This window comes from Streptomyces flaveolus (assembly GCF_000716535.1).
Lineage (GTDB): Bacteria > Actinomycetota > Actinomycetes > Streptomycetales > Streptomycetaceae > Streptomyces > Streptomyces flaveolus_A.
The window spans coordinates 113018-342254 of record NZ_JNWV01000020.1; the positions used below are offsets into that span (position 1 = coordinate 113018).

Annotated in this window: 199 protein-coding genes, 1 tRNA gene and 3 pseudogenes (1 of these 203 only partly in view); 102 read left to right on the plus strand and 101 right to left on the minus strand. The window is 72.6% G+C overall.

Annotated features, from left to right (window positions below; all coding sequences use genetic code 11):
• Window positions 1–65: 65 nt before the first annotated feature.
• A complete protein-coding gene (locus OO52_RS22165) occupies window positions 66–797 on the plus strand; it encodes an alpha/beta fold hydrolase (protein ID WP_030645479.1) in 732 nt (243 codons plus the stop codon).
• A gap of 364 nt (window positions 798–1161) precedes the next feature.
• On the opposite strand, the gene OO52_RS22170 is transcribed toward OO52_RS22165, so the two are convergent.
• A complete protein-coding gene (locus OO52_RS22170) occupies window positions 1162–1797 on the minus strand; it encodes a TetR/AcrR family transcriptional regulator (RefSeq protein WP_030645481.1) in 636 nt (211 codons plus the stop codon).
• 138 nt (window positions 1798–1935) lie between these two features.
• On the opposite strand from OO52_RS22170, the gene OO52_RS22175 reads away from it, so the two are divergent.
• The 7 genes from OO52_RS22175 to OO52_RS22205 all read left to right on the plus strand — a co-directional run bounded on the left by OO52_RS22175 (window position 1936) and on the right by OO52_RS22205 (window position 10218).
• A complete protein-coding gene (locus OO52_RS22175; RefSeq protein ID WP_030645483.1) occupies window positions 1936–3081 on the plus strand; it encodes a VOC family protein in 1146 nt (381 codons plus the stop codon).
• Entirely contained in the window at window positions 3078–4055 is a 978-nt protein-coding gene (locus OO52_RS22180; RefSeq protein WP_030645485.1) for a fumarylacetoacetate hydrolase family protein, read from the plus strand. The genes OO52_RS22175 and OO52_RS22180 overlap by 4 nt, the downstream gene beginning before the upstream one ends.
• Entirely contained in the window at window positions 4052–5680 is a 1629-nt protein-coding gene (locus tag OO52_RS22185) for a bifunctional 3-(3-hydroxy-phenyl)propionate/3-hydroxycinnamic acid hydroxylase (protein WP_030645487.1), read from the plus strand. The genes OO52_RS22180 and OO52_RS22185 overlap by 4 nt, the downstream gene beginning before the upstream one ends.
• Entirely contained in the window at window positions 5677–7710 is a 2034-nt protein-coding gene (locus OO52_RS22190; RefSeq protein ID WP_030645489.1) for an acetoacetate--CoA ligase, read from the plus strand. Before OO52_RS22185 ends, OO52_RS22190 begins: the two co-directional genes overlap by 4 nt.
• Entirely contained in the window at window positions 7707–8054 is a 348-nt protein-coding gene (locus OO52_RS22195) for a DoxX family protein (RefSeq protein ID WP_051818460.1), read from the plus strand. The genes OO52_RS22190 and OO52_RS22195 overlap by 4 nt, the downstream gene beginning before the upstream one ends.
• A 72-nt stretch (window positions 8055–8126) precedes the next feature.
• Window positions 8127–8828: a hypothetical protein gene (locus OO52_RS22200; RefSeq protein WP_158712538.1), complete on the plus strand. Its 702-nt coding sequence runs from the start codon at window positions 8127–8129 to the stop codon at window positions 8826–8828.
• Between the two features lie 331 nt (window positions 8829–9159).
• On the plus strand, window positions 9160–10218 hold the full coding sequence (locus tag OO52_RS22205; RefSeq protein ID WP_030645495.1) for a zinc-dependent alcohol dehydrogenase family protein: 1059 nt from the start codon (window positions 9160–9162) through the stop codon (window positions 10216–10218).
• Window positions 10219–11027: 809 nt separating this feature from the next.
• Here the strand turns inward: OO52_RS22205 and OO52_RS22210 are convergent.
• The 4 genes and pseudogenes from OO52_RS22210 to OO52_RS52850 all read right to left on the minus strand — a co-directional run.
• Window positions 11028–11231, minus strand: a complete 204-nt coding sequence (locus OO52_RS22210) for a cold-shock protein (protein ID WP_014670069.1) — start codon at window positions 11229–11231, stop codon at window positions 11028–11030.
• Between the two features lie 536 nt (window positions 11232–11767).
• Window positions 11768–12010, minus strand: a complete 243-nt coding sequence (locus tag OO52_RS22215) for a DUF5302 domain-containing protein (protein ID WP_030645496.1) — start codon at window positions 12008–12010, stop codon at window positions 11768–11770.
• Window positions 12011–12215: 205 nt separating this feature from the next.
• Window positions 12216–13631 carry a DEAD/DEAH box helicase gene (locus OO52_RS22220; protein ID WP_030645497.1) on the minus strand — a complete coding sequence of 472 codons (1416 nt, stop codon included), beginning with the start codon at window positions 13629–13631 and terminating at the stop codon, window positions 12216–12218.
• A 228-nt stretch (window positions 13632–13859) separates the two neighbouring features.
• Window positions 13860–14133, minus strand: a pseudogene (locus tag OO52_RS52850) (GNAT family N-acetyltransferase); the annotation flags it as partial.
• Window positions 14134–14699: 566 nt separating this feature from the next.
• Between OO52_RS52850 and OO52_RS49815 the strand changes: the two are divergent.
• Both OO52_RS49815 and OO52_RS22230 read left to right on the plus strand, forming a co-directional pair.
• Window positions 14700–14813, plus strand: a pseudogene (locus OO52_RS49815) (IS5/IS1182 family transposase); the annotation flags it as partial.
• 346 nt (window positions 14814–15159) lie between these two features.
• A complete protein-coding gene (locus OO52_RS22230) occupies window positions 15160–16845 on the plus strand; it encodes a ribonuclease J (protein WP_030645499.1) in 1686 nt (561 codons plus the stop codon).
• A gap of 288 nt (window positions 16846–17133) precedes the next feature.
• On the opposite strand, the gene OO52_RS52130 is transcribed toward OO52_RS22230, so the two are convergent.
• From OO52_RS52130 to OO52_RS49820, 3 genes are all read right to left on the minus strand, one after another.
• Window positions 17134–17538 (minus strand): ATP-binding protein, encoded by a 405-nt coding sequence (locus tag OO52_RS52130; RefSeq protein WP_037629164.1) that lies wholly within the window; start codon window positions 17536–17538, stop codon window positions 17134–17136.
• A gap of 385 nt (window positions 17539–17923) precedes the next feature.
• A tRNA-Met gene (locus OO52_RS22240) sits at window positions 17924–17997 on the minus strand.
• A gap of 160 nt (window positions 17998–18157) precedes the next feature.
• On the minus strand, window positions 18158–18634 hold the full coding sequence (locus OO52_RS49820; RefSeq protein ID WP_030645501.1) for an ATP-binding protein: 477 nt from the start codon (window positions 18632–18634) through the stop codon (window positions 18158–18160).
• Between the two features lie 159 nt (window positions 18635–18793).
• Here OO52_RS49820 and OO52_RS22250 point away from each other — a divergent pair, with 159 nt between their 5' ends.
• Window positions 18794–19171: an STAS domain-containing protein gene (locus tag OO52_RS22250; protein WP_231406319.1), complete on the plus strand. Its 378-nt coding sequence runs from the start codon at window positions 18794–18796 to the stop codon at window positions 19169–19171.
• A 411-nt stretch (window positions 19172–19582) separates the two neighbouring features.
• Here the strand turns inward: OO52_RS22250 and OO52_RS22255 are convergent, their stop codons facing one another.
• The 7 genes from OO52_RS22255 to OO52_RS22285 all read right to left on the minus strand — a co-directional run bounded on the left by OO52_RS22255 (window position 19583) and on the right by OO52_RS22285 (window position 24930).
• Window positions 19583–20758 carry a PP2C family protein-serine/threonine phosphatase gene (locus OO52_RS22255; protein ID WP_030645503.1) on the minus strand — a complete coding sequence of 392 codons (1176 nt, stop codon included), beginning with the start codon at window positions 20756–20758 and terminating at the stop codon, window positions 19583–19585.
• 355 nt (window positions 20759–21113) lie between these two features.
• Window positions 21114–21944, minus strand: coding sequence for an RNA polymerase sigma factor SigF (locus tag OO52_RS22260; protein WP_234317328.1), 831 nt, complete (start codon window positions 21942–21944; stop codon window positions 21114–21116).
• 521 nt (window positions 21945–22465) lie between these two features.
• Window positions 22466–22882, minus strand: coding sequence for an HNH endonuclease (locus OO52_RS54630; RefSeq protein ID WP_030645507.1), 417 nt, complete (start codon window positions 22880–22882; stop codon window positions 22466–22468).
• Window positions 22883–23056: 174 nt separating this feature from the next.
• On the minus strand, window positions 23057–23545 hold the full coding sequence (locus tag OO52_RS22270; protein WP_030645509.1) for a GNAT family N-acetyltransferase: 489 nt from the start codon (window positions 23543–23545) through the stop codon (window positions 23057–23059).
• A gap of 337 nt (window positions 23546–23882) precedes the next feature.
• A complete protein-coding gene (locus OO52_RS22275) occupies window positions 23883–24335 on the minus strand; it encodes a contact-dependent growth inhibition system immunity protein (protein ID WP_051818475.1) in 453 nt (150 codons plus the stop codon).
• 14 nt (window positions 24336–24349) lie between these two features.
• The gene (locus OO52_RS22280) at window positions 24350–24724 is read right to left on the minus strand and encodes a hypothetical protein (protein ID WP_030645513.1); all 375 of its coding nucleotides are present in this window, start codon (window positions 24722–24724) and stop codon (window positions 24350–24352) included.
• Window positions 24721–24930, minus strand: a complete 210-nt coding sequence (locus OO52_RS22285) for a hypothetical protein (protein WP_030645516.1) — start codon at window positions 24928–24930, stop codon at window positions 24721–24723. The genes OO52_RS22280 and OO52_RS22285 overlap by 4 nt, the downstream gene beginning before the upstream one ends.
• 185 nt (window positions 24931–25115) lie before the next feature.
• On the opposite strand from OO52_RS22285, the gene OO52_RS22290 reads away from it, so the two are divergent.
• The 3 genes from OO52_RS22290 to OO52_RS22300 all read left to right on the plus strand — a co-directional run bounded on the left by OO52_RS22290 (window position 25116) and on the right by OO52_RS22300 (window position 31853).
• Complete coding sequence (locus OO52_RS22290; RefSeq protein ID WP_030645518.1) at window positions 25116–29420, plus strand: hypothetical protein; 4305 nt, start codon at window positions 25116–25118, stop codon at window positions 29418–29420.
• 142 nt (window positions 29421–29562) lie between these two features.
• On the plus strand, window positions 29563–29859 hold the full coding sequence (locus OO52_RS22295; protein WP_030645520.1) for a heavy-metal-associated domain-containing protein: 297 nt from the start codon (window positions 29563–29565) through the stop codon (window positions 29857–29859).
• A gap of 110 nt (window positions 29860–29969) precedes the next feature.
• Window positions 29970–31853: a heavy metal translocating P-type ATPase gene (locus OO52_RS22300; RefSeq protein ID WP_037670847.1), complete on the plus strand. Its 1884-nt coding sequence runs from the start codon at window positions 29970–29972 to the stop codon at window positions 31851–31853.
• A 137-nt stretch (window positions 31854–31990) separates the two neighbouring features.
• Here the strand turns inward: OO52_RS22300 and OO52_RS22305 are convergent, their stop codons facing one another.
• The 5 genes from OO52_RS22305 to OO52_RS22325 form a co-directional block, all read right to left on the minus strand.
• Window positions 31991–32449, minus strand: coding sequence for a carboxymuconolactone decarboxylase family protein (locus OO52_RS22305; protein WP_030645522.1), 459 nt, complete (start codon window positions 32447–32449; stop codon window positions 31991–31993).
• Window positions 32450–32500: 51 nt separating this feature from the next.
• Window positions 32501–32983, minus strand: coding sequence for a cupin domain-containing protein (locus OO52_RS22310; RefSeq protein WP_051818462.1), 483 nt, complete (start codon window positions 32981–32983; stop codon window positions 32501–32503).
• Window positions 32980–33918 (minus strand): NADP-dependent oxidoreductase, encoded by a 939-nt coding sequence (locus OO52_RS22315; protein ID WP_030645526.1) that lies wholly within the window; start codon window positions 33916–33918, stop codon window positions 32980–32982. Before OO52_RS22315 ends, OO52_RS22310 begins: the two co-directional genes overlap by 4 nt.
• 164 nt (window positions 33919–34082) lie before the next feature.
• Complete coding sequence (gene sigJ, locus OO52_RS22320; protein WP_051818464.1) at window positions 34083–35009, minus strand: RNA polymerase sigma factor SigJ; 927 nt, start codon at window positions 35007–35009, stop codon at window positions 34083–34085.
• Window positions 35010–35256: 247 nt separating this feature from the next.
• Complete coding sequence (locus tag OO52_RS22325; protein WP_030645530.1) at window positions 35257–36084, minus strand: alpha/beta fold hydrolase; 828 nt, start codon at window positions 36082–36084, stop codon at window positions 35257–35259.
• 399 nt (window positions 36085–36483) lie between these two features.
• Here OO52_RS22325 and OO52_RS22330 point away from each other — a divergent pair, with 399 nt between their 5' ends.
• Window positions 36484–38436, plus strand: coding sequence for a SpoIIE family protein phosphatase (locus OO52_RS22330; protein WP_158712539.1), 1953 nt, complete (start codon window positions 36484–36486; stop codon window positions 38434–38436).
• Window positions 38437–38469: 33 nt separating this feature from the next.
• On the opposite strand, the gene OO52_RS22335 is transcribed toward OO52_RS22330, so the two are convergent.
• Complete coding sequence (locus OO52_RS22335) at window positions 38470–39381, minus strand: DUF6879 family protein (RefSeq protein WP_234328836.1); 912 nt, start codon at window positions 39379–39381, stop codon at window positions 38470–38472.
• Window positions 39382–39681: 300 nt separating this feature from the next.
• Window positions 39682–40434 carry a helix-turn-helix transcriptional regulator gene (locus OO52_RS22340; RefSeq protein WP_030645535.1) on the minus strand — a complete coding sequence of 251 codons (753 nt, stop codon included), beginning with the start codon at window positions 40432–40434 and terminating at the stop codon, window positions 39682–39684.
• Between the two features lie 121 nt (window positions 40435–40555).
• Here OO52_RS22340 and OO52_RS22345 point away from each other — a divergent pair, with 121 nt between their 5' ends.
• The 4 genes from OO52_RS22345 to OO52_RS22360 all read left to right on the plus strand — a co-directional run bounded on the left by OO52_RS22345 (window position 40556) and on the right by OO52_RS22360 (window position 42906).
• Window positions 40556–41104 (plus strand): DUF2231 domain-containing protein, encoded by a 549-nt coding sequence (locus OO52_RS22345; protein ID WP_030645537.1) that lies wholly within the window; start codon window positions 40556–40558, stop codon window positions 41102–41104.
• 71 nt (window positions 41105–41175) lie between these two features.
• Window positions 41176–41631: a hypothetical protein gene (locus OO52_RS22350; protein ID WP_030645539.1), complete on the plus strand. Its 456-nt coding sequence runs from the start codon at window positions 41176–41178 to the stop codon at window positions 41629–41631.
• 1 nt (window position 41632) lies between these two features.
• Window positions 41633–42289 carry a GTP cyclohydrolase I FolE gene (gene folE, locus OO52_RS22355; protein ID WP_078864514.1) on the plus strand — a complete coding sequence of 219 codons (657 nt, stop codon included), beginning with the start codon at window positions 41633–41635 and terminating at the stop codon, window positions 42287–42289.
• Window positions 42290–42417: 128 nt separating this feature from the next.
• Window positions 42418–42906 (plus strand): SPW repeat protein, encoded by a 489-nt coding sequence (locus tag OO52_RS22360; RefSeq protein ID WP_030645543.1) that lies wholly within the window; start codon window positions 42418–42420, stop codon window positions 42904–42906.
• Window positions 42907–43301: 395 nt separating this feature from the next.
• Here OO52_RS22360 and OO52_RS52860 read toward each other — a convergent pair whose 3' ends face one another.
• From OO52_RS52860 to OO52_RS22405, 8 genes are all read right to left on the minus strand, one after another.
• Window positions 43302–45308, minus strand: a complete 2007-nt coding sequence (locus OO52_RS52860; RefSeq protein WP_420711409.1) for an SWIM zinc finger family protein — start codon at window positions 45306–45308, stop codon at window positions 43302–43304.
• A 692-nt stretch (window positions 45309–46000) separates the two neighbouring features.
• Complete coding sequence (locus OO52_RS22375; RefSeq protein ID WP_030645549.1) at window positions 46001–48856, minus strand: DEAD/DEAH box helicase; 2856 nt, start codon at window positions 48854–48856, stop codon at window positions 46001–46003.
• A gap of 96 nt (window positions 48857–48952) precedes the next feature.
• Window positions 48953–49534, minus strand: coding sequence for a hypothetical protein (locus tag OO52_RS22380; protein ID WP_030645552.1), 582 nt, complete (start codon window positions 49532–49534; stop codon window positions 48953–48955).
• Window positions 49531–50676 carry an ROK family glucokinase gene (locus tag OO52_RS22385; RefSeq protein WP_030645554.1) on the minus strand — a complete coding sequence of 382 codons (1146 nt, stop codon included), beginning with the start codon at window positions 50674–50676 and terminating at the stop codon, window positions 49531–49533. The genes OO52_RS22380 and OO52_RS22385 overlap by 4 nt, the downstream gene beginning before the upstream one ends.
• Before the next feature lie 112 nt (window positions 50677–50788).
• Entirely contained in the window at window positions 50789–51559 is a 771-nt protein-coding gene (locus OO52_RS22390; protein ID WP_030645555.1) for an ATP-binding cassette domain-containing protein, read from the minus strand.
• Window positions 51556–52599, minus strand: coding sequence for an ABC transporter permease (locus OO52_RS22395; protein WP_030645559.1), 1044 nt, complete (start codon window positions 52597–52599; stop codon window positions 51556–51558). The genes OO52_RS22390 and OO52_RS22395 overlap by 4 nt, the downstream gene beginning before the upstream one ends.
• Window positions 52596–53600, minus strand: a complete 1005-nt coding sequence (locus OO52_RS22400; RefSeq protein WP_030645561.1) for a sugar ABC transporter substrate-binding protein — start codon at window positions 53598–53600, stop codon at window positions 52596–52598. The genes OO52_RS22395 and OO52_RS22400 overlap by 4 nt, the downstream gene beginning before the upstream one ends.
• A 163-nt stretch (window positions 53601–53763) precedes the next feature.
• Entirely contained in the window at window positions 53764–54501 is a 738-nt protein-coding gene (locus OO52_RS22405; protein WP_106972038.1) for a GntR family transcriptional regulator, read from the minus strand.
• 130 nt (window positions 54502–54631) lie between these two features.
• Here OO52_RS22405 and OO52_RS22410 point away from each other — a divergent pair, with 130 nt between their 5' ends.
• Entirely contained in the window at window positions 54632–55648 is a 1017-nt protein-coding gene (locus OO52_RS22410) for a Gfo/Idh/MocA family protein (RefSeq protein WP_030645567.1), read from the plus strand.
• A 455-nt stretch (window positions 55649–56103) separates the two neighbouring features.
• On the opposite strand, the gene OO52_RS22415 is transcribed toward OO52_RS22410, so the two are convergent.
• From OO52_RS22415 to OO52_RS22425, 3 genes are all read right to left on the minus strand, one after another.
• Entirely contained in the window at window positions 56104–57288 is a 1185-nt protein-coding gene (locus OO52_RS22415) for a cytochrome P450 family protein (RefSeq protein WP_030645568.1), read from the minus strand.
• An 85-nt stretch (window positions 57289–57373) separates the two neighbouring features.
• A complete protein-coding gene (locus tag OO52_RS22420; protein WP_030645569.1) occupies window positions 57374–58084 on the minus strand; it encodes a response regulator in 711 nt (236 codons plus the stop codon).
• 84 nt (window positions 58085–58168) lie between these two features.
• A complete protein-coding gene (locus tag OO52_RS22425) occupies window positions 58169–59440 on the minus strand; it encodes a sensor histidine kinase (RefSeq protein WP_030645571.1) in 1272 nt (423 codons plus the stop codon).
• Window positions 59441–59632: 192 nt separating this feature from the next.
• Here OO52_RS22425 and OO52_RS22430 point away from each other — a divergent pair, with 192 nt between their 5' ends.
• Entirely contained in the window at window positions 59633–59830 is a 198-nt protein-coding gene (locus OO52_RS22430; protein WP_030645573.1) for a hypothetical protein, read from the plus strand.
• Window positions 59831–59935: 105 nt separating this feature from the next.
• Window positions 59936–60322, plus strand: a complete 387-nt coding sequence (locus OO52_RS22435) for a ribonuclease domain-containing protein (RefSeq protein WP_030645574.1) — start codon at window positions 59936–59938, stop codon at window positions 60320–60322.
• Between the two features lie 97 nt (window positions 60323–60419).
• Here the strand turns inward: OO52_RS22435 and OO52_RS22440 are convergent, their stop codons facing one another.
• Both OO52_RS22440 and OO52_RS22445 read right to left on the minus strand, forming a co-directional pair.
• Complete coding sequence (locus OO52_RS22440) at window positions 60420–62834, minus strand: MFS transporter (protein WP_030645577.1); 2415 nt, start codon at window positions 62832–62834, stop codon at window positions 60420–60422.
• 480 nt (window positions 62835–63314) lie between these two features.
• Entirely contained in the window at window positions 63315–64223 is a 909-nt protein-coding gene (locus OO52_RS22445; RefSeq protein WP_030645578.1) for a DMT family transporter, read from the minus strand.
• A 164-nt stretch (window positions 64224–64387) separates the two neighbouring features.
• Here OO52_RS22445 and OO52_RS22450 point away from each other — a divergent pair, with 164 nt between their 5' ends.
• A complete protein-coding gene (locus tag OO52_RS22450) occupies window positions 64388–65206 on the plus strand; it encodes a helix-turn-helix transcriptional regulator (protein ID WP_030645580.1) in 819 nt (272 codons plus the stop codon).
• A 484-nt stretch (window positions 65207–65690) separates the two neighbouring features.
• Here the strand turns inward: OO52_RS22450 and OO52_RS22455 are convergent, their stop codons facing one another.
• Window positions 65691–66182: a GNAT family N-acetyltransferase gene (locus tag OO52_RS22455; protein ID WP_030645582.1), complete on the minus strand. Its 492-nt coding sequence runs from the start codon at window positions 66180–66182 to the stop codon at window positions 65691–65693.
• Window positions 66183–66283: 101 nt separating this feature from the next.
• Here OO52_RS22455 and OO52_RS22460 point away from each other — a divergent pair, with 101 nt between their 5' ends.
• Complete coding sequence (locus OO52_RS22460) at window positions 66284–67174, plus strand: LysR family transcriptional regulator (protein ID WP_030645583.1); 891 nt, start codon at window positions 66284–66286, stop codon at window positions 67172–67174.
• A gap of 157 nt (window positions 67175–67331) precedes the next feature.
• Here OO52_RS22460 and OO52_RS22465 read toward each other — a convergent pair whose 3' ends face one another.
• The 3 genes from OO52_RS22465 to allB all read right to left on the minus strand — a co-directional run bounded on the left by OO52_RS22465 (window position 67332) and on the right by allB (window position 70792).
• On the minus strand, window positions 67332–68147 hold the full coding sequence (locus OO52_RS22465) for an AIM24 family protein (protein WP_030645584.1): 816 nt from the start codon (window positions 68145–68147) through the stop codon (window positions 67332–67334).
• Between the two features lie 135 nt (window positions 68148–68282).
• The gene (alc, locus tag OO52_RS22470; protein ID WP_030645585.1) at window positions 68283–69398 is read right to left on the minus strand and encodes an allantoicase; all 1116 of its coding nucleotides are present in this window, start codon (window positions 69396–69398) and stop codon (window positions 68283–68285) included.
• A 53-nt stretch (window positions 69399–69451) separates the two neighbouring features.
• Window positions 69452–70792, minus strand: coding sequence for an allantoinase AllB (gene allB, locus OO52_RS22475; protein WP_030645586.1), 1341 nt, complete (start codon window positions 70790–70792; stop codon window positions 69452–69454).
• A 274-nt stretch (window positions 70793–71066) separates the two neighbouring features.
• Here allB and OO52_RS22480 point away from each other — a divergent pair, with 274 nt between their 5' ends.
• Window positions 71067–71864: an IclR family transcriptional regulator gene (locus OO52_RS22480; protein ID WP_030645588.1), complete on the plus strand. Its 798-nt coding sequence runs from the start codon at window positions 71067–71069 to the stop codon at window positions 71862–71864.
• A gap of 273 nt (window positions 71865–72137) precedes the next feature.
• Here OO52_RS22480 and OO52_RS50925 read toward each other — a convergent pair whose 3' ends face one another.
• Window positions 72138–72290, minus strand: coding sequence for a hypothetical protein (locus tag OO52_RS50925; RefSeq protein ID WP_158712540.1), 153 nt, complete (start codon window positions 72288–72290; stop codon window positions 72138–72140).
• 129 nt (window positions 72291–72419) lie between these two features.
• Between OO52_RS50925 and OO52_RS22485 the strand changes: the two genes are divergently transcribed.
• The gene (locus OO52_RS22485) at window positions 72420–72839 is read left to right on the plus strand and encodes a DUF6234 family protein (protein ID WP_030645590.1); all 420 of its coding nucleotides are present in this window, start codon (window positions 72420–72422) and stop codon (window positions 72837–72839) included.
• Window positions 72840–72846: 7 nt separating this feature from the next.
• Here OO52_RS22485 and OO52_RS22490 read toward each other — a convergent pair whose 3' ends face one another.
• Entirely contained in the window at window positions 72847–73161 is a 315-nt protein-coding gene (locus OO52_RS22490) for a DUF5955 family protein (protein WP_078629702.1), read from the minus strand.
• Between the two features lie 144 nt (window positions 73162–73305).
• Here OO52_RS22490 and OO52_RS22495 point away from each other — a divergent pair, with 144 nt between their 5' ends.
• Together OO52_RS22495 and aceB are read left to right on the plus strand one after the other, a co-directional pair.
• The gene (locus tag OO52_RS22495) at window positions 73306–73914 is read left to right on the plus strand and encodes a nucleotidyltransferase family protein (RefSeq protein WP_030645595.1); all 609 of its coding nucleotides are present in this window, start codon (window positions 73306–73308) and stop codon (window positions 73912–73914) included.
• A 185-nt stretch (window positions 73915–74099) separates the two neighbouring features.
• Window positions 74100–75725 (plus strand): malate synthase A, encoded by a 1626-nt coding sequence (aceB, locus tag OO52_RS22500; protein WP_030645597.1) that lies wholly within the window; start codon window positions 74100–74102, stop codon window positions 75723–75725.
• A gap of 52 nt (window positions 75726–75777) precedes the next feature.
• On the opposite strand, the gene OO52_RS22505 is transcribed toward aceB, so the two are convergent.
• Both OO52_RS22505 and OO52_RS22510 read right to left on the minus strand, forming a co-directional pair.
• A complete protein-coding gene (locus OO52_RS22505; protein WP_030645600.1) occupies window positions 75778–76692 on the minus strand; it encodes a HipA family kinase in 915 nt (304 codons plus the stop codon).
• Window positions 76693–76712: 20 nt separating this feature from the next.
• Complete coding sequence (locus OO52_RS22510) at window positions 76713–78212, minus strand: IucA/IucC family protein (RefSeq protein WP_030645602.1); 1500 nt, start codon at window positions 78210–78212, stop codon at window positions 76713–76715.
• A gap of 131 nt (window positions 78213–78343) precedes the next feature.
• On the opposite strand from OO52_RS22510, the gene OO52_RS22515 reads away from it, so the two are divergent.
• The 5 genes from OO52_RS22515 (at window position 78344) to OO52_RS22535 (ending at window position 84438) form a co-directional block, all read left to right on the plus strand.
• Complete coding sequence (locus OO52_RS22515) at window positions 78344–79867, plus strand: IucA/IucC family protein (protein WP_030645604.1); 1524 nt, start codon at window positions 78344–78346, stop codon at window positions 79865–79867.
• A gap of 106 nt (window positions 79868–79973) precedes the next feature.
• Window positions 79974–81515, plus strand: a complete 1542-nt coding sequence (locus OO52_RS22520; RefSeq protein WP_030645606.1) for a hypothetical protein — start codon at window positions 79974–79976, stop codon at window positions 81513–81515.
• A 48-nt stretch (window positions 81516–81563) separates the two neighbouring features.
• The gene (locus OO52_RS22525; protein WP_030645608.1) at window positions 81564–82307 is read left to right on the plus strand and encodes an NUDIX hydrolase; all 744 of its coding nucleotides are present in this window, start codon (window positions 81564–81566) and stop codon (window positions 82305–82307) included.
• Between the two features lie 68 nt (window positions 82308–82375).
• The gene (locus tag OO52_RS22530) at window positions 82376–83638 is read left to right on the plus strand and encodes a VWA domain-containing protein (RefSeq protein ID WP_030645609.1); all 1263 of its coding nucleotides are present in this window, start codon (window positions 82376–82378) and stop codon (window positions 83636–83638) included.
• Complete coding sequence (locus OO52_RS22535) at window positions 83638–84438, plus strand: hypothetical protein (protein ID WP_030645610.1); 801 nt, start codon at window positions 83638–83640, stop codon at window positions 84436–84438. Before OO52_RS22530 ends, OO52_RS22535 begins: the two co-directional genes overlap by 1 nt.
• A gap of 54 nt (window positions 84439–84492) precedes the next feature.
• Here the strand turns inward: OO52_RS22535 and OO52_RS22540 are convergent, their stop codons facing one another.
• Window positions 84493–85119, minus strand: coding sequence for a winged helix-turn-helix transcriptional regulator (locus tag OO52_RS22540; protein ID WP_030645611.1), 627 nt, complete (start codon window positions 85117–85119; stop codon window positions 84493–84495).
• Window positions 85120–85200: 81 nt separating this feature from the next.
• Between OO52_RS22540 and OO52_RS22545 the strand changes: the two genes are divergently transcribed.
• The 6 genes from OO52_RS22545 (at window position 85201) to OO52_RS22570 (ending at window position 91010) form a co-directional block, all read left to right on the plus strand.
• On the plus strand, window positions 85201–86409 hold the full coding sequence (locus tag OO52_RS22545) for a pyridoxal phosphate-dependent aminotransferase (protein WP_030645612.1): 1209 nt from the start codon (window positions 85201–85203) through the stop codon (window positions 86407–86409).
• A gap of 170 nt (window positions 86410–86579) precedes the next feature.
• The gene (locus OO52_RS22550; RefSeq protein WP_234339625.1) at window positions 86580–88406 is read left to right on the plus strand and encodes a trypsin-like serine peptidase; all 1827 of its coding nucleotides are present in this window, start codon (window positions 86580–86582) and stop codon (window positions 88404–88406) included.
• Between the two features lie 17 nt (window positions 88407–88423).
• A complete protein-coding gene (locus OO52_RS22555; protein ID WP_030645614.1) occupies window positions 88424–88972 on the plus strand; it encodes a DUF4232 domain-containing protein in 549 nt (182 codons plus the stop codon).
• Window positions 88973–89094: 122 nt separating this feature from the next.
• Window positions 89095–89697: a histidine phosphatase family protein gene (locus OO52_RS22560; RefSeq protein WP_030645615.1), complete on the plus strand. Its 603-nt coding sequence runs from the start codon at window positions 89095–89097 to the stop codon at window positions 89695–89697.
• 217 nt (window positions 89698–89914) lie between these two features.
• Complete coding sequence (locus OO52_RS22565) at window positions 89915–90535, plus strand: hypothetical protein (RefSeq protein ID WP_030645617.1); 621 nt, start codon at window positions 89915–89917, stop codon at window positions 90533–90535.
• Between the two features lie 52 nt (window positions 90536–90587).
• Complete coding sequence (locus OO52_RS22570) at window positions 90588–91010, plus strand: acyl-CoA thioesterase (RefSeq protein ID WP_030645619.1); 423 nt, start codon at window positions 90588–90590, stop codon at window positions 91008–91010.
• Window positions 91011–91024: 14 nt separating this feature from the next.
• On the opposite strand, the gene OO52_RS22575 is transcribed toward OO52_RS22570, so the two are convergent.
• Complete coding sequence (locus tag OO52_RS22575) at window positions 91025–91426, minus strand: winged helix-turn-helix transcriptional regulator (protein WP_030645621.1); 402 nt, start codon at window positions 91424–91426, stop codon at window positions 91025–91027.
• Window positions 91427–91544: 118 nt separating this feature from the next.
• Between OO52_RS22575 and OO52_RS22580 the strand changes: the two genes are divergently transcribed.
• Both OO52_RS22580 and OO52_RS22585 read left to right on the plus strand, forming a co-directional pair.
• A complete protein-coding gene (locus tag OO52_RS22580; protein WP_030645623.1) occupies window positions 91545–92984 on the plus strand; it encodes an MFS transporter in 1440 nt (479 codons plus the stop codon).
• Window positions 92985–93124: 140 nt separating this feature from the next.
• Window positions 93125–93751 (plus strand): 3'-5' exonuclease, encoded by a 627-nt coding sequence (locus OO52_RS22585; RefSeq protein ID WP_037629233.1) that lies wholly within the window; start codon window positions 93125–93127, stop codon window positions 93749–93751.
• Window positions 93752–93767: 16 nt separating this feature from the next.
• Here OO52_RS22585 and OO52_RS22590 read toward each other — a convergent pair whose 3' ends face one another.
• From OO52_RS22590 to OO52_RS22625, 8 genes are all read right to left on the minus strand, one after another.
• Entirely contained in the window at window positions 93768–95135 is a 1368-nt protein-coding gene (locus OO52_RS22590; protein WP_030645627.1) for a nucleobase:cation symporter-2 family protein, read from the minus strand.
• A 282-nt stretch (window positions 95136–95417) separates the two neighbouring features.
• Window positions 95418–96803, minus strand: coding sequence for an 8-oxoguanine deaminase (locus OO52_RS22595; protein ID WP_030645628.1), 1386 nt, complete (start codon window positions 96801–96803; stop codon window positions 95418–95420).
• Between the two features lie 69 nt (window positions 96804–96872).
• On the minus strand, window positions 96873–98285 hold the full coding sequence (locus OO52_RS22600; protein ID WP_030645630.1) for a nucleobase:cation symporter-2 family protein: 1413 nt from the start codon (window positions 98283–98285) through the stop codon (window positions 96873–96875).
• A 64-nt stretch (window positions 98286–98349) separates the two neighbouring features.
• Complete coding sequence (gene pucL, locus OO52_RS22605) at window positions 98350–99297, minus strand: factor-independent urate hydroxylase (protein WP_030645632.1); 948 nt, start codon at window positions 99295–99297, stop codon at window positions 98350–98352.
• A gap of 4 nt (window positions 99298–99301) precedes the next feature.
• Entirely contained in the window at window positions 99302–99700 is a 399-nt protein-coding gene (uraH, locus tag OO52_RS22610; RefSeq protein ID WP_030645634.1) for a hydroxyisourate hydrolase, read from the minus strand.
• A gap of 4 nt (window positions 99701–99704) precedes the next feature.
• Window positions 99705–100217 (minus strand): 2-oxo-4-hydroxy-4-carboxy-5-ureidoimidazoline decarboxylase, encoded by a 513-nt coding sequence (gene uraD, locus OO52_RS22615; RefSeq protein ID WP_030645636.1) that lies wholly within the window; start codon window positions 100215–100217, stop codon window positions 99705–99707.
• A gap of 152 nt (window positions 100218–100369) precedes the next feature.
• The gene (locus tag OO52_RS22620) at window positions 100370–100681 is read right to left on the minus strand and encodes a helix-turn-helix domain-containing protein (RefSeq protein WP_078629711.1); all 312 of its coding nucleotides are present in this window, start codon (window positions 100679–100681) and stop codon (window positions 100370–100372) included.
• A 47-nt stretch (window positions 100682–100728) separates the two neighbouring features.
• Window positions 100729–101004 carry a thiamine-binding protein gene (locus tag OO52_RS22625; protein WP_078629703.1) on the minus strand — a complete coding sequence of 92 codons (276 nt, stop codon included), beginning with the start codon at window positions 101002–101004 and terminating at the stop codon, window positions 100729–100731.
• Between the two features lie 149 nt (window positions 101005–101153).
• Between OO52_RS22625 and OO52_RS22630 the strand changes: the two genes are divergently transcribed.
• The 3 genes from OO52_RS22630 (at window position 101154) to OO52_RS22640 (ending at window position 104585) form a co-directional block, all read left to right on the plus strand.
• The gene (locus OO52_RS22630; RefSeq protein ID WP_030645642.1) at window positions 101154–102011 is read left to right on the plus strand and encodes a TIM barrel protein; all 858 of its coding nucleotides are present in this window, start codon (window positions 101154–101156) and stop codon (window positions 102009–102011) included.
• A 28-nt stretch (window positions 102012–102039) separates the two neighbouring features.
• The gene (locus tag OO52_RS22635) at window positions 102040–102927 is read left to right on the plus strand and encodes a 2-hydroxy-3-oxopropionate reductase (RefSeq protein WP_030645644.1); all 888 of its coding nucleotides are present in this window, start codon (window positions 102040–102042) and stop codon (window positions 102925–102927) included.
• Between the two features lie 194 nt (window positions 102928–103121).
• Complete coding sequence (locus tag OO52_RS22640) at window positions 103122–104585, plus strand: catalase (RefSeq protein WP_030645646.1); 1464 nt, start codon at window positions 103122–103124, stop codon at window positions 104583–104585.
• Between the two features lie 322 nt (window positions 104586–104907).
• On the opposite strand, the gene OO52_RS22645 is transcribed toward OO52_RS22640, so the two are convergent.
• Window positions 104908–106125 (minus strand): Shedu anti-phage system protein SduA domain-containing protein, encoded by a 1218-nt coding sequence (locus OO52_RS22645; protein ID WP_234339627.1) that lies wholly within the window; start codon window positions 106123–106125, stop codon window positions 104908–104910.
• A 78-nt stretch (window positions 106126–106203) separates the two neighbouring features.
• On the opposite strand from OO52_RS22645, the gene OO52_RS22650 reads away from it, so the two are divergent.
• Both OO52_RS22650 and OO52_RS22655 read left to right on the plus strand, forming a co-directional pair.
• Window positions 106204–106437, plus strand: coding sequence for a hypothetical protein (locus OO52_RS22650; protein ID WP_030645650.1), 234 nt, complete (start codon window positions 106204–106206; stop codon window positions 106435–106437).
• A 160-nt stretch (window positions 106438–106597) separates the two neighbouring features.
• Window positions 106598–107260 (plus strand): hypothetical protein, encoded by a 663-nt coding sequence (locus OO52_RS22655; RefSeq protein WP_030645652.1) that lies wholly within the window; start codon window positions 106598–106600, stop codon window positions 107258–107260.
• Window positions 107261–107342: 82 nt separating this feature from the next.
• Here OO52_RS22655 and gcl read toward each other — a convergent pair whose 3' ends face one another.
• Complete coding sequence (gcl, locus tag OO52_RS22660) at window positions 107343–109130, minus strand: glyoxylate carboligase (RefSeq protein WP_030645653.1); 1788 nt, start codon at window positions 109128–109130, stop codon at window positions 107343–107345.
• Between the two features lie 844 nt (window positions 109131–109974).
• Between gcl and OO52_RS22670 the strand changes: the two genes are divergently transcribed.
• A complete protein-coding gene (locus OO52_RS22670; RefSeq protein WP_234339640.1) occupies window positions 109975–110574 on the plus strand; it encodes a hypothetical protein in 600 nt (199 codons plus the stop codon).
• Between the two features lie 132 nt (window positions 110575–110706).
• Here the strand turns inward: OO52_RS22670 and OO52_RS22675 are convergent, their stop codons facing one another.
• Together OO52_RS22675 and OO52_RS22680 are read right to left on the minus strand one after the other, a co-directional pair.
• On the minus strand, window positions 110707–112299 hold the full coding sequence (locus OO52_RS22675; protein ID WP_030645659.1) for an AMP-binding protein: 1593 nt from the start codon (window positions 112297–112299) through the stop codon (window positions 110707–110709).
• A complete protein-coding gene (locus OO52_RS22680) occupies window positions 112296–113969 on the minus strand; it encodes an AMP-binding protein (protein ID WP_030645661.1) in 1674 nt (557 codons plus the stop codon). Before OO52_RS22680 ends, OO52_RS22675 begins: the two co-directional genes overlap by 4 nt.
• A 115-nt stretch (window positions 113970–114084) precedes the next feature.
• Between OO52_RS22680 and OO52_RS22685 the strand changes: the two genes are divergently transcribed.
• The 3 genes from OO52_RS22685 to OO52_RS22695 all read left to right on the plus strand — a co-directional run bounded on the left by OO52_RS22685 (window position 114085) and on the right by OO52_RS22695 (window position 118943).
• The gene (locus OO52_RS22685) at window positions 114085–114915 is read left to right on the plus strand and encodes a response regulator transcription factor (protein WP_030645663.1); all 831 of its coding nucleotides are present in this window, start codon (window positions 114085–114087) and stop codon (window positions 114913–114915) included.
• 169 nt (window positions 114916–115084) lie between these two features.
• Window positions 115085–117907, plus strand: a complete 2823-nt coding sequence (locus OO52_RS22690) for an ATP-binding protein (protein WP_030645665.1) — start codon at window positions 115085–115087, stop codon at window positions 117905–117907.
• A gap of 244 nt (window positions 117908–118151) precedes the next feature.
• Window positions 118152–118943: a S1 family peptidase gene (locus OO52_RS22695; RefSeq protein ID WP_030645667.1), complete on the plus strand. Its 792-nt coding sequence runs from the start codon at window positions 118152–118154 to the stop codon at window positions 118941–118943.
• Between the two features lie 111 nt (window positions 118944–119054).
• Here the strand turns inward: OO52_RS22695 and OO52_RS22700 are convergent, their stop codons facing one another.
• A complete protein-coding gene (locus OO52_RS22700; protein ID WP_030645669.1) occupies window positions 119055–120191 on the minus strand; it encodes a winged helix DNA-binding domain-containing protein in 1137 nt (378 codons plus the stop codon).
• 121 nt (window positions 120192–120312) lie between these two features.
• Here OO52_RS22700 and OO52_RS22705 point away from each other — a divergent pair, with 121 nt between their 5' ends.
• The gene (locus OO52_RS22705) at window positions 120313–121155 is read left to right on the plus strand and encodes a patatin-like phospholipase family protein (protein ID WP_030645671.1); all 843 of its coding nucleotides are present in this window, start codon (window positions 120313–120315) and stop codon (window positions 121153–121155) included.
• A gap of 51 nt (window positions 121156–121206) precedes the next feature.
• Here OO52_RS22705 and OO52_RS22710 read toward each other — a convergent pair whose 3' ends face one another.
• From OO52_RS22710 to OO52_RS22730, 5 genes are all read right to left on the minus strand, one after another.
• Window positions 121207–122526, minus strand: coding sequence for an ABC transporter substrate-binding protein (locus OO52_RS22710; RefSeq protein ID WP_030645672.1), 1320 nt, complete (start codon window positions 122524–122526; stop codon window positions 121207–121209).
• Window positions 122523–123611: a hypothetical protein gene (locus OO52_RS22715; RefSeq protein ID WP_030645674.1), complete on the minus strand. Its 1089-nt coding sequence runs from the start codon at window positions 123609–123611 to the stop codon at window positions 122523–122525. Before OO52_RS22715 ends, OO52_RS22710 begins: the two co-directional genes overlap by 4 nt.
• Entirely contained in the window at window positions 123608–125209 is a 1602-nt protein-coding gene (locus OO52_RS22720) for a VWA domain-containing protein (protein WP_030645676.1), read from the minus strand. Before OO52_RS22720 ends, OO52_RS22715 begins: the two co-directional genes overlap by 4 nt.
• A gap of 71 nt (window positions 125210–125280) precedes the next feature.
• Window positions 125281–127551 carry a serine/threonine-protein kinase gene (locus OO52_RS22725; protein WP_030645678.1) on the minus strand — a complete coding sequence of 757 codons (2271 nt, stop codon included), beginning with the start codon at window positions 127549–127551 and terminating at the stop codon, window positions 125281–125283.
• Entirely contained in the window at window positions 127548–129239 is a 1692-nt protein-coding gene (locus OO52_RS22730) for a trypsin-like serine peptidase (RefSeq protein WP_030645679.1), read from the minus strand. Before OO52_RS22730 ends, OO52_RS22725 begins: the two co-directional genes overlap by 4 nt.
• A gap of 178 nt (window positions 129240–129417) precedes the next feature.
• On the opposite strand from OO52_RS22730, the gene OO52_RS22735 reads away from it, so the two are divergent.
• On the plus strand, window positions 129418–130185 hold the full coding sequence (locus OO52_RS22735; RefSeq protein ID WP_030645681.1) for a polysaccharide deacetylase family protein: 768 nt from the start codon (window positions 129418–129420) through the stop codon (window positions 130183–130185).
• 15 nt (window positions 130186–130200) lie between these two features.
• Here OO52_RS22735 and OO52_RS22740 read toward each other — a convergent pair whose 3' ends face one another.
• Entirely contained in the window at window positions 130201–131214 is a 1014-nt protein-coding gene (locus OO52_RS22740) for a DUF2278 family protein (RefSeq protein WP_030645683.1), read from the minus strand.
• Between the two features lie 194 nt (window positions 131215–131408).
• Here OO52_RS22740 and OO52_RS22745 point away from each other — a divergent pair, with 194 nt between their 5' ends.
• A complete protein-coding gene (locus OO52_RS22745) occupies window positions 131409–131849 on the plus strand; it encodes an SRPBCC family protein (protein WP_030645685.1) in 441 nt (146 codons plus the stop codon).
• Window positions 131850–131877: 28 nt separating this feature from the next.
• Here OO52_RS22745 and OO52_RS22750 read toward each other — a convergent pair whose 3' ends face one another.
• From OO52_RS22750 to OO52_RS22775, 6 genes are all read right to left on the minus strand, one after another.
• The gene (locus OO52_RS22750) at window positions 131878–132516 is read right to left on the minus strand and encodes a LysE family translocator (RefSeq protein ID WP_030645696.1); all 639 of its coding nucleotides are present in this window, start codon (window positions 132514–132516) and stop codon (window positions 131878–131880) included.
• A gap of 43 nt (window positions 132517–132559) precedes the next feature.
• Window positions 132560–133711, minus strand: a complete 1152-nt coding sequence (locus OO52_RS22755) for an XdhC family protein (RefSeq protein WP_030645698.1) — start codon at window positions 133709–133711, stop codon at window positions 132560–132562.
• Between the two features lie 39 nt (window positions 133712–133750).
• Complete coding sequence (locus tag OO52_RS22760) at window positions 133751–135208, minus strand: NCS2 family permease (protein ID WP_030645700.1); 1458 nt, start codon at window positions 135206–135208, stop codon at window positions 133751–133753.
• Between the two features lie 154 nt (window positions 135209–135362).
• Entirely contained in the window at window positions 135363–137744 is a 2382-nt protein-coding gene (gene pucD / locus OO52_RS22765; protein ID WP_030645702.1) for a xanthine dehydrogenase subunit D, read from the minus strand.
• 2 nt (window positions 137745–137746) lie between these two features.
• A complete protein-coding gene (locus OO52_RS22770) occupies window positions 137747–138322 on the minus strand; it encodes a (2Fe-2S)-binding protein (RefSeq protein ID WP_030645704.1) in 576 nt (191 codons plus the stop codon).
• On the minus strand, window positions 138322–139215 hold the full coding sequence (locus tag OO52_RS22775) for an FAD binding domain-containing protein (RefSeq protein ID WP_030645706.1): 894 nt from the start codon (window positions 139213–139215) through the stop codon (window positions 138322–138324). Before OO52_RS22775 ends, OO52_RS22770 begins: the two co-directional genes overlap by 1 nt.
• A gap of 351 nt (window positions 139216–139566) precedes the next feature.
• Between OO52_RS22775 and OO52_RS22780 the strand changes: the two genes are divergently transcribed.
• From OO52_RS22780 to OO52_RS22795, 4 genes are all read left to right on the plus strand, one after another.
• Window positions 139567–141240, plus strand: coding sequence for a PucR family transcriptional regulator (locus tag OO52_RS22780; RefSeq protein WP_030645708.1), 1674 nt, complete (start codon window positions 139567–139569; stop codon window positions 141238–141240).
• A gap of 167 nt (window positions 141241–141407) precedes the next feature.
• A complete protein-coding gene (locus OO52_RS22785) occupies window positions 141408–142172 on the plus strand; it encodes a hypothetical protein (RefSeq protein WP_196943709.1) in 765 nt (254 codons plus the stop codon).
• Window positions 142173–142184: 12 nt separating this feature from the next.
• The gene (locus OO52_RS22790) at window positions 142185–142856 is read left to right on the plus strand and encodes a formylglycine-generating enzyme family protein (protein ID WP_030645712.1); all 672 of its coding nucleotides are present in this window, start codon (window positions 142185–142187) and stop codon (window positions 142854–142856) included.
• A 108-nt stretch (window positions 142857–142964) separates the two neighbouring features.
• Entirely contained in the window at window positions 142965–143732 is a 768-nt protein-coding gene (locus OO52_RS22795) for a phosphotransferase (protein WP_199819949.1), read from the plus strand.
• Here OO52_RS22795 and OO52_RS22800 read toward each other — a convergent pair.
• Complete coding sequence (locus tag OO52_RS22800; RefSeq protein WP_030645716.1) at window positions 143710–144519, minus strand: GntR family transcriptional regulator; 810 nt, start codon at window positions 144517–144519, stop codon at window positions 143710–143712. The genes OO52_RS22795 and OO52_RS22800 overlap by 23 nt on opposite strands.
• Before the next feature lie 180 nt (window positions 144520–144699).
• On the opposite strand from OO52_RS22800, the gene OO52_RS22805 reads away from it, so the two are divergent.
• Together OO52_RS22805 and OO52_RS22810 are read left to right on the plus strand one after the other, a co-directional pair.
• Complete coding sequence (locus OO52_RS22805; RefSeq protein ID WP_030645718.1) at window positions 144700–145542, plus strand: (2Fe-2S)-binding protein; 843 nt, start codon at window positions 144700–144702, stop codon at window positions 145540–145542.
• A 315-nt stretch (window positions 145543–145857) separates the two neighbouring features.
• Window positions 145858–146901: a DUF2637 domain-containing protein gene (locus OO52_RS22810; RefSeq protein WP_030645720.1), complete on the plus strand. Its 1044-nt coding sequence runs from the start codon at window positions 145858–145860 to the stop codon at window positions 146899–146901.
• Window positions 146902–146982: 81 nt separating this feature from the next.
• Here the strand turns inward: OO52_RS22810 and OO52_RS22815 are convergent, their stop codons facing one another.
• The 3 genes from OO52_RS22815 to OO52_RS22825 all read right to left on the minus strand — a co-directional run bounded on the left by OO52_RS22815 (window position 146983) and on the right by OO52_RS22825 (window position 150950).
• Entirely contained in the window at window positions 146983–147426 is a 444-nt protein-coding gene (locus OO52_RS22815; protein WP_030645722.1) for an ATP-binding protein, read from the minus strand.
• A 317-nt stretch (window positions 147427–147743) separates the two neighbouring features.
• The gene (locus OO52_RS22820; protein ID WP_030645724.1) at window positions 147744–149486 is read right to left on the minus strand and encodes a pyruvate dehydrogenase; all 1743 of its coding nucleotides are present in this window, start codon (window positions 149484–149486) and stop codon (window positions 147744–147746) included.
• Between the two features lie 69 nt (window positions 149487–149555).
• Complete coding sequence (locus tag OO52_RS22825; RefSeq protein WP_030645727.1) at window positions 149556–150950, minus strand: protein phosphatase 2C domain-containing protein; 1395 nt, start codon at window positions 150948–150950, stop codon at window positions 149556–149558.
• A gap of 295 nt (window positions 150951–151245) precedes the next feature.
• On the opposite strand from OO52_RS22825, the gene OO52_RS22830 reads away from it, so the two are divergent.
• A complete protein-coding gene (locus tag OO52_RS22830; RefSeq protein WP_030645729.1) occupies window positions 151246–152235 on the plus strand; it encodes a TrmB family transcriptional regulator in 990 nt (329 codons plus the stop codon).
• Window positions 152236–152318: 83 nt separating this feature from the next.
• On the opposite strand, the gene OO52_RS22835 is transcribed toward OO52_RS22830, so the two are convergent.
• The 7 genes from OO52_RS22835 to OO52_RS22865 form a co-directional block, all read right to left on the minus strand.
• Complete coding sequence (locus OO52_RS22835; protein WP_030645731.1) at window positions 152319–153569, minus strand: SGNH/GDSL hydrolase family protein; 1251 nt, start codon at window positions 153567–153569, stop codon at window positions 152319–152321.
• Between the two features lie 158 nt (window positions 153570–153727).
• Window positions 153728–154216 (minus strand): methylated-DNA--[protein]-cysteine S-methyltransferase, encoded by a 489-nt coding sequence (locus tag OO52_RS22840; RefSeq protein WP_030645734.1) that lies wholly within the window; start codon window positions 154214–154216, stop codon window positions 153728–153730.
• 64 nt (window positions 154217–154280) lie between these two features.
• Window positions 154281–155678: a DNA-3-methyladenine glycosylase 2 family protein gene (locus OO52_RS22845; RefSeq protein WP_030645736.1), complete on the minus strand. Its 1398-nt coding sequence runs from the start codon at window positions 155676–155678 to the stop codon at window positions 154281–154283.
• Between the two features lie 79 nt (window positions 155679–155757).
• The gene (rsgA, locus tag OO52_RS22850; RefSeq protein WP_030645738.1) at window positions 155758–156852 is read right to left on the minus strand and encodes a ribosome small subunit-dependent GTPase A; all 1095 of its coding nucleotides are present in this window, start codon (window positions 156850–156852) and stop codon (window positions 155758–155760) included.
• 255 nt (window positions 156853–157107) lie between these two features.
• Window positions 157108–158583 (minus strand): cellulose-binding domain-containing protein, encoded by a 1476-nt coding sequence (locus OO52_RS22855; protein WP_030645739.1) that lies wholly within the window; start codon window positions 158581–158583, stop codon window positions 157108–157110.
• A gap of 247 nt (window positions 158584–158830) precedes the next feature.
• Complete coding sequence (locus OO52_RS22860; protein WP_030645741.1) at window positions 158831–160183, minus strand: radical SAM protein; 1353 nt, start codon at window positions 160181–160183, stop codon at window positions 158831–158833.
• Between the two features lie 191 nt (window positions 160184–160374).
• Window positions 160375–161382, minus strand: a complete 1008-nt coding sequence (locus OO52_RS22865; RefSeq protein WP_030645744.1) for a hydroxyacid dehydrogenase — start codon at window positions 161380–161382, stop codon at window positions 160375–160377.
• 110 nt (window positions 161383–161492) lie between these two features.
• Here OO52_RS22865 and OO52_RS22870 point away from each other — a divergent pair, with 110 nt between their 5' ends.
• From OO52_RS22870 to OO52_RS22920, 11 genes and pseudogenes are all read left to right on the plus strand, one after another.
• The gene (locus tag OO52_RS22870; protein WP_030645746.1) at window positions 161493–162785 is read left to right on the plus strand and encodes an FAD-binding protein; all 1293 of its coding nucleotides are present in this window, start codon (window positions 161493–161495) and stop codon (window positions 162783–162785) included.
• Window positions 162786–162943: 158 nt separating this feature from the next.
• A complete protein-coding gene (locus tag OO52_RS22875; protein ID WP_030645748.1) occupies window positions 162944–164194 on the plus strand; it encodes an ROK family transcriptional regulator in 1251 nt (416 codons plus the stop codon).
• Between the two features lie 11 nt (window positions 164195–164205).
• Complete coding sequence (locus OO52_RS22880; RefSeq protein ID WP_420711410.1) at window positions 164206–166107, plus strand: glycoside hydrolase; 1902 nt, start codon at window positions 164206–164208, stop codon at window positions 166105–166107.
• Window positions 166108–166348: 241 nt separating this feature from the next.
• Entirely contained in the window at window positions 166349–167611 is a 1263-nt protein-coding gene (locus tag OO52_RS22885; protein WP_030645750.1) for an ABC transporter substrate-binding protein, read from the plus strand.
• Between the two features lie 20 nt (window positions 167612–167631).
• Window positions 167632–168597, plus strand: coding sequence for a carbohydrate ABC transporter permease (locus tag OO52_RS22890; RefSeq protein WP_030645751.1), 966 nt, complete (start codon window positions 167632–167634; stop codon window positions 168595–168597).
• Entirely contained in the window at window positions 168594–169460 is an 867-nt protein-coding gene (locus tag OO52_RS22895) for a carbohydrate ABC transporter permease (protein ID WP_030645752.1), read from the plus strand. The genes OO52_RS22890 and OO52_RS22895 overlap by 4 nt, the downstream gene beginning before the upstream one ends.
• 12 nt (window positions 169461–169472) lie before the next feature.
• Complete coding sequence (locus OO52_RS22900) at window positions 169473–172349, plus strand: glycoside hydrolase family 2 TIM barrel-domain containing protein (RefSeq protein WP_030645753.1); 2877 nt, start codon at window positions 169473–169475, stop codon at window positions 172347–172349.
• A pseudogene (locus OO52_RS49830) lies at window positions 172346–172480 on the plus strand (MFS transporter); the annotation flags it as partial. The gene OO52_RS22900 and the pseudogene OO52_RS49830, both read left to right, overlap by 4 nt.
• A 122-nt stretch (window positions 172481–172602) precedes the next feature.
• Window positions 172603–173928, plus strand: coding sequence for a jacalin-like lectin (locus OO52_RS22910; protein ID WP_037629184.1), 1326 nt, complete (start codon window positions 172603–172605; stop codon window positions 173926–173928).
• An 89-nt stretch (window positions 173929–174017) separates the two neighbouring features.
• Window positions 174018–174602 carry a TetR/AcrR family transcriptional regulator gene (locus tag OO52_RS22915; RefSeq protein ID WP_030645757.1) on the plus strand — a complete coding sequence of 195 codons (585 nt, stop codon included), beginning with the start codon at window positions 174018–174020 and terminating at the stop codon, window positions 174600–174602.
• Window positions 174595–175311 carry an alpha/beta fold hydrolase gene (locus OO52_RS22920; protein WP_030645759.1) on the plus strand — a complete coding sequence of 239 codons (717 nt, stop codon included), beginning with the start codon at window positions 174595–174597 and terminating at the stop codon, window positions 175309–175311. Before OO52_RS22915 ends, OO52_RS22920 begins: the two co-directional genes overlap by 8 nt.
• On the opposite strand, the gene OO52_RS22925 is transcribed toward OO52_RS22920, so the two are convergent.
• From OO52_RS22925 to OO52_RS22935, 4 genes are all read right to left on the minus strand, one after another.
• Window positions 175245–176057 (minus strand): isocitrate lyase/PEP mutase family protein, encoded by an 813-nt coding sequence (locus OO52_RS22925; RefSeq protein ID WP_030645761.1) that lies wholly within the window; start codon window positions 176055–176057, stop codon window positions 175245–175247. The two genes, OO52_RS22920 and OO52_RS22925, sit on opposite strands and share 67 nt — an antisense overlap.
• A gap of 103 nt (window positions 176058–176160) precedes the next feature.
• Window positions 176161–177894, minus strand: a complete 1734-nt coding sequence (locus OO52_RS22930; protein WP_030645763.1) for a DUF2264 domain-containing protein — start codon at window positions 177892–177894, stop codon at window positions 176161–176163.
• Between the two features lie 18 nt (window positions 177895–177912).
• Window positions 177913–178071 (minus strand): hypothetical protein, encoded by a 159-nt coding sequence (locus tag OO52_RS50930; protein WP_158712541.1) that lies wholly within the window; start codon window positions 178069–178071, stop codon window positions 177913–177915.
• Window position 178072: 1 nt separating this feature from the next.
• On the minus strand, window positions 178073–179167 hold the full coding sequence (locus tag OO52_RS22935; RefSeq protein WP_030645765.1) for a glycoside hydrolase family 43 protein: 1095 nt from the start codon (window positions 179165–179167) through the stop codon (window positions 178073–178075).
• 205 nt (window positions 179168–179372) lie between these two features.
• Between OO52_RS22935 and mmuM the strand changes: the two genes are divergently transcribed.
• A complete protein-coding gene (gene mmuM, locus OO52_RS22940; protein WP_030645766.1) occupies window positions 179373–180296 on the plus strand; it encodes a homocysteine S-methyltransferase in 924 nt (307 codons plus the stop codon).
• Window positions 180297–180541: 245 nt separating this feature from the next.
• On the opposite strand, the gene OO52_RS54005 is transcribed toward mmuM, so the two are convergent.
• The 5 genes from OO52_RS54005 to OO52_RS22960 all read right to left on the minus strand — a co-directional run bounded on the left by OO52_RS54005 (window position 180542) and on the right by OO52_RS22960 (window position 185724).
• Window positions 180542–180667 carry a hypothetical protein gene (locus OO52_RS54005; RefSeq protein ID WP_267881440.1) on the minus strand — a complete coding sequence of 42 codons (126 nt, stop codon included), beginning with the start codon at window positions 180665–180667 and terminating at the stop codon, window positions 180542–180544.
• On the minus strand, window positions 180664–181332 hold the full coding sequence (locus OO52_RS22945) for an ABC transporter ATP-binding protein (RefSeq protein WP_048910224.1): 669 nt from the start codon (window positions 181330–181332) through the stop codon (window positions 180664–180666). The genes OO52_RS54005 and OO52_RS22945 overlap by 4 nt, the downstream gene beginning before the upstream one ends.
• Window positions 181333–181360: 28 nt before the next feature.
• Window positions 181361–183451, minus strand: coding sequence for a bacteriocin-associated integral membrane family protein (locus OO52_RS22950; protein ID WP_030645770.1), 2091 nt, complete (start codon window positions 183449–183451; stop codon window positions 181361–181363).
• A gap of 142 nt (window positions 183452–183593) precedes the next feature.
• On the minus strand, window positions 183594–183905 hold the full coding sequence (locus tag OO52_RS22955; RefSeq protein WP_063738808.1) for a lactococcin 972 family bacteriocin: 312 nt from the start codon (window positions 183903–183905) through the stop codon (window positions 183594–183596).
• A 250-nt stretch (window positions 183906–184155) separates the two neighbouring features.
• Entirely contained in the window at window positions 184156–185724 is a 1569-nt protein-coding gene (locus OO52_RS22960; protein ID WP_030645774.1) for a carboxylesterase/lipase family protein, read from the minus strand.
• Between the two features lie 280 nt (window positions 185725–186004).
• On the opposite strand from OO52_RS22960, the gene OO52_RS22965 reads away from it, so the two are divergent.
• On the plus strand, window positions 186005–187063 hold the full coding sequence (locus tag OO52_RS22965) for a LacI family DNA-binding transcriptional regulator (RefSeq protein ID WP_030645776.1): 1059 nt from the start codon (window positions 186005–186007) through the stop codon (window positions 187061–187063).
• Between the two features lie 212 nt (window positions 187064–187275).
• Complete coding sequence (locus OO52_RS22970) at window positions 187276–187479, plus strand: hypothetical protein (protein ID WP_030645778.1); 204 nt, start codon at window positions 187276–187278, stop codon at window positions 187477–187479.
• Between the two features lie 93 nt (window positions 187480–187572).
• On the opposite strand, the gene OO52_RS22975 is transcribed toward OO52_RS22970, so the two are convergent.
• From OO52_RS22975 to OO52_RS22990, 4 genes are all read right to left on the minus strand, one after another.
• Window positions 187573–187827 carry a hypothetical protein gene (locus tag OO52_RS22975; RefSeq protein WP_234317090.1) on the minus strand — a complete coding sequence of 85 codons (255 nt, stop codon included), beginning with the start codon at window positions 187825–187827 and terminating at the stop codon, window positions 187573–187575.
• Window positions 187824–188687, minus strand: coding sequence for an isocitrate lyase/PEP mutase family protein (locus OO52_RS22980; RefSeq protein ID WP_030645782.1), 864 nt, complete (start codon window positions 188685–188687; stop codon window positions 187824–187826). Before OO52_RS22980 ends, OO52_RS22975 begins: the two co-directional genes overlap by 4 nt.
• 162 nt (window positions 188688–188849) lie before the next feature.
• Window positions 188850–189506, minus strand: coding sequence for a ThuA domain-containing protein (locus tag OO52_RS22985; protein ID WP_030645785.1), 657 nt, complete (start codon window positions 189504–189506; stop codon window positions 188850–188852).
• Between the two features lie 89 nt (window positions 189507–189595).
• Window positions 189596–190168 (minus strand): hypothetical protein, encoded by a 573-nt coding sequence (locus tag OO52_RS22990; protein WP_030645787.1) that lies wholly within the window; start codon window positions 190166–190168, stop codon window positions 189596–189598.
• Between the two features lie 61 nt (window positions 190169–190229).
• On the opposite strand from OO52_RS22990, the gene OO52_RS22995 reads away from it, so the two are divergent.
• The 4 genes from OO52_RS22995 to OO52_RS23010 are packed head-to-tail and all read left to right on the plus strand — an operon-like array spanning window position 190230 to window position 193050.
• Window positions 190230–190862 (plus strand): VOC family protein, encoded by a 633-nt coding sequence (locus tag OO52_RS22995; protein ID WP_030645789.1) that lies wholly within the window; start codon window positions 190230–190232, stop codon window positions 190860–190862.
• 44 nt (window positions 190863–190906) lie between these two features.
• Entirely contained in the window at window positions 190907–191722 is an 816-nt protein-coding gene (locus OO52_RS23000; protein WP_234337643.1) for a LysR substrate-binding domain-containing protein, read from the plus strand.
• 35 nt (window positions 191723–191757) lie between these two features.
• Window positions 191758–192621 (plus strand): DUF817 domain-containing protein, encoded by an 864-nt coding sequence (locus OO52_RS23005; protein WP_030645793.1) that lies wholly within the window; start codon window positions 191758–191760, stop codon window positions 192619–192621.
• 24 nt (window positions 192622–192645) lie between these two features.
• Window positions 192646–193050, plus strand: a complete 405-nt coding sequence (locus tag OO52_RS23010) for a VOC family protein (protein WP_030645795.1) — start codon at window positions 192646–192648, stop codon at window positions 193048–193050.
• On the opposite strand, the gene OO52_RS23015 is transcribed toward OO52_RS23010, so the two are convergent.
• From OO52_RS23015 to OO52_RS23025, 3 genes are all read right to left on the minus strand, one after another.
• Entirely contained in the window at window positions 193030–193731 is a 702-nt protein-coding gene (locus OO52_RS23015) for a helix-turn-helix transcriptional regulator (RefSeq protein ID WP_030645799.1), read from the minus strand. The genes OO52_RS23010 and OO52_RS23015 overlap by 21 nt on opposite strands.
• A gap of 763 nt (window positions 193732–194494) precedes the next feature.
• Window positions 194495–195583 carry a VC0807 family protein gene (locus tag OO52_RS23020; protein WP_324608288.1) on the minus strand — a complete coding sequence of 363 codons (1089 nt, stop codon included), beginning with the start codon at window positions 195581–195583 and terminating at the stop codon, window positions 194495–194497.
• A 151-nt stretch (window positions 195584–195734) separates the two neighbouring features.
• Window positions 195735–196925 (minus strand): YihY/virulence factor BrkB family protein, encoded by a 1191-nt coding sequence (locus OO52_RS23025; RefSeq protein WP_199819947.1) that lies wholly within the window; start codon window positions 196923–196925, stop codon window positions 195735–195737.
• Window positions 196926–197056: 131 nt separating this feature from the next.
• On the opposite strand from OO52_RS23025, the gene OO52_RS23030 reads away from it, so the two are divergent.
• The 23 genes from OO52_RS23030 to OO52_RS23135 all read left to right on the plus strand — a co-directional run bounded on the left by OO52_RS23030 (window position 197057) and on the right by OO52_RS23135 (window position 223650).
• Complete coding sequence (locus OO52_RS23030; RefSeq protein ID WP_030645804.1) at window positions 197057–198694, plus strand: acyl-CoA dehydrogenase family protein; 1638 nt, start codon at window positions 197057–197059, stop codon at window positions 198692–198694.
• Window positions 198695–199081: 387 nt separating this feature from the next.
• Window positions 199082–200362 (plus strand): GAF domain-containing protein, encoded by a 1281-nt coding sequence (locus OO52_RS23035; protein ID WP_234339635.1) that lies wholly within the window; start codon window positions 199082–199084, stop codon window positions 200360–200362.
• A 179-nt stretch (window positions 200363–200541) separates the two neighbouring features.
• Window positions 200542–201876: a hypothetical protein gene (locus OO52_RS23040; protein ID WP_030645808.1), complete on the plus strand. Its 1335-nt coding sequence runs from the start codon at window positions 200542–200544 to the stop codon at window positions 201874–201876.
• Between the two features lie 389 nt (window positions 201877–202265).
• Complete coding sequence (locus OO52_RS23045) at window positions 202266–202838, plus strand: GNAT family N-acetyltransferase (protein ID WP_030645810.1); 573 nt, start codon at window positions 202266–202268, stop codon at window positions 202836–202838.
• A gap of 127 nt (window positions 202839–202965) precedes the next feature.
• Complete coding sequence (locus OO52_RS54250; RefSeq protein ID WP_309486338.1) at window positions 202966–203049, plus strand: putative leader peptide; 84 nt, start codon at window positions 202966–202968, stop codon at window positions 203047–203049.
• Between the two features lie 124 nt (window positions 203050–203173).
• Window positions 203174–204871, plus strand: coding sequence for a nitrite/sulfite reductase (locus tag OO52_RS23050; RefSeq protein WP_030645812.1), 1698 nt, complete (start codon window positions 203174–203176; stop codon window positions 204869–204871).
• The gene (locus OO52_RS23055) at window positions 204868–205050 is read left to right on the plus strand and encodes a hypothetical protein (RefSeq protein ID WP_030645814.1); all 183 of its coding nucleotides are present in this window, start codon (window positions 204868–204870) and stop codon (window positions 205048–205050) included. Before OO52_RS23050 ends, OO52_RS23055 begins: the two co-directional genes overlap by 4 nt.
• Window positions 205047–205757, plus strand: a complete 711-nt coding sequence (locus OO52_RS23060) for a phosphoadenylyl-sulfate reductase (protein WP_030645816.1) — start codon at window positions 205047–205049, stop codon at window positions 205755–205757. The genes OO52_RS23055 and OO52_RS23060 overlap by 4 nt, the downstream gene beginning before the upstream one ends.
• 26 nt (window positions 205758–205783) lie before the next feature.
• Window positions 205784–206320, plus strand: coding sequence for an adenylyl-sulfate kinase (cysC, locus tag OO52_RS23065; RefSeq protein WP_030645818.1), 537 nt, complete (start codon window positions 205784–205786; stop codon window positions 206318–206320).
• Window positions 206317–207252 (plus strand): sulfate adenylyltransferase subunit CysD, encoded by a 936-nt coding sequence (gene cysD, locus OO52_RS23070; RefSeq protein WP_030645820.1) that lies wholly within the window; start codon window positions 206317–206319, stop codon window positions 207250–207252. The genes cysC and cysD overlap by 4 nt, the downstream gene beginning before the upstream one ends.
• Before the next feature lie 2 nt (window positions 207253–207254).
• On the plus strand, window positions 207255–208589 hold the full coding sequence (locus OO52_RS23075) for a sulfate adenylyltransferase subunit 1 (protein WP_030645821.1): 1335 nt from the start codon (window positions 207255–207257) through the stop codon (window positions 208587–208589).
• Between the two features lie 273 nt (window positions 208590–208862).
• A complete protein-coding gene (locus OO52_RS23085) occupies window positions 208863–209975 on the plus strand; it encodes an aliphatic sulfonate ABC transporter substrate-binding protein (protein WP_030645825.1) in 1113 nt (370 codons plus the stop codon).
• Between the two features lie 12 nt (window positions 209976–209987).
• Window positions 209988–210791: an ABC transporter ATP-binding protein gene (locus OO52_RS23090; protein WP_167347919.1), complete on the plus strand. Its 804-nt coding sequence runs from the start codon at window positions 209988–209990 to the stop codon at window positions 210789–210791.
• On the plus strand, window positions 210778–211662 hold the full coding sequence (locus tag OO52_RS23095) for an ABC transporter permease (protein ID WP_030645829.1): 885 nt from the start codon (window positions 210778–210780) through the stop codon (window positions 211660–211662). Before OO52_RS23090 ends, OO52_RS23095 begins: the two co-directional genes overlap by 14 nt.
• A gap of 2 nt (window positions 211663–211664) precedes the next feature.
• On the plus strand, window positions 211665–212402 hold the full coding sequence (locus tag OO52_RS23100; protein ID WP_030645831.1) for a sirohydrochlorin chelatase: 738 nt from the start codon (window positions 211665–211667) through the stop codon (window positions 212400–212402).
• A 209-nt stretch (window positions 212403–212611) separates the two neighbouring features.
• Complete coding sequence (locus OO52_RS23105; RefSeq protein WP_030645833.1) at window positions 212612–214810, plus strand: hypothetical protein; 2199 nt, start codon at window positions 212612–212614, stop codon at window positions 214808–214810.
• A 3-nt stretch (window positions 214811–214813) separates the two neighbouring features.
• On the plus strand, window positions 214814–216094 hold the full coding sequence (locus OO52_RS23110; protein WP_030645835.1) for a TRAFAC clade GTPase domain-containing protein: 1281 nt from the start codon (window positions 214814–214816) through the stop codon (window positions 216092–216094).
• Entirely contained in the window at window positions 216091–218733 is a 2643-nt protein-coding gene (locus OO52_RS23115) for a GTPase-associated protein 1-related protein (RefSeq protein ID WP_037629188.1), read from the plus strand. The genes OO52_RS23110 and OO52_RS23115 overlap by 4 nt, the downstream gene beginning before the upstream one ends.
• Window positions 218730–220430 (plus strand): TRAFAC clade GTPase domain-containing protein, encoded by a 1701-nt coding sequence (locus OO52_RS23120; RefSeq protein WP_234339637.1) that lies wholly within the window; start codon window positions 218730–218732, stop codon window positions 220428–220430. The genes OO52_RS23115 and OO52_RS23120 overlap by 4 nt, the downstream gene beginning before the upstream one ends.
• Window positions 220427–220552 carry a hypothetical protein gene (locus OO52_RS54010; RefSeq protein ID WP_267881442.1) on the plus strand — a complete coding sequence of 42 codons (126 nt, stop codon included), beginning with the start codon at window positions 220427–220429 and terminating at the stop codon, window positions 220550–220552. Before OO52_RS23120 ends, OO52_RS54010 begins: the two co-directional genes overlap by 4 nt.
• A gap of 90 nt (window positions 220553–220642) precedes the next feature.
• Window positions 220643–221311, plus strand: coding sequence for a vWA domain-containing protein (locus tag OO52_RS23125; protein ID WP_030645839.1), 669 nt, complete (start codon window positions 220643–220645; stop codon window positions 221309–221311).
• On the plus strand, window positions 221305–222312 hold the full coding sequence (locus OO52_RS23130; RefSeq protein ID WP_078876894.1) for a PP2C family serine/threonine-protein phosphatase: 1008 nt from the start codon (window positions 221305–221307) through the stop codon (window positions 222310–222312). Before OO52_RS23125 ends, OO52_RS23130 begins: the two co-directional genes overlap by 7 nt.
• Window positions 222313–223650, plus strand: a complete 1338-nt coding sequence (locus OO52_RS23135; RefSeq protein WP_030645844.1) for a protein kinase domain-containing protein — start codon at window positions 222313–222315, stop codon at window positions 223648–223650.
• Between the two features lie 42 nt (window positions 223651–223692).
• On the opposite strand, the gene OO52_RS23140 is transcribed toward OO52_RS23135, so the two are convergent.
• The 4 genes from OO52_RS23140 to OO52_RS23155 form a co-directional block, all read right to left on the minus strand.
• Entirely contained in the window at window positions 223693–224016 is a 324-nt protein-coding gene (locus OO52_RS23140; protein ID WP_030645846.1) for a hypothetical protein, read from the minus strand.
• A gap of 62 nt (window positions 224017–224078) precedes the next feature.
• Entirely contained in the window at window positions 224079–225605 is a 1527-nt protein-coding gene (locus OO52_RS23145; RefSeq protein WP_030645849.1) for a hypothetical protein, read from the minus strand.
• 243 nt (window positions 225606–225848) lie between these two features.
• Window positions 225849–226499 (minus strand): DsbA family protein, encoded by a 651-nt coding sequence (locus OO52_RS23150; protein ID WP_030645851.1) that lies wholly within the window; start codon window positions 226497–226499, stop codon window positions 225849–225851.
• A gap of 79 nt (window positions 226500–226578) precedes the next feature.
• Entirely contained in the window at window positions 226579–227589 is a 1011-nt protein-coding gene (locus tag OO52_RS23155; RefSeq protein ID WP_030645853.1) for a ketopantoate reductase family protein, read from the minus strand.
• Window positions 227590–228003: 414 nt separating this feature from the next.
• On the opposite strand from OO52_RS23155, the gene OO52_RS23160 reads away from it, so the two are divergent.
• Window positions 228004–229237, plus strand: partial view of an MMPL family transporter gene (locus OO52_RS23160; RefSeq protein ID WP_030645855.1) — the 5' portion only. The gene runs 1010 nt beyond the window's last position; 1234 of the gene's 2244 nt are visible here — the first part of the coding sequence; it begins with the start codon at window positions 228004–228006; its stop codon lies off the right edge, out of view.

Genomic DNA, 229237 nt, shown 5'->3' on the forward strand with positions numbered 1-229237 from the left:
CCCCCTCCTCCCTGTGTCGTCGCTCCACTTCTGTCCGGACATTCACCCCCTGTAGGAGTTCATTCATGCCTGCCATCCTGATCCACGGCGTACCCGACACCCACCATGTGTGGGACGGCGTGCGCGAGCATCTGACCCGCAGCGACGTGGAGGCTTGGGACCTGCCCGGTTTCGGTTCGCCGCGGCCAGAGGGCTTCACCTGCACCAAGGAGGCATACGTCTACTGGCTCATCGAGCGGTTGGAAGGAATCGGTGAACCAGTCGACCTGGTCGGCCATGACTGGGGCTGCCTCCTCACCGCGCGCGTGGCCTCCGTACGGCCGGATCTGATCCGCACGTGGGCCGGCAGCAACGGTCCGGTCAGCGCAGAGTACGACTGGCATCCGCTGGCCAAGCTGTGGCAGGACCCCGTCGCGGGCGACCGCTGGGCCGTGGAGTACGACGCCGCCGCGTTCGCCAAGGACCTGACCGACAATTTCCAGATCGCGGCTGAGCTGGCCGAACAGACAGCCGGCCGCGTGGACGAGACCATGCGCGACAGCATTCTCAAGCTATATCGTTCCGCCTTGACGGTCGGTGCGGAGTGGGAACTGGATCTGGCGAACCTGGCCGGTCCGTCCCTGGTGTTCTGGGGGGCGCTCGACCCAGTCTGCCCCGTCGAGTTCGGCGAGAAGATGGCCGCTTCCGTGCGCGCCACCCGTTTCCTGAGGCTCGACAGCAGCCACTGGACGCCGATCCAGAAACCGGCCGAGGTCGCCGTGGCCCTCGAGGAGCAGTGGACCAGCTCACGGGAGTGACTGGCGCGCCCCGACAAGCACGCCCGTGGGCTGTGCCTCTGGCGCCAGGCCGCCGGAGGCACACGGGAGGGTCACCGCATCGCCGCGCATACCGCCGAGCGGGGCGGGCGCTCCGACTGAGAGGTCGATGATCACGGCGACCGCCGCAGGTCCTTGGCCGATGTCGCGACGGATCCGACTGGCGACAACAGCGTCGATCCGCGCGTATACCACCGGAGGTGATCCGGTCCGCAGGCAGGGGCCGCCCCGTGCAACCGGTGTCCACCGCATCGTGTCTCGCAGTGGCTGGCCCGGCTTGCAGGGCGACGGCGCCGTCGTACGAGGCCCCCGCGCCTTGGCCGGCGGCGCAGATCCCACCGACTCCTCAGTCGAGGCCCGGCAGCGGGCGCCGGGTGACCTCGTGCGCCTCCTCCGGGCGAAGGCCCAGCATACGCAGGACCATCGCGGCGAGGTCGGAGGCGGCCTCGTCGCCGTCGAGGTCGGGGCGGGCCAGCCTCAGCGCCACCAGGGACAGCAGGGTCCCGCCCAGAGCGGACAGGGCCGTGGTCGGATCGGTGCCGGTGAAGCGTCCCGAGGCGATGCCGCGTTCCAGATCACGAAGCGCTCGTGGCGACAGGCCGCGATCGGAGTGGATGTGGGCCAGGCCGCGGTCGCGCAGGATCCGCATGAGTTCGGGGTGTGAGTCCGCCATCCGGGCGCTGAGGCGGAAACCCGCAGCGACGAGCTCGGCGGGGTCGTCGATGCCTTCCACATGCTCGTCGATGACCTGACCAAACTCCTCCAGGGCGTCCGTCACGGCGGCGTCGAACAGTGCCGTCTTGGACTCGAAGTGGTTGTAGAAAGAGCCGAAGCCGACATCCGCGCGCTCGGCGATGGCCTGGATGCTGGCGCTGGTGTCGCCGGTCTCCGCGAGGATCTGCCGGGCCGCGCGGATGAGGGCCTGACGGGTCTCGGCGCGGCGCCGTTCGAAGCGGTTGCGGGGCGGGGCTGACATCGGCATACGACCGAGTGTAACAACCGAGCCGATGACACCCGCATGACTGATGTTTCCATCAATTGTTTGGGCTTGCTCTATTGACGATGAGCAACGGCAAAGTTGATGATTTCCTCATTACGGCAGTGTTGCTTGGAGGGCACCATGTCCCACACCCCCGTTAACAGGGCCGATCTCCAAACGCCCCATCAAGATCTCCACAGTGAGCTTGGCGCCCTGCGCGGTGAGCATCCCGGCCGGTCCCGGAACCCCGTCGTCAAGGTGGCGGACCTGGCCTGGCTGGAGTTCGAGAAGCCGGACCTGGACCGGGCCGAGGTGTTCGCCCGGGACTTCGGGTTCGCGATCGCCGCCCGCACCGAGCGGGAGCTGTGGCTGCGCGGCACGTTCGCGGGCTCCCCCTGCATGGTCATCCGGCGCGGGCAGGCCTCCCGTTTCGTGGGGCCGGCGTTCCGGGCGGCGGAGCGCGCCGACCTCGACCGGCTCGCCCGTGCGATGGGCAGCGACGTCCGGGACATCGACGTACCCGGCGGCGGACATGCGGTCACCCTGCTCGATCCCTCCGGCTTCCCGGTCCGCGTCGTGCACTGCGCCGAGCAGTTGCCCGCTCTGCCCGGGCAGCAGCCCCTGATCATCAACACCGGAGTCGAAGGCCGTCGTACGAACGCCACCCAGCGGCCGCCCCGCGAGCCGTCGCGTATCCAGCGGCTCGGTCACGTGGTGCTGGAGACGCGGGTCTTCCTGCGGACCCTGGACTGGTATCTGGACACCCTCGGGATGATCGTGTCCGACTTCCTGTTCCTGGACGGGCAGCGCCAGCGCGGGCCGACGATGGCGTTCATCCGCTGCGACCAGGGCAGCACGCCCGTGGACCACCACACGCTCGCCCTGCACCTCGGGCCGGGCACCGGCTACGTCCACTCCGCCTACCAGGTCACCGACCTCGACGCGATCGCCGCCGGCGGCGAGTACCTCGCCGAGCGCGGCTACCAGCGCAGCTGGGGCATCGGCCGGCACATCCAGGGCAGCCAGCTCTTCGACTACTGGCGTGACCCCGACCGCTTCATGCTGGAGCACTTCGCCGACGGTGACCTGTTCTCCTGCGACCTCGAACCCGGCTGGGCGCCGATGTCGGCGAGCGGCCTGGCCCAGTGGGGCCCGCCCGTCACCCGCGACTTCCTCGGCGCCAGCCCGTCCCCCGCCAAGCTGCGCGAGGTCATGCATGCCCTGCGCGGCGACAACGAACTCGACCCCGCACGCCTGCTGGGCCTGATGAAAGCGATGAGCTCATGAGCACCAACGTGCTGCGCACCCCCGACGGCTGGTGGGCCGTCCTCCCCCAAGCTCTCGACTCCGCTCGAGCAGGGGGGACCCCCACCGAGCGCGCCGTCCGCATCGAGACCAAGGCGGTCACCACCGCCGAACTGCTCGCCGACCGGGCCGCCGTGCAGGCGGCCACCGCCTCCGGCGAGAACGGCACACCCGTCGCCGACCTGGTGGCGCTGCCTCCGGTCACCACCCCCTGCCGAGTGGTCGCCCAGATGGTCAACTACCGCAGCCACGCCAAGGACTCGGGCTTCACGGGCGACATACCGCCCACCTTCTTCCGCAAGGCGTCCGGCTCGGTCAGCGGCCCGCACGACACGATCGTCCGCCCGGCACACGTGAACTTCCTCGACTACGAAGTCGAACTCGGCCTCGTCATGAGCGCGACGCTCCCGGTGGGCACGGTGGTGGAGGAGCAGGACCTTCCTTCGTACGTCGCCGGGCTCGTCCTCACCAACGACGTCAGCGCCCGCGACGTCCAGCTGACCAAGACCCAGTTCTACGAGAGCAAGTCCTACCCGACCTTCACGCCGACGGGTCCGTACCTGGCCCTGCTGGAGCCGGAGGACTTCGACCGTCTGATCGACCTGCGACTGCGGCTGTCGGTGAACGGTGTAACGCGTCAGGACCGCACCCTGGCCGACATGATCGTGCGGCCCGCGCAGGCGCTCACCCTGCTCGCCCGTTTCCAGACCCTCGACCCGGGCGACCTGCTGCTGACCGGTACGCCCGGCGGCACCGCCCTGAAGGCCCCGCCCAAGCCGGTCGAGAAGATCGCCGCGCTGCTGCCGCCCGCGCTGAAGTGGAAGGCGTTCTTCAACGGCCAGGCCAAGAACCCCCTGTACCTGCGCGACGGTGACCTCGTCACCGCCACGATCGCCACCCCCGACGGGCGGATCGACCTGGGCGAGCAGCGGACCGCTGTGGCGGACGCGACGTGAGCGCCGCATCCCGGAGACCGGTAGTGATCATCGGCGCGGGACCCGTCGGAGTCACGGCCGCGCTCCTGCTCGCCCGGCACGGAGTGCCCAGCCTGCTCCTCGAACGCCACCGGGACGTCTACCCCCTGCCGCGCGCCGTCGTCGTGGACGACGAGGTTCGCCGGATCCTGCAGAGCGTCGGCGTCCACGAGGAGTTCGCCACCCTCGCCAGGCCGGCGCCCGGGTTGCGGCTGCTGGACGCCCGGCGCCGCGTGATCGCCGAGTTCCCACGGTCCCTGCACGGCCACCACGGCTTCCCGCAGACCAGCATGTTCGACCAGCCAGAGCTGGAACGGCTGCTGCGCGACGCCCTGGCCCGTCGCCCCGAGTGCGAGCTGAGGGGCGGGGTGGAGGTCGTGTCCGTCAGCCAGGACACCGACGGAACGGCTCCGGTCCGGGTCACCTTCCGCCACGATGGCAGCGACGAGGACGAGCACGTGTGGGCCGACGCCGTCCTCGGCTGCGACGGCGCGGGCAGCATCACCCGCGACGCCATCGGCGCCGTGTGGGAGGACCTGCGTTTCGAGGAGAGCTGGCGGGTCATCGACGTGCGCACCAGCCTCCCGGTGCGCACCTGGGAAGGTGCCGAGCAGATCTGCTGCCCCACCCGCCCGGCCACCTTCATGCGAGTCGGCGAGGACCGCTACCGCTGGGAGTTCCGACTGGCCGAGGGTGAGCCCTTGGACGGCCCGGAAGGGCTGGAGCAGCTGCGCGAGCTGGTGGCCCCCTGGGTCGACCTGCCGTCCGCTGCCCACGGGGGCGGGGGCGACGACTTCGAGGTGATCCGGCAGGCGCGGTACACCTTCCGGGCCCGCGTCGCCGACCGCTGGCACCGTGGGCGCGTCTTCCTGCTGGGCGACGCGGCCCACCTCACCCCGCCCTTCATCGGGCAGGGCCTGTGCGCGGGCCTGCGCGACGCCCGCAACCTCACCTGGAAACTCGCCCGCGTCCTCCAGCAGGGCGCGGACGACCGGTTGCTGGACACCTACCAGCAGGAGCGCAAGCCGCACGCCCGCCACGTGATCCGCCTCGCGGTCGCCGTCGGCTGGGCCATGACCGGCGGACAGGACCGCGGAGCGGCCCTCCGCCGGGCCGTCGTGGGCGCGGCATGCCGCATCCCCGGCGTGACCGCGGCGGTGAGCCGCGACCTCAGCCCCGCACTGACCGCCAATCCGCTGGTACGGCGCCGCCCCCGGCTGACGGGCCGCGTGCTGGCCGGCACCTTCTCCCCCCAGCCCTGGGTACGACACGACGGCAGGCGAGTGCGCCTCGACGACGTCCTCGGGGACTCTTTCGCCGTCCTGACCGCCGTACCGCCGACAGCGCGGATGACGGCAGTGGCCACGGCACTGGACGCACTCACGATCCACGTCGACGACCTGGACGACGACGGCACCTTGGCCGCCTGGCTGGCCCGCGGGCGCGCCGACGCCGTCCTGGTGCGCCCCGACCACGTCGTGATGGACACCGTCCCAACCGGCACAAGCGACTTCACGGGCACCACCGTCTGGGCCCCGCTGCTGCACACGACCCGCCGCCCCGCCGAAGCCCGGCCCGACCCCCTGCCGAGGAGCACCGCATCATGACCACCCCGCGCCTCGCGCCGTACCCGGAACCCTTCTTCACCCCCGATCCGGACACGGCCGCCCGCAGCCGCATCGCGGACTTCGCCCAGTGGGCAGCCCATCACCGGGACACGCTGGCCGGCGAAGCCCCGACGGACTACCAAGCCCTGTACCGCTGGTCGGTCACCGACCTGGAAGAATTCTGGGCCGCGGTGTGGGAGTACTTCGACATCGACGCCGCCACTCCGTACGAGCGGGTGCTGGCCGAGGAAGCCATGCCCGGCGCCCGCTGGTTCCCCGGCGCCACCCTCAACTACGCCCACCACGCACTGCGCAACCTGCACCCGGACGCCCCCGCGATCACCGCGCTGGACGAGACCGGAGCCGCCTACGAGATCAGGGGCCGACAGCTCCGCGCCCGGGTCGCCTCCGTCGCGGCCACCCTGCGCGACCTGGGCGTCGGACAGGGCGACCGGGTGGTCGGCTACCTGCCCAACACCCCCCACGCCGTCATCGCCTTCCTCGCCACCGCCAGCCTGGGCGCGGTGTGGTCCGTGTGCGGCCAGGACTACGCGCCCAAGGCCGCCGCCGACCGCTTCGCCCAGCTCGAACCCACGGTGCTCATCACCGCGGACGGCTACCTCTTCAACGGCACCCGTCACGACCGCCGCGCCGCCTCCCTCGACCTGGCCGCCGCCCTGCCCACGCTCAAGGCCACGGTCCTCGTGGACCACCTGGGCCTTGCGTGGCCCGCGACCCGGGCCGCCAGGCTGACGGTTCCCTGGGAGGACGCGGCCGGCCGCGCCGAGTATCTGGCCATCGCCCCGGTTCCGTTCGACCACCCGCTGTGGATCGTCTTCTCCTCCGGCACCACCGGGCTGCCCAAAGGCATCGTCCACGGTCACGGAGGCGTCCTGCTGGAACACCTCAAGATCCTCGGCCTGCACTGCGACCTGGGCGTCGGGGACCGCCTGCTATGGTACACCACCACCCACTGGATGATGTGGAACCTGGTCGTCTCCACCCTGCTGACCGGCGCCACCACCTGCACCTACGACGGCAGCCCCGCCCCCGTGGCGCACCCGGACGTCCTGTGGCAGCTGGCGGCCCGCCACAAGGTCACCGTCTTCGGCACCAGCCCCCAGTACCTGCTGGCCATGGCCAAACTCGGCGTCGAACCCTCCGTGCACGACCTGTCGGCGATCCGCGTCATCGGCTGCACCGGCTCCACCCTGCCCGCCTCCGCCTACCCCTGGGTCCGCGACCACGTCGGCGCAGGCGTCCAGCTCACCTCCACCAGCGGCGGCACGGACGTCGTCTCCGGCTTCGCCGGCAGCGCCCCCACCACCCCGGTGTGGGCCGGTGAGCTGTCGGCCCCCAACCTCGGCGTGGCGCTCGCGGCCTACGACGACGCGGGACGGCCGGTCGTCGATCAGGTCGGCGAACTGGTCGTCACCCGCCCGATGCCGTCCATGCCGCTGTACTTCTGGAACGACCCCGACGGCAGCCGCTACCGCGACGCCTACTTCAGCGCCTACCCGGGCGTGTGGCGGCACGGCGACTGGATCACCCTCACCTCCCACGGCTCGGTGATCGTCCACGGCCGCTCCGACGCCACCCTCAACCGCAACGGCGTACGCCTGGGCAGCGCCGACATCCACGACATCGTCGAACACCTCCCCGAGATCACCGAGGCCCTCGTCATCGGTGCGGAGGAACCCGACGGCGGCTACTGGATGCCGCTCTTCGTGGTCCTCGCCGACGGGGTCGGTCTGGACGAGTCCATGTGCGAGAAGATCCGCGACGCGATCCGCACCGGCGCCTCCCCCCGCCACGTCCCCGACGAGATCCTCGCCGTGCCGGCCATCCCGCACACGAAGACCGGCAAGAAGCTCGAGGTCCCGGTCAAGCGCCTCCTTCAGGGCGCCCGCGCCGACCAGGTCCTCAACCCCTCCGCGGTCGACAACCCCGACCTGATCGCCTACTTCGCCGGCCTGGGCGCCGAACGCCGCCAGGCCCGCCGCCCGCACACCCCCGAAGGCGCCTCGTGATCCTCTCCGCCTCGCTGACCTGTCTCCTCGCGCTGATCTTCGCCCTGCTGGGCACGGCCAAGATCCTGGCCCTGGGTCCGATGCCCGAGCTGGCCGCCCACGCCGGCTTCACCACCGCGGCCTACCGGGTCATCGGCGGCCTGGAGCTGGCGGGCGCCGTCGGCGTGGCCCTCGGCCCGGTCGTACCGCTGTGCGGCGGCCTGGCCGGCATCGGACTGCTGATGCTGCTCGCCGGTGCCGTGACCACGCACGCACGCAAGGGCGACGGGCTGACCAAGCTCCTCCCCGCGGTGACATGCGCGGCCCTGGTCGCCTGGTACCTCGTACTCCTCGCCGGCCTCTGACCCGTTCCGGGGGACTGCCGGCGGCCACTCGTCCTGATAGCGAGCCCACGGCGGGGCTGGCAGACTGACTCTGTGGTTCCGCTGACGGTCGCGGCGGATCAGATCGCGTCCTCATCGCTTACCGGCGCCAGTGTGGTGTCAGTCTGCGCACTGCTCTTCACCGTCGCGTCGTTCTGGTGGCTCAACGCCCGACAGGGACGCCTGCAGGCGTGGGAACCTCATTCCTTCGCGGCGATCGTCCACGGTTCCACGGCACGCCTACGACTGCCGCTCGTCCTGCACAACACCGGTCCCAAGCCGATCGTCGTGCAGGACCTCATCCTGACCTTCCCCGATGAGCCCGCCTCTCATCTGCCACTGCTGTGGGTGTCCTCCCCGTCCCGGCTCCAACCGGGGCCGGACAAGGAGACGAAGCTGCCCGCCGGATTCGTCGTGCCCGGCAGAGAAGCGCAACAACTCTTCCTCGAGTTCGAGGCCCCGTTTTCCGGATTCCTCCCGGAGGCCCGTGACTACAAGGCCCAGCTACAGGTGCGGGTCGGCCACCGCAAGGGATGGCGCCCCCTGCTGACGTTCACCCTGCGGGCCGCCAACATCATCGATCCAGACCGCTACACCGTCTACAACAACGCACCGGTCGAACTGACGAAGGAAGACCGAAGGAGAGCGGATGCCGCGCTCCTCGAACTGCTGGAAGAGCACGGGGACGGCTCCCCTCCGGGCGGCAGGAGACAGGGGGATCCGCCTGATGACGGCGACGCCGACACAAGCGGCTGATGCCGAGTCCCGAATCGGCGCGGCGGGCATTCTCTCCCTGGTCATGGTCCACCGCCGAGAACCTTTCCGAAGCTGGGCGTAGCGTGAAGTAACGGGTGCCTGTCCGGACTCGTACTGGAGCGAGCGGGTCCGGGGCACGGGGCTCGGCAAACCCGTGAGCCCAGAGCCCTTGCATGATCACCTCGGGTGAGCCGGTTAAGGGTCTGGGAGAGTCCAATGCCGATCACAGCCGCGGCACCGGCCAGGGCATCGACCCCGGCATCGCTCTGCCTGGAGCGTCCGCCAGGTTCCGCGTGGACCGGGAGACGAAAGGCCACTCATGCCTCGATCCATGCGCGCGCTCGTAGCCGTAGCGGCCGGCGAGCCCACCGACGTCCTGCGGCTGGAATCACGGCCGGTTCCCACGCCGGACGCCGGTCAGGCGTTGATCCGTGTGAAGGCGACCCCGGTTCACGCGAGTGACCTGCACGTACTGCGCGGCCGCTACGGCTTCTCGCCGGAGTTTCCCGCCGTCGGGGGCAACATGGAGTGCGTGGGCCGTATCGCAGACCTGGGCCCGCGAACCGAGGGGCTGGAGATCGGTGAGCGCGTGGTGGTCGCCGCTATCCCAGCTGTACCCGGGCCCCCTGTGGCAGGCACCTGGCAGGAATACCTCGTCGCCGACACACACAGGCTGCTGTCGGCCCCCGACCAGCTGAGCAACTCCAGCGCCTGCCAACTCGCCGTCAATCCATTGACCGCGCTGCTCCTCGTAACGCGCGAACTCGGCGTACGGCCGGGCGAATGGCTGTTGCAGACCGCCGCGGGATCCACCGTCGGCCGGCTCGTAATCCAGCTGTCCCGGCATCTGGGGATTCGCACGATCAATGTCGTGCGCCGACGTGCTGCTGTCAAGGAGATCACAGCGCTCGGTGGAGACGAGGTCATCTGTACGGAGGACGAGGACCTGGTGCAGCGCGTCGCTGAGATCGCGGGACCGGCCGGCGTGCGGAAGGCCATCGACTGTGTCGCGGGCCCCGTCGGCGCCCAAGTGTCCCAGGCCCTGGCTCCGCGTGGAGAGCTGGTGGTGTACGGCGCGCTCTCCACCCACCGGCAGACCGACCCGGCGGCGCTGACTATTCCGCTCCAGGCCCGCTCGGTCATCTACGAGACCAAAACAGTCCGTGGGTTCTGGCTGAATCGCTGGTTCGGCAGCGCCTCACCGGAGGACGCGCTGCACGCGCTGGCCCAGGTGCGCGGTCTCGTCGCCGACGGGGTGCTGAGCATCCCCCAGGGCCGGCCGTTCCCGCTCGAAGCCTTCGCAGAAGCCGTCGCGCTCGCCGAAGCACCCGCCCGCGGCACCAAGCCACTGTTCGTCTTCGACGAGGGGCGGGACGAAGGTGATGGGTAGGAAGCGGCCCTGCTTGTGCGACGGCAGTGCGGCACAAGCGGGTCAGCACCTGCGCCGGTGTTCCGGAGAGCCCTTGTACATCATCTCGGAAGCTGCGCTGTGTGGACTGGTCCGGGTGGACGGGTGCAACCGCAAATCCGGTGCACGTCCCGAGAGCATGCAGGAAACCGCATAAGGCCGCCGACTGAATGGTGCGCGCCGACGCAGCCGATCTCACGACGAAGCCGCACCAACACTCTCCGGTGCGGCTTCGTCACCTCACGGGTCCGTGCAGAGGCCCCGCCAGCATGCTCCCCGGCGAGCCTTGCCCTATCACGGGCGCTCTCACAGCAGTTCCCACGCTTGCAGCCAACCGCCGCTGGTGGAGACGAACATCATGCGGCTCTCAACGGCGGGTTGTCCGCGGCCTTCTTCGCTCCACCGCGCTGGCAGCTGGGCCGTACTCCGGCGGGTGCGCGGATCCCACGCGTGCAGGACCCCAGTACGGTCACTGGCCCTGATCCGATCGCCCGCCATGAACGGCGTGGTGGTGAAGGCGCCGCCTGCGCTCTTGCGTCACAGCTCTCTGCCAGAGAGCGGATCGAGGACTACAAGCCGCCCTGGGTCGAATGCGGCGATGTAGCCGGCGTCGCCAGCGACCAAGGGGCCGTACTGATGCGTCGGGCGACCTGAGTGTCAAACAACGGGTGTCCATTTTGCCCGTCCCAGGCCGGCGCCCGGCCGCACCCCGTAGTCAGATGAACCGTCGTGCGACGGTAAGGGCCCGGCGTCCCGAAGCCGGGATGCCGGGCCCCCTTACCGGGGCGCGATCAGGCGGGGCGGATGTTCTCAGCCTGCGGGCCCTTCTGGCCCTGCGTGACGTCGAACTCGACCTTCTGGCCCTCCTGCAGCTCGCGGTAGCCCTGGCTGGCGATGTTGGAGTAGTGGGCGAAGACGTCGGGGCCGCCGCCCTCCTGCTCGATGAAGCCGAAGCCCTTCTCGCTGTTGAACCACTTCACTGTGCCCTTGGCCATGACTGTCTCCTTTGAGGGAAACCGGGCACGCACGGTGCGCGACCGGGAGGTGATCGCCCTGGTCCGGAGAGGCGCTGAACAGCAAGAACGCCCGTGAGGCGATCACGGGCGAACGGAACTTCGGAACCACGACTGCTGATCACAACGCTATAACGGCATGACGGAAGCCGCTAGCGAAAACGCGCCAGCATCCGGCCCGGAACGAAGGGCTGGATCGCCCGTGAGGCTCGGCCGATGGTGATCAAGCAGCTTCGCGCCCCTCTTTTCTGCACACGGCTGCGGCGAGGCATGGCCTCTCCCCGCCGCCGACTGTTCGCGGGTGGACCCCACCGATCATGCCCTCATCCCGGAATTCCAGTTCGGCGGCGCCACCGACCCGAGCCAACCGCATCTGGGCCATTCCCCCAGGCAAGTCCCCGGCTACGCCCCGCCCGCAACGCGCGCACGGGCATGCGCACGTCGCGGGCCACTGCACGGGACGCGCGAGTGGATAGCGCGAGTGCCGGTGAAGCGGTCAGATCGCGGGACTCATCGACTCAGCCGCCGCTCTTGCGCCTGAACGACCGCTGGCTCGCAGCCGGGCCGTGCGCCGAACGCACCTTCGATGTATCGGACTTGGCGGCAACATCAGCGGCATCCGCCTGCGCACCGCGCTTGCGCGCCAGGGCTTCGCGGAACTTGCGCTTGAGGTCGTAGTTGCCGTCGCTGTCCGGCTCCAGAGGGGACGTCTCGGGGGCAGCCGGCTCCGAACCTTCCGTAGATACGGGCTCTGCGGTCATGGTGACCTCCTGGGTTCGGGGGTGGACAAGCACAGCTTGTCATGCCGGGCGCAGTGCCAGGCGCCGGCAACATCATCTTGCTCCGTTTCGGCGGGCATCCCTCCCGCGGCCAAAGGCGTTGACTTCGTAGGTGAGGCACACAGGACGGCTTCGGGCCTGGCCGAGGGTTGTCGATCCCGTGGCCAGGCTGCCAGGGCAACGGCTCTCAGCCGTTGCGACGCACGAGGGCGGCCCTGCGGGCCTCGGCGAGCTTGCGGACCTCGCCCGCCTTTCGGGACTTGCCGCCGGCGCCGCGGGAGGTGCCCTTGCTCGTGCCGAGGCCGCGGAAGGGAGCGTTGTTGTTCTTGGGGCGGGGGACGGTGGGCTCGCCGTCGAGCGGGATCCCGGAGGGAGTCTTGGCGCCGGTGATCCGGCTCAGCTCCGCCTCGCCCGAGCGCACCTTGGTGACGGTCGGCTCGATGCCGGCCTCGGCCATCATGCGGCTCGTCTCACGGCGCTGGCCCGCCACCACGAGCGTGACCACGCTGCCGGACTCACCGGCGCGGGCGGTGCGGCCCGCCCGGTGCACATAGTCCTTGGCATCGGTGGGCGGGGCGACGTTGACCACGAGATCGAGGTCGTCGACGTGCAGGCCACGGGCCGCGACATTGGTCGCCACCAGAACGGTGATCTGGCTGTTCTTGAACTGCGCCAGGGTCCGTGTGCGCTGTGGCTGGGACTTGCCGCTGTGCAGGGCCCCGGCGTGCACCCCGCTGGCCCGCAGATGCCGGGTGAGCTGGTCGACGGCGTGCTTGGTGTCGAGGAACAGCAGTACGCGGCCGTCGCGGGCGGCGATCTCCGTGATGACGGCGTAGCGGTCAGGGCCGTGGACGACCAGAACGTGGTGCTCCATCGTCGTGACCGTGCCCGCGGCCGGGTCGACCGAGTGGACGATGGGGTCGTGGAGGTAGCGGCGGACCAGTTGATCGACGTCGCGATCGAGAGTGGCCGAGAAAAGCATCCGCTGACCGTCGGGGTGCACCTGGTCGAGCACGTCGGCAACCTGCGGCAGGAATCCCAAGTCGCACATCTGGTCGGCCTCGTCCAGCACGGTGATTCTCACCCGTCCCAGGCGGCAGGCGTTGCGCTCGATCAGGTCGTGCAGGCGTCCGGGAGTGGCGACGACCACCTCGGCTCCCTGGCGCAGCGCGGCGATCTGCCGGCCGATCGACGTTCCGCCGACGACCGTGGCGATCCGCAGCCCCAGTGCCTGGGCGTACGGCGCCAGCGCCTGGGTGACCTGTTGGGCCAGCTCCCGGGTAGGCACCAGGATCAGAGCAAGGGGCTGCTTCGGTTCCGCACACCGCCCGGCCGTCCGTACGAGCAGCGGCAGGCCGAAAGCGAGCGTCTTGCCTGATCCGGTGCGCCCGCGTCCCAGGATGTCGCACCCCTCCAGAGCATCGGGCAGTGTGGCGGCCTGGATCGGAAAGGGTTCGCGCACCCCGAGTTCGCTCAGTGTCCGCAGCACCTCCGTCGGCAGTTCCAGACCGGCGAAGGTGACGGCCGGGAGCAGCGTCGGGGTCGTTGCCCCGGGCTGGGCGGGACTGCCGTGAGCGATACCGGAGTCATTGGGATGCTTCATAAACAGCCTTCCGCAAGGGAACGTACCGAGGAAGGCCCGGCAGGTTTGGACAGCCCACGCACAAGCCGAACGGAACAGACAGAATCGCCCACCGCGACGACCACGCAAACGCGTGAGACTAACACACGGCATAACCTCGCGCCGCTGATACCGATCGCCCCTGTGTACGGGGCTGGCAGCGGGTCGGCCTGGAACAACCGTTCCCTTGGAGAACGGCCCGACCCCACGGGGGAGCAACGAACAGCAGGTCGAGCTCCGGTGGAGCAAGGACGAGCGAGTAAAATGCGAGGACCCGGCCGCCATGCTCGTCGGCGCCGACGGCCACGAAGGCGCGGTGGGCCTCGATGTAATCCGGACCGACCCGGTAGCCCGCGACTGCGGCCGCGTACTTACCCTCGTAGGCGCCTGAGCCACGCACGAGCCGCGTGAGCCGTTTGGCATCCCGCGCGACGGCCCTCCGTATCATGACCGGCTGGCTGATCGGGGAAGTGCGTGAACTCATCGGGAGAGCATTTCGCACCGGAGCGTGCCGCCGTGCGGCGGGGTCGTGTGCTCGGGCAGGATTCCTGCACCGCTCCCGGGAACCGGCCTGCTCAGGCCCCGATCGACCAACTCACTGCCGCCGCATCTACCGCCGCCGACAGCAAACTGAGACGTCCGAACCGCAGCGGAGGAGCCGGAGAACGAGGTGGTCAACCGCGGCTTCCCCTGGGCCTGCCGCAGCGAGGGCCAGCCTGTGCAGGACGACTTCAGGCTGGCCTCGTGAACCGCATCAGAAGACGTCAGACTTTGCGCCAGCAAGCGGATGTGTTCCGGTTGATCGCATCAAGTCCCTGGTCGTGCGTTGCGCATCGGCCGTAACGCGTGCCGTCGCTGTGTCCTTGCTTCGGGTGGCTCCCAAGAGGACAACCGAGAGCAACGGCGCCGGCGTTGTCACCCACATGTGCGGAAACCCCGCCATGCCGCGCCCGCGGGGCTTCTCGTCGCACGCCGCTCTCACACCGCCCTATGACGGGGGTTACGACTGCACGTGGCTTGGGGGTGTCCGGGAAGAGGTGAAGGTGCTGGCGGACCCGACGCCTGGAGCGGGGCACGCGGTGGCGTCGGCTCCCCGCGGATCGGCAGGCCCTGCCGGTCCTGGCCCACCTTCGGTGCGGACACACAAACGCCCAGCTCGCCAGCCGGATTCGAGGTCCTGGCCGAATTCCCGGCGGCACCTCCGGGCCCCTGCTGACGATCGCCGGCACCGAGGTCGCCACCGCCCACTTCAGCCACGGGACCGTCGCACGTGCGGGCGAGCCGGAGGAGCTGTTCGAGGTGCCGGGCGCGAGCCATTTCGACGTGTACGACAAAGACCGGTGCCTCGCCCCCGTCCTCGCGAAACGACAGACCCTCGGCATCGGCGACGCACCCTCCCCGGCCAGCGGTCGACGAGCGCCGGTACGTCGTCGGCGCGGCGGGTCGTATCGAGCGCTCAGATCCCGCAGGCAATGGATCACCCGCCCCGCTCCCCGGGTACCGTCAGGGTATGAGTCATCCACACCCCGAACTGAAAGCCGCCCCACCCCTTCCCGAAGGAGGGCTGCGGGTCATCGCCCTGGGCGGCCTGGGTGAGATCGGCCGCAACATGACCGTCTTCGAGCACGCGGGCAAGCTGCTGATCGTCGACTGCGGCGTGCTGTTCCCCGAGGAGACCCAACCCGGCGTGGACGTGATCCTGCCGGACTTCACCTCGATCCGGGACCGGCTGGACGACATCGTGGCCGTGGTACTCACCCATGGCCACGAGGATCACATCGGCGGCGTGCCGTACCTGCTGCGCGAGCGGTCCGACATTCCCGTCGTCGGCTCCAAGCTGACGCTGGCGTTCCTGGAGGCCAAGCTCAAGGAACACGGCATCCGGCCGCGCACGGTTCGGGTGCGGGAGGGCGACCGGCGTGGCTTCGGGCCCTTCGACTGCGAGTTCGTGGCGGTCAACCACTCCATCCCGGACAGCCTCGCGGTCGCGATCCGCACCCGGGCCGGGCTGGTGCTGCACACCGGCGACTTCAAGATGGACCAGTTCCCCCTCGACGACCGCATCACCGATCTGCGCGCCTTCGCCCGCCTCGGCGAGGAGGGCGTGGACCTGTTCCTCACCGACTCCACCAACGCCGAAGTACCCGGCTTCACCACCTCCGAGCGTGAGCTGAACCCGGCGATCGAGCAGGTGATGCGCACCGCGCCGCGCCGGGTCATCGTCTCCAGCTTCGCCAGCCATGTGCACCGCATCCAGCAGATCCTGGACGCCGCCCACCAGCACGGCCGCAAGGTCGCCTTCGTCGGCCGGTCGATGGTCCGCAACATGGGCATCGCCCGTGACCTGGGGTATCTGAAGGTCCCCTCCGGTCTGGTCGTGAGCACGAGGGAGCTGGAGAAGCTCCCGGACCACAAGGTCACTCTGGTGTGCACCGGTTCCCAGGGCGAACCGATGGCCGCGCTGTCACGGATGGCCAACCGCGACCACATGATCCGCATCGGCAAGGGCGACACCGTCCTGCTCGCCAGCTCCCTCATCCCCGGCAACGAGAACGCCATCTACCGGGTGATCAACGGGCTCACCCGGTGGGGCGCCCACGTGGTCCACAAGGGCAACGCCAAGGTGCACGTCTCCGGGCACGCCAGCGCCGGCGAACTCGTCTACTGCTACAACATCGTCAAACCCCGCAACGTCATGCCCGTCCACGGCGAATGGCGCCACCTGCGGGCCAACGGCGACCTCGCCATCCGTACCGGCGTCGACCCCGAACGGGTCGTCATCGCCGAGGACGGTGTCGTCGTCGACCTCGTCGACGGGCGCGCGTCCATCACCGGCAAGGTCCCGGCCGGCAACGTCTATGTGGACGGCATGGAAGTCGGCGGCGCCACCGAAGCGTCCCTCAAGGACCGTCTCACCCTCGCCTCCGAAGGCGTGCTCACGGTGGTGGCGATCGTCGACGCCGACACCGGCGCCCTCGCCGAGGCCCCCGACTTCCTGGCCCGCGGCTTCGTGCACGACGACACCACCTTCGAGCCGGTCATCCCCGTCATCGAGAAGACCCTGGCCACCGCCGCCGAGGAAGGCGTCGGGGACGCGCGCCAACTCGAACAGCTCCTCGCCCGCGCCGTGGCGAACTGGGCGTTCCGCGCCCACCGCCGCAAGCCCCTCATCATCCCCGTCATCATCGACGCCTGAGTTACAGCCCGGCAGCACTGTCCCGTCCCGGCCGCGGGGGCCGCCGGCGTCGAGGTCCGGCACGGGGCTCGCCAGCCACCCCCGTAGGCCGGGGTGGCAACGCCTGGTGCACGAGTAGGAGTCCCGTGCCGCCGGGCTCCGGTGGATGGGGCGGGCGGCGACCGGCCAAGGGATCGTTCAGCTGTCCGACATCGTGGACCGCGCGGACGATCCGGTCGCTCTCGGCCCCGATCCGCTGCGAGCCGGCGCCGTGGACGACGCTGTTGGTGGGCAGCTCCGCCACCGCGCTCAGGAGTCGAGGCTGAGTTCGGCCCAGACCGTTTTGCCGGGGTGACCCGGGGTGACGCCCCAGCGTCGGGAGAGTCGGTCGAGGAGTTGCATGCCAAAACCGCCGGGCTCGGTGTTCGCAGTGGGGCGTTTACGGGGCCAGCGGTCGCTGGAATCGCTGACGGCTATGCGCAGCCACCGCCCGTTCCAGGTGAGCCGGATCAGGGGCGGGCCTGAGCCGTGGCGGATGGCATTGGTGATCAGTTCCGAGACGAGCAGTTCGGCGGTCTGGATCATCCGGTGCTGCCGCAGCGGGCCGCCGAAACCGTCCACGCAGTCGCGGACCCAGTGCCGGGCGGCCGTGATGCTCGCCGTGACTGCGGGGAAGCGCGTCTCGCAGGATGGGATGGTCGATTCGCCGTTCACGAGAATCCTCCAGCGCGGGTGGCTCTGGGCCGCCGCCGACCGGTGCGCTGCGCAGCCGGTGGGAGCCATCTGTCGGGTTACCCGTGCCTGCCCGGTGAACCATCCGTGTCTGCCGGGTGACCGGCGGATCCCGTGAAAGTCATCCGCCGGGAGTTCGACAGTGGCGGTGCGTGCTGGGTGCGTGCGCTGCAGCCCCCTCGCCCGACGGCGAAGCACAGCTGTGAGCGGGATTCCGTGAGCACGGTGGGTGAGGCGGCGTACGGCGTCGGTGCAGGCCAGCGCATTGACGCCTTTTGCGAGCGCGGTGTCCTGTTCGCCGAGAGCAAGGTCCGAACCGGCACACACACAGTGAAGGCCCGGTGGACACCGGGCCTTCACGTTTGAGTAGCGGGGACAGGATTTGAACCTGCGACCTCTGGGTTATGAGCCCAGCGAGCTACCGAGCTGCTCCACCCCGCGTCGGTACGGTGAACTGTACGGCACCGATCGGAATCGGCCCAATCGACTTCGAGGGGGCCTCGGCTGTATGCCGCGTGCTCCCGCCGTACCGTCACTCGCAAGGACCTGCTGGCGCACGTATTGCAGTGGTTCGGCGAGGCTGCGGTAGCCGACCGCATTCCTAGGGTTTGCCGCGGGGGCCGGCCAGGCCGGGGACGTCAGCGAGGGCAATGCGGGCGGCGATGCGTTTGCCGACCGGCTCGCGCCGGGCTTCCACGCCCTGCGCGACGGCCATCACGATCTCCAGGCCGTGCTGCCCGACGCGGCCGGCCTCCGAGACCCGCGCCACCGGCAGCACCGGGTCGGAGTCCCACACGACGACCTCCACCACTTCGCCCATGATCCGCAGTTCCATCAGTACGGGTCCGGGCGCGTACTTGCGGGCGTTGGTGACCAGCTCGCTGACCACCAGCTGGGTGAGGTCCACGGCACGCTGCGAGACCGGTACGCCTTGCCCGCTCCGGGCACTGACGAGAAAATCCGCGGCCAGATGGCGAGCCTGGGCGATGCAACTGTCGTCCCCCGCCAGCGCCACGGCGGTCTGCAGAACACGGGCCTCAGGCGCGGTGTCGTCCTCCCCCACCGGGCCTGGCCCCATCACAGCCGCCATTCTTTCCCCATGTGAACGCCCCGCACATACCCCCGCAGCCGAGGTTCACGCCTTGCCCGCCTTGTTGACTGTGCCACACAAAGACCCCGCCCGTACCATGCCGGACGGCACTGCGTACGACGGTGTGAATATGCCAGGATCACCTATATGGCTGAGGCAGAGATGACCGACAACGGACCCACCGAGCCGCCAGGCCGACTATCGGTCGTGTCCACGACCGTCGACGGCATCCGCGTAGTGACCCCGGCCGGAGAGCTCGACCACCACACCGGCGACACGCTCCGCCAGGCCCTGGACGCCTCCGACACCCCCCGCCCCCGCGTCGTGGTCGACCTGCACCAGGTCACCTTCATGGACTCCAGCGGCATCAACATCCTCATCGCCGCTCACCGCGCCCTCAGCGAGGCCGACGGCTGGCTGCGCCTGGCCGCACCCCGCGAATCCGTGATGCGCACCCTGAACATCGTCGGCGTCGACACCCTCATCGACTGCCGGGAAACGCTCCACCAGGCCCTCAGCAACTGACGCTTCGGAACCGGCCTCTCCATCGGCGGGAAGAAAGCGGCCCGCAGAGGTGGTGGGGGTGTGGCCGGCCTCGACGGCACGGCTGACGGAACCGCCTCCGGGACCGAGTCGCGGTCCCGCTGCCCGAGCGGCCGGAGTACCACCCGGACCAGTCACCAGGTCGCCACCGTCCCCGCCTCACCGGCCGGATCTGCAGGCCGCGGATGCGCGGCGCGCCCCTGCCGTCGGCGCCGCCCACGGCAGGACTCTCGTCAACCTCCCGGAAGGCGCGTGATCAGCCTCCCGGCGGCCCTGACGGAAGGCTGCGGTAGAGGGAGCCCCGCCCCTTGGGAGACGGAATCCCGCCGCCTCATCAGCCCACTCCGCCGCCGTGGGGGAGCGAACCGTAGTGCTTGACCGGCGGACTGGGCTCTACCCGTCTTCGCTTTGCGAACCATGCCAGTCCAAGATGAGGACGGTGGCGTCGTCCCTGAGGTTTCCCCGACAGGCGTCCAGCACCGCGGTGGTCAGGCTGCGCACGGTCTCCCTGGGGTGCGAGGCGCGGGTGTCCCAGATGAGGGATGCCAGGTCGACTGCTCCGGCGCCGCGTTCCTGCATGCCGTCGGTGAGCAGGACCAGACGGTCGCCGGGGAGGAGCTGGAGTTGCTGGACACGGTAGGAGGCGGGGGCCGCCACGCCGAAGGGGAGGTTGGCCGCGAGCTGGACCTCTTCGACCTCGCTGGCGCCTTTGCGCAGGCGGAGCGGCCGGGGATGCCCGGCGTTGACCAGTTCGCAGGTCCCCGTCGCGAGGCTGATGCACAGCAGTTGACCGGTGGCCAGGCCACGGCTGTGGGTCAGCAAGGCGTCATGGGCACGTTGGGCCTGCTGGAGCGCGTCACAACCGCTGCGGCGGGCGCCGCGCAACGCGCCGACCAGGAGCGTGGCGAGCAGCGCGGAGTGGGTGTCGTGACCCATGGCGTCGGTGATGGACAGGTGCAGTGTGTCGTGATCGAGCGTGAAGTCGTATGTGTCCCCGCCGATGTCGTCGGCCGGCACCAGCCCCGCGGCGAGGGTGAACTGGGGAGCCTCGCAGCAGGAGGCCGAGGGAAGCAGTTGGTGCTGGATCTCGGCGGCCAGGCTGGTCCGGGTGGTGCGCCGGCCCGCCTGATACAGGTCGGTGAAGCGGCGGTCGGTGACGATGATGTAGGCCAGTGCGTGCGCCGCGTCCTCGATCTGGGCGAGCACGGTGTCGTCGGCGTTCTGCAGCGTCGCCTCCAGCAGACCGATGCAGTCGCCGCGGTTGGTCACCGGCGAGATCACACGCCGCCCGCCCAGGCCGTCCGGTTCCACGTGCTGGCGCTGGCTGCGCAGGACGGCGTCGTAGACGCTGCCCTCCAGGTCGATCCGCTCGGCAGCGCCCCCGTCGTCGTCGGCCTGTGTGATCAGGCGCAGCAGCCGATGGCCCACGAGGTCGACGAACAGGAAGGACACGTGCTCCGCCCCGAAACGCTTGCGCAAGTCGTTCGCAACCACCTCGACGGACTCCCCCGGCGGTGCCGCCTCCGCGGCGGCCAGAAGCTGCCCCAGTTCCAGATCCCCGCCACCCATGGCAACCTCCTATCCGTTGCCGCTCCTTCTTCCCCGGGTTCGCCCGTCTTCACCCAGTACACGCATCGCGCCTGCTCGCGGGTGTCTCTGGCGTCGGGATCTGGTTGCCTCTCGGAGCGCAGCGGGGTGATCAGGCGGTGTTCGTCGAGAGGGGCGACGGGACGAGAACCGGCAGGGTTCCGCGGGGGCCGCCTGGGCAGGTGGGGCTGCGGGGATCTCGACGTCATCGCCTGTCGCCCGGCTGTTCCGGACGCCTCGCCACCCTGGCCGCAGGGCCGTGGCGACTGATGAAGCCGACGCCGATGATGCCCGCCACGGCTGCGGCGGGCATCAGCGGAGCGCGGACAGCCGACTGTCAGCCGGTAGTGAGCAGGCCCTCGCGCAGGCGGGCGAGGCAGCGGGACAGGAGTCGGGAAACGTGCATCTGGGAGACGCCGAGGCGTTCGCCGATCTGGGCCTGGGTGAGTTCCTCCACGAACCGCATGTGGATGATCTGCCGGTCCCGCTCGTCCAGGTCGGCGATCAGCGGGGCCAGGGAGTGGAAGTCCTCCACCAGCTCCAACGCGGCGTCCTCTACGCCGATGAAGTCCTGTAGGACGCTCTCGCCGTCCTCGCTGCCGCCGATCGCGGCGTCCAGGGAGGAGGAGTTGTAGCCGTTGGAAGCCAGGCGGGCCTCGCGGACCTCGTCCTCGGACAGGCTCATCAGCTCGGACAGTTCCTTGACCGTCGGCGCGCGACCCAGCCGGCTACGCAGTTCCTCGGTGGCCCGGGCGAGCTGGACGCGGGCCTCCTGCAGCCGCCGGGGTACGTGCACGGCCCAGGTGGTGTCCCGGAAGAACCGCTTGATCTCCCCGACGACGTAAGGGATGGCGAAGGAGGTGAACTCCACCTCGCGGGAGAGCTCGAACCGGTCGATCGCCTTGATCAGGCCGATCATCCCGACCTGGACGATGTCCTCCATCTCCTCCGGCCCGCGGCTGCGGAAGCGGCCGGCCGCGTAGCGGACCAGGGACATGTTCATCTCGATCAGCGTGTTACGGGCGTAGCTGTATTCGGGCGTGCCCTCCTCCAGCACCGCAAGCTGCTCGAAGAACAAGCGGGAGAGTTCGCGGGCGTCCTTGGGCGCCACGCGGGACGCGTCGGCGACTTCGGGCAGCTCGGTGATCTGCGTGTCCAACCTGCTCATGAGCGGCATGTAGGTCCCCTCCCGATTCGAACTCGTTCCACGGCCCGCCGTGAAACGGCCGACAACGCCCCGGCTACCCCCTCACCCTCCACCCATGCCTGCCATCCCAGGGTCAATGGGCAGGCGTGAGCTCGGACGTCTCCCCTCCGGGAGGCCACAGACCCGACTGACCGGAGTGTCCGGCCGGTGTTCCGGTGTCGGCCCGTCTGCCGTCGCGCCGCGCGTGGAGCATCGGTTGCGACCGGAAACGGGCCAGCGCCGCGTCGGCACAGACCCGTAAGCGGGCTACGGCTGCGGCGGCGCCGCGGATCGGACCCCGCACGAGGGCATCCCGGCGCGGCCCACCACCAGCTAGTACTGCAACGGTATTCGCCGTGACTTGTGGCCAGGTCAGGGGCTACGGACCGGCCCACCGGCCAGGTCATCTGCCGCTACGAACGCGCCCGCCCCGGCACACGTGTCGTGTCCCGAGCGAGCACGCCAACTGCTGCCCGGGGCAACGCGGCCTCGGGCACTCGACTTCAGTCCCGGCCCTTGCCGCGCAGCGCTTGGTGACACCGCAGGGCCACCACGCGGAGCCGCTCCCTCAGCTCATCGTGGTCTGCGCCACGTGTCTTGTTGGCGTGGCAATCGGGGCAGAGGGCAACCATCGCGCTCGGGTAGTCGCGCCCACCTGCCGCGTGGTCGTCGACGTGATCGACTTCGAGGAGCGGTTCCCCGGTCGTCGTGCGATACGGCAGGTCTGGCAGAAGACACTCCGGGCTCTCACAGCGGCCTTCGCTGCGCCTGAGAACCGCCCGTCTCGCGGCGTCGTCCCGGTCTCGGCGCCCTGTCGTCGTCGCACGGCGGACCTCGTGCCTGCCCGCTGCCTCACGCTCCCACAGGGCCTCGCATGCGGCGTTGTAGGCAGCCTCATCCGAGACGACCCGCACACGCATCCGCCGAAGTGCGTACGGCACTGGTTCAAGCCAGGCGAGCCGGACATCATCTCCAGTGACAGATGCCGCTCCGCGCGATTGAGCTGGCGGAACTCCTGGCCACTCAGTCGTCCTGCACAGGGCACTGACATTGTCCCCGGGCTGCACACACGGAGCGCGCGGCGTCACACCGCGTCATTCCGGAGAAACGCGAAACTCGAATTCGGGGCGGTCCCACGGCACGGCGGGCGGGTTCGCGAGCGCGGTCCCGATCCGTACTGCGCCAACGCGGTGGTAGAAGTCCTCGGCGGGAAGATGCGACACGACCTTGACACGGTCGAGCCCGGCGGCACGGGCCTCGGACTGCATGTGTGCGACGAGCAGCCGTCCGATACCCCGTCCTTGCGCTTCGTCGGCGACGAACAGCAGGTCGAGCTCCGGTGGGGAGAGGACGAGTGAGTAGAAGCCGAGGACCCGGCCGCCATGCTCGTCGGCGCCGACGGCCACGAAGGCGCGGTGGGCCTCGATGTAATCAGGCCCGACCCGGTAGCCCGCGACTGCGGCCGCGTACTTGCCCGCGTAGGCGCCTGAGCCACGCACGAGCCGCGTGAGCCGTTTGGCATCCCGCGCGGCGGCCCTCCGTATCGTGATCGGCTGGCTGATCGGGGAAGTGCGTGAACTCATCGGGAGAGTATTTCGCACCGGGGCGTGCCGTCATGCGGCGGGTCGGCTGCTCGGGCAGGATTCCAGCGCCACTTCCGGGAACCGGCCTGCCCAGGCCCCGATCGACCAACTCGCGGCCGCCGCGTCGGCCGCCTGCCGACAGCAGCTGAGACGCCCCAAACGCTGCGGAGGAGCCGGAGGACGGGGTCGTCAACCGCTGCTTCTCCTGGGTCTGCATCAGCGAGGCCCGGCCTGTGCGCGCGGGACCTCGGTATCAAGACCGTGGACACCGCAGCCGGTCGCTACAACCTGTGCCGGGTCGTGCCCAGTGAGGGACCTATCCACGCGTCAGACCGTCTCACGTATCGCGGACGCCCCTGTCGCGGGGGCTTGCGGGAAGGCTCTCTCCGACGAAGCGGGCAAGCTGGTCTGCGGCACCGCGTGGCAGGTCGGCGACCGCGGTCTCCGGCAATGTCGTGATGACGGTCCGCAGGCGCGCTCCGAGCTCTGGCAGCACGGTCCAGGCCGATGCGGGGGCTTCGACGGTGGCGAGCAGCAGGTCGCCCTCGTAGAAACGGGCGTCGAGCAGCGGCTCCTCGATCAGCAAGCGCACGGCGAGTGGAAGAACGTAGGGCAGTGCCACCTGCTGCGCGATGAGGGTGCGCAGATCCGCGGGGCCGAGTTCGCCCAGGGGCACGCTCCGCAGCCCATGGACTCGGCGCACCAAATGGGTCGCGTCAGCGTCAGGAGGCGTCCAGCGGGGTGGGTCCAGCTCGTCGAGCGTGCGGTCGAGGTGCAACAGAGGGTCCATGAGCCTCATTCTCGTCAGGCCGCTGTGCACAGGTCGGCACGCCCCAGGACTTGGTGCGACTCGTGGGTGGCGGCACCCAGGTGGTGCGAGCGCGGTCCGGCGCCGCCGGTGAAGGCGACGCTCTGGACGATCTGCCTGCCGTACATCCAGGCCGCGTACAGCTCGTGCTCATCACCCTCGATGGTCTCCGAGCAGCCGAAGCCGAGGGACTTTTGGTGGGCGTGGGCCGCCGGGACATCGGGAGTGCGGATGTTGCAGTGGTCCAGGTGGGCGACCTCCGCGCCGGGGCGCAGGTCACAGCGCCGGCTGAGGCGACCGGAGCCGCCGGATCTGGGCAGGGGCGTGGGGGTCGGGGTTTGCTGCCCCGGCCCCCACGCCCCTGCCGTCACCGCCTCCGGCGGCGGCCCCGCCGGGGCCTGTGCACGGCCGCGAGGGCCAGCGCCCGCTCGCGCGGGGTGCAGCCCCGGGTCATCCACAGGACCGCGCCGTAGCTGACGATGTCGCGGGCAAGGCGCAGCCCCTGGTTGACGCCCGTCCACGGGGCCACGGTCTCCGCCAGGTCCGCCGCCTGGTCGAGCAGTTCATCGAGAAACATGGGTCACTCCTCATCATGTCGGTCGTCGGTCGCCGGCTGCTTCCGACATGAACGAGGCTGCTCTCAGGGGAAGTTGTACAGAACGCCGGCGAATACGGGCGACCGCCCACGCAATCGGCGTACGCTTCCGGACTGCTCGGATGACAGCGAGTAGTCGTTTTTCAAAGGCTCCGGGGGTTGAAGAATTGGCCCGTGAAGAACAGCGGTGGCATCCCGCGGGTCCAGGCCGGCAGATCTCGTGGCCGCAGGACACCGACGGCTGGGGCGAGGACCGGCTCTGGATCCTGAACGCGCTCAAGCACTGGATGTGGGGCGTGGCGCACGGCTACGAAGGACGCCGGATGCTCGCTGGCGACCTGCGCCCGGTGTTCGGCGTGAAGTCCGCCGGGACCGTCTCGTCGTGGATCGCCCAGGGCGGCGTCCGCGGCGACGAGGGCCTGAAGTACTGCGAGACGGTCCGGGAACGCGCCGGTTGCACAGCCTCGTGCGAGAGCGGCTACGGAGACCTCGCGGAACTGCGGAAGCGGTACGCGCGAGCCCGCCACCACAGCGAGGAGCAGAAGAGGGCGGCACGGCAGCGCTCCCGCCGGCGAACCGTCGTACCCGCCCCCCTCAAGCTCACCCCACGGGAGATCGACCGCCGGCTGTCGGTCCTGGCAGAGGCGCGGGAGGGCGCTCTGCGGTCCCTGGAGACGGTCACCGTCAACCAGTTCGGGCCGGCCGGCGACCGTGTGACGCTCGCTCAGGTCCGTGTCGAACGGACCGCCGAGCGGCAGATGCTGAAGCACATCGAGCGTCAGTTGAACGGAGCCGCGGCCGGACAGGCCGCCGCTCTCGTCGGGGAGCCCGGCGTCGGCAAGAGCTGCTCCCTGTGGGGGGTGCACCGAACTCTGTCCCGGCGCGAGGACATCTGCCTGGTCCTGCTCTCCGCAACCTCCCTGCTCGCCGGCCCCGGCGGTCCCGCCGACCTGCGGCCCCACGAACTGCCCGCGCTGCTGCACGAACACCGCGGACGGACCTCGGGCGTCAGGCGCCCCCTCGTCCTGCTGCTGGACACCGCCGACCTCCTGCTGCATCAGCCGGAGACCGCGAACGACTTCGTCGAACTCATCACCGATCTGCGCTCCGCGGGCACCGCGGTCGCCCTGGCCTGCCGGAGAGGCGAAGCCGGTCTGCTCAAGCAGAGCTGGGACACCGCCCGCGGACCCGGCGCGTACGCCTCGCTGCTCTCCGACATCCTCCTCGACCTGTACGACACCGGCACGGACGACGACCGTCGCGGCGGATGGGCCCCGGGATCCGAACTGGCCCGGGCCGTCGACGCCTACGCCAAGGCGTACGCGCCGCGGCGCACCGAGGGCTCCCTGCCGCAGATGCGGCGGGCCCTGGCGGACGCCTCCGCACGCGGGCTGCCGCTCGGCGAGCTGATCCGCCACCCGCTGCATCTGCGCATGGTGTTCGACCTCTACGCCCCCGAAGGGCCGAGCGGGTCGGACCTCGATGTCGCCGGCCTCTTCCACGACTTCTGGGTCAGGCGCGTCGACCGCGACATGCGGCACTCGACGCCGGCGCCCGGCACCGAGCCCGGGGAACAGACCATGCCCCTCGGTCCGGTCGCCGCCGAGATCGGCCTGGTCACCTTGCGCGAGGGCACCATCGAGCTGCGGCAGGAGGCCGTCCGCGATCTCGTCGCCTCCCGCCTCGGCCTGTCCGGGCAGGAGGCAGCCCACTCCATCGGAGTACTGCGGCGCCGGGGAGTGCTCAGCGAACCCTTCGCCGGCCGGCTGCGCTTCCACCACCAGGCGATCGGCGAGTACGCCGCCGGGCGCGGTCTCGCCGACTCCCCCGCGGGACTCGACGCGGCCGTACGACGGATCGCCGAGCATCCCCAGGACCTCTATCTCGCCGAAGCCGCCCGGCACGCCTTCCACCACAGCGACCGGACACGCGCACACCGGGCGACGCACTGGTATCCCCTGCTGGCGCCGCTCGCCCGGGCCTCGTCGCCGGTGGCCCGGGAGACGTTCCTGCGCATCCTCGCCGGACTCGGCCACGCTCCCGCCACCGCCCTGGAGCACGCCGGCCCGCTCGTCGAAGACGCCGACGACGGCCGGCTCCTCGCCGCGCACTACCTGGCCCGTCTGAAGGCCACCGGCCGGCCCGCCGAGCACATCTGGCCGACGATGCTGAAGAGGATCTGGGCCGTGGCCGACGGCCCCCAGCGCCGCGAGGTCCTGCGCATCCTGACCGTCCTGCTCCGGCAGCAACGCGCCACCGCCGCGGCCTTCCTGCACGGCCTGCCCGCCCAGGACCTGCCCCGGTGCACCCCCGCCCCCCAGCTGACCACCCTGATGCGCCATCTCCACGAGGCCGGCGAGGCGGTCCCCGACGGCTCCCGCCGTGCCACCGCCGCCTCTCCGAAGCACCCCGTGGCCGCCATGATCGAAGCGATGCTCGACGACGGTTTCGTGCGGCTCGGCGCGCCTCTTGAGCACGCCCTTGCCACGCTCGCCGAACTCGGCGCCACCTGGCCCGACCGGTACGGCGATCTGTGCCGCGGCGTACCGGCCCGCGTCGCCGCCATTCCCGGGAAGGTCCCCAAGGACGTCGACAAGATCATCGCCCTGGCCGCGGCCTGCTGGGCCGCCGTACAGGTCCATGAAGGCACCGCCGACACCTTGCGGGCCCTGCGCGCCTGTCTGAGCGAACTCGCCGACGGAGCCCTGCCCGTCGCCCCCCACCCGGTCGTCCTGCACGGTGTGGCGAAGACCCTGTGCGATCCCGGCGTGCGGATCGCACCGCCGGCGCTGCGCGAGGCACTGGCGCTCGCCGCCGCGTCCGCACCCGCCGGCGACACCCGCAAGGTCATCGCCCGTTACTTCCTGCGCCCGCTGCTCATGGCCGGCGAGGCGCCGGCAGGGCGGGCGGCACGGGAGTGGTGCCGTGCGCAGACGTCGCACGAGCGGGTAGGGCAGGTCCCCCAGCCGCCCGCCACGACCCTGGTTCTGACCGCCCTGGCACAGCGGATGCCCGCCGCCGTGGTCGCCGCGTCACTGCCCGACGACCGCAGATCGGCGAAGCCGCGGGCGACGACGCTCCTGCCGTGGACCACGGCTCCCTGGGACCCGGAGCTGACCGTCGCCGCCGCGGCCGGCGGCCATCACCTCGCCACCCACGCCCTCGACCGCCTCACCGGTGTCACCCCCGGTCCGGAGGCGGCCCGGGAGGTGTCCGAGAAGGAGCGGGAGAGCGAGGAGGGCCACACCGAGGACCGCGTCGGCGATGACAGGGCCCCGGAGACGGGCACGGAGACGAGCACAGAGAAGAACACGGAGCGGGGCACCGGGAAGCGCCGGAGCAGGGGGCGGCAGGCGCGCAAGCGGCTGCCGTCACCACGCGAAGAGGTCGTCGTACGCGTCCCCGAGGCCCCGGACCTCCTGCTCCCCTGGCTCCTCGAGGACGCGCGGCTCCGCTCCAGCAGCGACGCCCTCATCGCCTTCGTCCATGCCCACGAGGCACGACAACTGCCCGCCGAGCACACCCGGCAGCTCTCCCTCATCGCCTCTCACCTGCGGGAACAGAGGAAGGATCCCCTGGCCTGGGCGGCGGCACACCGGCTGACCGCCCGCATGATCAGCCGGGGTCTCACACCGCTCGGCACCCCCGCCGACGTGGCGGAGCAACTCGACGCGTTGCGCACGAGCGCCGGCGCGCAGACCGCACTGCTGGAGGCGGCGACGCAGGCCATCACCGCCGACCCCGCTCAGTGGGATCTCTCCGCCGCGCGGACCACCCTGACCCCCGTCCTCGCGGAACTCGTCGCACGTGCCTCGGAGATCGCCGCCACCGTCACCCGGCCGCAGAAAGGGCACGACGCCTACATGCTGGCCGGAAACGCCGCCCATCTGCTGAGAGTCCGTCTCGCCGTGCTCGACGCACGCCGGAGACTCGCCGACGGCAGTCGTGACATCGGGCTGGAGGTCCTCCGCTCCCTCGTCTTCGTGCCAGGGAACCCGTGCGTACCGCGCGGTCATCGCCTCGCGGAGCCGGCCAACGTGTGGCCGCACCGGTTCCAGACCATGCCCCGGCTGTGCATCGACCTTCACGAGGCCGGACGTCCCCAGGACGCCGAAGAGCTACTGGGGTCGGCGGTGGAGGTCGTGACCGCGGGCTCCGGTCCTCACGCCCGCTGGCGACAGTTCGCGTGGAACCCGTGGCGCCCCTACCTGCGTGTCCTCGTCGGCGAGCGTTCCAACCTCTACGACCTGCTCATCGACTACGGCACCCGCGACCACCAGCTCGGCCGCCACTTGCTGGAAGTCGCCGGACAGGCCCTGAGCAACATCTCGGAGGAACTGCACCGGCTGCTCACCGATCCGCGGTGGCCCGCCGGACTGCGCGACGCCGCCCGCCGGACCGCGTCGTGGGCCGGTCGGGACGGCGCCAACCTGCGGTGGGAGACGGTCTACGACGAGATCGAGAAGCGGTGAACACGAGCGCGGGACCATGCCGACCGGCAGGGCATCCACCACCGGTGCACATACCCTACGGGGGTATAGTGTTCGATTGTGAGGGGCGCGAAATCCGGCCCCTCCCGCGGATCGACCCACGCTCACACACGAGGAAGAAGCCATGACGGATCAGACGAACTCCGGCTCCTCCTGCTGCGGCTCCTGCGGCACCGGCGCGGCGACCGACGTCCAGGTCCACGGCGTCGGCGTCACGACCACGTACAAGGTCTCCGGTATGACCTGCGGTCACTGCGAGACCGCCGTCTCGAAGGAGATATCCGCCCTGGACGGCGTCACCGCGGTCACGGCCGTCGCCGAGACCGGCGAGGTCAAGGTCACGTCCACGGCCCCGCTCGACCAGGAGGCCGTCCGCGCCGCCGTGGACGAGGCCGGTTACGAGCTCGTCGGCCGGGACTGACGGCTCCCGCGGGGTTCCGACCCGGTGCGCCGCTCATTCGCTCCCGCGTCGGGACGTACCGCTCCGCTGATACGGACGCCGTACGCCCCGGCCTACACCAGGAGATTCGCATGACCAGCACGGCTCCCGAGAAGACGCTCAGCAGTCCGACGCCCTCGCCCCCCTCCGAGGTGGAGCTCTCCATCGGCGGTATGACGTGCGCCTCGTGCGCCGCCCGGGTGGAGAAGAAGCTCAACCGGATGGACGGCGTCACGGCGACCGTGAACTTCGCCACCGAGAAGGCCAAGGTCACCTACGGCCCGGACGTCGAGGTCGCCGACCTCATCGCGACCGTCGTGAAGACCGGCTACACCGCCGAGGAGCCTCCTCCTCCGGCGGTCGCGAAGACGCTGGGCGCCGCCGAGACCCCCGCCGCGCCGGACGGTGAACTTCTCTCCCTGCGCCAGCGCCTGTTCGTGTCGCTGGCACTGTCCGTGCCCGTCGTCCTGATGGCGATGGTCCCGGCCCTGCAGTTCGACAACTGGCAGTGGCTCTCGCTCACCCTCGCCTCCCCTGTCGTGGTCTGGGGCGCCTTCCCCTTCCACAAGGCGGCCTTCACCAACGCCCGACACGGTGCCGCCACCATGGACACGCTCGTATCCATCGGCACACTCGCGACCCTCGGCTGGTCCTTGTGGGCGCTGTTCTTCGGGCACGCCGGTATGCCGGGCATGCGGCACGGTTTCGAGTTCACGGTCTCCCGCACGGACGGCTCCTCCTCCATCTACCTGGAGGCCGCGGCCGGAGTGACCGCCTTCATCCTGGCCGGCCGCTACCTGGAGGCGAAGTCCAAGCGCAAGGCGGGCGCGGCCCTGCGGGCCCTGATCGAGCTGGGCGCGAAGGACGTCTCCGTGCTGCGCGGCGGCAAGGAGGTCCGCGTCCCCGTCGCACAGCTGGCGGTCGGCGACCGGTTCGTCGTCCGGCCCGGCGAGAAGATCGCCACCGACGGCACGGTGGTCGAGGGCTCCTCCGCGGTGGACGCCTCCATGCTCACCGGTGAGTCCGTCCCGGTGGACGTGACCGTCGGTGACGCGGTCACCGGCGCCACCGTCAACGCGGGCGGCCGGCTGGTCGTCGAGGCGACCCGCGTCGGCGCCGACACCCAGCTCGCCCGGATGGCCAGGCTCGTCGAGGACGCGCAGAACGGCAAGGCGGCCGTGCAGCGCCTCGCCGACCGGATCTCCGCCGTCTTCGTGCCGGTGGTGATCCTGATCGCCCTCGGCACGCTGGCGACGTGGCTCCTCGTCACCGGCGACGCCACCGCCGCGTTCACGGCCGCCGTCGCCGTCCTGATCATCGCCTGCCCGTGCGCGCTGGGCCTGGCCACCCCGACCGCGCTGATGGTCGGCACCGGGCGCGGCGCCCAGCTCGGCGCGGTCGCGGTCGCCTGGGACGGGCAGGCGCGCGGTGTGCTCACCGTGGCCGACGCCGTCAAGGAGACGAGCGCTGAGGCCGTCGCCGAACTCCGTCGGCTGGGGCTCACGCCCGTACTGCTGACCGGCGACAACACGCGCGTCGCGGAGTCGGTCGCGCGCTCCGTCGGCATCGAGGAGGTGATCGCGGAGGTCCTGCCCCAGGACAAGGTCGACGTGGTCAGGCGGCTCCAGTCCGAGGGACGCACGGTCGCGATGGTCGGGGACGGGGTCAACGACGCGGCCGCCCTCGCCACCGCCGATCTCGGCCTCGCCATGGGCACCGGCACCGACGCGGCGATCGAGGCCGGCGACCTCACGCTGGTACGCGGTGACCTGCGGGTGGCGGCCGACGCCATCCGCCTGTCCCGCAGGACGCTCGCCACCATCAAGGGCAACCTCTTCTGGGCCTTCGGCTACAACGTCGCCGCCCTGCCCCTGGCCGCGTTCGGCATGCTCAACCCGATGATCGCGGGAGCGGCGATGGCCTTCTCGTCGGTCTTCGTCGTCACCAACAGCCTCCGGCTGCGCGCCTTCACGTAGCCGCCGGCCCGACGAGATGCGCACGAGGCGCCCGGTCCGGACGACCGGGCGCCTTGTGGCAAGGGGAGACAGCCGGGCCCTGACGGCCTCGGGAGTCCGCCCGGCGCCGACGGCACCCCCCGGCGGTGCGACGGAGGTCAGCCGCCGACGTGGTACCGGCTGGTGATCGCGACGCGGTTGAAGGCGTTCATCACGGTCGCCAGCCACGCGATCGCCGAGACCTGGTCGGCGGTGAGGACGGCCGCGGCGGCGTCGTAGTCCTCGTCGCTGACGTGTCCGTCCGGCACGCGTGTGATCGCCTCGGTCAGGCGGAGGGCGGCGCGGTCGGTCTCGGAGAAGTAGCCGGTCTCCGCCCATGCGGGCAGCACGGCGATCCGGTCGGGGTTCTCGCCCTTCCTGAGGGCGTCGCGGGTGTGCATGCGCAGGCAGAACGCGCAGCCGTTGATCTGGGAGGTGCGGATCCTCAGCAGTTCGACCAGGAGGGGGTCGAGGCCCGCTGCGGCGGCGGCCTCTCCCACCTCCGACGACAGGGCGATGAGGGTCTTGTAGGCGGCAGGGTGCTGCTCGCCGATGTTGACGCGCTGGGTGTCGGTCATGTCGTCCTTCGCTTCTTTCGTGTGGTGCGTGCCCCGCCCTCCGGGGGGCGGCTATGACGCGGGGTCGTCGATCTTGAGCTTGTCTCCGGTGTTGGAGACGAAGACGACCAGGAGCTTGGCCCGCTCGGTCGGGCTGGTGTTCTCGGTGAGGACGTGGTGGGCACCCGGCTCCTCGACCCAGTTCTCGCCCTGGTGGTAGGTGCGCACGGGCTTGTCGTCGAGCCGGCTGCGCACGGTGCCTTCGAGGACGTAGGCGTAGACGAACGCCTGGCCGTGCCGGTGCGGCATCGCGCGTGCGTTGGGCGGGAAGTCGACGATCACCGAGGTGAACGTCTTCCCCTTCACGTTCGGAAGTGCCTGCTGGAGCAGCGGCTTGAGGGTTTCGGCGGGGTGCGTCGACGCCATGGCCGCGGGCGATGCCACGGCCTCGGTCGGCCTCTGGGCGGCTGCGGGCTGGTCGGAGGTCGAGCAGGCGGTGGCCGCGCCCAGCGTGGCGACGGCCAGCAAGCCGCCGGCGATCCGCATTCCGATCATGATCGGTCTCCTGTTCGGTCTTCCGTGACGCGGATGATCGTTCTGCCCGGGGTGCGCGTGCCGGGGGCGAACGCGGAGGGTGCTTCGGCGAGCGGCCGCACGGCACCGACGAGCGGCTTGAGCCGGCCGTCCCTCAGCCGCGCGGCGAGCTCGGTGAGCCGGGCGCGGTCGGGTTCGACGACGAAGAAGACCGCCCGCCCGTCCTTGGGCCGGACCTTGGGCGGCATGGCGATGGAGACGAGGGTGCCGCCGGGGCGGACCAGGGCGGCCGAGCGGTCGAGGATGTCGCCGCCGATCACGTCGAACACGACGTCGGCCTCGCCGGCCTCCTCCAGCTTCTCGGTCTCCAGGTCGATGAAGGTGTCGACGCCCAGGGCGAGGGCCCTGTCCCGGGCGGAGGTCCGGCCGGTGCCGATGACGCGGGCGCCGGCCTCGTGGGCGAGCTGCACCGCGATCGAGCCGACGCCGCCCGCGGCACCGTGGATGAGGACGGTCTGGCCGGTGGTGAGACGGCCGTGGTCGAACAGCCCCTGCCAGGCGGTGAGCCCGGAGATCGGCAGTGCGGCGGCCAGGGTGTGGTCGATGCCCGCCGGCAGCGGGGCGAGGTTGCGGGCCTCCACCGCGGTGTACTCGGCGAGCGTGCCGTCACGGGTCCAGTCGGCCAGGCCGAACACCCGCTGTCCGACGCTCAGGCCGGTGGTGCCGTACCCCAGCTCCACGACGACACCCGAGAGTTCGTGTCCGGGCACGCTGGGCGTCCGGTCGCGGCCGGCGCGATCGGTCCACGTGGCGGGCCAGTCCAGCTCTCCGGGGGTGAAGCCCGCGGCGTGCACCCGCACGATGACGTCGTTCTCGGCCGCATGCGGGTAGGGGATGTCCGCCAGGGACATCCCGGCGACCCCGGCGTCACGGTCTCGAACTGTGATGGCTTGCATACAGGTCCTTACTGGGAGGGGCGACCCGAGCGCGCGGCCCGGTCACATTCAGGGCCGGCGGCGGCTCGTCGTCGGGAAGACGCAGCAGGTGGATGTATGCCGTTCCGCATGATCGATCTCACCTGCCGGCGCGTTCCTCCGTCGCCCGTCTTGCGTACTACTCGTCAGGGAGACGAGGCAGCACCTCCGGGTGTGACAGCCCGGACGCGCACGAGTTTCTCCGGGTTGATGACCCGGCGGTACGCGGTGATCAGACCGTCCGTGATCTGGACCGTGTCGACGGAGTAGACCCGGCCTGCCCGGTGGAACACGAGGGCCGGCTCACCGCCGACCTCGGCGAAGTCGATGCGGTCCGGGTGCCACTGGCGCCCCGTGCGCACCATGACCTCGGCGACGCGCTGGCCGCCGTGTATGAGCTTGCGTGCCGCGGGGACCTTGCCGCCTCCGTCGGTGACGTAGACCGCGTCCGGATGAAGGAGCCTGACCAGGCCGGCCAGGTCCCCGGCCTCGTAGGCGGCGCGGAAGACCGTGAGGATGCGTTGGCGCTCCGTCTTCGACGCCTGCGGCGTGGACTGCCTCGCTCTGGCCACCCGCCGTCGTGCCCGCGAGGCGAGCTGCCGGGCACCCGGCGCGGAGACGCCCAGGACGTCGGCGATCCGGCCGAACTCGAGGCCGAAGACATCGTGCAGGACGAGGGCCACCCGCTCCGGCGGGCTCAGCTCTTCCATGATCAGGAGCATGGCGGAACTGACGGACTCGTCGACGAGGACCGGCTGTGCCGCGTCCGCCCCTGTCAGCAGCGGCTCTGGCAACCACGGCCCGACGTAGGTCTCCCGGCGGAAACGGGCGCTCTTGAGGATGTCGTACGACCGTCGCGCGGCCACCGTCACCAGCCAGGCCCGCAGATCGCCGATGTCCCGCAGATCGGCTCCGGCCGCCCGCAGCCACACGTCCTGGGCGACGTCTTCGGCGTCGGCGACACTCCCCAGCAGCCGGTAGGCCACACCGAAGACCGCGGGCTGGTGCCTCTCCCATTCGGCTGCGAGCGGGTCCTCCTGCTCGGACCGTCCGGGCTCGTGCCGGTCACCCATGCGACGTGGCTCGGGTGACCGCCGCCGTTCCGGGAATCCCGACCCCCACGATGATCTCGCTCATGACCTCTGAAACTTCCGGTATCAGTGCGCTACGACCGGACGGTGCGTCCGTCTTCCACGGTGCCGGTCACCCGGTGTCCGGCACCGCCTCGGTCCGGCCATGAGTCACCCGTATCCGGACAGGCGGGCAGCGGGGTGCGGGGCTACGCCGCGCACCGGGTCGGCGGTGCGACGGCGTGGCCGGTCAGCCCCGGACGAATTCCAGCAGGTCGGCGTCGAACCGTTCCGCGAACTCGGGGACCATCGACAACCCGTGCGGAGCACCTGGGTAGACCTTGAGGATCGCGTCCTTGACGATCTTCGACGACTTGTTGGCGGATGCCACGATGGGGACGATCTGGTCGTCGTCGCCGTGGATGATCAGCGTGGGAACGTCGAACTTCTGGAGATCCTCGGTGAGGTCGGTCTCGGAGAAGGCCTTGACGCAGTCGTGGGCGCCCTTGATGCCCACGGACATGCTCCAGAGCCAGAACTGGTCGCGGGTCCCCTGCGAGACGGTCGATCCCTCGCGGTTGGCGCCGTAGAAGGGAGCGCTGAGGTCCTCGTAGTACTGGGAGCGGTCCGTCAGCACACCGTTGCGGATCTCGTCGAAGACGTCGACCGGCAGCCCCTCGGGGTTCGCCTCCGTCTTGAGCATCAACGGGGGGATCGCCCCGAGCAGGACCGCCTTGGCGACACGGTCCGATCCGTGCCGGCCGATGTAGCGGGTGACCTCTCCCCCACCGGTCGAGTGACCGACCAGGATGGCGTCGCGGAGGTCGAGGGTCTCGATCACCGAGGCCAGATCGTCGGCGTACGTGTCGAGGTCGTTGCCCTGCCAGGGCTGGCCCGAGCGTCCGCCCCCGCGCCGGTCGTGGGCGATGGCCCGGAAGCCGTTGTCCGCCATCAGCTTCAGCTGCGGATCCCACGCGTCCGCGGTCAGTGGCCAGCCGTGGGAGAAGACCACCGGTTGGCCCGACCCCCAGTCCTTGAAATAGATCTGTGTGCCGTCCTTGGCAGTGGCGAAGGCCATGAGCGCCCCTCCAGCCCTGTTCGGAATGCGCGTGCATGAGGGTTCGGTGCCCGAGCCGCAGGGGGCGTGTCACGCCGCGGGGGACGACGGACGGGCCCGCGCAGGAAGGCGGCCGATGAGCACGTCAGTGGGTCCCACGCTACTAGGGAGCCCCCGCTTCAGCGCGCCGGGCGGTCCGCGGCGCAGCCCCATGCTCTTGTCCGGAGGCCGCCGTTGTCACCAGGCGCCGGCGGCCTCTCGCCTCTCGCGGTCACAGGAATCCGCTGCTCCGCCCTGCCGTGGCAGGTACCGCCGCACGCGCGGCATAGTTGCAGTATGTCGACTGATCGCGCTAGGGGATCACCGGCTGGAGAGCGGGCTGTGGAACCGGGTGAGGTCCTGGCAGTGCTCAGTGCCGACATGACGGTCTCCGTGTGGACCGGGGCCGCCGAGCGCCTGTGGGGCTATTCGGCCGGGCAAGTGCTCCATGGTCCCGCCAAGAGGCTGCTGGTTGCGAGCGCCTCGGACATTCCCTGCGTCTTCGCCGGCAGTCCTTGGTCGGGGCGGGTGTGGATCCGCCGCCGCGACGGCCATGAGACACCCGCGTACCTGCGGGTCACACCTCTGGACACCGACGGCGGCGCTGGATGGCTCGTGTGGGGGCCGAGCGTCCTCGGGCGACCGGGCCTGGATCCGGCCGCGGTGGACGCGTTCCTCCACCACTCGCCGGTCAGTCTGGCCATCTGGGACCGGGACCTGCGCTCCGTCTGGTTCAACGACAGCGTGCACCATCAGGACCTCTACGGCTCCGAGCCGGAGCTGGGCGGCCATGTCACCGACGTGGTCCGTGCTCGTCACCCGGAGTTCCTGGAACGAGCCATGGCGCGCGTCCTCCGCAACGGCGAGCCGCTCCTCGGGCAGGAACTGTGGCCGGCCGGGGCTCGGGCCCCCGACCGTCACTACCGTGTCGCCCTGATCCGTCTCGACGGGCCGGACGGTCGGCCCCTGGGCGTCTGTTCCGTTGCCGTGCTGGCCGGCAGCGGGCAGGAGGGCGGGCGACTCCATCTGCTCAACGAGGCCAAAAGCCGCATCGGCACGGATCTGGACCCGTTGGTCACCAGTCAGACTCTGGCGGAGACGGCGGTACCGGACCTCGCCGACTACGTCACCATCGACCTCGTCCAGGCCGTGCCGCTGGACAAGGAGCCCTTGAGACGCCTCAAGTCCACCGACATGAGCATCCCCGGCTTCTACCGGGCCGGCGCCGCTTCCATCCACGACGATCTCCGCGAGTCCCTCTGGGCACGCGGAACGCCGGTGTACGTTCCGCCGGCATCGCCCTTCACCACCGTGCTCGAAGAGCGCCGGTCCCACTTCGAGCCCGTTCTCGACACCTCCCCCGGCACCTGGCTCGACAACGACCCGGATCGGGCCCGGGTCATCCACCGGACCGGAATGCACTCCCTCATGATCGTCCCCCTGCAGGCCCGCGGTGCGACGCTCGGCATCGCCGTCTTCGTGCGCAGCGAGAACCCGGTCCCCTTCAGCAGGGCGGATCTCGCTCTCGCGGAGGAACTCGCGGCCCGGGCCGCACTGATCATCGACAACGCCCTGCGCTACACGCGAGGGCGGACGGCGGCGCTCGCCATACAACGCGACCTGATGCCGCACCGCTTGTCCGGGGGCAGCACGGTCGAGGTGGCCACCCGTTACCTGCCCGCGGACACACATGGCGGCGTCAGCGGCGACTGGTTCGACGTCATACGACTGACCGATGCCCGGGTGGCCCTGGTACTGGGGGACGTCGTCGGTCACGGCATGCACGCGGCCGTGACCATGGGACGCCTGCGCGCCACGACCCGTGCGCTGAGCAAGTTGGCGTTGCCGCCCGCCGAATTGCTGCGTCTCATGGACGAACTCGCCCTCGACGTCACCCGGGACCGTTTCGACGACGATCCCTCCGCTGCACCGGCTTTCGGAGCCACCTGCTTCTACGGTGTGTACGACCCGGCAACCCGGCGCTGCACCATGTCCAGTGCCGGCCATCCCCCGCCCGCCATCATCTCCCCGGACGGATCGGTCGACTTCGCCGACGTACCCCCAGGCGCACCCATCGGGGTGGGACTGGGCTCCTACGAATCGACCGAGGTGGAACTGCCGGACAACAGCGTGATCGGGCTGTACAGCGACGGTCTGATCGAGACGGACCATGACGTCGACCGCGGCCTGCGGCGGCTGCGCACGGCGCTCGCCGGCCCCTTTTCCAGTCTGGACGACCTGTGCGCGTCGGTCATCGACACCGTGGTCCCCGACGGACCGCTGGACGACGACATCACTCTCCTGCTGGCCCGCCCCCGCCCTGCCGCCGGCTGACGACGGCTGAACGGACGTCCGCGCTCCGCCACGTCACGCTCCGGCCGCCCCCGACCCGCCACTGGGGGTTCCCGCCGTCTGCGTCGGCACGCCCGCGTCCCAGAGCTCGGCGAACCGCTGGGTCCTCAGTCTGACGTGGTTCTCCTGCGCCCTGACCCGTGTCGAGGTGTTGACGTGACGCTGGTCCTGTTCGATCTCGTAGCAGGTCACCTGGTCGAAGACGACGAATTCGTCCACCAGGCCCCGCCTGACGGCCGGGGGTAGCTGGCTCCGGACGACCACACGCGTCTGGATGCCCAACTCCTCCTGCTCCCGGCTGATGTGGCGCAGGTCGTCGTCGAGGTCCGTCGGGTCGGCCACCAGAAACAGCCGTCGTACCGTCACCCCCCTCGCTATCGCCTCGCGTTGCGCCTGAAGATAGCGGCCGGCGGGCTCGCTGTCCCAGAAGTCCCGGTCCACCAACGACAGCGTGCTCGTGGTGTCGATGGAATCCGTGGCGCAGTCGGTGAGGGCCAGCAGCCAGTCGTGGTTCTCCCCTGCGCAATCGACGGTCCCGCTCTTGAGTGCCTCCATGTCGACGGCGAGGCGCCGGATCAGCTCCTCGGCGAAGCGCCTCATGATGTCGGGACCCCTGGAGACGACCTCCACCGCGCTGGTGGCCAACGCGGCCACCCCGTCGGAAGGCAGCCTCTCCATCTCGCTGTGGAACCTGGTCGCCTCGCTGATCCGGGCGAAGCTCCGCACGACCGTTTCCTGTGTCTGCGCCTGGTGCCGGGGCAGCGCGGCCTTGAAGTCCCTCACCTGATTGATCAGGTCGCCGAGGAGCTGAAGGACCAGGAGGCAGCCACCGACGAAGATGCCGACGCCGATCTGCCACTTGGTCTCCGCGTCGGCGACCTCGGTGACGACGGACGCCAGGCCGCCCGCCGCGAGGGAGACGAGCACCTTCCACCACATCCGCCATGCGCCGGATGCGTCTCTCCACGGTGTGCCGTTCGGTTCCGGACTCGGCCCCGTCGCCATCGTGTGTCCCCCCACCAGTACGCGTGCCGGTTTCATCCTCGGGGCGCCGCGACGTCCCCCACGACAACCGGACAGCGTGAAGGGACAGTCGGTCGCGGATGCGCTGTACCAAGGTCTGCCACTGCCGGGTGAGGCCCGGCGTCTCCTCAAGTGTGCCCCGCGGGCTCCTGGATCACTCGGGCACGCGGCGTCCACGGGTGCGACCGGGCATGGCCGCGCCTGTCAGCGGTCCCGCGCCACCTCGTCGTCGTGGTCGGGGTCGCTCGGGCCCAGTCGGACGCAGCACTCCCCGGGCTCCGGAGCGAGGACGGCCTGGACCCCGTTGACTTCCAGGCCGCTGAGGTAGCCGGAGAGGAAGGCCTGGTTCATGCCGCAGACCAGCTCCGGCGCCTTCGCGGCCAGCGGGTGGAAGGGGCAGTTGCGCAGCCGGAGCCGGGTCGGGGTGTCCCGGACGGGTTCGTAGCCGTACTGGTCCAGCAGCCGCTCGCAGGCGGTCAGCCCGCGCTCCGGGCCCAGGCGGCCCGGACGGGTCTCGTCGCGGGCCGCCTCGCCCAGCCGCCGGCCGCGGTGTTCGGCGGTGCGCATGGCGGCCTGGGCGGCGTTCTCGTCGGCGCCCTCGGTGAGGACGGCGTCGAGGAGCAGGTCGGCCAGGAGTTCGTGGCGCCGGTCGGGGATGCTCACGGTGATCTGGGCGTCGGCGGGCTCGTACACCTTGGGCTGCCTGCCGACCTTGCGGACCCCGCCGGGCGTTTCGTAGCGCGCGCGCAGCAGGCCGGCGTCGACGAGCTTGTCGAGGTGGAAGGCGGCGAGCTTGCGGGAGATGCCGACGCTGGCGGCGGCCTCGTCGCGGGTGACGGCGCGGCGGGCGCGGCGGATGAAGGTGAACATGCGCCGGCGCGAGTCCTCGCTCAGGACGCTCACGGAGTCGATGGCGCGGTCGGTCGCGTCGGCCCGCGCGCTGGGATCGGAAGCCACACGACCACGGTAACGCCCAACCGCGTGGGCACAAGTGTTCTTCCCTTGTCGTGTGCTGTACGTCTTGACGCATCCCCGGAATAAGACCAAGACTTGTTGGTGAAACCACCAGGAGGTTGCGATGGCCAGTGATTCACAGCTTCAGGCGAAGCGCCCGGTCAGCGCCGCGCTCGCCGGCCCGTACGGCCACCCGTTCCACCCGATCCTGGTGACCGTGCCGATCGGCGCCTGGGTGACCAGCCTGGTGTTCGACATCGCGAGCCACGTCGTGCACCGCCCGGGTTTCCTGACCCAGTCCTCGCAGTGGCTGATCGCGGTCGGTGTGATCGGTGCCCTGCTGGCGGCCATGGTCGGATTCCTCGACCTGTTCGCGATTCCGGCCGGCACCCCGGCCTTCCGCACCGCCCTGGTCCACATGACGCTGAACCTGCTGGTGACCGCCGCTTACGTCGTCAACTTCCTCTGGCGCCAAGGCGGCCACGCCGACGGCGGAAGCGTCGGCATCGGCAGGCTCGTCCTGTCCGCACTCAGCGTCGCGGTCCTTGCGGTCTCGGGATTCCTCGGCGGCAAACTCGCCTACCGCTACGGCGTACGCGTCGCCGACGAGACAACGCAGGCCGAGGGATACGCACCCGGCCGCGGCCGGAGCGGCGCCCGCTCGGCCGGGTGACCCGGCCCCCGTCCACCCTGCCGGCCGGTGCCCTCCGGTCGCCTTCGCCACCGTCCCCCTCTGGAGTTCCCATGGACATCGCCGCGCTGATCACCTGGGTGATCACCGCTCTCGGCGGTTTCTACATGCTCGGCACCTGGATCCAACGCGGCGGGATCCGCCAGCAGCGAACCGGTACCAGCCGCCTGCCCGCACCCGTCGTCTTCGGGCACTTCGCCCTGGCCACGATCGGACTGGTGGTGTGGATCATCTACGTCGTGGCCGACAGGAGTGCGCTGGCCTGGACCGCGTTCGGCCTGCTGCTGCCCGTCGCCCTGCTGGGCTTCGTAATGCTGGCACGCTGGATCCCCGTCCACCGCGAGCGTGCCACGGTCGGCGCGGCAGCGGCCGCGGGAGGTCCGGGAGCCGAAGGCACCGTCCCCGCCGAGCGCCACTTCCCGGTGCCGGTCGTGGTGGCCCACGGCCTGCTCGCCGTGGTCACCCTCGTCCTGGTCCTGCTCACCGCCCTCGGCGTCGGGGGTAGCTGACATGACCGAGCGCCTGGACCGCACCAGCGCCCGAAGGGACCCCCTCGACGAGGAAGGGGCGATACCCGGGCGGCCCGCCCTGCGGGTCGTCCACGAGCGCGACGGGATCGACCTCGCCGCGGCGGAGGCCGCGGCCGGCCAGTTCCTCGCCGCGCTCGGCGTCTCCACCGCCTCGGAGAGTCTGCGCGGCACACCGGGCCGGATGGCCCGCGCCTACGCCGAACTCTTCACCCCGCGCCCCTTCGACCTGACCACCTTCCCCAACGACGAGGGCTACGACGAACTCGTCCTGGCCCGTCGCATACCGGTCCGGTCGGTGTGCGAACACCACCTGCTGCCGTTCGTGGGCACCGCCCATGTCGGCTACCTGCCCGGCGCCCGGATCCTGGGCCTGTCCAAGCTGGCGCGCGTCGTCGAGCACTTCGCCTGCCGCCCGCAGGTCCAGGAACGCCTCACGAAGCAGGTCGCCGACTGGCTTCAGGACCACCTGGAGCCCAAGGGTGTCGGTGTGGTGATCGAGGCGGAACACTCCTGCATGACCCTGCGCGGGGTGCAGGCGACCGGCTCCAGCACCATGACCTCCACCCTCCTCGGCCTGCTGCGCTCCGACGCCCGCTCCCGCAGTGAATTCCTCGGCCTGACGGGAGCGGCCTCCTGACGACCGCCGGATCTTTGGACAGGCCCGATGCACCGGGCGGCGTATCGCCCCTTTTATCCAAGATTGCACGCCCGGATCGGGGTACTCGCGGAAGTACGGACGTACTACACCCCCCGAAGGTGAAGACCATGACCACTTCCCCCAGGCCGTCCATGGAGACGCACCCCGACATCGTCGACATGCGCCTTCGGCACGAGATGGCCGAGCGCGCCACGAGCACGCCCAAAGGCCAGGCCATCGAGACCATGGCGCTGCTCACCGGTCTGTACCTGGCGGCATCGCCCTGGATCACGGGCTTCAACAACCTGTCCACCCTGGCCGTCACCAACCTGCTCACCGGTATCGCCTACGCGGTCCTGATGAGCGGCGGATTCGGCCGTGCCTACGAACGCACCCACAGCATGGCGTGGGCGTCCTGCGCTCTGGGTGTGTGGGCGATCATCGCGCCGTGGGTGGTCGCCGGCAACGTCAGCACCACGAAGACGATCGTGAACAACGTCATCGTCGGCGCGCTGGCCCTCCTGCTGGCCCTGGCCGCCAGCGCGGCAGCCCGAGCGGCGGAGTCGTCCGAGGCACGGCGCGGCATGTCGACGTCGTACGCGCCCGGTCGCGGCTGACCTTTTACGCGATCCGACGTGCTCGCGGGATCACCGGGCCGGAGCCGGTGATCCCGCGAGGCGATGCTGTACGGTCTCGGCCGCTCAGTCCTCGCGCATCGCCTGCGGACGGCGCGGACTTGCCGCCGGGGTGGGGGCGATGGTCTCGGCGGCCTCGACGGCTTTGCCATGGTGGCGAGGTCGGTGACGTCGGTGCTGCGGGTGCGCCTCGTGATCAACGCGGTGGCTCTGGACCGGCACGTGCTGCTTCTGACGTACGTCCGGCGGCGAGAAGCCGGGCCTGCGGCTATGGAGCTCGGGGTGGTGGCGCGAGGGCGGTGGTGCTCGCGGCCGGTATGGCCTCGCGGCAACGCCCTTGGTACTGGCGGGGGTCGCTTGGTACTGGCGGGGGGCGCTCAGACCGCGTCGTCGGGTGTGCCCAGGCCGGTCAGGGCGCCGACCGGGTCGAGGTCCGGGGTGCCGCGGGGCCACCAGTCGTCCTGGCCGGGGTCCGACTCGTAGGCGTACCACAGGCCGTCCCGGCCCAGGCGGAGCTGGACGTGGCCGCGTGGGTGGGTGAGGCGGTTGCGCCAGGGGCGGAACGCCGGCAGGTCGGCGGCGAGCAGCAACGGGCGGGCCCGGTCGAAGCGGCCGGCCGGCGGGTCCCACGGCTCCTCCAGCGCGGCCAGGCCCGCCAAGCCGCCCTGCCGCCAGGCCGCGACGGCACGCGCGAGGTCGGCCGGGGTGCGATGGGCCGCGTCGGCCAGCGTGGCATACAGCGTGCGGGTGGCCGCGGTCAGCCCGGAACCGGGGCGGGCCGCGGCGAGCCGTACCGCGTCCTGCCACAGGGTCAGCTCGCCGACCGGGTCGCGTCCGGAGACGAGCAGGGCGTGCGCGCGGGCGGCGGCGTCGGTCGCCAACTGGTCCAGCGCGAAGGGGTCTGGGCCGCCCGGTGCCGACGGGTACGCCGGGGGCTGCTCGGGGTGCGGGGGCACCGGCAACGGCGGCGGCAGCGGCGGCAGCTCGCGCGGAGCGAGGGCGTCGGCGGCACGGACGCCCGGCAGGGTCTGCGGCTGTCGTTCCTGGGCGGCGCGGGCGGCTCGGGCGGCGCTGCGCCGGGACAGCGCGTCGAGCAGTTCCTTCTCGCCCCGGCCGCGCAGCAGGAGCAGCACGAAGGGGTCGGCGTCCAGCAGGCGGGCGGTCTGGTAGCAGAGGGCGGCCGCGTGTTTGCAGGGGTGGCCGGAGTCGGGGCAGCTGCATCGGGGGGCGAGGTCGCCGGGGCCGGGCAGCAGGGGCACCCCGCAGTCGGCGAGCGACTGGGGCAACTCCTTGTCGAGCAGCGCCGCAATGTGCCCCGGCCGGTCGGCCGCGGCGTCCAGGAACCTCTCCCAGTCCTCGTCCTCCAGCGTCCGCACCCGCACCTGCACGCGGTACGGCCGGGGCCGGCTTCCGCGCACGTACGCCAGCACGAGTCCCGGGGTGACGGTGATCGCGTCCACATGCCCCTGGTCCGCGTACCCCCGCCCCCGCGCCAGCCGCTTCGCGTCCAACGCGCCCTGCTCCAACGCCCCGACCCAGGCGTTGCCCCACCAGGTCCCGGCGAACGACCCGATCCCCCCGGCGGTCTCACGCGGCACGAACGCCGGGAAGGTACGGCGGAGTTCGGTGTCACGGTGGGGGGTGGCCATGGTCGGCGGTACGTGCGGGACGGCGGGAGCGGGAGGGGTGCCGGGGCCGGGGTCGGGGTGCGCGGAGGGAGTAACCGAGTCCCGGGAGCCGGAGGGCTCGGTCGGGCCGGCCTGCGCCGAGGCACGCCCGGCCGGGGTCCAACGGGCGAACGGCTCGGCCCGGTCAGGGAGGGCGGCGGACGTGTGTGCCGAGGGGGTGGTTCGGGACGCCTCGGAGCAAGGACCGGACACCGCAGGCGCGGAGGGTGCGGAGGCCCCCGGCTCGGAGGCGGGGTCCGGGGGTGCAGGGTCGGTCAACGGGTTCTTGGCGGTGACGCCGGGGGCTTCAGGGGAAACGGCGGGGGCCGAGGGCTCGGGTGCGGCAGCCGAAGGCTCTGCCGGGGGGGCCGGGGCCTGCGCCGAGGGTGACGATGCCGACGCCGGTGTCGACGGGATCGGCTCGGCCGGCGTGGGCGAGACGTGCTCATCCGGCTCCTCGGCGGTCTCCGTCCACGTGGGCATGCGGAAGGCGGTCGCCAAGTAGTGCCGCATGTCCTGCGCGGCCTTGGCCTTGGCGGCCGAGGTCTCCTGTCCCGGTGGGGGCGGTGTGGCGGTATCCGAACGCCCCGGTGTCCGCCGCTCAAGCCGGGGTTCCGCCGCCCGCGCGCGCAGCGCTTCCGCTTCCCTCCGGGCCGCACGCAGCGCCTCCCGGGCGACATCACCTGGACGCCCGCCCGTGGCACCGGCCGGCCGCACGCCCTCCGCACGAGCACCGGCCGGCCCCGGACCCTCCGTACCGGCATCAACCGAGCCCACTCCCCGCCCGGACCCCGCTCCAGGACGTGAGGCCTCCTCGCGGCCTCCATCCGCCACCGGGCCGTCGGCGTCGGACACCGCTGCCTGCCCAGCAGCCGGCATCGGCCCGCCCTGACCCCGGCGCGTGGCGACGGCGGCCCTGAGAGCTGCGCGCGCCACATCGCCGGGCTTGGCCCCAGGCGCGCCGGAAAGCCCGGCCGACCCCCCATCACCCGGCTCGCCCTCACCCCCGGACGGCACCGCACCACCCAGCTCGCCCTGACCACCAGCGACAAGCCCCGCCCGCGACACGCCCCCCGGCGCGGTATCCCCACCGGACGGCACCGCACCACCCAGCTCGCCCCGGCCACCAGCGACAAGCCCCGCCCGCGACACGCCCCCGGAAGGCACCCCGTCGCCAGGCCTCGCCCCGCCGGCGGAAAGTTCCGCTCCCGCCCAGGGCTCGGTCCCGTCCGCGCTGTCCGGGTGAGCCGTGGTCTCGACGGTGGAGTCCTGCGGTCCCTCGGTCGGCTCGGACGCCGTTTCCTCCCGGGTGTCCCGCGGCGCCGCCGTCCACGCCCGCTCGGTCTCCGCTCGTTCGCGGGCCGCGCGGAGGGCCCGGCGGGCGACGTCGCCGGGGCGGGGCGGGGGCGTCATGGGGTCCTCCGCAGGGAGACGAGGTCGGACAGCTCGCGGTCCGTCAGCTCAGTGAGGGCCGCCTCGCCGGAGCCGAGGATCGCGTCGGCGAGGGCGCGCTTGGACGCGAGCATCTCGGCGATGCGGTCCTCCACCGTGCCCTCGGTGACCAGGCGGTGGACCTGCACCGGCTGGGTCTGGCCGATGCGGTACGCGCGGTCGGTGGCCTGCTCCTCCACGGCCGGGTTCCACCAGCGGTCGAAGTGGATGACGTGGCCCGCGCGGGTGAGGTTCAGGCCGGTGCCGGCGGCCTTCAGGGACAGCACCAGCACCGGTGTCCCGCCGTCCTGGAAGCGATCGACCATGCGCTCGCGCTCCGGCACCGGCGTGCCGCCGTGCAGCAGGTCGACGGGGATCGCGCGGGCGGACAGGTGGGCGGTGAGGAGGCGGGCCATGCCGACGTACTGGGTGAAGACGAGCGCCGAGCCGTCCTCGGCGAGCAGGGTGTCCAGCAGCTCGTCCAGGAGGGCGAGTTTGCCGGAGCGGGCGGCCAGGCGGTCGGGACGCGCGTCCTCCTTCAGGTAGAGCGCCGGGTGGTCGCAGATCTGCTTCAGGGCGCCGAGGAGCTTCAGCACCAGGCCCCGGCGGGCCATGCCCTGCGCCGTCTCGATGGCCAGCATCGACTCGCGCACCACCGCCTCGTACAGCGCGGCCTGTTCCCGGGTGAGCGGCACCGGGTGGTCCGTCTCCGTCTTGGGCGGCAGCTCGGGCACGATGCCGGGGTCGGACTTCTTGCGCCGCAGGAGGAAGGGGCGGACCAGCCGGGCCAGCCGCTGCACCGCTTCCTCGTCCTCCCCGTTCTCCACCGCCCGCGCGTGCCGCGCGCGGAAGGACTTCAGCGGGCCGAGGAGCCCGGGGGTGGTCCAGTCGAGCAGGGCCCACAGTTCGGAGAGGTTGTTCTCCACCGGGGTGCCCGTCAGTGCCACGCGCGCGGGGGACGGGATCGTGCGCAGCGCCTTGGCGGTGGCCGAGTAGGGGTTCTTCACGTGCTGGGCCTCGTCGGCGACGACCATGCCCCAGGGCTGTTCGGCGAGGCGGGCCGCGGTGGAGCGCATGGTGCCGTACGTGGTGAGGACGAAGCCGCCGTCCACGCCGTCCAGTGTGCGCTCGGGGCCGTGGAAGCGGCGGACGGGGACGCCGGGCGCGAACCGGGTGATCTCGCGCTGCCAGTTGCCGAGGAGGCTGGCCGGGCAGACGACGAGGGTCGGCTCGGTGCGGGCCCGCTTCAGGTGCAGGGCGATGAGGGTGACGGTCTTGCCGAGGCCCATGTCGTCGGCGAGGCAGCCGCCGAGGCCGAGCGAGGTCATCAGGTCGAGCCAGGCCAGGCCGCGCAACTGGTAGTCGCGGAGGGTGGCGCGCAGGCCGGGGGGTGGGTCTGCGGGGCGCAGGCCGGCGGTGAGCCGGTCGCGGAGGGCGGCCAGCGCGCCGGCGGGGACGGCTTCGACGGTCTCGCCGTCGACCTCGGCGGTGCCGGTGAGGGCGACGGCCAGCGCGTCGACCGGGTCGAGCAGGCCCAGTTCGCGTTTGCGGGCCTTGCGGACCAGGGCGGGGTCGACCAGCACCCAGCGGTCCCGGAGCCGTACGACCGGGCGGTGGGCCTCGGCGAGGGCGTCCATCTCGGCCTCGCTGAGCGGGTCCCCGCCGAGGGCGAGCTGCCAGCGGAACCGGAGCAGGTCCTCGCTCTCGAAGAAACCGGTGCCGTCGGTCGCCGAGCCGGGGGCCGGGCGGACCTCGGCGGTGGCGGTCAGGTCGCGGGCGAGGTCCCGGGGCCAGTGCACGGCGACCCCGGCGGCGGCGAGCCGGGAGGCGGCCACACCGAGCAGCTCGCCCAGCTCCTCCTCGGACAGGGCGAGGACGTCGGGGACGTCCTGCTCGGCGAGGCGGTCCAGGGGCGCCCACACCCGTGCGGCGCGCCGCACGGCGAGGGCCGCGTCGACACGCGCGCGGGGCCCGAACGCCTCGTCGGCCTCGCCCGCCCACAGGGCCGCCGCGTCGGCCACCAGGGTGGGGTCGGCGAGGCTGTGGACCTGGACGACGGCCGCTCCGGCGGCGCGGGCGCCCTCGCTCGCGCCGGCGTCGAAGACGTCGTACGCGGACAGGTCCAGGCGGAGTGAGATCCGCACGCCCGCGTCCATCCCGGCGGCGACCTCGGCCGCCCACTCATGGGCCGCGGGCAGGGTCTGGGGTTCGCGGGCGGCGAAGGGCCGGCCGACGGTGCAGGGGGCCGCGGGGGTGCGGGGCAGGGTGTCGGCGACCGCGTCCAGGAAGGAGCGGATCAGGGCCTCGGGCTCGGGCAGCCGGAGCGCGCCCGGGCCGGGGAGGGGCACGGCGTGGCCCTCGGGGGGCAGGGCGGCGGCGATGGCGCGCAGGTGGGCGATGTCGTCGGGGTCCAGCGGGCCGGCCCGCCAGGCGTCGTGGCCGGCCGGGGTCAGGCCCGGCAGCAGCCGGCCGCGGGCGACGAGCCGCAGCGCGTGCAGGGCGGCGGCGCCCCAGCAGGCGGTGGCCGGGTGGGCGGCCGGGTCGCGCCGGGCGCTGACCAGCAGCGGCAGGGCCTCGGCGAGCGGCAGGGTCAGCGCGGGCACCTGCCGGCGGCGCACACCGGCGCCGTGCCGTCGTACGACCGTCAGTTCCTCGGAATCGGCCCCGCTCGCGGTGGGCAGCGGGTCGCCGTCGGGGGCCCAGAAGGCGAGGCGGCCCTGGCGCGGCAGGGGCGCGGGCAGGTAGACGGACGCGAGGCGCACCGGGACCGGGAGCCCGGTCCCCGTCTCCCGGGAAACACCCGTGCGCTCGGCCACCGCAGCCGTGCCGCTCATACGTCCTGCCACCTCCCGCCCGTGCGTCGGATCAGACGTCTTCGACTCTACGGGCGGGGTCTGACAATCGGCTCCGGAGGCGGGTCACGGCCCCGGCTACGGGACCGTGCGGGAGACCACGAACACCATCGGATACTCCGGGTCGGACAGGTTGACGACCACGTCCTGGGTGGGTGCCGGGTTCTTCTGCTCGTGGGTCAGGCCCCACCAGGGGCCGGGGCCGTCGAAGGTCCAGCCGCTGACCTTCCGGTCGCGTTCGCCTACGGTGACGTCGTCCTTCTTCAGCTGGTCCCGGCGCACGCCCATGGCCTCCAGGAAGCTGTCCAGGCCGGCGGGGTTGGTGCGGAACTGCACGTAGAGGCGGCTGGTCTTCCAGTTGTTCGTCTCGTAGTAGGCGACCTCGTCGGCGGGGTGCGGGACGGTCACCTGGTAGAGGCGGCGCTGCACCTTCGACGGCCACCCCGAGGTGAGGCCGGTCGCCGAGTACTTCGCCTCCTTGTCCTTGCCGCTGTTGCGGCTCTGGTTCGCGGAGATCACCAGGTAGCCGGCCGGGACGCCGATGAGCAGCACGATGATCAACAGGGTGAGCGCCCGGCGCTTGGCCTTGTGGCGCGGGTCCTCGGCGGGCCGCTGTGGCTCGTCGGGCGGGCCGCCCTGGTGGGGCAGCGACGGCGTCATGCGGTGTCCTGGTCGCGGCGGGCCTGGGCGTACCGCTCGTACCGCTCGTACCGCTCCACCCGGCGCCGCTTGGCCCGCCGGAACCGGCGGGCGACCAGCCGGGCCAGGTCGGCGGCGCCCACCATGCCCGCCTCGGGGCCGAGCTGGGCACGGGTGATGCGGGCCTCGGGGCGGTAGCCGCGGCCGGTGAGGTGCCGCTTGAAGGCGTCCCGGGCGGGGCCGATGAGCAGGTCGTCGGCTGCCGAGACACCGCCGCCGATCACGAAGCAGGAAGGGTCGAGGGCGGCGGCGAGGTTGGCGATGCCGACGCCGAGCCACTGGCCGATGTCCTGGAGGAGCTCCACGCACATCGCGTCGCCCTCGCGGGCCAGCTCGGTGATCATCGGGCCGGTGATGTCGCCGATGTTGCCCTTGACGTGCTCGATGATCCCGTAGGCGACCGGCGAGTCGGCGGCGGCCAGCTCGCGCGCCTCCCGGACCAGCGCGTTGCCGGAGCTGTACTGCTCCCAGCAGCCGCGGTTGCCGCACGGGCAGCGGTGTCCGCCGGGGACGACCTGCATGTGGCCGAACTCGCCGGCGACGCCGAACTTGCCGCGCTTGACCTGGCCGTCCTCCAGGATGGCGCCGCCGATGCCGGTACCGAGGGTGATCATGACGAGGTGGTCCTCGCCGCGGCCGGCGCCGAAGCGCCACTCCGCCCAGGCGGCCGTGTTGGCGTCGTTGTCCACGAGGACCGGTACGGAGAGCCGGCTGGCGAGGCGGTCGCGCAGCGGTTCGTTGCGCCAGGACAGGTGGGGGGCGAACAGCACGCGGTTGCGGTCGGCGTCGACCCAGCCGGCGGCGCCGATGCCGACCGCGTGCACGTCGTGCCGGTCGGACAGGTCCAGCACCAGCTCGACGATGGTGTCCTCGACGACCTTGGGGCTCTTGGACTTGTCCGGGGTCTCCGTGCGGAGCTTCTCCAGGATGTTGCCGTCGGCGTCCACGACGCCCGCCATGACCTTGGTGCCGCCGATGTCGATGCCGACGGTGGGCACACGGGGTGCGGTCAGGTGTGACCGGCGCTCTCGTGTGCCCACGGTGCGCAGGACCGGGGCTCGGCGGGAGCCGATGGGGGCGGTGAGGTCGCGGTAGGTGCTCATCGGCCTTGATTCTGCCTCACCGCGCGGGCGGGTGCCGTGCGGGGCGGGGGGACTGCGTGATCAACGCCGGGTGCGGGTCCGTCGTGGTCGGTCACGCAGTTCCTCGCGCCCCTCAGCCTCGTTGCAGTTCGTGGCGGAGGGCGTCGAGGTCGGATCCTCCGGCCATCTGCTGCGTCAGCTCGTCCAGGGTGATCTCGTCCCGTGTGTGATTGCCCACCATTGTGCCGCGCCTCAACAACACGAACCTGTCCCCCACCAGGTACGCGTGATGCGGGTTGTGGGTGATCAAGACAACGCCCAGGCCCTCGTCCCGTGCGGCCGCCACATATTTGAGGACCACACCGGACTGCTTGACTCCCAGTGCGGCCGTCGGCTCGTCCAGGACCAGCACCTTCGCACCGAAGTGGACCGCCCGCGCGATGGCGACACACTGGCGCTCGCCACCCGACAGCGTGCCGATGGGCTGGTCGACGTCCCGCAGGTCGATGCCCATGCGGAGCAGCGCCTCGCGGGTGGTGCGGCGCATGAAGTCGGTGTCCAGGCGCTTGAAGGGACCGGCGCCCTTGCGGGGCTCGGAGCCGAGGAAGAAGTTGCGCCAGACCGGCATGAGGGGGACGACGGCCAGGTCCTGGTAGACCGTGGCGATGCCCCGGTCCAGGGCCTCGCGCGGGGAGGAGAGGGTCGTCTCCTCGCCCTCGACGCGCAGGATGCCGCCGTCGTGCCGGTGCAGGCCCGCGATGATCTTGATCAGGGTGGACTTGCCCGCGCCGTTGTCGCCGAGGACGCAGGTGATCTCACCCGCGTGCACCTCCAGCGAGACCCCTTCGAGGGCGCGGACGGTGCCGTAGTGCTTGCTGACGTCGGTCAGTTCGACGAGTGTCACTTGGTGGCCTCCGCGCGCTTGCGGACCCAGGCGTTGAGCAGGGTCGCGAGGAGCAGCATCGCTCCGAGGAAGAACTTGAACCAGTCCGGGTTCCACTCGGCGAAGACGATGCCCTTGCTGGTCATGCCGAACAGCAGCGCGCCGACGGCCGAGCCGACCGCGCTGCCGTGGCCGCCGGTGATCAGACAGCCGCCGATGACGGCCGCGATGATGTAGATCAGCTCGTTGCCGACGCCCTCGCCGGACTGGACGGCGTCGAAGGAGAAGAGCAGGTGCTGGCCGGAGATCCAGGCGCCGAACGCGACGCCCATGTAGAGGCCGATCTTGGTCCGGGCGACCGGGACGCCGACCGCGCGGGCCGCGTCCTCGTTGCCGCCGACGGCGAAGATCCAGTTGCCGGTGCGGGTGCGCAGCAGGATCCAGGAGGCGAGGGCGACGAGGCCCAGCCACCACAGGATGGTGACCTTGATGTCGACGCCGCCGACGTCGATCGTCGAGGCGAACACGGCGTGGGCGCTCGTGAAGCCCTCCATGTCGGCGATGGTCTTGGTGGAGACCGTGCCGTCGATCAGCTTGGTGAAGCCGAGGTTCATGCCGGTCAGCATCAGGAAGGTGCCCAGCGTGATGATGAAGCTGGGCAGCTTGGTGCGGGTGAGCATGAAGCCGTTGAAGGCGCCGACGGCCAGCGTGACCAGCAGGGACACGCCCACGCCGACCCAGGTGTTCGCCGTCATCTGGTAGCTGAACATCGAGGAGACCAGCGCGGACGACGTCACGAGGACGCCCGCCGAGAGGTCGAACTCGCCACCGATCATCAGCAGGGCCACGGGTACGGCCATGATCCCGATGGTCGAGGAGGCGTACAGGACCGTGCTGAGGCTGGTGGCGCGCAGGAAGCCGTCGGCGGCGAAGGCGAAGAAGACGAAGACGGCGAGGGCGCCGACGACCGAGCCCAGTTCCGGGCGGGCCAGCAGCTTCCGCAGCGGGGAGGTCTGCAGAATCCTTTCGTCAAGCAGTTTCTCGTCCGTGACCGCGCTCATCGGGTGCCCCGCTCGGTGTACTCCGCGAGGGCGGACGCCTGGTCCTTGGTGATGATCTGCGGGCCGGTCAGCACCGGCCGGCCGCCGCCGAGGACATCGCCGTTGTACTTGTACAGCCACAGCAGGTCGACGGCCTGGTAGCCCTGGAGGTACGGCTGCTGGTCCACGGCGAAGCCGAGGGTGCCGTTCTTCAGCGAGGCCGCCACCTTGGCGTTGAGGTCGAAGGTGTCGATCTCGGCCTTGCTGCCCGCGTCCGTCCGCGCCTTCACGGCGGTGTCGGCGTAGGGCGCGCCGAGGGTGACCACGGAGTCGATGGACGTGTCGGCCTGGAGCTTGGCCTCGATCGCGGACTGCACGTCGGGCATGTTGGTGCCGTTGACGTAGAGCTTGCGCAGCGTGCCGTGGAAGGTCTTCGCGACGCCGTCGCAGCGCTGCTCGTGGCCGACGTTGCCCTGCTCGTGGAGCACGCACAGGGCCTTCTTCCTGCCCCGCTTGTTCAGCTCCTCGCCGACGGCCTCGCCGGCGACGGTCTCGTCCTGGCCGATGTGGGTGAGGGCGCCGAAGGCCTTCGACTCCTCCGAGCCGGAGTTCACGGTGATCACCGGGATGCCGGCCTTCTCCGCACGGGCCACGGCGGCCTTCATGGCGTCCGGCTTGGCGAGGGTGACGATGATGCCGTCGACCTTCTTGTCCACGGCAGCGTCCACGAGCTGGGCCTGCTGCTGGGCCTCGTCGTCGTGCGAGTAGAGGAAGTTGATGTTGTCCTTGACGGCGGCCTGCTTGGCGCCGCTCTGGACGATGTCCCAGAAGGTGTCGCCGTCCCCCGAGTGGGTGATCATCGCGAAGGTCCAGCGCGGAGTGTTCACCGCCGCCCTGCCCTGGGCGGCGGCGGCCTTGCGGGCGTCCTCCGCCCGCTTGCCTCCGGTGCTGCTGCATCCCGCCAGGGACACGGAGAGTGCCCCCGCCAGCGCTATGCCTACCCAGGTCCGAAACCGTGCCACGAGGCCGTGCCCTTCTTGCCGTGTTCGTACATACGCGAGGGGCCGTCGATCGCGTCAGCGGCCCCAAACGCTCCAGTATCGAACACGCGGAACACCCATGACATGACCGGGGAGCCCCCACGGGTCGCATTGTCCGGACATTGCGACGAAGGCGGTCGGTCGGTCAGGGGCGTACGAGGAGCTGGAACTCGAAGGAGTAGCGGCTCGGACGGTAGGTGTGGTCGCCGAACTCCACCGCGCGGCCGGTGTCGTCGAAGGTGGTGCGCTGCATGGTGAGCAGCGGGGCACCCTCGGCCTCGCCGAGCCGCTCGGCCTCGCTGGCCGTCGCGCTGCGGGCGCCGATGGACTGGCGGGCGCTGTGCAGGGTGATCCCGGCGGAGCGCATCAGCCGGTACAGGCCGGTGGCCTCCAGTTGGCCGGTGTCCAGGTCGAGCAGGCCGGGCGGCAGGTGGTTGATCAGGTACGCCATCGGCTCGCCGTGCGCGAGGCGCAGCCGCTCGATGCGGTGGACGTCACCGCCCTCCGCGACCCCCAGCGCGGCGGCGACCGCGGCGGAGGCCGGGACGACCGTGTTGACCAGCACCTTCGTCGCGGGGCGCTGGCCGGCCGCCTCCAGGTCGTCGTAGAGGCTGCTCAGTTCCAGCGGGCGCTTGACCTGGCTGTGCACGACCTGGGTGCCCACGCCCCGGCGCCGCACGAGGAGGCCCTTGTCGACGAGGGACTGGATGGCCTGGCGGACGGTCGGCCGGGACAGCCCGAGCCGCGCGGCCAGCTCGATCTCGTTGCCGAGCAGGCTGCCCGGGGTGAGGCTGCCGTGCTCGATGGCGGCCTCCAGCTGCTGGGAGAGCTGGAAGTACAGCGGCACCGGGGAGCTACGGTCCACGCGGAGGTCGAGCGACACGGTCGGGTCCACATCTGGTTTCGGCACGGCCCCGAGCGTAGCCCTGTGCCCGGTTGACGGGAAGTCGTGTAGTCCGGTTGTCCGGACATATGCATTGACAGCGTACGGGGTCCGCCCTCACTTTGTTTCCATGCGCATCGGGGTCATCGGTACGGGCCGCATCGGCACCCTTCACGCGAGGACGCTCAGCCGCCACCGCGAGGTCGGATCCCTGATCCTGACGGACACGGACCCGGCGCGGGCGCAGTCGCTGGCGCACCGGCTGGGCGAGACGGCGGCGCCGGGCGTGGACGAGATCTTCCGGTGGGGCGTGGACGCGGTGGTGATCACCACGGCGACGGCGGCCCACGCCGAACTCATCGGCCGGGCGGCCCGCTCGGGCCTGCCGGTCTTCTGCGAGAAGCCCATCGCGCTGGACCTGCCGGGCACGTTGCACGCGCTCGCCGAGGTGGAGACGGCCGGGACGGTTCTGCAGATGGGCTTCCAGCGGCGGTTCGACGCGGGGTACGCCGGCGCCCGTGAGGCGGTCCGCGCGGGCCGGCTCGGCCGGCTGCACACCGTCCGGGCCCTGACCTGCGACCAGTCCCCGCCGCCGGTGGAGTGGCTGCCGCTGTCCGGCGGGCTGTTCCGGGACACGCTGATCCACGACTTCGACGTGCTGCGCTGGGTGACGGGCCGCGAGGTGACCGACGTGTACGCCGCCGGCTCGGACCGCGGTCCCGCGATGTTCCGGGAGGCCGGGGACGTCGACACGGGCGCGGCGCTGCTCACGCTGGACGACGGCACCCTGGCCACGGCGACGGCGACCCGGCTGAACGGCGCCGGCTACGACGTCCGCATGGAACTGGCCGGGGAGCGCGACACGGTGGTGGTGGGCCTGGACGACCGTACGCCCCTCGCGTCCACCGAGCCGACCGGTCCGCCGCCCGCGGACAAGCCGTGGACGGGCTTCCTGGAGCGGTTCGGCCCCGCCTACGAGGCAGAACTGAACGCCTTCGTGGACGTGGTGCGCGGCGAACGGCCCAACCCGTGCGACGGCCGGGAGGCGCTCCAGGCACTGCGCATCGCCGAGGCCTGCGAACGCTCTCGCCACGAGCGCCGTCCGGTGGCACTCGCCGAGGTGCCGGGTGGGGCGGGGACGCTGTAGGGCCGAGCGGTACGACGCCGACGCCCGGGCGGGCGAGCTGGGCACGCTGTACGGCCGAGCGGTACAACGCCGACGCCGGGGCGGGCGAGCTGGGCACAGCGCTCGGCCGGCGGGGGCGCGTACGCCGTCGCGGGGGGGGCAGCCCTGATGCGGCTGAGGGCCGCACGCCTTCGCCGCCGGGCGGAGCCTTGGTACGGCCGAGAGCCCCCGCGCCGTCACCGCGAGGAGGCACCGGCATGAGCGAGACCCACGCCGTCACCCCAGGCAGCCCCCGGCACGACCGAACGCCCACGCCGTCACTCCCAGGCAGCCCCCTGACATCGCCGACAGTACGACGCCGCCACCGCCAGGCAGAGCCCGGTACGACTGAAGGCCGCACGCCGTCACCCCCCAGGCAGAGCCCCGGTACAACCAAGGTCCCTGCACCGGTTGCGGTCGGCGCGTGGTGCGGGCCGTCACCAGCGGACCGGCAGGGTTCTCACGCCTCGTATGAGCATGCCCGGCAGCCACTCCCCCGGCTCGCCGTCCAGGGTGAGGCCGGGAGCGCGGTCCAGGAGGGTGCCGAGGGCGATGCCGGCCTCCAGGCGGGCCAGGGGTGCGCCCAGGCAGTAGTGGATGCCGTGGCCGAAGGCGAGGTGGCCGCGGGTGTCGCGGCGGATGTCGAAGCGGTCCGGGTCGGCGTATCGGGCGCCGTCGCGCTGGGCGGCGGTGAGGCCGATCAGCACGTCGTCGCCCCGTCCGATCCTGGTGCCCGCGATCTCCAGCGGCTCGGCGGCGAACCGGTACGTCGCGTTCTCCACCGGCCCCTCCCAGCGCAGGGTCTCCTCCACCGCGCCGTCGAGGAGGGTCATGTCGGCGCGCAGGGCCGCCAGTTGGGCGGGATGGGTGAGCAGCGCGAGGACGGCGTTGCCGATGAGGTTGACCGTGGTCTCGTGGCCCGCGATGAGCAGCAGGTAGGCCATGCCGCGCAGCTCGTCCATCGAGAGCCGGTCGCCGTCCTCGGCGGTGGTGCGGATCAGGTCGCTGAGCAGATCGCCCGTGGGGCCCGCGCAGCGCTTGTCCTCGATCAGCTCGGTGAGGTACTCGGCGAGGCGGACGGTCGCCGCGTGTTCGGAGTCCGCGCCGCTCGGCGCGACCACCTCCGTGGAGATCTTCCGGAACTCCGCGCGGTCCATCTCGGGCACGCCGAGCAGCTCGCAGATGACCGTGATGGGCAGCGGGTAGGCGAGGGAATCGATGAGGTCGGCGCGGCCCCGCGGCAGCATGTCGTCGAGCAGCTCGTCGGTGATCTGCTGGATCCGCGGGCGCAGCCGCTCGACCCGGCGCATGGTGAAGGCGCGCGCGACGAGGCCGCGCAGGCGCGTGTGCTGCGGCGGGTCGGCGACGAGCAGGTACTTGCCGATGAGCTGCTCGTCCAGGGGGACGAAGCCCGTCTTGGCGCTGTCCTTGGCCAGCCGTTGGTCGGCGAGGGCGGCCCGGGCCTCCTCGTACCCCACGACCAGCCAGGTCTCCCAGGCTCCGCCCGGCATGGCGAGGCGGACCCGGTGGACGGGGCCCCGCTCGCGCAGCCGCGCGTACACCGGGTGCGGGTCCCGGCGGAGCGCGTCGCCGAACTCCGTCAGGTCGATCACTCGTTCCATGTCTCCCCCTGTGGACTGCCCCGAGGTCCCGGACAGCGGCCGGTACCCGGAACAACGCGCACGGTGCCCGAGTAGTGCCCGCCGATCAGTACGTGTCGCCCGTGCCCGCCGCCCGGTGCCCGTCGTCGGCGTCCTCCAACAGCCCCGCGTCATAGGCGAGCAGGGCGATCTGGACCCGGTTGTCCAGGCCGAGCTTGGCGAGGACGCGGGAGACGTGGGCCTTGACGGTGGCCACGCTGAGGAAGAGCTCTGCGGCGATCCGGGCGTTGGCGAGGCCGCGGCCGACGGCGACGGCGACCTCGCGTTCGCGGTCGTTGAGGACGGCGAGCCGTTCGCGTGCGCGGGTCTGCCGGGCGTCGGCTGCGGTACCGGCCGCGTGCCGCATCAACTGCCGGGTGACGGCGGGCGACAGCACCGGGTCGCCGGCCGCGACCCGGCGCACGGCGTCGACGATCTCGGCGGGCGGGGTGTCCTTCAGCACGAAGCCGGCGGCTCCGGCGCGCAGTGCGTGCAGCACCTGTTCGTCGGCGTGGAAGGTGGTGAGCACGACCACCTGCGGCGCGTCCGGCCGCGCGCGCAGCCGTCGCGTCGCGGTGATCCCGTCCACCGCCGGCATGCGCAGGTCCATCAGGACGACGTCCGGCCGGGCCCGTCGCACCAGTTCCTCGGCCTCCGCGCCGTCGGCGGCCTCCCCGACGATCTCGATGTCCTCGGCCCCGCCGATCATCAGCGCCAGACCGGCGCGCACCAGGGGGTCGTCGTCCACGAGGAGGAGTCTGATCGGCGTCGCAGTCATGGGGTCACGTAATCACGGGTGGGGAGTCGGGGCGGCGGGAACGGCCGGGAGTCAGGGGCACGCGCGCGCGTACGCCGGCATCCCTCAGCCCCGCGGCCACGGCAGCCACCCCCGCACCGCGAACCCCCCGTCAGGGCGCGTGCCGTGTTCCAGGTGTCCGCCCGCCAGCGTGGCCCGTTCCCGCAGGCCGATCAGGCCCTGGCCGGAGCCGGGGACGGGCGGGACCTCGGCGGGTGGGGCGGGGTTGGCGACCGTGATCGTCAGGCCGTCGCCGGGCGTGCCGGTGAGGCGGACGGTGACCTCGGTGCCGGGGGCGTGCTTGCGGGCGTTGGTGAGGGCCTCCTGGGCGATGCGGTACGCGGTGCGGCCGACGGAGGCGGGGACGACGGCCGGCTCGGCGACACGGTGGTCGAGGGTGACCTTCATGCCGGCCTCGCGGCACTCGGCGACGAGGGCGTCCAGCGCGGCCAGCGTCGGCTGGGGACGCCCGCCGGACGGCTCCTCGGTCTCCCCGGCCCGCAGGACGCCGATGATCTCGCGCAGGTCCTGCAGGGCCTCGTGGGCGCTCTCCCGGATCACCCCGGCGGCCCGCGCTATCTCCTCGCGGGGCGCGTCCGGCCGGAACTCCAGGGCGCCCGCGTGCACGCTGAGGAGGGTGAGCCGGTGGGCGAGCACGTCGTGCATCTCCCGGGCGATGGCCTCGCGGGCCAGCCGCTGCGCCTGCTCGGCGCGGAGCCGGGCCTCGGTCTCCGCCCGGTGCGCCCGGTCCCTGAGGCTCAGCATCAGCATCCGCTTGGAGCGGACGAACATGCCCCAGCCGGTGACGGACACGGTCAGCAGCGTGGTGAACGCGACGACGCCGGCGTAGGGCAGGTCGGGGTCGGGCCGCACCCAGTAGAACAGCGGGATGAGCGCGAGGTCGACGCCGCCGATCCAGGCGACGTACCGGAAGGGCCGGTGGACGGCGAGCGTGAACAGGGCGACCATCGCGGCGCCGCCCGAGCTGTTGGACAGCAGACCGACCGGGATCATCGCGACGGCGAGCCCGACGGGCCACCGGCGGCGCAGCCAGACCGCGCCGCAGGAGAGGGCGCCCAGCGTCTGGTCGAGGACGGCGAGGGAGTGCGGCAGGCCGGGTTCCTCGGACAGCCCCTGGGCGGCCGCCAGGCCGAGGACGACGGCCAGGAGGAAGCAGGAGAAGTCGACGACCCAGTCGCGCGCCGTGCGCCGCGGCCGTCGGCCCGGGGCCCCGGCATCCGGGTCCAGCTCGTGGACGAGGGCGGAGGGGAACAGCCACCGGCGGCCGGTGAACCCCCTCGGCGCCCAGGCCTGTTCGTCTTCGGTCACGGTCGGCAAATCTACGCACGGAACGCGCCCCGCCGCCGTCCCGCGCCCGGATCGCCGACCGAACGACCGGGAACCGTCGACCGAAGTCGCACCCCGAAGGACTTTCGGTGCCGCCCACCCGGTGCGGGCACAGTCTTTCGACGCCGTGTGCCCGCCCTGCGGCCGATGCGCGGGGAGGGGCCGCGCGGCAACAGTCGTAGCGTGAAACAGGTACTGGAATTCCTCGGATTCATCGCCCTGGTGCAGGGCGCACTGGGCCTGGTGCACGAGTTCACCGACTGGCATGTGGGTCTCGTGCAGCGGATCGGCTTCCTCGACGGTTACGAGGTCTACGCGAGCGTCGCGCTCCTGCTGCTGGCGTTCGCCCTGTTCGCCGCCGCGGAGAGCCAGGGGGACTGAGACGCCGGGCGCCAGGTCAACTCCCCGAAAGCTCCCCCGACTTCACGGGAAATTCTCCAGAGTTGTCATTGACATGCCACCTTCTACGCGCGTCATCATGAGGCCATGAGATTCCCCCCACGGATCACACGCGTCGGCGCCGCGGCCGCTGTCCTGTCCGCCCTCCTCGTCGGCGGCACCGTCACCGCCACCCCGGCGGCCGCCGCGGTCGGCAGCATCTGCTACAGCGACCTGCCGTCACAGGCGTACGACACGCTCGACCTGATCGAGCGGGGCGGGCCGTTCCCGTACGCGCAGGACGGCACCGTCTTCCAGAACCGGGAAGGCGTCCTGCCCAGCCGGTCGTCCGGCTATTACCACGAGTACACGGTGATCACCCCGGGCTCGTCCACGCGCGGCGCCCGACGCATCGTCACCGGCGACGAGTACCAGGAGGACTACTACACCTCCGACCACTACGCCACGTTCGACCTGGTCGATTTCGGCTGCTGACGTCCGACCCGGCCGCCTCGCCCCGTGTACCCCCCACGGAGAACCGGGACGCGGGGCGAGGCGGCCGACGAGTTCGCGCGGACGCCGTTCCTCGGGACTACGCCTCCTTGTGGCTGAGCAGGATGTCCACTCCGGCCTGGCCGCCGTCCACGGTGACCTGCGTGGCCACCGGCGCGTAGCCGGAGGCGATCACGGTGTACTGCTCGCCGGCGAGGTCGGTGAAGGAGTAGCCGCCGTCGACGCTCGTGGTGCGTGTCCCGACGACGTTTCCCGCCGCGTCGATCAGGGTCACCCGGGCGTCCTCCAGCGCCCGTCCGTCCTGCGTGTGCACCGTCCCCCACAGGGTCGCCGCGGTGGACAGCCGGACGTCGCAGCGGGTGTTCTCGGCGGAGACGGTGGCCGGCACGGCGGCCGGGCGGTGGCCGGGCGCGCTGACGCTGAGCGTGTAGTCCCCGGGCGGCAGATCGTCGATCCGGTAGCCGCCGCCCGTACCGGTGGTCGCGGAAGCCGCCACGTCACCGTGCTGATCGGTGGCCACCACCAGTGCGCCGGAAAGCACCTGCCCGTCCCCGCCGCGCACCGTGCCGGCCACGCCGCCCGGGCTGGGCAGGAGCACGAGGTCGTGGAGGGCGGGTGTGCCGTCCAGGGTCAGCGTGGCGACCTGCGGCTGGTATCCGGACGCCGAGCCGATCAGGACCAGGCTGCCGCGCTCGGGAACGTCCACCGTGTCCACCGCGTACGAGCCGTCCTCCCGGGAGGCGGTCCGGGCCAGTTGGTGACCCGCCGTGTCCAGCACGGTGATCGCGGTACGGGGGACGGGTACGCCCGCACGGTCCCGCACCTGTCCGCGGATGGCGGCCTCGACGGCGGGCGCCGGCAGGGGCGCGGCCGTCGCCTCGGCACCGGCGCCGGGTACGGTCTCGGTGGCAGGCACGGCCTCGGCGCCGGGTACGGTCTCGGTGGCAGGCACGGCCTCGGCGCCGGGTACGGTCTCGGTGGCAGGCGGCGCCTCGGCCTGGGCCCGCCCCTCGGCGTCCTCCGTGCGCAGGGCCGCCCTCTTCCTGGCGCGGAACAGCAGCACGGTGACGAGCACGGCGAAGGCGAAGAAGCCGGCCGACCACCAGTAGGCGACGGTGTAGCTGTGCAGCGCCGCGTTCGCCTTGACCAGGGGGTCGGTCAGGTGGTGCTTCGCGTAGTCGGTGGCCGCGCTGGTGGCCAGGGTGTTCAGCAGCGCGGTGCTGATCGAACCGCCGACCTGCTGGGTGGTGTTGACGGCTGCCGAGGCCACGCCCTGGTCGCTCGCCCGCACTCCCAGGGTGGCGTAGCTCATCGCCGCGGGCATCGACATGCCGAGGCCCGCGCCCAGCAGCAGCAGCGGCGGCAGCACATGCGGCGCGTAGCTGCTGTGCAGGCCGAGGCGTGTCAGCCAGACCATGCCGCCCACGGCCAGCAGCAAGCCGGTGGGTACGACGATCTTGGGCCCGATCCTCGGCACCAGCCAGTTGGTGGAGAGCTGCGCCATCACCATCAGCGCGGCGACCATCGGCAGGAAGGCCACGCCGTTCTTCACCGGCGAGTAGCCCAGCGTCGACTGGAGGTAGTAGGTGAGGAAGAGGAAGACGCCGAACATCCCGGCGGAGGAGATGAGCACGGTCGACAGGGCGGCGGCGCGGTCGCGGTCGGCCAGGACGCGCAGGGGCAGGACGGGGTGCTTCGCACGGGTCTGCCAGAGGAAGAACGCCACCAGCAGGAGGCCACCCGCCGCGAGGAAGCCCCAGGTCATCCAGTTGTCCCAGTCGTGCGTCTCGGCGTTGGCGAAGCCGTAGACGACACCGAACAGGCCGCCGGAGACCAGGACGGCGCCTAGGATGTCGAGCTTGGGCCGCTCGGCCGGGACGGACCGGCCGATGAGGACGGCCGCGCCGATCAGCGCGGGAATCGCGATGACGTCGTTGACGTACAGCGTCCAGCGCCAGTCGAGGTACTCGGTGAGCAGGCCGCCGAGGACCAGGCCGACGGCGGCGCCGGAGCCGGCGATGGCACCGAATATGCCGAACGCCTTGGCGCGTTCCTTCGGCTCGGTGAACGTCGTCGTCAGCAGGGAGAGCGCCGCCGGCGCGAGCAGGGCGCCGAACAGCCCCTGCACGGCACGCGCGACGACCAGCATGGTGAAGCCGTTGGCCGCGCCACCGACGGCGGAGGCGGCGGCGAAGCCGGCGATGCCGATGATGAAGGTCGTCTTGCGGCCGAAGAGGTCGGCGAGCCGGCCGCCGAGCAGCAGCAGGCTGCCGAAGGCCAGGGAGTAGGCGGTGACGATCCACTGCCGCCCGTTGTTGTCGAAGCCCAGGTCATGCTGGGCGGACGGCAGCGCGATGTTCACGATCGTGGCGTCGAGCACGACCATGAGCTGGGCGAGGCCGATCACGGCCAGTGCCCACCAGCGGTGCTTCGGTGAGGCATGGGTCTGGCCGGACGGCCCGGCCTGGACGGGGGCGACCGGGATGGCTTCCACGATGGAACTCCCTCGAGGGGCTCGGATTGCTCGGTTGTGCGTCAGCGCCGGCGGGACGACCGTGTCCCCGCGGCCATCGGTCCGAAACGGTTTCGTTCTGCAAAGGTAGGCAATCGCCCAGCGAAACTCAAACGTTTCGATCAACCCCTGGGAGATGTGTGACAGGTCACAGACCAGGGAATCGACCAGGCTTTCGGATCGGCGGCGCTCCAGTCGTTGACGGACGGGCCGGCTTCGCGGCAGTCGCAGACTCGATGCTGTTCCCCCGCCTCGGCCACATGGCCACCGACCCGGACCCGCGGCGGCTCCTCGCGCGGATCGGGCCCATGCCCGCCGGACCGGCCGTCCAGGCCACGACGGACGTGCGCCACCTGCCCGGTGGCGGTGGGCGCGCTGGTCATCGGCGGGGCGGGGCTGTGATGCCGTGACACGTGAGCGCTCATGCGGCACGCGGTGGGCGACGGCCGAGCCGTGCTCGTGTCAGTCTGCCGCCCCGCGTCCCCACGCCGTCCCCACGAGCACCAGCGCGCCGCCCGCCAGACCGAGTGCGCCGAGCCGGTCGCCGCCCAGCGCGATGCCGGCGCCGGCGGCCCACAGCGGCTCGGTGCCGAGCAGCAGGCTGACCCGGGAGGGGGAGGTGCGGCGGACGGCCCACATCTGCACGAAGAAGGCGAACACCGTGCACAGGGCCGACAGGAACAGCAGCCCCGCCCACTCCCGCGCGCCGAAGTCCCTCGCGGCCGTCCACGGCGCCGGTCCGCCGCCGGCGGCCGACAGCAAGGCGAAGACGGCGACGGCGGTGCCGAGCTGGACCGTCGTCAGGGGCAGCGCGTCGGCGTCCTGTACGGCCCTGATCCGGGACATGGCCAGGACGTGCACGGTGCGGGCGCACGCGGCGAGCAGCATCAGCAGGTCGCCGAGGGAGGGCCGGGTGAAGCCGGCGCCCTGGGTGAGCAGGACGACGCCCAGCACCGACAGGGCCGCCGCGCCGAGGAAGGACGGCGTGGGCCGGGTGCGGGTGACGGCGGCCTCGGCGAGCGGGGTGAGGACCATGGTGAGGCTGATGATCAGACCCGCGTTGGTCGCCGAGGTGTGCACCACCCCGTACGTCTCCAGCAGGAAGATCCCGGCGAGGATCAGCCCGAGCAGGGCCGCACCGCGCCACTGCGCGCCGGTGAGCGCGCGCAGGGCCCGGCGGCCGGCGACGGCCAGGGCGGGCAGCGCGAGGGCGAACCTCAGCACCAGGACGGCGAGCACCGTCCCGGCGGTGGTGATCTCCTTCGCCGCGAGGTAGCTGGCGCCCCAGCAGACCGCGACGAGCAGCACGGGAAGATCGGTGTGCCAGGCCCGGCGGGGCACGAGCGCGGCGGGCACGGCGAGCGAGGACATCGGTGCGGCTCTCCCGGTCTCCGGACATGGGGTGCGGAGACATCGGCGGCTCGCACGGGACGCGCCCACCGTACCGACGCCGACGATCTTCGGCCAGGTCTTTCGGGCCCGGACAGAACGAGGCGGCGGCCCGGCGAGGCAGCCACCGGCGGGAGTCGGCGTGGGTGTGGCACCACCACGGGATCCTCGCCGTCTGGCGCGAGGACTTCGCGAGCGCCGCCGAGCTGCTCGCGCGGGCGCGCACCGAGTTCCGCGCGCAGGGCTGCCTCGACGCGGCCTACGAATGCCGGGTCAAGTCCGCCATCGCGCATGCCTACGGAGGTGAGGCCGCCGCGGCCGACGAGGCGTGCGGCGAGGTCGAGGCGGCCGCCCGAGCCCACAAGGAGTCTTGGCTGCACGGCATGGCCCTGCTCGCCCGCGCCCTGCCGGCCCGGCGCGCGGACGCGCCCGCCGACGCTATCGCGCACGCCAGGGCGGCCATCGCCCGGCTGCGCCCGTTCCAGGACTGGTGGGACGTGGCCATGTGCGGGGAGGTCATCGCGTGGAGCACCCAGGACGCCCCGCGACGCGCGGCCCGGCTCCTGGGCGTGCTGCACATGTTGCGGGAGTCACTGGGCGGGCGGCTCGGCTCGGCACCGTTCATGCGCGCGCAGCATCTGCGCTTCGAAGCCGCGGTACGAAAGGCGCTGCCCGCCGCCTTCGACCGGGAGTTCCGCCGCGGAGCACGCGCCAGCGTGGACGAGGCGATGGCCTACGTCCTGGATGACGCGGCCGGGGCGCCGGGCCTGACGCAGCGCGAGAGCCAAGTCGCGGAGCTGGTCGCCGGGGGCCTCACCAATAAGGACATCGCCGCGCGCCTGACGATCGCTCAGCGCACCGCGGAGAACCACGTCGAACGCATCCTGGACAAGCTGGGGTTCACCTCGCGCACGCAGCTGGCGGTGTGGACATACGAGCAGCGCGACGAACCCGCCGGGAGCTGAGGGCGGTCAGGGCTCACAGGGCAAGCGCCACGAGGCTCAACGGCGTCCGGCAGGCGCCCCGCACCCCGGCACGCCGACACGTGCGGGCGAGTGCGCCCGGGGAGCTGCCCACGCTGCACAAGATCACGTGAAGGGCGGGAACCGGTGGCGCCGGGCCGTCGGGGCGGTGCCAACTGGGGCCGTCCGCTCGATCAGAACGAGCACGGCGTACGGAAGAAGAGCCACCGGCCAGGGCCACGGCCACCGCGCCGGGGCCATGGGGTGGGTCGTGCACGTGAGGGGAAGTCGTCCTCCACCGCGGCCGCTCAGGCCCCTCCCGGGCTCGTGTCCAGTGCAGTCGGCCCGTGCGGGGGCGTCGTCGAGTAGCCACCCGAACGGTCCCGCCACGATTGGGCACAGGTACGGCGTGCCGCAGGCGGCGGGGGAACCGACGTGCTGGTGAAGACAGCCGTGGGGAGGCAGTTTCCGGGCGCCGGCCGGGGCGTCATTTCAGTTCCATGAGGACGTCGGCGCGGGCGTAGTAGTCGGTCACCGGGAGACGGTTGCGGGTGATCGTGACAAACCCGGCTTCCTCGTAGAGGTGGATGGCGGGAGCCAGTTTGCTGTTCGTGCCGAGGAACAGCCTGGTCCCACCGAGCGCCCGGGCGCGGTCGATCGCTGCGGTTATGAGTTGGCGGCCGATGCCGCGTCCCTGCGCGGCGGGGGCCACGGCCATCTTCGCCAGCTCGAACACGGCGTGCGGGTAGGCCAGGAGGGCGACGCATCCGACGACGGTGCCGCTGCCCGGCTCGCGCGCCAGGAGCACGTCGCCGCCCGGGCCCACGATGCGGCCGAACGGATCTCCGAGAACCGCCCGGTCCTCGTCCTCCAGGGTGAACAGGCGCGAGATCCACTCCTCGTTCAACGCGCGGAACGCGTCGGCATCACGCTGTGAGGCGATCGAGGAGACCACGGTCGGGGCAGAGGTGTACGGCATGAGGCGGGTTCCCTTTCCGGTGAGCTTCCCGTCAGTAGCCTCCGCTCCTACCGACCCATACGTCCAATACAAGCGATAGCGTGCATCGATAAGCTTGACCTATGGATCAGCGTATCGACCTCCGACATCTGCGGTACTTTCTGGCTGTAGCTGAGGAACTCCACTTCGGCCGTGCCGCCCAGCGGCTGAACATCGCCCAGCCGGCGCTGTCCCAGCAGATCAGGCAGCTTGAGAAGATTGTCGGTGTTGAACTGTTCCGGCGGACCTCCCGAAGCGTCCGCCTCACAGACGCGGGAGCGACGTTCCAGCCACGGGCGAGGGACCTTCTGGGCCGTCTGGCGGCCGACCTCGACGAGGCCGGCCGTGTCGGGCGCGGTGAGGCCGGTCGCCTGGACGTCGCCTTCATCACCTCCGCCACCGCGATCGTCAGCGAACGGCTCCGTGAGTTCTCCCGCCGCCGCCCAGACGTGCAGATCAAGCTGCACGACGGCTTCACGGCCGACGTCCTGGCGGCCCTGGAGCGGGGCACAGCCGACATCGGGATCGTGCGCGATGCCGAGGAGCGAGACGATATCGACCTTTCCCCGCTGACGACGGAACGGTTTGTCGCCGTCATCCCCACCGAGCACCCCGCCGCAAAGGGTGACCATGTGGAAGCAACCACGCTGGCCGCTGACCCGCTGATCCTGTTCCCACGCACAGCAGGAGCTCATGCGTTCGACGTGAACACACAGCCACTGCGCAACGCCGGCATCGACGTCCAGGTCGCGCAGGAGTGCTCGAACTGGCACACCATCATCATGTTCGTCGCCGCCGGCCTTGGCGTCACCATCGCCCCCTACAGCGTCACGACGCTACTCCCCCCAGGCGCCCGGCGTCTCGAACTCGACGGGCCTCCCGCAGTGAGCCGGATCTTCATGGCCACCCGCCGAGGAGACAACCGTCCCCTCGTACAAGCCTTCATCGCTGCATCTGAGTCCGTGACGGGTTGATGCCACGGCCGGACGGCGAGAGCACGTTGACCTGCCGAGCGAGCACCTCCAAGTGCCATGGCCGCTTGAAGGCGGTGCGTAGCCCCACCCGCCGCACCCATCGCTGGGACAACAGCCCGAACCGACCATCCTGAAACCGCCCTATCCGCGCAGCCTCTCAGCCGGCGTGCGTGGAGAACAGTCCGCCGGTCGGGCCCTGCTTGTCGCCGCCCTGGGCCTTCTTCAGGGCGTTGGCGAGGCTCTCGATGGTGAGGGACTGGAGGATCACCCGGCCGTTGCCCTCCAGCGTGGCCAGGGACAGGCCCTCGCCGCCGAACACGGCGTTCATCAGGCCCTGGCGGTTGAGGCCGCCGACGCGCTGGACGCCGTACTGGATGCCCTCCTCGAAGGCGACCACACAGCCGGTGTCGACCTCGATGCGGCCGCCGAAGTCCGCCGGGTTCAGATCGATGAAGTTGCCCGCGCCGGCGATGATCACCGTGCCGTGCCCGGTGAACTTCTCCAGGATGAAGCCCTCGCCGCCGCTCATGCCGGTGCGGCCGCCGGCGAAGGCGATGCCGAAGTCGACGGTGGACTCGGCGGCCACGAAGGCGTCCTTCTCGGCGAACCACGCGCGCGTGCCGTCCAGCTCCAGGGCGCGCATCTCACCGGGGAGCACGCCCGCGAAGCCGACCGTGCCCTCGCCGCCCTGGGCGGTGAAGTACTGGAAGGCCAGCGACTCACCGGCGAGCATGCGCTGGCCGACCTGCATGGCGGTGCCCATGGCCTGGCGGAGCAGGCCGCCCATGCCGCCACCCGAGCCGCCCTGCTGCTGCCCGCCGCTGCCGGACGGGCCGGACAGCCGCGTCTCCATGGTCACGTTCACCGTCTTGAACAGGAACTTCCCGGCCTCGCAGTACACGGTCTGGCCGGGGTGCAGGTTGACGACCGCCATCTGCATGGCGTTGCCGACGATCTCTTGCTTCAGGGTCACGAGGGGAGAACGCGATAGGAGGGGGGAAGAGTTCCGGCAGCCCGGAGCTGGGGTCCGCGAGGGTGACGCGTGGGGCGCCCCGGTGCTGTCCCGCCGGGGCGCCCCACGCGCGCGTGGAGGGCGTCAGCGGCGGGGTCAGCCGCCGAGTTCCTGGTGGCGGGCGGCGAGGCCGCTCGCGCCCTGCTCGGTCAGGGAGCCGAACAGACGCAGCCGGGAGATGCCGCCGTCGGGGAAGATGTCGATCCGCGCGTGGGTGCCGACCGCCGGCTCGGGCAGCACGAAGCGGTGGCTGGTGTCGGGCTGGAGGCGCGTGCGCGGCAGGATCCGCGTCCACTCGCCGTTCTCGCCGTCCTTGACGGAGACCGAGGCCCAGCCGGCGCTGTTGCCCTTGAGGTAGGCGGTGTCGATCTCGATCGCGCGGATCTGGGACTGGGCGGCGAGCCGGTAGCTGATCCAGTCGTTGCCCTGGTCGCGGCGGCGGCGGGTCTCCCAGCCGTCGTCCATCTTGCGGGAGCGGCCCGGCTGGATGGTGTTGGTGGCCGGGGAGTAGAAGAGGTCGGAGGCGTCCTCGACCTGGCCGCCGTTCTCCAGGGCGACCACGTCGAAGGTGCCGAGGACCGCCAGCCACTCGGGATCGGGGACCACCTCGCCGTACACGCGCAGCCGGGCGATGCCGCCGTCGGGGTGCTGGTTGACCCGCAGGTGCGTGAAGCGCTGCTCGACGGAGACGGCGAAGCCGTTCGCCGCGTGGCCGCCGACGGCGGTGCGCGGGACGATCGTCGTCCACTTCACGTCGTCGCCCAGCAGTTCCTCCGGGGACGGGGAGCCGGGTACGGACGTGGCCTCGGCCGAGACGGCCTGCGGGTAGTTGCCGCGGAAGTGGGCGGTGTCGACGACGATCCCGCGGATCACCCCGGGCGCGCCGAGGCGGACCAGCGCCCAGTCGTGGTCCTCGGCGGTCGGCCACGGGTGCTCGGCGGAGGTGCCGCGCCGACGGCGGGTCTCCCAGCCGTCCATGATCTTCCCCTTGTGCCCGAAGTGCTCGGGGTCGAACTCGGCCCGCTCGGGCACCAGCAGGTTCTCCCGCTGGGCGAAGAACTCGTCGTTGGCGGCGATGACACCGGCGCCGAGTCGCCGGTCGGCGAGGTTGGCGTACTGGGTGAAGGGGAAGTCGGCGGTGCGGTAGTCCGCGTACGGGTCGCCGCCTCCGTAGGGGTTCGCGTCGCCGGTGAAGCTCGGTATCGCCGTCACGGTGATCAGGGGGTCCTTTCTGGAGTCGGCCGGTGCGGGTTGGGGGGGGTGGCTCACTGGGCGCGGGCGAGCAGCCTGCCCTTCGGCGCGGTGAACTCGCCGTCCGCGACGATGCGTTCGCCGCGCAGCCAGGTGGACTTGACGACGCCGTACAGGGTCCTGCCGGCGTAGGCGGTGACCCGGTTGCGGTGCTGGAGGCCGGCCGGGTCGACGGTGAAGGTCTCGTCGGGGGCGAGGACGGCGAAGTCGGCGTCGTGGCCCGGGGCGATGGCACCCTTGGAGGCGCCGAGGCCGACGAGGGCGGCGGTCCGCGTGGACATCCAGCGCACCACGTCCTCCAGGCCGTGGCCGCGTTCGCGGGCCTCGGTCCAGACGGCGGACAGGCTGAGCTGGAGGCCGGAGATGCCGCCCCACGCGGTGGCGAAGTCGTCCGTCTTCAGATCGGCGGTGGACGGCGAGTGGTCGGTGACCACGCAGTCGATGGTGCCGTCGGCGAGCGCCTCCCAGAGCAGGTCCTGGTTGGCGGCCTCGCGGATGGGCGGGCAGCACTTGAACTCGCTGGCGCCGTCCGGGACTTCCTCGGCGGTCAGGGTGAGGTAGTGCGGGCAGGTCTCCACGGTGATCCGGACGCCCTCGGCGCGGGCGGCGCGGATCAGCGGCAGCGCGTCGCCGGAGGACAGGTGCAGCACGTGCACGCGCGCGTTCAGACGCCTGGCCTGCGCGATCAGGTTCGCGATGGCGGTGTCCTCGGCGTCGCGCGGGCGGGAGGCGAGGAAGTCGGCGTACCTCGGGCCGCCCTGCTGCGGGGCCGCGGCCAGGTGGTGCGGGTCCTCGGCGTGCACGATGAGCAGCCCGTCGAACCCGGCGATCTCGGCCAGGGACCGGGCGAGCTGCTCCTGGTCGAGGTGCGGGAACTCGTCCACGCCGGACGGGGACAGGAAGGCCTTGAAGCCGAAGACGCCGGCGTCGTGCAGCGGGCGCAGGTCCTTGACGTTGTCGGGCAGGGCGCCGCCCCAGAAGCCGACGTCGATGTGCGCCTTGTTCCGGGCGACGTCCTGCTTGATCCGCAGGTGCTCGACCGTGGTGGTCGGCGGCAGGGAGTTGAGCGGCATGTCGACCAGGGTGGTGATGCCGCCGGCCGCCGCCGCGCGGGTGGCGGTCCAGAAGCCCTCCCACTCGGTGCGGCCCGGGTCGTTGACGTGCACGTGGGTGTCGACCAGGCCGGGCAGCAGGACGTGGTCGCCGACGTCCTCCAGCCGCGCGGTGGCCGGGACCTCGGCGTCGTACGGCAGGACGGCCGTGATCGTCCCGGCGGACACGGTGACGGTGGCGGCCCGCGTCCCTTCCGGAGTGATCACGCGCGTGGAGCGCAGCACCAGTTCAGCGTCGGACACCCGAACCCCTCTCTCTACCGCCGTTTTACGTCCAGGAAACGGGATTTACACCCACGTAACGGATTTCAACGTTCTGTTGAAGGAGTCTTCACTCCCGCTTCCGCGTCGTCAAGAGGCGCACTTCTGAGCATCACGGAAGCGGTGACAGCTCTGGACGTTTCCACAAAGCGGAATTAGAATTCCAGCAAGCAGAACGTAGCTATGTACAAGCAGGGAGTCAACCGACTGCCGGGTAGGCTTCTGCTCTCCCCGCCAGTCCCGAAAGGAACGCGCCGTGCCGACGTCCAGCGCCAGCACCACCGACTCCGCCAAGCCCTCCGCCGCCGGCGGGGTGCAGTCCCTGGAGCGCGCCTTCGACCTGCTCGAGCGGATGGCGGACGCGGGCGGCGAGGTGGGTCTGAGCGAGCTGTCCGCGGCGAGCGGGCTGCCCCTGCCGACCATCCACCGGCTCATGCGCACGCTGGTCGCCTGCGGCTACGTCCGCCAGCAGGCCAACCGGCGCTACGCCCTCGGGCCCCGCCTGATCCGCCTCGGCGAGTCCGCGTCCCGGCTGCTCGGCACCTGGGCGCGGCCGTACCTGGCCCGGCTGGTGGAGGAGACCGGCGAGACGGCGAACATGGCGCTGCTCGACGGGGACGAGATCGTGTACGTGGCCCAGGTGCCGTCGAAGCACTCGATGCGGATGTTCACCGAGGTCGGCCGCCGGGTGCTGCCGCACTCGACCGGCGTGGGCAAGGCGCTGCTGGCCGGGGTGCCGGACGACGAGGTGCGGGCGCTGCTGGCCCGGACGGGCATGCCGGCCGCCACGGAGAAGACCATCACCACGCCTGAGGGGTTCCTGGCGGCGCTGGAGGAGGTGCGGCGGATGGGCTACGCGGTGGACGACAACGAGCAGGAGGTCGGGGTGCGGTGCCTCGCGGTGTCCGTGCCGGACTCCCCCACGGCGGCCGCCATCTCCATCTCCGGACCGGCGGGACGCGTCACGGAAGCGGCCACCGACAAGATCGTGCCGGTGCTCCAGCAGATCGCCGGCGAACTGTCGGCGGCACTGATCAGCCAGAACCAGGGCTGACGGGGGCGCCGGTACGACGGCCGGCCCGACGGCGATGGTCATAACTCGGCCCGACGGCCAGGGCAGATCAGCACGCCGGTGCGAGCTGATCCCTACGGCGCCCGGGAAGTCAGGGACGTCCCCTTCGAGGGCGACGAGGAGATCACCGTCCAGCCCGACAGTCGGGGCAGCTCAACACGACACCGGGAGCTTCACCACGACGCCCCGGGACCCCGAGACGTCCCCTTCAAGGGCGACGAAGAGATCACCGTCCAGCCCGACAGTCGGGGCAGCTCAACACGACACCGGGAGCTTCACCACGACGACCGCCAGGGAGTCGGAGGTGCCCGATTCGAGGGCGGCAGCCATCTGGGGCCGCTCGGCTCGCTCGGCCATGGTGGAACCCGGGCCGACTCCGAGGACGCCCTGCACGACGTCCAGCGCCACACCTGCCGCCGGTGACCGGCGCCGGACCACCCGGCCATGCCCCTGCCACGGGGCCACCGGGCCGGGCTCACGCGCGGATGAGTAGCCGTACTCATGCGCCCCTTCCGCCCGCCCGGACAGGGTGGCGGCATGGACCTGCCCGTCGCCCCGCCGGCCTTCGACGCCACCGCCGGTCCCGGGCCGCGCCGCCGTGCCGACCCTGGTGCCGATGTCGGAGCCGGGTGCGGGCTGGTGTTCCTGGAACTGGTCGCCCTGGTGGTGATCTTCGGGCTCTGGGCGTTGTCCGGGTGGAATCTCGACCCGGCCAGGACCGTCACGACCGACCCGTTGTGGAACTACCTGGCCGCGGCCGGCGGAGTCGGCGTCCTCGCCCTCGTGGCGGGCCTGATCGCCGCGCGGGCCGGGGCCGTCGTCACGGTGGCCACCCAGGCCGTCATGGCCACCCTGGTGTGCCTCATCGTCTTCGGCGGGGCCGCGGCGCAGTCCCACGAGGACCAGTTCTGCCGTGACATGCCGTCGGCCTCGGGCTGCCGGGACGCGCGGCCGTAGCGGGCGGCTAGGCGCGGGGCGGTTCGCCGAACAGGTCCACGGCGTCGCGCACCTGGGACAGCCCTCGGGCCAGCGCGCTCATCGAGCCGATCGCGCCGGCGATCAGTAACAGGGAGTTGCGCAGGCGCGGGATCTCCGGCAGACCGTTGGCGGCCATCGCGGCCATCGCCGCGAGCTCGTCCTCGGCTATCGCCCGGTCGGGGAAGTCCGCGGGCAACGCGGCGAGTTCGCGGCGCAAACGGGACACCGCGGTCCGCAGTTCCGCCACCCTCGGCTCCTCGTCGCTGCCGGTCACTGGCCTCTGCCCCAAGCTCCGCAACACAGCCCTCCCCCCTGACACGCCGTCGTGCGCGGGCCAGTAAACGCCACCCCGTGCGGGAGCGCCACAGCGCGGACCGAAATTCAGCCCAACGGAACCGGCACCGGAAAACCGGCCGATTCGACGGCCGTCGGGTATGCAGGACCCATGACGGACATCCAGGATCTCCAGGGGGACGTCGCGGGGCTGCTGCTCGCCGCCGGCGGCGGCAGACGGCTCGGCGGACGCCCCAAGGCACTGCTGCCGCACCGGGGCCGGCCCCTGGTCGAGCACGCGGTCGGGGTGCTGCGCACGGCCGGGTGCGAGCGGATCCACGTGGTGCTGGGCGCCGCGGCGGACGAGGTGCGGGACCGCGCCCGACTCGACGGCTGTGTGCTGGTCGACAACCCGGACTGGGCGGCGGGCATGGGCTCCTCGCTGCGCGCCGGGCTGGCCTCCCTCGCCGGTACGGGCGTCCGCGCGGCCCTGGTGAGCCTGGTCGACCAGCCCGGCATCGGGCCGGCCGCGACAGCCCGGGTGCTGGGCGCCTACGGGGACGAGACCTCGCTGGTCTCGGCCGCCTACGCGGGGGTACGCGGGCACCCGGTGCTGTTCGGTGCCGCGCACTGGGCGGGCATCGCGGAGACGGCCACCGGGGACCGCGGGGCGCGGGCCTATCTGAAGGCGCACGAGGGGGAGATACGGCTCGTGGAGTGCGCGGACGTCGCCGAGCCGTACGACATCGACACGGAGGCCGACCTGAACCACCTTCGGTGAACGGGGGTGGCACCGGGCGCCACCTTGCCTCGACTCGGAGAATCTCGACATCAACAAACCATTGAACTTCCACGATGAGGAAACTACTATCCACTGATCAGAAGCGCCTGTCCGCACAGTCGGCGCTCACTGTCCTGTTCGTGCCACTTGGCACCCGGTGCCACCGCTGAAGGAAGTGACAGCTCATGTCCGCACCAGCGCCGTCCCCGCTGGCCATCGTCGACGCCGAGCCCCTGCCCCGGCAGGAGGAGGTCCTCACGGACGCGGCGCTCGCCTTCGTGGCGGAGCTGCACCGGCGGTTCACCCCGCGCCGTGACGAACTCCTGGCCCGCCGGGCCGAGCGCCGCGCCGAGATCGCCCGCACCTCCACGCTCGACTTCCTGCCGGAGACGGCCGCGATCCGCGCGGACGACTCCTGGAAGGTCGCCCATGCCCCGGCCGCGCTGAACGACCGGCGCGTCGAGATCACCGGCCCGACCGACCGGAAGATGACCATCAACGCGCTCAACTCGGGCGCGAAGGTCTGGCTCGCCGACTTCGAGGACGCCTCCGCCCCCACCTGGGAGAACGTCGTCCTCGGCCAGCTCAACCTGATCGACGCCTACAGCCGGAAGATCGACTTCACCGACGAGCGCACCGGCAAGTCGTACGCCCTGCGGCCGAACGAGGAGCTGGCGACCGTCGTCATGCGCCCGCGCGGCTGGCACCTGGACGAGCGGCACCTGACCGACGCCGACGGCCGCGCCGTGCCCGGCGCCCTCGTCGACTTCGGCCTGTACTTCTTCCACAACGCGCAGCGGCTGCTCGACCTCGGCAAGGGCCCGTACTTCTACCTGCCGAAGACCGAGTCGCACCTCGAAGCCCGCCTGTGGAACGAGGTGTTCGTCTTCGCGCAGGACTACGTCGGCGTCCCGCAGGGCACCATCCGCGCCACCGTCCTGATCGAGACCATCACGGCCGCGTACGAGATGGAGGAGATCCTCTACGAACTGCGCGACCACGCTTCGGGGTTGAACGCCGGCCGCTGGGACTACCTGTTCTCCATCGTGAAGAACTTCCGTGACGGCGGGGCGAGGTTCGTCCTCCCGGACCGCAACGCGGTGACGATGACCGCCCCGTTCATGCGGGCGTACACCGAACTCCTCGTCCGCACCTGCCACAAGCGCGGCGCGCACGCCATCGGCGGCATGGCCGCCTTCATCCCGTCCCGCAAGGACCCCGAGGTCAACAAGGTCGCCTTCGAGAAGGTCCGCGCCGACAAGGACCGCGAGGCGAACGACGGTTTCGACGGCTCCTGGGTCGCCCACCCCGACCTCGTCCCGATCGCCATGGAGTCCTTCGACAAGGTCCTCGGCGACAAGCCGAACCAGAAGGACCGCCTCCGCGAGGACGTCCACGTCGAGGCGGCCGACCTGATCGCCATCGACTCCCTGGACGCCAAGCCGACGTACGCGGGTCTGGTCAATGCCGTCCAGGTCGGCATCCGGTACATCGAGGCCTGGCTGCGTGGCCTCGGTGCGGTCGCCATCTTCAACCTGATGGAGGACGCGGCCACCGCCGAGATCTCCCGCTCGCAGATCTGGCAGTGGATCAACGCCGGCGTCGAGTTCGAGAACGGCGACCGGGCCACGCCGGAGCTGGCCCGCAAGGTCGCCGCCGAGGAACTGGACGCCATCCGCAAGGAGATCGGCGAGGAGGCCTTCGCCGCCGGGCACTGGCAGGAGGCGCACGACCTGCTGCTGCGGGTGGCCCTCGACGAGGACTACGCCGACTTCCTCACGCTGCCGGCGTACCAGCAGCTGCGCGGCTGAGGCCAGGCCCGTCCGGGTGGCCCCGGGGGCGTTCCCGGGGCCATTCGGCGGGTCATCCGAGGTGCACCGACCAGTCCTGCTCCGCCGCCGGCTTGCCGTGCAGGTCGGGCACCCGCTTCAGCCAGTCCGGCCGGCCCGCCTGTGTCTTCTGCGCGCGGGCGGCCTCCTCGGCGGCCAGCTCCTCACGGCTCGGGAAGTCGGTGGGCAGCCACTCCGGGGAGAGCCGGACCCGGTCCAGGAGGTAGCCGACATAGGCGTCCCGCACGTCGTCGGGCGTGGCGAACCCGGCGTCCTCGGCGAGCCAGGCGTCCGGCACCTCGGCGACGATCCCGCGCAGCAGCTCCTCCGTCACCCGGGGCGCCAGTTCGGCGTCGGCGGCGCGCACGTCGGGTCCGTAGTGGCCGAGGGCGTGGTGCCGGAAGTCGTACCGCCGGCCGGGGGCCGTGGTGTCCCAGCGGTGGTGGAAGACGAGGGCGGCGCCGTGGTCGATCAGCCACAGGCACGCGGGCGCGGTGCCGAGCGTGGGCCAGACCATCAGGTTGGAGCTGTGCACCGTGCGGTCGACGTTCACGGTCAGCGCGTCCAGCCAGACGATCCGGCCGGCCTCCAGCGGGTCCACCGGGAACGTCCGGGCGACCTCCGGGGTGAAGTCCCTGGCGCCCGGCAGATAGTCCATGCCGAGATTGACGCCCGCGCTGACGCTGTGCAGCTCGCGCACCTCCTGGTGTTCCTCCCCGGCGGCGATGGCCGGGTCGAAGTGCACGAGGACCAGCTCGGGGAAGCGCAGGCCGAGCGCACGGGCGAGTTCACCGACGATGACCTCGGCGACGAGCGCCTTGTGCCCCTGCGCGGAACCGGTGAACTTCACGACGTACGTGCCGAGGTCGTCGGCCTCCACGACGCCGGGCACGGAGCCGCCGGAGCGGAGGGGGGTCACGTATCGAACAGCAGTCACGTCGCGCAGCACACCGGCCAGACTACGGCAGGTCAGCCGTTGGCCAGCGGGTTCGGCAGCGGCAGGTAGCGGGCGTCCGCGCCGTCCGCGCCGGTCCAGCGCAGGAGCAGGTTGGTCTTGCCGGGCAGGGTCGGCGCGGTGAGCAGGACGGGGATCTCGGGGAGGTCGTGGCGGGCGAGTTCCCGGCGGGCGGCGGGCCAGGGGTCGAGGCCGGGATGGTGGTCGGTGAGGGCGCCGGCGATCTCGACGAGGTGGTTGACGACCAGGCAGTACACCAGTCGCTCCCAGCCGGCGGCCCGGGTGACGTCCGGCAGCAGCTTGGCGCCCTCCGCGTCCCGGAACAGTGCCTGCACGGGCGTGCCGGCCGTGTCCACGGCGACGAGCGTGTTCTGGAGGTGGGCCTCCAGGACCACCCCGTGGTCGTCGAACGCGGTCAGGGCGGGCGGCACGACCTGCCGTAGGTACGCCTCCCACCAGGCGGCCGGGTCGGTCGTGGAGGCGAGCGGGCTGCCCTCGAAGCCCTCGGCGAGGCCCGCCGCGAGCAGGGGGGTGGCGCCCGGCAGCAGGTGCCCGCGCAGCCCGTCGCGGACCAGGACGGCCAGTTCCTCGAAGGCGAACGCGGCGGTGCGGTAGCCGCGGTCGCCGAGCCAGGCCGCGGGCGGGCCCATCGCCGCGAAGGCGTGCTGGGCGGCGGTGTCGGTGCGGCGCAGTTTGTGCAGGTCGTGGCGCCACAGCCGGCGGATGTCGTTGGTGATGCGGACGTCCAGGCTGAACTTCAGGAACAGGTCGCGGCGCGGCTCGTACACCGTGCGGACGGCGGCCGTGGGCCAGGTGTCGAACGGGGTCGTGCCCAGCCGCAGGAGCCGCCCGTCGGCGAAGGCGGGTGCGAGGTCGCGGGCGACGAGGTCGAGCTGCCAGGGGTGGGCGGGCAGCAGGCGGTAGCCGGGCGGGGCGGTGCCGAGGGCGTCCAGGGCCCGGGTGTCGCCCTCCTCGGCCACCTGGTCCTCGCGGACGCCGAGCAGCACCAGCGGGAACCGGGCGTGCGCCTCGGGGGCGTACGGCAGCCAGGACGCGACCGGGCCGCCGCCGCGCGCCTTGGGGGCCGGGTGGTGGGGGTGGCCGGTGAGCAGGGACTGCTCGGAGCGCAGGTACGGGTCGTCGGGCGCCGTGGCCCGGGCGCGGGCGGTGAGCAGGGCGGCGATCGCGTCCCGGCTGTCGATCATCTCGGCGGGCAGGTCGCCGCCGGGCAGCCCGGTGACCCGGCGCAGCTCCTCGGCGACCAGTTTGACCAGCTCCGTGTGGCCGATGCGGCGCCAGCCCCCCGCCGAGTACAGCTCGGGGTCGGCGGGGCGCCGCCCGGGGCGCACCCGCAGCAGCCGGCCGTCCGGCAGCCGGTGGACGCGGCGGTCCCCGGCGTCCGGGACCGGTTCGGCGACCTCGCGCAGGAGGCAGTTGAGCAGGGGCGCGGTCGCGTACGCGTCGGCGCGGCGGCCGACGGCGCCGTCGGGGGGTGTGAGGTCCACGCGATCCATTCGTTCTTCGTCCAGGGGCCCGCGGTCTTCCCCCTGGGCACGCCGGGTGTGCCGTGGGGGAGCCGGTGACGATCAGTATGGCTCCCGTCCCGGACAATTGTGTCGTGCCCCGTGTACCCGAGGAGCCGACCGTGCACCGTCCCCCGACCGCCGACGCCGAGATCGCCGAGGAGCTGGCCGCCGTCCGGCCCGCGCTGCTGCCCCGGTACGCGGCGGAGCTGCCCGGTGCCCGCGCCGCCGTGCTGACCCGGCTGTGGCGGGCGCTGGCCCACGAGCCGCTGCCGTGGCTGACCGGCCGGGTGTCCGGGGCGGACGGCCTCACCCTCCGCCTGGCGGACGGACGGACCCTGCACGGGCCGCACGCGGATCCGTACGCCACGAGCGCGTACGTCACCGCCGTACGCCTGGACCGGGAGCGGTACGACGATCCGGCGCGGCTGATGACCGCGCTCGGGGTGCCGCACGCGTCCGCCTTCGCCGTGGAGCTGGCGCACAGCGTGGCCTCGCTGGCGCTGTCCCGGGCCGGTGCCGATCACCCGAAGGAGTGGCCGGTGGAAGGCGGGGGGAGGGACTGGGAGTGGGAGCAGCGGGTGGTCGACGGGCACCCGTACCACCCCAACTGCCGTTCCCGGCCGGGCTTCTCGGTGGCGGACCAGCTCGCGTACGGCCCCGAGCACGGGCCGGTGGTGGAGCTGGGGACGGTGCCGGTGCCGGCGGACGGGTGCCTGGTGTCCGGCGACTGGCCGGCCGAGCTGCGCGACGGCGACCGCCTCCTGGTGCCGGTCCACCCGTGGCAGGCCGCGCGGGTGCTCGGGCGGCCGTACGACGCCTGGCGTCCCGCCCGGCCGCTGATGTCCCTGCGCACGCTGGCGGTGCCCGGCGGCCCCCACGTGAAGACCGCGCTGAGCGCCCGGCTGACGTCGTCGGTGCGGGACATCTCCGTGTACTCGGTGCGGGCAGCGGCGGCGCTGTCCGCGTTCGCCGAGGACCTGGCGGCGCGCACGGACGGCCTGCTGCACGTCACCCGCACGCTGGGGGCGGTCACGGCCCACTCCCCCGACCTGGCCGCACTGCTGCGGGAGTCGCCGGAGGTGTACACCGCTCCGGGTGAGCGCGTCCTCCCGGTGGCCGCCCTCGCCACCACGTCCCTGCCCGGCTCCCCCGCCTGGCTGGCCGCGTTCACCCGGCTGACGCTCACGGTCGGCCTGCGGCTGCTGGATCTCGGCGTGGCCCTGGAGGCCCACGGCCAGAACCTCCTGGTCGTCCTGTCGGCCGACGGCACCCCGCTGCGCCTGGTCTACCGCGACCTGGCGGACATCCGGATCAGCCCGGCCCGCCTGACCCGTCACGGCATCACCCCGCCGGCCCTCACGGGCCGTCTGGTCACCGACGACGACACGGCCCTGCGCCGCAAGCTGTTCGGATCCCTGGTGGCGGGGGCGCTGGCGGGTACGGCGGGCTCGGGCCCGGCACTGGACACGGCGCTGCGGGCCGCCCTGCCCGATCTGCCGTCCGGCCCGGACCTGGCGCCCCTGCGCGAAGGCCCGCTTCCGGCGAAGGCGTTGACGCTGATGCGTCTGTCACCCGACCACGCCGGTGACATCTGGACGGCTCTGCCTCATCCTCACGCGGTGCCGCCCCCGGACCGGGGCTGATTTTGCGTCATGTTGCCTCACTGAAAAGGCCGTTGCTCTACGATTCGCCGTCCGGCGGTGTACCCCTGATGAGCCAGCCAGGACACGAGAACTTCGAGAGCGGAAGATGACTGACGACGACCGCAGTGACAGCCTGATGTCGCCGATCCGGCCCGAAGAGCTGGATCCGGGGGCCGTGATCGCCCAGTCACTCGACAACCAATGGGTCCCCGCGCAGCTCACCCGGGAGATGATCGAGCGCGGTGAGTCCCTGGACCAGGTGGACCACCGACGCGTGCGGGAGGTGCGGGCCGAGTACTTCCGCAGCCTCATCAACGCCAGCCAGGTCGTGATCAACCGGGCGTACTTCTACAACAACGACGCGATCAGCCGCGACCTCGTCGAGGAGGGGGAGGCCCGCGCGGCGCACCGCAAGCTGCTCGCCTCGGGCGCGATCGTCCCCTTCCTGCTTCGGGAACGCCACCCGGCCGAGGACCCGCCGGCCCACCTCCACCTGCGGCGCGAGGGCTTCACCGCCTGGCAGGAAACGCTGGCGGGCATGTCCGCGAGCGACCGGGTGCGCTGCGTGCGCATGTCCTGGGACGACTCCGCCGGCGACCAGGAGAACCTGGACCGCACCCGGATCCGGCTCTACCAGCCGTTCACCGAGAAGGTCCAGGGGCTCACGGCGAAGGACATCGACATCCTCGCCGCGCAGGTCGGCGTGGCCCGCGAGGACACGGACCGGTTCGGTGAACGGCTCGGCGAGGTGGTCGCGTTCAGCAACGGCCTCAGCGTGCGCAGGCAGCCGGTCGTGCGCAACACCCTGTACGAGGAGTTCGTGACCGTCCCGGGCACGAACGTGGCGGATGGCAGATACGACCGCGCCAAGCCCTTCGCGGCGGAGATAAAGCAGCTCCTGGACCTCATCTACAACGTCAACCTGGCCGACGCCCTGGGGCGTTACCCCCTCACCCCGGTCGGCAGCCTGCGGCGCGTGGTGCTGCAGGAGGCCCGCGAGGCCACGTCCGCCACCGTCGGTGTCGTCCAGGACCCGGAGCAACTGCTGACGTTCCTGCGGCAGCAGACCTTCGCCGTCGTACAGGACCACCTGACGCCGCAGGCGGTGAACGACCTGACCCTGCACGACATCTGGCGGCTGCGGCAGAGCCCCGTCTGGAACTCCTACATCAAGGCGTTCGGCGCGCTGACCGCCGCGCCGGAGACGTTCCACGAGAGCGTCGGGCAGGTCTTCGACTCCTACGTCCGGCTCAACTCGGAGATCCTCCGGCTCGCGCGGGAGCGCCGGCAGGCCCGGCCGGCCCCCTGGCGCCCGGTGGTCGAGGTCGTCGTCACGGTGGGCGCGGCCGTGTTCACCGCCGTCAGCGGCAACGACATCTGGCAGGTCGCCGGTACGGTCCTGCCGCTCACGGTGAGCGGCTCGCTGACCGGCTCGGTGCAACTGGTGCTGCGCAACCACATCGCCGGCCGGCAGGAACAGAGATTCGCTCGCGAAATCGCCTCCGTACGTCTGGCCAGTGGACGAGAATGGGCGCAGTTCCACGACCTGGTGCGACGCCTGCCCGGGTACCGGGGCACGGCGGACCGGGCTCCGACGGGCACGGCGTCGACGACCACCCAGGACAACGAGGACCTGCCCGACTACTGAGGGACCGATGAGCCGGAGGATCGCTTTGACCAGCCTGCCGAGGCCCCGATGAACCGCTACGAGGCACTGCGCCGGGACGTCCCGGAGTGGTTCCGCGACGATCCCGAAGGGGTCCGGATCCTCACGGACCCGGCACTGATCCGCGACGCCCGCCGCCAGGCGACCGCGGCCGGGCACACCGGCCACGGCGGCGTGTTCGGCGCCCTGTGGGCACGGCTGCGGGCCGTGCTGCGGCCGGTCCCCGAGGGTGTCGTGTCGGCCGACCGCTACCTGTGGTACCTGCGCGACCCGGTGCGCTTCCCCGACGGCCGCCTCGGCCTGTACGACCGGATCCTGCCGCCCCCGGGCTCCACTCCCGGCGTGGTGGTCCTGCCGCTGCTCGGTCCCGAGAAGAAGGTGGTGCTGATCGAACACCACCGGCACGCCACCCGGAGCCGGCACTGGGAGGTGGTACGCGGCTTCGGGCATCCGGGCGCCACGCCCACCGAGAACGTCACCCGGGAACTGCGGGAGGAGATCGCGGCCACGCCGACAGCGGTGATCCCCCTGGGCGAACTGCACCCCGACACCGGGCTGCTCGCCCACAAGGTCTCCCTCTACGCGGCGTGCGTGGACCGCATCGGCCCGGTCGAGAAGGGCGAGGCGATCCCCCGGGCGGTCACGGTGACGCCGGCCGAGGCGGAGGAGATGGTGGCCGACGGGCGGATCACCGACGGCTTCACGGTCGCGGCGCTGTACCGGGCCCGTCTGGCAGGCGTGTTGAGGACTCCGGCGCCGGACGACGGGACCTGACGGGCGGTCCGGGGCGGCGGGCAGCGGTCGTTTTGGAGGACGGACTGTCTGATCAATAAGATCCGGCGATGATCAGAAGACAACGGCTGGCGGCGGGCGTATGCGCTCTGCTCGCCGCCCTGACGGCCGGGATCGCGTTTCCCGCCGGTGCGGTCGCCGATGAGACGGACCAGGCCGCTCCGAAGGTCGAACTGGTGCTGGACGTCAGCGGTTCCATGCGCACCCGTGACATCGACGGCGGCACCCGGATGGCCGCGGCGAAGCAGGCGTTCAACGAGGTGCTGGACGCGACCCCGGAGGAGGTCCAGCTCGGCATCCGTACGCTCGGCGCCAACTACCGCGGCAACGACCGCAAGGAGGGCTGCAAGGACACCGAGCAGCTCTACCCGGTCGGCCCGCTGAACCGGACCGACGCGAAGACGGCCGTGGCCACGCTGGCACCGACCGGCTGGACGCCGATCGGGCCCGCGCTGCTGAAGGCGGCGGACGACCTGAACGGCGGTGACGGCACCCGCCGTATCGTCCTGATCAGCGACGGCGAGGACACCTGCCAGCCGCTCGACCCGTGCGAGGTGGCCCGGGAGATAGCCGCCAAGGGCATCGGGCTGACCATCGACACCCTGGGCCTGGTGCCGGACGCCAAGACCCGTGACCAGCTCAGCTGCATCGCGGACGCCACCGGCGGCACCTACACCGACGTGCGTCACAAGGAGGAACTCAGCGACCGCGTCGGCGAGTTGGTGGATCGGGCCGCCGAACCGGTGGTCACACCGGTGGCCACCGAGGGCGCGGACCGGTGCGAGAAGGCGCCGGCGCTCAAGTCCGGTCTGTACACCGACCGCGCCGGGTTCGGGCAGCAGCGCTGGTACAAGGTGGACGTCGAGCCCGGTCAGGAACTGCGCGCCTCGGTGAGCGTGGCGGACGACCGGGCCGTCCAGCCGAACTACGGTGTGCTGCTGCGGGCGGTGACCGTGCACGGCCGGGAGATCGTCCGTGGCGAGGCCGCCGGCACCGGCCGTACGGACGTCGTCTCGACCGGGCTGCGCTACCCGAAGCCGGACAGCGACGACGACGCGGCGCCCGCGGAGACGGTGTGCCTCCAGGTCACCAGCTCCTTCTCGGCCGCGTCCGGCGTCAAGACGACCCCCGGTCTGCCGCTGGAGCTGACCGTCGACGTCGTGGACGGACCGTCGGGCCACCACGACGTGGCGGCCTTCGGCCTCGGCCGCGGCTGGTGGCTGCTCGGCACGCTGGTGCTGATCGGCTTCCTCGCCGGTCTGCTGTGGGGCTGGCTGTCGCGTTGGCGGGTCGCCGTCTGGAGGACGAACTGATGCGTATCACACGTGTGCTGGGCGCCGCGCTGCTGGCGCTGGGGCTGGCCGCCGGACCGGCCGCCGCCGACTCCTCGCCCTCCCCGAGCGCCTCCGCCGACGGCGACGCGCCCACCCGGGCGGGCACCTCCTTCCGTACGGCGACCGAGATCGACCAGGGGCAGCAGGCCACCGCCTCCGGCTCCACCGGCGACTACCTGTACTGGTCGTTCCCCGCGGACACCGGGCAGCGCCCCACCGTCAAGGCGACGGTGAAGCTCCCCGACGCGCACGGCTCCGAGACCTGGCAGCTCGACGTGTACGACGGACTGCGCCGCCGCCAGTCCTGCCAGTACGGCGCCCAGTCCCGCACCGCCGCGCAGGGCGCCGCCTCCGTCGAACTGGCCTGTGTGCTGCGCACGGTGCGCGGCTGGGCGGAGCCGTGGGCCAATGACCCGCTGCCGGGCACGTACTACGTCCGGCTGACGGTGGTGGACCTCGGCGCCGCCGACCTCGGAAAGCCGGTGAGCGCGGAGGTGCGCGTCGACTCCAAGGGCATCGGCGGCCCGGCGGCCGTGGACGGCTCGCTGGGCAAGCCGCTCGTCCCCGGGATCGCCGTCAAGTCGGAGGAGGACAAGGACGGTGCGAAGGGTGCCGTGCTGTCCAGCTTCGGCTCGGACGACGGCTGGTCGTCCGGGTGGTGGTCCGACCGGTGGGTGTGGACCGGGATCGGCGCGGTGCTGGCCGCGCTCGCCGGGATCGGCGGCTACGTGCTGACGCGGGGCGCCGGACGGCCGTCGCGGGTGCCGCCGAACGTGTGAGCCGATGCAGCGCCAAGGCCCGCCTGACGGCGGGCCTTTCCGCTCGCCGGACGGTCACGCCTCCCGCAGTGCCTTGGCGAGCGTGCCGTCCCCGGTCACCGTCACCCGGCCGTCCCGCACCGCGTCCGGCAGCCCCGTCTCCCCGCGGGCGATGGCTTCGCAGGTCGCCGCGTCCATCACCAAGCGCGCGTCCGCCTCGCCGGGCGCGGGCCCGTCGCCGTACACCGGCCCCTCCTCCGCGCCGACGTGGAGGTGGAAGTCCCCCTCCTCCAGGCCGACTTCCACGACACCCTCGCCGTCCAGCGCCCGCAGCAGCGGCAGTGCGAACCAGTGCGCGCGGACCGCGTCGGTGGGCCTGCGCTCCCCCAGCTCTTCCTCACCCCACGCGCCCAGCGCTTGCAGTACGGGCAGCAACTGGCGCCCGCGTGCGGTGAGTTCGTACACGTACGCCGCACCCGGCGGGGGCAGCCGCCGTCTGGTGGTGAGCCCGTCCCGTTCCATGTCCTTCAGCCGCGAGGCGAGTACGTCCGTGCTGACGCCGGGCAGGTCCGCGTGCAGGTCCGTGTAGCGGCGCGGGCCGGCGAGCAGTTCGCGGACGATCAGCAGGGTCCAGCGGTCGCCGACGAGGTCGAGGGCGCGGGCTGCGGAGCAGTACTGGTCGTAGCTTCGGCGAGGTGACATGCGACGCAGTCTAGACGCGTTGTTGGACTTTCCAAGCTCCCGCTTGGTAAAACCAAGCAACACGAGTTTCCGGAGGGGCGCATGGAGTTCCGGCAGTCCAACAAGCTCAGCGAGGTGTGCTACGAGATCCGCGGCCCGGTGATCGAGCACGCCAACGCGCTGGAGGAGGCGGGGCACAGCGTGCTGCGCCTGAACACCGGCAACCCCGCGGCCTTCGGATTCGAGGCGCCGGAGGAGATCCTCCAGGACATGATCAGGATGCTGCCGCGGGCACACGGCTACACGGACTCCCGCGGTGTCCTCTCCGCCCGTCGCGCGGTCGCCCAGCGCTACCAGAACCTGGGCCTCGACGTGGACGTGGACGACGTCTACCTGGGCAACGGCGTCTCGGAGCTGGTCTCCATGGCCGTCCAGGCGCTGATCGAGGACGGGGACGAAGTCCTCATCCCCGCACCGGACTTCCCCCTCTGGACGGCCGTCACCACGCTGGCCGGCGGCAAGGCCGTGCACTACCTGTGCGACGAACAGGCCGACTGGAACCCGGACCTGGCCGACATGGCGTCGAAGATCACCGACCGCACCAAGGCCGTGGTCATCATCAACCCGAACAACCCGACCGGCGCGGTCTACCCGAAGGAGGTCGTCGAGGGCATCCTCGACCTGGCCCGCCGGCACGGCCTGATGGTGTTCGCCGACGAGATCTACGACCAGATCCTCTACGACGACGCCGTCCACCACTCGGCCGCGGCGCTCGCCCCCGACCTCGTCGTCCTCACCTTCTGCGGCCTGTCCAAGACGTACCGGGTGGCGGGCTTCCGCTCCGGCTGGCTGGTGGTCACCGGGCCGAAACAGCACGCCAAGGACTACCTGGAGGGCCTGACGATGCTGGCCTCCATGCGGCTGTGCGCCAACGCGCCCGCCCAGTACGCCATCCAGGCCGCCCTCGGCGGACGCCAGTCCATCGGCGAACTCACCGTGCCCGGCGGCCGGTTGTACGAGCAGCGGAACGTGGCCTGGGAGAAGCTCAACGAGATCCCGGGCGTGTCCTGCGTCAAACCCAAGGGCGCGCTGTACGCGTTCCCGCGCATCGACCCCAAGGTGCACCCCATCCACGACGACGAGAAGTTCGTCCTGGACCTGCTGCTGCGCGAGAAGATCCAGGTGGTCCAGGGCACCGGCTTCAACTGGCCCTCCCCCGACCACTTCCGCATCCTGACCCTGCCGCACGCGGACGACCTGGAAGCGGCGATCGGCCGGATCGGCAGGTTCCTCAGCGGCTACCGGCAGTAGGCGCCTGGCCCGTTTCGCGCGTTCGTGCGAAGATCACCCCCGTTGACGACCGGGGGACGCACGCGGGGCGGGCCGCCCCTCAGCTCTCGGTGCGTGCCCGACCAGCGCGCACCCCCCCCTGGTCCGGTCCGGGCAGACCCGTCAGCCCCGTCAGACCAGGGGGAGCAGCAGTGTTCTCGTACGGACAACGCCGTACGCACGGAACGCGCCGTACGGCCGTCGTCGTGCTGTGCGCGGTGATACTCGGGCTCGCGGTGCCGAGCGCCCGGGCCGCAGAAGAGTCCCGGCCGTCCGCGCCCGCCGCCGGGCAGGAGGCACGGCAGGCCGCGCGCTTCTGGACCGCACAGCGCATGGCCGGCGCACGTCCGCTGGACGCGGCGCGGCACGTGCCGGCGGAGCCGGGAGCGGCGACCGCTGCGGCGGCCCGGCCGAAGGGCACCCTGTTCAAGGGGACCCGCCTGGTGGGGACGTTCTTCGGCGCCGACGGACCGAGCGGCACCACCTGGCACTGCACCGGCAGCGTGATCGACACCAAGGCGCGGAACATCGTCCTCACCGCGGCCCACTGCGCGCTGAACATGAAGGACGACTACATCTTCGTCCCGAAGTTCGTGAAGGGCGCGGCCCCGGACCGGCAGCCGTACGGCATCTTCCACATCCAGCGGATCTTCATCGACCCCCGGTACGTGCCCGACCGCGGCTCCGCCACCACCAAGAAGGCCGTGTCGGACCTGGACACCGCGTTCGCCCGGGTCTCGGCCAACCAGCGGGGCACCTCCCTCCAGGACGCCGTGGGCGGCGGGCTGACCTTCACCCGGCCCACCGGCTACACCCACCGCGGCGTCACCGTCGTCGGCTACCCCTCCCACCGGCACAACAGCGCCGGACGCGCCGTCAAGTGCACGGTCCCGACCCAGCAGCTCCGCGGCTACCGGCAGCTCTCGATGACCTGCGGGGGCTACTACGGCGGGGTGTCCGGCAGCCCGTGGATCACCGACTACAAGGACGACGCCCGCACCGGGCACGTCATCGGCGACCTCGGCGGCTACAACGGCGGCGGCAACGACGCCGAAGTCGACTACATCAGCTACGCCACCGCGTTCGGCGCCGACGCCGCGAACCTCCTCGCCGACGCCGTCGCCGACCAGGCCCCGCCCACCGACCTGCCGCCGTACCGGGGCGTCAAGGGCACCCTGCCGGGCGGCGCCGCACGCTGGCGCAAGGCCGCGCTCCTGGCGTCCGGCGACTACACCGGCGACCGGCACGGCGATCTGCTGGTGGTCTGGTCCGACGGCGGAGTCACCCTGCACCCGGGCGACGGCAAGGGCGGATTCACCGCCGAGAAGCGGCTGCGGCGGGCCAACTCCACCTGGACCCACGCACGGACCCTGACCGGTGGCACCTTCACGGACGGCGCCCGATCCGGCCTGCTGGTGCGCTGGTCCGACGGCGAGGTCACCCTCTACCCGCAGCCCGGCCCCTCCGGCCTGGGCCGGGAGATCCGGATGGCGCCGCCCCGCTCCGCGTGGAAGAACGCCGTCCAGTTCACCTCCGGAGCGTTCCGGGCGGACGGGGGCACGGGGCTGTTGGTCCGCTGGGCCGACGGCGCGCTCACGCTGTACCCGGAGATCGGGGCAGGTGGCCTCGGCAGCGGCACCCGGCTCGTCGCGGCGAACGGCACCTGGACCAAGGCGGCCCTGCTGGCGGCCGGCGACTTCGACGGTACGGCCGGCGGTGACCTGCTGGTGCGCTGGGCGGACGGCGCACTCGACACGTACACCGGCACCTCGGCGGCGGGGCTCGGCACGAGGACGCGGCTGCGCGGCCCGAACGGGCTGTGGCGGCATGCGCAGGCGCTGACGGTCGGCGACTTCCGCCACGGCCGCTCCGGCAACGACCTGGTCGTGCGCTGGTCCGACGGGGAGACGACGCTGTACGCCGACACCGGCACGAAGACGGTCGGCACCGAGCACACGCTGGTCCATCCCGGCACCTGACTTCCCAGGGGGAAATCATGCGAGCGACCACCTGCCTCGCCGTGCTCACGGCCGGCCTGGCGCTGACGGCCTGCGGCACCACCACGACCGCCGCACCGGACGCCACCGCACCGCCCTGCCGGACCGCCTCGCTGACCTGGACGCTGTCCCTGCTCGACGGCGGCGGCACGGAGAAGCGCGACGGCACGGAGAACGTCGGGCGGCCCAACGCGCGGCTCACCGCCGTCAACAAGGGCCCCGGCACCTGTGTGTTCGCGGGCTATCCGGTCCTGGAGCTCCACAACGGCAAGGCGGAGAGCGTCGAGGGCACCGGGCAGGGCCGCCCGGCCGCCCTCGCCCTGCCCGGCAAGGCGTCCGTGACCGTGGACCTGCGCTACACGCGCCGTGGCACGAAGGGCGCGGGCACCTGGTGCGTACGGCAGGGCGAGGCCTCGGTCCGCGCACCGCACGACACCCGTGGCACCGTCGTCCCCGTCACGGACGCGCACGGGAAGGCCACCGTGATCGAAGCCTGTGGGGAGACCCTCGCCCTGGCGGTGCCGCACCGCACACCGGCCGGGTCCTGAGGAACAGTCCTTCGGACCGGGTCCCGCCGGGCAGGGGCCCTCGCCCCACCCTCACCCCGGCGACCGGCCGTCTGGCGCAGTCCGTCCTGCGGGCGGCAGGCGCCCTGTGCCACCGTGCCGTCATGGGTGACCTCTTTCTCGTGCGGCACGGTGAGACCGAGTGGTCGCGGTCCGGGCGGCACACGGGCCGGACCGACGTACCCCTCACCGAGCACGGACGGGAGGAGGCGCGCCGGCTGGCCCCGCTGATCCGCTCGCACCGGATCGGGGCGGCGTTCGTCAGCCCGTCGCAGCGGGCCCGGGAGACCGCCCGGCTCATCGGCATCCCGGACGCGCGGGTCGACGCCGACCTTCGCGAGTGGGACTACGGCGGCTACGAGGGTGTGACCACCGCGGACATCCAGCGGAGCCGGCCCGGCTGGTTCCTGTTCACGGACGGCGTCGCCCCCGGACCGCCGGACCACCCGGGCGAGACCCCGGGGCAGGTCGGGGAGCGCGCCGACCGGATGCTGGCCAAGGTCGACGCGGCGCTCGCCGACACGGAGGGGGTCGTCGTGCTGATCGCCCACGGCCACTTCCTCCGTGTCCTCACCGCCCGCCGCCTGGGCCTGCCGCCCCGGCACGGGGCCCTCTTCCAGCTCGCGACGGGGACGCTGTGCCGACTCGGCACGGAGCACGGCCGACCGGTGATCGCCGGGTGGAACATCCGGCCCCGGGAGGAATGAGGAGCAGGGTGGAGTGAGGCCCCGGGTGGGGTGAGGAGCAGGGAATGTTGTCAGACCCGGGTCGTACTCTGCGAATGGGCCACCCGTCCGACGGTCCGCCACGGCCGCCCGACCGGTGATCCAGCGGGGCCACCCGGCCGACGGACCGGCAGGACCACCCGTCGGCGGTCCCGGCCCACCCCACCGGCCTCATGACAACGCACCGGGAGGAGCCCCCGTGACCCGACCGCCCACCCCCGCGCAGCGGCGGGTGATCGAGGACGCCGATCCGGTCACCGGCCGGCTGCGCGGTACCGAGGCCCAGCTCGCGGCGCTGGTGAAGCGGGGGCTCGCCTTCCGGCATCCCCGGCCGCCGCACGACCACTTCCTCACCCCGGCGGGCCACCGGATACGGGAGGCGGTACCCGAGCCACCGCCGGAACCGGCGCGGGACACCGGCGTGTTCACGGCCCGCGTCGGCGGCGAGGAGGAGCCGCCCGCGTCCGGTCCGGCCCGGCGGCGCGAGGTGCACAGTGCCTGGCAGGGCCTGCTGGAGCTGCGCCGGATGACGAATCCCGACGGCGCGGCGGACCGGCCCTGCGGGTGGGAGCGTACGCATCTGGTGCGGGCCGCGGCGCTCGCGCTGGAGGCGGCCGGGCACCGGCCGGCCGGCGGGGACACGGACGGCTACCGGGTCCGGGCGACCCCGCAGCCGGAGGCGGTGGCGGTGTACGCGCCGGACGCGCCGACGCTGGCGGCGTGCGCGGTCACACTGGAGCGGGCCGGCTGGCAGACGGGCGAGTACACGGAGCCCCGGACGAGAGCGCGCTATCTGCTGGCCTCGCCGCGCCGCGTGTGACCGGCGTGTCAGGATCGGTCGACCGGAAATTCGAACAGGAGAAGGACAAGCAGTGGCCGAACCGTTTTCCGTCCGTGTGACCGTCCGCGGCTACGAGACCGATGTGCAGGGGCATCTCAACCAGGCGGTGTACCTCAACTACGCGGAGCACGCCCGCTGGTCGCTGCTCCAGGCGGCCGGAATCAGCCAGGCCCGGCTGGCGGGGCAGGGCGTGGGGCCGGTGGCGCTGGAGACGACCATCCGCTACCGCCGTGAGCTGCTCGCCGGCGACGAGGTCGACGTGACCTGCGAGTTCGAGTGGGGGGAGGGAAAGACCTTCCGGATCCGGCAGGAGCTCGTGAAGACCGACGGCACCCTGGCGGCCGAGGTGGTCGCGGTGGGCGGCCTGCTGAACCTCACCGAGCGCAAGCTGCTGGCCGACCCCCGGGAGGTGTTCAAGGAGCTGGCGACGGACCCCGGTCTGTTCGGCCTGTAGTCCCCGGCGGAGGCCTACGCGTCGAGCAACTCGGGCTGGTGCTCGGCGTCGTAGGCCGCCCGTGCCTCGGCGACGTACACCCGGTTGCGCTCGGCCCAGTGGGTCAGCCGTTGCAGCGTGTCGTTCAACTCGTGGGCGACGGGCGTGAGTGCGTACTCCACCTTCGGCGGCACCGTGGGATGCACGGTGCGCGTCACCAGGCCGTCCCGTTCCAGGTTGCGCAGGGTGAGGGTGAGCATGCGGCGGCTGATGCCCTCGATGCCGCGCTCCAACTCGGTGAACCGGACGGGTCCGTGCGCGGCGGCGACGAGGATCTGCACGCTCCACTTGCCGGCCACCCTGTCAAGAACTTCGCGGACGGGGCACGCGTACGCGTTCACTGCCTGGACGGTAACACCGGTGTTCCTCTGGGACATCGAACTGCCTCCTTACGGCGGCCTCCAGGGTCACCCACGATGTCCCCCGTTACAAGTCGTGCACCTAGGTGCGCGGGGAGAACCGAGGCGCACAGGAAGAACGGGGAGGCGGCACACGATGTCGGCCATGATCGAGAACAGTCCGTCACCGACGGCGGTGGCTCCGGGAGCACGGTACTCCCGCTGGACCGCCCTCGTCGTGCTGTGCGCGGGCACGCTGATGACGGTACTGGACGGCAACATCGTCACGGTGGCGATGCCCGCCATCCAGAGCGACCTCGGCTTCAGCGGACCCGGGCTGGCCTGGGTCGTCAACGCTTACCTGATCTCCTTCGGCGGACTGCTCCTGCTGGCGGGACGGCTCGGTGACCTGGTGGGCCGCAAGCGGATGTTCACGGCGGGGCTCGCGGTGTTCACGCTGGCGTCGGTGCTGTGCGGGACGGCGACCGGGCAAGGCATGCTGATCGCGGCCCGGGCGGTGCAGGGCGCGGGCGGCGCGATGGCCTCGGCGGTGGTTCTCGGGATGCTGGTGGCGCTGTTCCCCGAGCCGCGTGAACAGGCCCGTGCCATCGCGGCGTTCAGCGCGGTCGGCTCGGCGGGCGGCGCGCTCGGCACCTTCCTCGGCGGCGCCCTGACCGAGGCGCTGAACTGGCACTGGATCTTCCTGATCAACCTGCCGATCGGGGTGGCCGCGTGGCTGGCCGCGGTGCGGGTGCTCACGCCGGAACCCGGCGCCGGGCTGGGCCGGGGCGCCGACTACCCCGGGGCCGCGCTGGTCACCGGCGCACTGATGCTCACGGTGTACGTGATCGTCGGCGCCGGCGAGCGCTCCCGCACCGTCACCCTGCTGCTGGCGGCCCTCGCCCTCGCCCTGTTCGCGGCGTTCGGCCTGCGCCAGGCCCGGGCCGCGCGCCCACTGCTGCGGTTGCGGCTGTTCCGCTCCCGGCTGCTGACCGGCGCCAACGCGGTACAGGTGCTGATGATCGCCACCATGTACGGCTTCCAGTTCATCGGCGCGCTGTATCTGCAGCGGGTGCTGGGGTACGGCGCGCTGGCCACCGGCACCGCGTTCCTGCCGGCTCCGGTCGCGATCGGTGTGCTGATGCTGGGGCTGTCGGCGTGGACCGTGGCCCGGTTCGGCGGGTACCGGGTGCTGCTGGCCGGCCTGGTGCTGATCACGGCGGGCATGGCCCTGCTGGGCCGGGCGCCCGCCGACGGGTCGTACGCCACCGATGTGCTGCCGGCGATGCTGCTGCTGTCCGCCGGGTTCGCGGCGGCCATGCCGGCGCTCACCGGGCTGGCGATGTCGGGCGCCCGGGAGGAGGACGCGGGGCTCGCGTCCGGACTGTTCAACACCACGCAGGTGGTGGGTGGTTCGCTGGGCCTGGCCGTCCTGTCGACGCTCGCCGCGAGCCGCACCGAGGGCCTGCTCGCGGACGGCACACCCCTGTTGCCCGCGACCGCCGAGGGCTACCGGCTGGCGTTCGCGGTGGCGACGGGCATCGCGGCGACGGCCCTGACCCTGGCGGCGCTGGTGCTGCGCGGGCGCCGCGCCTGACACGGGCGAGGACACGGGGCCGGTCACGCCCGGCCCCGGCCGGCGCGACGGGGCGGCCGCCACCCGGCGTGACGCCCCGTGTCTCCGTGCGGGCCGAATGGAGATGCGGGGCGCGCGCGGAGGGTGGGATGCTCCGGGGCATGTCCGCACGCCGCGTCAAGCCCAGTCTGTACATCTCCGTCGACATCGAGGCCGACGGACCGATCCCCGGGCCGTACTCCATGCTCAGCCTCGGGGCGGCGGTCGCCGGGGTGCAGGACGGTGCCGGTTTCACGGCCGCCGACCCCGAGGAGCGGACCTTCTACCGCGAACTGCGGCCCATCAGCGAGGACTTCGTGCCGGAGGCGCTGGCGGTGAGCGGTCTCGACCGGGCCCGGCTGACCGCCGAGGGCGCCGAACCGGCCGTGGCGCTGGCGGAGTTCGCCGCGTGGGTGCGTGAGGTCGGTGCGGGCGCGGGCGCGCAGCCGGTGATGTGCGGCTACCCGGCGTCGTACGACTGGACGTTCCTGTACTGGTATCTGGTCCGCTTCACCGGGAGCAGCCCCTTCGGGCACTCCGGCTGCCTGGACATGAAGACGCTGTACGCGGCGAAGGCCCGGCTGCCGCTGCGGGCGGTGGCGAAGGGCACCATGCCGCGCGAACTGCTGTCGCGGCGCCGGCACACGCACCACGCGCTGGACGACGCGATCGAGCAGGCGGAGTTGCTGGCCAACCTTATGAAGTGGCCGGGGGCCACGGCGTCGCCGCCCGCTCCCCCGGCCTCGTGACTCCTGACCGCCGGCCTCAGTGCGCGGCGGCGATCTCCTCCCCCGCCTCCATCGGATGGGTGACGTCGTGGGCCTCGCGGCCCTTGCCGAGGTGGTTGAAGAGGAGGTTGAGCACCACGGCCGTGACGCAGCCCGTGGAGATGCCCGAGTCCAGCACGATCTTCGCGGTCTCGGGGAACGCGTGGTAGAACTCCGGCGCGGTGATCGGGATGATGCCGACCGCGAGGGACACGGCCACGATCAGGACGTTGTTGTCCCGGTCGAGGCCGGCCCGGACCAGGGTCTGGATGCCGCTCGCGGCGACCGAGCCGAACAGGACGACGCCGGCGCCGCCGAGGACCGGCCGGGGGACGACCGCGATGAGCGAGGCGGCCATCGGGCACAGGCCCATCAGGACCAGGAAGCCGCCGCCGGTCGCGACGACGTACCGGCTGCGGATCCTCGTCATCGCGACCAGGCCGATGTTCTGGGCGAAGGCGCTGCACATGAAGCCGTTGAACAGCGGGCTGATCGCGGAGCCGAGGGTGTCGGCGCGCAGGCCGGCCGCGATGGTCCTCTCGTCCGCGGGCCGTTCCACGATCTCGCCGAGCGCCAGCATGTCGGCGGTCGACTCGGTCATCGAGACGACCATCACCACGCACAGCGACAGGATCGCGGCGAGCTGGAACTGCGGGGCGCCGAAGTGGAACGGGGTGGGGAAGCCGACCACGTCGGCGTGGGCGACGGGGCTGAAGTCCGTGACGCCGAACGGTATCGCGACGAGCGTGCCCACGATCAGGCCGAGCAGGACGGCGATCTGCTTGACGAAGCCGCGGGTGAAGCGGCGCAGCAGCAGGACGATGAGCAGGGTGGTGCCGGCGAGGGTGAGGTAGGTGGTGGAACCGTAGTCGTCCGACCGGGGGTCGGGGCCCTGGGCCCAGCCGAAGGCGACCGGCAGCAGGGACACGCCGATCAGGGTGATGACGGAGCCGGTGACGACGGGTGGGAAGAAGCGGACCGCCTTGCAGAAGACGGGCGCGGCGAGGAAGCCGAGGAGTCCGGCGACGATGACCGCGCCGAAGATGACCGGCAGGGCGTCGGACTTGTCCTCGGTGGAGGCGACGATCGCGGTCATGGGGGCGACACCGGCGAAGGTGACGCCGTTGACGAAGGGCAGCCGGGCGCCGATCTTCCAGAAGCCGAGCGTCTGGAGGAAGGTGGCGAGGCCCGCGGTGAACAGGCAGGCACCGGTGAGGAAGGTCAGGTCGGTCGCGCTCAGGCCGATGGCCGCGCCGACGATCAGTGGTGGGGCGACGACCCCGGCGTACATGGCGGCCACGTGCTGCAGGCCGCTGGTCGCCATTTTCAGGGCGGGGAGTTTCTCGTCTACGGGATGGGCGGCCACGGCGGGTCCTCCGGGCGGGTAACACGTCGTCGTCGACGTGGGTTTCATGGAGGTGGTGCGGGTGGGCAGGGGGGACCTCCCTGCTCGGGCGGAGCCGAGAGCCGGGGGAGGGACCTGACGGGGGTGGCGCGGTGAGCGGGGGTGAGCGGTGTGGGGGTGACCGTCCCCAGGGCGCGTGCGTGCACCCGCCCCGGGGACGGCTGCCGTGGATCCCGCTCGGATCCACGGGTCCCGGCCGGGAGCCGTCCCTCCCGGCCGGAGTCTGTGAGGGCCTGAGCCGGGTCAGGCCTGCGCGGTGATGCGGGCCAGGCGCTGGGCCTCCGCGCGGGTGGAGGCGGCGATGGTGTCCTCGTCCACGGTGAGCAGGCGGCCGTTCTCCACGATCTGCCGGCCGTTCACGAAGGACGCGGTGACCGGGGCCGCGGCGCCGAGGACGAGCGCGGTCACCGGGTCGGCGATGGAGGCGTGGGCGAGCGTGTCCATCTTCCACAGCACCAGGTCGGCGAGCTTGCCGGGCTCCAGCGAGCCGATCTGCTCCGCCCGGCCGAGGACCTGGGCGCCGCCGTGGGTGCCGAGCCGCAGCGCCTGGCGGGCGTTGAGGGCGGCCTCGCGGTGGGCGCCGAGGCGGTTGATCAGGAGGGCGTTGCGCAGCTCGGTGTGGAGTTCGCCGGACTCGTTGGAGGCGGTGCCGTCGACGCCGAGGCCGACCGGGACGCCCGCCCGGAGCATGTCGGGGACGCGGGCGATGCCGGCCGCGAGGCGGGCGTTGGAGGACGGGCAGTGGGCGACGCCGGTCTTCGTGCGGGCGAAGGCGGCGATGTCGGAGTCGGTCATGTGGACACAGTGCGCCATCCACACGTCCTCACCGAGCCAGCCGGTGGACTCGAAGTAGTCGGTCGGGCCCAGGCCGAACAGTTCGTGGCAGAACTTCTCCTCCTCCACCGTCTCCGAGCCGTGGGTGTGCAGCCGTACGCCGAGGCGGCGCGCCAACTCGGCACCCTGGCGCATGAGTTCCGTGGAGACGGAGAACGGCGAGCAAGGGGCGACCGCCACCTGGGTCATCGCGTCGAAGGAGGCGTCGTGGTGCTCGCGGACGGTCTCCTCGGTGGCGGCGAGGGCGCCCTCCAGGGTCTCGACGGCGAAGTCCGGGGGCAGTCCGCCGTCCTTCTCGCCGCGGTCCATCGAGCCGCGGGCCAGCGTGAAGCGGACGCCCGTCTCGGCGGCGGCCCGGATGATCGAGCCGGACAGGTCGCCGGAGCCGTGCGGGTAGACGTAGTGGTGGTCCATGGCGGTGGTGACTCCGCCCCGGGCCATCATGGCGAGCGATCCCTGCGCGGCGGCGTACGTCATCCGCTCGTCGATGCGCGCCCAGGTGGGGTAGAGCGCGACCAGCCAGTTGAACAGGTTGTGGTCGGTGGCCAGGCCCCGGGTGATCCACTGGTAGAAGTGGTGGTGGGTGTTGACCAGACCGGGCGTGGCCAGATGGCCGCTCGCGTCGATCCGGCGCACCACGTTCTCCAGGCCCTCGGGGGCCTTGCCCGCGCCGACCGACTCGATCCGGTTGCCGGCGAGGACGAGGTGTCCGCAGGCGTACTCCGTGCCGGCCGCGTCCACGGTGGCGATGGCACAGTTCTCGATGACGATGCGCTCGGCTGCCGATGGCGCCATGGTGCTTCCTTGTCTTTCAGTGGCGGCCCGCGAACGGGAGGGTGTCCACGGGGAGGGCACGGCAGGACCCTAGGAGGATTTGAGTGCCGGAGCCGGTTGCCCGCTCCGGGTGCCGAGATGGTGGAAGAACAGGTTCAGCAGGACCGCGACCAGCGCGCCGGCGCTGATGCCGGAGCCGAGCACGGTCTGCGCCCAGGCCGGGAAGCCGGCGTAGAAGGTCGGCGCGGCCAGCGGGATGATGCCGGCGCCGAGCGCCACGGCCACCAGGATGATGTTGGAGCTGTCGTCCAGGCCCGCCTCGGACAGCGTACGGATCCCGCTGACGGCGATCGAGCCGAACAGGACGATGCCCGCGCCGCCGAGGACCGGCATGGGGACCAGGGAGACGACCGCGCCGAGCACCGGGAAGGCACCGAGGACCAGCAGGGCGGCACCGGCGACGGCGACGACGTACCGGCTGCGCACCCGGGTGAGGGAGACGACGCCGACGTTCTGGGCGAAGGCCGAGGTGGGGAAGCCGCCGAAGACGGGGCCGAGCAGGGTGGCGATGCCGTCGGTGCGCAGACCGCGGGTGATGGTCCGCGCGTCGGCGCGGCGGTCGCAGATCTCGCCGAGGGCGAGCATGCCGGCGCTGGACTCGGTCATCAGCACCAGCATCACGATGCACAGGGAGAGGATGGCCGCGGGCTGGAACTCGGGGGCGCCGAAGGCGAACGGGGTGGGCAGCGCGGCGACCGGCGCGGACTGCAGGCCGGTGAAGTCGGCCATGCCGAAGGGGATCGCGGCGAGGGTCCCGACGAGCAGTCCGAACAGCAGCGCGATCTGCTTGACGAAGCTTTTGCCGAAGCGCTGGATCAGCAGGATGACGGCGAGGGTGAACCCGGCGAGCGCGAGGTGCCGCATGGCACCGAAGTCGGCGGCGGTCTTGTCGCCGCCCTGCGCCCAGCCGACCGGTACGGGCATCAGCGTGACGCCGATCAGGGTGATGACGACGCCGGTGACCAGCGGCGGGAAGAAGCGGAGCAGCCGGCCGAAGAACGGGCCGAGGGCCAGGCAGAAGGCGCCGGCGACCATCACCGCACCGTAGATCGCGGGGAGTTGGTGGCCCTTGCCGTTGGTCTCGGCGATCGCGAGGATCGGGGCGATGCCGGCGGAGGAGGCCGCGTTGACGAAGGGCAGCCGGTTGCCGACGAGGCCCTTGACGCCGATGGTCTGCAGGACGGTCGCGACGCCCGCGATGAGCAGGCTCGCGGCGATGAGCCGGGTGCGGGCCGCGATGTCGAGCCCGCAGGCCTGGCCGATGATGAGCGGAGGAGTGACAACGCCCGCGTACATCGCGGCGATGTGCTGGAGCGCGGCGGGGACGAGCCGCGAGGGGTGGAGCTTCTCGTCCACCGGGTGCACGGACGTGACGGCGTCCTCGGTGTGCTCCGGCGGGGTGGAACAGGGGGCTGTGGCGGGCCCCTTCGCAGGCTGTGCCATTTCGTTCCCTCCGGTGTGGCGGGCCCCCGGCCCGGCTGGCGGGGCCGGGGGCACGCGTCCCGCGTCAGAGGTTGGTCATGTCGACCGGGATACGGGCCTCACAGCCGTCCCGCAGGATGGTGGCCTCGATGAGGCCGTAGGGGCGGTCGGCGGCGAAGTAGACCTCGTTGTCGTTCTTCAGTCCGAACGGCTCCAGGTCCACCAGGAAGTGGTGCTTGTTCGGCAGCGAGAAGCGGACCTCGTCGATCTCGCTGCGGTTGTTGATGATGCGCGCGCCCATCTGGTACAGCGTCTGCTGGAGGGAGAGGGAGTACGTCTCGGCGAAGGCCTGGAGCATGTGCTTCTTCGTCTGCTCGTAGGACTTCTCCCAGTTGGGCATCTTCTGCTCGTCGTCGGTCCAGTTGAACCGCCAGCGGCCGGAGACCTGGGTGGCCAGGATGCGGTCGTACGCCTCCTGGAGGGTGGTGTACTTGTCCTTGACGTAGCCCCAGAACTCGGAGTTCGTGGAGTTCATCACGACCAGGTCCTTCAGCCCGGAGACGACCTCCCACCGCTCACCGTCGTAGGTGACCTGGGTGAGGCGGGTCTCCTGGCCCTTGCGGACGAAGGAGTGCTTGACCTCGTCGGCGCCGATGAACCTGGAGTTGGCGTCGGAGGTCTCGATCCGCTCCCAGGCGTACTCCTCGATGCGGATCCGGGCGCGGTGGATCGGCTCCTGCGAGGTGACGAAGTGCCGGGCGAGGTGGATGCCGAACTGCTCGGCGGACTCGATGCCGTGCTCCTTGGCGAACGCGAACACCGTGTTCTTCGTGGTGTCGGTCGGCAGGACGTTGGCGTTGGAACCGGAGTAGTGGACGTCCTCCATGTCGCCGCTCAGCGCGACGGAGACGTTGAGGTCCTTGATGTGATGGGTGGCGCCGTCCCGCGTGATCTTGACGACTCGGTTCTCGGCCTTGCCGTACTGGTTCTGTCCCAGGATCACAGGGCGGGCAGGGCGGGAATTGACGGTCATTTAGCTAGCTCCCTCGGTAAACGGAGTAGCCGAACGGGTTGAGCAGCAGCGGTACGTGGTAGTGCTCGCCCGGTACGACGGCGAACGTGATCGCCACCTCGGGGAAGAACACGGACGGCGCACCGCTGTCCCGGTTCGCGGGGGCGTCCTGCTGCGCATCGGCTTGCTTCTTCGCGAAGTACGGCTCCACCTCGAAGTCGAGCCGTACGTGGGTGGTCCCCTCCGGCAGCGCCGGGAGGTCCTTGCACCGCCCGTCCCCGTCGGTGGCGGAGCCGCCGAGCGCGGTCCAGTCCGCCCACCGGCCACTGCGGGCGGAGAGGTGGACGGCGACGCCCCCGGCGGGGCGGCCGATCGAGGTGTCCAGGATGTGCGTGGACACGGAGGCGGTGGTGCTGGTGCTCATGGTGTCAGGCGTCCCCTTCGACGAGTCGGGCCAGTCGGATGCGGTTGATCTTGCCCAGCTCGGTACGGACGATCTCCCGCTCCCGCTCCGGCGCGTTGCCGATCCGCTCCTTGACCGCGTCCCGCATCTGCTCGCCGGTCCGGCCGGTGGCGCAGATGAGGAAGACATGGCCGAACTTCTCCTGGTAGGCCAGGTTCAGTTCGAGCATCTCCGCCTTGAGTTCGTCGGAGGCGCCGGCCATGCCGCGCTGCTCGCGGGCGGAGGCCGGGTCGCCGGGCTTGGGGCGGCCGATCGGCGGGTGCCCGGCCATCGCCTCCTCGAGGTCCGCGGTGGTCAGCTCGGCCATGGCGGCATCGCTGGTGGCGAAGAGGTCCTCGGGAGTGGCGTAGGGGCGGGCGGCGAGCAGTCGCCGGGCCCACTCGGTGGAGGCGCACGCCTCGTGGAGTGCGGCGAGGGCCGCGCGCTCCTCCAGATCGTTGAACCGGGCCAGGCCCGGGGGCGTGGAAGTCGACGTCACGGGAGCCTCCGTGGCCACGATGGGCCGTCGTGCTGAACGGGCTGCCGATAGCTAACGCCCTCGGAAACATCACGTCAACACTTTGTTGAAAATTCCGCGTAACAAGCCGGGCCCGGTCCGGGCGGGTACGACAGCCCCCGCTTCCGCGCCGGTCAGGCCCCCTTCTCCCGGTTGAGGTAGTTGTAGACGGTGAACCGGCTGACGCCGAGCGCGCTCGCCACGGTCTCCACACCGTGCCGCACGGCGAACGCGCCGCGCGCCTCCAGGCTGCGCACGAGTTCCTGCTTGGCCTTGCGGTCCAGGTCGGCCAGCGGCCGGCCCTGCCTGCGCTCCATGGCGGCGAGGATGTGGTCGAGGGAGTCGGCGAGCTGGGGCAGGCGTACGGCGACGACGTCGACACCCTCCCAGGCGAGGACGACGTCCTCGGGGCCGGCCTCGTCGGGCGGCAGCAGCTCCCCGCCCATGGCGTCGACCAGTGGCTTCACGGCCGCGATGAACGGCTCGTCCCCGGTCACCTGCCGCCCTCCGCGGTCTCGTCGCCGTTCGCGTCGTCGATCACGTTGACCTGGAGCGAGACCCGGGTGGCGCCGGCCTCCAGGGTCTTGCGCAGCAGCGCGTCGACCGCCGTGAGCACGCGATCGGCGCCGCCCTCCGCCGTGTTGCCGAACGGGCCGACGTCGACGGCGTCCAGCCCGGCCGTCTCGATGACCTCCCGCGCCACCAGGGCGTGCGCGGGCGCCTCGTCCAGGTCGAAGGGTTCGGTCGTGAACTCCACTCTCAATCGCACGCGCTCAACCTAACGCCCGGCGCGGCTTTTCGGGCGCCCGGAGGCCGGCCCCCCTTGACAAGCTCCGACACCCGACGGCAATCTTCCATTACGCAGAAACGAACTTCCGTAATACGGAATCTCGACCCACGGAAGGGAGCGCGGCCCGAATGCCAGGTTTCGAGTGGAGCACCGCCGCAGACCAGCGCTTCAACGTCAACCTGTCGATCCTCTTCACGGAACTCCCGCTCCTGGAGCGTCCCGCGGCCGCCGCCGCGGCGGGCTTCTCCGCGGTCGAGCTGTGGTGGCCCTGGATCGACTCCCCCACGCCCGCCCGGTCCGAGCTGGACGCCCTGAAGAAGGCGATCGAGGACGCGGGAGTCCGGCTCACGGGCCTGAACTTCTACGCCGGCCGGCTCCCGGGCCCGGACCGCGGCGCCCTGTCGGTCCCGGGCGCGGAGTCGGAGAGGTTCCGCGCCAACGTCGACGTCGCCGCCGACTTCGCGGCCTCCGTCGGCTGCACGGCGCTCAACGCGCTGTACGGCAACCGCGTCGAGGGCGCGGACCCGGCCGAGCAGGACGCGCTCGCCCTGGAGAACCTGACCCTCGCGGCCCGGGCGGCCGACCGGGTCGGCGCGGTCCTGCTGATCGAAGCTCTCAACAAGCCCGAGTCGCCGCTGTACCCGCTGGTGAGCGCACCCGCCGCCATCGAGGTCGTGGACAGGGTCAACGAGGCGACGGGTCTCGGGAACGCGAAGTTCCTGATGGACCTGTACCACCTGTCCATGAACGGCGAGGACCTGCCGGCGGTCATCGAGCGGTACGCGGCGAAGACCGGCCATGTGCAGATCGCCGACAACCCCGGCCGCGGCGCCCCCGGAACGGGTTCGCTCCCGCTCGAGGACCTGCTCGACCGGCTGAAGAAGGCCGGTTACGACGGCTGGGTGGGCCTTGAGTACAAGCCGGGCGACCGCCCGAGCGCCGAGGCCTTCGACTGGCTGCCCGTCGGGGCCCGCGCGGCCCGCTGACCACCCTGTACTGAGAAAGGCACCCCCAATGAGTCTTCCCAAGATCGCGTGGATCGGCCTCGGCATCATGGGCTCCCCCATGTCCGAGAACCTGGTCAAGGCGGGTTACGACGTCACCGGCTACACCCTGGAGCGGGAGAAGCTGGACCGGCTGGCCGCCGCCGGCGGTACGGCCGCCGCCTCGCTCGCCGAGGCCGTGCGGGACGCCGACGTGGTGATCACGATGGTGCCCGCCTCCCCGCAGGTCGAGGCCATCGCCTACGGCCCGGACGGCATCCTGGAGAACGCCGGGCGGGGCGCCCTGCTGATCGACATGTCCTCGATCACCCCGCAGACCTCCGTCGATCTCGCGAAGAACGCCGCGGCGAAGGGCATCCGCGTCCTGGACGCGCCCGTCTCCGGCGGTGAGGCCGGTGCCATCGAGGCCGTACTGTCGATCATGGTGGGCGGTGAGCAGGCCGACTTCGACCAGGCCAGGCCGATCTTCGAGGCGCTCGGCAAGACCATCGTGCTGTGCGGTCCGCACGGCTCCGGCCAGACCGTGAAGGCGGCCAACCAGCTGATCGTCGCCGTCAACATCCAGGCGTGCGCGGAGGCCGTGGTCTTCCTGGAGAAGTCGGGCGTGGACCTGAAGGCCGCGCTGGACGTGCTGGGCGGCGGCCTCGCCGGCTCGACCGTGCTGACGCGCAAGAAGGACAACTTCCTGAACCGCGACTTCAAGCCGGGCTTCCGCATCGACCTGCACCACAAGGACATGGGTATCGTCACCGACGCCGCCCGCGCCGTCGGCGCGGCCCTGCCGGTCGGCGCCGTGGTCGCCCAACTGGTCGCGTCGCTGCGCGCCCAGGGCGACGGCGGCCTGGACCACTCGGCCCTGCTGCGGGCCGTGGAGCGCCTGTCCGGCGCCCAGGTCTGACGGCCCCTCCCGGACTTCCGGGCCGCGGCGCCGCTGACACCTGTCCTGTCGCGCCCAGGCGGCACCGCGGCCCGGAACCGCCTCCACCACGGCACTGATTCAGTTCAACAAACTGTTGACGCCCAGATCGCCCCACTCCTAGGCTCCACGAAGCGGAAACAGGTTTCCGCTGACACCCGCACGGAAGGTCCACGATGTCGCAGCGCGTGCTCACCACCGAGTCCGGCGCCCCGGTCGCCGACAACCAGAACTCCGCCTCCGCCGGCGTCGGCGGCCCGCTCCTGATCCAGGACCAGCACCTCCTGGAGAAGCTCGCGCGCTTCAACCGCGAGCGGATCCCGGAGCGTGTGGTGCACGCCCGCGGCTCCGGCGCGTACGGCCACTTCGAGGTGACGGACGACGTCACCGGCTACACCCACGCCGCCTTCCTCGGCGAGATCGGCAAGCGCACCGAGGTGTTCGTGCGCTTCTCGACCGTGGCCGACTCGCTCGGCGGCGCCGACGCCGTCCGTGACCCGCGCGGTTTCGCGGTGAAGTTCTACACCGAGGAGGGCAACTACGACCTCGTCGGCAACAACACCCCGGTGTTCTTCATCAAGGACCCGATCAAGTTCCCCGACTTCATCCACTCGCAGAAGCGGGACCCGTTCACGGGCAAGCAGGAGCCGGACAACGTCTGGGACTTCTGGGCGCACTCCCCCGAGGCCACGCACCAGGTGACCTGGCTGATGGGCGACCGGGGCATCCCGGCGTCGTACCGGCACATGAACGGCTACGGCTCGCACACCTACCAGTGGACGAGCGCCGAGGGCGAGGCCTTCTTCGTCAAGTACCACTTCAAGACGAACCAGGGCATCCGCTGCCTGTCCGCCGAGCAGGCGCAGGAGCTGGCCGGCAAGGACCCCAACTCCCACCAGACCGACCTGCTCCAGGCGATCGAGCGCGGGGTGCACCCGTCCTGGACCCTCTACGTCCAGATCATGCCGGCGGCCGAAGCGGCGGACTACCGCTTCAACCCGTTCGACCTGACCAAGGTGTGGTCGCACAAGGACTACCCGCTCCAGCGGGTGGGCCGCCTGGTCCTCGACCGCAACCCGGACAACGTGTTCGCCGAGGTCGAGCAGGCCGCGTTCGCTCCGAACAACTTCGTGCCCGGCATCGGCCCGTCCCCGGACAAGATGCTCCAGGGCCGCCTGTTCGCCTACGCCGACGCCCACCGCTACCGCCTCGGCGTCAACCACACCCTGCTCCCCGTGAACACCCCGAAGGCGGTCCCCGGCGGCGCGCGGAACTACGGCCGGGACGGCTTCATGGCCCTCAACGCGCAGGGCCGCCACGCCAAGAACTACGAGCCGAACTCCTACGACGGCCCGGTCGAGACCGGCCGCCCGCTCTCGGCCCCGCTGGCGGTCTCGGGCCACACGGGCACCCACGAGGCGCCCCTCCACACCAAGGACGACGACTTCTTCCAGGCGGGCGAGCTGTACCGGCTGATGTCGCAGGACGAGAAGTCCCGCCTGGTCGCGAACATCGCCGGCGGCCTCTCGCAGGTCTCCCGCGACGACGTGATCGAGAAGAACCTGGCCCACTTCCACGCCGCCGACCCCGAGTACGGCAAGCGCGTGGAGGAGGCGGTCCACGCCCTGCGCGAGGACTGAGCACCAGGAACCCGCATGCGGCGTACGGAGTCTGACGGGAGGTCATGATGTCCGTACGCGGCCCGCGCGGCACGCCGGCGGCCCGGATGAGGGGTGGCCGCCGGGCGAACGCGCGGGCAGGGCGAGGACCGCGGTGGCCTGCGAGCCAGTGCGGTGGTGAAGGACCCCCGTCCCCTTCTCGACCAGAGGGAAGGGCGCCGGGCTCCGTCGCATCCACCGCGGTCCCACCCAGCCCCTCCCGAGGGGCCCACCCACCCCGTCCGGCGGCGCGAACGACCTGTCGCGCCCAGCCTCGCGCCGTCGGACGGCCACCAAGCGCTCCCTACACCGGTTCGACACCTCCGGCGAGGGAGCGTTCGGCGTTGTCCAGCAGCTCTTTGTAGGTGAGCACCTCGACCCGGGTGACGTGCGAGTTGAACGTCCGCAACGTCTCGTTGACCTCGCCCTCCGGTACGTCGGGGTGCAGACCGGGATGACCGACGAGCACCAGCGCGCCCGCTCGCCGGGTCTCGATGCCGAGTTCCTCGCGGATGCGGGCACGGTGCTCGTCCAGTCCGACGAGGTAGTTGACGGCCTGCCCGACGGCCTCGTGGACGTGCGCCGCGGGCACCCATGCGTGGCGGTGGCGTTTGACCAGCGGCGCGTCGAGACTTATGGCCCGCTTGAGTTCGACGATGTGCAGCGCCCCGTCACCGCGTATGAGCGGGATGTCCACCTCGTCCCCCGGCACCAGCCGGCGCCGCGCGGCCTCGCCGACGAACCGGCCGCCGAAGATCCAGTGGTTCCCTTCGAGAGCGCGCTGCAGATCCGCCTCGGTGGCCGTGCGGTCCTCCACGACGGCCCGCAGCTCCTCGGGACCGGCGGCCCGACGTCGCAGCTCGGCGGCCTGGAGGATCAGCCGTCCCTCGCGGTCGGCGGCGAGCAGGGCCATGGCCTGTGGAGAGCCGACGATCCTGCGAGCCGACTCCGCCGGGTCCGCGACGTCGATTCGCTCGCTCCTCAGCAGCCGCTCCAGCCACAGCGAGATCTCGGCCGCCCCACGGGGGATCACGTAGCGCCCCGGGCGGTCGTCCGGAGCCCGCAGGAACGCGGCGTCCTCCCCTTGGGCCCGGAAATGGCTCAGCGTCTCCTCGGCGCTCGCGCCGGGATGTTCCCTCAGGTAGGCCTCGCCCGCGGCGACCAGCCACTGGTGCATGGTCCGCAGGCTGCTCGCCACGAAGTCACGGGACCGTTCTCTGCGCGCCCCGTCCTGGAAGATCCGGTACCGCTCCTCGAGATCCTGCTGGAGGATGCGGCCCTCCGCGTAGTCCAGTGAGTCCTGCAAGAGCCGGACGACGTGCCACTCCCCCGCCTCCGCCGCCGTCTTGCGGGCGGCCTCCATGAGCCTGACGAGTTCCTTGCCCTGTCTGCGTCTACCGGGGCTGCCGCTGCCCATGTAGGCGAAGACCGCGTCCACCGCCGACCGCACGGCCTCGTCGGCGGCCGCGCCGCGCACCTGCCCCAGCTGCCGCTCCAACACCATGTCGCTTCTCACGCTCATGGACGTCAGTGTGGGTGTCGCCACTGACAGTCACCGTCCCGGCGTGCAGATCCGGTTCCCCCGCCGCACGCTGAAGGCATGGCCAATCCGACCCACTACCCGCACATCGTGGTCCATCCCCCGGCCCTGGACGGTTCCCGGCGGGTGACCGAGGGGGACGTGACGCTGGGGATCGCCTCGCATCTCGACGACGTCGTGGAGATCCTGCGGCTGGCCGATCTGGACCGGATCGAGGTGGAGCAGAGCGACCTGATCGAATGGCAGGGCGGCGGCCCGGACGACTGGCCGGGGCTGTCGGAGCACGAGCTGTGACGGCGGCGCGTACGGCAGCGGTCGTAGGCCTGGTGCGCAACCCTCAAATCATCCTCTGAAGACCGCGGCGGAGGCTTCAACCACCCCTGTGCCAGGGCACATTATCGGCACACGGGGCCCGTCGGCACGGGGGCGACGGGCTCCGTACGGGGGGTGTCTCATGAGCCGTACGACGTCGAATCCGCCGGACCCGTGCGTGGTCGCGCTGCTGCGCGGGGGCGACCGCGCAGCCCTCGCCGTCGCCGTGCTCGGGATGCATCTGCGCGGCGCGGTCGAGGCGGGCCGGCCGGGCACACTGCGCAAGACAGCGACCGGTGACGCCGGGCCCTTCCGGCATCCGCTGGAGAAGGCCGTCCGTACCGCCCTGTACCGGCCCGCCGGTCCCCGGGAGCTGCCCGGCCGCGCGGTGGTGCGGCGGGCACTCGCCCGGATGCGGGCCGAGCTGGCGGCGGAGGGGCTGCTGCGGCTGCGGCCGCCCGGCCGCACCCGTGCCGCCCGCCGTCTGCTGGCGGACCTCCGCGAGCGCCGTCCGCTCCCCGAGGGCCCGGACGGGCTGCCGGAGGACGAGGTGCTGCTCGCCGTCGCGCTGTACGGCGGGCGGGCCCTGACCGTCCTCGCACCGCGTTTCGCCCGGGAGGCGGGGCTCACGGGCCGGGGTGCGCTCGCGGACGAGGGCCGCTTCCCGTTCGGCCGGGGCACCGTCTTCCGGTACGTCGTGGGGGACGAGGCCATCTGGGACGGCGGTGGCGGTGGGTACGGCGGGCACGACCACGGGGGTCACGACTACGGGGGCGGTTGCGGCGGGGGCGGCGGGTTCGACTGAGGGCCGGCGGGTGCGCGTACGACGCAGGGGCGGTCCGTCCGGATGACGGGCCGCCCCTGCGGTGCGCGGTACGTGCGGTGGGTCAGACCTTCAGCGGCGTGACGGACGTCGGCGCGTGGCCGGGCTCGGTGGCCAGGTCCTCGAACTCGCTGATGTCGCTGATGTCCATGGTGCGGCTCATGGAGATGTTGGTGATCCGCTCCAGGATCGCCTCGACGACGACCGGCACCCGGTACTCGGCGGCCAGCTTCTTCGCCTGCTCGAAGGCGGCGCCCAGCTGGTCCGGCTCGGTGACCCGGATCGCCTTGCAGCCCAGTCCCTCGGCGACCTTGACGTGGTCGACGCCGTAGACCCCGATCTCGGGCGTGTTGATGTTCTCGAACTCCAGGTTGACCTGGAAGTCGATGTCCAGGCCGAGCTGTGCCTGGCGGATCAGGCCCAGGTAGGCGTTGTTCACCAGCACGTGGACGTACGGGATCTTGTGCTGGGCGGCGACCGCCAGCTCCTCGATCAGGAACTGGAAGTCGTAGTCGCCGGAGAGCGCGACGACCGGGGAGTCCGGGTCGGCCTTGGCGACGCCGATCGCGGCCGGGATGGTCCAGCCGAGCGGGCCGGCCTGGCCGCAGTTGATCCAGTGGCGCGGCTTGTAGACGTGCAGCATCTGCGCGCCGGCGATCTGGGAGAGGCCGATCGTGGTGACGTACCGGGTGTCCGGGCCGAAGGCCTTGTTCATCTCCTCGTACACGCGCTGCGGCTTCATCGGCACGTTGTCGAAGTGCGTACGGCGCAGCAGCGTGGCCTTGCGCTCCTGGGTGGCGGCGACCCAGTCCGCACGGTCGGGGAGCCTGCCCTCGGCCTTCAGCTCCTTCGCCACCTCGACGAACAGCTCCAGTGCGGCCCTGGCGTCGGAGACGACCCCGTAGTCCGGCGGGAAGATCTTGCCGATCTGGGTGGGCTCGATGTCGACGTGGACGAACTTGCGGTCGCCGCGGTAGACGTCGAGCTTGTAGCCGGTGTGGCGGTTGGCCCAGCGGTTGCCGATGCCGAGGACGACGTCGGACTCGAGGAAGTTGGCGTTGCCGTACCGGTGCGAGGTCTGGACGCCGACCATGCCGGCGTTCAGCTCGTGGTCGTCTGGCAGCGCGCCCCAGCCCATCAGGGTCGGGATGACCGGGGTCCGGGTCAGCTCGGCGAACTCCACCAGCAGGTCGGTGGCGTCGGCGCCGATGATGCCGCCGCCGGCGACGATGACGGGGCGCTCCGACTCCAGAAGAAAGGTGAGGGCCTTCTCGATCTGGGCGCGGGTCGCGGCCGGCTTGTAGACGGGCAGCGGCTCGTACGTCTCCGGGTCGAACTCGATCTCGGTGAGCTGGACGTCGATCGGCAGGTCGATCAGGACCGGGCCGGGGCGGCCGGAGCGCATCAGGTGGAAGGCCTGCTGGAAGACGCCGGGGACCTGTGCGGCCTCCAGGACGGTCACCGCCATCTTCGTCACCGGCTTGGCGATCGAGGCGATGTCGACGGCCTGGAAGTCCTCCTTGTGGATCACGCTGGTGGGCGCCTGGCCCGTGATGCACAGGATCGGGATGGAGTCGCCGATGGCGGAGTACAGGCCGGTGATCATGTCGGTGCCGGCCGGGCCGGACGTACCGATGCAGACACCGATGTTGCCCGGCTTGGTCCGGGTGTAGCCCTCGGCCATGTGCGAGGCGCCCTCGACGTGGCGGGCGAGGGTGTGGTTGATGCCGCCGCCCTCCTTGAGGGCCTTGTAGAACGGGTTGATCGCCGCGCCCGGCACACCGAAGGCGTCGGTGACGCCCTCGCGCTTGAGGATCTCAACTGCCGCGCGGGCAGCGGTCATACGAGCCATCGAGTACTCCTGCTTCGGCTGTCGGATGCGTACTCCCGTCGCGCCCCGCGGTGAGCACCCATATTTCCGCATAGCGGAAAGTGACTTCTACTATCTGGAAGCAATGTAAGGGGGTGGGGCAAGGCCGTCAAGAGTGGTCCGGACACCGGCAAGCGCCGGACAGGAGCGGCCGGAGAGGAGCACCATGGGAGCGCCGTTCCGACGCGACGCCTTGGAGTGGGCCATGCCCGAGAGCGTTCCGGTGCGCTGCCCGGCCTGTCGGCGCGCGCACGTCTACACCGCGCCGGCGTATCCGTGTGCGTGCGGGGCGCCGACCGCTCCTCTGCTGGATCCGGCGGCCGAACCGGCCGTGGCGGCGCACCGCGCCTGGGACGACGAGTGGCTCACGCTGCCGTGCGCCACCTGCGGGCGCCTCGGCCACTGGCCCCACCCGGAACTGGGCTGCCCGTGCGGCACGGTCCTGCGCATCCCGGTGACGGGGACGCCGTGGGCACGGGGGCCGGCCGGCCCATGGGGATCCCCGGGCGGGCGTGAAGCTCCGGACGCACGGGGGCCGGCCGGGGTGCCGGGCCGGGCCGGCGAGCAAGCGCCAGCGCGCGCACCAGGACGGGCCGGCGGGCAAGGACCTGCGGGCGCACCCAGCCCAGCAGACGGCCAAGGACCAGCCGACCCATCGGAACCTGCCGACGGACAAAGACCAGCGCACGCACCCAGCCCGACCGGCGGCCAAGAACCAGCCAACACACCCGGCCCGGCAGACGGCCGAGGACCAGCGCACGCACCCGGCCCGGCCGGCGGCCACGGACCAGCCGACCCATCGGAACCCGCCGACGGGCAAGGACCAGTGAGCGCACCAGGACCGGCCGGCGGCCAGGAACCAGCCAACACACCCGGCCCGGCAGACGGCCGAGGACCAACGCGCGCACCCAGCCCGGCCGGCGGCCACGGACCAGCGCACGTACCAGGGCCGGACACCAGCCAAGCACCCGCAAACGCGCCGGGCCCGGCCGCCGCCCGCCGCTCACCCGGCTGCCGTCCCCCCTTCCGGCCCCGCACCATCCGTACCGCCCTGGATGCCGTCACCACCGCCGCGCTCTATCTCCGCTGGCTCGGCTACCGGGACATCCGCCGGGCGGACCAGCGGCCGCCGTACGGCATCGGGCTCGCCGCCCGCGGGCTGCTCGCCCAGGTGGACCCGACCGTGCGGCCGGCCGGGCCGAAGGACGTGGAGTGCCTGTGGCTGACGGCGATGACGGAGTCCGCCGAGTGCGTGCACTTCTCCCTCGCCGGCCACACCGACGCCGCCCGGGCCGCCGCGGACGCCCTCGGCATCCCGCTGTTCGTGCTCGACCTCGCGGGCGTCCCGCAGCCGATGAACGACCCCGCCGACGCCCTGCACACCACGGGCGCGCCGGAAGGGGGAACGAGGGACGGACAAGGCTGACCGCCCCTGGCGCGAACACCGGCGCCCACCCGACGCTCCCCGGGCCGAGCGCGCCGCCGACCGTGCGCTCGGCCCGGGGACCGCCGTGGAACATTCACCGCATGCTCGTTTCCGGCCGTTTCACACCCGGAATCACGCCCCGTACGTGTCCCGCAGCTCCACTTTGCGGACTTTCCCGGACACCGTCATCGGGAACGTGTCGAGCAGCTGGAGCCTGCTGGGGACCTTGTAGTGCGCGAGCCGCCCCGCGCAGAAGTCCCGCAGCTCCTCCAGCGTGAGCGGGTCGGCGGGATCGCTCGGGATGACACAGGCGAGGACCTCCTCGCCGTACCGCTCGTGCGGCACCCCGACGACCTGGACGTCGCGGATCTTGGGGTGGGCGTACAGGAACTCCTCGATCTCGCGCGGGTAGATGTTCTCGCCACCCCGGATGATCATGTCCTTGATCCGGCCGACGATCTCGACGTACCCGTCCTCACGCATCACCGCCAGGTCCCCGGTGTGCATCCAGCGGCCCGCGTCGACGGCCTCGGCCGTCTTCTCCGGCTCGTTCCAGTAGCCGAGCATCACGCTGTAGCCGCGCGTGCACAACTCGCCCGCCGTGCCGCGGGGTCGGGTCACCCCGGTGGCCGGGTCGACGACCTTGACCTCCAGGTGGGGCAGGACCCGGCCGACGGTGGCGGTGCGGTGCTCCAGGTCGTCCTCGATCCGCGTCTGCAACGACACCGGGGACGTCTCCGTCATGCCGTAGCAGATGGAGACCTGCTCCATGTGCATCTCGGCCACCACCCGCTTCATCACCTCCACCGGGCACGGGGAACCCGCCATGATGCCGGTGCGCAGGGTGGAGAGGTCGTAGGACGCGAAGTCGGGGAGGTTCAGCTCCGCGATGAACATGGTCGGGACGCCGTACAGCGACGTGCACCGCTCCCGCTGCACCGCCTCCAGCGTGGCCGCCGGGTCGAAGGACGGCGCCGGTATGACCATGCAGGCACCGTGCGAGGTGGCCGCCAGGTTGCCCATCACCATGCCGAAGCAGTGGTAGAAGGGCACCGGGATGCAGATGCGGTCCTGCTCGCTGTAGGCGATCGACTCCCCGACGAAGTAGCCGTTGTTGAGGATGTTGTGGTGGGAGAGGGTGGCTCCCTTCGGGAAGCCGGTCGTGCCCGAGGTGTACTGGATGTTGATGGGGTCGTCGCAGGACAGCTCCTCGTAGGACACGTCGGGCGTCGCCCGTCGGAGCAGTTCGTCCCAGCTCGGGTCGCCGATGTACACGATCTCGCGCAACTCGGGGCAGTTTCCGCGCACTTGCTCGGCCATCGCCCGGTAGTCGCTCGTCTTGTGGCTGAGGGAGGCGACCAGCAGCGAGACGCCCGACTGCCTGAGGACGTACTCGACCTCGTGGGTGCGGTAGGCCGGGTTGATGTTGACCATGATGGCGCCGATGCGGGCGGTGGCGTACTGCACCAGCACCCATTCGGGGCAGTTGACCGCCCAGATGCCCACCCGGTCGCCCTTGGTGACCCCACCAGCCACCAGGGCCTGCGCCAACTCCTCGACGGCCGCGCCGAATTCCGCGTAGGTCCAGCGCCGCCCGGACGGCACGTCGACCAGGGCCTCGCGGTCCGGCCAGGTCGCCACCGCCCGGTCCAGGTTGGCGCCGATGGTGTCGCCGAGCAGGACGGTGGGGCTCGTCCCGTGCGTGTACGACAGCGACGATGTCACCGGAAGTCCTCCTCGCGGTACTCGTTCTGAGAGCCGGCCGCCGTGGCCTCGCGCAGCTCGATCCGGCGGATCTTGCCGGAGACCGTCTTGGGCAGCGCGCCGAACTCCAGCCGGCGGATGCGCTTGTACGGCGCGAGCACGTCACGGGAGTGCTCGAAGATGACCTTCGCGGTGTCCGGGCCCGGCTCCCAGCCCTCGGCGAGGACGACGTACGCCTTGGGCACGGCCAGCCGCAGTGCGTCCGGGGCGGGGACGACGGCCGCCTCGGCCACCGCCTCGTGCTCCAGCAGCGCGCTCTCCAGCTCGAACGGGCTCACCTTGTAGTCGGAGGCCTTGAAGACGTCGTCGCTGCGTCCGATGTAGGTGAGGTACCCCTCCTCGTCCCTGGTCGCGATGTCCCCTGTGCGGTAGTAGCCGCCCGCCATGGCCTCCGCCGTGCGGTCCGGGTCGCCGTGGTAGCCGGTCATCAGGCCGACCGGCCGCTCGGCGAGGTCGAGCGCGATCTCGCCCTCGGTCGCGCCGGGCGCGCCGGAGACCGGGTCGAGGAGTTCCACCCGGAAGCCGGGGCTGGGGCGGCCCATGGAGCCGGTCTTCAGCGGCTGGCCGGGACTGTTGGAGACCTGCACGGCCGTCTCGGTCTGCCCGAAGCCGTCCCGGACGGTCACCCCCCAGGCGCGCCGGACCTGCTCGATGACCTCCGGGTTGAGCGGCTCGCCGGCGGCGACGATCTCGCGGGGCGGGGTGCGGAGCTGCCCGAGGTCGGCCTGGATGAGCATCCGCCACACGGTCGGCGGGGCGCAGAAGGTGGTGACGCCGACGCGGTCCATCTCGGCCATCAGCCGGGCCGCGTCGAAGCGGGTGTAGTTGAAGACGAAGACCGTCGCCTCCGCGTTCCACGGCGCGAACAGGTTGGACCAGGCGTGCTTGGCCCAGCCGGGCGAGGAGATGTTCAGGTGGACGTCGCCGGGCTTGAGGCCGATCCAGTACATGGTGGCCAGGTGCCCGACCGGGTACGAGGTGTGGGTGTGCTCGACCAGTTTGGGCCGGGCGGTCGTCCCCGAGGTGAAGTACAGCATCAGCGGGTCGTCGGCCAGCGTCGGGCCGTCCGGGACGAAGTCGGCGGGGGCCGCGTAGGCGTCCTCGTACGGCTCCCAGCCCTCCTGGGGCAGGCCGCCGACGGAGACGCGGGTGTAGGCGCCGGGCACCTCGGCGAACTTGGCGGTGTCCTCCGCCCGGACGACGACGTGTTTCACCCGCCCCCGCTCCACCCGGTCGACGAGGTCGGCCGGGCCGAGCAGCGGGGTGGCCGGGATGACGACCGCGCGCAGCTTCATCGCGGCCAGCGCGGTCTCCCACAGCTCGGCCTGGTTGCCGAGCATGACGAGGACGCGGTCCTCGGCGGCGACCCCGCGCTCGCGCAGCCACCGGGCCACCCGGTTCGACCGCTCGGACAGCTCCGCGAAGGAGAGCCGGGTCTCGGTGCCGTCCTCCTCGACGATGTGCAGCGCGGTGCGGTCGTTGCCGTCGGCGATCTCGTCGAACCAGTCCAGCGCCCAGTTGAAGTGCTCGGGCCGGGGCCAGCGGAAGCCCTCGTAGGCGGTGGCGTAGTCCTCTCGGTGTTCCAGCAGGAAGTCCCGTGCCCTGCGGAACATCTCCGTCGCCGTCGTCATCGGTTTTCCTCCTATGCTCCGGACCATTGCCGGGCGGCTCTCTGGCATCGTCTAATCCGTGATGCGGGTCTCACTACCCCCGAACGGGGGTGTGGGCGGCCGAAAGGGCGAACGGGTGACGGCAGACGCGGTGGGGGCGGTGGAGATCGGTGGCGCGCTGGCCCGGCTGCGGCGGGCGACGGGGCTCCCCGTCGCCTTCGGCGGCCTGGTGGAGTCGGGCCGGCCGCAGATCCGGATCAGCGAGCTGAGCGGTACGACCACGGCCGCGCTGCGCTCGCTCGCGGTGACCTCGGGCAACGGGCTCGGTGGCAAGGCGGTGGCGCTGGCCCGGCCGTGCGCGGTGACCGACTACTCCAGCTCACGTCAGATCAGCCACGAGTACGACGTACCGGTGGCCGCCGAGGGCATCCGCGCGGTGCTCGCCGTGCCGGTCGTGGTGCGGCGCCGGGTGCGTGGGGTGCTGTACGGCGCGCTGCGCTCGGCCCGGCCGCTCGGCGACCGCACGCTGGGCGCGGCGGTGGCGGTGGCGCGGGACGTGGAGCAGACGCTGGTGGTGCGGGACGAGGCACGGGAGCTGCTGGCGGCGGCCCGGCCGGAGCGGACCGGCACCGACGACGGCGCCGTGTGGGAACAGGTGCGCGAGGCGCATGCGGCGTTGCGGGCGCTGGCCCCGCGGATCGCCGACCCGGAGCTGCGCGCCGAACTGCTGGCCGCGTGCGGGCTGCTGACCGCACCGCCGCGAGCCGGGGGCGTGACCCTGGCGCCACGCGAGGTGGACGTGCTGTCCTGGGTGGCGGCGGGGGCCACCAACGCGGCGGTGGCCGAGCGGCTGGGCATCGGCCCGGAGACGGTCAAGGGATATCTGCGTTCGGCGATGCGGAAGCTGGGCGCGCACACACGAGGGGAGGCGGTGACCGCGGCGCGCAGGGCGGGGCTGCTGCCGTAGCCCGAAGTCGGCCGGAAAACCTGTCGGTTAGGAAACCTGACCATTCATCCGGCGCCACTTTGAATTTCCCTCTGCTTGACCGTTTGTTATTTCCCTCACCAGGGCTTCCGTCCGAATTTCAAGGATCGTTGCCTAGAATTTGGTCCGGACACGACACACGAGGGGAGCGGTGACCGTGCGACGGGACTTCCAGGAGCCTGCCAGGTGCCGCCCCGACCTGGTCATCGGCCGCGAGGAGCTGTTCGCCGGCGCCAGTGAGCAACTCGCCTCCGGCGGCAGTGTGCTGCTCCACGGCCCCGCCGGAATAGGGAAATCCACCGTCCTGCGGGCATTGGCCGAGGAATACGGCGCCACCGCGCACACCGTGTTGCGCTGCTCGGCGACCGAGTCCGAATCCCACCTCCCCTTCCTCGCCCTCGCCGACCTCCTCGGCCTGGTGCTCGACGAGGTCTCCCCGCGGCTGCCCGCCGCCCAGCGCACCGCCCTGGAGTCGGCGCTCACCGGCCGCGGCGAGTCCAGCCTCCAGCGCGACGGCCTCGCGCTGCGCCTGGCCGTGCTCTCCGCGCTGCGCGCCCTCTCCGCCCACGGCCCCGTCCTGGTCGTCGCCGACGACCTCCAGTGGCTGGACCCGGCCAGCGCCGAACTCCTCGGCTTCGCCGCCCGGCGCCTGGAGGGCACCCCGGTACAACTGCTGTGCGCGGTCCGCACGGAGGGCCGGGGGAGCCAGGAGTACGACCGTCACCTGCGCGCCTGCCCGCCGGGCACCCTCGCGGTCCGGTTGGGCCCGCTCTCCCGCGCCCAGGTCGCCCAGCTGCTCGACCACCGCGGCCACGGCTGCCTGTCCCGCTCCACGGTCCGCGAGATCCACCGCACCAGCGGCGGCAACCCGCTCTTCGCCCTGGAGCTGGGCCGTGCGCTCGCCGACAGCCCCACCCCGCCCCGGCCGGGCGAGCCGCTGCCCGTGCCGACCTCGCTGCGGGCCCTGGTGCTCAGCCGGCTGGACATGCTCTCGGTGGAGGCCCGTCGCACCCTGCTGGTGGCCAGCGCCGGTGCCCGGCCCACCCCGGCCCTGCTGCACGCGGCCGGCCGGGAGAACGCCGAGGCCGAGTGCGCCCAGGCCGCCGAACTCGGGCTGCTGGCCACCGAGCCGGACGCCCCGGCCGTACGGTTCGCGCACCCGCTGATCTCCGCCGCGCTGTACGCGGAGGCTCCCGCGCACGAACGGCGGGCCGCGCACGCGGCGCTGTCCACCGCCGCCTCCGACCCGATCGAACGGGCCCGGCACCTGGCGCTCGCCACCACCGGCACCGACCCGGAGGTCGCCGCCCGGCTCGCCGAGGCCGCCGCCCTCGCCCGGGACCGCGGGGCGCCCTCGGTCGCCGCGCAGCTCGGGCTGCTCGCCGCCCGGCACACCCCCGCCGACGGCGCCCCGAGCCCGGAGGAGCGCCGGCTGACGGCCGCCGAGGACGCGATCACCGCCGGCGAGGTCGACCTGGCCCGGGACATCGCCCGGGAGGTGCTGGCCCGGGCAACCGTACCCGCCGACCGGGTGCGGGCCTGGATGATCGTCATCGACACCGCCGGCCACACCATGGCCGAGGTCGACGCCGTCTTCCCGCAGGCCCTCGCCGACGCCGGCGACGACCCCCGGCTGCTCGCCCTGGTCCACTACCAGCTCGCCTGGCGAGCGCTGATCGTGGAGGGTGACTTCACCGAGGCCCGGGAGGCCGCCGCGCACGCCGCCGAGCTGGCCGCGCGCGGCGAGGACCGGCGCACCGAGCTGCTCTCCCTCGCCTTCCAGGCGCAGACCGAGACCCTGATGGGCCATCCGGAGGCGCCCCGCACCATCAAGCGGGCCCTGAAGGAGCCCCAGGACCCCCGGGTGGCCTGGCACCACAACGGCGCGGGCAGCGCCCGGTTCCGCTGGCTGGTCATGGGCGACCAGCTTGCCGAGGCCCGGGCCACCGTCACCGCGCTGCTGCGCGAGGTGCGCCGGCGCGGCTCGGTGGAGAGCGAGGTGCACTTCCTGCGCGGCCTCGCCGAGACCGAGCTGCGCGCCGGGCACTGCGGGCGTGCCCTCGAACTGGCCCGCGACAGCCTGCGGCTCGCCCGGGACTCCGGGATCGGCGAGACCGCCTCGGCGATGCTCACCTCGCTCGCCGAGGCCTCCGGCGGCGATGTGGACCGCGCCCTCGCCCTCGCCCGGGAAGCGGTGGACCACGCCGAGGAGGACGGCGACCAGATGTACCTGTCCCGGGCGCTGGGCGCTCTCGGGTACGCCCAGCTGGTGGCCGGGGACCCGGCGGGCACCGTGCGCTCGCTGCGCCGGGTGCGCAGCCTGGAGTTGGGGCTCGGCATCACCGACCCGGCCCGGGGCCGCTGGCAGGGCGACCTCGCGGAGGCGCTGGTCCGGACCGGTGAGGTGGCCGAGGCGCAGGACGTCATCGACGTCAGCCGGGAACACGCGCTGCGGCTCGGCCGGGAGAGCGTTCTCGCGGTGCTCGACCGGTCCGAGGCGCTGGTGCGGGCCGCCCGGGGCGACCTGGAGGCCGCGCTCGCCCAGCTGACGTCCGCTCAGCACCGGCTCGGCAAGCTCGGCTACGCCTTGGAGGAGGCGCGGGCCGCGTTCGCGCTGGCCCGGCTGCGGGGCAGCGCGCGGCCCGGATCACCGGTGTTCGACGAGGCCACCCGGATGTTCCGGCGTTGCCGGGCGCTGCCCTGGCTGCGCCAAGTGGACGAATCCCTGGCCGCCCCAGAACCGGAACCGGTGCCGGCCGCGTCCGAGGCACCGGCCGCGCTGCACGCGCTGGCCGCGATGGAGCGTCAGGTCGCCGCGCTCGTCATGGAGGGCGCCACCAACCGGGAGATCGCGGCCCGGCTGTTCATCAGCGTGAAGACGGTGGAGGCGACCCTGACGCGGGTCTACCGCAAGCTGGGGATCCGCTCGCGGGTGGACATCGTCCGATTGGCGGCAGGTCACCGCGCGCCCTGAGCGGTGCTCTTGTTAACTGAACCGGACCGAGGGTTTTCCCTCACCCAACCCCCTAGGGGGTTCCCTCATTGGGAGCCGAGGGTTCCGGGTCCTAGCGTAATGGGCGTGCCGCTCGCCCGGGCACATGGGGTCGGTCCCTCCCCCACTCTCGGCTTCGCTCGAGCGGGGGTGCCCCCGCCCCATGCAGACCCCCCACACAGACCCGCGCGACCCCCCACCGGTGCAACCCCCACTGAGGAGACTCATGTTCGGGCTCACACGTGCAAGAAAGACCGCCGCGACCGTGGTGGCCACCGCCGCCGCGGCGGCGTCCGCGTTGCTCGCCTCCCCCACGGCGAGCGCCGCGCCTCAGCCCATCGTCGGCGGTACGACCACCACGACGACGGCGTACCCGTTCATGATGCAGATCACGGACGCGTCCCAGAACCAGTTCTGCGGCGGCACCCTGGTGGCGCCCAAGAAGGTGGTGACGGCCGCGCACTGCATGGTCGGCGAGACCACGAGCAGCGTTCGCGTGGTCGGCGGCCGGACCTACCTCAACGGCACCAACGGCACGGTGAGCCGGGTGAGCAAGATCTGGATCAACCCGGACTACACGGACGCCACCAACGGCGACGACGTGGCCGTGCTGACTCTCTCGACGTCGATGCCGTACACCACGGCGAAGTACGTCTCCTCCTCCCAGACGAGCGTGTACGCGGCCGGCACCACCGCCCGCATCCTCGGCTGGGGGACCACCTCGGAGAGCGGCAGCTCCTCCAACCAGCTCCGGACCGCGACCGTCCCGATCGTGTCCGACTCGAGCTGCCGCTCCTCCTACGGTTCGGACTTCGTCCAGTCCGACATGGTCTGCGCCGGATACACGTCCGGCGGCGTTGACACCTGCCAGGGCGACAGCGGCGGTCCCCTGCTCATCGGGGGCGCCCTGGCAGGGATCACTTCCTGGGGCGAGGGGTGCGCGGAGGCCGGTTACCCGGGTGTCTACACCCGGGTAACCACCTTCTCGGACCTGGTGACCGCGCAGGTCGACTCGTGACCCGGAAGACTTCCCGAGCACCGCTCGGGTGACGGCCGGGGGGCGTTGCGGGCCACCACGAGCGGCCCGCAACGCCCCCTCTCCACCGCTCCGGTCGCCTCGCCGGCGAGCTCACCGACGTACGACGTCCCCGAACCGGATGTCGTACGCGGTGCGCGGGTGCATGACCGAGAGCATCCGCTCCCCCTCCGCGGTCACCTCCTCCCTGCGCGCCCTGTCCAGCTCGGCGAAGGTCTCGATGACGAGGGTGTCGCCGTCGAGCTTCCACAGACCGGCCAGGAAACCGTCGACCAGCAGGGTGCGGTGGGCCTGGTTGCCCTGCCAGTGCCGGCCGCGGTGCGCGGGCGGTACGACACGGGTGCGGTCGGCGTGGGCGAGCAGGAGGTTGTCGAACTCGGGCAGGAAGCGGGGCGGTGCGGGGGTGGCCGGGTCGGGGCGCGGGGCGGCGGGGAGGTCGAAGAGTTCGACGCCGTCCGGGTCACGGAAGGTCAGCAGCCGCGGGCGCAGGCGTTCGAACGCGGGTTTGAGGCGGGTGAGCCCGGCCCAGGTCTGCATGTCCCGCACGGAGGCGGGGCCGAAGGCGGCGAGGTAGCGCAGGACCACGGCGTCCGGCGCGGGGGCGGGTTCGCAGGGGCGGCCCAGCCAGTGCTCGGCGGTGGTGAGGGAGACCTGGCCGCTCTCCTCCCACAGGCCGCGCGGGGTGACCTGGACGAGGGGGAGCGTGCAGCGGGCGGCGACGGCGAGGGCCCGCGGGTCGGCGTCCGGCCACTCGGCGCCGAGCGCCGCGCGCAACTGGGCCATGGTCCGCGGCTCGGCCTCCACCAGTTCCCGGGCGACGGCCGCGAGCCGGTCCAGGTCGACGCCGGCCAGCCCCGTGCGGAAGTTGCCCAGCTCGCGGTCGCGGGCCGGCTGGACGAAGGGCCGCAGGGTGAGGCAGTCGTCGGCGGTGTGGGTGTGGATCGTGGAGCGCAGGGTGACCATCCGGGCCACGTCCCGGCCGGCCATGAGCGCGGACAGCCGCTGCGGTGTGAAACCGTCCAGGCGGGCGGCGAGGGCGTAGTACGGCGGCCTGGTGTTCTGCGCCTGGAGGCCGAGGAGATGACTCACCGCGTCCCCGGCCGGCCGCGCGGACCGGGTCAGCAGGAGCTGCCGGGCGAGGGTGGCGCGGTTCAGCGCACGGACGTCCATGACCGCCGCACGTCCCGAACCGCTCCGGACGCTGCTCTGCCTACCGCTGCTCTGGGTCATGAGCGCACGCTAACGCCCTTGGCGGACAGCGCCTGTCCTCGATGCCCCGCGGTTGTCCCTCCGCCGCCGGCTGTGGTGTCGTACGCGTGGATCGCGGGCTGGTTCTTCGGAAGGGGCGGACATGGGCGAGGCGTTGGTGCTGGGCGGCGGGGGTGTGGGTGGGATCGCCTGGATCACCGGGGTGCTGACGGGGCTCGCCGAGGCCGGGCGGGACGTGACCGGTGCCGGCCTGCTCGTGGGGACCTCCGCCGGGTCCACCGTGGCCGCGCAGGTGGGCAGCGGGCTGGGTCTGGAGGAGCTGTACGCCCGGCAGGTGGATCCCGCCTTGCAGGCCGCCGAGATCATGGCCGAGATGGACCTGGAGAAGTTCGCGGCGCAGATCGGCGCGGCCATGGAGACGACGGCGTCCATGACGGAGTTGCGGCGCGCGGTCGGGCGGGTGGCGCTCGAGGCGCGGACGGTCCCCGAGGCGGAGCGGCGCGCGGTGATCGAGTCCCGGCTGCCCTCGCACGGGTGGCCGGAGCGGGCGTTGAAGATCGTCGCGGTGGACGCGGAGAGCGGTGAGCCGCGGGTCTTCGACCGGGCCTCGGGCGTGCCGCTGGTGGACGCGGTCGCTGCGAGCTGCGCCGTGCCGGGCGTGTGGCCGCCGGTGACGATCGACGGGCGCCGGTACGTGGACGGCGGGGTGCGGTCCGTCGCCAACGTCGACCTCGCCGCCGGATCCGACCGGGTGCTGGTGCTGGTGCCGCTGGGCACCACCGAACCCTTCCCCAGCGAGCGGCCGCTGGAGCGGTCCGTGGCGGAGCTGCGCGCCGGCGGCGCCGAGGTCGTGGTCGTCGCTCCCGACGAGGCGTCGGCCGCGGCGATCGGCGACAACGCCCTCGACCCGGCCACCCGCCGCCCGGCCGCCGAGGCGGGCCGCGCCCAGGGCCGCGCGCTCGCACTGCCCTGGGCACGGGGCTGAGCACTTCCCGTACGCCGACGGTTTCCCGGGGCACGGTCGCACACCACGACGTCACGGCGCGCGGTCGCACACCGACGGGAGCCAGGTCAGGCCCCGGGTGGCGCTGAGGGTGTCCAGGGAGTGCAGGAGCTCGTCCAGGTGCCCGGGGTGGGCGAGGAATTCGATCGCCGCCTCAGCGAACGCGTCCCGTACCGCGGGCGGCATCGCGTCGGAGGCGTCGAAGCAGTGCACGGCCCGCCGGTCGCGGAGGGTGAGTGCCAGGGAGCGGCGCCAGTCCGGGTCGGTGTCGTCGGCGGGCGGGACGCCGGCGTGGACGGAGAACCCCGACTGCTGGGCGCTCCAGGCGCGTTGGGCGTCGGCGGAGGCCAGGTACCGGATCAGTTTCTCGGCCGGCGGGGTGGCGTGCAGCAGGGCGACCAGGTCCCCGGAGACCTCCCACGCGCGGTTGGCGGGGGCGCCGGAGAGGAGCTGGGCGGAGGGCTGGTAGCGGCCGTCGACGTCCTTCCAGGCGTGCTGGCGGCCCCGGATGAACGACGCCTGGTGCTCCAGCGTGCAGCCCCGCGGGCTCGCGGTGACCGGTCGCGACGCCGCGTCGTACGGGGTCTGAAGGGCGCGCCGGACGAGGTGCGGGTCGCCTCCCGCACCGACCAGGTCGCCCCAGGTGGTCCAGGCCGTCTCGACCTGCTTCGACGCCCAGGGCAGTTCGCCGCGCGCCCACTGCTCGTAGACGCCGGGACCGTACCGTTGCAGCAGGATGTCCTCGATCCAGTCGGTGCCGGGCCAGCCGCTGGTGGCGCCGGAGCCCATGCCGACGCACCACGCGGCCGGCCGGTGCACCGCCTGCTTCCGCTCCTGCTCCCCCACTCCGGCCGGGTACCAGACGATGCTCTTCAGGTCGGCCTTGAGCGGGAACCAGTACACGTGCCCGTCCGCCAGCGGCATGGCCCAGGACGTGCCGAAGTCTGCCTGGGACACCAGGTCTTCCAGCGGCAGCAGGTGCTTCTGCCGGGCGTACTCGGCGAGTTCGCCGGGGCCGGTGAGCACCACGACGTCGGGCGGCGTCCCGGCCTCGACGTCGGCGCCGAGCACCTGGCTCTCGGCGTTGCTGCCCTGGTAGTCGACGTGGATGTGGTGCTTCCGCTCGAACGGTTCGATGACCGCCTTCCGGAAGTTCTCCTCGTCCTCGCCGGTCCAGTTGGCCAGCAGGGTGACGGTCGGCTCCTGCCCGAGGGCGCGTACGCCCACCACGACGGCCGCCGCCAGCACGACCAGGCAGCTCGCCACCACCGTGACGATGCGGACCAGGCGGCGGGAGGGGCGGAACCGGGTGCCGGGGGCGGCCGTCGCGGAGCCGCCGGGGTGCGCGTTCACCGGGGCCTGAACCGGTAGTCGTCGATGTGCCGCCGCAGGCCCGTCTCGGCCAGTGCCATCAGCAGGACGCCTCCTATCAGGATCCACACCGCCGCCGACGCGCGGAAGCCGGTGTGCGCCAGGTACGAGGCGGTGTCCCGCCCCGCGTCGGGTATGAGCCGCCCGGGCAGCGGGCTGTCGAGCAGGTGCCGGGTGTCCGCCATCCCCGCTTGGGTCCATACGGTGAACAGCACGGCGGTGCCGACACCGGCCGCCGAGAGAGCCAGGGCGGCGAGGAGTTGGCGGTTGTACCGGCGCCGGAAGCGGCGGCGGAGGAAGAGCTGGGTCTCCAGCAGCGCGGCGCCCAGGGCGAGGGCCAGCAGCAGGGTGACGGTCCAGGCGAGCCACAGCAGCGGGCCGAACGAGGTCTGCCGGTGCACGGCCGCCCGCTGTTGCCGTTGCAGTGCCCGCAGCCGGTCCTGTATGCCCGAGCCCTTCTCCGTCAGGACGCTGGTGGCATACCTGCGGTACGCCTCGCGCAACAGGCTGCCGTCGGGCTGGAGCTGGGACCTCTGGACCTTGTCCGCGTAGACCGTGATCAGCCCGGCGATCGTCTGCAGGGTCTGCCGGCCCGCCGGTCCGCCCACGTCGTCGGCCGCCGCGGCGGCCGACAGGCTCTGCACGGCGACCGAGATCTGCTTCTGGAAGTCGCTGGTCGGGGCGGGCGCGCCGGCGTCCCGCTGGGCCTCGCCGAGGGCGTACAGGGCGGTGTCCAGGGAGAGGACGGCGGGGGCGCTGGAGGTGCGCAGCGGGTTCGCGTCGCCGTGCACACCCTGGTACGACACGAACAGCGACAGCGCGAGCAGGGCCGACAGGGCCAGCAGCAGGCGGTGCCGGACGGCGAGGTCATGGGCGGTCGTGCTGCCGCCGTCCGCCGGGCGCGGCCCGGCACCCGGGAGCCGGGCCCGCAGGCGGGCGAGGCGGCGCGACGCCCTGCCGGGGACGCGACGGTCGGCGGGGCGCGCCCGTGCGGGGCGTGGGGTGGACGGGGCTGTCGGCTGCGCGCCGGTCGCGGAACCGGGCGTCGTCCCCCTGCCGGTGGTCATGCGGGCGCCCCTCTCAGCGGCCGGCCGCACTTGCCGCCGCAGTAGACGGAGTCGGCCGGACCGAGCCACTTGCACCCCGGACACTCGATGAGGCCGTCGGGACGGACGGGCAGGGACGCGACGGCGGACCCCGGCGGGGTGACTCCGAGCGGGGTGGCGGATTCCGGCGGGGTGCCGGAGCCCTGCGGGGTGGCGGCCGCGTTCCGCGCGGCGGCAGGCCCCTCCCCCGGGCCCGCCGCCGGCTGTTCCGGTGGCGTCGTCAGGGCGCTGGAGAGGATCAGGTGCTGCCAGTCGACGTCCTTGAGGCCGGTCCGGACCCGGCCGGTGCCCGGTGCGGCCTCGATCAGCCGGAGCGCGCCGAGCAGTTGGGCGTCGCCCAGTTCGGCGGCCAGCGCGAGCGCGCGGGTGAGTTCCCGGTCCGCGGTGTCCCGGCCGTCCGTGCCGCGCAGCCAGGCCCGGTAGGCACCGGCGACGGCGGCGCTCGCCTGCTGGTACAGCTCGTGCCGGCGGACCCCGGGATGCTGCCCGGAGGCGTCCAGCGGGTTGTCGGTCCAGCGCACCAGGACGGGCTGCGGCGCGGGCAGCCGTACCGGCCGGCCGAAGTCGGGTACGGCGATCTCCACGGCGGCGAGCTGGAGGTCCTCGCCGGTCTCGCGGCCGGTCGGGTCGGCGGTCAGGACGACCTGGAAGTGCCGTACCTCGTCGCCCCAGGCCCGGGTGACGTACTCCGCGCCGCGCCCGCCGGAGCCGGCCGGGACGGGCGGCAGTTCCTGTTCGCTCGGCACCACCTGCTTGACCTGCCGGATCACCGTGCCCGGGGTGGGGGTGAGCCGGATGCGCAGCTCGGGTACCGCCGTGCCGAGCAGTCCCGCCACCAGCTCCTCGTAGGCGGCGGTCAGTTCGGACTCGGCGCGGACGGCCCGGGCGCGGCCGTGCAGCCGCCGGGTGATGCGCAGCAGCAGTTCGGCGTCCCAGTCGTCGCCGATGCCCCAGGCGTCGCAGACGAACCGGCCCTCGCAGGCGTCGAGCGCGGTCTCCAGGGGCATGGCGGCCCGGTGGTCGTGCTCGTTGCGCCCGTCGGTGAGCAGCAGGACGTGTTTCACCGGGGCGGGGTGGTCCTTGAGCAGCCACCGGGCGAGGTCGAGCCAGGTCCCGATGGCGGTGCCGCCGTCCGCGTCCAGGATCCGTACGGCGCGTTCGGCGGCCTCGCGTTCGCCGGGACCGGCGACGGCGAGCACCCCGCTGCCGGCTCCGGGGTGGACGAGGGTGGCGTCGAACCGTCCGGAGAGCACGGCGAACGCGGTGCCGTCGGGCAGCATCCGGACCGCCGCGACGGTGGCGTCCTTGGCCGCGTGCAGCTTGGCGGCGGGGTGGAGCATCGAGCGGGAGGTGTCGACGATCAGCACCTCGGCGAGCGCGGGCCCGGTGCCGGGCACGGGCGCGCCGGAATGTCCCGGGCGGCCCTGGCTCCTGACCCCGATCTCCAGGATGGCGTGCATCTCCGGGTCCGGGTGCCGCCCGGCGGGGTCCGGCGCGACCGGCAGTTCCTTCTGCTGGCCGACCGCGAGCGTCACCTCGGTCTCCTCGGCCACGGTCATCGCTGCCTCTTCCCAAGTGGTCCGAAAGGTCGTTTCCTCCGGGCGTCGTGCTTCCGGAGGGCCGTGCGGGGTCAGAACGTGGTCATCGGCCGGACCGCGTGGGCCAGGTCGAGGAGCCGGCCGTGTTCGCCGGCGGTGCGGGCCTGGGCGGCCAGTTGCCGGAAGGAGTGCTCCAGCAGGGTGCGCAGGCTGTCCTCGTCCCCGGGTCCGAGGAGGTCCCCGGCGGGGAAGTCCGGTCCCCAGCCCTGGGCGGGCCGGCCGTGCAGGGCGTTCTCGCGGACCTCCGCCACCAGCCGGGCCCGGGACTCCCCGGCCGTCGCGCCGCCGTCCAGGCGCAGTACGGGCAGCCGCCGGACCGCGTCCCGCAGACCGGCCGGGGTGGGCGGGTCGCCGTGCAGGATGCCGGCGCGGACGCGGACGGCCGCGATGCGGGCGGCGTCGTAGTGCCGGGAGGTGGCGGGCACCTCGTCGAGGACGTGGACGGCGGCGTCCCGGTCGCCGCCGGCCAGGTGGCCGCGGGCCAGGCCGAACGCGGCGGCGGTGTGCGCGGAGTCCCGTTTCCAGACGGCTTCGTAGTACCGCATGGCCCGCGCGGGGCGCCCGCCGTCCGTGGACCGGGAGCCGGTGTGTTCGGCGCAGTAGGCGAGGGCGAGCTTGGGCACGTACTCGCCGGGCAGGGCCCGGTAGACGGCGTCGAAGCGGGCGCCGGCCGGCTCCACCTCGCCCTTGCTGAGGTGCAGCACGCCGTGGTGCCAGGCGATGCGCCAGTCATGGGCGGCGGCGCGTTCGCCGAGCTGGGTCTCGGCCTCGGCGAGCCAGCTCTCCGCCGCCCGCTGCTCGCCCTTCCTGAGGTAGGCGCGGCACAGCCACAGCGCGGTCTCGGGGGTGCCGAGGCGGGATTCGCGGGGCCACTGCCGGGCGACCCGGTCGGGGGCGTCGGGCGGGAAGGTGTCCAGGAGCAGGGCGGCGCCGTCGTCGGGGTCGGGCAGCGGCTCGGGCAGGGCGCCGGCCACCTCCGCGGCGGCGGGCGGGGAGACGTCCAGGCCGGCGGGCCGCTCGCCGGGGCGGGTGGTCCAGTGGTCCAGGGCGGGGATGGCGCCGAGTCCGGCGTCGAGGCTGGCGCCGGTCGCGCGGAACCGGGTGGAGCTCTCCGGCAGTTGCTCGCCGAACTGGAGCGAGCGGAACTCGCGGAGGACCTCCCAGAGTTGGCGGGACATCTCGGCGGCGGAGCGGAACCGGGCGCGGGGTTCGGCGTGGGTGGCGCGGGCGATGAGGCGGCGGAAGGAGTCGGGGGCGAGGCCGCGGGCGGGTTCGGTGTCGCGGGCCAGGGCCTGGAGGGTCATGCCGACGGTGTAGAGGTCGCTGTCGACGTGCCAGCCGCGCCGGTCGATCTCCTCCTGGGGCGGGGCGAAGCCGGCCGTGTGGACGTAGGCGGAGGTGCGGTCGCCGATGGCGCGGACGGCGCCGAGGTCGATGACCTTGATCGCCCGTCCGAAGTGGATGACGTTGGCGGGCTTCATGTCGCAGTAGAGCAGGCCGCGTTCGTGCATGTACTGGAGGGCGCCGAGGATCTTGCAGCCGTAGGTGAGGACGTGGTCGAGCCGGGGGCGGCCGTGGAAGATCCGCTCGACGTCGTCGGCGTCGAAGAGCTGTTGCAGGGAGCGTCCGCCGATGTAGTCCATGACCAGGTAGCCGGTGGGTGAGCGGCCGGGGGCCCGGTCCTCGGCGTAGGTGATGATGCGGACGATGTCGGGGTGGTGCAGGTCGGTCAGGGAACGGCGCTCCTCGACGGCGGTGCGGCGGGCGAGGGCGTCGTGGACGTTGATCTGGCCCTTGAGGACGACCCGGTGGCCGTCGGCCCGGGTGTCCTCGGCGAGGTACACCCAGCCGAGGCCGCCGTGGGCGAGGCAGCCGAGGACCTCGTAGTGGTCGGCGACGACGTCGCCCCTGGTGAGCTGCGGCCGGAAGGAGTAGGGCGTGCCGCAGCGGGGGCAGCGGCCGGTGTCGCGGGCGGGCTGGCCGCCGTAGCCGATGCCGATGGTCATGGTGCAGCCGTTCGCGCCGCAGCGGCGGCCCCCGGCGGGCGGTCGCGGGTCCTCGACGAGGACGTCGTCGGGGACGGGGACGTCGGGCAGGACGACCAGTCCGTGCTGGTCGAGTTCGCCGATGCCGGCGACGGCGTGCACGGCCGCCGGACCGGGGGGCTCGGGCCCCTCGGCGGAGCCGGCCGGGGGCCGGGCCGGGGGTGCGGTGCGCGGTTCGGCGTGCCGGTGGCCGCAGGTGTCGCAGTAGCCGGTGGCCATGATGCGGCCCGCGCAGCCGGGCCGGATGCACGAGGTCACGGGGCGCCCTCCTCACCGGGTGCGGCGGCGGAGCAGAAGCCGACGAACCGCTCGACGGCGGCCTCGGCCCGCTCGATGTCGCAGGGGGTCTGCCGCAGCAGCGAGACGGCCTGTTCGTAGAGCCGGTAGGCCGCCATGACCCGGTCGCCCTGCGCGGCGGCCCGCTGCCGGCACAGCGGCCACTCGGCGCCGACGCGGCCGAGGAGCTCCTCGCGGCGGCGCAGCCGGGCGTCGAGCAGGCCGACGGCCTGCTCCAGGCGCCGCCGGCGGCGGCCGACGGCGTCCTCGAAGGTGAACAGCCGTCCGGCGCGCGCGGGTCCGCGTTCCTGGTCGGGGGCGTGGTCGATCCAGGCGCGCAGCATCCGGCTGCGCCGGACGCCGGCCTCGGCCCGGTCGATGAGCTGCCGGGTGCCGGGCGGGGGCAGTACGCGGTCCCGGCGGGCGTCGAGCGCCGGCCCGAACTCGTCGGTGATCCGGTCGAGTTCGGTGCGCAGGCGGGCCCAGCGCTCGCGCAGCGGCCGGTGCACGAGGAACTCCGCGGCCTGCTCCACCCGTTCGCCGGGGCCGCGGAACGCCAGCAGCAGCCGCGCGCCCTGCCGGGCGAGCCGGTCCAGCAGGCCGAGCAGGGCGTCGGGTTCGGCGGCCTCGTCGACGGCGACCAGGACGGCGGCGAGCGGGAGGCGCAGGGTGCCGAGCCGTTCGGGCCGGGGGTCGTCGCGGATGCCGAGGCGTTCGGCGATCCGGTCCATGACCTCCGCGGCCGTGAGTCCCTTGACGTCCAGGGCGAGGTCGTGGGCGCCGGCGGGGGGCACGGTCTCGGGCGGGTCGTGGCTGACGGCGCTGGTGTTGCGGTGGGTGCGCAGTTCGCGGTCGGCGAGGGTGACGGCCCGTTGCAGGGTCCAGGCGCGGTCGCCGCGTGCGGGGACGACGGTGACGAGCACCGGCCAGCCCTCGCCGCGGAACCAGGAGGCGAGTTCCGTGGCGAACGGGACGTCGAGCCGGCCGGTGGCCGCGCCGGTGCGGTTGCGCAGCCGGGGGTCGACGGCCTCGGCGCCGTCGGTCCAGGCGGCGGCCTGCGGCAGATGGCTGAGGATGGTCTCGGTGGGGCTCATGTAGCTGAAGGCGGAGCCCGGCCCCTCGTCCACGCTCAGGACGATGCCGATGACCTGGTCGGTGGCGTGGTCGACGACGCCGCCGCCGCTGAAGCCGTCGTCGGCGAGTTCCTCGGGGGTGAGCGGGCGCAGTTGCACCTGGCTGTCCCGGCCGCGCGCGGCGACCAGGGTGGCGCCGTGCCAGCGGCCGCCGTCGTCGCCGCGCGGAAAGCCGTACATGCTGACGGGTCCGTGGGGGGCGGCGAGCCGGTAGAGCCGCGTGGTGTGCTCGGCCGGCAGGGGTGCGGTCAGGCGCAGCAGGGCCAGGTCGCCGCTGCGGTCGCCGAAGGTGTCCTCGCTCTGGGGCACGTGTTCGTCCGGGCGGACGGTGGCGGCCACGGCGGCCAGGTGGGGGACGCCGACCAGGCGGACGGTGTAGCGGTGCCCGGGGCTGACGACGTGTGCGGCGGTGAGGACCCGTTCGGGGGCGAGCAGCACGCCCGCGCCCAGGACCCGGCCGTCCGGTGTCTCGATGCGCGCGATCCAGGACGGTGTCCGTAAGCGCGATGCGACGACTCGCTCCCCCGTGCGCGTCATGGACCTGAGGTTACTCCGCGTACCACTCCCGGTACTACTGGTGTGCACGGGGTTGTTGCGGAAGCCGGACACCACGATTCGAACGTGGTCTATACACGCGGTGTATAGTCCCGGCATGCCTCTTACCAGCGGGACGAGCCCGACGCCGACGCACGCGACCACCTACGCACCCAGGAAGATGCGCGGGACGGGCCGAAGGTTGCGCGGTTGGGCGCTCGCGTCCGCCGCCGCCTGCCTGACGCTGACCCTGTCCGGCTGCGCCGAGGTCGACACGACCGCCCCGAGCACCGCCCGCGCCGCGGCGGCCCACGGGGCGCCGGCCCGGTTCGGGACCGTCGACTGCCGCGAGGCCAAGTGCATCGCGCTCACCTTCGACGCGGGCCCCAGCGAGAACTCGGCGCGGCTGCTCGACATCCTCAAGGAGAAGAAGGTCCCGGCGACCTTCTTCCTGCTCGGCAAGCGGCACATCGAGAAGTACCCGGAGCTGGTCAAGCGGATGGCGGCGGAGGGCCACGAGGTCGCGAGCCACACCTGGGACCACAAGATCCTCACCCGGATCTCGGACAAGGAGATACGTGAGGAGCTGAACCGGCCCGACGACGCGATCGAGCGGCTCACCGGGCACAAGCCGACGCTGATGCGCCCGCCGCAGGGCCGCACCGACGCCGACGTGCACAGGATCTGCAAGGAGCTGGGGCTGGCGGAGGTGCTGTGGAGCGTCACCGCCAAGGACTACACGACCAACGACTCGGCGCTCATCACCAAGCGGGTCCTCGACCAGTCGTCCCGGGACGGGATCATCCTGCTGCACGACATCTACCCCGGGACCGTGCCGGCCGTGCCCGGCATCATCGACGCGCTCAAGGCACGCGGCTACGTCTTCGTGACGGTCCCCCAGCTGCTGGCCCCCGGCAAGGCCGAGCCGGGCAAGGTGTACCGCCCCTAGGACCCGTCCGCCCGCTCAGAACACCACCGACCAGCCCTCGCGGGAGGCCTGCTCGGCGGTGTAGGAGACGCCGTGGACCTTCAGGCCGGCCGCGTCGAGGAGTGTGATCTCGCCGCCCTGGTTGCCGAGCGGGGTGTCCGCGGTGAGCGGCACGGTGAGGCACTCGCCGGGCGCGAGCGGGGCCGTGGCCGGGACCGGCGAGCCGTGGCCGAGGCGGCTGACGATCCGCCAGCCGGTCGGATCGACGGTGTCCGGCGAGGCGTTGAGGAGGGTCACGGTCTCCGCCTCGGGAGCGGCCCCCTTCGGGTTGACCATCGCCGCGACGATCATCACGGGCTGCGCGCCGGTCGTGGGCCGGGTGCCGTCGACGTCCTCCAGGGTGTGCCCGGTGGTGTCGTCGGTGTGCCAGGACTGGCTCTGGAAGGCCAGGAAGATGCCGACCCAGCGGGACTGCGCGGGGAACCGCAGCAGAAGCCCGCCGTCCTGCCACACGCCGTCGTCGCCCTTGAACCGGCGGCTGTTGCCCTGGTTCATGTGGACGTCGTGCACGCCGTTGCCGGGCAGGAAGCCGAACACCTTGTCCTTGACGGCGGGTTCGGGGCCGAAGCGGGAGCCGAAGACGTACGCCCGCGCCTCCGGGTCCGCCACCGCGCGCTGGACGTAGTGGTCGAGGAGGTCGGCGAGGTCGTTGTCCGGTCCCTCGACGTCCGGCGGGAGCGTGCGCATTCCGGCCGGGTCGAAGAGGTTGCCGCGCACGAAGTCGAGGGTCGGGCCGCCGGGGCCGGCCGGCAGGGTGTTCCAGCCGCCGGGCAGGCCCTCCAGGGCGGCGGTCAGCGGGTGCCGGAAGTCGTCGGCGACCAGGTAGAGCAGTTCGGAAGGGTGCTCCTGGGAGAGCACGTTGACCGCGGCGCGGTAGTGCGTGCCGTGGTCGTCCGTGAGGTGGATCTGGTAGTGCGGTGTCTCCCGCGCGCCCTCACGCCGTGTCTCGACGACACGGGCGATGAGAACGCCGTAGTTCTTCACCGGCATGGCGATCGACTCCCCCGTGAGAACGGGCTGTTGGACCGGCCCGTGACCGGTAGCGCAGAAGCTGGATCCCCGTGGCGCCGCCCCGCGCACCCACTGTTCCAGAATACGACTCCGCACGGACACCTGCTACGCGAGCGGGACGGCGCGGCGGGTGAACGCGCAGGTTACCGGCCTCCCTTGCCTACGATCGTGCCGTGCCCACCTTCTCCTTCGAACGTACGGTCCCGCTCCCGCCCGACGAGGCGTGGCGCCGGCTCACGGACTGGCCGCGCCACGCCGACGCGGTCCCGCTGACCCGGATCAGGGTGCTCACGCCGCCGCCGACCCGCGAGGGCACGCGCTTCGTGGCCCGGTCGGGGCTCGGCCCGCTGGCCTTCGACGACGTGATGGAGGTGACGGTGTGGCGCCCGCCCGCCGACGGGATGCCCGGCCTGTGCCGGCTGGAGAAACGCGGCCGGCTGATCCTCGGCTGGGCGGAGATCGAGGTCCACCCGGGGCCCGGGGGCAGCAGCCGGGTGGTGTGGCGAGAGGACCTGAGCGTCCGCTTCCTCCCCCGGGCCTTCGACGGCCCGCTCACGTCGGCCTCCCGCCTGCTGTTCGGCCGGGCGGCGAACCATCTGCTGACCCGGGGCTGAGCCGGGGGTGGGTGCGTCCGCGCGGCCCTCAGTCCTTGCGGCCCGTCAGGGCAACGGTCACGCCCAGGCCGATCATCGTCAGGCCGCCCGTGCCGCCGACCGCGGACAGGCGGCGGGGGGAGCGGGCGAACCAGTCGCGGGCGGCTGAGGCGGCCAGGCCCCAGACGGCGTCGGAGATCACCGCGATGGCGTTGAAGACCAACCCGAGCAGGAGCATCTGCGCCGGCACGTGACCCTGCTCGCGGTCCACGAACTGCGGCAGCACCGCGGCGAAGAACACCATCGTCTTGGGGTTGGCCACGCCGACCGCGAAGCCCTCCCCCAGGGTGCGCAGGCCGCCGCGCGCCGGGCCGGAGTCCGCGACCGCGGCCCGCAGCGCGCCGCGCTGCCGCCACGCCTTGACCCCGAGGTACACGAGGTACGCGGCGCCCGCGAGCTTCAGCGCGGTGAAGACGAGGACCGAGCGCTCGACGACCGACCCGATGCCGAACGCCACAGCGACGACGAGCAGGTAGGCGCCGAGCGTGTTGCCGACGACGGTGGTCAGCGCCGCGCGGCGGCCGTGCGCCAGCGCCCGTCCGATCACGAACAGCACGCTGGGGCCCGGGACGATGATGAGCAGGAAGGAGAGGACGGCGAAGGCCGCCAGCCGGTCGGGGGACACCATGCCGTCATGCAACACAGGCGCGACGGCGGTCGGCAAACCCTTTTCAGGCCACCGACCCGATCCGCCCCGCCGGCCGTGTCGCCGTGTCGTGGTGGATGGGCGTGTGCGCGCCGGTCAGCGACGCCCCGCTGCCCCCGCGCCGGCCCGCGACGATCTCCGCCGCGATGGACAGCGCCGTCTCCTCCGGCGTGCGGGCGCCGAGGTCCAGGCCGATCGGGGAGCGCAGCCGGGCCAGCTCCAGCTCGGTGACGCCGACCGCGCGCAGCCGCTCGCCGCGGTCGAGGTGGGTACGGCGGGAGCCCATCGCGCCGACGTAGGCGACCGGCAGCCGCAGCGCCAGCTTGAGCAGCGGTACGTCGAACTTGGCGTCGTGGGTGAGGACGCACAGGACGCTGCGGCCGTCGACCTCGGTGCGCTCCAGGTACCTGTGGGGCCACTCGACGACGATCTCGTCGGCCTCGGGGAAACGGGCCCTGGTCGCGAACACCGGCCGGGCGTCGCACACGGTGACGTGATAGCCGAGGAACTTGCCGATCCGGACCAGCGCCGACGCGAAGTCGATCGCGCCGAAGACGATCATCCGGGGTGCGGGGACGGAGGACTCCACCAGGACCGTGAGCGGGGCGCCGCAGCGCGAGCCCTGTTCGCCGATCTCCAGCGTGCCGGTGCGGCCCGCGTCCAGGAAGGCGCCGGCCTCGGCGGCGACCGTGCGGTCCAGCTCGGGGTGGGCGCCGAAGCCGCCGTCGTACGACCCGTCGGGCCGGACCAGCAGGGCCCGGCCGCGCAGCTTTGCGGGGCCCTCGGCGATCCGCGCGACCGCCGCCGCCTCCCCTCGGGCGGCGGCGGCCAGCGCGGCCGCGAACACCGGCCGGGCGGGACCGTCCGCCCTGACCGGTGTGACGAGGATGTCGATGACGCCGCCACAGGTCAGGCCGACGGCGAAGGCATCCTCGTCGCTGTAGCCGAAGCGTTCGAGGACGGTGTGGCCGTCCTCCAGCGCCTGCCGGCACAGCTCGTACACGGCGCCCTCCACGCACCCGCCGGAGACCGAGCCGATCGCCGTGCCGTCGGCGTCCACCGCGAGGGCCGCGCCGGGCTGGCGCGGGGCACTGCCGCCGACGGCCACCACGGTGGCGACGGCGAAGTCACGGCCCTGCTCGACCCACCGGTTCAACTCCTCGGCGATGTCCAGCATCTGTCGGTCTCCTTAAGCGGGTCGGAGGTATCGGGGTGGCTAGTGCACGCCCAGCCAGGCCTCGACGGGATGGAGGGCGAAGTAGACGAGGAAGACGACCGTCAGGCCCCACATGAAGGCGCCGATCTCGCGGGCCTTGCCCTGGGCCGTCTTGATGGCGACGTAGGAGATGACGCCCGCGGCGACACCGGTGGTGATGGTGTACGTGAACGGCATCAGGACGACGGTCAGGAAGACCGGGATCGCGGTCGCGCGGTCGGCCCAGTCCACGTGCCGGGCGTTCATCAGCATCATGGCGCCGATGACGACCAGCGCGGCGGAGGCGACCTCCTGCGGCACGATCGCGGTGACCGGGGTGAAGAACAGGCAGGCCGCGAAGAACAGGCCGGTGACGACGGAGGCGAGACCCGTGCGGGCTCCCTCGCCGACGCCCGTCGCCGACTCGATGAACACGGTCTGGCCGGAGCCGCCCGCCACACCGCCGATCGCGCCGCCGGCGCCGTCGATGAACAGCGCCTTGGACAGGCCCGGCATCCGGCCCTTGTCGTCGGCCAGTCCGGCCTCGGTGCCGACGCCGATGATGGTGGCCATCGCGTCGAAGAAGCCGGCGAGCACCAGGGTGAAGACGATCATGCCGATCGTCATCGCGCCGACCTCGCCCCAGCCGCCGAACTCGACGTTCCCGAAGAGCGAGAAGTCGGGCATCGAGACGGCGCTGCCGTGCAGTTGGGGCGCGCCGTTGGCCCACTGCCCCGCGTCGATGACACCGAGGCCGTTGAGGACGGCGGCGACGACCGTGCCGGAGACGATGCCGATGAGGATGGCGCCGGGAACGTTCCGGGCCTGGAGCATGAAGATCAGCAGCAGGGTGCCGGCGAAGAGCAGCACGGGCCAGCCGGCGAGTTCCCCTGCGGTGCCGAGGGTGAGCGGGGTGGCCTTGCCCTGGTGCACGAAGCCGGCCTTGTAGAAGCCGATGAGCGCGATGAACAGGCCGATGCCCATGGTGATGCCGTGCTTGAGCGCGAGCGGGATCGCGTTCATGATCATTTCACGCAGGCCGGTGACGACCAGCAGCATGATGACCACGCCGTACATCACGCACATGCCCATGGCCTGGGGCCAGGTCATGGCGGGGGCGACCTGCGAGGACAGGACGCCGGAGACGGAGAGGCCGGCGGCGAGGGCGAGCGGTACCTTGCCGACGAGGCCCATCAGCAGCGTGGTGAAAGCCGCCGCGAACGCGGTCGCGGTGATCAGCGCCTTCTGGCCGAGCGTGTCCCCCGCCGCGTCCTTGCCGGACAGGATGAGGGGGTTGAGCAGGAGGATGTAGGCCATCGCCATGAAGGTGGTGATGCCGCCGCGCACCTCACGCGCGACCGTCGATCCTCTTCTGGATATGTGGAAGTACCGGTCGAGCCAGGACCGCCCGGCCGGGACGCGACTGCCTTCGCCGGCGTCCTCGGCTGCGGTCCTGGGCTCCACTGACTGCTGGGTCATGGGCCAACTCCCAAGGTTCATAGGTGCACCCGTGCGGCGCCTTGTCCGGCACGGGATTTGGGATTGGACGACCCGGGGGACGGCCCGAGACGAACAGTGGGGGTCCGGGGGGACGAGGTCCCCCCGGGAGATCACCGGTTGGATCCCCGAAGGGTCACGTTCCCGTCAGGTGCTCGGGTCGCACCGGTGTGCGGTCGAGCTCCAGCCCGGTCGCGTTCCGGATCGCCGCGAGGACGGCCGGGGTGGACGACAGGGTCGGGGCCTCGCCGATGCCGCGCAGCCCGTACGGGGCGTGCTCGTCGGCGAGTTCGAGCACGTCGACCGGGATGGTCGGCGTGTCGAGGATGGTGGGGATCAGGTAGTCCGTGAAGGAGGGGTTCCTGACCTTGGCGGTCTTCGGGTCCACGATGATCTCCTCCATCACGGCCACGCCCAGGCCCTGGGTCGTACCGCCCTGGATCTGGCCGATGACGGAGAGCGGGTTGAGCGCCTTGCCGACGTCCTGGGCGCAGGCCAGTTCGATCACCTTGACCAGGCCGAGTTCGGTGTCGACCTCGACGACCGCGCGGTGGGCGGCGAAGGAGTACTGGACGTGTCCGTTGCCCTGGCCGGTGCGCAGGTCGAAGGGCTCGGTCGGCCGGTGCCGCCACTCCTCCTCGACCTCCACGGCCTCGTCCTCGAGGACGTCGGCCAGGTCGGCGAGGACCTCGCCGGCGTCGGTGACGACCTTGCCGCCCTCCAGCAGCAGCTCCGCCGTGGCCCAGGCGGGGTGGTAGGAGCCGAACTTGCGCCGGCCGATCTCCAGGACCTTCTCGCGGACCAGCTCGCAGGCGTTCTTCACGGCACCGCCGGTGACGTACGTCTGCCGGGAGGCCGAGGTCGAACCGGCCGAGCCCACCTGGGTGTCCGCCGGGTGGATCGTCACCTGGTTGACGCCCAGCTCGGTGCGGGCGATCTGCGCGTGGACGGTGACGCCGCCCTGGCCGACCTCCGCCATCGCGGTGTGCACGGTGGCGACGGGCTCACCGCCCACGACCTCCATGCGCACCTTGGCGGTGGAGTAGTCGTCGAAGCCCTCGGAGAAGCCGACGTTCTTGATGCCGACCGCGTAACCGACCCCGCGTACGACGCCCTCGCCGTGCGTGGTGTTGGACAGTCCGCCGGGCAGCTGCCGCACGTCGGCGCCCTCGCTGGACTCCCACTGGCGCTCCGGCGGCATGGGCATCGCCTTGACGCGGCGCAGGAGTTCGGCGACCGGGGCCGGGGAGTCCACCGGCTGCCCGGTCGGCATGACGGTGCCCTGTTCCATCGCGTTGAGCTGCCGGAACTCCACCGGGTCCAGGCCCAGCTTCTTCGCCAGCTTGTCCATCTGCGCCTCATAGGCGAAGCACGCCTGGACCGCGCCGAAGCCGCGCATGGCGCCGCAGGGCGGGTTGTTGGTGTAGAGGGCGATGGCCTCGATGTCGACGTCGTCGATCACGTACGGGCCGACGCTCAGCGAGGAGGCGTTGCCGACGACCGCCGGGGAGGCGGAGGCGTAAGCGCCGCCGTCCAGGACGATCCGGCACTTCATGTGGGTGAGCTTGCCGTCCTTGGTGGCGCCGTGCTCGTAGTACAGCTTCGCCGGGTGGCGGTGGACGTGCCCGAAGAAGGACTCGAACCGGTTGTAGACGATCTTCACCGGCTTGCCGGTGCGCAGGGCCAGCAGGCAGGCGTGGATCTGCATGGACAGGTCCTCGCGGCCACCGAACGCGCCGCCGACGCCGGCCAGCGTCATGCGCACCTTCTCCTCGGGCAGGCCGAGGACGGGCGCGATCTGGCGCAGGTCGGAGTGGAGCCACTGGGTGGCGATGTAGAGGTGGACGCCGCCGTCCTCCTCGGGCACTGCGAGGCCGGACTCGGGGCCGAGGAAGGCCTGGTCCTGCATGCCGAAGGTGTACTCGCCCTCCACGATCACGTCCGCGCGCTCGCGCGCTTCCTCCACGTTCCCGCGGACGATCGGCTGGCGGTGCACGATGTTCGGGTGCGGCACGTGGCCCGCGTGGTGGTCGTCGCGGTTCTCGTGGACGAGGATCGCGTCCGGGGCGGTCGCGGAGGCCTCGTCGGTGATGACGGGCAGCTCCTTGTAGTCCACCTTGATCTTGGCGGCGGCGCGGCGGGCCGTCTCCGGGTGGTCGGCGGCGACGATCGCGACCGGCTCGCCGTGGTGGCGCACCTTGCCGTGCGCGAGGACCGGGGTGTCCTGGATCTCCAGGCCGTAGTTCCTCACCTCGGTGGGCAGGTCGTCGTACGTCATGACGGCGTACACGCCCGGCATCGCGAGGGCCTGGGAGGTGTCGATCGAGACGATCTCGGCGTGCGCGACGGTGGAGCGCAGGATCTGGCCCCACAGCATGTCCTCGTGCCACATGTCGGACGAGTACGCGAACTCGCCGGTGACCTTGAGGGTGCCGTCCGGGCGGAGCGTGGACTCGCCGATGCCGCCCTTGGTCTGCGACCCCTGGGTGATCTTGGTGGGTGCACCGTTGGCCGGCATGCTCAGACCCCCTGGGACTGCCGTGCGGCCGCCAGGCGGACCGCGTCCATGATCTTCTCGTAGCCCGTGCAGCGGCACAGGTTGCCCGACAGCGCCTCACGGATGTCGGCGTCGGTCGGGTTCGGGTTGCGCTCCAGCATCTCGTCGGCGGCGACGAGCAGGCCGGGGGTGCAGAAGCCGCACTGGACGGCGCCGGCGTCGATGAACGCCTGCTGGACGGGGCTCAGTTCGGTGCCCTCGCCGGTCTGCGAGTCGGTGCCCCCGGCCTGCCACGACGTGGCCTCGTCCAGGCTCGTGCCACCGTGGGCGCCCGTCCCGCAGGAGCGCTGCCTGGCGAAGTCCGCCAGCCCCTCGACGGTCACGACGTCCCGGCCCTCGACCTGACCGGCCGCGACCAGGCAGGCGCACACGGGCACGCCGTCGAGGCGGACCGTGCAGGAACCGCACTCGCCCTGCTCACAGGCGTTCTTGGAGCCCGGCAGGCCGAGCCGCTCGCGCAGCACGTACAGCAGGGACTCGCCCTCCCAGACGTCGTCGGCCTCCTGCGGGCGTCCGTTGACGGTGAAGTTGACGCGCATCACGCAGCTCCCTCGGTGGTGCGGCGGGCGCCGCGGTACGACTCCCAGGCCCAGGTCAGCGTCCGGCGGGCCATCACGCCGACCGCGTGCCGGCGGTAGCTCGCGGTGCCCCGGACGTCGTCGATCGGGTTGCAGGCGGCCGAGCACAGGTCCGCGAACCGCTTGGCGACCGACGGGGTGATGATCTTTCCGTTGTCCCAGAAGCCGCCCTCCTCCAGGGCCGCGTTCAGGAACTCCTCGGCGGTCTTGGCCCGCACCGGGGTGGGCGCGGCCGAGCCGATGCCGGTGCGCACGGTCCGGGTCCGCGGGTGCAGGGCGAGCCCGAAGGCGCACACGGCGATGACCATGGCGTTGCGGGTGCCGACCTTCGAGTACTGCTGCGGGCCGTCGGCCTTCTTGATGTGCACCGCGCGGATCAGCTCGTCGGGCTGGAGCGCGTTGCGCTTGACGCCCGTGTAGAACGCGTCGATCGGGACGAGGCGGGTGCCCCGGGCCGCCGACGCCACCTCGACCTCGGCGCCGGCCGCGAGGAGGGCGGGGTGGGCGTCGCCGGCGGGCGAGGCCGTGCCGAGGTTGCCGCCGACGCCGCCGCGGTTGCGGATCTGCGGGGAGGCGACCGTGTGCGAGGCGAGCGCGAGGCCCGGCAGCTCGGCGCGGAGGTTCTCCATGATCGCGGTGTACGGGACGGAGGCACCCAGCCGTACGGTGTCCTCGCCGACCTCCCACTCGTAGAGGTCGCCGACGCGGTTCAGGTCGAGGAGGTACTCGGGCCGGCGGTGGTCGAAGTTGATCTCGACCATCACGTCGGTGCCACCCGCAATCGGCACAGCGGTGGGGTGCTCGGCCTTCGCGGCGAGCGCCTCCTCCCAGCTGGCGGGGCGAAGGAAGTCCATGACCGGCTCTCTTCTTCGTCTCAGTGCTCTTGGAGTCGTACAGATTGAGCCAATCCGTGTGCGGCGGGCCCGGCTCGTTCATGTGCTGTTGACGCGGAGTGGACTCAGTACACCGCCCTGTGCTCCGACGGGGTCAGTCACCGAAACCATGAAGGAGTTCGCTGGCCAGCGCGAGCATCTTGTAGATTCGTATGAACGGAGGTCATCGCTAACCTCTCCGTTTTCCCGGGGAAACGCGGGTAACGGCACGGCGACCCCGGATTCCGGCCGGTGCGGCCCCTCACCGGACCACCGCCCGGCGCTCCTCCAAGATCCATCGTAGGTTTCGAGACAAAGAACGGCGGCGACGAGATGCGGCTGCGCGCACTGCTGGACACCGACGCGCTGGGCCTGCGGCTGCTCGGCGGCGAGGACGAGTTGGACCGCGCGGTGCGCGGGGTCATGACCACCGATCTGCGCGACCCGAGCCGCTACCTCTCCGGCGGCGAGCTGGTGCTCACCGGCCTGGCCTGGCGCCGGGACGCCGCCGACTCCGAGCCCTTCGTACGGATCCTGGCGCAGGCCGGGGTGGCCGCCCTCGCGGCCGGCGAGGCCGAGCTGGGCGATGTGCCGGAGGACCTGGTGCTGGCCTGCGCCAAGCACCGGCTGCCGCTGTTCGCGGTGCACGAGTCGGTGGCGTTCGCGACGATCACCGAGCATGTGGTCCGGCAGGTCTCCGGCGAGCGCGCCGGGGACCTGGCGGCCGTCGTGGACCGGCACCGCCGGATGATGACCTCGGGCCCGGCCGGCGGCGGCCCGGACGTGGTCCTGGACCTGCTCGGCTCCGACCTCGACCTGCGCGCCTGGGTGCTCTCCCCCACCGGCCGGATGATCGCGGGCTCCAAGGTGGCGGGCCCGGTGCCGCCCGCCGAGACCTGCGCCCGGCTCGCCGCCGAGCACCTGGCGGCCACCCGCACCGGCCGTCGCGGCCCGCACCGCGTCCAGCTCCACGGCACCACCTACTCCCTCTTCCCGGTCCGCTCCTCCGGCCGCTCCCCGCAGGCCGCCCGCGATGTCCGCGAGACGGTGCTGTCGGACTGGCTGCTGGCCGTGGAGGCGGACGCGGGCGACTGGCCCGGGGAGCGCCTGGACCTGCTCCAGGGCGTCACCCAGCTCATCGCCGTCGAGCGGGACCGCCGGGACGCGGCCCGCACGGTCCGCCGCCGGCTCGCCCAGGAGGTACTGGAGCTGGTGCAGACGGGCGCCGCGCCCGCCGAGATAGCCGCCCGCCTGAGGGTGGCGGCCCCGGTGCTGCTGCCCGGGCTCGGGGCGGCCCCGCACTGGCAGGTCGTGGTGGCCCGGGTGGAATGGGAGGACGGCGAGGTCGAGGGCGGCCCGGTCGCCCAGTCCCTGCTGGAGGAGGTGCTGGTCGACCCGCTGGCCACCGGCCCCGAGCCCTCGGACCGCATCGCCGTCGCGCACACCGGCGACGAGGCCGTGGCCCTGGTCCCGTTGCCCGCGGTCGCCTCCGAGCACGACGGCTCGGAGACCGGCCTGCTCGCCGACGCCCTGCTGCGGTCGGTGCGCGAGCCGCTGTCGGCGGGCCTGGACGAGGACGGCCGGGTCACCCTCGGGGTCAGCGCGGCCGTGCACTCGGCGGAGGGCCTGCGCGGCGCCCTGGAGGAGGCCCGGCACGCCCGCCGGGTCGCCGCCGCCCGCTCCGGCCGGGTCTGCGCGGCCGGCCACCAGGAGCTGGCGTCCCACGTCCTGCTGCTCCCGTTCGTCCCCGACGACGTCCGCCGCGCCTTCACGGCCCGCCTGCTGGACCCGCTGAAGGACTACGACCGCCGGCACCGGGCCGAGCTGATCCCGACCCTGGAGGCGTTCCTCGATTCCGACGGCTCCTGGACGCGCTGCGCCACCCGCCTCCACCTGCACGTCAACACGCTGCGCTACCGGGTCGGGCGGATCGAGCAGTTGACGGGACGGGACCTGTCCCGCCTGGAGGACAAGCTGGATTTCTTCCTGGCCCTGCGCATGAGCTGAGGTCAGCGGGGGCGCGCGGCGGCCGGACAAGGTCACGCCCGCACCCCACTACTTTGTGAAATCTTTCACCCACCCTCTTGGCCGGGCCCCGCGATTGGTGCTGGAATGCCGCCACCACTCAACAGCTCGATGGCGTGCTCGGGGAGGGCAACGTGGCGCATACCGCCATGTCTGGTAACGGAACCACCGGTGACGATCCGCTCCAGACCGCGGTATGGCGGTTGCGCAGCCGGGCCTGCTGGGCCGACGCGGCGGCCCTGCTGCCCGCCGACCGCCCCGCCCCGGCGTTGCAGCGGGCCGCCCTGCTGGCCGAACGGTGCCTGTACACCGAGCGGGGCTGGGAGGAGGCGGAGGACGCGCTGCGGACGGCGGAGGCGGTGGCGCACAGCGACGAGGAGCGGGGGGCCGCCGCGTGCGAGCGGGGCTACCTGGCGTACGCCGCCACACTGCTCGGCGTGCGCGACCGGGCGGACGAGGCGCGGGCCGCGCTGGGCCGGGCGGCGGCGCTGATCCCGCCGGGGGCCTCCGGGCGGGCCCTGCTGGACTTCCGGCGCGGGCTGGTGGCCCAGAACCTGGCCGGCGCCCCGCAGGCGGCCCGCGCCGCGTTCCGCCGGGCGCACGCCGCCGCCACGGCCAACGCCGACCCGTTGCTGCTGTCCTTCACCTGGCGCCACCTGGCGGGACTCGCGCTGCGAGACGGCGAGTTGGCGGAGGCGCGGCACGGCTTCGCCGAATCCCTGCGCATCCGGGAGGAGTTGGGCTATCTGGTGGGCACGGCGCCCGCGCTGGTCTCCCTGGCCGACACGGAGGAGGAACCGGAGGCGTCCCGGCTCCGCGAGGAGGCGCGCCGCCTGTTCCGGCTGCTCGGTGGCGTACCGACGTGGCTGGCGGAGCAGTTGGCCCCGCCCGCGCCGGGGGCGGCGACGGCGTAGGATCACCTGCTCATGGACACGGGCGGAGGAAGCGGGATGATCGCCGTCCCGCCGGGGCGGGTGACGCTGTCGGACCGGCGGACAGAACGCAGTTGGCAGGTCGAGCTCGCGTCCTACCGACTGGCGGTGTTCCCGGTGACCGGGGCGCTGTACGCACGGATCACCGACAAGCGGCCGGGTACCTCTCAGGGGGACCGGTCACCCGTGCGGGGTGTTTCCTGGTGGGACGCGGTCCGGTTCTGCAACGCCCTGTCGCTGCGTGAGGGGTTCACACCCGCCTACCGCTTTCCTGCCGGGGGTGAGGGCATCGCGTGGGACCGGTCCGCCGATGGGTACCGGCTGCCGACCGAGGCCGAGTGGGAACACGCCTGCCGGGCCGGGACGACCGGACCGCGTTACGGGCCGCTCGACGAGGTCGCCTGGTATCGCGGCAACTCGCGGGAGCGCGTGCATGACGTGGGCGGCAAGCGGCCGAACCCGTGGGGTCTGTACGACATGCTCGGCAACGTCTGGGAGTGGTGCTGGGACGTCTACGACGCCGAGGTCTACGGCACCTATCGTGTGCTGCGCGGCGGTGGCTGGTTCGACGAGCACTGGAGCTGCCGGGCCTCCGTGCGCCGCCGTAGCCACCCGACCTTCCAGGTCGACGACGTGGGCTTTCGCGTCGCACGGTCTCGTGGGTGAGCCTTGGGCGCTTGTCCGTGCCGAGTTGGCGGCCCGGCCCGCGCGGTGGCCGGTCCGGCGACAGCGTGATGCCTCGTGACGGCTGAGGACGAGGCGCTGGCCGGCGGGATGGCGAACGCGGGGGCGGTCTTCCGCCGGGGGGAGTCGGTGGAGCGCCCGGCACCGCGCAACGCGCGCGCCCTGCACGCCTATCTCCTCGCGCTGAGGGAGCACGGCTTCGACGCTGCGCCGGCCCCTGTCGGTCTCACCGCGGACGGCCGCGAGCGGCTGACCTTCGTCCCGGGCGACGTGGCTCTGCCGCCGTTCCCGGACTGGGCCATGACGAGGACCGCCCTGGAATCGGTGGGGAGCCTGCTGCGGCGCCTGCACGGGACCAGCGCGGCCGTCGCGGTCGACCCCCGTGCCGAGTGGCCCAGGGACCTGGCCGACCCGGAGGGGGGAACGATGCTGTGCCACAACGACGTGTGCCCGGAAAACGTCGTCTTCCGCGACGGCCGTGCCGCTGCCCTGATCGATTTCGACCTGGCGGCCCCGGGCCGCCCCCTGTGGGACCTCGCCATGACCGCCCGCTACTGGGTGCCCATGGTCGACCCCGGATCGGCGGCCGCCTTCTACCCCTCCGGGCTGGACGCGCCCGCACGGCTGCGGATCCTTGCCGACGGGTACGGCCTCTCGGCGGGGGACCGCGCCGAGCTGCCCGGTGTCGTCGAGCAGGCCACGGAGGTCTGCCGGGCCTTCGTCGCCCGCCGCGTGGCCGACGGCGACCCGGTCTACCTCCGGGCGCTGGCCGAGCGCGGTGGATGGGAACGCTGGGACCGTGTGCAGACCTGGCTGGTGGACCACCGCAAGACGTTCACTGCTGCCCTGCTGAGCTGACCCCCGCGCCCGCGAAATGCCCGCCCACAAGCCTCCGCACCCCGTCCACGTCCCCCGAGGCCAACGCGTCCAGCAGAGCGAGATGCTCCGCCGCGTCGGCGACCAGCTCGGCCCTCCCCCGCCGCACCGGGGGCCACTGCGACCGCCGGTGCAGGTCCTCGGAGATGCGGACCAGCTGTTCGTTGCCCGCGAGGGTGAGCAGGGCCCGGTGGAAGGCCCGGTCGGACTCCGCGTACGCCGCCGGGCAGCCGGCGGCGGCCGTCCGTACCGTCTCCTCCGCGAGCGGCCGCAGCTCGGCCCACCGCTGTGCGGACACCGTACGCGCGAGCCGCAGCATCACCGGCACCTCGATGAGCGCGCGCACCTCCGCCAGCTCGGCCAGCTCCCGCGCGCCCCGCTCGACCACCCGGAAGCCACGGTTGGGCACGACCTCGACGGCGCCCTCCAGCGCGAGCTGCTGCATGGCCTCCCGCACGGGCGTGGCCGAGACGCCGAAGCGTTCCCCGAGCACCGGCGCCGAGTACACCTCGCCCGGCTTCAGGTCACCGGTGACCAGCGCCGTGCGCAGCGCGTCCAGGATCTGCCCGCGCACCGAGGAGCGCTGCACCGCGGCCCGCGGCTCCGGGACCTGCCGCTCGCCGTGGGTGTGCTCGCCGCGCGCCGCGCCCGGCACCGCGGCGTCCCGCTCCCGGCCCGGGTCGGCACCGGCGGCCGGCCGCTGCCGCTGCTGCGCGGGCACCCGGGCGTCGGCCGGCGTGCCCGGGGAGCCCTGCACGCCCTGCTTCACGGCTCCTCCTGGCGGCTTGTCGGCACTTGGGGTCATTAACGACGGGTTGTCGCTTGTCCGTCAAGCACCTTAGGCGCACCGGGCGGCAGTTCAAACTCCGACGACTTCCGGGTAAGGTAAGCCTTACCTTTGCAGCCCAGTCCGTGATCACGGACGCGCCCGAGGATCGGTGGTCCCGCCATGCCCGCTGCGGCCTCGCCGCTCACCGCCGCGTACGACCGCCTCGCCACGGCCTTCCCGGGCCTGACCGTGACCGAGCTGGGCCCGGACGACCCGGCACCCGCGGGCGCGGGCTGGACCGCCGCCGCCGGGCTCGCGGCGGGCGGCGCGGAGCTGGACGCCTTCCTCGCCCGGGACGCGGACCAGGTGGTGCGGGACTACGGCCGGCCGGCCCGCCCCGACGTCGTCGCGAGCTTCGGCCTGCACCGCTACGCCTGGCCGGCCTGCCTGCTGATCACCGTCCCGTGGTTCCTGCGCCGCCGGGTGCCCCGGTTGCCCGTGACGCACGTCTGGTACGACCGCACGGCCGGCCGGATGGCCGTACGGCCCCCCGTCTCCGTCGCCTGCCTGCCGGGCGACCCCGCCGCCGCACAGCCCGGCGCGGTCGTCGTACCGGACGAGGAGGCGCTGCGGGCCGAGGTGCGGGCGGCCGTGGCCGAGCATCTGGAGCCGGTGCTCGGCGCCTTCGGGCCCCGGATGCGGCGGCGGGGACGCGCACTGTGGGGCATGGCGACCGACGAGGTCGTGGAGGGACTGTGGTACGTCGCCCGGCTGTTCGGCGAGCCGGAGGCGGCGCGGGCCGTGCGGGAGCTGGAGCTGCTGCTTCCGGGGGCGACCCTGCCGTACGCCGGGTCCGCCGGGTTCCGGACGCTGACCGGGCCGGACGGCTCGCCCCTGCCCACCCGGGACCGGGCGAGTTGCTGCATGTTCTACACCGTCCGCCCGGAGGACACCTGCGTCACCTGTCCGCGCACCCGCGACTGCGAGCGGATCGCCAAACTGGCGACAGCCGCGGCCGCCTGAGGGGAGGTCAGGTCGGGAGCACACCCGTGGGTCCACTAGGATCACCGGCACACGACCGCCCGCCCCCGGCCCGGTTCACGAAGAGGTGATTCACAACTTCCTCACTCGTCGCGGGAACTTTCCGAGGAACCACCCGTACGGGTAGTCTTATTCGAACTCAACTCCCGCCCCTCACGCGGCAGTTCGAGCAGAACGTCGCCCTGGGCATCCCCTTGCACCTTATTGGCGGCCTCTTGCCCCGAAACCCCCTGAGGGCCCTCGGGAGTGGGCCACTATGGCGGGCGTTACGCCCTATCCCAATGCAAGGGACCCCTGATGAGACTGACCGACATATCGCTGAACTGGTTGCTTCCGGGCGCCGTACTGCTCCTGGGCGTGCTGGCGGCGGTGGCGGTGCTCGCGCGCGGCAAGCGCTCCTCCGGGGAGAACGCGAGCGCGGACGACTCGTGGGAGCGCAGCGAGGAGCGCCGCAGGCGCAAGGAGGCCATCTACGGCACGGCCTCCTATGTACTGCTGTTCTGCTGTGCGGCGGTGGCGGCGGCCCTGTCCTTCCACGGCCTCGTCGGCTTCGGCGAGCAGAACCTCGGGCTGACCGACGGCTGGCAGTACCTGGTGCCGTTCGGCCTGGACGGCGCGGCGATGTTCTGCTCCGTCCTCGCGGTCCGCGAGGCCAGCCACGGTGACGCGGCGCTCGGCTCCCGGATACTGGTCTGGCTGTTCGCCGCGGCGGCGGCCTGGTTCAACTGGGTGCACGCGCCCCGGGGCGTGGGGCACGCCGGTGCGCCGCAGTTCTTCTCCGGCATGTCGCTGTCGGCGGCCGTGCTGTTCGACCGGGCGTTGAAGCAGACCCGCCGGGCCGCGCTGCGCGAGCAGGGCCTGGTGCCCCGTCCGCTGCCGCAGATCCGGATCGTGCGCTGGGTGCGGGCGCCCCGTGAGACCTACCGGGCCTGGTCGCTGATGCTCCTGGAGGGCGTGCGCAGCCTCGACGAGGCCGTCGAGGAGGTCCGCGAGGACAAGCGGCAGAAGGAGGAGACCCGGCAGCGGCGGCGCGACCAGCAGCGTGTGGAGCGCGCCCAGCTCAAGGCGATCAGCCGGGGTCACCGCGGCTTCGTCGGCCGGGGTGCCGGCCGGCAGGTCGAGGTGCAGGCCGTGGAGCGCGGCCCGGCTCCCGCGACCGCGGAGCCTGCCATATCGACCGCGGAACAACTGCCCGTCCGCGCACGGCCCTCCCTGCAGCGGGTCCCCAGCGGGAGTGAGCCGGTGACCGTCGACCTCACCGCCGAGGACGACACCATGGCGCTGCCCCGCCTGGACTCCCTGGAGCGCAAGCTGAAGGACCTGGAGCAGCAGTTCGGCTGACGGCCGGCCCTGTGGTGCGACCGCAGTACGGGACGGGGGCGTGACCGCGCGGGTCACGCCCCCGTCCCGTCGCGCTGTGCCTCACGCCGCCTCGGCGCCGAGTTCGAACCACACCGACTTGCCGACGCCGTGCGGCCGTACGCCCCAGTCGTCGGCGAGGGACTGCACCAGCAGCAGGCCCCGCCCGTGGGTGTCGTCGTCCGTGGCCGGCGCGTGCAGCTCGGGTCTGCGGGCCACGAAGTCCCGTACCTCCACGCGCAGCCCGCCGGGGTCCACGACCGCCGTGAGGACGGCGTCGTCGTCGGTGTGGACGAGTGCGTTGGTGACGAGTTCGCTGGTGAGCAGTTCGGCGATCTCCGAGCGGCCCGGTTTGCCCCAGTGCCGCAGCAGTGCGCGCAGCTCCCGGCGGGCCTCCGGCACCGCCCTGAGGTCCGCCCGGCCAAGCTTGCGCCGCAGCCGCCGCACGTGTTCGGTGATGGTGCCGGTCTCTTCCCCCGTTGTCGCCGAGAAGGCCCCTACCGTCACGGGACCGCCCCCTCGCGCCTGCCTCTTCATGACCCCCGCCCGCACGCCGCCGGTCCCTGCCCCTTCTGGTCGAACACGTTCACGGGGGATGCTTGCCCAGCAGGCTCCCGGGCAGTCCTGGAGCGTGCCCGATGGCCGGTGGTTCGGCCATATCCGTACCGTGCCCGGTCCGGCCGTCGGGCACCGCCGCGGCCGGACCTCGCGCTCACCGGACGCCACCGGCCGCCACGGACGCCCCGGGACACCGGTCCGGCCGCGTCCGGCACCGGCTGACGTCGTGTCGTCACGCCACGTGAAACTGGCCGAAATCACCCCCCTCAGGGCCGGGGTACGTTGCGCAGGTTCGAGCGGGCCATCTGGAGCATCCGGCCGACCCCGCCGTCCAGCACGATCTTGGAGGCGGACAGCGCGAACCCGGTGACCATCTCGGCGCTGATCTTCGGCGGGATGGACAGCGCGTTGGGGTCGGTGACGACGTCCACCAGGGCCGGCCCCTTGTGCCTGAAGGCGTCCCTGAGGGCCCCGGCGAGCTGCTTGGGCTTCTCCACCCGCACGCCGTACGCGCCGCAGGCCCGGGCGACGGCGGCGAAGTCGGGGTTGGTGTTGGTGGTGCCGTACGAGGGCAGTCCGGCGACCAGCATCTCCAGCTCGACCATGCCGAGCGAGGAGTTGTTGAACAGCACCACCTTCACCGGCAGGTCGTACTGCACGAGGGTCAGGAAGTCCCCCATCAGCATGGAGAATCCGCCGTCCCCGGCCATGGCGACCACCTGCCGGCGCCGGTCGGTGAACTGGGCGCCGATCGCCATCGGCAACGCGTTCGCCATCGACCCGTGCGAGAAGGAACCGATGATCCGGCGGCGGCCGTTGGGCGAGACGTACCGGGCGGCCCAGACGTTGCACATCCCGGTGTCCACGGTGAACACGGCGTCCTCGTCGGCGACTTCGTCCAGCACGGCGGCCACGTACTCGGGGTGGATCGGGATGTGCTTGTCGACCTTCCGGGTGTACGCCTTGACCACGCCCTCCAGCGCGTCGGCGTGCTTCTTGAGCATCCGGTCGAGGAAGCGCCGGTCCGTCTTCTCCGCGACGCGCGGGATCAGGCACCGCAACGTCTCGCGGACGTCGCCCCACACGGCCAGGTCGAGCCGGGAGCGGCGGCCGAGCACCTCGGGCCGTACGTCGACCTGCGCGATCCGCACGTCGTCCGGCAGGAATGCGTTGTACGGGAAGTCGGTGCCGAGCAGGATCAGCAGATCGCACTCGTGGGTGGCCTCGTAGGCGGCGCCGTAGCCGAGCAGTCCGCTCATGCCGACGTCGTACGGATTGTCGTACTGGATGAACTCCTTGCCGCGCAGCGCGTGCCCGACCGGGGACTTGATCCTCCCGGCGAACTCCATGACCTCGGCGTGGGCGCCGGCCGTGCCGCTGCCGCAGAACAGGGTGACCCTGCCGGCCTCGTCGATCATCTCCGCGAGCGCGTCGATCTCGGCGTCGCCCGGCCGCACGGTGGGCCGGGAGGTGACGAGCGCGCTCTGCGCCGCCTTCTCCGGGGCCGGTTCGGCGGCGATGTCGCCGGGCAGCGCCACCACGCCCACCCCGCTGCGGCCGACCGCGTGCTGGATGGCGGTCTGCAGCAGCCGGGGCATCTGCTTCGGGCTGGAGATCAGCTCGCAGTAGTGGCTGCACTCCTGGAACAGCCGTTCCGGATGGGTCTCCTGGAAGTAGCCGAGGCCGATCTCGCTCGACGGGATGTGCGAGGCGAGGGCCAGCACCGGGGCCATCGAGCGGTGGGCGTCGTACAGGCCGTTGATCAGGTGCAGGTTGCCCGGGCCGCAGGAGCCGGCGCAGGCCGCCAGCTTCCCGGTGATCTGGGCCTCGGCACCGGCCGCGAAGGCGGCGGACTCCTCGTGGCGCACGTGGATCCAGTCGATGGCGGCGTTGCGGCGGACGGCGTCCACGACCGGGTTGAGGCTGTCGCCGACGACGCCGTACAGGCGCCGCACTCCGGCGCGGACGAGGATGTCGACGAACTGCTCGGCGACGTTCTGTTTGGCCATGGCGCGCGTCAGCCCCTTCGCTGTCCCGGGATACGGCCCTCCCGTTCCATCAATCCACAGGGGCGGTGGTTACGCCTCCCACACGGCCGCCGCCGTACGGTCGTCGGCGTAGCCCTTCACCCGTACCTGGGCGTCGGCGAGGAAGGCGGCGAGGCCCGGCGGAGTGCGGTCGGACCAGCGACGGGCCAGGTAGGCGCAGAGAGCGGGCTCGTCGCGCAGCGGGCCGGCCAGGCCCGCCGTACACATCACCAGCGCATCACCCGGGCGGGCTACCGAGGCCCTGAACCGGAACGGCTCGCGCGGCGGCTCCGGGGCCGGCTCCGCGGGCTCGAAGGGGCTCGGCGGGGCCGGGAGGCCGAGGTCCATCGTCAGCCGGTCGCCCTCGGGCGTCCGCTCCGGCGGCGAGACGAAACCGGCGGCAGGGGGCGCGCCGGTGCCGGCCTCGGGCGCGACCCGCGGTTCGATGTCCTGCCAGGCGCCGTCCCGCAGCCGGAACAGTCCGCCGTCCCCGACGCCGAAGAACACCCGGGTACGGCAGTCCGGGTCGGCGGGCAGCAGCAGACAGCGCAGGCTCGCCGTGTACTCCTCGGGGCCCAGGCCCTGTGCGGCGGCGCTCGCGCGGAGCTTGCCGAGACTGCGGTCGGTCAGCCGGTGCAGACCCGACTTCAGGTCTCCGCGCCGGGCCGCGCGGATGTCCTCCACGAGCCGCTGGTGGCTGCGGCCCACGGCCCGCCCGATCCAGCGGCACGCCTCGGCCGCCGCCAGGTGCGCGCCCGGCGCGGCCCGGGCACCGGTGGCCATCGCGACCAGGACCAGCGCCTGCTCGCCCGCCCCGAACCGCGCGGTGAGCAGCGCGTCCCGGCGCGGCTCGCCCCGGAACCGGGCCGAGTCCCCGCGCAGCGACACGGCCCGCAGGGTGCAGGCGCCGTACCGGGCGCCGTCCAGCACGGTGTCCGCGACCAGCTCCCCGAGCCCGTCCGGCTCGGCGAGCGGAAGCGCGGTGGGCTCGGGGTCGTAGGTGGGGGGACCGGAGCCGACGTAGTCGACGGAGGAGGGCGGGGAGGGCGGGGTGCTCTCGGGTGGCGGCGCGCTCTCGGGGGGCGGGGTGAACTCGGCCGGGAGCGCCGGGTCGGTGGGGAGGGCGGGTTCCGTCGGTGGCGGCGGCGCGGCGCGCTGCGTCGGCACCGGCGCCTTCACGGGTGCCGGTGCCGGAGGTGCCGGCTCGGCTGGTCCGGGATCCGCCGGGCCGGGGTCCACCGGTCCCGCATCCACCGGTGCCGGATCCGACGGTCCTCGTTCCACCGTGTCCGGCGGCCGTCCCCCCACCGCGTTCCGCGCCGAGGCGAAGCGGTCGTCCAGGGAATCGGGCACTGCCGTGGGACCCGTGTCCTCGGTGGAGTCGTCGTACAGCTGCCCCCACCAGTCGTCGTCGTGACGGGCGGGAGTTCCCCCCTGCTGGCTCATGCCCCTAATTGTCCACCGCACGGGCGGTGGGAAAACGGGGCATCAGGAAAATCCGGCGCATCGCCACCGTCGAACGGCGTGTCGAGTGAGCGGGTGAACTGCCGTACGAGACACGGTTGGTGGCCGCCGGGCGGCCCCACCCCCCACGGGAGGACCGCCCGGCGACGTCCGAACCCACCTTGGCAGAGTCACCACTGGTACGGCGATGATGTCGGCGGCGGGTTTGCGCCGTGGCCGGTTTCCGCCACGTCGTACCGCTTCCGATGGTCTGTGCGCACGGGAGGGACGCGGGGCGATGCTGGCAGCGATAGGGCTGGACGAGACGCACGAGGCGGCGTACCGGGCGCTGGTGTCCGTGGGCGCGGCCGACGTCACCGATCTGGCGCGGCGCCTGACGCTGGCCGAGCACGACACCGAGCGGGCGCTGCGCCGGCTGGAGCGGCAGGGTCTCGCGGCGCAGTCCTCGGCGCGGCCGGGCCGCTGGGTGGCGGCTCCGCCCGGGGTGGCGCTGGGCGCGCTGCTCACCCAGCAGCGGCACGAGCTGGAGAAGGCGGAGCTGGCGGCGGCGCTGCTCGCGGAGGAGTACCGGGCGGCGGCGGCCGAACCGGCGGTGCACGACCTGGTGGAGGTGGTGACCGGCGCCTCGGCGGTCGCCCAGCGCTTCCTCCAGCTCCAGCTCGGCGCCGCCGAGGAGGTGTGCGCGCTGGTGACCGGCAACCCGGTGGCCGTGTCCGGCATGGAGAACGACGCGGAGGAGCAGGCGGCCGGGCGCGGGGTGCGCTACCGGGTGGTGGTGGAGCGGGCGGTGCTGGACCAGCCGCACGGGCTGACCGAGCTGACGGCGGCGCTCGGCCGGGACGAGCGGGTGCGGGTGGTGGACCGGGTGCCGACGAAGCTGGTGGTGGCCGACCGGTCGCTCGCGATGGTGCCGCTGACGTCGAGGAAGGCGGAGCCGGCCGCGCTGGTGGTGCACGCCAGCGGGCTGCTGGAGCTGCTCGCCGGGCTGTTCGAGTCGGTGTGGCGGGAGGCGCTGCCGCTGCGGCTCGGCGCCGCCGGGGTGAGCGAGGAACAGCCGGACGGCCCGGACGCCACCGATCTGGAGGTGCTGTCGCTGCTGCTGGCGGGGCTGACCGACGCGAGCGTGGCCAAACAGCTCGACCTGGGCCTGCGGACCGTGCAGCGCCGGGTACGGCGCCTGATGGAACTGGCCGGGGTGACGACCCGGCTCCAACTGGGCTGGCACGCCTGGGAACGCGGCTGGGTGACCCGCGAGAACGCCGGCTGAGCGGCGCCCGCCCCGCGTCCCACCGGGCCGGCGGCTGCCCGCCGCCTTCCCGCGTCGCCGTCCGCGGCTGTTCGCCTGCCCGCTCAGCGCGGGCTTGTGACCGGGCGCGGTGCCGTGGCGCGGGCGCGGGCGGTCGGGACGTGCCCCAGCGGCCCGGAGGTCAGCACGCGGTGGACGGTGTCGGCCACGGCGGCCATGCCCGCGTCGTTGAAGTGCAGGTGGTCGCCGGGGTCGTAGGCGGGCAGGATCCGGCCGGGGTCGTCCGGGTCCCGGACGGTCGCGTCCACGTCGGCGACCGCGTCGAAGGCGCCGCCGTCCCGGATGAAGGCGTTGACCCGCTGCCGCACCGCCTCGCGGGCGGCGGTCCAGGCGGGGTGCCCGCCGTACGGGGTGAGGGTGACGCCGACGACCCGGACACCGCGGGCGTGGGCACGGGTCACCACGGTGCGGTAGGCGTCCGCGAAGGCGGCGGCGTCGCTCGCCTCCGGGGTGCCCTTGATGTCGTTGATGCCCTCGAAGACGACCAGGACCCGCACCCCGGCCCGGTCCAGCGCGTCCGCGTCTAGGCGAGCGAGGGCGCTCGGCCCGGTGCCGTCGAGCAGCAGGCGGTTGCCGGCGATGCCCGCGTTGAGGACGCCGAGCCGCTGCTCGCGCAGTCGCTGGGCGAGCCGGTCGGGCCAGCGGCGGTTGGTGTCGGGGGTGGAGCCGTTGCCGTCGGTGAGCGAGTCCCCGAAGGCGACGACACTGCCGGCGGCGGGCCCGCGGACGTCGACGCCGGTGACGTAGTACCAGCGGCTGGTGGTCGCCGTGTAGGCGCTGCCGTCCTCGTCGGCGGCCCGGCCCGCGCCGGCCGGGGCCACGTAGCTGGTCTGGAGGGCGGTGCGGTGATAGGTGGCGGGCCCGGACTTCTCCGGCGTGTACACGGTGACGAGCAGGTCGGCTCCGGCCGGTACCCGCAGCGGTACCGGGTCGGTGACCGCGTCCGCGCCCGGTGCGACGGTCAGCTCGGTGGCACTGCGGAAGGTGGCGGTGCGCAGGGTGCCGGGTACGGCCTCGGGGCCGGCCGCACGGCTCAGCGCGACGGTGACCGCGCCGAGGCGCAGCGGCGTGGTGCCGAGCCGGTTGCTGAGCCGGACGCGGACCGCGGTGCCGCCGACGCTGAGGTGGACGACGTTGCGGACGGCGGCGCCGGGCAGCGCGGCGGCGGTGCCGGAGGGAGCGGTCTCCCAGCTGCCGGTCCAGGGCAGCGGGGTCGGTTCGGCGACGGCCGGTGCCGTCAGGCCCGGCAGCAGCGCCGGGAGGAGGACCGCGAGGACCCGTACGACCTTGGCCATGTGTGCCCGCCCTTCCCCGTCGGCCGTCGGAGGCGACCGTGCCACACGGGCGGGCCGCGCCGCCGGAACATCGACGGCGGTCCACCCGCTCGGCGCAACGGGGACACCAGGGGCGCAGGGGAGAAAGGCGCGGTGGGCGCGCGGGGGGAGAGGCGCCGTCAGGGGAGCACGCCCTCCAGGGTGAGCAGCCGGACCTTGCGCTCAAGTCCCCCCGCGTACCCGGTCATCGCTCCGTTCGCGCCGATCACCCGGTGGCAAGGGCGCACGATGAGCAGCGGGTTGGCGCCGATCGCCCCGCCGATGGCGCGAACGGCGGCGCGGGGCGCGCCGATCCGGGCGGCGATCTCACCGTAGGTGGCGGTGACGCCGTACGGCAGCTCGTCCAGCGCGGCCCAGACCCGCTGCCGGAACTCGGTGCCGGTCGCCCGCAACGGCAGCCGGAACTCCTTGAGTTCCCCGGCGAAGTAGGCGGCGAGCTGGTCGGCGGCGGCGCGGAACGGCCCGGGGTCGTGCCGCCAGCCGTCCTGGACGGTCCGCCCGCCCTTCTGTCCGGGCACGGACAGCGAGGTGAGCGCGCCGTCCGCGTCGGCGGTGAGCAGCAGCCGCCCGACGGGGGCGTCCAGGTGAGTGCAGTAGACGGTGGTCATCGGACCGTGTTCCTCGGCTCGGCGGTCAGGGGGCGGACGGACGTCGTGGTGCTCGGGCCGGCGGTCACGGGATCGGCTCCCCCGCCACCCGCAGGTGCTGGACGGCGTACGACCGCCAGGGCCGCCAGGTGTCGGGGACGTCGGCGCCGGGCGGGGCGACGTCGGGATCGCCGAGGGCGCGGACGCGGACGGTGGCGACGGTGGCCGGGTCCATGCCGGGCAGGGCGAGCAGGGCCTCCTCGGCGTCGTGCCGGTCGGCGCCCGGGTCCAGCCGTACTCTGCCGTCGGCGAGGGCGGCGGCGAGCGCCCCCAGCGGGCCGCCGGGCTCGGCCTCGGCGAGGACGGCGGGCTCGGGGAAGAGGTGGGTCAGGCCGCCGTGGGGCGCGTCGAGGACCTTTCCGTACCGGCGCACCAGTTCCTCGGCGCCATGGGTGCCGGCCAGGGCGCGTACGGCGGGCTCCAGCGGGTCCACGGCGCCGGGCGAGCGCAGTCCGGGCCGGGCGGCGACCAGCGGGGCGAGCCGTGGATCGGCGCCGAGCCGCTCGTCGACGGCGTACGGGTCGGCGTCCAGGTCGAACAGCCGGCGCAGCCGCTGCACGGCGGTGGTGAGGTCCCGGGGGTCGGTGAGGTGCAGCCGGGCGTCGAGCCAGCCGCCCGGGCGGGTGCCGGTGCCGGTCCGTGGGGTGCGGGTGCGTTCCTGGACGGCGGCGAGGCCGGTGCCGTACGGCAGTCGCAGGGTGCGCCGGTAGGTGCGGGCGCCGGGGGCGCCGGTCACCTCTTCGACACCTGGTACGGCCTCCCGCGCGAGCTGGTCGAAGACGGCGGCGGACTGGTAGGGGCCGCGGTGGGCGAGCCGGAGCGGGATGCCCGCGCCGGGTGCGGCCCGGCGGGCGGCCCGGTTCCGGGGGGCTGCGGCCCGCACCTCGGTGGGGGTCGCCGCGTACACCTCCCGGATGGTGTCGTTGAACTGCCGCACGCTGGCGAACCCGGAGGCGAACGCGATCTCGGTGACCGGCAGGTCGGTGGTCCGGAGCAGCACCCGCGCGGTGTGCGCCCGCTGGGCCCGGGCGAGCGCCACGGGCCCGGCGCCCAGCTCGGCGGTGAGCTGCCGCTGGACCTGCCGGGCGCTGTAGCCGAGCCGTGCGGCGAGCCCGGCGACGCCTTCGCGGTCCACGACGCCGTCGGCGATCAGGCGCATGGCCCGGCCGACGACGTCCGCGCGGACGTTCCACTCCGCCGAGCCCGGCACGGCGTCCGGCCGGCACCGCCGGCAGGCCCGGAACCCGGAGCCCTGCGCGGCGGCGGCCGTCGCGAAGAACCGCACGTTGCGCCGGTTCGGCGTCACGGCCGGGCAGCTTGGCCTGCAGTAGATGCCGGTGGTCTCGACGGCGAAGAAGAACACCCCGTCGAACCGGCCGTCCCGGCTCCGCACGGCCTCGTACCTGCTGTCCTCGTCCTTCACATCGTCCAGTGTGGGGCGGGGACGGGTGACCGGCTAGCGGAAATCGGACGTGGAGCTGACGGGCACGGCCGGCGGATTCCTACGACCACCGGCCCCGCTTCGCCTCCATCGCGGCCTTCCCCTCGGCTCCCTTCCGCTTCCAGTCCTTCTTGATCTCGGCCCGGAGCCGCGCGTCGGTCTTGGCGACGATCCACTGGTTCTCCCGCAGCAGCTTGCGGTAGCTCTCCAGCCGCCGCTGTGGAAGTTCCCCGTTCTCCACGGCGGACCGCACCGCGCAGCCCGGCTCGGACTCGTGGGCGCAGTCGTGGAACCGGCACCGCCCGGCCAGCTCCTCGATCTCGGTGAACACCTGCCCGACGCCGGTCTCGGCGTCGAAGAGGCCGACGCCCCGCAGCCCGGGCGTGTCGATGAGCACCCCGCCGGAGGGCAGGGCGAGCAGGTTGCGGGTGGTCGTGGTGTGCCGCCCCTTGCCGTCGACGTCCCGGGCCGCCTGCACCTCCATGACGTCGGCGCCGACGAGCGCGTTGGCGAGGGTGGACTTGCCCGCGCCGGACTGGCCGAGCAGCACGCTCGTACCGGAGCCGACGAGCGCGACGAGCACGTCGAGTCCGTCGCCGTGCAGGGCGCTGACGGTGAGGACGGGCACGCCGGGCGCGCTGGTCTCCACGTCCTGCACGAGGTGGGCCAGGGTGACCGGGTCCGGCACGAGGTCGGCCTTGGTGAGGACGACGACGGGCTGGGCGCCGGACTCCCACGCGAGGGCGAGGAAGCGTTCGACGCGGCCGAGGTCCAGTTCGACGGCGAGGGACACGGCGACGACGGCGTGGTCGACGTTGGCGGCGAGGATCTGACCCTCGGACCGCTTGGAGGAGGTGGAGCGGACGAAGGCGGTGCGGCGCGGCAGGTAGGCGCGCACGTACCGGGGGTCGCCGCCGGGGTCGACGGCGACCCAGTCCCCCGTGCACACGACCTTCATCGGATCGCGGGGCACGACGAACTCGGTGTCGGCGCGGACGGTGCCGTCCGCGGTGACGACGTCGCACTGTCCTCGGTCGACCCGGACGACCCGTCCGGGCAGCAGCCCGTCGGCCTCGAACGGGGCGAACGCCTCGGCCCAGGACTCGTCCCAGCCGTAGGGAGCCAGTGCGGAGAAAGCAGCGGAGGTGGAAGTCAAGGGAGACCCTTCACAAGGGTGGCCCCGGGCAGGCGCGTACGGTGCGCGGTCGGTTCAGCCGGCGGCCACGGAGGTGGACTTGATGAGTTCCTGGATGAGGGCAGCGCCCAGCACAGTGACAGCCATCTGTCGACACCTCCTCGTCCTCGCTCGCGCGTCCGCACACCACCTCGGCGTGCCCGGCAACTGTAGCCCGTGGACGGGCCGGTACGTCAAAGCGTTTTCCGCACGGCCGGAATCGTTCCGCTCTCGCGGTCAGCCCACCGTGCAGGGCGAGCCGTTGAGCGTGAAGCGGTACGGCGTGCGGTTCGCGTCCGCCCAGGAGCCCAGGAAGCCGAAGGACAGGGTGCCGTGCGCGGCGACCGCCTTGTTGTAGTCGGCGGCGGTGGCGGTGACTCGGGGGCCGTCCTGGTGGACGGTGGCGTCCCACATCTGGCCGACCTGCTGGCCGTCGCGGAAGGTCCAGGACACCGCCCAGCCGGTGAGGGCCTCGTCGGTGGTGACGCTGACGGTGGCCTGGAAGCCGTCGGGCCACTGGCTGTCCAGCTCGTAGGCGACCCGGCAGCCGGCCGACCGGGTGGTGGCGGGGGCGCTCGTGGGGCCTGCGCGGTGGGTGGCGGAGGAGGTGCCCTGGGGTTCGGGGTCGGGCTTCTGCCGGGCGGGCGGGCCCTCGGTGCGCGTCGCGGAGGCCGGGGCGGAAGGGGAGTCCGTGGCGGTGGGGCGCGCCGCGGTGCGGGAGACGCCCGGGACGGCGACCGGCAGCCGGTCGTCCTGGGCGGCGGCGGTGTCGTCGCCGGAGCCGCCGAACGGCACCATCGACACGCCGAGCGCCAGCGCCGACAGCAGCACCGCGGCGGCGAGGAGCCCGCCGCGCAGCACGCGGCTGCGGCCCGTGCCCTCCTCGCGGTCGTCGGGGTCGGCGCCGCCCGGGCGGCCCGCGCCGAGGCGGACCTCGGTGGCGCGGCGGCGCCGTTCGAGGTAGGCGAGGCCGCCCCAGCCGATCACTCCGCCGGCCAGCGCGCCGGGCAGTCCGCCGCCGTGCAGGCGCAGGCAGGCGGCGGCCTCGGCGCACCGCACACAGGTGGCGAGGTGCCGGGAGAGGTCGCCGGGGGTCTCGGCGGTGGGCGAGCGGGTGACCGCGTCCAGCAGGCGGGCGTAGCTGCGGCACTGCGCGTCCATCGGGGAGTCGAGGTGGGCGCGGTGGCAGCGGTCCCGGAACAGGCCGCGTACTTGGTCGAGTTCGTCGGCGACGGTGGCCGGGTCCAGGCCGAGCCGGCGGGCCACGGTGGGCAGCGGGAGCGCCTCCACCTCGGCCAGCCAGAGCAGCGCGGCGTCCGCCTCCTGCATGTCCCGCAGGCCCCGCAGCGCGACCGGCCGCCCGAGCGGCGGCCCGGAGAACCGGGCGGCGTTCTCGGAGTTGAGCCACAGCCGCAGCTCGGGGTCGAGCTTGTGCCCCTGCCCGTCGGCCTCCCAGGCGGCGGCGGTGGTGCGTACGGCGGTGAGCAGCGCCGGGATCGTCGGCAGCCGTGCGGTGCGGCTGCCGGCGCCGCGCACATGGGTGCTCGCGGCGGCGCGGACCTCGCGCATGCCGAGCGTGAACGCCTCGGTGGCGAGCTGGTGGGCCGTCAGGGACCCGGAGGTGCACAGGTCCGCGTACGCGAGCACCGCGTCCCAGCACTCGGAGAACAGCGCGGCCTCGGTGTCGTCCTGAGGGATCGGCAGGTCGGGCATGGGACTCCTGCATCCACGAGCGAGGGCAACTCACCAAAGGGAAAAGGGAGTTGCGGGGAACCCCGCGGCAGGGCACAGAGCCTTTCACGCTTCCGCCACAACTGACAAGCGGCCTGTTCACATCCGGCTACCGACAGTGGTGGCGGGCGCGCGTGAGGCGGTCAGCCCGCAACTCCGGCCTCTGGTACGGACGTGGACGCGGTTCTGCTCACCGGGTCGCACCCGGACCTCGCCGGGACTCGACGGGTCACACCCGGACGGGCTCCTCCCCCGTCTCCGTCCCCTCCGCCGACGTGCCGTCCGCGGGCAGGCTGTCCATGAAGGAGCTGACCGAGAAGACCGCGCGGCCGGGGCCGGGCGGGCCGTAGCCGGGCGGGGAGGACAGGCCGAAGTCGTCCATGGTCTGCCGGTAGGCCTGGAGCAGCCGGATGTGGTACTCCAGCGGCGCGCCCTGCGGGTTGGCCTTGCCGAGCGGCGTGGTGGGCTCGGGGCACCAGGTGGTGAAGCGCGGGGTGATGCCGTGCGACATGAAGAAGCGCAGGCCCTCGGTGGTGGAGGCGATGGCCTCGTCGACGGTGGTGAAGCCGAACGGCTCGGCCATCTCGACGCCCGCCACGAAGTTGGGGATCACGTTGCGCGCGCCGAACACCTCGGCGGAGTCCAGGATGCGGCGGTGCCACTCGTCCCGGCCGACGTAGCGCTCCTTGCCGGGGCAGTACAGCTCGAACAGCCGGCGGTCCCACACCTCGAAGTTGGGGTGGTAGATCTGCACGCCGTAGTCCTTGAACCGCTGCACGTCGGCCTTGGGCAGCGCCTGCGCGACGACCTTGCCGATCCAGCGGCCCGGGAAGCGCTCCTCGATGGCCTTGGCGTAGTGGCCGTAGAAGTCGGCCTCGTCCCGCCCCGCCACCTTCGACGTGATCGCGCCGCCGGTGAGGGTGTAGGCCGTCGACGCCTTCTGGGTGTCGTACCGGTCGATGATCTCCAGCGCCTCCAGGACCTCCTCGACGTCCTTGACGCCGGTGTAGGGCCGGCCGGCGGCCTTGTGCTGGCGCCAGTTGTGATTGATGTCGCAGTACTGGCACTCCTCCTTGGCGCCGAAGTACTGGCAGACCCGGAAGACGGTGAGGTAGATCAGGTAGCCCCACTGGATGGTGGGCGCGACCTCCATGACGGACTTCCCGTTGGAGAGGGTGTGCCGGTAGTACTCGGGCATCGGCGGCACGCCGACGTCGGCGATGCGCCTGCCGTCGAGGTACAGCCCGAGCAGCCCTTCCTCGTCGGCGGCGACCCGGTACGGCGAGGCGGGGTTCACCCGTACGGAGACGACCGTGCGCCGCAGGTCGTACGGGCCTCCCGTCAGGATGATCTCCTCCGGGGGCCGGCGCAGCGCGGCCTCGCCCAGCTCGGGCAGGGTGCCGTGGTCGAAGGAGAAGATGAAGTACGACTTCGGTTTGACGTCACCGTCCTCGTTGTCGCTGAGGGCAGATCTGTCGAAGGCGACACCACCCCGGAGCAGGTCCTCCTTGAAGACGGCCTCCCGCGGCACCTGCGGGAACCGCTCCATCAGATCCTCGACCAGCGCGGTACGACTGCCCATCCGTCTGTCTCCTCCCGGCTCAGGCGTACGCCTCTCACCGTATGCCCCCGCCACCGGCGGACCCGTGCCGGGGCCCCGGCGATCCTACCGTTACGCCCCTTGTGTCAGAGTTCGCGGAGAATTGACGGGGTGCCGTCGTTCCGGCTCGCCGTGCGCGCGGAATCGCGGAGGGCCACGGGCGTGCCGAGGGCTCAGGCCGTCCGTCCCAGTTCCGCGGGGTCGACCGGGTACCGCAGACCCTCGCCCGCCGACAGGCGCTCGGCCTCCTCCACGACGACCCGTCCGAGCCGGGCCACCTCGTTGCCCTGCGAGCCGGCCAGGTGCGGGGTGACGAAGGCGTTCGGCAGGTCGTACAGCGGGGAGTCGGCGGGCAGGGGTTCGGGGTCGGTCACGTCCAGCACGGCGCTGAGGCGTCCGGCGCGCAGCTCCGCGATCAGCGCCTCGTGATCGACCAGGGCGCCGCGCGCGGTGTTGACCAGCACGGATCCGGTGGGCATGAGGGCGAGTTCGCGGGCACCGATCAGATGACGGGTCTCGGCGGTCTGCGGGGCGTGCAGCGTCACGATGTCGGAGGTGCGCAGCAGCTCGTCCAGCGGCAGCAGCGGCACAGCGAGCCGGGCGGCCTCCGCGGCGTCCACGTACGGGTCGGCGAGCGTGACCGCGAGGTCGTACGGGCGGAGCAGTTCGAGCAGGCGGCGGCCGATCCGGGAGGCGCCGACGATGCCGACGCGGCGGCCGTGGTTGCCGATGCCGGGCAGGACGTCGCCGTAGGGAAAGGCCCGCCGGTCGCGCAGCCGGTCGCGGAGGGCGAAGACGTCCTTCCCGGTGAGCAGGATCATGGCGAGGGTGTACTCGGCGACGGGCACGGCGTTGGCGGCGGCGGCCGAGGAGACGGCGATGCCCCGCTGCCACACCTCGGGCGTGGTGAAGCCCTTGACCGAGCCGGCCGCGTGCAGCACGGCGCGCAGTTTCGGCGCGGCGTCCAGGACGGCGGCGTCCAGGCGGGGACAGCCCCAGCCGGTGATCAGGATCTCGGTGCGGGCGAGGACCTCCCGCACCCGGGCCTCGGTGAAGTCGTGCGCCACCAGAGCGGGATCGATCTCCACGCACGCGCGCAGCCGGGCGAGCAGCTCCGGCGGGAAGACGAGCGGGGTGTTCCGGGCCGTCATGGCGAACAGCGCCTGGGGACGCTCGGGCAAGGAGGTGACCTTCCGGCTCGGTGACGCTCGGACAGCAACCGGTCTCTACCGTAGGTGGCGGCGAATGAGAGGGTCAACGGAGACGCAACGCTCCAGGAGGGGACGCAGGCATGGCTGAGACCGCAGGGACGACGGGGACCACAGGGACGGGCGGAACCGGCACGGGCGCGGTCACCAACTGGGCACGCACCGTCACGTACGCGGCGCGCGAGTTCCACCGTCCGCGCACGCCGGAGGAGCTGGCGGCGCTGGTGGCGGGGAACACGCGGGTGCGGATACTGGGCAGCGGGCACTCCTTCAACCGGATCGCCGACCCGGGCCCGGACGGCATCCTCGTGTCCACCGCCGGGCTGCCGCAGACGATCGACGTCGACACGACGGCGCGTACGGTCCGGGTGTCGGGCGGGGTCCGCTACGCCGAACTGGCCCGCACGGTCCACGCGCACGGTCTCGCCCTGTCCAACATGGCGTCGCTCCCGCACATCTCGGTGGCCGGCTCGGTGGCGACGGGCACGCACGGCTCGGGCGTGACCAACGGCCCGCTGGCGTCGGCGGTCCGGGAGGTGGAGATGGTCACCGCGACCGGGACGACCGGGACGACGGGCCGGGACGACGCGCGGTTCGACGGTGTCGTCACCTCCCTCGGCGCGCTGGGCGTCGTCACCGCGCTCACGCTCGACCTGGAGCCGGCGTACGAGGTGGAGCAGCGGGTCTACACCGAACTTCCGCTGGACGGCCTGGACTTCGAGGCCGTGGCGGCCGCGGGATACAGCGTGAGCCTCTTCACGGACTGGCGGCGGCCGGGCTTCCGGCAGGTGTGGGTCAAGCGGCGCACGGACCGGCCGGCGGTGGACTTCCCGTGGGCGGCGCCCGCGACGGAGCCACAGCACCCGGTGCCGGGCATGCCCGCGGCGAACTGCACCGAGCAGCTCGGTGTGCCGGGGCCGTGGCACGAGCGGTTGCCGCACTTCCGGGCGGAGTTCACGCCGAGCAGCGGGGAGGAGATCCAGTCGGAGTACCTGCTGCCGCGGTCGGCGGCGCTGGACGCGCTGCACGCGGTCGACGGCATCCGGGAAACGGTCGCCGGGGTGCTGCAGACCTGCGAGGTGCGGACGATCGCCGCCGACGCGCAGTGGCTGAGCCCGGCCCACGGACGGGACTCGGTCGCGCTGCACTTCACCTGGGTGCGGGACGAGGCGGCGGTGCTGCCGGTGGTGCGCCGGCTGGAGGAGGCGCTGGAGCCGTTCGACCCGCGCCCGCACTGGGGGAAGGTCTTCCAGACCCCCTCGGCCGTACTGCGCGATCGGTACGCGCGGTTCGCCGACTTCCGGGACCTGGTGCGCGTCCTCGACCCTTCCGGCACGTTCGCCAACGCCTTCGTCCGGGACCTCCTCGACCGCTGACGGCCGTTCGGCGGGGCACTTCCTCCACGCCCCGCTTTCTCCACCCCCTTTCCAAACCCCTTGTCGAAAGTCCCTCCCAGCCCATAGCCTGACGTCCGCGCCGGTGCCGAAGCCGCCCCGGCCCGCACTGGTCCGTACGGCAGGGGAGGGGCAGCCACGTGAAGCGCACCTCACGTGACATCCGCACCGCGAACCGCTACGAGGTGCTGCGCCAGATCATCGCCGAGTCTCCCACCTCCCGTCAGGAGCTGGCCGCGGCCACCGGGCTGAGCCTCGCCACGGTGGCCACGCTCGTCGGTGAGCTGCTGGACCTCCGCATGATCACCGAGGTCGGGTTCGAGGACTCGGCCGGGGGCCGCCCCCGGGGGCTGGTCGCCGTCAACGCGTCGGGGGGCGCGCTGATCGGCGTGGACATCGCCGAGACGTACGTCCACGTGGAGCTGTTCGACCTGGCGCTCGACGTGCTGGCCCGCGCCGACGAGGACATGCGGCCCGGTGAGAGCCGCCCCGAGCAGGTGGTCGGGCACGTCGCCGCCGCGGTCGGCTCGGTGGTCGCCCAGGCCGGCATCGAGGCGGCCCGGGTGCTGGGCGTCGGGGTGAGCGTGCCGGGCCAGGTCGACCGGGACACCGGGGTCGCGGAGTACGCGCCCAACTGGAACTGGCACGACGTGCCGTTGCTGGACCTGCTCGCCGAACACATCGCCTACCCGCTGTACTTGGACAACCCGCTGCGGGCCTGCGCGGTGGCCGAACTGTGGTTCGGGGCGGCGCGGGGCCGCGGGGACGCCGTGGTCGTCAACCTCGGCACCGGGGTGGGCGCCGGTCTGGCCCTCGGCGGCGGGCTGCACCGCGGGGTGAGCAACAGCGCCGGCGAGTGGGGGCACACCACGCTCGTGCTGGACGGCCGGCTGTGCCACTGCGGCAACCACGGCTGCGTGGAGACCTACGTCGGCGCACCGGGCATCATGCAGAACCTGCGCGAACTCGACCCGCGCTCGGCCCTGTTGCACCCCGGGGACCAGACGGCCACCATCGACGCGCTGGCCCGCGCGGTCGCCCAGGACGACCCGGTCGCGCTCAAGGTCGTCCGGGACACGGCCCGTTACCTCGGCGCCGGCATCTCCGACCTGATCAATCTGCTCAACCCCGAAGTGGTCGTGCTCAGCAGCTGGGTGGCCTCCCGGCTGGGCGAGCCGCTGCTCGGGGAGGTCCGCCGGGCGGTCGCCCGGCACGCCCTGGGCCGGCCGTTGGCCGCCACCGAGATCGTCCTCTCCCCGATCCCCACCGACCCGGTGTCCCTCGGCGCGGCCACGTTCGCGCTGGAGGGGGCGCTGCAGTCCGTCGGGCAGCGGACCAGCACCAAGCGCACCACCGCAACCGCAAGGAGCCGTACCGCACCGCCTTCGTGACGACGGAAGGGATGCACGTGTCCGACCCCCACACCTCCCGGCCCCCCGCTTCCCGGCCCCGGATGCCTCGGCCCCGCACCCACAGACCGGTCCTGCTGACGGCCTCGGCCGCGCTGGCCGTCACCGGAGCCCTGCTCGGCTCCCCGCCCGCGAGCGCCGCCGGCACCGCCGCCGCCCCGGCCACCGCCGAGGTCTCCCCCCACGCCGCCCAGACCATCGACAACATAGGCGCGTCCGGCGCCTGGTGGGTCAACGACCTGAAGAACTTCGACCCGAAGGTCCGGGCCCGGGTCGCCCGGCTGCTGTTCTCCGAGGACGGCCTGGATCTCAGCTCGTACCGCTACAACATCGGCGGTGGCGGCACCGGCGTGACGTACGCGCCGCGCGCCCCCGAGGACTTCCTGGACCCGGACGGCGGCTACGACTGGAGCAAGGACGAGGCCGGCCGTTACTTCCTCCGCGCCGCCGCCGAGTACGGCGTCGAGGACCTGATCGGGTTCGTCAACAGCGCTCCGGCCGCGTGGAAGACGAACGGCAAGAGCTGCGGCGGTCATCTGAAGGCGGAGAACGAACAGGACTTCGCGAAGTACGTCGCCGACGTCACCGACCACTTCGCCGGGCAGGGCGTACGGCTGGACTACATCAGCCCGTTCAACGAGCCGACGAACAGCTTCGACTCGTGCGGCCAGGAGGGCATGCTCGTCGACGTCCCCCAGCGCGACGACATCGTGCGCGCGCTCGGAGCCGAACAGCGGGCCCGGCACCAGAAGGCGACGATCATCGCCGACGAGTCGACGAGCACGGTGAAGTTCAACACCGAGGTCCCGCAGTGGATCTCCCAGCCGGGCACGGCCCAGTACGTCGCCAAGCTGGCCCACCACACGTACGACAACCCGGGCGACGCCGACCGGGCGCAGGTGTACGAGACGTCCAGGGCGGCCGGCAAGGAGTCCTGGTCGACGGAGATCTGCTGCTTCGGCAAGGGCGGAACGGGCTGGGCGCAGGAGTACGACCCGACGATCGACGGCGGGCTCAGCCTGTCCAGGATCGTCTACAAGGACTTCGCGACCGCCCATGACTCGGCGTTCCAGTGGTGGGTGGCGCTGTCGGAGATGATCGGCAGCGATCCGACGGCCCGGAACGACGAGGGCTGGAACGACGGCCTGATCTACTACGACCCGGACTACGCGAAGAACGGCAACCAGACCCTGTACGTCACCAAGCGCTACTACGCGCTCGGCCAGTACAGCAGGTTCGTCCGGCCGGGCGCGGCCCTGCACGACGTGACCGGCGCGCCGGACGGCGTGGAGGTGTCCGCGTACGACGGGAACGGCGACTGGGTGGTCGTGGTCAACAACCACAACGCGACCGACACCGCGCTGAACCTGCACTTCAACAGCCGGACGCCGGGGCGGGCCACCCGGGCCGTACGGACCTCCGCCGACGAGAACTGGGCGAAGGTGGCGAAGCCCTCGGTCGCGGGCGGCACGGTGTCCGCGACGCTCGCGGCCCGTTCGATCACGACGTACGTCTTCGACCGGAAGGGACACGGGAGTTCGGCGCTGACGGGTGCCCTGGTGGGCGAGCAGTCCGGCAAGTGCCTGACGGCCGATGCCTCGGGTGCCACGATCACCGGCTGCACGGGCGCCGCGGGGCAGTCCTGGTCGTACGACGCGAGGGGCACCCTGAAGGGCGCCAACGGCTATCTGACGGCCGGGAGTTCGGGGCTCACGGCCTCAGCCGCGTACAGCGGTGACGGCACGCAGCGCTGGCTGCTGAACGCCGACGGGCAGATCGTGAACGACGCGTCGGGCAAGTGCCTGGACGTCAGCGGACAGGCGACGGCCGACGGCTCCAGGGTGATCCTCTACCGCTGCACCGGCGGCGCCAACGAGGCCTGGACCAGGCAGTAGCGCGACCGCTTCCCCGACCGGGGGCCGCCGGTCACTCCCCTGACCCGGCGGCCCTCATCTCGCCTGCTCCGGACGGGTGTTCGCGATCCCGAACCGCGTACAACAACTCGCACGGGCTTCGTCCAACCCCTTGCCGAAGGCTTAGCCGAAGGTTAGCGTCCCGCACCACGCCCCGATGCGAGGCCTTCGCGGCCGCCGGGGTGAGAGCCGCAGTCGCACCCGAACAGACAAGGACGCCACCATGTCGGCACAGCGCAGCACCTGGGACCGCCGTTCGATATTCCGCGCCGCCGCGGGCCTGGCCGCAGCCGGCACGCTCGCCGCGTGCGGCGGCAACAACGGCCGGGGCGGTGGCTCCGGTTCGGGCAAGCAGCTCGTCCAGTACTTCCACGCGTACGGGGAGCCGGGCACCGAGCAGGCGATCAAGCGGTACGCGAAGGCGTACTCCAAGGCCGGCGTGACCACGCAGTGGATCACCGGCTCGAACTTCGAGAGCAAGCTGTTCGCGTCCCTGCTCACCGATCAGGCGCCCGACCTGTTCGAGTTCCACCCGCAGATCCAGCTCGTCCGCAGCGGCCAGGTGGCGGACCTCACCGACATCGTCGGGCCGGTCAAGGACGACTTCAACCAGGCCGACATCAGGTCCCACACGGCCGATGGCAAGATCTACGGCGTCCGGATGATCGACGACCCCCAGTTCTTCTTCTACCGCAAGTCCCTGCTGGAGAAGGCGGGCGTCGAGCCGCCGCGGACGCTCGACGAACTGATCGAGGCCGCCGCCAAGCTGACCACCAGCAAGGTCAAGGGCCTGTTCCTCGGCAACGACCTGCACGCGGTGATCAACCCGCTGATCTGGTCGGCCGGCGCGGACACCCTGAACGAGAAGAACGAGATCGCCTACCACACGGACGGCGTGGTCGAGGGCCTGAGGAAGATGCGCAAGCTCTTCACCAGCGGCCATCTGCTGCTGGACGCCCCGGCCGACTTCTGGGACCCCTCCGCGCTCAACCAGGGCCTCACCGCCATCCAGTTCTGCGGCATGTGGGCCATGCCGCAGTTCCAGCAGACCCTCGGCGACGACCTCGGCGTCATGCCGTTCCCGAAGGTCACCGACGCCGGCAAGCCGTCCGTCTACAACGGCGGCTGGTCGATGTTCGTCAACGCCAAGGGCAGGCACGTCGACGCGGCCAAGGAGTACGTGAAGTGGCTGTGGATCGACCAGAAGAAGTACCAGGAGGACTGGGCGACCTCGTACGGCTTCCACATCCCGCCCCGCACCTCCATCGCCCGATCGGCGAGCAAGCTGAAGTCGGGCCTGCCGGCGGAGGGCGTGAAGCTCTTCAACGAGTTCGGGCACTTCGACAACATCGGCTGGACCCAGGCGATGATCACCGCCACGGAGAACCTGTTCGCCGACTGCGTCCGCAAGGGCGGTGACCCGGAGGCCGCGCTCGACAAGTGCGACAAGACCGTGAACGCCGAGCTGAAGAAGCTGTTCGGATAGGCCGCCGGACGGATCACGACATGTCTACGACCACCACGCGCGGCCTGACGGGCCCCGCCCCGGCCGAGGTCTCCAAGGCACGGCCACGACGGGGGCTGCGGGGCAGCGGCACCTTCCACTTCTGGCTCTTCACCGGCCCGTTCCTCATCGGGCTGATCGTCTTCGTCTACGTGCCCATCGTCTGGAGCCTCTACCTCAGCTTCTTCGAGGCGCGTTTCACCGTCACACCCAGCGACTTCGTCGGTCTGGGCAACTACCGGGACATCCTCGCCGACAGCCAGTTCACCGGCTCGCTCGTCACCTTCACCGTCTTCGCCGCGTTCATCGTGCCCACCACCTGGGCGGTCTCCCTCGGCCTCGCGCTGCTGGTGAACCGGCTGACGTTCATGCGGGCGTTCTACCGGTCGGTGTTCTTCCTGCCGACGGCGTGCAGCTACGTCGCGGCCTCCCTGGTGTGGAAGATGTCCCTCTTCAACGGCGTGCGCTTCGGCCTGGCGAACACCGTCCTCGGCTGGTTCGGCGTGGACAACATCGCCTGGCTCGCCAACCCCGACCCGCCGTGGTACTGGCTGGTCATCGTGACCGCCCGGCTGTGGCTCCAGTCCGGCTTCTACATGATCCTGTTCCTAGCCGCGCTCCAGAACATCCCGCGGGAGCTGTACGAGGCCGCCTCCATCGACGGCGCCAAGCCCGGCTGGCAGACCTTCCGGCACATCACGCTGCCGCAGCTCCGGGCCACCTCCACGGCCGTGATCCTGCTGCTGCTCGTGGCGGCCTACCAGGCCTTCGACGAGTTCTTCAACCTGCTGTCCAAGACGACCTGGGGCCGCCCGCCGCTCGTCGACCTGTACTACACCGCCCTCGGACAGGACCAGAACTACGGCAAGGGCAGCGCCGGCGCCATGCTGCTGACCGTGCTGATCTGCGTCGTCACCCTGTTCCAGGGCAGGATCATGGGCTTCGGAAGGGGTGACGAGTCCAAGTGACCGCGACCGCACCCGAGCCCCGCGAGCGCGTCCGGCGCGGCGGGGTGATGGGCTCCACCGGGCTGTACATCGCCACCGGCGTCGCCGCGCTGCTCTTCCTCGTCCCGTTCTACGTCCTGGTCCGCAACGCCCTCTCCACCGACCCGGAGATCACCGGCGAGGACTGGAAGCTCTTCCCCACCCACATCCAGTGGGGCAACATCACCGAGCCGTTCGACGACCCCACGGTCGACTTCGGCCGGTCGATGGCGAACTCGCTCGTCGTCGGCATCCTGCACACCGTCGGCACGCTGCTCGTCTGCTCCCTCGCCGGCTACGCCCTGGCCCGCATCCCGTACCGGCACGCCAACAAGATCTTCTACGCCGTGCTGGTGACCCTGATGGTCCCCACGGCCGTCACCTTCGTGCCCAGCTTCGTCCTCGTGTCGTCCCTCGGCTGGGTCGACAGCTACCGCGGTCTCATCATCCCGGGCCTCTTCAGCGGTTTCACCTGCTTCCTGTTCCGGCAGTACTTCCTCGGGTTCCCGAAGGAGCTGGAGGAGGCGGCGCGCGTGGACGGGCTCGGCTACTGGGGCGCGTACTGGCGGGTCGTCGTACCGAACTCGCTGAACTTCTTCGCGGCGATCGCCACCATCACCTTCATCAGCGGCTGGAACTCGTTCCTGTGGCCGCTGGTCATCGGCCAGGACCCGAGCGCCTGGACCGTCCAGGTCGCGCTGTCGTCGTACATGACCAACCAGACCGTCAACTACCACCTGATCTTCATGGCGACCGCCATCTCGATCCTGCCCCTGCTGTTCGTCTTCCTCTTCCTCCAGCGCTGGCTGGTGCAGGGGATCGCGCAGACCGGCATCAAGGGCTGAACTAGGAGACCGATGTCCTTCCACACCCGCACCGACTACGTCGAGGACGTCTCCCCGGGGTCCGGGGCGCTGCCGCCGCGCGCCTGGTACGCGTCCTCCGACGCCCCGTCCCTCTCCCTCGACGGCGGCTGGCGTTTCCGGCTGTCGGACACGGCCGACGCCCAGGACGACTCCTTCGCGGCGGAGGGGTTCGACGCCGGCGACTGGGCGGAGGTCACGGTCCCGGGCCACTGGGTGCTCCAGGGCCACGGCTCCCCCGTCTACACCAACCACCTCTACCCGTTCCCGGTCGACCCGCCCCGGGTGCCGACCGAGAACCCGACCGGCGACCACCTGCGCGTCTTCGACCTGCCCTCGGACTGGCCGGCCGACGGCGAGGCCGTACTGCGCTTCGACGGCGTGGAGTCCTGCGCCCGGATCTGGCTGAACGGCACCGAGCTGGGCGAGTTCAAGGGCTCCCGGCTGCCGCACGAGTTCGCGGTCGGCCCGCTCTTGAGGACCTCGGGCAACGTGCTGGCGGTGCGCGTCCACCAGTGGTCGGCGGGCTCGTACCTGGAGGACCAGGACCAGTGGTGGCTGCCGGGCATCTTCCGGGACGTCACCCTGCTGCACCGCCCGGCGGGCGGTGTCCGGGACTTCTTCGTGCACGCCTCCTACGACCACGTGTCCGGCACCGGCACCCTGCGCGTCGACTCCGACGTGCCGGGCCGGGTGACCGTCCCGGACCTCGGTGTCGACGTCCCGGCCGGCGAGCCGGTGACCGTCCCGGCCGAGCCGTGGACGGCGGAGACGCCGAGGCTCTACGACGGCGTGCTGGCCACCGAGGGCGAGCGGGTGCCGCTGCGCATCGGCTTCCGCACGGTGGAGCTGTCGGACGGCCTGATCAAGGTGAACGGCCGCCCGGTGCTCTTCAAGGGCGTCAACCGGCACGAGTGGCACCCGGAGAAGGGCCGGGCCCTCGACCTCGCGACCATGCGCGAGGACGTGCTGCTGATGAAGCGGCACAACATCAACGCCGTCCGCACCTCCCACTACCCGCCGCACCCGGCCTTCCTCGACCTGTGCGACGAGTACGGCCTGTGGGTGATCGACGAGTGCGACCTGGAGACGCACGGCTTCACCGAGCAGGGCTGGCGGGACAACCCCGTCGACGACGACCGCTGGACCCCGGCCCTGCTCGACCGGGCGGCCCGTATGGTCGAGCGGGACAAGAACCACCCCTCGGTCGTCGTCTGGTCGCTCGGCAACGAGGCCGGCACCGGCCGGGGCCTGACCGCCATGGCCGAGTGGATCCGCGCCCGTGACGCCTCCCGGCTCGTGCACTACGAGGGCGACCACACCTGCCGTGACACGGACGTCTATTCACGGATGTACGCGAACCACGCCGAGGTCGAGCGGATCGGCCGGCGTCTGGACGGCGGACCACTCAGGCGCCGCGAACTCCCCTTCATCCTCTGCGAGTACGCGCACGCCATGGGCAACGGTCCCGGTGGACTCGCCGACTACCAGCGGCTGTTCGAGGCCCACGACCGGCTCCAGGGCGGCTTCGTCTGGGAGTGGATCGACCACGGCATCGCCCACCCCGAGCTGGGCTACGCCTACGGCGGCGACTTCGGCGAGGAGCTGCACGACGGCAACTTCGTCTGCGACGGCCTGCTGTTCCCGGACCGGCGGCCCTCCCCCGGCCTGGTCGAGTACAAGAAGGTCGTCGAACCGGTCGCCGTCACGGGCGACGGCACGGCCGGCACCCTCCGTGTCACCAACAAGTACGACTTCGCGGACCTGTCGGCGCTGGCCTTCTCGTGGTCGTACGAGGTCGAGGGCGAGACAGTGGACTCGGGCAGCCTGTCGGTGCCCGCGCTGGCCCCCGGCGAGTCCGCCGAGGTCAAGCTGCCCGCCGTGCCGGCCGGTGCCCCGGCGGGCGAGGCGCACTGGACCGTCCGGGCCGTGCTCGCCTCCGCCACCTCCTGGGCGCCGCGGGACCACGTCGTCGCCTGGGGCCAGCTACCGGTGTCCGCGCGCCGGAGGCCGTACGTCGCCGCGACCGCCCGCCCGGCACCCGGTGACGGGGTGATCACCCTCGGCCCGGCCGTCTTCGACGCCCGCACCGGGGCGCTGCGGACGATCGGCGCGGTACCGGTCACCGGTCTGCGTCTGGACGTGTGGCGTGCCACCACCGACAACGACGACGGTGCCGCCTGGCAGAGCGACCTGCGCTACGGCCTGCTGTGGCGCAAGCTCGGCCTGCACCGGATGCGGCACCGCCTGGACGCGGTCGAGCTCGGCGAGGACGCGCTGACGGTCCGCACCCGGGTGGCGCCGGCCGCCCGGGAGCTGGGGCTGTCGACGGTGTACCGCTGGACGTCGGACGGGGAGCGGCTCCGGCTGGCCGTGTCCACCGTCCCGGACGGCGACTGGACCGTCCCGCTGCCCCGCCTCGGCATCCGCTTCGGGCTGGCCACGGCCGACCGGGTGCGGTGGTACGGCGGCGGGCCCGGTGAGGCGTACCCGGACACGCGGACGGCGTCCCGGATCGCTCTCTGGCAGTCGACGGTGGACGAGATGCAGACGCCGTACGTCCGCCCCCAGGAGAACGGCGCGCGGATCGACGTCCGCTGGGCGGAGCTGGGCGGCCTGCGCGTCGAGGGCGACCCGGCGTACTGGTTCACCGCCCGCCGCTGGACCACCGAGCAACTGGACGCGGCGGCCCACCGCACGGACCTGGTGCCCGGCTCCGGCGCGGGCGTCTGGGTCAATCTCGACCACGGCCAGCACGGCATCGGCTCCCAGTCCTGCGGCCCTGCCCCGCTGCCCCAGTACCACCTGAGGGCCGAGCCGGCGGAGTTCTCGTTCGTCTTCTCCCCGGCCGTCACCGCGGAGACCAGGTGACCGGCACGGTCCTGGCGCCCACCGCGGCCGGCCGGCTCTTCTCCCGGCCGGCCGCGGTCGCGTCCTGCGTGGGTTTCGTCCTCATCGGCACGCTCCAGGCGCTGTACGGCCCGGCGGTCCCGGGCCCGCGCGCCGCTGGCGACGGCGGCACTGATCCGGGTGATCGGGAGGGACGCCCCGTGAGACGGCTGTTCACATGACGGTTTTCCCAACTGCCTTTCAAACCAGGAGAGTTGGCGTGAACATGACTCACATGCGACCGAACAGAAGAGTTCCCGGGATCCTCGCGGCGGGTGCGCTCACCCTCGCCGGACTCACCGCCTCCGCCGGCACCGCCCAGGCCGCCGAGCCAGGGAGCTTCAGTGTCCTGACGTACAACGTGGCCGGGTTGCCGGAGGGCCTCAGCTCCAGCCATCCGGCCACCAACACCCCGCTGATCTCCCCGCGACTGGCGGGCTACGACATCGTCAACGTCCAGGAGGACTTCAACTACCACGCGGCGCTCTACGCCGGGGACGACCACCCCCACCGCACGGCGACCAGCGGCGGCGCGGGCATCGGCGACGGCCTCAACACCCTGTCCCGCTACCCGTTCGAGGACTTCGAGCGGGTGAAGTGGAAGGACTGCACGGGCACCAACTGCCTGACCCCCAAGGGCTTCACACTGGCCCGGGTGCGGCTCGCCGAGGGCGTCTACGTCGACGTGTACAACGCGCATCCCAACGCCGACGACACCGAGGACGCCCTGGCCGCCCGGCGCGCCAACATCGCGCAGCTTTCCGCCTTCATCCAGGCCAACTCGGCGGGCAACGCGGTGATCGTGATGGGCGACACCAACACCCGCTACACCCGCGCCGGCGACAACCTCCGGACCCTGGTCGCCGACAACGGTCTGACCGACGCCTGGGTGCGCCTGGTCAGGGGCGGTACGGCCCCCGCGCAGGGCGCCGATCCGCTGCTGTGCCCGGCGTCCGCGCCGCCCGACGACTGCGAGGTGGTCGACAAGGTCCTCTACCGGGGCAGCAACCTGGTCTCCCTGACCGCGACCCGCTACCAGAACGCGTGGGCGACGTTCCTGGACGCGGCCGGCGGCAACCTCTCCGACCACTTCCCGCACACCGTCGACTTCTCCTACGCCCCCAACCCGGGGCTCCGGGCGAGCGACTTCTTCGGCGGCCCGCACGGCACGGCCTTCGACGACGCCGACGACCTGCCGGCCGCGCCCGCCCCGCGCACCCTCACCCTGCGCGGCGGCGCGCGCCTGGACGCCGTGTCCCTCACCCACGACGGCGGTACGGTCCTCGGCCACGGCGGCACGGGCGGTACCGCCGCCTCCCTCACCCTCGCCGCCGGAGAACACCTCACCTCGGTGAAGCTCACCCAGGGCCGGAAGGACGGCCGCACCCGTATCTTCTCGGCCGCCTTCACCACCGACCGGGGCCGCACCCTGTCGGCGGGCACGGCGACCACCGACACCACCACCTTCACGGCCCCCACCGGCTGGCAGATCGTCGGCTTCACCGGCCGCGCGGGCGACGGGATCGACAAGCTGGGCGTGCTGTACGCGCCGGTCCGCTGAGTGCGGAACGCGGGTGGTACTGGAACCCACTGTCCACATAACCCTAGAGGCTCTAGGCTACAACCTAGGATCCCAAGGGAGGTGGGCGGATGGCCCGGGTGGGAGTGACCGTCGAGCGGCTGGTGGCGGCAGCGGCGGAGCTGGCGGACGAGGCCGGCTTCGAGAACGTCAGCATCTCGGCGCTGGCCCGTCGCTTCGGCGTCAAGGACGCGAGCTTGTACTCGCACGTCCGCAATCTCCAGGACCTGCGCACCCGGCTCGCCCTGTACGCGGGCGGCGAGCTGATCGACCGGATCGCGGCGGCGGTGGCCGGCCGGTCGGGCAAGGAGGCGCTGCGGGCCTTCGCCGGCGCCTACCGGGACTACGCCCTGGAACACCCGGGCCGGTACGCGGCCACGCAGATCCGCATCGACCAGGCCCTCATCGCCGACTCCCCCGCCCTGCTACGCACCGCGCAGATCACCTACGGCATGCTGCGCGCGTACGGCCTGGAGGAACCGGACCTGACGGACGCGGTGCGCCTGCTGCGCAGCACCTTCCACGGCTACTGCCTCCTGGAGAGCACCGGCGGCTTCGGCGCGGACCGGGATGTCCAGGCCTCCTGGGACAAGGCCGTCGACGCCCTGCACCTCGCCCTCGCACACTGGCCCGAGGAGGGGTGCGCCGATGACTGACACACCGCACCACGACGTCACGGGCCGTGGTCCCGTGCTGCTGCTCGTGCCGGGCGGGGCCGGGCACCCGATGGGCCTCGGTCCGCTGACCGAGCGGCTGGCCGCGCGTTTCACCGTGGTGACGTACGACCCGCTGGGCCTCGCGCACGGCCGGCTCGGGCACCCGGTCGCCGAACAGCGGGTCGCGGACTGGAGCGAGGGCGCGCGCCGGGTGCTGGAGGCGGTGCTGCCGGAGGGCGGGACGGCGTCGGTGTTCGGCACCAGCTCCGGTGGCATCGCGGTGCTGGACCTGCTGGCGCGGTACCCCGCGCGACTGGCGCACGTGGTCGCGCACGAACCGCCGTGCGTGACGGTCCTGCCGGACGGGGCGGCGCGGCGGGCCGAGCTGATCGAGCAGCTCGACGGCCCCGGACGACCGCCCGCCGAGGGCGAGTCGGCGACCCCGACGGGAGTCTTCCTGGCCCGTGTCCTGCGCCCGTTCACCGCGTACGCGCCCGCCGTCACCCCGCCCCCCGGCCGGCTCACCATCGCCGCCGGCGCCGCATCGCGCGGTCAGCTCCTGCACCGCACGGCCGAGTTCCTCGCCGGACGCATGGGCTGTGCCTTCACCGAGTTCCCGGGCGGACATCTCGGCACGCTGGATCACCCCGTGGAGTTCGCCGACTCGCTCGTCGAGACGCTGCGTTCCAGCCCGCGGACATCGGCGTAGGAGGGGGTCGTACCGGCCGGGGCGCGTCCGGCCGCGATGTCGGCCATCGCGTCCAGGGCCGCGCCCAGCGCCCGCCGGTACAGCAGCGAGCCGAGGCTGACGCGGCGCACGCCGAGTCCGGCGAGGCGGCCGAGCGTGGGTCCGGCGGGCGAGTAGAGGACGTTGAGGGGGACGGCGGTGTGCCGGACGAGGGCCGCGATGCGCGCCGGGTCGGTGACGCCGGGTACGAACACCCCGTCGGCGCCCGCTTCCTGGTAGGCGTCGAGCCGGCGCAGGGTGTCCCGCTCGTCGCCGTCCCCCGACCAGTGGGTGTCGGTACGGGCGTTGACGAACAGGCCCGGTACGGCCGCCTTGACGGCGGCGATCTTCGCCGCGTGCCGGCCGGCCGGGCCCAGGCCGTCCTCCAGGTTGATGCCGACGGCCCCGGCGGCCCACAGCTCGCGGGCCAGCTCGGCGACCTCGGCCGGGTCGTCGCTGAAGCCGTCCTCGGCGTCGACCGAGAGGAGGTACGGCCCGGATCCGAGGGCCAGGGCGAGCCGCACGGTGTGCTCGCGGGTGGCGCCCTCCCCGTCGGGCAGCCCGACGGCCGCCGCGACCGCCAGGCTCGTCGTGCCGACCGCCGGGAACCCCCGGGCGGCGAGGGCGGCGGCCGAGGCGTGGTCCCAGGCGTTGGGCAGCAGCAGCGGCTCGCCCGGACAGTGGTGGAGGCCGGCGAAGGAGGCGGCGGGAACGGGCTCTGCGGTCATACGGCCACGCTAGGCCCCGGTTGTTTCGGCGCCCGCCGAAACAACCGGCACCCCGCCCGCCGAAGCATGCTGCGGCGCCCCTGCCCGCCGTCTCACCGAGGCGTCACCGCGGCGCCACCGACCAGGACGAGCCGGCGGGGACCTCGTCCGCGGCCGTGAACCGGAAGGCGGCGGCCGGCCCCTCGAACCAGCCGACCCGCACGTCGTAGCCCTGCTCGTCCGCGTCCGCCTCCCGCACCGCCACGGACACCAGCTCCGGCAGCGGCAGCGGGTCCGGCTCCCCGGTGAGCCGGGCGAGCGCCACGAACAGCGTGGCCCCGCCGTCCCCGGTCACCCCGATCAGCTCCGCCGACAGGCCGGTGACCGGGGCGAGTTCGACGCGTACGCCCTTCCCGCCCGGCCAGCCCGTCACCCGTACCGGCGTCCCGGGTGCCGCGCCCGCCACCAGATGGGCCCGGACCTCCACGGCACCCCGGACCACCACCAGGCTGGTGACGGTGATCCCGGCGCGCACGGTGTGCCGGGAGGCGATCCACCCCTCGCCGGTGCCGAGCGGCTCGATCTCCGTGCGGCCCGGATCGCCGTCGACGATCACGCTGTTGTCGTACGACGGCTCGGGCGCGGTGGCGGTCGAGTAGGCGAGCCGGGTGTAGTAGGGGTCGTAGCGGACGTCCTCGCTGCCGTGGTTGTGCAGCCGGACCACGCCGTCCGAACGGGTCGTCTGGAGCAGCCAGTTGGGTGCGGGCACCGGGTGGGCCGCGTCGGCGCGGTCGGCCGGGCCCGGCTCCTCCCGTGCCGTCCACACCTCGTGTCCGGGCGGCAGCAGCAGGCCGAGGAAGCCCTTGCTCGCCCAGTACGGTGACGCGGGGCCCGAGTAGGTCTGCGCGACGGACTCGTCGGGGCCGAGCCAGCCGAGCGGCAGCAGGCCCCGCTCGTCGACCGCGCCGCCGTCGAGGAAGTACCGCAGCGCTCCGGAGGCCAGCCGCCGTGTCTCGCCCGGGGGCAGCGGGGTGTGCCCGGTCAGGGCGCCGAGCCAGAGCGGGGCGGTCGTCGCGAAGCGGTAGGTCAGGGAGCGGCCCTGGTGCAGGGGGGCGCCGTCGGCGCCGAACAGGCGGGCGTAGTCGGCGAGGTGGCGGGACAACCGCCCGCCGTAGCGGGCGAGCAGTTCGGCGTCGCCCGCCAGCCATGCGTGGAGGACCGTGTACAGGTGCATGGCCCAGCCGTTGTAGTAGTCGAACTTCCGTCCGTCGCCGTCCGTGTACCAGCCGTCGCCGACGTACCAGCTCTCGACCCGTTCCAGTCCCCGGTCGACCGCCTTGCGCGCCTCCTCCTCCCGGTGGCCGGTCTCCGCGAGGAAGCCGCCGACGGTGACCGGGAACAACTCCCAGTTGCACGGCCAGGGTTCGGCGGTGAGCGCGTCCGCCAGCCAGGTGGCGGTGCGCTCGCGGACGGCGTCGTCCAGGCGGTCCCACAGCAGGGGCCGGGTGAGCCGCAGGGCGAGCGCGATGGAGGCGGCCTCGACCAGCGGCTGGCTGCGGTCCGTGATCCGTGGCCAGACCCCGCCGGGCCCGGCCGCCAGGCCTTCGGCGTACCGGCCGAGCGCGGTCTCGTCGCGGCGGAACGCGGCCAGCAGCAGCGTGCGCGCGAACCCTTCGAGGCCGTCGGAGAGGTGGCCGGCGTGGCTCACGTGGTCGCCGGGCAGGTGGTAGAGGGCGCGGTCGGGGGTGGCGTACGGCTCGACGGCGGCGAGCAGGGCGTCGGCGGCGGCCTCCCAGTGGGCGCGGGTGTAGCCGGTGTACGGGCTGGACACGCGGTCGTCGGCGGGCAGTTCGAGCACGGCGGTGACTGTCCTTCCTCACGGGAACCGGGGCGCCCCGGTTTCGCTCGGGGCGCCCCGGGGATTCATCCCACCCTGACGGCGCCCGGTGGCACCAGACGCGGCGGGGCCGGCCGTCGCCAGGGCGGCGGCGAGGGCGCAGCACAGGGCGAGCAGGATCGCGTACGCCCGTCTCATGTCACGCACCCTCCTTCACGGTGTCGGCGACGGGTATCCCGAAGTCCGGTGTGCCGTCCGGCTTCCAGCCGAGCTTCTGGACCCGGGTGTGCCGGTTGGGGTCGTGCAGCGGGTCGCCGGTGATCTCCTTGTACTGGCGGGCGTGGTAGACGAGGACGTCGGTACGGCCGTCCTCGGCGACGGTGAAGCAGTTGTGCCCGGGGCCGTACTGCTTCGTGGTGTCGTTGCTGGTGAAGACCGGGACGGGCGACTTGGCCCAGCTCCGCGCGTCCAGCAGGTCGCTGTGCGCGTCGGCGGTCAGCAGGCCCACGCAGTAGTGCCAGTCCGTGGCGCTGGCCGAGTAGGTGAGGAAGACCCGGCCGTTGCGTTGCAGGACGTACGGCCCCTCGTTGACCTTGTAGCCGACGCACTCCCAGTCGTACTCGGGGGTGGACAGCCGGACCTGGGGTCCGGTGAGGGTCCACGGGTCGGCCATCTTCGAGATCCACAGCGCGGTGTTGTTGTCCATGCCGGGCTCGTGCTGGGCCCACACGAGGTAGCGGGTGCCACGGTGCTTGAAGGTGGTGGCGTCCAGGGAGAAGGTCTCCCACGCGGTCTTGATCCGGCCCCGCTCCACCCACGTGCCCTGGAAGGGATCGGCGTGGGCGTTCTCCAGCACCCAGATGCGGATGGCCCACACGTCCTCCGCCGGGGCCGAGGCGAAGTAGATGTACCACTTGCCACCGATCCGGTGCAGCTCCGGCGCCCAGATGTGGGCACCCATCGGGCCGGTCGCGTGCGCCCGCCAGATCACCGACTCGGCGGCGGCGCCCAGGCCGTTCAGGGTGCGGGAGCGACGCAGGACGATGCGGTCGTACTCGGGGACGGTGGCCGTGAAGTAGTAGAGACCGTCGGTGTGGCGGGTGATGTGCGGGTCGGCGCGCTGGAGGACTAGGGGGTTCACGAGGGGGGTCGTCGCGGGCGGGTGGGTCTTGGGGGTCGCGGGGGCGGCCTGGGCGAGGCCGGGGCCGGCCGCCAGGGCACCGGCGGCGAGCGCGGCCCCCTTCAGCATCAGTCTGCGGCCGGGGGCTTCTGGCAGGTCGTTGTCGCGGCTCATGCGGACTGCCTCTCGGTGGGGAAGCGGTGCCTTCGAGGACTGTCGGATCAAGAACTGCTCACGGCATTCGATATCTCGAACATCATCTGTGATACCGAACGCCGAAAAGGTAAGGGCGGGTCACGAGGGGGTCAATGGGTCCGACGGAGAAAGCGCGACAGAGGGGAAAGCCCTTTCCCCTCCCCGTTCGACTAGCGTCGTGACCATGACCAGCCACACCTCCCCCAGCCTCGCCGACGCCCTCGCCACCGGGACGGTCGTGCTCGACGGCGGCATGTCCAACCAGCTCGAGGCGGCCGGGCACGACCTCGGCGACGAGCTGTGGTCGGCGCGGCTGCTCGCCGAGCGGCCCGACGCGGTCACCGAGGCCCACCTCGCCTACTTCCTGGCGGGCGCGAGCGTGGCCATCACGGCCAGCTACCAGGCCACCTTCGAGGGGTTCGGCAAGCGTGGCATCGGCCGCGAGGAAGCCGCGCGGCTGCTCGGCCTCAGCGTGGAACTGGCCCGTACGGCGGCCCGGCGGGCGGCGGACGCGGGCAGCGAGCGCCCGCTGTGGGTGGCCGCTTCCGTCGGCCCCTACGGGGCGATGCTCGCGGACGGCTCCGAGTACCGGGGCCGGTACGGGCTGAGCGTGGCCGAGCTGGAGCGGTTCCACCGGCCCCGGATCGAGGTGCTGGCCGCCGCCGAGCCGGACGTCCTGGCGCTGGAGACCGTCCCGGACGCCGACGAGGCCGCCGCGCTGCTGCGGGCGGTGCGGGGGCTGGGGGTGCCGGCCTGGCTGTCGTACACCGTCGAGGGCCTGCGGACGCGGGCCGGGCAGCCCCTGGAGGAGGCGTTCGGCCTCGCCGCCGATGCCGACGAGGTGATCGCGGTCGGCGTCAACTGCTGTGCGCCGGAGGATGTGCCGGGCGCGGTGGAGATCGCGGCGCGTGTGACCGGCAAGCCGGTCGTGGTGTACCCCAACAGCGGGGAGGCCTGGGACGCCCGGGCACGGACCTGGCGCGGGCGCACCACGTTCGGCGCCGAGCAGGTCAAGGCGTGGCGGGAGGCGGGAGCACGATTGATCGGAGGGTGCTGCCGGGTGGGGCCGGAGGCGATCGCGGGGATCGCCGGGGCGCTCGCCGCGTAGGGGCGGGCCGGGCCGGTCGCTGCCGCGCCGGGGCCGGAGCCGTCTTGGAGAAGGCTTCGGCGAAGACGGACTGCGGGCCGGCCGCCGGTCCGCCGGCAGCGACGCGTCCGCTGCCGGGCACGCGTGTGCGGTGCGGATTCGGTGGCGGCGGCCGGCGGGTGAGGCGGGCGGACCGGACCGGTGACCGGCGACTCACGCCGCCCGGCCGGGCGCCGCACCGCCCCTCGGGCGACCGGGCGGGACGCTCAGAAGATCCTCGCCCCGATCCGCCCGAGGATGGTGAAGGCGTGTGTGCCGTAGACGGCGAAGACCGCGATGGCGGCGAGGGCGACCAGGGCGAGGGGAGCGGCCCAGGTGAGACGGATCTTCATGCGAGCTGCCTTCCTTTCACAGGTTCGGGTCGGGTCGTGCTTCCGACGGTCAGAACGGTGTCGCAGCGGTCGCGGACCGCGTCGTTGTGGGTGGCGATGACGACGGCGCAGCCGTCCTCGCTCATCGTGCGCAGGATGTCGACGACCAGGGTGGTGTTGTCGTGGTCGAGCGCGCCGGTGGGCTCGTCGGCCAGGACGAGGGCGGGCTGCTTGACGATGAGGCGGGCCAGGGCGACGCGCTGCTGTTCGCCACCGCTGAGCCGGTGCACCTGTTCCTTCTCCCGGCCTGCCAGCCCGACGCGGTCGAGCGCGTCGGCGACGGTCGGAGCGTTCGCCCTCTTCCGCCGTGGCCTCATGGCGACTTCCAGGTTGGCGGCGACGCTCGCGTTCTCGATCAGGGCGTAGTTCTGGAAGAGGTAGCCGAGGACGTCGCGCCGGTAGTGACGGGCGGCGCGCGGGCCGAAGCCCGTGATGTCCCGGCCCTCGTGGCGGATCGCGCCGGAGCTCGGGGTGTCGAGAAGGCCGAGGCAGTTCAGCAGCGTCGACTTGCCGGAGCCGCTCGGCCCGACCAGCGCCAGCAACTGGCCTCCCCGAACGGTGAATTCGAGGCCGGACCACAGGGTACGCGGGCCGTAGGACTTGCGCAGGTTCTCAATCTCGATCACGAGGTGGCTCCGATGGGACGGTGGCGGGTCACGACTCTGCCGCCCCTTCCTTGACGATCCGACGGTGGAAGAAGGCCAGGGCCGCGAGCACCGCGGCGATCTCTACGGCGACGAGTCCGGCGTTGGCGCCGAGGTCGAGGCCGGTGATGTGGACGGGTTCCGCGGGCGGTTTGAGGCCGGTTCTCCGGTACTCCTCCAGCTCCTGGTTCTGCCACCACACCTGGAAGGGCACCCATACGGCGAGGAGGACGGCCAGCAGCCCCTCGACGCCCAGGAGCGCACGGTGCGTGGCCGTGAACCGCCAGCCGCTGATGTACCGGGCGAAGATGGTCTGCGCGTTCTTCCGCGAGTGGACGATGCAGACCCCGACTCCGGTGATGAGCAGCACCACGACCGCCACGGCCAGGTTGAACAACTGGAGCCGGAAGTCGGCGACGAGGTCGCGGAGCTTGAGGGCCGCGTTCTGTCCGACCGGACTCATCCCGGTGACGTAGGTCTGCAGATGGTGCTCGGCGATCCCGTCCGTCACGTCGTCCGGGTTCTTGAAGACGAGACTCTGCTGGGAGGCGTAGGCGACGTAGCCCCGGTTGCTCAGGGAGGGCGAGCCGTCGGGGAAGACGACGACCACCGGGTCGGTGACGAACGACTCGTCCGCGTCGGGGTTGGTCATGGCCTGGAGCCGGCCCCGGGGGTTGTAGGTGAACAGTCGCTGGCCGTCCTGGGCCCGCAGAGCCGTCACCCGCTCGGCCGGGATCGCCTCCGGGCGGCTCGGGTTCAGCAGTTCCGGGACCGAGGCGGCGAGACGGTCGGTGTACCGGTCGAGGTCCGCGGGGACGAGCAGTCTCACCCGGGCCTGGTCGGCCGTGGTCGCGGGGACCCGCCGCCCCGCGGCGTCGAGCACGGGCTGTGCCGCGAGATAGGACTGGTTGACGATCAGCAGGTCGCGGTCCGGGAGGCCGGCCAGGTCGCCCAGGTGCCGGAGCCTGCGGTGCCCGGCGACGATGATCTGCCCGTCCCCGTCGGCCTCGCGGAGCCAGCCGCCCACCTTCTCGTCCAGGACTTCGAAGGCGCCCTCGCTCGCCGTGCTGCCGTTGAGGGCGATCGCGGTCGTGTCGCCGATGTTCCGGTACGTCTCGATGCTGGCTTCCCGGCTCGCGATGTTCTGACCGGCCATGACGACGTCGCCGGCGATGCTCACCGCGAGCAGGAGGGCGGGGATCCGTACCAGATAGGTGCTCATCGCGGCGGTCCGGGCCGGGAGTTCGCCCTTCAGCGCGCGCAGCAGTCCGGTCTGGGAGGTGAGCTGGAGCGTGATCGCGTGCACGGCGACGGAGACGAGACCGAGGACGGCGGCGAGACCCAGGGCGACGAGGGTGAAGACGCCGATCCAGGCCAGTCCGTTGTAGAGGCCGAGCAGCAGCAGAACCAGGGCGGTCACCCCGCCGAAGGCCGCCGCCCAGAAGGTGGCCAGTTGCCGCAGGTCCCGCAGCAGTATCTGCCCGAACGACCTGCCCTGGAGGCGCTGCACCCCGTATCCCTTGGCGCTGAGCATGACGCCGGCGCCCGTCATCGTCACGACGGCGAGGGTGACGACGAAGAAGGAGCGGAGCAGGGCGCTGTCGGAGTAGGCCGGGGTGAGCTGCCCGAGCGAGTAGGGGCGGTAGGGCGCCGCCTCGAACCCGAGATCCGTGAACGTCCGGACCAGTTCGTCGACGTCCCGGTCCGAGCCGAACACGTAGTAGTAGCCACGCGGGTCGCGGTTGCCCAGCTCGGCGACGGGGTGCACGTCGGTGCGGTAGTCGCGGTCGAAGGCGGGGTAACCGTCGCGCAGCCAGTCGGAGTGGGGTCCGCCGGGGGCCAGATAGAGATGCCGACGGCTGTACGGCTCCTTGAGGTCGGGGGTCTCGCGCGCGACCGTCGCCTGGTGGGACTGGGCGAACTCGGCCAGGACACGGGTGACGTGCGCCCCGCTGGTCTCCCCCTTGGTGTCCGTCACCCAGACGACGGCCGTGTGCCCCATGACCCAGCGTCCGTCGAGGTCTCGGAGGAACAGGAAGGAGAGCACTGCGGAGAACGCCAGTACGGCGGCGTGAACGAACTTGATACTTCGGTGCAGCATCGACGACCCAGATCGGGGAGCGCAGCTCCGGGAGGGCAGAACGGGCAGGGAGTGGACCGCCCGCGGGGAGACATGGCATTCTCTCCGCGGGCGGAGGCGCTCACCTCACCACGAGGGACAGGGGCTCATCGGCCCCGGTGGGTCAGCAGCTCGTCTTGTAGTACGTCTTGTTGCCGTACAGCGCAGCGTCGGCCTGGGTGATGCTCCAGTTGCCCGCGCTCGCCTCGTCGGTGTCGATGTACTCACCGACGGACGTCGAGCCGTGGCACCGGCTGGACAGGTAGTAGTCCGACCACACGTACGAGGTGCCGGCTCCGTGGTCCCAGGTGCCACCCTCCGCCGGGTAGGAGATGGTGGCCAGGGCCGGCGTGGCACCGGCGATGACGAGGGCACCGGCGGCAATCGCGACCTTCAGGCTGCGCTTGGTCTTCACAGGGATCTTCTCTCTCTCCATGACATGATCTCGCCTTTGGCTTGATATGGGCCTTGTTTGGCTTGATCTTGATCTTGATCGAGCAGGACTCTCCCAAGGACCTAAAGGTCTGTCAAGTTTTCGGTAATACAACGGACTTGGAGCCCAAAAGGTGCTTAGCGATCTTCACAAGGGCTGCACATCTGACGGCCCGTCACCGGCGGGAGAAGAGGTCGCGGACAGCCGTGCTCACGGGAGCAACCGCTGCGGCAGGCACGGTTCTTGAACGCCGTCAGCGGCGCCGGGCCGCCACCGAGCGCCGCAGACGCCGTACCGCTGCCGCCAGCTCGGCCCCCGGCGCCCGGACCTCGGACGCGGGGCCGGGCTCCGGGACGGTGCGGGCCGCCGGCCAGAGGCCGATCTCCGCGTCCCGTGGACCGTGCGCGGTACGCGGCACTCCGTCGCCGAAGACCCGCACCGGGTGGGTCGCGTCCCAGGCCGCCCAGCCGGGGTCCCCGGTCGTCACGAACCGCACCCAGGCGGTGTGCATCGCGTCGGCCAGCTCCTGCGGGGCGCCCTCACCGGCCAGCTTCCGCGACTCGGGCACGTCCCCGCTGTCGAAGACGAACCCCAGCTCCAGGGCATGGCAGGCACCGAGGCCGGGCAACCGGGAGGGCCACGCGAACTCGTACAGGTGACTGGCGCCGGGGCGGGCGTCGGCGATCCGGTGCAGCGGCACCCGAAGCAGGTGGTCGGTGACCATCTGGCCGACGATCTCGGCGGTCCCGGCGTCCGGATGCAGCGCCCGGTAGCCGCGCGGTATCTCGTGCCCGGCGTGGCAGCGGGCCATCGCCCCGGCCAGGGCGACCGCGCCGAGCCGGTCGACGTGCTCCAGCAGTCCCCCGGGCACCAGCCACAGCCGGTACTCGTCCCGGGTCCACCCCATGAGCAGTTCGACGTCCGGGGCGGCGGCGCCTTCGGTCAGCGCCTTCAACGGGTCGCCGGGCACGAGGTCGCCGTCCACGACGATGCCGAACCCGGGTCCGCCCAGCACCGGGCTGCTGAGCCGTCCGACCTCGGCCTGTGTGCGCAGCAGCAGTTCACGGTCGACCGCCGCGAACGCCTCGGCGGTGGCGGGGATCTTCAGCCGGGCGGCCATCCGGCGCACCATCCGCCGCACCTTGTCCCGCTCGCAGACCTCGGGCGCGCCGCTCTGCAGGACCGCCCGCCGGACCAGGCCGCGCGTCTGGGGCGCGGCGAGGAGGACGCCTGCGCTGATGGCCCCGGCCGACTGGCCGCACAGGGTGATCCGGCCGGGGTCGCCGCCGAAGGCCTCGATCGTCTCGTGCACCCAGCGCAGCGCGGCGAGCTGGTCGCGCAGGCCGGGGTTCGGGGGCGCGTCGGGGAACAGTCCGTAGCCCTCCACCCCCAGACGGTAGTTGACCGAGACGCAGACGACCCCGTCGCGGGCGAAGGTGCTGCCGTCGTACACGGGCACCGCCGAGGAACCCCTGGTCAGCGCGCCGCCGTGCAGCCAGACCAGCACCGGGAGCCGGGCGCCGGGGCCCGGCTCGGGGGTCCAGACGTTCAGGTTGAGGCAGTCGTCGCCGGGGATCACGGGGTCGGACAGGTACTGGGCGAACGCCTCGGAGTACGGCGGCTTCGGCGCGGTCGGCCCGAAGGCGCCGGCGTCCCGGACCCCGTCCCAGGGCTCGGGCGGCCGGGGCGGGCGGAACCGCAGGGGGCCGAAGGGCGGGGCGGCGTACGGGATGCCCCGGAAGACCGCGATCCCCCGCTCGTACCTGCCGCGTACGGCCCCGTGGGGCGTTTCGACCACGGGGCCCGTCCGGTCTGCCGCCATCGCCCACCAGCCCTTCGCCACGTGCGCGTGCCGTGTTCATCCAGAGCACCACATCGCGCGGACCTATTCCGGTGCACAGGTCCTGGATGTGGGCTGTTCGGTGTACGGCGAGTTTCGAAAGTCCCCGTAGGCGCCATCCCGTGAATCCCCCTGTCTTCCCGCCGTCTTGACCCGCACCTATCGTAGGAAGCGCTTTCTGCACCGTCGGTGAGCAGACCGCGGAAGCAGCGTTGGTCGCAACTTTCGATGGCCCACGGGCGGGCCGGAGAGGTGGTTCCCTATGGTCCGTGCGGGGAGTGCGAGCGTGACGGCCGGGCCGACGCTGGCGGTGGTGGCCCGGGAGGCGGGCGTATCGGTGCCCACCGCGTCGAAGGTGGTCAACGGGCGCGAGGACGTGGCCCCCGAGACGCGCCGCCGGGTGACCGAGGTGCTCGACCGGCTCGGCTATGTGCGCCGCCCCCGCTTCGACGCGGCGAGGGCGCCGGGCCTGGTGGACCTGGTGCTGCCATCACTGGAGAGTTCCTGGTCGGGTGCGGTGCTGCACGGGGTGGAGGCGGCGGCGTACGAGGCGGGCCTGGAGGTGGTCGTCTCGGCCGGCCCGGCCCGGTCCCCGGGCGCCCGCCCGGAGCGCGACTGGCTGGACAAGCTGACCGCGCGCGGCTCCTCGGGCGTGCTGGTCGACCTGGCGGAGCTGTCCCCGTCCCAGTACGCCTGGCTGGACCATCACCGCATCCCGTACGTGCTCATCGACCCGGCGCACGAGCCGCCGGCCGGCGTGGTGTCGGTCGGGGCGGCCAACTGGCAGGGCGGGGTGAGCGCTACCGAGCATCTGCTGGGGCTCGGGCACGAGCGGATCGCGGTGATGGCCGGGCACCGGCGGACGATGGCCGACGGCGCCCGGGTGGCCGGCTACCGCTCGGCGCTCGCCTCCGCGGGAGTGCGGCACCGCGCCGAGTACGTGCGGCACGCGGGCCACGACGAGACCACCGCCCGGCTGCGCACCCACGAGCTGCTGGACCTGCCCGAACCGCCGACCGCGGTGTTCGTGTGCTCGGACCGGATGGCGTTCGGGGTGTACGCGGCGCTGGCCGAGCGGGAGTTGCGGGTGCCGGACGATGTGAGCGTGGTGGGTTTCGACGATCTGCCCGAGGCGCGCTGGGTCACCCCGGCGCTGACGACCGTACGCCAGCCGCTGGCCGAGATGGCCGCGACGGCGCTGCGGCTGCTGGTGCGGATGATGCGGGGCGACAGCCCCGAGGGGACGCGGACGGAGCTGTCGACACGGCTGGTTCAGCGCGCGAGCACGGCCCCGCCCGCGAACCGCCCCGCCTCGACCTGAACATCCCCCGGCCGGGGCGACCGCGCCGAGCCTGTCTACGTGCTCCAGCAGTCCGCCGGGCACCGGCGACAGCCGGTACCCGTCCCGGGCGCACCCCCGTGGACTTCACCGACCGGCCGGCTGCTCGCCGGACCGAGCGGCCAACTGCGCGAGGTCGGCAGCCGGTTCGGGCGCGGGAGGTGACCCTGCCCCGGGGAGGTCGTTTGCCGGGCATGAAGCACTCCACGCGTATCGCCGCGGCCCTCTCCGTGGCCGCGGTCGCCCTGGTCACCGCCTACGGCACGGCCCATGCCGCCTGCCGCACCCTCGCCCCGGGACAGCAGCGCGCCACCGTGGCCTCCCCCGTCGACGAGCACGACCCGAAGGAGGACGTCGAACTCGACGAGAACGGCCGCCCCGACCTCAAGGAGGACTGAGTCCGGCGGCCGGCCGCCCGGAGCCGGTGACACGGTGACGGCCGGGCACCTCCCGCAGGGGGGTGCCCGGCCGTCGTGTCGTCCGGTGGTCGCTCAGTCCTCCTCGCCCCGGTCGGCCCCGACGAGGGCCTCGACCACGTCCACGGCGCTGCCGTCGTGGTCGCTGCCGGCGGTGCCGCTGCCGGTCTGGAGGTTGGCCGCGCGATCGACTTCGAGCCAGGAGTCGGCGTGGGAGTTGTCGATCACGGTGATCAGGCTCCCGGACGCGACGGCGGGTACGGCGCCGGCTCCGAGGAGCACGGCGACGACCGCCGTGGCCATGCCGAGCCGCGGTACGGCACCGCTCACACGCCCACACCCTCGGGGGTGAGCCGCTCGCGCGCGATGTTGCGCTCCAGCAGGCTGGTGGAGGCCTTCACGCCGACGCCGCTCGCGGGGTCCACCTCCGGCAGCCGGCCGTCGGCCGCCTTCAGGCCGGCGAGCGCGGAGTCCATCGCCTCGTGCGCGGCGAACAGGCACGGGGTGCTGTAGATGGCGACGTCCACGCCTAGGTCGGACAGTTCACCGAGGGACAACCGGGGCGACTTGCCGCCCGCGATCTGGTTGAACAGCAGCGGCTTGTCCCCGACGACCTCGCGGATCCGCTTGATCCACTCGACGCTGCGCACCCCGTCGACCAGCACCACGTCGGCGTCGGTGGCCGCCAGCCGCTCGGCGCGGTGCAGGATGTCGTGCTCGTCGGTGGCGTCCGTGCGGGCGACGACGACCAGGTCCTTGCGGGTCTCCAGGACCTTGTGCAGCTTCTCCAGGTATTCCTCCAGGGGCAGCACCTGCTTCCCGTCGGCGTGGCCGCAGCGGCGGGGCCGCTTCTGGTCCTCCAGGATCACCCCGGAGGCACCGATGCGCTCCAGTCCCTCGACGACGTGACAGGCGACCTCGGGGTCGACGTACCCGTCGTCGATGTCGACCAGCAGGTGGTGGTGGGGGAACGCGCCGCGCAGGCGCTGGACGAAGGCCACCATGTCGGGCCAGGCGATGAATCCGATGTCCGGCAGTCCGTAGTACGAGGCCGCGAAGCCGAAGCCCGATACGAACATGCCGTCGTAGTGCTTGGCCGCGATCGACGCCGAGTACATGTCGTACACGCCGATCAGCGGTGTGGTTCCGGGACCGGCGATGCGTTCGCGCAGCTTATTACCGTAGGTCAAGGTCCGGCTCCTCCTGTGGGTGGGTGACGCGGGGCGGGAAGGGGAGGCCGCCGCGTCTCGACGCCCTTTGCCAAGACAAGAGCATCTCTAGATAGTCACGTGACCTTCCTCCTACGCCAGCTTTACTCACCCCAACGGCGCAATCGGTTCACCGCAGAAACGTCACTGAGTGGGCGTTGCCGCCCAGGTGAGACCCCCGCCCAGGTGGGCCAGGAAGACCGGGTCGCGGTAGGCGTCGACGGCGTGACCGAGGGCCGTGTAGAACACGCGTCCGCCTCCGGGACCCCGCTCGTAGCACCAGGCCAGCGGATGGTCCGCACCCATCCCGCCGCCGTCGTACGACGTCTCGTCGGCGCGCAGCAGCACGCGTGCCCCGCCGCGCGGGGCATGGTCGAAGTCGTACCACTCGTCGGTGAACTCCCACACGGGCGGCAGCTCCCGGGTGGCGGGGTGGCCGGGGTCCGCGACGAGGGCCCGGCCCGGCTGGTGGGCGGGGTGCCGGGTGAAGCGGGCGCCGAGCAGTTCGCCGTAGTACGGCCACCCGTACTCGGTGCAGGCCGCCGCGTGCACCCCGGCGAAGCCCCCGCCCGACCGGACGTACCGCGCCAGCCGCTCGCGCCCGGCCGGGGTCAGCACGTCCCCGCTGGTGGAGAGGAAGACCACGGCCGCGAACCCGTCCAGCGGCCGTTCGAGGTCCGCGGGGTCCTCGGTGTGCTCGACGGCGAACCGGCCCAGCGCCCGCACGGCGGCGACCGCGTCCGGGATGGAGTCGTGGCGGTAGTCGGCGGTACGGGTGTAGAGGAGGAGACGAGGAGGCATGCCACGGGACTCTAGGCGCGGGCGCGACGGCCCGGCAGGGCGGTCCGTCGCACCCCGGCTCCACGCCGCCGGGTCACGGGACGTTCCGCTCAACCGCCTTCGCCCACGCTGTTGTCGGGCGCTCCGTCGCCGTACGACGGCAGGTCCCCGCGCCGCACCGGTGCCGTCGCCGTGCGGGGCGGCGGCAGGAGCGCGGCGAGTTCCGCCGGTTCGGGGCGGTGGACGGCGTCCGCGGCGCTGCGGAGCACGTCGGCCGCGACCTTCTCGCCGCTGATCCGCACCACCTGGCCCTTCGCCGGTGCCAGGCAGGCGTAGCCCTCCGGGCAGTCGGCGGCGCTGCCCCGCTCGGCGTAGAGGTGGAGCACGGCGCCGTTCTTCGCCCAGTACGCGGCGGAGAAGCCGTCGTCCCCGTTCACGCCGATCGACTGCTGCGCGAGCGTGAATCCCGGTACGTCGGTGACGTAGACGAGTTCGGGCGCGATGCCCAACGCGCGCAGCCGGTCGTCCATGTCGGCGCGCTGAACGTCCGGGGACGCCGGCTCCCGGGCGTCACCGGACGCCGACGCCCGGGCATCGCCGGTGTCCGCCTTCTCGGTGCCGCATGCCGTGAGCAGCGCGGGGAGGAGCAGGAGCAGCGGCAGGGCGCGTGCGGTACGGATCATGCGCCCATGGTGCCGCACGGGCGTTCCCGGGGACGGTCCCGATCCCGTAACCTCCTGCGCGATGAACGCGATTCCGCCACTGCTGGACCATCTCGTCCTGGCCACACCCGACTTGGGCGCGACGGTCGCCGAGTTCGCGCGGCGGACCGGAGTCGCTCCGGCGCCCGGCGGGGTGCACGTCGGACTGGGTACGCGCAACCACCTGGTGGGCCTTGGCGGCCGGAGCTACCTGGAGATCCTGGGGCCCGATCCGGAGCAGCCCGAGCCGGCCGGGCCGCGGCCGTTCGGCGTCGACCGGCTGGCCGAGCCGACGGTGCTGACCTGGGCGATCAGCCCGCCCGACCTGGACGCGGCGATCGCCGGGGCGCGGGCGCGGGGCCATGACCCGGGCCCGGTACGGCCGATGAGCCGCCGCACCCCGGACGGCACCCTGCTGCGGTGGCGGCTGACCGACGCCGGCCCCGGGGAGGCGGGGGGCCTGGTGCCGTTCCTCATCGACTGGGGCGACTCCCCGCACCCGGCCGACTCGGGACTGCCGGTCACCCCGCTGCTGGCGGTGTCGGCCTCGGCGCCCGACCCGGCCCGGGTGCGCGGTCCGCTGTCGGCCCTGGGCACCTCGCTGACGCTCACCACGGGTCCGTTCGCGCTCTCCTTCACCGTGGACACCCGGAACGGACCGGTCACCTTCGGCTGACTCCGGGTCGCCGCCGCGTCGCCCTCACCTCGCTCGGCCGGCAGTTGCGCGCCGACCTGGAACCGCACCACCGTGCGATCGAAGCCGCCCTGGAGCGGGCCGCCGCCGCCGCGCGTGGTGTCGACACCGTGCTGCATGTCGGCTTCTCCAACCCGCTGACCGGCGAGATCGTGATGAAGGCGACCGAGGCACTGCGCGTCAGCCACCCCGGGCTCGCCGTGGAGATCTGTGAGGTGCCGCTCGCCGATCCGTACGGCCAGTTGCGCAAGGGCGAGTTCGACCTGCAGCTCGTCGAACTGCCCGTGCGTGAGGTGGATCTGGGCGAGGGCCCGACGCTCCTCGCGGAGGAACGCGTCCTCGCGATCGGCTCGGCGCATCCGTTCGCCGCCCGGGACTCGCTGTCCTTGGAAGACCTGACCGACGTACCGCTGCTCACGATCGTCGGCGACCTTCCCGACTACTGGCTCGAACACCACGTCCCGGCCCACGCACCGAGCGGCCGGCCGATCGCCCGCGGCCCCGGCATGACCAACATGCAGGAGGCGTTGATGCTGGTCGCCGCCGGCAAGGGCGCGTTGCTCGCACCCGCGCACACGGCTCTGTACCACGCCCGCCCCGGTGTCGCCTACGTTCCCCTCGCGGACGCGGAGCCGACCGGCTACGGCCTGGTGTGGCGGGCCGGACACGCCACCGGCGCGGTGCAGGCCTTCGCCGGAGCCGCCCGCGAGGCCGCGAGGGCCTTGGCGCAGCAAACTCCCGGGGCCGCGGTACCCGGGGCCGCACGCGCGACGCGCGCTCACCCGAACCCGACGGCGCCCTCACCGCCCGCCATATTTGAACACGTTCAATTGCGCGCCTAGTATCGGGGCCCTCGCTGTCGCGCGAAGGAGGGGGCATGCGCAACGAGGAGAGGTCCGCCGCGCGCGGGATCCGGCACGGGCTCGGTCAACTGGTGCGGTTCGGGGTGGTCCAGGCCCGCGCCTGCGCCTTCGCCGTGGCGCTGCTGACCGGAATCGGCGCCTCCCGGCTGCTGCCCCCGCTGCCCGTGGCGCGCTACGACCTGGTCCTCGTCTACGGCGTGCTGCTCACCCTCGTCGCCCGCCAGTTGGGCTGGGAGACCCGGCGGGACACCGCCGTGATCGCCGTCTGCCATGTGCTGGGGCTGCTGTTCGAACTGGTCAAGGTGCGCCTGGGGTCGTGGAGTTACCCCGAGGACGCCCTCACCAAGGTCGCCGGAGTACCGCTGTACGGCGGCTTCATGTACGCGGCGGTCGCCAGTTACGTGTGCCGGGCCCGGCGGCTGATGCGGTTGCGGTACACCCGATACCGCGCCGCCGCCACGACCCTGGTGGCCGCCGCCGTCTACCTCAACTTCTTCACCCACCACTGGATACCGGACCTGCGCTGGCCGCTCGCGGTGGCGATGACCGCCGCGACCGCCGGGACCTGGGTGGGTTTCAGCGTGGGCGCCCACCGCTACCGCATGCCGCTCGCCGTCGGCTTCGTGCTGATCGGCTTCTTCCTGTGGGTCGCCGAGAACGCCGCCACCTATGCGGGCGCCTGGAGCTACCCGCAACAGCTCGGCGGCTGGCAGCCGGTGCCCCTGACCAAGTTCGGCGCCTGGTCCCTGCTGATCAGCGTGACGTTCGTACTCGTCGAACACCTCGGCACGGCCGGCCGGGGCCGCCGCGCGGGCCGCCCGGGGCCGAGCCCGCGGCCGTGCCCGCCGCCGGTGTCCGATTCCTTCAAGACCGGCTGACCGGCCGCCGCCTACGGTGGCCGCATGACCGTACGATTCGCCGTGATCGGCCTGGTCGCCTCCGACCTGGCCGCCTCGCTCGCCTTCTACCGCCGCCTCGGGCTGGTCTTCCCCGACGGGGCCGAGGACCAGCCCCATGTCGAGGCCGAACTGCCCGGCGGGCTGGTGCTCGCCCTGGACACCGAGGAGACCATCCGCTCGTTCCACCCCGGCTGGCGGCCACCGGCCGGCGGAGGGCGGGTCGCGCTCGCCTTCCGCTGCGACTCCCCCGCCGAGGTCGACGCCCGCTACGAGGAGCTGGTGGCCGCCGGTCACCACGGGGAACTCAAGCCGTGGGACGCCTTCTGGGGACAGCGGTACGCCACCGTGCACGACCCCGACGGCAACGCGGTCGAGCTGTTCGCCCCGCTACCCGCGCCCGGCGAGTAGTTCCCCGAGCGGCATCCCCGCCAGCTCCCGCACCTCCCGCGCCAGATGGGGCTGGTCCGCGTAGCCCGCGCGGACCGCCGTCTCCGCGTACGGCGTCCCGGAGCGGGCCAGGGCCAGCGCCCGCTGGAGACGCAGGATGCGGGCCAGGGTCTTCGGGCCGTAACCGAACGCGGTCAGGCAGTGGCGGTGCAACCGGCGTTCGCCGAGGCCCAGTTCGGCGGCCGTCGCGGCCACTGTGCGGCCCGCGTCCAGGCACTCCACCACCCGGCGCAGCAGCGGGTCCGGCCCTCCCGTCTCCGTCGCCAGGTCGAGGGCGATGTCCTCCAGTGCGCCTGCCGGGTCCGGGGCCGCCGCGACCCGGTCGCACAGCCGGCGGGCTCTGGCGGCGGGCCAGAGGTCCGCCAACTCGACGCGGAGATCGCGCAGTTCATGCGCCGGGACGCCGAGCAGCGCGGGCGCGGCGCCGGGGAAGAAGCGGATGCCCGCCCAGGTACGCGCCGGGCCCTCGGGGAGATAGGGGCGCGTGTCGGGACCGGCTACCAGCAGCCGCCCCTCGGTCCACAGCAGATCCATGCACCCGTCGGGCAGCACGGGCCGGGCACCGGCACCGGCACCGGCACCGGCCGGGGAGTTCGTCCACACGACCGCACCGGCCAACCGGGACACCCGCTCCACGTACACGTCAGCCAGCGTACGCCGCCCACGGTGCCCGTGCGGGGCCTCCGCGGTGGGGTCGGCATGGTGGGCCGGCGTGATCACCCCCGCCACCGCACGGCCTGAGTGACGAGCCGGGAGGGGCGAGCACACCGAGCGGCTCGCCGCCGAATGCCGGCCCGGGAAGGTGAGGGCCGCCGGGGTGGCCTGCCGAGGGCGAGGGGGCACGGGTGGAGCCGTCGTCGAATGACGGGCCGAGGAGGCCAGGGCACAGGAGGCGGGCCGCCGCAGGGGGGCCTGTCGAGGGCGACGAGGCACGGGTGGAACCGCCGCCGAATGACGGACCGGAAGGTGAGGGCGCCGCCGAGCGGGATCGCCACCGGGTGGCAAACCAAGAAGGCGACCGCACGCGCGCAGACCGGCGCCGAGTGACGGGCCGAGGAGGCCAGGGCACAGGAGGCGGGCCGCCGCAGGGGGCCTGTCGAGGGCGGCGAGGGCACGGGTGGAGCCGTCGCCGAATGACGGACCGGAAGGTGAGGGCGCCGCCGAGCGGGATCGCCACCGGGTGGCAAACCAGGAAGGCGACCGCACGCGCACGTGGCCGGTGCCGAGTGACGGGCCGAGGGGCCGGGTCGCCTCCGGGGTGGCAAACCGGAAGACGAGCTCACGCGCGCATGGCCGGCGCCGAGTGACGGGCCGAGGAGGCCAGGGCACACGGACCGGGCCGCCGCAGGGGGCCTGTCGAGGGCGACGAGGCACGGGTGGAACCGCCGCCCGGGCGGTTCGGCCGTCAGCTTGGATGCGCGGACGCCGGGGAGGGTCCGCCTCCGTGTGCCGTCGTCGGTGCCGGGGTCCCGAACAGGGGCAGGGCGTGGCGGGTGCGGAAGCGGCGGGCGTAGACGGCGGTGGCCCCGGCGGTCAGGCCCAGCAGGAACAGCGAGAGGGCGCGGTCCAGCAGCGGCACCGTGTCGGTCGGCAGAGTCGCGGCGGCGACCGAGCTGACGGCGCCGTCGAGGAGCTGCTCGGTCCCCCACAGCGAAGTGAGGACACGCAGCGCTCGGCGGAAGGGGGCGCTGTCCTGCCAGATCCCGTCCCGTGCGCGGGCCGCGCCTCCCCTGTGCAGTCGCTGTCCCATCTGGAAGGCCAGGGGTCTGCGGGTGAACGCGGTGCCGAGCGCCCAGGCGCCGACCGCGAGGGACAGCGCCGCGTTCTTGAACAGCAGGACGCGGGGGCCGCCGCCGATCAAGGACACCAGCGCGGCGGCGGCCAGCAGGACCGTGAAGAACAGGTCCACGCCGTCGATCCGGCGGTGCCGGGCCGCGCCGGCCAGCAGACGCAGGGCCGGTGGCGCACCGCCCAGCAGGAGGGCCGAGGTCTGGCCGGCGCCGAGTGCCCGGGCCGCGTAGTAGACGAGGAGCGGGAGGAGGATGTCCACGGCGAGGGAGAGCAGGGGACCGCGAGCGGTTCCGGGTGACCTCGGAGGGCCGGCCGACTCGGCGGACGCGGACCCGTGCATCCTGTGTGCCTGGTCCGCCCCACCGATGCCGCCGCTCCCGGCCGCCGCGGCCACCCCGGTCGTGCCGCTCCTTCCGGACCTCCCGGCCGCCCTTCCGGCGTCGCTCCTCCCGACCCCGGCGTCCGCGCCCGCCTCGCCCGCCCTCCTCGTCGTACCACTGCGTCCCGTGTGCCCCGCCAGATCCGCCACGTCCGCTGCCTCCTCGCCCGGTGCCGAAAGCCGTGCCGGGCGGCGTGGCGAACGACTGCGTTGCCCGGCTGTCCGCTGGGGCCGGACGCCTCCGGCCTGCGCATTCACGACATTCACGCTAGGCGCGGACCGGTGCCCGCGGATCGGCGCAGGGGTGGAGTGCCGGGTGGACATTCCGGGGACAAGCGAAGCCGCCTTCTCCACCGCAGGGTCCACACCCGCGGGTGGAGACGGTCACGACGGGACGGGGAGACACGACGGGGCGGGGAGAGCCGCTCCCGGCGTCAGTCGATCGCAGCGCTCAGCCGACCGGTCGGCCGGACGGTCACTGCACCGGATGCGCCGTGTCCCCGTCCCCGCCCTCGCCCCGGCCACCCCCGGCACGCCCACTCCCCTTGTGCGCGTGGTGCGGGTTCTTCGCGTGGGTGCGGAGGCGGGCCGTCACGTCCTCCGGGGGCAGGAAGCGGGACCAGCGTTCGGGGAACTCGGAGGGCATGTCGGGGTCGTCGGGGTCGGTCTCGCGGACCGCCGCGGCGCGGGCGACGTACTCGGCGACCTGCGCGTGCCGCATCCGTTCGTTGGCCTCGCGCGCTGCGGCCGTGGCCGCGGCCGGCCAGACCCGGTCGATGGCCGCGTTCACGGCAGCGCCGACGAGCACGGCGAACGCGGACACACCGATCCACAGCAGGACGGCGACGGCGGCGGCGAGGGAGCCGTAGATGGTGGCGCCCTCGATGGTGTTCGTGAGGTAGATGCGCAGCAGGAAGCTGCCGAGGACCCACATGGCGAGGGCGACCAGCGCGCCGGGCACGTCCTCGATCCACGGCGAGCGGACCGGCACCGAGACGTGGTAGAGGGTCGTCAGGAAGACGATGGACAGGACGATCACGACCGGCCAGTACAGGACCTGGACGACCGTCTCCGACCAGGGCAGGATCCGCACCACCGCGTCCGGCCCGGCCACCATCAGCGGCAGTGCCACCGAGCCGATCAGCAGCGCCACGATGAACAGCAGGAACGCCATGATCCGGGTCCTGACGATGCCCCGGACGCCGTCGAGGCCGTACATGACGGTGATGGTGTCGATGAAGACGTTCACCGCGCGCGAGCCCGACCACAGGGCGAACAGGAAGCCGATGGAGATGACGTCGGGCCTGCCGCCCTTCATCACGTCGTGCAGGATCGGCTCGGCGATCTCCTTGACGCCCTTGTCGGACAGCACCGTGCGGGAGGCCTCCAGGAGGTTGGTCTCCAGGCTGTGGATGGTGTCGGCGCCGGTCCAGTCGTCGACGTAGCCGAGCAGCCCGATCAGGCTCAGCAGCAGCGGCGGCACGGACAGCAGCGTGAAGAACGCCGCCTCGGCCGCCAGGCCCAGGATGCGGTACTCCATGCAGGAGTTGACGGTGTCCTTGAGCAACAGCCAGGCGGTCCTGCGCTTGGAGACGTTCCGGTAGAGGGCTCTGGCCCGGTGGAGCCGGCCGGCGGGCCGCTCGGGGGGTTCACTTGCTGGCTGCACGTCCTAACGGTATCCGCCGCACCGGGCAGCCCTCACCTTCCGGGGGCGATCACCGAGGGGGATACGTCGATTTCCGGCACTGTGCCACTCTGGAGGCCATCACCGCCGCCGTCCCGGGTAGGTTCGCAATCATGGCAGGCACCTCCACCCACACCGTGACGAACCAGCCGCCGCCGCTGGCCGGCTACGACGTCTTCACCGCCGACCGGGCCCTCGCCGAGGCCGTCGACCGGTACACCGGCGCCGATGTCCTGGAGGAGGTGCGCGCCGAACTGTCCGCCCTCGGCCGGGCCGCCGGTTCGGTGCAGCTCCAGGAGTGGGCGGTGCAGGCGAACGAGCAGCCGCCCCGGCTGCGCAGCCACGACCGGTACGGCCACCGGATCGACGAGGTCGAGTTCCACCCGGCCTGGCACCGGCTGCTCGGCAAGGCCGTCTCGGCCGGTCTGACCGGCGCCTGGACGCGCCCGTCGGGACATGTGCGCCGGGCGGCCGGGTTCCTGGTCTGGACGCAGGTCGAGGCGGGCACCTGCTGCCCGCTGTCGATGACGCACGCGGCCGTGCCCGCGCTGCGCGCCGACGCGGAGCTGGCCGCCGAGTGGGAGCCCCGGCTGGCGTCCACGCTCTACGACCGGGAGCTGCGGCCCGCCGGGCAGAAGCCCGGTGCCCTGTTCGGAATGGGCATGACCGAGAAGCAGGGCGGCAGCGACGTCCGCGCGAACACCACCGCGGCGCGGCCCCTCGCGGAGGACGGCACGTACCTGCTGACCGGGCACAAGTGGTTCTGCTCGGCACCGATGTCGGACGCGTTCCTGGTGCTCGCGCAGGCCCCGGGCGGGCTCACCTGCTTCCTGGTCCCGCGGCTGCTGCCCGACGGCGGCCGCAACGTCTTCCTGATCCAGCGGCTGAAGGACAAACTGGGCAACCGCTCGAACGCCTCCGCGGAGGTCGAGTTCGACGGCACCTGGGCGCGCCGGGTCGGCGAGGAGGGGAGCGGGGTGCGCACGATCATCGGGATGGTCACCGCGACCCGGCTGGACTGCGCGCTCGGCTCGGCGGGTCTGATGCGGCAGGCGGTGGCGCAGGCCGTGCACCACTGCGCGCACCGGGACGCGTTCGGCGGGAAGCTGATCGACAAGCCGTTGATGCGCAACGTCCTCGCCGATCTCGCGCTGGAGTCGGAGGCGGCGACCGCGCTCGCGCTGCGGCTGGCCGCGGCCTGTGACGACGGCGGCGAGCAGGAGCGCGCCTTCCTGCGGCTCGCGGTGCCGGCCGCCAAGTACTGGATCACCAAGCGCTGCGCCCCGGTGGCCGTGGAGGCCGCCGAGTGCCTGGGCGGCAACGGGTACGTCGAGGAGTCCGGTCTGCCCCGCCTGGTGCGGGAGTCGCCGCTGAACTCCGTGTGGGAGGGTGCCGGGAACGTGCAGGCGCTGGACGTGCTGCGGGCCCTGCAGCGGGAGCCGGGAGCGCTGGACGCCTGCCTCACCGAGATCGGCCGGGTGCACGGCGCGGACCACCGGCTGGACCGCGCGGTGAAGGACCTGTTCACCGAACTCGCCGACCTGGACGGCGTCGAGGGGCGCGCCCGGCGCCTGGTGGAACGGCTCGCGCTGGTCCTCCAGGGCTCTCTCCTGGTGCGATACGCCCCACCGGAGGTGGCCGACGCCTTCTGCGCCTCCCGCCTGGGCGGCGACCACGGGGCTTCCTTCGGCACGTTGCCGGCGGGCTTGGACCTGGAGTCGGTGGTGGACCGCGCACGCCCGACGCAGTGAGGCGCGGGCCGTCCTGACCCACCCGGGGGCGAGGAATCGCGCGCTCATCAACGAAACGCCCAGCCACGAACCGGCCCGCAATCGCCGGCGCCCAGCGAGCCGCACCCCCGGCCGCGCGTCCGGCCACCCCCTCGGAGGAAGGGGGTGGTGCTGCGCCGACACGGCACCACCCCCCACCACCTGAGTCAAGTCTCAGCCACACCCCGGCGGTTCACCAGGGTTGCAGGGGGTTGCAACTTATGGGGGCACATGCGCGGAGTCTGTGCCTCCGCCATGTCCGGAACGGCAGTATGAGAGACACAGTCGGACCGGAAACCGCCGCCCGGACGGCTTGACAAGTGTGTTCGACGCCCCTTTTCCGGGAGGACCGCAGTGGTGAACCCGCCGATGAACGTGGCGCGCCTGGCCGCCGTGGACGCGGCGCATGCGGCGCGGGTGCTGAGCGAGGTGCGTGAGGCCACGCTCGCCGGGCAGCGTACGCGGCTCGCGCCCCGTCCGGTGATCGAGCAGTCGTGGGGAAGGATGCTGCGCAGTGGCGTCGACCCCGAACACGACTTCCGGTCCGGACTGTTGCCCTCGGACGAGGTGCGCCGCCGGCGGGAGGAGTCGCCGCTGCGGCACGTCCTGCCGGTGTTGCGGGAGGGACTGCTTTCGGTCGCGGACGTCGCCCAGCACATCATGGTCGTCGCGGACGCCGACGGGCGCGTGCTGTGGCGTGAGGGGGCGCCGTCGGTGCTGCGGAAGGCGGACGGGCTCGGCTTCGAACTCGGCGCGGACTGGCGGGAAGACGTCGTCGGCACCAACGGGGTGGGCACTCCGGCGGTGGTGCGGCGGCCGGTCCAGGTGTTCGCCGGCGAGCACTTCGTACGGTCGCACGTCTCCTGGACCTGCTCGGGCGCGCCGATCACCGATCCGCGGGACGGGCGGCTGCTCGGTGTGGTGGACGTCAGCGGCCCGTTGGAGACCATGCACCCGGCGACTCTCGCCTGGGTGGACTCGGTGGCGAAGCTGGCCGAGGCCCGGCTGCGGGAGCTCCATCTGGCCTCGCTGGAGCGGCTGCGGGTGGTGGCGGCGCCGGTGCTGGCCCGGTTGGCCGGGCGGGCGCTGGTGGTGGACCGCGACGGCTGGGCGGCGGCCGTGACCGGGATGCCGTACGTGCGGCGGGTGACGCTGCCCAAGACCCTGGCGCCGGGCCGCCGGTGGCTGCCCTCGCTCGGTTCCTGCGCGGTGGAGCCGCTGGCCGGGGGCTGGCTGCTGCGGGCGGAGGAGGAGCCCCGGGCCGGTGCCCGCCGGATCGTGCTGGACCTCGCCCGGCCGGGCCGCTGCACGGTGACGGTCACGGCTTCGGCGGGTTCCTGGTCGCGGGAGTTGAGCCCGCGCCATGCCGAGTTGCTGTTCCTGCTCGGCGAGCACCGTGCCGGGCGCGGGGCGGCGGGGCTGGCCGAGGACCTGTTCGGCGATCCTTCCCGGACCGTGACCGTACGGGCCGAAATGTCCAGGATCCGGAGGTATCTTGGGGAACTCCTCCAGCATCGGCCGTATCGTTTCCGTGACGATGTGGAAGTGGAAGTGATCCTTCCAGAGGATCCGTCCCACCTGCTCCCCCAGTCGACAGCACCGGCGGTGACAAAGAAGCGGAATGTCGCGCACAACGGCCGGACCGAGTAGCCCGGTCGGGGCGGCCGCCTGGCCGGCCCCGGGCCCGCACGCGCGTCTTCCGCCCATCTGCGCGGTCTTTGCCCTACGCGGCCCGTTCCTGCCGTAGCATCCCGTACGGGCCTCCCCACCTGTTCCTCGCGTCAACCTACGGATCGCCAGGCGCAGTTGGCCCGCCCTCTGGAGGAGAGATGAAGCATCGCGGCAGACACCGCCGACGCAGAAGGGGCGCGGCGCTGCGCGCGGTCCTGACCGGCACCGCGCTCGCGCTCACCGCCGCGGCCACCCTGATCAGCGCCTCCCAGGCCGACGTCACCGAGAACCCGGGCGCGCTGAAGCCGCTGACCTCCCCGGCGGACACCAGCCGGCTCCGCCTCCAGGAGCGCCTGGTCCCCGCGCGTACCCTGGACCGGCTCACGGACGCGATGGGCCGCCCGGTCGGTGTGGACGCCGTGCTCCAGAGCACCGACCGTGGCCTGCGCCGGGACGGCGACTGCTCCGCCGGCGACCGCGCCTCCCTGCCCGTCGCCCCCGCCGCCGCCCGCGCCTACTGCTGGGACCCGGCCGACACCGCCACCGGCGACTGGCGGCCCGCCTCGGTGACCACCTCCGGCGACGCCGACGACGACGGCGTCTGGGGCACCCACCGGGTCGTCCTCGCCGGCTGGACCCACAGCACCACGACCGGCCGCCCCGCCGAGCGGGGCCTCGCCCGGGTCGCCTTCGTCGACGCGGACGATCCCGCCCACCTCTCCTACCGGTGGGTGCTGCTGGTCGTGCCGGTCGACGGCGGCCGGGACTACCGGGGCCTGACCTCCGGCCTCTCCGGCATGGTCTGGTACCAGAACAAGCTGCTGGTCACCACCACGGCCGGCGGCGCCGACGCGCTCTACGTCTACGACCTGGACCGCATCCAGCGCACCACGGTCGACGGGCCCGCGATCGGCCGCGTGCCCGGCGGCTGGTCCGCCGACGGCTACGACTACGTGCTGCCCGCGGTCGCTTCGTACCGCTTCGCCTCCGGCCGCTGCGCCCCCTCCGGCCCGCCCTGTCCCGGGGCGCTCGCCCTCGACCGCGGCACGACGCCCGACAGCCTGGTCGCCGCGGAGTGGACCGCGCCCGGGCGCGACCGGCGCGCGAGGCTGTGGCGGTACGCGTTCAGCGACGATCCGGCACGTCCGGGGCTGCTCGCCACGGACGCCTGGGGGCGGGCGGACGCGGTGGAGGCGTACCGGACCCGGGCGGACGGGATCCGGGGCCTGCTGTCGTACCGGAAGCCCGGGGCGGACCGGCCGTCCTGGTATGTGGGACGGCTGCCCGAGTCGCGGGACGGACACGGCGGACTGTGGCGCCAGGACACCCGGGGTGCCCGGGCGGCCCGCTGCGGCGCCGACGCCTCGGACCGCTGCTGGGCGCAGGACGCGGGCTCCCTCTCCTACTGGCAGGAGACCGGCGAGGTGTGGTCGCTGTCCGACCGCATGCTGTTCGCGCTGCCACTGGCCGAGCTGGACCGCTCCCTGGACTGACGGCCGGTCGCGCCGCCCGGCCCGGGGGGCGTTGTCCCGCCCGGCTCCCAGGAGCACTGTGCCGCTCGGCACCAGGGCAGGCGCGTACCCCTCCTCCGGAGGCGGTCGCACCGTCGGGTTCGAGAGCGGTTGCGCCCCTCGACGGCGAGGACCGCCCCGTCCCTCAGCACGGACGGGCGGGCACCCGCGTCCCCTCGGTTCGGACGGGCGGTCATGCCCCGGCGCCGGGCGCGGGCGGGTGCCTCGCCTGCGGGAGCGGTCGTGCCGCTCGGCTCCGGCGGGCAGTCGCGCCCCTCGGCTCCGAGGGCCGGGCCCTCGCGCCGCCCGGCTCCGGGGGCGTTCCCGGACCCGATCGACAGACCGGGCCGCGGGATGGTTCCCTGGCCCGCATGAGCAGCACGCCTGTCACCACCTGGTCCCTGGAGCAGACCTCCCCGGCCGACCTCCTGCCCTCCGCCGCCCCCGACGGCGACGTACGGATCGTCCGCGCCGAGGTCCCCTCCCCCGAGTTCAGCCGGTTCCTGTACGCCTCGGTCGGCGGCGACATCCGCTGGACCGACCGGCTGGGCTGGACGTACGCGCGGTGGCGGGAGTACCTGGAGCGGCCCGGCGTGGAGACCTGGGTGGCCTACGACCGCGGCACCCCGGCCGGCTACGTCGAGCTGGAGCCGCAGGACGAGGGCGCGGTCGAGATCGTCTACTTCGGGCTGATCCCCGCCTTCCGCGGCCGGCGCATCGGCGGCCACCTGCTGGCGTACGGGACGGCCCGTGCCTGGGACCTGGCCGAGCGGTGGCCGGGGCGGACGCCGACGAAGCGGGTGTGGCTGCACACGTGCAGCAAGGACGGCGAGTTCGCGATGGACAACTACCAGCGGCGCGGCTTCAAGCTGTTCGACACGAAGGTGGAGCTGGAGCCGGACGTGACCACGCCGGGTCCCTGGCCCGGCGCATACCCCGCCTGACCTGCCAGGACAAGCCTCGCGGCGACGCATGTGAGCGACGACACCCTTGTTCCACATTCCGGGACAAGGGTGTCCGCATGATGGATGAAGCTGGACTGTGTCCAGATCGCCGTGACACGCTTTCGTCATGTCCGGAACTGGAATTGCCTTGGTGAGTCGGCGGCACGTCGATCTCGGCCGCATGTCCAGCGCCATCTGTCCGGCGAGCTGACGCCTCCCAGCACCGCCGTTCCCTCCTCGTACCTGATCGCGTGCGCGATGACGCGCACCCATGTCGCATGCGCCCGCACGCGCAGGTCAGCCGCATTCCCGCCTGTCCCGAAGGACGTACCTCCATGGCCGCCACCCCACAGAACCCTGCCGCCTCCGCGCCCCGCCGCAAGGTGAGCCGTCACCGCGGTGAGGGCCAGTGGGCCGTTGGCCACTTCACCCCGCTCAACGGCAACGAGCAGTTCAAGAAGGACGACGACGGTCTCAATGTGCGGACACGCATTGAGACGATCTACTCCAAGCGCGGCTTCGACTCGATCGACCCGAACGACCTGCGCGGCCGGATGCGCTGGTGGGGGCTGTACACCCAGCGCAAGCCCGGGATCGACGGCGGCAAGACGGCGATCCTGGAGCCGGAGGAGCTGGACGACGAGTACTTCATGCTGCGCGTCCGCATCGACGGCGGGGCGCTGACCACGGCGCAGCTCCGGGTGATCGGTGAGATCTCGCAGGAGTTCGCGCGCGGCACGGCGGACATCACCGACCGGCAGAACGTCCAGTACCACTGGATCCGGATCGAGGACGTGCCCGAGATCTGGGACCGGCTGGAGGGCGTGGGTCTGTCCACCGTCACCGCCTGCGGTGACACCCCGCGTGTGATGATCGGCTCCCCGGTGGCGGGCATCGCCGAGGACGAGATCATCGACGCCACGCCGGCGCTGGAGGAGATGAAGCGCCGCGTCCTGAACAACAAGGCGTACTCGAACCTGCCGCGCAAGTTCAAGACGGCCATCTCGGGTTCGCCGCTGCTGGACGTCGTGCACGAGATCAACGACGTCGCGTTCGTCGGCGTACGCCACCCCGAGCACGGCCCGGGCTTCGACGTCTGGGTCGGTGGCGGCCTGTCCACCAACCCCAAGCTGGGCGTGCGGCTCGGCGCCTGGGTGCCGATCGACGAGGTCCCGGACGTCTACGAGGGCGTCATCTCGATCTTCCGCGACTACGGCTACCGCCGGCTGCGCAACCGGGCCCGGCTGAAGTTCCTCGTCGCCGACTGGGGCGCGGAGAAGTTCCGGCAGGTGCTGGAGGACGAGTACCTGAAGCGCCGGCTGACCGACGGCCCCGCTCCCGAGCAGCCGGTGCAGCAGTGGCGCGACCACATCGGTGTGCACCGGCAGAAGGACGGCCGCTTCTACGTCGGTTTCGCGCCGCGCGTCGGCCGGGTCGACGGCGCCACGCTGACGAAGGTCGCCGACCTCGCGGAGGCGCACGGCTCGGGCCGGGTGCGCACCACCGTCGAGCAGAAGATGATCATCCTCGACGTCGAGCAGGACAAGGTCGACTCGCTGGTGGAGGCCCTGGAAGCGCTGGACCTCACCGCGCGGCCGTCCTCGTTCCGGCGCGGCACCATGGCCTGCACCGGCATCGAGTTCTGCAAGCTCGCCATCGTGGAGACCAAGCAGCGCGGCTCGCAGCTGATCGACGAGCTGGAGCGCCGGCTGCCGGACTTCGACGAGCCGATCACCATCAACCTCAACGGCTGCCCGAACGCCTGCGCCCGTATCCAGGTCGCGGACATCGGTCTCAAGGGCCAGCTCGTCCTCGACGACCGGGGCGAGCAGGTCGAGGGCTACCAGGTGCACCTGGGCGGCGCCCTCGGACTGGAGCCGGGCTTCGGCCGCAAGGTGCGCGGCCTGAAGGTCACCGCGGAGGAGCTGCCCGACTACATCGAGCGGGTGCTCAAGCGGTTCCAGGCCGAGCGCGAGGACGGCGAGCGGTTCGCGGCCTGGGCGGCGCGGGCGAGCGAGGAGGCGCTGTCGTGAGCGAGCGGGCCGCGCCCTTCTACTGCCCCTACTGCGGCGACGAGGACCTGCGCCCGAGCGGCGAGGGTCACGGCGCCTGGGAATGCGCCGCGTGCAACCGCGCATTCCAGCTGAAGTTCCTGGGGCTGCTGGCCCGGGGCGTTCAGCGAGCCGACAACGGAGGGGACGACCTGATATGACGACGGCTCAGGAAGAGCGTACGACCGAGGAGTTGAAGGCGCTCGCCGAGCAGGCGGGCCGGGACCTGGAGGACGCCTCCGCGCTGGAGATCCTCCAGTGGGCGGTGGACACCTTCGGTGCGAAGTTCTGCGTCACCTCCTCCATGGAGGACGCCGTGGTGGCTCATCTGGCCTCGCGCGTGCTGAAGGGCGTGGACGTCGTCTTCCTCGACACGGGCTACCACTTCCCGGAGACCATCGGCACCCGGGACGCCGTGGAGGCCGTGATGGACGTCAACGTCATCACGCTCACCCCGAAGCAGACGGTCGCCGAACAGGACGCGGAGTACGGCCCGAAGCTGCACGACCGCGACCCCGACCTGTGCTGTGCGCTGCGCAAGGTGCGGCCGCTGGAAGAGGGCCTGAAGAACTACCAGGCGTGGGCGACGGGCCTGCGCCGCGACGAGTCCCCGACCCGGGCGAACACCCCGGTCGTCGGCTGGGACGAGAAGCGGCAGAAGGTCAAGATCTCGCCGATCGCCCGCTGGACCCAGGACGACGTGGACGCGTACATCACCGAACACGGCGTGCTCACCAACCCGTTGCTGACGGACGGCTACGCCTCCGTCGGCTGCGCCCCGTGCACCCGCAGGGTCCTGGAGGGCGAGGACGCGCGGGCCGGCCGCTGGGCGGGCCGGGCCAAGACCGAGTGCGGGCTGCACGGATGACGAACAAGCGGATTCAGGAGAACCACGTGACGACCGGAGCCACCGTCTGGCTCACGGGTCTGCCGAGCGCCGGCAAGACCACCATCGCGTACGAGCTGGCGGGCCGGCTGCGCGCCGAGGGCCACCGTGTCGAGGTGCTCGACGGCGACGAGATCCGCGAGTTCATCTCGGCGGGCCTCGGCTTCTCCCGGGAGGACCGGCACACGAACGTGCAGCGCATCGGCTTCGTCGCCGAACTGCTGGCCCGCAACGGCGTCAAGGCGCTGGTCCCGGTGATCGCGCCGTACACGGACAGCCGGGACGCGGTGCGGGGGCGGCACGAGGAGAACGGGACGCCGTACCTGGAGATCCACGTGGCGACCCCGGTCGAGGTGTGCAGCGTGCGCGATGTGAAGGGGCTGTACGCCAAGCAGGCCGCGGGCGAGCTGACCGGGCTCACCGGCGTCGACGACCCGTACGAGGAGCCGGAGACGCCCGACCTGCGGATCGAGTCGCAGCACCAGACGGTCCGGGAGTCGGCCGCGTCGGTGTACGCGCTGCTGAACGAGAGGGGACTGGCATGACCACGGTCGCCAAGGTGGACGAGGGCACGGACAGCCCGTACGCGCTGTCGCACCTGGACGCGCTGGAGTCCGAGGCGGTGCACATCTTCCGCGAGGTCGCGGGCGAGTTCGAGAACCCGGTGATCCTGTTCTCCGGCGGCAAGGACTCCATCGTCATGCTGCACCTCGCGCTCAAGGCCTTCACGCCTGCGCCGGTGCCGTTCTCCCTGCTCCATGTGGACACCGGACACAACTTCCCGGAAGTCCTTGAGTACCGGGACCGTGTGGTGGACGCACATGGGCTTCGCCTCCATGTGGCCTCCGTCCAGGATTACATCGACCGCGGTGTGCTCAAGGAACGCCCCGACGGCACCCGCAACCCGCTCCAGACCCTCCCGCTGACGGAGAAGATCCAGAGCGAGAAGTTCGACGCCGTCTTCGGCGGTGGCCGCCGCGACGAGGAGAAGGCCCGCGCCAAGGAACGCGTCTTCTCCCTGCGTGACGAGTTCTCGCAGTGGGACCCGCGCCGCCAGCGCCCCGAGCTGTGGAACCTGTACAACGGCCGGCACGCCCCCGGTGAGCACGTCCGGGTCTTCCCGCTGTCCAACTGGACCGAGCTGGACGTCTGGCAGTACATCGCCCGTGAGGGCATCGAACTGCCGGAGATCTACTTCGCCCACGAGCGCGAGGTGTTCCAGCGCGGCGGCATGTGGCTCACCGCCGGGGAGTGGGGCGGGCCGAAGGACGGCGAGACGGTCGAGAAGCGCCAGGTGCGCTACCGGACCGTCGGCGACATGTCCTGCACCGGCGCGGTCGACTCCGACGCCGACACGATCGAGAAGGTCATCGCCGAGATCGCCGCGTCCCGGCTGACCGAGCGGGGTGCGACCCGCGCCGACGACAAGCTGTCCGAGGCCGCGATGGAAGACCGCAAGCGCGAGGGGTACTTCTAAGCATGAGCACGACCACGACCGAGGCGCTCTCGGCCACCACCCTGCTGCGGTTCGCCACCGCCGGCTCCGTCGACGACGGCAAGTCCACGCTCGTCGGACGCCTGCTGCACGACTCCAAGTCGGTCCTCGCCGACCAGTTGGAGGCCGTCGAGCGCGCCTCCGCGAGCCGTGGCCAGGACGGCCCGGACCTCGCGCTGCTCACCGACGGCCTGCGCGCCGAACGCGAGCAGGGCATCACGATCGACGTCGCCTACCGCTACTTCGCGACCCCGCGCCGCCGGTTCATCCTCGCCGACACCCCGGGCCATGTGCAGTACACCCGCAACATGGTCACCGGCGCCTCCACGGCCGAGCTGACGGTGATCCTGGTCGACGCCCGCAACGGCGTGGTCGAGCAGACCCGCCGGCACGCGGCCATCGCCGCCCTCCTGCGCGTCCCGCACGTCGTCCTCGCCGTCAACAAGATGGACCTCGTCGGGTACGAGGAGCGGGTCTTCGCCGCCATCGCCGAGGAGTTCACGGCGTACGCGACCGAGCTGGGCGTCCCGGAGGTCACCGCGATCCCGATCTCGGCGCTGGCCGGCGACAACGTGGTGGAGCCGTCCGCGAACATGGACTGGTACGGCGGTCCCACCGTGCTGGAGCACCTGGAGACCGTGCCGGTCAGCCACGACCTGGCGCACTGCCACGCGCGGCTGCCCGTGCAGTACGTCATCCGGCCGCAGACCGCCGAGCACCCCGACTACCGGGGCTACGCGGGCCAGATCGCGGCCGGCACGTTCCGCGTGGGCGAGCGGGTCACCGTCCTGCCGTCCGGCCGTACCTCGACGATCTCCGGCATCGACCTGCTCGGCGAGCCGGTCGACGTGGCCTGGACGACGCAGTCGGTGACGGTGCTGCTGGCGGACGACATCGACGTCTCGCGCGGCGACCTGATCGTGCCGACGAAGGACGCCCCGGCCACGACGCAGGACGTGGAGGCGACCGTCTGCCACGTCGCCGACGCGCCGCTGACCGTCGGGCACCGGGTGCTGCTCAAGCACGGCACCCGCACGGTCAAGGCGATCGTGAAGGACATCCCGTCCCGGCTGACGCTCGACGACCTGTCCCTGCACCCGCACCCGGGACGGCTGGTCGCCAACGACATCGGCCGGGTGAAGATCCGCACCGCCGAACCGCTGCCGGTCGACTCCTACGCCGACTCCCGCCGCACCGGCTCCTTCATCCTGATCGACCCCGCCGACGGCACCACGCTCACCGCGGGCATGGTCGGCGAGTCGTTCGCGTCCCCCGAGCCGGTCAAGGACGCGGCCGACGAAGACGGCTGGGACTTCTGAGCATGAACTCCACCGATTTCTTCTCGACGTTCGCGAAGGAGGGCGGCCGCGTCGGCAGCGGCGCCCTCGGCAGCGGGCAGGGTGGGGTCGCGCGATGTGCGCTGTGACGTACGCGCACTGCCTGCGCGCCCCGTCCCCCCACCCTCCCCCACATGCTCGGCTTCGCTCGCAAGCGGGGGGACCCCCACCCCTGAAGCGACGAAGACCCTTTGCCGACTCCCGGCCACGACCTGAGAGACCGTGACCGCCGGGCCAACGAGAGGAAAGCCTCCCGTGCCTGCCAACCGCTCCACTCTGCTTCGCCGCGGGTTCGCCGCGATCGCCGCGCTCCCCCTGTTGACCCTCGCGGCCTGCGGCTACGGGTCCGACTCCAAGGACGACAACGCGGGCGCCAAGATCGCCACCGGCGCCAAGAAGATCGACGGGCTCGGCTCCGTCAAGATCGGCTACTTCGGCAACCTCACCCACGCCACCGCCCTGGTCGGCAAGCAGAAGGGCTTCTTCCAGAAGGAGCTCGGCGCCACCGAGGCCAAGTACCAGGTCTTCAACGCGGGTCCGTCCGAGATCGAGGCGCTGAACTCGGGTTCCATCGACATCGGCTGGATCGGCCCCTCCCCGGCGATCAACGGCTACACCAAGTCCGACGGCAAGAGCCTGCGCATCATCGGCGGCTCGGCATCCGGCGGTGTGAAGCTGGTCGTCAACCCGAAGAAGATCACGTCCCTGAAGGACGTCAAGGGCAAGAAGATCGCGACCCCGCAGCTCGGCAACACGCAGGACGTGGCGTTCCTCAACTGGGCCGCCGAGCAGGGCTGGAAGGTCGACGCGCAGAGCGGCAAGGGTGACGTGTCCGTCGTCCGCACGGACAACAAGGTGACTCCGGACGCCTACAAGTCCGGCTCCATCGACGGCGCCTGGGTGCCGGAGCCGACCGCGTCCAAGCTGGTCGCCGAGGGCGGCAAGGTGCTGCTGGACGAGTCGTCGCTGTGGCCGGACAAGAAGTTCGTGATCACGAACATCATCGTGTCGCAGAAGTTCCTCCAGGAGCACCCGAAGGCCGTCGAGGCGGTCCTCAAGGCGTCGGTCGAGACCAACAAGTGGATCAACGCCAACCCGGACGAGGCGAAGGCCGCGGCGAACAAGCAGCTCGGCGTCGACTCCGGCAAGGAGCTGCCCGCGAACGTCCTGGACCCGGCGTGGAAGTCCATCCAGTTCACCGACGACCCGCTCGCCGCGACCCTGGACACCGAGGCGAAGCACGCCGTCAAGGCCGGTCTGCTGGAGAACCCCAAGCTGGACGGCATCTACGACCTCACCCTCCTGAACAAGGTCCTCAAGGCCGAGGGCGAACAGACCGTCAGCGACGCCGGACTCGGCGCCGAGTAAGTCCCGTAGCCGATGAGTTCCCAGGAGGTGACGACCATGGCAACGACCTTCGCCGAGGCCGCCGAGACGGTCGAGCACGCGGCGCGCATCGAGCACGTCTCGAAGTCCTTCGCGACACCGGGCGGGCAGCAGCTCGTCCTGGACGACATCAGCCTCGATGTCGCACCGGGTGAGTTCGTCACCCTCCTGGGGGCCTCGGGCTGCGGCAAGTCGACGCTGTTGAACCTGGTGGCGGGGCTGGACCAGCCCTCCGCCGGCAGCATCGCGACCGACGGGCGTCCGGCCCTGATGTTCCAGGAGCACGCCCTGTTCCCGTGGCTGACCGCGGGCAAGAACATCGAACTCGCCCTCAGGCTCCGGGGCGTTCCGAAGAACGAGCGCCGCGAGCGGGCCGAGCGGCTGCTCGAACTGGTGCGGTTGCAGGGCTCGTACGGCAAGCGGGTGCACGAGCTGTCCGGCGGTATGCGCCAGCGCGTGGCCATGGCCCGCGCGCTCGCGCAGGACAGCCAGCTGCTGCTGATGGACGAGCCGTTCGCCGCGCTGGACGCGATCACCCGGGACCTGCTGCACGACGAGCTGACCCGGATCTGGGCGGAGACGGGCGTGTCCGTCCTGTTCGTCACGCACAACGTGCGCGAGGCGGTACGGCTCGCGCAGCGGGTGGTGCTGCTGTCGTCCCGGCCGGGCCGGGTGGCCCGTGAGTGGCGGGTGGACATTCCGCAGCCGCGGCGCATCGAGGACGCGCCGGTCGCCGAACTGTCCTTGGAGATCACCGAAGTACTGCGTGGGGAGATCCGGCGTCATGGCCAGCACTGAGACCAAGACCGTCACGGACGCGGGGAGCGTCGAGGCGGGTCTGGACGCCCTGGAGGTCGTCGCCGCCGGCCGTACGCCGTTCCGGCAGACGTTCACCAGCAAGATCCTGCCGCCGGTCGTCGCCACCGTGGTGGTGCTGGTCGTGTGGCAGGCGCTGATCTCCTTCAAGATCGTCGACGACCCGACGAAACTGCCCTCCCCCGCCGACGTCGGCGGCGAGTTCAAGCGTGCCTGGCTGGAGGGCACGCTGCTGGGCTACATCTGGACCAGCGTCTCGCGCGGCCTGCTGGGCTTCCTGTTCGCGCTGGCCATCGGCACCCCGCTCGGTCTGCTGGTGGCGCGGGTGAAGTTCGTGCGCGCGGCCATCGGCCCGGTGCTGTCCGGTCTGCAGTCGCTGCCGTCGGTGGCGTGGGTGCCGCCGGCCGTGATCTGGCTGGGCCTGGACAACTCGATGATGTACGCGGTGATCCTGCTCGGCGCGGTCCCGTCGATCGCCAACGGCCTGGTCTCCGGCATCGACCAGGTGCCGCCGCTGTTCCTGCGGGCGGGCCGCACGATGGGCGCGACCGGGGTGCGCGGCGCCTGGCACATCGTCCTGCCGGCCGCGCTGCCGGGCTATCTCGCGGGCCTGAAGCAGGGCTGGGCCTTCTCCTGGCGTTCGCTGATGGCCGCGGAGATCATCGCCTCCTCCCCCGACCTGGGCATCGGCCTGGGCGCGCTGCTGGAGAACGGCCGCAACGCCAGCTCGATGTCCATGGTGTTCGAGGCCATCTTCCTGATCCTGTTCGTCGGCATCGCCATCGACCTGCTGATCTTCAGCCCGCTGGAGCGGTGGGTGCTGCGCAGCCGCGGCCTGCTGGTGAAGAGCTGACCATGCGCCGTCCCGTCCTCCTCGTCATCGCCCACGGCAGCCGCGACCCGCGGCACGCGGCGACCGTGCACGCCCTGGTGGAGCGGGTGCGGTCGTTGCGGCCGGGCCTGCGCGTGGAGACCGGGTTCCTGGACTTCAACGTCCCGTCGGTGCACGGGGTGCTCCAGTCGCTGGCCGCGGAGGGCGTGCGGGACGTCGTCGCCCTGCCGCTGCTGCTGACCCGCGCGTTCCACGCCAAGGCCGACATCCCCGCCGTGCTGCGGGACGCGCCGGCGCGGCTGCGGATCCGGCAGGCGGACGTGCTCGGCCCGTCCCCGCTGCTGCTGTCCGCGCTGGAACGACGGCTGTACGAGGCGGGACTGTCACCCGCCGACAAGTCCTCGACCGGGGTCGTCCTGGCCTCGGCGGGGTCCTCCGACCCGGAGGCGATCGCGGTGATCGCCGACATCGCGCGGGAGTGGTGGCACACCGGTTGGTGCGCCGTGCGACCCGCGTTCGCCTCCGCATCCCTTCCCCGCACCGAGGACGCGGTGCGGGAGCTGCGCGCCCTCGGCTGCGAGCGGGTCGCCGTCGCGCCGTACGTCCTGGCCCCCGGCTTCCTGCCGGACCGGATCGCGCGCGGCGCGGCCGGGGCGGACGTGCTCGCCGAGGTCCTCGGCCCCGCCCCCGAGGTGGCGCGGGTGTCGCTGGAGCGGTACGACAGCGCCTGCCGGCCGGCCTTGGCGGCACTCGGCGCGTAACCGCCGCGCGGCCGTGGCGGCGCGTCGCGCGCGTCGGCCGCGGGTTCGTGGAGGCCGGGCGCGCGGTTCCCCGTGTCCCCGGCGGTACCACGGTGCCGTCGGTCGTCACGGCACGCTCCCACCTGCCCGGTTTCCTCGAAAACCCCTCCTGGGCACTTCCGGATCTGCTGGGATGGACCCCTGAGCGCTATCGGGGGAGAACGGTTCACGTGGCCGGTCGGGAGTTCGGGTGTCACCTGGGGCTGCCCAGGGCCCTGTCGGGTCTGCCGCTCAGCCCGCTCGTGCCCGGGTACGGCGCCTTGGCCGCGGCTCAACACGCGGCTGGCCTGCGCCACGTCGGCGAGGCGCTGGGGGCCGGCACCGGTGGGTTACGGGTGCTGGACGGGCTGTTCGTGCCGGCTGGAACGCGTGGCCGGCGCCGGGTCGACGCGCCGCTGCTGGAGGGGCTGGCCCGGTCCTCGGGTCCCGCCGTCGCCCCGCTCGCCGCGCGGCTGGCCGAGCTGCACCACGCCGACCCGCTGGCACCCCGCCGGATCGTCCTCTACCAACTGATCAACCTGCTGCAGGAGCGCCCCGAGGACGCCCGCGGCTCTGCCGTGCGCGAGGCGGGCGTCCACCCCGACGAGGCGGCCGGTCTGCTCGCGGCGGCCCGGCTGCGCCCCCGGCTCGACCGGCGCCAGCGGGATGCCGCGGAGTCCCTGGCCGACGCGCTGGCGCAGGCGCGGCTGCACCGGCTGCGCGTCCTCCTGGACCGGCTGCCCGCGGATGGTGCCGACCCGGCGCTCACGGCCGTGCGGGACGGGACGGCCGAGCGGCTGCGCGCCGTCGAGGACGCCCTGCGGGACGGGCGGCGGGCCGAGGCGCGGGGCGACCGGGAGACGGCGGGCGACGCCTATCTGCGGGCGCTGCGGACGGCCGCCGACGACCGGCGGGCGCTGCGCGGGCTGGTCCGCCTGCACGGCCACCGGCCCGCGCTCGGCACCGAACTCCGCTCGGACCACGTCGAGTTGAACTGGAAGGACGACCGGGAGACGCCCGGCGAGTGGCGGCTGCTGCGGCTGTACCGGGACGGCCGGGGCAGGCCCGCCGTACGCGCCCTGCCCGGCTCCGCCACGGCCACCGCGGGCCCGGCGCGGGACACCGCTGCCGAGCCGGGCAGCACGGTCCGGTACGCGGCCCTGCCGCTGCGCGACGGCCGGGTGGACGGGCCACCGCTGGTGTCCCGGCGGCTGCTCGTCGCCCCCGAGGTGGAGCGCCCGGTGCTGACGGACGGCCCCGAGCGGATCGACTGCTCCTGGCGGCGGCCGGACGCCGCCGCCGAGGTCACGGTCGAACGCACCGGGCCCGACGGAGAGACCGCGCACCTCACCGCCCGCGCCGACGGGTTCACCGCGACCGGCCTCCCGGCCGGCGACCACGTCTTCCGCATCGTGTGCCACTACCGCACGTCCGACGGCCGTACGGTCCCCTCCCCCGGCCTGCGCACGACCGCCACCGTGCACCCCTGGCCGGAGCCCGTGCGCACGCTGACCGCCCGGCCCGTGGAGGGAGCCGTGCGGTTCGCCTGGACCGGGGCGGAGGACGCCGAGGTCCGGCTGGTGACGTGGCCCGGCGGGGCTCCGGAGCCGGGCACCGAGCTGCGCACCGAGGCGCTGCCGCCCCCGCTGGACTGGCCCGGGCCGGCGGACGCCCTGTGTCCGCCGCCCGGCACATACACCGAGGTCGCCGCCGTCGCCGTACGCGGGGCGCGGGCGCTCGCGGGGCCGACGGTCGGCGTGGAGGCCGTACGGCCCGTGCCCGGGCTGAGCGCCCACCGGCTCCCGGACGGGCAGGCGCGGATCCTCCTGGACTGGCCCGAGGACGTCCCGCACCTGGTGGTCGGCTGGACCCCGGTGGGGTCCACGGGCGGCGGGGAACGCACGGTCACCGCGCACGCCTACCGGCGCGGCGGCCTGCACCTGCCCGTCGGCCCGGGAACCGTCCGGGTGCGGGCCGCCTCGGTGCCCCGGGTGCCCGGCGCGGTGGTCGTGGTGCCCGACGCGGCCGAGGTACTGGTCCCGGCGGACGCGTCCGTCTCCTACCAACTGGTCCGCGCGCCAAGGCGGTTGCTCGGCCGGAGCCGTCGCCCGCTGCTGCGGGTCACGCTCAGCGCGCCCGGTGGGCTCGCCGAGGTCCCGGAGTTCGTGTGCGTCGCCCGCGGCGGCACCCTCCGCCCGCGCAACGCCGCCGACGGCACGACCGTCCTGCGGATACCCGGGCCCGAGCTGGCCCGGCACGGCAGCATCGAACGGGAACTGCCGGCCGCCCCCTGCCCGGCCCCCTACACCCTGCGCGGCTTCCTGCTCGGGGAGCACGCCGCCTCGGTCCGACTCGAAGAACCCTCTCTCACCAGCCTGGTGGTGCGCTGAGCCATGACGACCGTGATCTGCCCCTACTGCTTCACCCGCGCGTCGGCGGCCAGACTGCCGTACCGCTGTCTGATGACACCGAACGGGGTGCGCGGTGGCGCGCCCTGCGCACCCCAGCCGGACGAGACATGGGCCGCGTTCATGGGTCCGGGCGTGCCCCCGGCGGCCCGGATGCGCGGCCCGGTGTTCGCCCCGGCGCGCAGGCTCGCCGGACTCGCCGGGCCCGGCGGCTCCGGCAGCAGCGTGCCCTGCCCCGACTGCGGTGTGCCGACGCCGGTGCGGGTGTGCGGGTCCTGCCACAGCGACCTGCCCAGCGACTACTGCGACCAGGACAGCCGGATCATCGCCCTGGTCGGTGCCAAGGCCTCCGGCAAGAGCACCTACGTCGCCGTCCTCCGCAACGAGTTGGACCACCGGGTGGGCCAGGCCTACCACGCGTCGCTCGCGGCGATGGGACAGCACACGCAGGCACGGGACAGGGAGATGGCCGAGGACCTGTACGAGCGGCTGCGGTTGCCGGGCGCCACCCGGCCGGCCGCGCTCGGCTTCAACGACCCGCTGCTGTACCGGCTCAGCCTGCCCAGGCGCGGGCTGCTGGGCGGCTCCGGCACCCGGCACACCACCCTGGTCTTCTTCGACGCGGCCGGCGAGGACCTCGCGGACGCGGAGGCGATGGACCGCTACACCCGCTACCTGAGCGCGGCCGACGGCATCATCCTGCTCGTCGACCCCCTGCAACTCGGCTCGGTGCGCGACCGGTTGCCGGTGCACGACGGTCCGCCGCTGCCCGTGGTGGAGACCTCGCCCCGGCAGATCGCCGCCGACCTCGCCGCCCAGCTGCGCACCCACGGCAAGGGCAGGGCGGGCGGCCGGGTGACCACCCCGATCGCCGTGGCCGTCACCAAGACGGACATGCTGGGCCCCCTGCTCGATCCGCACTCCCCGCTGCTCCACAACGCCCCGCACACCGGCGGTGCCTACGACGCCGAGGACCGGCTCGCCGTCCACGAGGAGCTCCGCGCCCTGCTCACCGACTGGGACTCGGGCGCGCTGCTGCGCCAACTCGAGCACGACTTCGCCCAGTTGTCACTGTTCGGACTGTCCGCGCTGGGCGCGCCGCCGCCCGCGAGCGCACCGGCGGACGTGCCGAAGTCGGGGCCGCAGCCGGTGCGGGTGGAGGACCCGCTGCTGTGGCTGCTCTCCCTGCGCGGGCTGCTGCCCGTCCGCACCGCCGCGAAGGACAAGGCCTCGGCCGCGAAGGCCGGGAAGGAGCGCGTGCGGTGAGCCTCGCCCAGTTCCACTACACCTCGGCGCCGCCCGGCCCGGACGGGTCCGGCTTCCGCTTCACCGCCGTCAGTCCCGGCGTACCGGCCGCACTGCTGCGGGAGGCCGAACAGCTCATCGGGTACGAGCCGCCGCGCGACCTGCCCGACCGGCCGGACAGCGAGCAGTTGAGATCCTTCCCGCGCTCCCTGAGCTGCACCGAACTGTCCGACGGCGGGCTGCTGTTGTGCCGGTCGGTGTACACCGGCGCCGACTACAGCGGGCGCTGGGGCAACTTCCACGCCCACGCCGTGCACCTGCCGCCCGGTACCCGGCTGCCGGACGGCGCGCTGCCGATCACCGCGTGGGAGTCGCCGCGCTGGGCGGACGCCACTCCGCCGGGCGGACGGCCGGAGCCGATCGACCGGTTCGAGCCGTCGGGGCTGCTGCGCCGGGACGGGCTCGTGGCGTTCGCCCGGTCCCGCGCGGACCGGCTCGCCGCGTTCTTCGCCGACCTGCGCACGCTGGCCGACGGCGGCGACGCCCGGCAGATCGTGCTCGTGGAGCGGGACAGCGCGGACGTGGCCCAGTGGATCGCGCTGGCCTGTACGGTCCTGCCGCGCGAGCAGGCGCACCGGCTGACCTTCACGACGTACACCCGGCGGCCGCAGCAGGCCCGCCAGCAGATCGTGGGGGCGCTGCCCTCGTCGGATCCGGTCGGGCACGACCACCGGTTCCGGGTGCACGACGGCACCGGCCGGGCCGCCGGGGAGCCGGTGACGGACATCTGGGCCGACGTCTGCGCGCGGATCTGGACGGCCGGCCGGCCGGAGCTGTTCCGCGACACCGTCCGCGGCAGCGGGGACACCGCCGGTGGGGTCGGTGCCCTCGCCGTCACCGCGCTCGCCGAGCACATCACCCTGCCCCCGGCCGCCCGGACGGCGGCGGCCCGCTGGGCCACGGACCACGCCGCCGGACTGCCCGAACCGACGCTGACGGCCCTGATCGGGGAGCTGGCGCGGGAGACCGGGGAGAGTTCCGTGGACTCCGGCGACGAACCGGCCGCACTGGCCGCGCTGTTGGCCCGGCTGGACGGGCAGGTGCCCACGGCCGTCTCGGCGCCGCTCGCCGCCCGGGTGCTGTCCCTGGCGGTCCGCGGCCGGGGCCCGGTGCCCGCGCTGGGCGCGGGTTCGCTGACCCCGCAGGTGCGCGCCGCGCTGGCCCGGGACCTCGCACCCGACCTGCGCCACGGCATCGCCGACGCGACCGGGCCGGCGATCGGCCGGCCCCTGGCGCTGCTGCACCTCGCCGACCTGCTCGACGTCGACTGCACGGACCTGCTCCCGGAGTTCGCGGGCCGGGCCGCCCGGGAGCTGGTGAGCGGAGATGCGACGGGCGACCGGGCACCGGTGAGTGCGGATCCGGCCGGCGACCAGGCGCAGGTGACCCGGGATCCGGCGCGTGCCCGAACCCTGGTGAGCGGGGGTCCGAAGGGCGACCGGGCGCTGGTGAGCACAGCGCCGATGGGCGGCCAGGCTCCGGTGAGCGTCCAGCCTGCGGACGTCCGGACCGATGCCGCCCTCCTCGACGCCGTACACGGCCACCCCGCCCTGCGCACCGCCCTGTTCGGGGCGCTGAACGCGCTCGCGGCGGCTCATCCGGCCGCGGTCGCCGCCCGGCTCGCCGGGTCCGGGCTGCCGGTCGCCCTGGACCCGGGCTTCCCGCATCTGCGGATGTGCGTCCTCGGCGACGCGGCCGGCCCGTCCGCCGGTGAGCGGCGCGGCCGGCTGCGCGCGGTGCTGCACACCGCCGGGGTCTCGCCGCACGCCGAACCGGCCGTCCTGCACACGGCGTTCCGTCTGGTGTGGGGCGAGGAACTGCCCACCGGCGAGGAGGCGAGCCTGCTGCTGAACGAGCTGGGCTCGGACGCGCACCGGCTGGCCGGCACCCGGGACCTGCTGGTCGCCGCCGCGCTCGCCGCCCCCGCCGAGGACGCCGCCGTCCCGCTGCTCGCCGCCGACCTGCTGCGCTGCTTCACGACGGAGCTGGCCCCGGCCCACCGGGCGCCGCTGCTCCTGCTGGAGTTCGCCGCGCTGCTCGGCACCGACGCAGAGGGCGAGAACTGGGTGGAACGGGTCCGGGCGCTGCGGGACGGCGCGGTCGGGCCCGTACCGGAGCAGGTGACCCGGCGGGTGTACGACGCCCTCGCCCGGCGGCTGCTTTCCGTGCCGGTGCCGGAGAGCGAGTTGTACGCGCTGGCCCGCTCGGGCGACCCGGCGCTGCTGGCGGCCTACGAGCGGGCGGCGCGCGGTGCCACGGTGGCCGAGCGGCTGCGGACCGCGCCGTCGTACGTCGCCGCCCGCTTCTGCGACTGGAGCGCGTACCAGGACACCGATCCCGGCTGGGAGGCGACCCGTACGGCGCTGCTGGCCAGGGTGCTGCGGCCGGTGGTGCGGGCGCTGCCCGCCGAGGACCAGGTGGCGGTCGAGGAGGTGCTGCGGCGCACCGGCCGGGGCCGGCTGGACGCGTACCGCGCGTGGAACCGGCCGGGCGCCCTGGGCCGGCTCGCGGGCCGGCTGACCGGGCGCGGCCGGCGCGAGGACGCCCGGCCGGCCTGGCACGGGGACGTCCAGCCGCCCGCCGACGGAGGTGCCCGGTGAACGCCGGAGGCGGTGACTCGGATCTGCACCTCGTGCTCCAGGTGCTGCTGGCCCTGTGCGGCTGGTCGGGGCTGGTCGCCGTCACGGTGTGCCTGTTCCGGACGCTGTGGGAGTTCCTCGGGCGGGGTGTGCGCGCGGTGTGGCGGGGACTCGGACCCTGGCAGGCGGGCCGCCTGGACCCGCGCCTGCCCGGGGTCGGCGCCGCCGAGCCCGCCGAAGTCGCCTACTGGTGGCGGCAGTCGTGGGCGGACGCGGCGAGCGCCGCCCGGGACGGCATGCGGACGCTCTGGCGGGCCTTCACCGATCCCTGGATGGACCGGACCGTACGGAACCTGTTCCGCGGCCGGCGCCCCCGGGGGCGCTGGGTCCGGGTACCGCTCGGCCGGTTCCTGCTGGTCGCCCTGATCGCCCCCGGTACGGCGGCGGGCGCGCTGATCGGCGCGGTGCTCGCCACCGTGCTGCTCGGCTGGGCGCTGCTGGTCTTCGCGCTGCTGCTCGGCGTCGTCTGGCTCGGCTGGGCGGCGGGCGTGCCCCTGCTGCGCGGGCTGGAACGCGGCTGGGCGCTGCTGCGGGGCCTGCGCATGGCCTGTCCCCACCCGGGCTGTTACGCGCCGGTGCCGCTGGCCGTGCACCGCTGCCCCGACTGCCCGGCCCGCCACGCCGAGCTGCGGCCGGGCCGGTACGGCGCCCTGTGGCACGTGTGCGGCTGCGGGCGCCGGCTGCCCGCCACGCGGCTGACCGGGCGGGGCGAGCTGTCCGCGCTGTGCCCGCGCTGCGAGCAGATCCTGCCCGAGGCGCTGGCCACCACCCGGGTGGTGCACACCCCGCTGGTCGGCGGCACCTCCTCCGGCAAGACGATGCTGATGACGGCCATGGTGGAGGGGCTGCTCTCCTGGGCCCGGGAGGGCCGGCTGCGCGTCGAGTACGCCACCACGGCCGACCGCGGTGCCCACTCCGGTATCAGCCGCCGGCTGAGCGAGTCCGGCTGGGCGCACGCCACGACCGGTGGGCCGCCGCGCGCCCTGATGCTCACCGTGGCCCGGGGCCGGCGGCGCCGGCTGCTGTACCTGTACGACCCGATGGGCGAGTCCGTGAGCGACGCCGAACGGGTGCGCGCCCAGGGGTACTTGGCGCACGCGGACGGGGTCGTCCTGGTCGCCGACGTCCTCGCCGATCCCACGGTGCGCGGCCGGCTCGGCCCGGCGGACGCCGAGCGGGCACAGCGGGCGCGGCCCTCGGCGCAGGGCCCGCGCACGACGTACGAGCGGCTGACCGGCGAACTGGCCGCGCTCACCGGGCGCCGGCGCCGGCTGCCGGTGGCCGCGGTCGTCACCAAGCGGGACGTGCTGGACCGGCTGACCTCGCTGCCGGTGCCCGGCGACGGCCCGATCGACGACTGGCTCGGCGACATCGGGCTGGGCGCGCTGGTGCGGGCCCTCGGCCACGACTTCGGGGCGGCCCGCTACTGGGCGGTCAGCTCCCACGCGGCCACCGGCACCGGCCCGTTGGAGAGCGAGCAGCGGCGCGCCGCCGAACCGGTGCTGTGGCTCCTCGCGGCCTCCGGGCTGCGCACCGGCCCGCTGACCGGGCAGGCCGGCGGCGGGGCGGGGCGGGTGCCGTGGCCCCGGCGGCGGCCGGACAGCGCCCCGGAGAGCGGCAGGGACGGCGACAGGGAAGGCGGGTACACCCCGGCATGAACCACGTGACTCCGTCCGCCGGCCGGGCCCGGCGGGTGATGGCGGGACTGTTCGTCGCCGCACTGCTGCTGGCGGCGGCCGCGCTCCTCCTCGGGGCGTGGCTGTCGCTGCCCCGGCCCTGACACCTCCGGCGACGACTCTCCCTCACATGACTCCCCCTCGATGACTCACATGAAAGGAACTGCGGCGTGAGTGACATTCCCGGCGGGCCGATGGCCAACCGGCCGGTCCACTTCATCTGGCTGCTCGACTGCTCGTACTCGATGCAGGGCGAGAAGATCGCCAAGCTCAACTACGCGATCAGAGAGGCCGTTCCGGAGATGCGGTCGGTGGCCCACGACAACCCCGCGGCCCAACTGCTGCTGCGCACCGTCACCTTCTCCACGACCGCGCAGTGGCACCACCAGACCCCGGTCCCGGTGGACGACTTCACCTGGCAGGACGTGCAGGTCGACGGCATGACCAACCTCGGGGAGGCGCTGCACCTGGTGGCGCGCGAGCTGCAGACCCCGCCGATGCCGCAGCGGGCGCTGAAGCCGGTGCTGGCCCTGGTGTCGGACGGGGTGCCCACCGACGACTGGAAGGCGGGCCTGAAGGCCGTGGACGCCACCCCGTGGGGCCGCAAGGCGGTCCGGGTGGCCATCGCGATCGGCGCGGACGCGGACCGGGGTGTGCTCCAGGAGTTCCTGGGCAACCCGGAGCTGCAGCCGCTGGACGCCAACAGCCCCAAGCAGCTCGCGGCGGCGATCCGCTGGGCGTCCACGGCGGCCGTGAAGGCGGCCTCCCAGCCGGTCGCCGGTGACGGGCCCGGGGTGAGCACGGCGAAGCAGCCGTACGCGCCGCCGGTGCTGGACGACGACGATGACGACGACGTGTGGTGACGCTCGGGGTGCGACGGTGGGAGACGCTGGAGGGCAGCGTCCAGGGCGTGGGCAAGCGCCGCAACCAGGACTGGCACGACTGGCGGGGCACCGGGACCGGCGCCGACCCGCTGGTGCTGGCGGTGGCCGACGGCCACGGCTCGGCGGTGCACGCGCGCAGCGCGCTGGGCGCGCGGTTCGCCGTGGACCGGTTCCTGGCGCTGGCCACCACCTTCGGGCGGGCGGCGCACGACTGCCATGGACCGGGGCGGCTGACCCGGCTGATGACCTATGCCCGGGACGACTTCCCGCGGGCCCTGGTCCACGCGTGGCGGCAGGAGGCCCTCGGCCACTGGGACCGCAACCGCCCGGTGGTGGAGGAGGCCTCCCGGGAGCCGGGGACCGAGGAGAAGCTGGTGCTGTACGGCACCACGCTGATCGGTGCGGTGCTCACGCCGTGGCTGTTCGTGGCCTGGCAGATCGGCGACGGGGACCTCGCGGTGGTCGAGCACGACGGCACGCTGGTCCGGCCGCTGGCACCCGCCGAGGAGGACCTGGGCGACGAGACGGAGTCGTTGTGCGGGCGGGAGGCGTGGCGGGCGATGCGGATGCACTGGGCGCCGCTGTTCGAGGAGGCGCGGGCGCCACGGCTGGTCGTCCTCTCCACGGACGGCCTGTCGAAGAGCTTCGCGTCGGCCGACGGGTACCGCGAGTTCGTCAGCGGGCTGGCCGGGCGGCTCGCCGAGGAGGGCAGCACGGGCGTCCGCGAGGCCCTGCCGGACTGGCTCACCCAGGCGTCCCGCTACTCCGGGGACGACACGACCCTGGCGGCGGCGGTACGCCCGGACACCGAGGCCGACGCCTCGGTGCCGGTGGACGCCCCGGACCCGGCACGGGGCCCGGCGGCACCCGGCGCTCCCGGCGCCCCGGCGGAGCCCGGGGAGCCCGGTACGACGGACGCACGGACGCCACCCGGCCCGGCCGGCGGCGAGGTGGACATGGAACGGACAACGGAGACGTAGATGAGCGGCATGCTCGATGGCGGGGTGCACCTCGCGGCGGAGAACGGTGACGACGTCGAGATCCTCGACTTCCTCGGCGCGGGCGGCCAGGGCGAGGTGTACCGGGTCCGGACGCCGGACGGGGAACGGGCCCTGAAGTGGTACTACCCGACCTGCGCGACCGCCGGCCAGGAGGCGATCGTACGGGAGCTGGTGAGCCGGGACTTCGCCGACGACCGGTTCCTGTGGCCGGAGGCCTTCGTGCCGGAGCACCACGGCTCGTTCGGCTATCTGATGGGTCTGCGCCCGGACCGCTACAAGGGTCTTCCGGCGCTGTTCCGGCGGCAGTTGCGCACCAGTCCGCGCGCGCTGCTGACGGCCTGCCTGTACACGGTGGAGGCGTATCAGGCGCTGCACTCGCGGGGCATCGCCTACCGGGACATCTCCTGGGGGAACATCTTCTTCGACCCGGACACCGGTGACGTGCTGGTCTGTGACAACGACAACGCGGTGGTGGAGGGCGACGCCAGCGGCATCTCGGGGACCATGGAGTTCATGGCGCCGGAGCTGGTGCGCGGCGACCCGGGCGCGCGCCCCGGCACCCAGTCCGACCTGCACTCGCTCGCCGTGCTGCTGTTCATGCTGCTGATGAACCACCACCCTCTCAAGGGCAGGCGCGAGCTGGGCATCCACTGTCTGGACGAGGCGGCGGAGCGCAAGCTGTACGGCAGGAGCCCGCTGTTCGTGTTCGACCCGGCGGACGACGCCAACGCCCCGGACCCGCTGGAGCACGCGACCGTGCTGGCCACCTGGGACGCGGCTGCGGAGCGGCTGCGGGAGCTGTTCCGGCGGTCGTTCACGACGGGGCTGCGCGATCCGGCGGCACGGGTGCGCGAGTCGGAGTGGCGGGACGCGCTGCGGGCGGTGCTGGACGCGGTGGTCGAGTGCGCCTCGTGCGGGCGGCAGAACATGACGGAGCCGGGCGAGAACCCGCCGCCACGGGACTGCTGGGGGTGCGGGGCCCGGCTGGTGCTGCCGCCGCGGCTGACGGTGACCACTCCTCCGCCCCGCAGCGAGCACCACATCCGGCTGCGCCGCGCCGCCCGGGTGCAGGCCCACCATCTGCTGCCGGAGCCGACGCGGCACGACTGCTCGGACGCGGCGCTCGTCGCGGAGCTGGTCGAACACCCCAAGAAGCCCGGGCGGTTCGGGCTCGCCAACCGCTCGCGGGAGACCTGGACGGGCACCCGGTCGGACGGCACCGTGCAGAAGATCGAGCCCGGTCAGACGGTGCCGCTGCGGTCGGGGCTCGACCTGGACCTCGGCGGCGGGGTCCGGGCGGTGGTGCGGGCCCGGTGACGTCCCGTGGCCGGAGCCCCGTGGCGGCGGGGCTCCGGCCGGTCACAGCCCGAGCGCGTTGATGAGCTGTTGGGTGAAGGCGAGGCTGCCGGTGCCGGCCGAGGCCGCGATGGCGATCGTCTCCAGCGCGGAGCGGATCCGGCCGCGGTTGGGCGGCAGGCCGTCGTCGGCGGACTCCTGGAACTGGGCCTGGATGATCTCGCCCTGGGGCACCAGTTCCGGGTACTCGACGCGCAGCGTGTCGGTGAGCCGCTGGGCGAGGTCCATCATGGTGGGCAGGTCGGGGTGGGCGTGGTTGATCTGGATCTGGCCGTGGTCGCCGAAGTTGGCCGGGCCGTTGACGTTGCCGAAGTTGTAGGTGCTCATCCTGTCCTCGCTTCGGTCCGGCGGCTCGCCCCGGACCGGAGGAGCCGTCGGATGGGTGGGGTTTACGGCTTCGGCGCGGGCGGCCCTGACCCCGCGGGACCGGGGCCGCCCTGGGCTCCCGGGCCGCCCTGGGGGCCGGGCCCCTGCTGCCCGCCCAGGAGGATCGTCCCGTGGGCGCCGAAGTTGCTGGGACCGCTGACGTTACCGATGTTGTAGGTCTGCGTGTTGATGACCTGTACGGCCTTGTCGTAGGAACTGGTGTCGATGTCGTGGTCGCGCAGGAACCGTTCCGTGGCGGTCAGCACGCCCTGCTGGAGCCGGAACAGGAAGTCCTGCGCGTCGGTGCGTTCGATGTAGCCGGCCTCGTCCCAGGCGCCGAGGTCCTCGCGCAGGCTGCCCGTGGCGCCGTAGTCGTGGCGGACGTGCTGCTTGGTGATGGAGCGACGGGTCCTGGCCAGCGCCCGGTCGTGGTCGTTCTGCCAGCGCCGGCGCCGCAGGATGCGGCCGAGGGCGCCGCGCAGTTCGGGGCCGGTACGGCGGGTGGCGTACCGGAACAGGTCCCACCAGCTCTCCCAGGGGGCGACCGGGAGCCGGTCGACGCGGTAGAAACGGCCGTCCAGCGGCGGTATCGCGTAGGCGGCCACCTCCCAGGTCAGGCTGGGGTGCTGGAGGATCGCCCGCAGGTACATGGAGACGATGAGCCGGCCGCCCTCGCCGACGCGTTCCAGGCACAGGTGGGTGCGCATGCCCGCCCCCGGCGTCTGGAGGCCGGCCTGCACGAGTTGCTTGGGGATCTGGGCGCGGGGCCGCCGGGTGGGGTCGGGCACCAGCTCGGGTATGAGGTGGGCGTTGCTGCCGAGGACGTAGAGCCGGTTGCGGGCCCGCAGCCCCTGGAGCCCGGAGATGTTCTCCATGTGCCGGGCCACGTAGGTGTGCAGGTCGATGACGTCGAACGGGCGCATCGGCAGTTTTCCGCCGCCCGGGGCCTCGGCGGGCCTGCTGATGTCGATGGGCTGCCAGACGACTTCCTTGATCTTGTCGCCGCTGCCGACGAACGGCTTGGTGTAGGCGGCCTCGTCGGCGTAGGGCAGGACGTTGGCGCGTTTGAGGTCGTGCAGCGCGGCCTCGGCCTCCGGCTCCACCGGAGGTGCGGTCCGCTCGGGTCTGTCGGCGGAGAGGAACACCTCCCGTGCCGTGACGCGGCTGCGCGCCTGGGCGTGGCGGACCAGTGTCCAGGCGATCGCGTAGGCGCCGAGAGGACCGAAAATCGCCACCCATCCGAGTGAACGGTGTCCGTTGACCAGCCCCCAGAGCCCGAGGAGGAGGGCGACGGGTACGGCCGTCTGGAGGCAGGCGAGGCGGCGGTCGAGGGCGGCGCGGCGGCGGGTGGCCACGCGCGCGTGCCGGGCGAGGGCGACGAAGTTGATGTTGAGGCTGAGCCCGATCGCGTTGAGCCGGTCGCCGGTGAGCATGCGGTCGACGTACAGGGCGAAGTCGTCGTCGAGGTGCACCGAGGCGCTCAGGCGCCGGGTCACCCCGTCCTTGCGGTACTGCGGCAACGACGGCAGTGGTCTGCCCGTCACGCTCATCCGTCCGTCCCCCTCAGGCCTTCCGCGCGGTTCACCCTAGGGACAACCCCGCGGGTTTGTCGCCTGGTTCGGCGAGCCGCGGTGCCGGGGGACGGCCGTGTGGTATCGGCCGCCGCGGTCCGGCGCTCCCCTGTGACGTCGGACCGTGGCGGCTCTTGGTTCTGCGCCGGACGGCGTCGTCATGTCACACGTCCGGTGCGGCCGGCCCGCCGGAGGGGCGTTTATCGGCCACCCTGCTCCGGGTCAGTCGAACCGGAGCGCACCGGTGCGGGTGCGCTTCAGTTCGAAGAAGTCGGGGTGCCGGGCCAGCACCCGGAAGCTGTCGAAGAGTTCGGCCGCCACGGCGCCGCGCGGGACGGCGCGCAGTACGGGCCCGAACCACACGGTGCCGTCGATGTGGAGGGTGGGTGTGCCGACGTAGCCGCCGGTCTCCGGCTCGGCGCCGGCCGCGTGGCTGCGGCGGACCGCGTCGTCGTACGACGGGTCGTGGGCGGCGGCCGACAGGTCGGCGGGGAGCCCGAGTTCGGCCAGCGCCTCGGTGACCACGGTGTCGAAGTCCTCGACGCGCCGTTCGTGGATGCGGGTGCCGAACGCGGTGTACAGGTCGCGCAGCACCTTCTCGCCGTACCGCTCGGCGGCGGCCACGGCGACCCGCACGGGCCCGATCGAGCGGTCCACCAGGTCGCGGTACCAGTCGGGGAGTTCGTTGCCGGTGTTGTGCAGGTACAGGCTCATCGCCCGGAACCGGAGGTCGAGCGGGCGCAGCCGCTCCACCTCCAGCAGCCAGCGGGAGGTGATCCAGGCGAAGGGACAGGCGGGGTCGAAGAAGAAGTCGACCCGGGTCGGGGCGGTGGTGTCGGTGACCGTGTCCGTGTCGGGGCTGCTGTGCGTCATGCCGCCGACGCTAGTGCGCCGGTGGCCCAGAATCCCGACCCAATCCCGCTGCACTTCTTTGACCCACTTCAGGCAGCGGTCACGCGCGCACCGCCTCGTCGGCCAGTCGGACCAGTTCGGCGACGGACAGTGAGCCCGCCGGCCGGTGCTCCCGGGCGAACCGGTTGGCGAGGCCTTGGAGCAGTTCGTTCAGCGGGGTGGGGACGCCGTGCAGCCGGCCGAGCAGGACGATCTCGCCGTTGAGGTAGTCCGCCTCGATGGTGCCGGTGCCCCGGACGAGGGACTGCCAGGAGGAGCCGCCGCCGCGCGGTGCCCCGTCCAGCGGGACCAGGGTGACCTTGTCGCCGCGGGCCGCGCGCTGCTCCTCCGCGCCGGCGTACGGGATGCCGGCGGCGTCCAGCACGGCCTCGCCCTCGGCCCGCACGCGCGCGAACAGGGCCTGTGCCTCCGCGCTCGCCACCGGCCCGCTGACCGCTTCGAGGGCGTTGCCGAGGTTTCCGAGGAGCTTGGCGTACTGCCAGCGCGCCACGTCGGGCACCACCGGCGCCTCGAAGTGGGCGTCCGCGAGGTCGGCGGCGATCCGGTGGGCGGTGTCGTCGGTGCCGTGCGGGACGCGGCCGAGGTGCAGGACGCCGGTGAGCGGGGTGCCGGCGGCGGAGACGACGCCGGGTTCGACGAAGGTCGACGGCAGCCAGACGCAGACGCCGTACACGTGCCGGAAGCGGCGCAGGGCCAGCCTGCCGCTCTCGACGCCGTTCTGCAGGCAGACCAGCGGCAGCAGTTCGGCCGCCGTGCCGCCGCCGGCGACGGGCAGGTCGGCCCAGGTATCCAGGGCGGCCACGGTGTCCTGGGTCTTCACGGCGAGGACGAGGACGTCGTCGGCGCGCAGCTCGCCGAGCGGTCCCGGCCCGTTGACGGCGGGCAGCCGGTGCGTCGACTCGCCCTGGGGAACGCGCAGTCGCAGCCCGTGCTCGCGGAGGGCGGTCAGGTGCGGGCCACGGGCGACGAGGACGACGTCCCGCCCGGCCTGGGCCAGCCGACCGCCGACCGTACCGCCGACCGCGCCGGCCCCGATGATGATGTAGCGCATGGGCAGAGCCTCGCACATGCGTCCGGCCCGGCGGCGCGCCGGTGTGGTGCGGCCGTCGTGCCCCGTGGGGGCGGGCACGACGGCCGCGCTCGGCGCATGCCGCGTTGCGCGAAACTCTGGCCGATCGGCGGGGTCGGGTTCAACTCCTCGGCACAGCTGTGACTTGTTCAACAAACTTTCGTAATGACAAAGGGGGCTCCTGGCGGCGGATCGGACACCGCGTCCCTGAGGGTCGCCCCCGAGAACCGGCGATAGATGTAAGGGGCCGCCGTCCTCCCCAGCGGTGATCCGGCCCCCGCGCGGTTCACCGGGCAGTACGACGAGATGGCTTTATCCCGCCCCTACCGTCGAACAGGAGCAAGCGCAGACGTGGCGGCAGGGGGCCGTCACCGCACACGAGGGGGAAGACCCGTCATGGGGAACACAGAGGTGCGGGTGCGGGGGCTGGCCGCCCGCGCCGGCGGCTGGAGCGCCCGGCACCGCTGGGCGGCCGTCGGCATATGGGTGCTGTTCGTCGTCCTGGCGATGGGGCTCGGCTCGGCGGCGGGCCGGGTCGACGTGAACGAGAGCGATCAGCTCAAGGGGGAGACGCACACCGCCGCGAAGATCATCGATGACGCCGGGATCAAGGAGCCGGCCGGTGAGACCGTCCTGATCCAGTCGAAGGACGGCGCCGTCAAGGCCACCAGCCCGCAGTTCCGCGCGGCCGTCGCCGACGTGGTCGGGGCCGTCGAGGGCACCGGCAAGGTGACGGCGGTGACCTCGCCGTACGACACGCACACCGTCTCCCGGGACGGCCGCAGCGCGCTGGTCCAGTTCGACCTGCGCGGTGACGCGGAGACGGCGGCCGACCGGATCGAGCCGGTGCTCAAGGCCGTCGCCGGGGTGCAGAAGGACCACGGCACGCTGCGGATCGAGGAGATCGGCGGCGCCAGCATGCAGAAGCAGTACAAGGACGCCTTCGGGGACGACTTCCAGCAGGCCGAGTACTCGGCGGTGCCGGTGGCCCTCGGCATCCTGCTGATCGCGTTCGGCGCGCTGGTGGCCGCGCTGCTGCCGGTGGCCCTCGCGATCACCGCGATCATGGCGACGATGGGCCTGATGGGCCTGGTCAGCCACCTCCAGCCGATGAGCGACACCGCCAACTCCGTGATGCTGCTGGTCGGTATGGCCGTAGGCGTCGACTACTGCCTGTTCTATCTGCGCCGGGAGCGCGAGGAGCGGGAGGCCGGCCGGGACGCGGGCACCGCCCTCCGGATCGCCGCCGCGACCAGCGGCCGGGCGATCATCGTCTCCGGTGTCACGGTCTGCGTGGCGATGGCGGGCATGCTGTTCACCGGGCTCGCCGAGTTCGAGGCGATGGGTCTGGCCTCGCTGATGGTGGTGGCGGTCGCCATGGTCGGCTCGGTGACCGTGCTGCCCGCGCTGCTGTCGCTGCTCGGCGAGCGGGTCGAGAAGGGGCGGCTTCCGTTCCTGGGCCGCCGCAGGCGCCGGGGGAACGGAGACAGCCGGTTCTGGACGGCCGTGCTGCGGGGCGTGCTGGCCAAGCCGCTGGTCTCGGTCGTCGTCGCAGCCGGCGCGCTGCTGGCGGTCGCCGCGCCCGCGCTCGGCATGAAGACCCAGCAGCTCACCCTGGACCAGGAGTTCG

What these genes read in the sequence shown, in the direction of transcription:
- cysD (WP_030645820.1), top strand. Translation starts at nt 206,317, where the DNA reads ATGACCACGGTCGCCAAGGTGGACGAGGGCACGGACAGCCCGTACGCG.
- OO52_RS22600 (WP_030645630.1), bottom strand. Translation starts at nt 98,285, where the DNA reads ATGGCACAGCCTGCGAAGGGGCCCGCCACAGCCCCCTGTTCCACCCCG.
- OO52_RS22960 (WP_030645774.1), bottom strand. Translation starts at nt 185,724, where the DNA reads ATGGCGGCAGACCGGACGGGCCCCGTGGTCGAAACGCCCCACGGGGCC.
- OO52_RS22880 (WP_420711410.1), top strand. Translation starts at nt 164,206, where the DNA reads ATGCACGTGTCCGACCCCCACACCTCCCGGCCCCCCGCTTCCCGGCCC.
- uraH (WP_030645634.1), bottom strand. Translation starts at nt 99,700, where the DNA reads ATGAGCACCAGCACCACCGCCTCCGTGTCCACGCACATCCTGGACACC.
- pucD (WP_030645702.1), bottom strand. Translation starts at nt 137,744, where the DNA reads ATGCCGGCCAACGGTGCACCCACCAAGATCACCCAGGGGTCGCAGACC.
- OO52_RS22950 (WP_030645770.1), bottom strand. Translation starts at nt 183,451, where the DNA reads ATGCTGCACCGAAGTATCAAGTTCGTTCACGCCGCCGTACTGGCGTTC.
- OO52_RS22250 (WP_231406319.1), top strand. Translation starts at nt 18,794, where the DNA reads ATGGCTGAGGCAGAGATGACCGACAACGGACCCACCGAGCCGCCAGGC.
- OO52_RS23135 (WP_030645844.1), top strand. Translation starts at nt 222,313, where the DNA reads ATGAGCGGCATGCTCGATGGCGGGGTGCACCTCGCGGCGGAGAACGGT.
- OO52_RS23140 (WP_030645846.1), bottom strand. Translation starts at nt 224,016, where the DNA reads ATGAGCACCTACAACTTCGGCAACGTCAACGGCCCGGCCAACTTCGGC.
- OO52_RS22740 (WP_030645683.1), bottom strand. Translation starts at nt 131,214, where the DNA reads ATGCCGGTGAAGAACTACGGCGTTCTCATCGCCCGTGTCGTCGAGACA.
- folE (WP_078864514.1), top strand. Translation starts at nt 41,633, where the DNA reads ATGACCGAGCGCCTGGACCGCACCAGCGCCCGAAGGGACCCCCTCGAC.
- OO52_RS22385 (WP_030645554.1), bottom strand. Translation starts at nt 50,676, where the DNA reads ATGAGCACCTACCGCGACCTCACCGCCCCCATCGGCTCCCGCCGAGCC.
- OO52_RS22870 (WP_030645746.1), top strand. Translation starts at nt 161,493, where the DNA reads ATGGCTGAGACCGCAGGGACGACGGGGACCACAGGGACGGGCGGAACC.
- OO52_RS22755 (WP_030645698.1), bottom strand. Translation starts at nt 133,711, where the DNA reads ATGCTGGACATCGCCGAGGAGTTGAACCGGTGGGTCGAGCAGGGCCGT.
- OO52_RS22900 (WP_030645753.1), top strand. Translation starts at nt 169,473, where the DNA reads ATGTCCTTCCACACCCGCACCGACTACGTCGAGGACGTCTCCCCGGGG.
- OO52_RS22935 (WP_030645765.1), bottom strand. Translation starts at nt 179,167, where the DNA reads ATGAGCCGCGACAACGACCTGCCAGAAGCCCCCGGCCGCAGACTGATG.
- OO52_RS22920 (WP_030645759.1), top strand. Translation starts at nt 174,595, where the DNA reads ATGACTGACACACCGCACCACGACGTCACGGGCCGTGGTCCCGTGCTG.
- OO52_RS22780 (WP_030645708.1), top strand. Translation starts at nt 139,567, where the DNA reads ATGCGGCTGCGCGCACTGCTGGACACCGACGCGCTGGGCCTGCGGCTG.
- OO52_RS22785 (WP_196943709.1), top strand. Translation starts at nt 141,408, where the DNA reads ATGTCTGGTAACGGAACCACCGGTGACGATCCGCTCCAGACCGCGGTA.
- OO52_RS22855 (WP_030645739.1), bottom strand. Translation starts at nt 158,583, where the DNA reads ATGCCCGACCTGCCGATCCCTCAGGACGACACCGAGGCCGCGCTGTTC.
- OO52_RS54250 (WP_309486338.1), top strand. Translation starts at nt 202,966, where the DNA reads ATGTCCGGAACTGGAATTGCCTTGGTGAGTCGGCGGCACGTCGATCTC.
- OO52_RS22215 (WP_030645496.1), bottom strand. Translation starts at nt 12,010, where the DNA reads ATGACCGCAGAGCCCGTATCTACGGAAGGTTCGGAGCCGGCTGCCCCC.
- OO52_RS22220 (WP_030645497.1), bottom strand. Translation starts at nt 13,631, where the DNA reads ATGAAGCATCCCAATGACTCCGGTATCGCTCACGGCAGTCCCGCCCAG.
- pucL (WP_030645632.1), bottom strand. Translation starts at nt 99,297, where the DNA reads ATGACCGTCAATTCCCGCCCTGCCCGCCCTGTGATCCTGGGACAGAAC.
- OO52_RS22180 (WP_030645485.1), top strand. Translation starts at nt 3,078, where the DNA reads ATGAGCACCAACGTGCTGCGCACCCCCGACGGCTGGTGGGCCGTCCTC.
- OO52_RS22520 (WP_030645606.1), top strand. Translation starts at nt 79,974, where the DNA reads ATGACTGACGACGACCGCAGTGACAGCCTGATGTCGCCGATCCGGCCC.
- OO52_RS22175 (WP_030645483.1), top strand. Translation starts at nt 1,936, where the DNA reads ATGTCCCACACCCCCGTTAACAGGGCCGATCTCCAAACGCCCCATCAA.
- sigJ (WP_051818464.1), bottom strand. Translation starts at nt 35,009, where the DNA reads ATGGGTGACCGGCACGAGCCCGGACGGTCCGAGCAGGAGGACCCGCTC.
- OO52_RS22315 (WP_030645526.1), bottom strand. Translation starts at nt 33,918, where the DNA reads ATGCAAGCCATCACAGTTCGAGACCGTGACGCCGGGGTCGCCGGGATG.
- OO52_RS22510 (WP_030645602.1), bottom strand. Translation starts at nt 78,212, where the DNA reads ATGGATCGCGTGGACCTCACACCCCCCGACGGCGCCGTCGGCCGCCGC.
- OO52_RS22995 (WP_030645789.1), top strand. Translation starts at nt 190,230, where the DNA reads ATGAACGCGATTCCGCCACTGCTGGACCATCTCGTCCTGGCCACACCC.
- OO52_RS23145 (WP_030645849.1), bottom strand. Translation starts at nt 225,605, where the DNA reads ATGAGCGTGACGGGCAGACCACTGCCGTCGTTGCCGCAGTACCGCAAG.
- OO52_RS22655 (WP_030645652.1), top strand. Translation starts at nt 106,598, where the DNA reads ATGAGCCGTACGACGTCGAATCCGCCGGACCCGTGCGTGGTCGCGCTG.
- OO52_RS22750 (WP_030645696.1), bottom strand. Translation starts at nt 132,516, where the DNA reads ATGGTGTCCCCCGACCGGCTGGCGGCCTTCGCCGTCCTCTCCTTCCTG.
- OO52_RS22345 (WP_030645537.1), top strand. Translation starts at nt 40,556, where the DNA reads ATGGCCAGTGATTCACAGCTTCAGGCGAAGCGCCCGGTCAGCGCCGCG.
- OO52_RS22295 (WP_030645520.1), top strand. Translation starts at nt 29,563, where the DNA reads ATGACGGATCAGACGAACTCCGGCTCCTCCTGCTGCGGCTCCTGCGGC.
- OO52_RS23030 (WP_030645804.1), top strand. Translation starts at nt 197,057, where the DNA reads ATGGCAGGCACCTCCACCCACACCGTGACGAACCAGCCGCCGCCGCTG.
- OO52_RS22205 (WP_030645495.1), top strand. Translation starts at nt 9,160, where the DNA reads ATGCGCGCGCTCGTAGCCGTAGCGGCCGGCGAGCCCACCGACGTCCTG.
- mmuM (WP_030645766.1), top strand. Translation starts at nt 179,373, where the DNA reads ATGACCAGCCACACCTCCCCCAGCCTCGCCGACGCCCTCGCCACCGGG.
- OO52_RS22165 (WP_030645479.1), top strand. Translation starts at nt 66, where the DNA reads ATGCCTGCCATCCTGATCCACGGCGTACCCGACACCCACCATGTGTGG.
- OO52_RS22415 (WP_030645568.1), bottom strand. Translation starts at nt 57,288, where the DNA reads ATGGAACGAGTGATCGACCTGACGGAGTTCGGCGACGCGCTCCGCCGG.
- OO52_RS23155 (WP_030645853.1), bottom strand. Translation starts at nt 227,589, where the DNA reads ATGCGCTACATCATCATCGGGGCCGGCGCGGTCGGCGGTACGGTCGGC.
- OO52_RS23095 (WP_030645829.1), top strand. Translation starts at nt 210,778, where the DNA reads ATGGCCAGCACTGAGACCAAGACCGTCACGGACGCGGGGAGCGTCGAG.
- OO52_RS22970 (WP_030645778.1), top strand. Translation starts at nt 187,276, where the DNA reads ATGAAGCACTCCACGCGTATCGCCGCGGCCCTCTCCGTGGCCGCGGTC.
- OO52_RS22310 (WP_051818462.1), bottom strand. Translation starts at nt 32,983, where the DNA reads ATGATCGGAATGCGGATCGCCGGCGGCTTGCTGGCCGTCGCCACGCTG.
- OO52_RS22330 (WP_158712539.1), top strand. Translation starts at nt 36,484, where the DNA reads ATGACGGTCTCCGTGTGGACCGGGGCCGCCGAGCGCCTGTGGGGCTAT.
- OO52_RS23035 (WP_234339635.1), top strand. Translation starts at nt 199,082, where the DNA reads ATGAACGTGGCGCGCCTGGCCGCCGTGGACGCGGCGCATGCGGCGCGG.
- OO52_RS22860 (WP_030645741.1), bottom strand. Translation starts at nt 160,183, where the DNA reads ATGGGCAGTCGTACCGCGCTGGTCGAGGATCTGATGGAGCGGTTCCCG.
- OO52_RS22560 (WP_030645615.1), top strand. Translation starts at nt 89,095, where the DNA reads ATGGGTGACCTCTTTCTCGTGCGGCACGGTGAGACCGAGTGGTCGCGG.
- OO52_RS22360 (WP_030645543.1), top strand. Translation starts at nt 42,418, where the DNA reads ATGACCACTTCCCCCAGGCCGTCCATGGAGACGCACCCCGACATCGTC.
- OO52_RS23045 (WP_030645810.1), top strand. Translation starts at nt 202,266, where the DNA reads ATGAGCAGCACGCCTGTCACCACCTGGTCCCTGGAGCAGACCTCCCCG.
- OO52_RS22990 (WP_030645787.1), bottom strand. Translation starts at nt 190,168, where the DNA reads ATGATCCGTACCGCACGCGCCCTGCCGCTGCTCCTGCTCCTCCCCGCG.
- OO52_RS22915 (WP_030645757.1), top strand. Translation starts at nt 174,018, where the DNA reads ATGGCCCGGGTGGGAGTGACCGTCGAGCGGCTGGTGGCGGCAGCGGCG.
- OO52_RS22285 (WP_030645516.1), bottom strand. Translation starts at nt 24,930, where the DNA reads ATGTTTCTCGATGAACTGCTCGACCAGGCGGCGGACCTGGCGGAGACC.
- OO52_RS23005 (WP_030645793.1), top strand. Translation starts at nt 191,758, where the DNA reads ATGCGCAACGAGGAGAGGTCCGCCGCGCGCGGGATCCGGCACGGGCTC.
- OO52_RS22275 (WP_051818475.1), bottom strand. Translation starts at nt 24,335, where the DNA reads ATGGACCCTCTGTTGCACCTCGACCGCACGCTCGACGAGCTGGACCCA.
- OO52_RS22555 (WP_030645614.1), top strand. Translation starts at nt 88,424, where the DNA reads ATGCGAGCGACCACCTGCCTCGCCGTGCTCACGGCCGGCCTGGCGCTG.
- OO52_RS22525 (WP_030645608.1), top strand. Translation starts at nt 81,564, where the DNA reads ATGAACCGCTACGAGGCACTGCGCCGGGACGTCCCGGAGTGGTTCCGC.
- OO52_RS22580 (WP_030645623.1), top strand. Translation starts at nt 91,545, where the DNA reads ATGTCGGCCATGATCGAGAACAGTCCGTCACCGACGGCGGTGGCTCCG.
- OO52_RS23150 (WP_030645851.1), bottom strand. Translation starts at nt 226,499, where the DNA reads ATGACGCACAGCAGCCCCGACACGGACACGGTCACCGACACCACCGCC.
- OO52_RS22620 (WP_078629711.1), bottom strand. Translation starts at nt 100,681, where the DNA reads ATGGGCGGGGAGCTGCTGCCGCCCGACGAGGCCGGCCCCGAGGACGTC.
- OO52_RS22455 (WP_030645582.1), bottom strand. Translation starts at nt 66,182, where the DNA reads ATGCCGTACACCTCTGCCCCGACCGTGGTCTCCTCGATCGCCTCACAG.
- OO52_RS22645 (WP_234339627.1), bottom strand. Translation starts at nt 106,125, where the DNA reads ATGAGCGTGAGAAGCGACATGGTGTTGGAGCGGCAGCTGGGGCAGGTG.
- OO52_RS22770 (WP_030645704.1), bottom strand. Translation starts at nt 138,322, where the DNA reads ATGCGCGTCAACTTCACCGTCAACGGACGCCCGCAGGAGGCCGACGAC.
- OO52_RS22730 (WP_030645679.1), bottom strand. Translation starts at nt 129,239, where the DNA reads ATGACGCGCACGGGGGAGCGAGTCGTCGCATCGCGCTTACGGACACCG.
- OO52_RS22735 (WP_030645681.1), top strand. Translation starts at nt 129,418, where the DNA reads ATGCGCGGGACGGGCCGAAGGTTGCGCGGTTGGGCGCTCGCGTCCGCC.
- OO52_RS22530 (WP_030645609.1), top strand. Translation starts at nt 82,376, where the DNA reads ATGATCAGAAGACAACGGCTGGCGGCGGGCGTATGCGCTCTGCTCGCC.
- OO52_RS22545 (WP_030645612.1), top strand. Translation starts at nt 85,201, where the DNA reads ATGGAGTTCCGGCAGTCCAACAAGCTCAGCGAGGTGTGCTACGAGATC.
- OO52_RS22435 (WP_030645574.1), top strand. Translation starts at nt 59,936, where the DNA reads ATGAGATTCCCCCCACGGATCACACGCGTCGGCGCCGCGGCCGCTGTC.
- OO52_RS22885 (WP_030645750.1), top strand. Translation starts at nt 166,349, where the DNA reads ATGTCGGCACAGCGCAGCACCTGGGACCGCCGTTCGATATTCCGCGCC.
- OO52_RS22630 (WP_030645642.1), top strand. Translation starts at nt 101,154, where the DNA reads ATGCCAGGTTTCGAGTGGAGCACCGCCGCAGACCAGCGCTTCAACGTC.
- OO52_RS23020 (WP_324608288.1), bottom strand. Translation starts at nt 195,583, where the DNA reads ATGTCCACCCGGCACTCCACCCCTGCGCCGATCCGCGGGCACCGGTCC.
- OO52_RS22495 (WP_030645595.1), top strand. Translation starts at nt 73,306, where the DNA reads ATGACGGACATCCAGGATCTCCAGGGGGACGTCGCGGGGCTGCTGCTC.
- OO52_RS22955 (WP_063738808.1), bottom strand. Translation starts at nt 183,905, where the DNA reads ATGGAGAGAGAGAAGATCCCTGTGAAGACCAAGCGCAGCCTGAAGGTC.
- OO52_RS22420 (WP_030645569.1), bottom strand. Translation starts at nt 58,084, where the DNA reads ATGACTGCGACGCCGATCAGACTCCTCCTCGTGGACGACGACCCCCTG.
- OO52_RS22375 (WP_030645549.1), bottom strand. Translation starts at nt 48,856, where the DNA reads ATGAGCGGCACGGCTGCGGTGGCCGAGCGCACGGGTGTTTCCCGGGAG.
- OO52_RS22805 (WP_030645718.1), top strand. Translation starts at nt 144,700, where the DNA reads ATGCCCGCTGCGGCCTCGCCGCTCACCGCCGCGTACGACCGCCTCGCC.
- OO52_RS22700 (WP_030645669.1), bottom strand. Translation starts at nt 120,191, where the DNA reads ATGACCCAGAGCAGCGGTAGGCAGAGCAGCGTCCGGAGCGGTTCGGGA.
- OO52_RS54005 (WP_267881440.1), bottom strand. Translation starts at nt 180,667, where the DNA reads ATGAAGATCCGTCTCACCTGGGCCGCTCCCCTCGCCCTGGTCGCCCTC.
- aceB (WP_030645597.1), top strand. Translation starts at nt 74,100, where the DNA reads ATGTCCGCACCAGCGCCGTCCCCGCTGGCCATCGTCGACGCCGAGCCC.
- OO52_RS22255 (WP_030645503.1), bottom strand. Translation starts at nt 20,758, where the DNA reads ATGGGTGGCGGGGATCTGGAACTGGGGCAGCTTCTGGCCGCCGCGGAG.
- OO52_RS22835 (WP_030645731.1), bottom strand. Translation starts at nt 153,569, where the DNA reads ATGGCCAAGGTCGTACGGGTCCTCGCGGTCCTCCTCCCGGCGCTGCTG.
- OO52_RS23075 (WP_030645821.1), top strand. Translation starts at nt 207,255, where the DNA reads ATGAGCACGACCACGACCGAGGCGCTCTCGGCCACCACCCTGCTGCGG.
- OO52_RS22910 (WP_037629184.1), top strand. Translation starts at nt 172,603, where the DNA reads ATGCGACCGAACAGAAGAGTTCCCGGGATCCTCGCGGCGGGTGCGCTC.
- OO52_RS22890 (WP_030645751.1), top strand. Translation starts at nt 167,632, where the DNA reads ATGTCTACGACCACCACGCGCGGCCTGACGGGCCCCGCCCCGGCCGAG.
- OO52_RS23010 (WP_030645795.1), top strand. Translation starts at nt 192,646, where the DNA reads ATGACCGTACGATTCGCCGTGATCGGCCTGGTCGCCTCCGACCTGGCC.
- OO52_RS23090 (WP_167347919.1), top strand. Translation starts at nt 209,988, where the DNA reads ATGAGTTCCCAGGAGGTGACGACCATGGCAACGACCTTCGCCGAGGCC.
- OO52_RS54630 (WP_030645507.1), bottom strand. Translation starts at nt 22,882, where the DNA reads ATGCGTGTGCGGGTCGTCTCGGATGAGGCTGCCTACAACGCCGCATGC.
- OO52_RS22575 (WP_030645621.1), bottom strand. Translation starts at nt 91,426, where the DNA reads ATGTCCCAGAGGAACACCGGTGTTACCGTCCAGGCAGTGAACGCGTAC.
- OO52_RS22695 (WP_030645667.1), top strand. Translation starts at nt 118,152, where the DNA reads ATGTTCGGGCTCACACGTGCAAGAAAGACCGCCGCGACCGTGGTGGCC.
- OO52_RS22680 (WP_030645661.1), bottom strand. Translation starts at nt 113,969, where the DNA reads ATGACGACGGCGACGGAGATGTTCCGCAGGGCACGGGACTTCCTGCTG.
- OO52_RS50930 (WP_158712541.1), bottom strand. Translation starts at nt 178,071, where the DNA reads ATGAGACGGGCGTACGCGATCCTGCTCGCCCTGTGCTGCGCCCTCGCC.
- OO52_RS22985 (WP_030645785.1), bottom strand. Translation starts at nt 189,506, where the DNA reads ATGCCTCCTCGTCTCCTCCTCTACACCCGTACCGCCGACTACCGCCAC.
- OO52_RS22795 (WP_199819949.1), top strand. Translation starts at nt 142,965, where the DNA reads ATGGCGAACGCGGGGGCGGTCTTCCGCCGGGGGGAGTCGGTGGAGCGC.
- OO52_RS22760 (WP_030645700.1), bottom strand. Translation starts at nt 135,208, where the DNA reads ATGACCCAGCAGTCAGTGGAGCCCAGGACCGCAGCCGAGGACGCCGGC.
- OO52_RS22790 (WP_030645712.1), top strand. Translation starts at nt 142,185, where the DNA reads ATGGACACGGGCGGAGGAAGCGGGATGATCGCCGTCCCGCCGGGGCGG.
- OO52_RS22410 (WP_030645567.1), top strand. Translation starts at nt 54,632, where the DNA reads ATGCGCATCGGGGTCATCGGTACGGGCCGCATCGGCACCCTTCACGCG.
- OO52_RS22350 (WP_030645539.1), top strand. Translation starts at nt 41,176, where the DNA reads ATGGACATCGCCGCGCTGATCACCTGGGTGATCACCGCTCTCGGCGGT.
- OO52_RS22715 (WP_030645674.1), bottom strand. Translation starts at nt 123,611, where the DNA reads ATGACCACCGGCAGGGGGACGACGCCCGGTTCCGCGACCGGCGCGCAG.
- OO52_RS22830 (WP_030645729.1), top strand. Translation starts at nt 151,246, where the DNA reads ATGCTGGCAGCGATAGGGCTGGACGAGACGCACGAGGCGGCGTACCGG.
- OO52_RS23060 (WP_030645816.1), top strand. Translation starts at nt 205,047, where the DNA reads ATGACGACGGCTCAGGAAGAGCGTACGACCGAGGAGTTGAAGGCGCTC.
- OO52_RS22445 (WP_030645578.1), bottom strand. Translation starts at nt 64,223, where the DNA reads ATGTCCTCGCTCGCCGTGCCCGCCGCGCTCGTGCCCCGCCGGGCCTGG.
- OO52_RS22585 (WP_037629233.1), top strand. Translation starts at nt 93,125, where the DNA reads ATGTCCGCACGCCGCGTCAAGCCCAGTCTGTACATCTCCGTCGACATC.
- OO52_RS23050 (WP_030645812.1), top strand. Translation starts at nt 203,174, where the DNA reads ATGGCCGCCACCCCACAGAACCCTGCCGCCTCCGCGCCCCGCCGCAAG.
- OO52_RS22190 (WP_030645489.1), top strand. Translation starts at nt 5,677, where the DNA reads ATGACCACCCCGCGCCTCGCGCCGTACCCGGAACCCTTCTTCACCCCC.
- gcl (WP_030645653.1), bottom strand. Translation starts at nt 109,130, where the DNA reads ATGGCTCGTATGACCGCTGCCCGCGCGGCAGTTGAGATCCTCAAGCGC.
- OO52_RS22825 (WP_030645727.1), bottom strand. Translation starts at nt 150,950, where the DNA reads ATGAGCCAGCAGGGGGGAACTCCCGCCCGTCACGACGACGACTGGTGG.
- OO52_RS23125 (WP_030645839.1), top strand. Translation starts at nt 220,643, where the DNA reads ATGGCCAACCGGCCGGTCCACTTCATCTGGCTGCTCGACTGCTCGTAC.
- OO52_RS22395 (WP_030645559.1), bottom strand. Translation starts at nt 52,599, where the DNA reads ATGAGCGCGGTCACGGACGAGAAACTGCTTGACGAAAGGATTCTGCAG.
- OO52_RS49820 (WP_030645501.1), bottom strand. Translation starts at nt 18,634, where the DNA reads ATGGGGCCAGGCCCGGTGGGGGAGGACGACACCGCGCCTGAGGCCCGT.
- OO52_RS22595 (WP_030645628.1), bottom strand. Translation starts at nt 96,803, where the DNA reads ATGGCGCCATCGGCAGCCGAGCGCATCGTCATCGAGAACTGTGCCATC.
- OO52_RS22230 (WP_030645499.1), top strand. Translation starts at nt 15,160, where the DNA reads ATGAGTCATCCACACCCCGAACTGAAAGCCGCCCCACCCCTTCCCGAA.
- OO52_RS22485 (WP_030645590.1), top strand. Translation starts at nt 72,420, where the DNA reads ATGGACCTGCCCGTCGCCCCGCCGGCCTTCGACGCCACCGCCGGTCCC.
- OO52_RS22380 (WP_030645552.1), bottom strand. Translation starts at nt 49,534, where the DNA reads ATGACGCCGTCGCTGCCCCACCAGGGCGGCCCGCCCGACGAGCCACAG.
- OO52_RS22640 (WP_030645646.1), top strand. Translation starts at nt 103,122, where the DNA reads ATGTCGCAGCGCGTGCTCACCACCGAGTCCGGCGCCCCGGTCGCCGAC.
- OO52_RS22170 (WP_030645481.1), bottom strand. Translation starts at nt 1,797, where the DNA reads ATGCCGATGTCAGCCCCGCCCCGCAACCGCTTCGAACGGCGCCGCGCC.
- OO52_RS22210 (WP_014670069.1), bottom strand. Translation starts at nt 11,231, where the DNA reads ATGGCCAAGGGCACAGTGAAGTGGTTCAACAGCGAGAAGGGCTTCGGC.
- OO52_RS22270 (WP_030645509.1), bottom strand. Translation starts at nt 23,545, where the DNA reads ATGAGTTCACGCACTTCCCCGATCAGCCAGCCGATCACGATACGGAGG.
- OO52_RS23110 (WP_030645835.1), top strand. Translation starts at nt 214,814, where the DNA reads ATGACGACCGTGATCTGCCCCTACTGCTTCACCCGCGCGTCGGCGGCC.
- OO52_RS54010 (WP_267881442.1), top strand. Translation starts at nt 220,427, where the DNA reads ATGAACCACGTGACTCCGTCCGCCGGCCGGGCCCGGCGGGTGATGGCG.
- OO52_RS22635 (WP_030645644.1), top strand. Translation starts at nt 102,040, where the DNA reads ATGAGTCTTCCCAAGATCGCGTGGATCGGCCTCGGCATCATGGGCTCC.
- OO52_RS22705 (WP_030645671.1), top strand. Translation starts at nt 120,313, where the DNA reads ATGGGCGAGGCGTTGGTGCTGGGCGGCGGGGGTGTGGGTGGGATCGCC.
- OO52_RS22965 (WP_030645776.1), top strand. Translation starts at nt 186,005, where the DNA reads ATGGTCCGTGCGGGGAGTGCGAGCGTGACGGCCGGGCCGACGCTGGCG.
- OO52_RS22460 (WP_030645583.1), top strand. Translation starts at nt 66,284, where the DNA reads ATGGATCAGCGTATCGACCTCCGACATCTGCGGTACTTTCTGGCTGTA.
- OO52_RS22820 (WP_030645724.1), bottom strand. Translation starts at nt 149,486, where the DNA reads ATGGCCAAACAGAACGTCGCCGAGCAGTTCGTCGACATCCTCGTCCGC.
- OO52_RS22810 (WP_030645720.1), top strand. Translation starts at nt 145,858, where the DNA reads ATGAGACTGACCGACATATCGCTGAACTGGTTGCTTCCGGGCGCCGTA.
- OO52_RS22840 (WP_030645734.1), bottom strand. Translation starts at nt 154,216, where the DNA reads ATGACCACCGTCTACTGCACTCACCTGGACGCCCCCGTCGGGCGGCTG.
- OO52_RS22650 (WP_030645650.1), top strand. Translation starts at nt 106,204, where the DNA reads ATGGCCAATCCGACCCACTACCCGCACATCGTGGTCCATCCCCCGGCC.
- OO52_RS22775 (WP_030645706.1), bottom strand. Translation starts at nt 139,215, where the DNA reads ATGGACTTCCTTCGCCCCGCCAGCTGGGAGGAGGCGCTCGCCGCGAAG.
- OO52_RS22300 (WP_037670847.1), top strand. Translation starts at nt 29,970, where the DNA reads ATGACCAGCACGGCTCCCGAGAAGACGCTCAGCAGTCCGACGCCCTCG.
- OO52_RS23100 (WP_030645831.1), top strand. Translation starts at nt 211,665, where the DNA reads ATGCGCCGTCCCGTCCTCCTCGTCATCGCCCACGGCAGCCGCGACCCG.
- OO52_RS22535 (WP_030645610.1), top strand. Translation starts at nt 83,638, where the DNA reads ATGCGTATCACACGTGTGCTGGGCGCCGCGCTGCTGGCGCTGGGGCTG.
- OO52_RS22260 (WP_234317328.1), bottom strand. Translation starts at nt 21,944, where the DNA reads ATGAGCAGGTTGGACACGCAGATCACCGAGCTGCCCGAAGTCGCCGAC.
- OO52_RS22305 (WP_030645522.1), bottom strand. Translation starts at nt 32,449, where the DNA reads ATGACCGACACCCAGCGCGTCAACATCGGCGAGCAGCACCCTGCCGCC.
- OO52_RS22325 (WP_030645530.1), bottom strand. Translation starts at nt 36,084, where the DNA reads ATGGCCTTCGCCACTGCCAAGGACGGCACACAGATCTATTTCAAGGAC.
- OO52_RS22720 (WP_030645676.1), bottom strand. Translation starts at nt 125,209, where the DNA reads ATGACCGTGGCCGAGGAGACCGAGGTGACGCTCGCGGTCGGCCAGCAG.
- OO52_RS22925 (WP_030645761.1), bottom strand. Translation starts at nt 176,057, where the DNA reads ATGACCGCAGAGCCCGTTCCCGCCGCCTCCTTCGCCGGCCTCCACCAC.
- OO52_RS23040 (WP_030645808.1), top strand. Translation starts at nt 200,542, where the DNA reads ATGAAGCATCGCGGCAGACACCGCCGACGCAGAAGGGGCGCGGCGCTG.
- OO52_RS22540 (WP_030645611.1), bottom strand. Translation starts at nt 85,119, where the DNA reads ATGTCACCTCGCCGAAGCTACGACCAGTACTGCTCCGCAGCCCGCGCC.